Below are 225,922 nucleotides of genomic sequence, written 5' to 3' on the forward strand. Positions count from 1 at the left end.
CGTCGACAGGATGTTCTGTTTCTTGTTGATCTGTTCCTGCGTGCTCTGCAGTTGCAGCAGGTTCGTCCGCATCGAGGACGAGAGGGTAACATTGCCAGCCATGGCGGCCACTCCTTTGGAGGATCGATGTCCGGCGGCCCATCTCTTTGGAGGTGCCGATTACCGGAAGGGGACTAATTCCCCCGCCAAAGGGGTAGGCAAGAAGCGGGCCAGTTCAAATTTGCCGGGTTTCCTTGGTAATCCGTGCCGGTGGGCAGAATAGCACCCGGCAAAATTTGCCGATCTCCCGGCAGAATCTGCCGGTCAGACGGCAGGGCTTGCCGGGGCGGCAGAATCTGCCGGGTATTTCCTGCCGGCAAGGACAACCGTTTCGCACATCGCGAGCGGCCCGACGGCAAGTGCGGCACTGCCCCAGGACCATCCGACGCCGAAGCCCGACAACAGCAGACGGCGCGTTCCGGCCGAAAGCGGCGCCGCAAGCGCACCGGCGATCGCCAGCGGGATGGAGGCGGAACTGGTGTTGCCGACATCCCGCAACGCCAGCACCGTGCGGTCGGCCGACACGCCCAGCTTCTGGCCGAGATGGCGGATCATCTGGGCATTGGCCTGATGCAGGACGAGATGGTCGACCGTCTCCATCGTCCAGCCGGCGGCGTCGAGCGCAGCCCGCAAACTGCCGGGCACCTCGCGCAGGGTGAAGGCGAAGACCTGGGTTCCATCCATGAACAAGCGCGCCGCCCGGTCGGGATGGCGCATCGCCCCGCCCTCCGCTGTCAGGTACGGGGCGCCGGCACCGTCGCTGCCGAGGTCGAACGCCATCGGCGCCGCGGTGCCGTCCAGTTCCAGAGCGGTCGCCGCGGCGGCGTCGCCGAACAGCGGCGCCACCGTCCGGTCATCCGGATCGACCAGACGCGACGTGGTATCGCCGACCAGCAGAAGCGCCCGCCGCCCGGCTGCCTTCAGCAGTCCCGCCGCGGTCCACAGGCCATAGACGAAGCCGGAGCAGCCATGGGTGAGATCCAGCACGGCGGCTCCCTTCCGCAGCCCCAGCCGCCGGTGCAGCAGCGAGGCCGTGCCCGGAAGCGTGTGGTCGTGGGTCTGGGTCACCAGGACCAGCAGGTCGATGCTGCCGGGCTCCCAGCCGAGCCCGTCGAGCAGACGGCGCGCCGCGGCTTCGGCCAGATCGCTGGTGCATTGGCCGGGGGCGGCGATCCGCCGCTCCTCGATGCCGGTGGCGGCGGCGATCCTGCGCGCCGCATCCTCGCCGAAGCGGCGGGCCAGATCCCCGGCCGTCTCGCGCCCTTCCGGCACGCAGCCGACGATGCCGCGCACGCAAACCCCGTCGATCCGGCTGGCGACCATTTCCGCCCCCCCTTTCACCCACAGCCATCACACGCGGCTGTCACACCCGGCCATCCCCCGCGGCCTGACCGGCACCGCCTCAGCAGGTGATGCCGCCATCCACCGTAAGGGTCTGCCCCGTGATGAATGCTCCACCGTCGCCCAGCAGGAACCGGACCGGCGGCACCACGTCCGCCGCGGTGCCGAGCCGGCCGAGCGGCGTGCGCCGCACGATCTGGTCGCGCTGCCCGTCTGACAGGGTGCCCGACATTTCGGTATCGAGATAGCCCGGCGCCACCGAATTGACGGTGATCGCCCGCCGCCCGACCTCGCGCGCCAGCGCCCGCGTCAGTCCGTCGAGCCCGGCCTTGGACGCCGAGTAAGCCGCCAGCCCGACATAGCCGCGCTGCCCGATGATGGAGGAGATGTTGACGATGCGCCCTCCCCTGGGACCGGTGCCCCGCTCGACCAGCTTGGCGCGCAGGAAAGCGCGGGCGGCCTGGAGCGCTCCGGTCAGGTTGGTCTGGATCACCGCCTCGGCATCCACCTCCGGGAAGGTCGCCAGCACGCCTTCGCGTGCGATCCCGGCATTGTTGACCAGCCCCCACAGCGGCGACGCGGCGCCCCAGGCCACGGCTGCGTCGAAGAAGGCGCGCACGTCGTCGCCGTCGCCGATGCGGCAGGACCGCCAGAACAGGTCGGGGCCGGCCAGCCGCTCCAGCGCTTCGGAGGACGAACGGCTGCAGGTGGACACCCGGTAGCCGTCGGCCAGCAGCGCCTCCACGAGCGCAAGGCCGAGACCTCGGCTTCCCCCGGTGACGATGACGTGACGCTTCGGTTCCTCGGCTGCGGATGCGGCTGCGGCTGCGGGCGCGGTCATGCGGCTCCCTTTCGGCTTTTCTTGCCCGCCGCACTCAGCGGGATATGGTCGGCGAAGGTCAGGGCGCGCGGTCGCGCGGCCGGAGGCAGGTCTGCGGTCGCGGCACGCAGGGCGACGCGCAGGACCTCCAAGTCGGAGCCCGCCGCCGGCACGATGGTGGCGGTCAGGAGGTGTCCGGTGATCGGGCTCGGCAACGCCGACACCGCGGCTTCGGCCACTCCGCCGACCGCCAGCAACAGGCGCTCCACCGCTTCCGGCGAGACCTTCACCCCGCCGACATTGACCAGCCCGTCCAGCCGGCCGGCGAACAGCAGCCGGTCGCCCTGCCGCTCCACCAGATCGCCGGTGGACAGCCAGCCGTCCGCATCGGCGATCCCCGGTGCCGCACGCGGACTGCGCACCTCGAGCACGCCGTCGACGATGCGCAGGGAAAGCCCGTCCGGCGCGTCGTCCAGCCAGGCCGCCGGGAAGCCGGCGCGGCCGTCGGCGACGGCGAACAGCGCCCCCGCCTCGGTCGAGGCGTAGATATGCCGCAGGCGGGCGCCGGGAAACCGTTCCGCCAGCCGGTCGAGCAGAGGCTGGTCCGCCGCCTCCCCGCCCAGCGTCACCGCACGGAGCGGCAACCCGGCGTCGCCCAGCGCCATCAGGAAGGCACGCCAGAAGCTCGGCGTACCGCTGACATGGGTCACGGCATGGCGACGCGCAGCCTCCGCCAGACCGGCGATGCCGCCACCACCGGAAGCGCCTCCAGGCACGGCGACCAGTTGCGCGCCCGCCGCCGCCGCGGTCAGCATCACCTGCAGGCCGGCGAAGGCCCCCGGATCGTAGGTCAGCAGCCAGCGCGCCCCCTCCTCCTCCACGCCGCGCAGCCGGCCGCGCAGCCGGTCGAACTCATGGCGCAGGCGTTTGGGCGTCCCGGTGGTCCCGGAGCTTTCCAGCGTGACGGAAAACCCCTGCCCCTGCCCCTGCCCTTGCCCCGGCTGCCATCCGCCGGGATCCGCCGCGCCGCGGGCCAGCAGCAGCCCCTGTCCCGCCGCCTCGGCGGCGGCCAGCGCCGCCAGCACGCGCGACGGCCGGTCGGCCAACACCACGCCGCCGGCCGGCACCGCCAGCCCGGCCAGCTCCGGCCAGCCGAAAAGGTCCTCCCCCTCGATCAGGCGGAAGGCGGGATGGATCCAGGCGGGGCGGCACCCGGTCATGCCGGGACGGTGTAGAGGGCGGCCAATTCTCCGACCGTGGTGAACTGGCGGAAACCGTCGCGGAAGGGATCCTGGCCGGTCCGCTGCTCCAGCACCACCAGCAGAGTCGCAAGATCGAGGGAGTCGATCGGCAGGCCGCCGTCAAGGAACCGGCTGTCGGCGGTCAGCGGCGGCAGCACCTCTCCCTTGTCGGCGGCGATGCGGCCGAGCTCCTCGGCAATGAGGGCGAAGATGGGGCTGGGGGCGGGATGGTGGCTCATGGGATGGTCAGCTCTGGCTATGGGCATCGTCGCAACCGTCCAGAAAGGCCCGGATGGCGGCAGTCACCGGACTGGCGGCCTCGATGTGCGGCAGATGTCCGGCGCCGTCGAAAATCCGGAACGGGGCACCCGGCGGCAGCCGGTCGGCGGGCGGCAGCGGGATGATCCGGTCGGCCCGCCCCCACAGGACCTGGATCGGCATCGGATAGGCGCTCCACTCCACCGGAGGGCCGCCGTCGGCATGGATCGCGAAGGAAACATCGATGATCCGCTCCAGCCCCGCCCGGCGAACCGGGTCGGCGCCCTGGGCGTGCAGCACCTCGCCGAAGCGCGGGATCAGCGGCGACGGACCGGCGAACAGACGGGCCGCACAGTCCCGTCCCTCTTCAACGCCGGCCGGCGCGATTGCCCGCCTGAGGAAGCCGAGGTCGAAGGGCGTTCCCAGGCCGGCGCTGGACAGAAGGGTCAGGCTCGCCACCCGCTCCGGCGCCAGCAGGGCAAGTTCGCGCCCGACGTAACCGCCCATCGAATGGCCGATCACATGCACCCGCGGCAGTTCCAGCGCATCGAGGAATTCGAGCAGCCAGGGGGCGAAGTCGGACACCCGGCCGCTGCCGACATCGGGGGTGGAGCCGCCATGGCCCGGCAGATCCACCGCGACCGCACGCCGCCGCAACGACAGGGCCGACAGGTTGAACTGCCAGGTCAGCCGATCGCCGGCGAAGCCGTGCAGAAGCAGGACGGGCACGCCGCCGCTGCCCACCGACAGGTAGGCCGCCGGACCGCCGGCGACGGTGGCGACACCGGCGCGCAGGCGGCTGCCTTCCGAAACAGGCTTGGAAACAGTCCTGGGCACCGGTCAGGCCGCGACCGGGGCACCCGCCAGGGCCAGCAGATCGGCGACGGTCTTGGCCTTGGCCAGCTTCTCGCCTTCCACCACCACGCCGGTCTTCTCGTCGACGAGCGCGATGAAGCTGATGACGGCCAGCGAATCCCAGGCGTCAAGCGATTCCAGAGCCTCGTCGCCGGTCAGCGTGCCGGGATCCAGTTCAAGCATCTCGTCAAGAGCGAGCAGGAAGTCTTTGCGATCCATAGGCTGATCTCCTTGATGGGCCTCGTGAAGCCGGACCGGTGGGGTCCGATCGACCGGCCCTCTTTATCCGGATGGGCCACCGGACGGGCGCGTCTCGTCAGTGCAGCGACTTTTGCCGGACCGAACGGTTGATGTCCATCCAATCGGGGTGGTCGCGAAGCAGTTTGCAACAATCCTGCCATCCGAAGGCGGGATTGAAGGGCAACAGAGCCTCGATCAGACGGCGCACCAGCTCGTAATCGGCAGGCTCGTCCACGCACCAGCGCTGATCGGGCGGCTCGACCGGTTCGAGCGGCGCAAGAGCGGTCCCCAGCCGGAAACGCTCCGGACGGCGGTAGATGTAGGGGGTGACATGCTCCCGCTCGGCCGGATCGGCGGCGCTCGCCGCAGCCTCGTCCAGAAGGCGGCGCGGGAAGATCTCCGCATCCAGGCCGCGCGGATACCGGGTGCTGTCGATCGACAGATAGTCCAGCGACGGATCGTCGCGGAAGGCGGCGATGAGGCGGCCGACCAGCACCGGATCGATCAGCGGACAGTCGGCGGTGACCCGAACCACCAGATCCGCCTGCGCCGCAGCCGCAGCACCGGCGAATCGGCCCAGCACATCCTGCTCGTCTCCGCGGAAAACGGGAATGCCGAGGCTTTCGGCGCACTCCACCACCGGGTCGTCGGTGACGTTCACCGTCGTCGCAAGCACCACCGCATCAAGGCCGGGCGTGCGGGACAGCCGCTCCAGATGAAGGGCCAGCAGCGGCCGCCCGGCGGCGGGCAGCAGCACCTTTCCCGGCAGCCGGGTGGAGGTCATGCGGGCCTGCGAGACGGCAACGATGCGCGGCTTATCCATGTGGGTCCTCCCCTCGCGGTGCCAGCATCTCCCAGCCCAGCGGCTCTCCCCGGCGCAAACGGCGGGCGGCGCGGCGGCCCAGCACGTCGGGCAGGTGCTTCGGAGCCATGCCGAAGCCGGGGCGGATGGAGCGGATATTGGCGGCGGTCAGCGGCTCCCCCGCCTCCACGTCGGCGACGACATAGAGCGAGCGGCGATAGTCACGCCCCCCGGCCTCGCTGGGCTTCACCGTGTAGTCGACGCGGCCCAAGGCGGCGGTCGCCGTGCGCACGGCCTCGGCCATCGCCTTGAATTCGGCCGGCTCCAGGGAAAAGGCGCTGTCGACGCCGCCGTCGGCGCGCGACAGGGTGAAGTGCTTTTCGATCACCGTCGCGCCCATCACGGCGGCGGCGACCGGCACGGCGATGCCCTGGCTGTGGTCGGACAGCCCGGCGGCGATGCCGGCGAAACTCTCCGCAAGATGCGGAATCGTCCGGAGATTGCAATCCTCCGGCGGAGTGGGATAGCCGCTGACGCAATGCAGCAGGGCCAGTGGCACGTCGCCGGCTGCGGCCACCGCCTCCTCGATCTCGCCCAGCGTCGCAAGGCCGGTGGACATGATCAGCGGTTTGCCCGACCGCGCGGCGCGGCGGATCAGGGCCAGGTCGATCAGCTCGAAGGACGCGATCTTGAAGGCCGGCGCCTCCAACTCCTCCAGCAGTTCGACGGCGGTCTCGTCGAAGGGGGAGCTGAAGATGGTCAGCCCCAGCGCCCGTGCCCGTTCGAACAGGGGCACATGCCAGTCCCACGGGGTGTGGGCCTCGCGGTAGAGGTCGTGCAGGGTGCGCCCGCTCCACAGCCCGCCCTCCAGCCGGAAGCCCGGACCGTCATGGGCGATGGTGATGGTGTCGGCGGTGTAGGTCTGCAGCTTGACCGCATCGGCCCCCGCCTCCTTCGCCGCCTCCACCAGCGCCAGGGCGCGGCCGAGGTCGCCGTTGTGGTTCCCCGACATCTCCGCGATCAGATAGGGCGGATGGCCCTGCCCGATCGGCCGGCCAGCGATGGACATGGAGGGACGGGCTGTCGAGGAACGGGCGGGATCGGCGTTCGGCAAGGGTCGGCTTTCCAACGGGAAACGGGACGGCTGGATCAGTCTTCCACGAAAACGTGAAGGAAGGTTAATTCGTGCCGGCGCGTTCGGCGCGCAACAGCGACCGCGCCTCCTCGCCATAGGCCAGCAGCCGTTCGACGCAGCGGCGCCGGTCGCCGACCATGGCGAAACGTTCCCTGGCCGCCGCGGCCGCCGCAGCATGGGCGTCGGCGTCCACGGCAAGCCTCACGGCACGGTCCAGATAGGCATCACGGTCCGCCACGCAGAATTCAGGGCCGGAGACGCTGGCACCGTCGCCCCAACCATAGGTGACCACGGGAACCCCCTCGGCCAGGGCGTAAGCCGTGCCACCCCCGCCGCCCTGCCGTGGCAGGTTGAGGAAGACCCGGCAGCTGCCATAGAGCGCGCGAATGTCGGCGACATGACCGAGGCAGCGCATGCGGTCCCGGTTGCGCAGCGGGCCGAGCCGGCCGGGCAGTTCGCGCACCTCGCCGGCGAAGACGAGTGCCGCGCCCGGACTGAGATCGAGAATGTCGTCGAACAGGTCCAGCATCTCGGCCTGCACCTCCTTGTCCAGACGGGTGCCGACCACCACGAACAGCGCGGTCCCGTCGGGAAAACCGGTCTCGACACGCATGCCGTTCGACGGCGGCGGCGTGAAGCCGAAGGTGAAGGGGCGGAAACGGCGGGCGAAGGGAGCCCGGTACAGAGCGGGGACCGAGCGGGTGTGGTCCTCCTCCTCATATCCCAGCACGATGGGCGCCAGCGACAGCGTGATGCCGGAACTGGTGGGAATCGACACCACCGGACGGGCGCCCGCATCGGCGAACAGATCCGCGACGATGTTCGATCCACCGAACGCGACGATCAGGTCGGGATCGTAGCCGTCGATGCTATCGACGATCACACTCAGCTTGCTTTGGCTGAAAGCCGGTTCGGTGAAGGACGCGACCTTGACCTGCCGGCCGAACATCTTCAAGGCGAAGACGCCTTCCAGGTCGGCTGCCACCTCCGCCACCATCGGCGGGATGAAGACGCTCTCCACCCGGTTCGGCAGACAATTGACGTTGATGATGGCCACGTCCAGCCCGAAATCATCCTGCAGACGCGCGGCGAAGTCGAAACAGTCGCGGGTCGGCTGATGGCCCTGGTTGGTGAACTGGTTGGTGACGAGCGCCACGCGGCGGATCGGTCCGTCGCGCAGAGGCGCAGGGGCCGGTGTCAGCCCCCAGCGCCGCGCCAGCTGCCTGACCAAGGCCGTGTAGTAGCGGAACAGATCGCAGGGCACGAAGCTCGCCTGCTTCTCTCCCTGGGCCACCCCCAGGAACAGCTGCCGCATCATGCACCAGTGGACGAAATGCAGCACCGCCGGATCGGCACTGTCGCCCCCCAGCAGCAGATAATGCAGGATCCGTTCGTAGTGGTAGAGGTCGCCGGTCAACAGGAACAGGACCGAGCGCAGACGGATCGTATCGTTCGGCGGTGCTTGGCGCTCGATCCGTTCCGCCAGCGCCAGCCGGCTGTCCAGGTCCAGATCGCGGCGCAGTTCCTCGCAAAGCGCGGAGAAGCTGTTGAGCTTCTCGGCGTTGACCTGCCGGTCGGCGAGAAAGACCAGCAGCGCATCGGCCGCCGCGGACAGGCGGTCGGACGGACCAGTTTCCGGCATCATATGGACCTTTTCACTGCGGGCGGCCTTCCCGTGTGTACCGCCGCCGCAACCGGCGGCGCAAGCGGGCTTTGCCGGTGGGGGGGAACGCCCATGCCGCGCTTGTGCGGTGCAGCAGAAGACGTTGCGCCGCAAGCAGGAATACGACACACTCGGGAAAGACCACATTTTTAAAATGGGTGTTCCCATGACTGGAGTCGACAGCGCCGCCGGACCGGCGGGCGTGGTGGCCGGACTGATCGAGAAGGCGGCGGCGGAACTGGACGCGATGTCCGATGCGGCGGGCGAGATCGCACCGGAGGTCGGCGACCTGACCGGCATCCTGGTGGAGGCGCAGCGCATCGCCGACCGCGCAGCACTGGAGCTGCGCCGGCTGGCCCGGAAGGTGCCGGGCGCCGCCTGACTACAGCTTCAGCCCCGCCACGCCGTCGAGGATCGCTCCCTCGGCCAGGGAACGGCGTTCCAGCTTGGCTCCGAACAGCTTGGCGCCTGTCAGGTCGGTCCGGGCGAGGTCGCAGCCGCGCAGGTTGGCGAAGGACAGATCGGCGTTGCCGAGATTGACCGACCGCAGGCAGGCGCCGCTGAGGTCGGCGTAGCGCAGCTTGGCGCCCGACAAATCGGCAGGGCGGGAACGCTGTTCGTCGAAGACCAGGGGCCGCAGGTTCACGTTGCGCAGGTTGGCGTTGTTCAGCTTCGCGTGCCGCAGGCTGACGCCGCGCAGGTCGCCGTCGGCAAGACTGGCACCGCGCAGGTCCGCCTTGTCCAGCACCGCCGCCTGCAATTGCACGCCCGACAGGTCGAGACCGTAGAGCGTCGCCCCCTGAGCCCGCAGCATGGTCAGGCACATGTGGGCAAGCGACGGGGCATGGCGCAGGTCGAAGCCCGACAGGTCGAGCATCGCGCCCTGCGCCCCGCTCGATCCCACCCAGGCCATGTGGTCGGCCAGCAGATCCTCCAGCGACCGCCCCAGTTCCGCCACCACCCGCCCGACCGGCTTGTCGGTCAGCGCCTCCTCCACGTCGGCGTCGGTCAGGTCGGTCATCACCATGGTGGCGCCGGTCAGCACCGCCCCGCGCAGGCAGGCACCGCGCAGATCGGCGCCGGACAGGTCGGCCCCCTCCATGTTGGAGCCGGTGAAGTTGGCGCCGCGCATGGTGGCCCGAACCAGCTTGCAGCCGCGCATCACCGCATCGGAAAAGTCGGTATGGATCGCCATGATGCCCGACATCCGGGCGTTGGTCAGGTTGGCGCCGGACAGATCGGCGCCATCCGCTTCCGCCGGGCTGGAGTCGATCTGCACCATGTGCAGATGGCCCGACCGGTCCTTTTCGGCCAGAGAGCCGTCACGGAGATCGGCCTCGAACAGGTTGGCGCCGACCAGGATGGCGCCGCGCAGGCAGGCGCCGCGCAGGTCGGCCTTGATCAGGCTGGCGCCGTCGAAATTCGCCTGCCGCAGATCGGCGACGAAGAAGGAGGCACAGTCCAGCCGCGCCCCAGACAGGTTGGCGCCGCGCAGGCCGGCCCCGACGAAATCGGCATGGGCGAGGTCGCGGCCCGACAGGTCGAGCCCGGACAGATCGCAGAAGGACAGGTTGGCGCGCGCGCCGCCCACCCGGGCATTGCGGAACATCTCGTGCCGCCGCACTGCCTGGTCGAGCTGCGCCTGTTCGAGACGCTTGAGCGTGCGATTCTGCACCATGACCCCATGAACTCCCTTTCCGTCAGCAGTTTGGCAGCAGCCGGCTTCAGAAAGGGTTAACTCAGGCCACCGACTGGTCTTCCAGGGATTGTTCGCCGCCCTCCGCCGACCTGCCGGCCGGCCGTTCCGACAGGATTGCGGCGATGGCGTCGCGCAGATCGTCCGGTGTCACCGGCTTGTGCAGCAACCGGCAACCGGTCGCCACCGCATCGCGGATGCGCTCCGGCGCGGTGTCTCCAGTCAGGATCAAGCCCGGTACGGCCCGGCCAAGCCGTTCGCCGACCTTGGTCACCGTCTGGACTCCGGTGAAGCGGCCGGGAAGGCGGAAGTCGCTGACGATCATGTCCGGATTCGGCGGATCGGTCAGCCCACCGGCGCTTCCGGCGAACAGAGCGAGCGCCGCCTCGCCGTCGACCGCCTCGATCACGCGGTGCCCCCAGCTTTCCAGCAGCAGGCGAACGGCGTCGCGTTGGACCGGGTCATCCTCCACCACCAGGATCAGGCGGTCGCCGGCTTCGGCCTGAGCGGTGTCCTGCATCGTCACCGCCGTCTGCAGCCGTTCGGTTCCCACCACCGGCACATTGACGGCAAAGACGGAACCGCGGCCGGGAAGCGACCGCACCTCCACCGCATGGCCCAGCAGCGCCGCCTTGCGCCGCACCTTGGCGAGGCCGAGGCCGAGCCCCTGCCGGCGGTCGCGTTCGGGATTGCCGAGCTGCACGAAGTCCTCGAAGATGTTCTCCAGCTGTTCGGCCGGGATGCCGGCGCCGGTGTCCCATACTTCGATGCGCAGCCATCGTCCCCGGTGCCGGCAACCGATGGTGACCCGCCCGGCGTCGGTGAAGCGGATGGCATTGCGCACCAGATCGCCAAGCATGCGGGTCAACAGCATCCGGTCGGTGCGGATCACCATGCGCGCCGGCATGGCACGCAGGACCAGCCCCTTGTCCGCCGCCATTCCGCGGAACTCGGCGACCAGATCATCGAGGACGGCGGAAACCGGCACGTCGGCCAGTTGCGGCCGCACCACGCCGGCATCAAGCGTCGCCACCTCGAGCAGGGCATGCAGGAGCTTTTCCCCGGCATCCAGCGCCTCACCCATCTTCTCGGCTATGCTGCGGTCGCGCGGGTCGCTCAGACGCTCCATCAATATGTGATGAAACAGCCGTAACGCCTGGAAAGGCTGGCGCAAATCATGGTTCGCGGCTGACAGGAAGCGTCCCTTGGCCTGATTGGCCCGCTCCTTCTCCTCCAGCGCCCGGCTCAGCTTCAGATTGGCGGAGCTGAGGGCGGCCGTGCGCTCCTCCACACGCTGTTCGAGTTGGGCGTTCGCCAGTTCCAGCTGGGCGTTCGCTTCGGTCAGCGCATGGCGGGCGGCGGTCTCGCGCCGCAGACTGGCCACGCCCAACAGGGACAATCCGGCAAGCGCCGCGACGCCGGCGACGATCACTGCCAGCCCGCGCTCCATCCGGGTATACCATGGGGCCAGAACGACCGCCCGCGGGATCGCCACCGCCGACAGGACCGGCAGGCGGGTCATCCGCTTCAGGCCAAGGACCGACCGCTCACCATCGAACGTCCACTCCGCCTCCACCCGTTCCGCACCCGGCCCCAGCCGCGGCAGGATGCCAAGCGACGCGGCGCCCTCGCCGGCCAGCCGCAAGCCGTCCGGGCGGTACAGCCCGGCCAGGCGTTGCGTATCGTCGGCGAAGGCGTTCAGCACCGGTGTCAATGCCGACAGCGGCACCGCGACCAGCAGCGCCCCGTCGAGAGCGCCCGTGACGCCGTGGATTCGGCGGGCAAGGAGAATGGATGGCTGACCGGCCATATGACCGGCCGCCGGCTGGATCGCATGCTCCTCCCCCGGCGGCAGAGGGCGGACCAGCAGGGACAGCCCGTCGGCGGTCTCCGGCTCGGCAAAGGCGACGGACGGTCCGAACTGCACCGATCCATCGGCACTCATCAGGGTCATGCGGCCGAATCGCTCCACCGCCATCGCTTCGGCAAGGCTGCGCTCGGCCCAACTCCCGATGCCGCGGCCATCCATGCGGCCGGCGATCCGCTCCAGCAGATTGACGCTCGAGTCCAGCACGCCACGCGCATGGCTGTCGAACAGGACCGCGGCCTGCCGCGCCTCCCGCTCTGAGCGTTCCAGCGTATCCCGGTAATCGAGCAGCGTGACGGCGCCCCAGGACGCTGTACCCAGCAGGGCCAGTGTCGTGCACAGGACGGTCAGCAGCGCACGGGGGGAAGCGGCGATCCGGCGTAGAAGCGTGGAAGAGCGCCAACGGCTGTCGGCGGCACCGTCGGAGGATGGCATGCGAAGGTCGGACATGCGATGCGACGACCCGATCCGGTCAGGCCGGCGCCGGCAGAACCGGCGGAGCCTGCCAGCGCCGCATCGGCAGCAACGGCTTCGGGTGCGTGAACGTCATCAGGGAGCGGTCCTCGGCAAAGATGTGGGCAGGCTGCGATCCAACTGGAATGGACAATCAAAGGTTCATTTGACAAAAACCGATCCCGACAAGGTGATCCTTCCGATCTCGCGAATGTTCGACCGGCAAAGCGGCGGAGCATCACCCAATGGGCGAATTCTATCGGAACAACAGCTTAGCTCCACCGCGTCCTGAGATAATATCACACGAAGAAATGCAGCGCGATGCACCTTGGCGACTATGACAATCATCATAATCAATACACCCATTGGGTGAATGCGCGGCCGATTCAGCCTTGTATTCAGGGAAGAGTCGAAGATTTCATGTGGACGGACACGAAAAAATAGCCGCACGCGCGGGGTGCGCGGCGGCTTACGACAGGGGAGGCCCATGTCCGGTAGGGAGCCCGGACGATCGGAACTCGATATGACGGCGGCTCAGGGTGGCGGGGCGTTCGTGGCGGTCTCACCACGCACGATCAGGATCAGTCCGTCTTCGGCCGTCTCAAGCTCCTTCCCGGCATCGCGGGGAATCGGAACCTTCTGGCGGCGGCAGAACAACAGTAGCAGCGCCAGCGTCTTGCTGGGCGTGAACACGACCTCCCGCGATTTGGAGGCGCCGCTCTGCTGGATTTGCACCGAAAGCCCACCATCGTAGGTGGGCATCACTGAAGTGACGACGCCCAGAGGCAGGTCCGTCTGGTTTGGAGCCTTCTGATACCAGGCTATGGCTTTCTTCAGGGCGGAATTTGTGAAGAACAGCTCACGGGTCTCGACGATCATTCCATCCCTGACCAAACACTCAGGCCCGGCCGCCCTCCAGTCCCGGATTCAGCCGGAACGTGATCGCGCGCCCCAGTTTGGATTCCCGCAGAAGAATCTGCTTGGTTTCCAGCAGCTTGATGGCCCGGTTCACATTGGGCCGCTGCATGCCCAGCGCATCAGCCAGTTCGGACTGGAGCACCGGAACGGAGCGATCGAAATGGAGCCTCCGGCTCAGATAAGTGAACACACGAAGCGCCTCCAGAGTGATCTCGCGGTCGGTCGACACAGCTCTGGAGATGACGTCATGATGATGCAGCATCGTGGCCTCGGTACGCAAGGTTGTCAGGTTGCTGGAGCGATAATCGGAAAGCGTGGGCGTTCCCTGCAGGCCCGCTGTGCGGCGCGAGGATATCTGCGTTCCGGCATCCGGTTCCGCCATCGTCCAATTCCTTCCGCAGGGGCCGGCCGGGCCGGCAATTTCAACAGCACCGACGCTACCGCACGTTTATTGTCCGAGTATGTCGCCACGATTTCGCCGCTGACATAATTGGTGTCTCCGGAAGCAATCATGAAATCGGGCTGAAACGGTTCCCGGTGCGGTTCTCCCGGCCGAACCGCTGCGGCGATCCGCCGCGGGAACCTGCAGGTTGCGGACCTGTTTCGAACCGGATGGGTCCGGCCGCACACGCCCCGACCAGGCCGGCCGAATCGTCTGCCGCAGCGAAGGAGACCCGCCATGCACCGATTGATCCTGTTGCGCCATGGCCAGAGCGTCTGGAATGCGGAGGACCGCTTCACCGGTTGGACCGACGTCGGACTGACCGACCGCGGCGTCGCCGAGACCCGTCAGGCGGCGGACCTGCTGAAGGCCGCCGGCATCGACGTCGATGTCGCCTTCACCTCGGTGCTGAGCCGCGCCATCGAGACGCTGCACCTCGTCCTCAGCGACATGGACCGGCTGTGGTTGCCGGTGCACAAGCATTGGCGCCTGAATGAGCGGCATTACGGCGCATTGCAGGGATTGAACAAGGCGGAGACCGCGGAACGCCATGGGGCGGCGCAGGTGTTCCAGTGGCGGCGCAGTTGGGATGTCCCGCCGCCGCCGATCGAGCCGGACGATCCCCGCTCCGCCGTGACCGACCGCCGCTATGCCGGACTGGCGCGGTCGAATCTGCCGCGCGGCGAAAGCCTGAAGGACACCACCGCCCGCGTTCTTCCCTTCTGGTCAGAGGCGATCGGCCCGGCGCTGCGGCTCGGCGCCAGAGTGTTGGTCTCGGCGCACGGCAATAGCCTTCGTGGGCTGGTCAAGCATCTGGACACTGTCGCCGACCAGGACATCCCGCTGTTCGAGATCCCCACCGGCCGCCCCCTGGTCTATGAACTGGGCGCCGATCTGACGCCGCTGCGCCGCTATTTCTTGGGCGACAACGGCACGGTGGAGGAGATCAGCTGGCCCAACCGGGACGGGGACGGGCGGAACAGCAGCGCGGCGGCGTGAGCCACCTTCTGCCGCTGCTGGAGAGGAAGCTCAAGGCGCCGCGTTGCGCCGCCTCGGTCCGCGGCCGGTCCGGGGGGCGCCGCGGCCGGCATCGCGTCCGCCATCCCGGCCACCCTCCTTCACCGGATGGTGAAAATGGTGCTGGTGCCCCGGAGCCTTCTCGCCGTTGGCGCGCGCCGGCCCGCCGCGATGGCCGCCGCGACGCTCCTCGACGCGGCTGCTGTAGCAATTGTCGCAGACACGGAAGCGGTGGTTGGCCTTCAGCCGCGTGCCGCAGACCGGACAGGCGCGGGCGAGCGAGCGCTCGGCAAGCGTCCGCTCGATGAAGGCGTTCAGGTGCGCCCGCCGCTCCTGGCACAGATCCATCTCGGGATAGGCATCGGGGAAGCGGTAGGCAAGCCACGCATAGGCGGTCAGTTCCTTCACCGCGCGCTCGGCCTTTTCAAGCTCCACGTCGGTGCCGACGCTGTGGCGGAAACGTTCGGCCGCGTCGGGGGCGGCATTGGGAATGCCCCTGCCCTGGTTGACCGCCCAGCCGCCCAGAAGGCGCAGGTTGTTCTGGTCGCGGGTGTCGATCGGGCAACGGGCCAGCATGTCGCGCTGCGCCAGCGGCAGCTTGGCCCGGTCCACCGCGGACGCCGCCTGGATGCGCTGCTCCAGGTCGGTCATGCGGAAGGTCTGGTTGGCGCGCAGCAGCTCCTGCCCGGCCGTACGCAGCACCTTGGCGAGGCTGTCGGTGTCCAGCTCCTGCGCGATGGCCTCGACATGGCTGAGGTTGGGGGAGATCCACGAGCGTGGGTCTTCCGGCGGCACCGGCGGCGAGGTCAGCGCCCGGCGCACCGGGTTGATGTTCTCGCCGTCCAGCACGGCGACGCGGCCTTCCTCATGCATGCCGAAGCGGCCGGCCCGGCCGCCGATCTGGCGGATCTCCGACGCGGTCAGCTCGCGCTCCTCCCGCCCGTCATATTTGCGGGTGGTGGACAGCACGACGCGGGCGACCGGGAGGTTCAGCCCCATACCGATGGCGTCGGTCGCCACCAGCACGTCGGCGGTGCCCTCGCGGAAGCGCCGGGCCTCGGCCCGTCGGACCTCCGGCGACAGGGCGCCGTAGATCACCGCGACATTGTGGTTGCGGCCCAGCAGGTCGTGCCGCAAGGCCATCACGTCCTTGCGCGAGAAGGCGATCAGGGCGTCTCCCGGCTTCACCTCGTCCAGCTTCACCCGCTCTTCCTGGACGCGCAGCGGCGACTTGCGGGTGAATTCGACGACCTCCAGCTCCTCGCCCATCGCGTCGGCCAGACGCTTGACATAGGGAATGGCGTCGGCGGAGCCGGTCATCAGGATCTCCGGAGCGGCAACGCCGGCCACCGCCTGGGTCCAGGCCCAGCCGCGGTCGGGATCGCCGATCATCTGGATCTCGTCGATGACGCAGGCGCCCCACACTTTGGACGTGTTCACCATCTCGATGGTGGAGGAGGTGAAGGCGGCACCCGGCCGCACGTCGCGCTCCTCGCCGGTGACAAGGCTGCAGGGCCGGCCGCGCGTCTCCAGCGCCTCCTGCCCTTCCAGCGCCAGCAAGCGCAGGGGCGCGAGATAGCAGCCGCTCTCCGCCTCGGCCAGCCGGTCCATCGCCGCGTGGGTCTTGCCCGAATTGGTCGGGCCGACATACAGCCGCAGCTTGCGGATCATCGCGCGGGCAGTGGTGAAGCTGTCGAGATAAACGCCCATGCCGGACGCATTCTCCAGCCGCTCCCGCCGCACCTTCAGGCCGGCGCGGGCCGCGGCGGTCGAGAACGCCTCCTCCATCGCATCCAGCAGGGTCTGCAGGCGCGGGATCCGGCCGCCGAAGCCGACGACGCGGCCCAGCTCGTCGGCGAAGCCCTTCGGCCGCCAGGACTCGCCGAAGCCCGACGCCCGCTGTCCCATCGACGCGAACCAGCCGTCGACGCGGTCCTTCGCCTTGGCGATGGCGGGAGAGGACAGGCAGGCGCCCTTCACCCGCTTGCCCAGCGCCTTGGCCTGCGGCCGACCGAAGCCCTCGTCGATGGTCAGCAGGCCCCACAGGTCGGCCTCGATGTCCGGCAGAGGCCCGAGCGCCACCTTGAAGCGCAGTTTCAGCTTCCGGTCGGTGCCGGGGATCTGGACGACGTGGTTGACCGCGACCGACCAGCGCGCCGGGGTGCTGTCGGCATCCACCTCGATCCCGTCGCCGCGCACCACGGCGGCCACCGCGCGCAGGGCATCGCGGCGGTCGAATTCATCGGCGGTGCCGGGAGTGCGGCCCGAGCGGGCGTTGTCGGAAGTGTCGTCGGTCATGATCGTCTTTTCTTGGAATTGCCCCGGTCATGCAAGCGCCTCGGCCGGCCACATCGGTCGGGTAGCCAGTCCGGCCGGGCCGATATGGCTCCGCCCTCGGACAACAGCCATAGAGCGCCAGGGTCTCTCTTTATGGCCAGGGCCTCACTTTATGGGTCTGATCGGCCGATTCGGCAAGCCGAATCCCCCGAAGGGAGCAAGGCCGGGCTAATTCGAATCCGTCGCCGCTTCGCCGATCTCGCCCGTGCGAAAAGGGGGGAGCACCGGCCACATAGAGCCACGCAGGTTTGGTGGCCCGACCCCAACGGGTTAGCCGCCGCCGGCCGCCGAACCGGCCGGACCGGACCGGCAACCGGGTCCGGCGCGAAACAAACAACTCTTCGCTCCGATTAATTTTTTGGGAGATGCGCATGCCGAATCCTCGTGAGGTCCTGGAACTGATCGAGCGCATGCGGTGCATTTCGAACGACGGCGAGCGCCGGGCCCTGGTCGACCGGCTGGGCACGGCGGACCGTCCGACGGTGCTGTCCTTCCTGAACGCGCACGGGCTGAACGTCTGCATGGCATCGGACGAGGCGCTGGCCGCCTTCGCCGCCTCGGACATCCTGCTGCGCGACGGGATCGGGCTGCAGGCGATCCTGCCGGTTCTGGGCATGCCGGCCGGCCTGAACATGAACGGCACCGACTTCATTCCGCTGCTGCTGACATCGCTGTTCCCCCGCAGCGTCGCCATCTACGGCACCGCCACCCCATGGCTGGACCGCGCCCGCGTCGTTCTGGAAGCGACGACGCCGCACCGCTACGCCGACCTGCAGCACGGCTTCCACCCGGTGGAGCATTACATCGCCCAGGCGCGGGCCACCCGTCCCGACGTGATCCTGCTCGCCATGGGCATGCCCAAGCAGGAACAGGTCGCGGCGGAGCTGAAGCGCGCGCTGGACCACCCGGTGCTGATCGTCAACGGGGGCGCCATCGTCGATTTCCTGGCCGGCCGCTTCAAGCGCGCTCCGGAAGCGGTCCAGCGCTCCGGCCTGGAATGGGCCTTCCGGCTGGCGCAGGAACCGCGCCGCCTGTTCCGCCGCTATTGCATCGGTGCCTTCGGCTTCGCCTGGAGCACCTATCGCCTTCGTCGTGCCTCCTCCCTCCGCACCCGCGAAACGGGCACCGCAGCGCCCGCTTCCACCCGGATCACCCCGTCAGCGATCCGGCGCTCGCCCATCCAGAAGGAGCTTTGAGACGTGGAAAACCTTCCCCAGATCAACCACGGAGGCCAGGGCCCTGGAAGCCACGGTGGGCCGCCGGCTCCGCCGCCAGCTCCGACGTGGCCAACCCAGGTCGGCCACCATGTGCCGCGCGAGTTCGACGGCCCCGCTCCGGCGATGGGTCCCGACTTCCGGTTCATCCTGCGGGTGCTGGCGGCGCACAAGACGCTGATCGTCGTCATCGTGCTGGCGCTGACGGCCCTGTCGGCCTTCGCCGTCTCGCTGATGAAGGACAAATACACCTCCGAAGCCCTTCTGCTGGTCGACAACCGTCAGGTCAGGGTCGTCCGGGCGGAAGACCAGGCGCTGAACTCGATCACGCCGGAAGATGGCGCGATCCTCAGCGAGATCGAAATCCTGAAATCCACCGCGGTTCTGAGCCAGGCCGTCGCCGACCTGAAGCTGGCGACGAACCAGGAGTTCAACCCGCCGGCCCAGGCCGATGAGACGAAGCCCTTCGTCGAACGCGCCACCGCCTGGACGCGCGAGCAGGCCCATGCCGTGTTCGGCCCCGAACTGCCGGGCGTCGTCCAGGCGGTGCTGGCTCACGGCGACGACATGACCAAGGACACCCAGCTGCGCGAGACGCGCGCCGCCGACAGCATCGACGGCGTCCTCGACCGCGTCCGCCGCAACCTTGAGGTCGGCATCGTCGGCCGGTCGCGCGTGATCCAGGTGCGCTACACCGCCCGCGAACCGGAAATCGCCCAGAAGGTGGTGGACACCGTCGTCCGCCGCTACATGGAAACCCGTCAGCAGATGGACCGCGACCTGTCCACCAGCGCCGTCGCCTGGCTGGAAGACCGCATCGCCACCCTGCGCCGGGAAGTGGCCGAGGCCGACACCAAGGTCGATGCCGTCCGCTTCAAGGCCGGTCTGGTCAAGAACGGCACCAACGGCCTGATGGCCACCACCGAGCTGGAACAGGCCCGCCTGCGCCTTGCCGAGGCCGCGGCTCTCCGCGCCCGCGCCGTCGCCCAGGCCCAGACGCTGGAGCGCAGCTCCGGCAACGGCGGCAGCCTCGCCTCGCCGGTCGTCGCCCAGCTGCGCGCCACCGTCGCCTCGATCTCGACCGAGTTGGCCCAGCTGTCGCGCCAGTACGGTCCGAAGCACCCGCGCATCCAGGAGCTGCAGGCCCGCCTGAACGAGGCCAATTCCTCTCTGCAGCAGGAGGTCCGCCACGAGATCGCCGGCGTCCGCGAGGCGGCCAACGTCGCCATCGAACAGGAAAACGCCCTGAAGGGCATGATCGCCAAGCTGGAATCCGGCTACCAGACCATGGCCGAGGAAGCCGTGCCGCTGCGCACGCTGGAGGCCGAGGCCCAGGCCAAGCGCCAGCTGCTGGACAGCCTGCTCGGCCGTCTGGAAGAGGTGCAGGCCCAGCAGGACAACCGAGCCTTCCCGACCGCCGTCAAGCTGGTGTCGGCGCCGCAGGTCCCGCATGAGCCGTCGGGTCCGTTCCGCTTGCTCCTGCTGCTGGCCGGCTTCGTCGCCTCGCTCGCCGTCGCCATCTTCATCGTCTTCGGCATCGAGCTGTTCCAGCGCCGCATCCGCACCCCGGACGCCGTCCGCCGCATCCTGGGCGTCGGCACCGTCCACATCGTCCCGCACCACTCCACCCGCGGCACCCGCGGCCGGCTGGACCAGATCTTCCAGAACCATCCCTTCTCGCTGTTCTCGGAATCGATGCGCGCCCTGTTCCGCAACCACCTGTCGGATCTGGGTCCGGTCGGCTCCATCGCCGTCACCTCGGCCCGCCCGCAGGACGGCAAGACCTCGATGAGCCTCGCCGTCGCCCAGGTCGCGGCCCAGGCCGGCCGCCGGGTGGTGGTGGTCGACACCGACTTCCGCCGCTCGCGCATCGACGGCCTGTTCAACCTGTCGGCCAAGAAGGGCCTGTCGGACTGGATCGCCGGCACCGCCACCCTCGACGAGATCGTGCACAGCAGCGACCAGGCGCCCTACGCCATGATCCCGGCCGGCCGCCTGATGCCGGAGACGCTGGACCGCTTCAACGTCGACGGCCTGATCCATCTGATGGCCGGCCTGTCGCCGCACTTCGATCTGGTGGTGTTCGACACCGCCCCGGCGCTGGCCGTGTCGGATGCCCGCATCGTCTGCGGCGCCGCCTCCAAGGTGCTGTTCGTCAGCCGCTGGGGCCACACCACGGCCAGCGACCTGCAGGCGGTCGCCGACCTGGGTCCGATCGACCACTCCAAGTTCGTCGCGGTCATGACCGACGTGAACCTGAAGAAGGCGGCGTCGCGCGGTTACCAGGGTCCCTACAACAGCTACATGGCGACCCGGAAATATTATGGCGACACCACCCTGCGGACCGCTCCGTAAGCGGCACGCCGGCCCGGTGATCCGAAAAAGATGACCTGACAAAGCTCCTTCTGCCCCGAGGCCCTTTCCCTCCGGACGCTGCGGCGCCCGGAAGGAGGGGCCTCTTCATGACCGGCTACCGCGACCAGAGGAGAAGCCCCTCCCCATGATCACGCTTCCGAAGCCCGGCCTTCCCAAATGGCGCCCCTCCCGGCGGGAACTGCTGTGGACCGCCGCCGCAGGCGCCGTGCTGGCCAGCTGCCGCGGCGCCTCCGGCCCGGCGCCGGCCGAAGCCGCCGCCTCCCATTCCGCCGCGGGTGCGGAGCCGGCGGTGACGCTGCGCGACGCCTGCCGGGCGCTGGGCATCCGCCATGGTGCGGCACGCGACCATTACATCGACCCGGAAGACCCGATGCTGGACCGGCTGATGGCGCGGGAATGCGACGTCGTCACCCCGGAAAACGGCGGCAAATGGGGTGTTTTCCAGCACACCGAGGGCAATTACGACTGGCGCCGCTTCGACGCGGCGGTGGAGCTGGCCCGCTCCATCGGCGCCACGCCGAACTGGCACACGATCATCTGGCAGCATATGGGCATGCCGCCCTACATGAAACTGCCGGCATCCCGGCAGGCGGAGCTGGGCATTTCGGAAAGCGCCTATTTCTCGCCCGAAGGCACGCTGAGCGAGGAGAATGTCTGGCCGCGCTTCACCGGCGTGGTGGAGGCGGTGCGCCAGCGCTACGGCGACATCTTCTACCGCATCGACGTCGCCAACGAGGTCTTCTTCTGGGAGACGGAGGAGAGCCACCCGCGCCAGCAGGACCGCTACGGCTTCCGCCGCGGCATGTGGTGGGTGGCGGCCGGCGGGGCGGAAAAGGGACCGGAATGGCTCGACCCCTTCTTCCACCATGTGCACAAGGCCTTCCCCAAGGCGAAGCTGGTGCTGAACGAGTTCGGCATCGAGATCGACGAGGGCTGGCAGCAGCGAAAGCGCGCCTATCTGCTGGACTGGCTGACCGGGGCGGTGAAGCGCGGCGTGCCGATCCACGGCCTCGGGCTGCAAAGCCACCTGATCGGCGGCAAGCCCTATGACAGCGCCGGCATGCGCAAGTTCCTGCGCGCGGTCGACAGGCTCGGCCTGTCCGTCCATCTGACGGAGATGGATGTCGACGAGACCCGCCTGCCCCGCTCCTGGTCGCGGGCGGAGAAGGACCGGGCGATGGCCCAGCTGGCCCGCACCTATCTGGCCGACGTTCTGGACACTGCCCGGCTGGAGGAGCTGTGCTGGTGGCACCTGCGCTCCGACCTGAATTTCATCGCCAGGGAGCATGTGGAGCTGAAGCCCCACCCCTCCCCCTACGATGCGAACTCCCGGCCGCTGCCGCTCTATGCGGCGGTGGTGACTACGTTGCAGGACAAGGCGCGGACCGGCAAGGCGCGGTCGGGCTGAGGTGTCCCGTCCTGACACAGTACGGCGCACGTCGGGGGTACGCCCTTCTCGGATCCCACCCCCTCCGATAGGCCCGCGCTCCCGCCCCTTCGCGTGCGGGCGTCCGCTCCTGCTCCCGTTTAGAGTCCCTCGAAGCGTCCGGCGCACCCTGAAGGAGAGGTCGATCGTGCAGAACACAGCCGACACATTGCCGATGGATCGCCTGCCCGCCGACCAAGCAGGCGGCGACGCCCTCGTCGAGCGCTACCGGCGGAAGTTCCACCTCTCGCCGACCTACCCGCTGACGGCGGAGATGGTTCACCGGCACTGGGACTTGGAACGGCGCCTTGCCCGCGAATTGCTGGCGACGAAGCCGGAAGAGCGCTGGGATGCCTTCGAGAATGCCTACACCACGCTCTACAGCAGTTGCCCCTGGCTGAACGAGGCGGAGGACGACGCCCACACCCGCAATGAAGAGTTGGATTTCCGCCACTTCCTGACCCTGCTGGGCGGGCCGCAGGATGTCTATGAGGTGGGCTCGGGCAAGGCGCGGCTGCTGCGCTATCTCGCCCGGCACGGCTACCGCTGCGTCGCGACCGAGGTGACGCGCGAACGCGGCGCCAGCTGGATCGAACAGGATTCCAACATCACCTGGAAGAACAGCGACGGCGTGCATCTGGCCCGCTTCGAGCCGGCCGACCGCTATGACAGCGTGATCTCCACCCATGTGGTGGAGCACATGCATCCCGACGACGTCGTCACCCACATGACGAATGTCCGGACGATCCTGAAACCGGGCGGGAAATATATCCTGAGCATGCCGCACAAATACGCCGGCCCCGCCGACCTGTCGGAGGTGTTCGGCCTGGACGAGCCTGTCTGCATGCATCTGCGTGAATACCGCTGGGGCGAGACGGCGACGATGCTGCGACAGGCCGGATTCGACCGCGTCGAGGCGGTCTATGTGGTTCCGATGGCGGTGCGCCGACGTTTGAACCTGCATTTCGCCAGCCGCGCCTATTTCGGCTACGTGCGCGTGGTTGAGGCATTTTTGGGACGGCTTCCATTAACCCTAAATCGCAAGCTCGGAAGGGTTGGTCAGCTCTTTATGTTCCGGCCAGAGGTGTTCGTGGTGGCTCACAAGCCCAAATGATCCCTTTCCGCGCGCTGATAAAGCACTGAAAAACATAGAATCTGGAACGAGATTTACCCCTTTGTTGCTGCAATGCATCGACAAAGGGGTTTTTCGTGTCCTTTTCTTTTCACAGGAGACAGTGGCATTAGAGCCGCATTTCCCTAAAATTTGAAATACCTCGTTAACCTTTTCCGGACAGTCTGGGCTCCAGCGAAAACACGGAAAAGAGGATACTTCCAATGGCAACGAGCCCCGTCGAAATGACCTTCGTCGTCAATGCCTCGGGTGTGGCTGCCGGAGGAGTCTGGCCGCACTTCAAGTTCCTCGTCGACGGCGTTTCCGTCGGCCAGGCGACGGTCAATTCCACCAGCGCAGGTCGGTACAGCTTCACCACCAAGCTGGCGCCCGATGTCGCGCACAAGGTTCAGGTCGTGTATGACAACGACTGGCTGTCGACCGACAAGACCGGCATGTACCGCGATCTGATCGTCAAGTCGATCGAGGTCAACGGCAAGACCATCTCTTCCACCAGCTCGGCGGTTTCCTACGCCGCTGAGGGTCAGGGCACCCTGTCCGGCCGCGAAATTCTGTCCTGGAGCGGCTCGCTCGACTTCAACATGTCCAAGGACGTGTTCGCCGGCGCCGCCGGGACCCCGACCACCCCCACCCCCCCGGCCACCGGCGGCACGCCGATCGTCGTGAACGCCTACGGCAATGCGGCCGGCGGCGTGAACGCCCACTTCAAGGTGCTGGTCGACGGCAAGGTGATCGGCGAAGCCACCGCCGGCACCGCGGCGAAGGACTTCACCTTCAACGCCAACGTCAGCGCCGACATGGCCCACAAGATCCAGATCCAGTACGACAACGACGGCGTGGTCAACGGCGCCGACCGCAACCTGTACGTCAACAAGATCACCATCGGCGGCCACGCCGTCGCCCCGACCGACAGCATCGTGTCGATCGACAAGGGGGCCCTGGACGGCAAGGACGTCATCGCCGGCCAGAAGGCGATGTGGTGGAACAGCACCATGGAGGTGAAGGCCGACAAGTCCTGGTTCGCCGGCGCCACCACGCCGTCCAACCCGCCGCAGCCGAGCCTGTCGGTCAACGACGTGTCGGTGGCCGAGCCGACCGGCAGCACCTCCTCCGGCGGAATCCAGGGCTTCCTGAGCACCAAGGGCAACCAGATCGTCGACGAGGCCGGCAACGCGGTTCGCCTCACCGGCATCAACTGGTTCGGCGGCGAGGGCTACAACTATGTGCCCGCCGGCCTGTGGGCCGACAGCTACCAGGGCCATCTGGAGAAGATGAAGTCGGTCGGCTTCAACACCATCCGCCTGACCATGTCGGACGAGATGTTCACCAGCACGGCGGTGACCAACGGCATCGACTATTCGAAGAACCCGGATCTGGTCGGCCTGACCCGTCTGCAGGTCTATGACAAGGTCATCGAGCATGCCGGCAAGCTCGGCATGAAGGTGATCCTCGACCACCACCGCAACGACGGCGGCGCCGGCACCAACGAACACGGACTGTGGTACAGCAACCGCTTCCCGGAATCGACGGTGATCGAGAACTGGAAGATGCTGGCCAAGCATTATGCCGGCAACGAGACCGTCATCGGCGCCGACCTGCACAACGAGCCGAGCGTCACGGCCACCTGGGGCGGCAGCGCCGCCACCGACTGGGCCTCGGCCGCCGAGCGCATCGGCAACGCCATCCAGTCCGTCAACAAGGATTGGCTGCTGTTCGTCGAAGGCACGGAGTGGAGCAGCACGCTGGCCGGTGCGCAGTCTCGCCCCATCGAGTTCGACGTGCCGAACAAGCTGGTCTATTCCCCGCATGCCTACGGCCACAGCGTCGGCAACTTCAGCTGGCTGAACGACCCGGCCTATCCGAACAATCTGCCGGCCCAGTACGACAAGATGTGGGGCTACCTGTACAAGAACGACACCGCGCCGATCCTGCTCGGCGAATGGGGTGGCCTGTTCAACAGCTCGGCGGAGCAGACCTGGGCCAAGACCATGGCCAAGTATCTGAACGGCGACTGGAACCTGGACGGCAAGAGCGACATCGCCGCCGGCGACAAGGGCATGAGCTGGACCTTCTGGGCCTGGACGCCGGAATCCGGTGACGTGGGCGGCATCCTGATGGACGACTACAAGACCATCAACCAGTCGAAGATCAACCTGATCAAGCCGGCCATGGAAGGCGCCATCTTCGACACCCCCGGCGGCTCCAGCACCCCGAACACCGCCAACGCCACCTTCACGGTGAAGCTGTCGGCGCCCTCCGGCACCCCGGTCACGGTGGACTATGCCACGGTCGACGGAACGGCCAAGGCCGGTTCGGACTACACCGCCACCAGCGGCAAGCTGACCTTCGCCGCCGGCGAGACCACCAAGACCGTCACGGTCAAGGTGCTGAGCGACAGCGTGACGGAGGGCAACGAGACCTTCGGTCTGAAGATCTCCAACGCGACCGCCGCGACCATCGCCGACGCCACCGGCACCGGCACGATCGTCGAGGCTGCCGCCAAGGCTGCCGCCGCCTCGCTGGGCTCGGCCGACCTGCTGGCCCATTCGCTGACCGCCGCCGCCGACCTGCCGACGGCACCGGTCGCCAGCTTCGACGGCTCGGCCGCCGACCTGTCGCACGCCGCCTACGACACCGGCTACAACGGCATGGAGTGGCACGACCCGCTGGCCCAGGCCGCCTGAGGGTTCGTCCATCCGATCCGGAACGTCACGGGAAGGGGCCGGCAGCCACGCTGCCGGCCCCTTCGCCGGTCCGTAATCTCAACCAGGAACCGGCGAGGCGGCTGCCGTCGCTGCCACAACCGACCGGGGGCCGACCGGCGCCGGATGCGGGATGTCGGGGATGGTGACCTCGGCCACCGCCTTGCCCGGATTGCCGGCGACGACGGTGCGCCGCGGCATCGGCTTGGTGACGACGGAGGAGGCGGCGACGATGCATTCGTCGCCGATGGGCACGCCGATCACCACCGCATGCGGCCCGACCCAGACGCCGTCGCCCAACGCCGGATAATGGGTCACCCGCCCGCCGGGGAGCAGATCGTCCTTCTGGCCAAGCGTGACGCCGTGGAACAGGGTGACATTGGAACCGATGCGGGCGTTGGCGTTCACCACCAGCCCCCAGCCGTGCAGGATGCGCAGGCCGGGCCCGACCTCGGTCTCCCACGGCAGGTCCATGGCGGCGGAATGCTGGGTCCAGCGGTGCAGCAGCCGGCAGGCGGCCAGCAGCGGCTTGCGCAGCGGCCCGGCCATCCGGTTCGCCGCCTGGCAGCTGCGCAGGGTGAAGGTCACCCGGAACATGCGGTTGCCGGCCAGCAGCTTCAGCACCGCCCCGAGGCCGGAGCCGCCGCCGTAGCGGACGGCATCCGCCACGACGGTCTGCCGATAGGTGTAGCGGGGAGCGTCCTGCATCGCGGTATCTTCCTCCCGGTGTTCAAGCATTGTCACGCCGTCTGCGGACGGCGAAGAAACCGGCCGGCCATGCGGAACAGCATCGCGCGGTCGGCCTTGCCGAAGCTCGGCCCGAACAGGGCGACGACGGCGAACAGCATGGTCAGTCCGACCTTGGCGGCGGTGTAGGTCGGATTCACCTCGAACCCGAACAGGGCCAGCCCGGACAGATAGGCGACGGCGCCGGGCGCCAGGATGCCCAGGACACGGACCAGGCTCAGCGGCGGCTCCTTCGGGGCAAGGCGGCGGCATAGTGCCTCGGTGGCGCCCAGCATCACCAGTTCGCGCCCCAGCACGCCGATGGCCCCGCCCATCAGGCCGAGCGGCCCCAGGGTGATCGCCATGATCAGCACGCCGACCGCCAGCCCGCCCAGCGAGATCGCCGGCAGCACGCCGACCTTCTTGGTCTTCACCAGCCCGACCTCGGCATGCATGCGCACGCCGTGCACCACATAGGCCAGCACCAGCAGCGGCATGCAGGGCAGCACCGTATCGTATTCGCTGGACGCGATCAGCCACAGCACCTCCGGCGCGGTCAGCGCCATGCCCAGCGCCGCCGCCGACAGGAGGACGACGAACAGGTGGAAGACGAATTCCGACTGTTCCCGGCCGGCGGTGTTCTCCTGCGCCTCGATCCGGCTGACCGACCAGATCTGCAGGAAGGAGGCGGTCAGGAACATGTAGAGCATGGTGGCGAGCCGCAGCCCGAAGGACAGCACGCCGACCGCCGCCACGCCCATCAGCAGGTTGACCAGATAGCGCATGGCGAACTGGTTGCCCATGTCCAGCATCGTCTGCGGCATGAAGGGCAGGCCCAGCACCGTCACCCGCTTCAGCAGCCCGAAGGAGAAGCCGAGGCCGTTCACCGCCAGGATCGCCACCGTCAACCCGACGCCCAGCCCGACGAAGGTGATGGCGTTGGCGAGGAAGATGCCGGTGACGCCCAGGTTCATCCAGAGCAGGAAGCTGAGGTTGAGGCCGATCAGACCGACCGCCTTGCCGACGGAGATCAGCAGGCAGGTGCCCGACCGCTTGTGGACCCGGTAATAGGCCAGAGCCAGTTCGAACACCGCGCTGAAGGCGATGCCGGCGAAGGCGAAGGCGATGATCGGACCCTGGTCCCGGCTGCCGAACAGCAGCTCGCTGGCGCCCCAGCCCGCCGGCAGCGCCACCGTCAGCAGCGCCAGCGAAGCGGCCCACAGCCCGATCATCGTCGTGCTGACCACGCGGGACCGGCCGCGCTCGTCCGGATGTTCGAAATAGACGACGGTGAAGGCGTTGATCATTCCGATCATCAGCATCACGGCGACGATGTCGCCCACGACGCCGATCAGGGCATAGACGCCGAACTCCGCCGGTGACAGGACCTTGGCATAGAGCGGCAGCAGAAGCAGTCCCGCGGCGCGGTTGACCACATTCGCCACCATGAACATCCAGCCATGCTTGATGATGGTGCCAGCTTCGAGAGCCATCCGGTTTCCTTCGCCCCCTGTTACCCACCGTCCCTTCCCGGCCACGCTTGCCCCGGTCCCGCTCGGGATGGGAGCACGGCGTCCGGTGCATCACGCTGGCGCACAACGGGACTGGAGCGCGGGAAAGGACCGCGCCAAATCTCGGCGGCGGTCCGGAAAGCGTCAATTCGGCCTTGAAGCGACGGCGGCACTCTTCGGTGCTAGTCACCACGGCTTCGGTCAGCGGACCCGCCGGAGGAAGCGGACCTTCAGATTAGGCTTTCCGGCAGAACGGAACGCTGCCTCCTACGCCACGCAACTGGCAAGGGTGCGTTCGCGACACGCCTCCGCTCGGAATTGCCGGCAACCCTCAATCGGGAAAGCCTTGCGGACAGCTCTCCCCGCAAGTTTGGCGATCCCCCCCTTCCGCGCCCCGCCGATCCGACCGGTCGAGGGAGGCCGCCGGCCACCCGTACCCATAATTCGCGGTGGAGTCCGGTGCCGGCAGAGGTGCGGCACCACCTTACCCTTACCCCGAAACGCTATCCCCGCCCGGCTAAGCATCCAAAAGTATCTCCAATAATATTCGGGTGTGCGCACCCTTTGAAACTCCGGTGGTATCGCGGACGCGAAATCAACGTCCGTATGCACTGTTGCTGCTTGCGCCTCCTCATCCTAATTCGTCCTCAACGAACCGCGGATCGGCTGACAAAAATCATGAAAGAGCGATCTTTACACAAATGCGCCACTGCGGAATTCGCGGCGCAGCAAAGTAAAGACGGGCCGTTTCCCAAGAGACGCTGATGACGAGCGACCACCCGCACGAATGGCCGTGCGGTGGCTGGCATTCCCTTCAACCACGGGACCTGCGATGAGCAAACTGGACCCAGAAGCGGTCATCGATCTGACCTCGGCAAAGAAGGCGGCGTTACCGACGATCGCCCCCGGGCTGTTGCTGGCACTCTCCGATGGCCTCGTTCTCGCCCTGGTGGGTTGGACGCTCAACCATTTCCTCGGCACCGATCCGCTGATCGACCCGGTGGAGGCCGCCGCCTGGCAGCGGTCGCTCGTCACCGGCCTGATGCTGGTGCCGCTGGTGAAGTCGGTGTTCGGCATCTACACCCTCGGACGCTTCGACTACATGGAACGGACGAGACGGACCTTCCAGGCGGCCTTCCTGTGCTGCGCCGTGCTCGCCGTTCCCTTCATCGTGATGGAGGGCTTCCGCTCCTTCTTCGTGGAGGCGCTGTCGATCGCCCTGCTCGGCTTCGCCGTCACCTATGTGGCGGACCTGCTGCTGATCCAGGGGCTGCTGTCCAGCGCGCTGGACTGGCGCACGCCGGTGATGATCGTCGGCGCCGGCCCGCAGGGTGCCGCCATCGCCGAGAAGCTGCAGCGCCTGCCCTGGCTCGGCATGCGTCCGGTCGGCTTCGTCGACGACGACGACAGCCTGTGGCAGACCCGCGTCGCCGGGCTGCCGGTGATGGGGCCGGTCGAACTGCTTGCCAAATCGCCCGCCGTCGCCGGACAGGCCAGCGCCGCCATCGTCGCCGACATGGGACGCCACGGCGGCGACCTGACCGGCCTGGTGCGCACCCTGCCCTTCCGTCAGGTCTATTGCGTGCTGGGCGAAGGCAATGTCAGCGCCGTCGATGCGACCTATCACAATCTGCACGGTTCGTTGGCCCTGCGCGTCAGCGTGCGCCCGCCGACCGGCTACCTGCGCATCCGCCGGGCCATGGACATCGTGCTGTCGGCGATCCTGCTGGTCCTGGTGGCGCCGCTGATGCTGGGCCTCGCCGTCGCCATCAAGCTGGACAGCCCCGGCCCGGTGATGTTCCGCCAGAAGCGCTGGGCCGGCGGCAAGCAGACCTTCGACCTGCTGAAGTTCCGCTCCATGCATGTCGATGCCGAGGAACAGCTGCAGCAGCTGCTGGAGAACGACCCGGTCGCCCGCGAAGAATACATGACCTACCACAAGCTGACGGTCGATCCGCGCATCACCCCGCTCGGCCGCTTCCTGCGCCGGACCTCGCTCGACGAGCTGCCGCAGCTGTGGAACATCCTGATGGGCGACATGAGCCTGATCGGTCCGCGCGCCTACATGCCGAAGGAGCTGCCGGAGGTGGGTGACTCCGCCGCGGTGATCGGCTCCGTCCGTCCGGGCCTGACCGGCTACTGGCAGGTGTCCGGCCGTCACCGCACCACCTTCCAGGAACGCGTGTCGATGGATGTCTTCTATGTCCGCAACTGCGGCCTGCTGTTCGACTTCTTCATCCTCTGCAAGACAGCGGTGATGGTGCTGAAGGGCGACGGTTCGTAACGCCGCCATCGTCCCGGACCGAATGCCAGCCGGACCCCCGCGCCGCCCGCGCGGGGGTCTTTTTTCCAAGCCTCCGCCGTTCCGGAAAATGCTTAGGCTCCATTCCCTTTTTCGGGCGGTAAAGGGAGCGGGAAACGCGAATCCGGCTACCCCCTTCGGGCGCGGCCTCCTTCGGTCTAATGCCACCGCCCGGCTACGAGATGGGGGATGGCAACCGCATCTTCAGTGCTGCAAAGCCGAACCCGGTACGGCAGCCCAAGGGAAAGCCGATGAAAATCTTCGATTTTCTGGAAAAGAGCATCGCCGTCATCGGCATCATGGCCTTCGGGGGCTCGGTGCTTCCGCTGATGCTGACCGGCGGCGATCCGCTGGCCGGCGACCTGGAATCGGCCGGCGTCACCGTCTTTTACGGCGGCATCTATGTCCTGCTGCTCGCCGCCATCGCGCTGAGGCCGGGCATCGCCTTCCAGATTCCCTTCGCCAGCCCGGCACTTACGGCAATGATCGCCTTCGCCTTCCTGACCGCCCTGTGGTCGCTGTTCCCGGACGTGACGCTGCGCCGGTCGATCGCCTTCCTGTTCACCACGGTGTTCGGCATCTGGCTCGGCCTGCGCTTCCGCTTTCCGGAGATCATGCGGCTGCTCGTGGTCGGGTTGTCTGCGCTGATGTTCGCCTCCTTCTTCATGATCTTCGCGATGCCGGAGATCGGGCTGGACAGCGCCCAGCATGTCGGCGCCTGGAAGGGCGTGTTCTTCCAGAAGAACGTGACCGGCCGCATGATGGTCTGGCTGATCCTGGCCCTGGTCTGGCTGGACTGGCAGAAGGAGCAGAGCCGCTGGGTCACCCGGCCGCTGATGATCCTCGCCATGCTGCTGATCGTCATGAGCCGGTCGGGCACCGGCCTGATCACCTCCATCCTGGTGTCGGTGGCGCTGCTGTCCACCACCATGCTGCGCGGCAGCATCCGCAACTTCGCCCCCACCATGGCGCTGCTGCTGGCCCTGCTGGTCATCATGGTCACGGCGGGCGCCACCTTCTGGTACGACGTGCTCTATGCGCTGGGCCGCGATCCCACCCTGACAGGACGCACCGTCCTGTGGGAGCACATCGTCCATTCGGTCGGCGAGCGTCCGCTGCAGGGCTACGGCTATGCCGCCTACTGGTTCGGCTTCAACGGCCCCGGTTCCAGCTTCACCCGCGACTGGGGCATCACGTCGGCCCACAGCGGCTGGCTTGAGTTGACGCTCGACCTCGGGCTGGTCGGCGTGGCGCTGGTGCTGGCGCTGCTGTGCCGCCTGCTGTTCCAGGGCTTCTTCGCCGCCCGCTACGGCAACAGCCGGCCCGAGGCAGCCTGGACCTTCGCCGTCGGCTGCGCCCTGCTGGCGGTGTCGGTGTCGGAGAGCGTGTTCGCCGAGCGCCACTCGATGAACTGGGTGATCGCCACCATCGCCGTGGTCCGTCTGGTTCAGCAGAGCCGTTGGCAGCGGCTGCTGAACGACCGCGCCGCGGAGCAGGCCCGTCTGCGCCGACACACCCCGGCCGGGATGAACCCCTCGGGCATGGGGCCTGCCTACGCCGGCCAGGGACGCGGGCTCTAGGCGCCGCATCCGGCCCACAGACATCCGGCCTGCACAGGACCCAAGTCACCAGCGACCTTCCCCATTTTGCTTCGACCGAAGGCAGACCCATGAGCCAGAAGAACGAGCCGGCAAGCATCAACCGTCCGGCGGCCGGCAAGCAGAAGGCCGGCGAGCAGGCAGCGCCCAACCAGCGGGTCACCGTCGTCATCCCGACGCGCAACCGCCCGGACATGGTGATGCGGGCGGTGCGCAGCGCGCTGGACCAGACCTACCGCGACCTCGACGTGATCGTGGTGATCGACGGGCCGGATCCCGCCACCGCCTCCCATCTGGCGACGCTGGCCGATCCGCGGCTGACGGTGATGGAGCTTGAGACGAACCATGGTGCCGCGGAGGCCCGCAACATCGGCGTGCGCGCCGCCCGTGGCGACTGGATCGCCTTCCTCGACGACGACGACCATTGGATGCCGGAAAAGGTGGAGCTGCAGATGGCGGCACGCCCTGCCGACATCCGCTTCCCCATCATCAGCTGCCGCTGCCAGGTGGTGACCGCCCGCGGCACCTTCGCCTGGCCGCGCCGGCTGTCCACGCCGGCCGATGCCATCGGCGACTACCTGTTCGTCCGCCGCGGCCTGTTCAAGGGCGAGACCTTCGCCCCCACCACGACCCTGTTGACGCCCAAGGCGCTGCTGCTGCGCAACCCCATTCCCAAATCGCGCTTCGACGATTGGGAATGGCTGATCACCTGCGGCCGGATCGACGGCGTGGCGCTGATCCACATCCCCGACGTGATGGCCGTCCATTACACCGAGGAGAACAACCGGGTCACGCTGTCGACCTGCCACAACATCAGCCACTCGCTGGAATGGGCGGAGGAGATGCGCAACCACCTCTCCCCGCGCGCCTATGCCAGCCTCCTCCTCCAGGCCACCGGCGGCGAGCAGGCGGCCCGCACCGCCGGCACCCGCTGGCGAATCCTCAATTCAGCCTTGCGCGACGGCCAGCCGACGCCGATGGCGCTCGCCACCTTCACCATGCACTCGCTGATGCCCGTCGGACTGCGCCGCCGGCTGCGCCAAGCCCTGTTCTCCGCGTCCGACGCCGCCTGAGCCGGAAAAAAGGACCCTGACGCCCATGGACAGCATCAACGACAGCCGTGGCCCCAGCCGCCAGCCGGAAACGGCAAAGCGCACCGTGGTCGTCTTCGCGACGCCGGGTGCGCTCGACGGCGGCGGCGGCATCGGCCGCATGACGGGCTATGTGGTCGACCAGTTCGACAGGACGGGGACGACCCGCTCGATCATCCTCGACACCCGCGGCACCGGGAGCGTTCTGCTGTCACCCTTCCACCTCGGCCTGACCCTGGCGCGGATGACCTGGATCCTGGTCCGCCGCCGGGCATCGGTCGTGCACATCAACGTGTCGGAGCGCGCCAGCTTCCTGCGCAAGGCGGCGGTACAGGCGGTGGCCGGGCTGCTGTCCTGCCCCACCGTCGTCCATCTGCATGGCGCATCCTTCGTCGAATATTTCGAAGGCGGCCCCTTCGCCCGCGCGATCAGCCGCTGGCTGTTCAACCGCTGCGGCCGGGTCGTCGTTCTGGGCGACAACTGGCGCGACTATCTGATCCAGTCGGTCCGCACCGACCCCCGCAAGATCAGGGTGCTCTACAACGCCGTTCCCGATGTCGGCGCCGATCTCAGCACCCGTCAGCCACCCGAACCGGGGGCCGTCCTCTCCCTGCTGGTGCTGGCCAACCTGTCGGAACGCAAGGGCATCGGCACCCTGCTGCGCGCCTGCGCCCTGCTGAAGGAGCGCGGCCAGCCCTTCCGGGTCACCATCGGCGGCGGCGGCGACGTGGACGGCTACCGCGCCATGGCCGCGGAGCTGGGGGTGGCGGAGGAGTGCAGCTTCCTCGGCTGGATCGGCCGGGAGGAGGCGCACGCCCATATCCGCACCCACGACATGCTGTTGCTGCCCTCGACCCATGAAGGCCTGCCGATGGTGATCCTGGAGGCGCTGTCGGCACGGCTGCCGGTGATCACCACCCCGGTCGGCTCGATCCCGGAGGTGCTGACCGACGGCAAGACCGCGCGGATCATCCCGGTCAACGACGCCGCCGCCCTCGCCGGCGCGATCGCGGAGGTCGGAAGCGACTCGGCGCTCTACAGCCGCCTGGCCGAGCAGGGACGCCGGCTGTTCCTGAAGCAGTTCGTGATCGACGCCTACGCCAAGTCGCTGCTGGCCATCTACCAGGAGCTCGACCGCAGCGGAACCGAGCTGTCGGGGGAACTGGGCAAGCTGGCCGGATCGGCCGCCGCGGCCTCCAAACGCAGGTGACGGTAACCCGGCGCCAGTTCGGTGATCGGGATAGGAAACAATCAGGAAGCGTATAACCGGAATGGAGATTGCACATGCACAGGTTGGGTAACCATACCGGCAGGCCAACCCGTTCGGTCGCTCCACAGCGTGCGGGTGCGGCATCGCGTAAACTTGCACCTGCACGTCGCCCGGCCACCGGCCGCGGACCGTTCCAACCGGCGGCAGCCGATCGGCCGCACCACAGCTTGCAGTCCCCCGGCGCCTGACCGACAGGCAAAAGGGATAGAGGCCGATAACAAAACAAGCCCGCCACAGCCGTCGAAGGACGGGCGTCACACGGCAGAAGGCCGGGACGCGACAGAGGAAAGGCGGGCCGGGAAAGGATCAGGAGTGGACATGATCTACATCGTCTCCCCCGGCGGCACCCAGGAGAAAGGCGGAATGGGCCGTGTGGTCGACAACTTCACGACCGATCTGCGGCAGAATTGCCCGGATGTGAGGTTCGAGGTGGTCGACAGCTATGGTCCGGGCAGATTCCACCTGATGCCCCTCTACTTCGCACGGGCGACCGCCCGCCTCGCCGGCTGCTTCGTCGCCGGAAAAGCCGACCTCGTCCACATCCATATGGCGGAATATGGCAGCGTCCTGCGCAAGGGCATCCTGATCGCCATGGCCCGCACCTTCGGCGTGCCGGTGGTCCTGCACCTGCATGGCGGGCGTTTCCCGAAGCACTTCAAGGATTCGAGCCCGGTCATGCGCTGGGCGATCCGCCGCATGATGGCGATGACCAGCGAGATCGTCGTGCTGGGCGAGTACTGGCGCGACTGGGTCGCCGAGGCCTTCGGGCCGGAAGCGCGCCAGCGCACCACCCTGCTGCACAACGCCGTGCCCGGCCCGGCGAAGCCCCCCGTCCGCGACGATGCGGAGGACGGGTTCGCCGGTCCGGTACGCCTGCTGTTCCTCGGCCGGCTGATCAAGCTGAAGGGCATCGACGTCCTGCTGAACGCGCTGGCCTCCCCCACCTGCCGCGACCGCAATTGGCAGGTCACGATCGCCGGCGACGGAGACCTTGAGACCTACCGCAGCCTCGCGACGGAGCTGGGCATCGCCGACCGCGTGACCTTCACCGGATGGCTGGATCAGACCGGCTGCCGGCGCGAGCTGGCCAGCGCCCATGTGCTGGTCCAGCCCTCGATGTTCGAAGGTCTGCCGATGTCGGTGCTGGAGGCGATGGCGGAAGGGCTGACCATCGTCGCCACCCCGGTCGGCAGCGTTCCCGACGCCATCGCCGACGGCGAGACCGGGCTGCTGGTGCCGCCGGGCGACGTCGCGGCGCTGGCCGGCACGCTGGCGCGGGTGATCGACGACCGCACCCTGCGCCGCAATCTCGGCGCCGGCGCCCGCGCCCGGTGGGAGCGCCAGTTCGACGTCGCGGTGTTCCGCGAGCGGCTGCTGGAGATCTACCGCCGCAACTCGCGCGGTGGCGTGAGCGCGGCGCCCGCCGTTCCGGCCGGGCCGGTGCCGGCCTCCGGGCCGACGAGCCATTCCAAGAGCACGACGGGTTGACGCCACGGAGCCGGACCTGCTTCTGGCCCGGCCGGGCCGGAAGCATCGACAAGAAGGAGGGGATGCACCATGAAAAGCGCCATCGCCAATCTGGTGCGCTGGTCGGGATTCGGTGCGATGCAGCGGTTCCTGAAGGCGCGCCACGGCGTCACCATCGTCGTCTACCACGACCCCACCCCGGAGGTGCTGCGCGAGCATCTGCGCTGGTATTCGAAGCATTACGGCTTCACCACGCTGGACGCGGTGGCGACCGCAAGGGAAACCGGCCGCTGGGACAAGCTGCCCGCCTATCCGCTGGTGATCACCTTCGACGACGGTCATCGGAACAACACCGAACTGGCGCCGCTATTCCGCGAGTTCGACCTGCGCCCGACGATCTATCTCTGCAGCCGGATCGTCGGCACCGCCCGCCCCTACTGGTGGAAGACCCCCGCCGCCGACGGCATCGGGGTGGAGCGGCTGAAGCGGGTTCCCGATCCCGAACGCCGCCGCCTGCTGGCGGAGGCCGGCAACGATCCCGACCGTGACGGCGCCGACCGCCAGGCGATGACCTGGGACGAGATCGCGCGGATGACCGACGTTGCCGATTACGGCGCCCATACCCGAACCCACCCCATCCTCCTGCAATGCGACGACGGCCGCTGTGCCGACGAGATCGCGCTGTGCCGCACCGAGCTGGAAGAGGCGCTGGGCCGGCCCTGCCGGCATTTCGCCTTCCCCAACGGCGATTTCAGCGACCGCGAGGTCGAGGAGATCCGCCGTGCCGGCTACCGCACCGCGCGCACCATCGATCCCGGCTGGAACGACGCCTCCACCGATCCCCTGCGGCTGAAGGCCTTCCCCGTCTCCGACGATGCGACGGTGGAATGGCTCAGCGTGCAACTGACCGGCATCCCGGCCTGGCTGCGCAAGCGCAAGGGCGGCAGCGGCGCCGCCGAGGCCGGAGAGGTCATGTCCGGATGGTCGGGTACGATGACGAAACCAAAGTCCGCAGGCATATGACCGCCAATTACTGTCTCATGCCAAAGGTCAGGGCACCGTCAACTGGCCCTATAACCGGACAACAGAGTGGCTAACCACAGACTTCAAGGCACTCCTATCCTTTGATCCCTCGCAAAGCAGCGCGATGATCACAATAAAATTGCATATCACGCCGATGCGAAATCGAAGGCCGGAACGTCGGACGGACAGCAGGCAAGGGGGTCAGCCGCAACCCGCCCCCGGACAGTCCCGACGACGCAGCAGCGCCCCGCTCCGACCGAACCCTCTATCGACAGCCCCTTTTGCGACGCAACCCAAGTCGACCGAACCCAGCAGGAGTTTTCAGAGACATGCGGACCGCCACCCTGACCGACACGACCCTGACCGCTCCCGCCCTGCCGGAAATCCGCGCGTTCATCGTGGAGAACTTCCTGCTTGGCAAGGACTCCGGCTTCGACAACAGCGAATCCCTGCTGGAGTCGGGGATCATCGACAGCACCGGAATCATGCACGTCGTCGCCTTCCTGGAGGAGCGCTTCGGCATCGCTGTCGATGACGACGACATGATCGCCGACAACCTGGAATCGGTGGACCGCATCGCCGCCTTCGTCGGCCGCAAGCAGGAACTCCGCAACGCCGCCTGACCCCGCGGAAGCTGCGGAGCCTGCGGCCAAAGCGGACTTGGTCAGGGCGGGCTCGGCCGACAAGACGGGCAAAGGCAAGAAGGACATCCTCCCATGGCCCATCTGGTTCAGCAGTTCCTCGCCGAAACGGCCCGGCGCGTTCCCGACCGCACCGCGCTGATCGCCGGGGATGCCCGCCGCAGCTTCGCCGAACTGGATCGTGAAAGCGACGCCGTCGCCTGCGCGCTCCAGTCGGCGGGGATCGGCCGCGGCGACCGCGTCGCGGTGATGCTGGAGAACTCCATCGAGTATGTCGCCGGCCTGTTCGCCACCCTCAAGGCCGGCGGCGTCTTCGTCCCCGTCAATCCGTCCATCAAGTCCGACAAACTGACCTACCTGCTGGCCGATGCCGGCGTCCGGGTCCTGATCGCCCCGGCGGCGCTGGCCCGGCAGGTCCTGCCGGCGCTGGAGGCGGTGGAAACCCCGCCCGCCGTCCTGTGGGTCGGCGCCGGTCTTCCGGCCGGCGCGGCGGGCCTTCTCTACGCCGATGCGGTGGCGGGCCAACGCCGCCAGCCGACCGATCCCGGACTGATCGACCAGGATCTGGCGGCGATCATGTACACCTCCGGCACCACCGGACGGCCGAAGGGCGTGATGCTGACCCACGCCAATTACGTCAACACCAGCTGGGCGATCTCCACCTATCTGGAGAACACGCCGGACGACGTGGTGATGTGCGTCCTGCCGCTGACCTTCGGCTATGGCCTGTCCCAGGTGATGACCGGCGCCCGTGTCGGCTTCACCGTGGTTCTGGAGCGGTCCTTCGCCTTCCCGATGGAAACGCTCAAGCGCATGGTCCAGCACCGCGTCACCGGCCTGCCCGGCGTGCCGACGGTCTTCTCCACCCTGCTGGGGCTTGACGCGGCGAAGACCGCCGATCTCGACAGCCTGCGCTATCTGACCAACGCCGCCGCCCCGCTGCCGGCCGCCCATCTCCGCCGGCTGCGCGAACGCTTTCCGCAAGCCCACTTCCATTCCATGTACGGCATGACCGAGTGCTGCACCCGCATCAGCACGCTCAGCCCCGCCGAACTGGACGCCAAGCCGGCCTCCGTCGGCCGCGCCATCCCCAACTGCGAAGCCTTCGTCGCCGACGAGGAGGGCAACCGTCTTCCTCCCGGCCAGGTGGGCGAGCTGGTGGTGCGCGGCGCCAACGTGATGCGCGGCTACTGGAACCGGCCGGAGGAGACCGCCCGTCGCCTGCGCCGGGGTCCGCAGGGCGAGACCCTGCTGTTCACCGGCGATCTCTTCACCCAGGACGCCGAGGGGCACCTCTACTTCGTCAGCCGCAAGGATGACGTCTTCAAGTGCCGCGGCGAGAAGGTCAGCCCCAAGGAGGTCGAAAACGCGCTGTACGAGCTGGACGGCGTTCTGGAGGCCTGCGTGATCGGCGTCCCCGACGAGGCGGACGGCTTGGCGGTCAAGGCCTTCCTCGTCCCGCGTGACGGTGCGGCCCTGTCGGAAGCAGCGATCCGCCAGCACTGCCGCGGCCGGCTGGAAAGCCACCTCGTGCCGAAATTCATCGAGTTCCGCGACAGCCTGCCCAAGACCGACTCCGGCAAGATCCGGCGGGCGGAACTGGTGGGGGAAATGCGAGCGTCCGACGGCAGCATCTGTCCCCTCTCCCGCGTAGCGGGGGAGGGTTAGGGAGGGGGCAAAACGCCTCCGATACAGAACACCACCACCAACACCCACCCCAGGACAGAGAGCACGCTCATGTGTGGTGTCGCCGGAGTTCTCGCAGGATTGCATGCCGAACCGCCCGGTCTGGACGAGCTGAAGCGCATGATCGCCATGCTGGGCCACCGCGGTCCGGACGGCTACGGCTTCTATCGTGACGGCCGGATCGGTCTTGCCCATGCGCGGCTCAGCATCGTCGGGTTGGCCGGCGGCTTCCAGCCGATCCGCAACGAGGACAGCACCCTCTGGATCAGCTTCAACGGCGAGATCTTCAACCATGTCGAGTTGCGGCGGGATCTGGAGGCGCGCGGCCACCGCTTCTACACCCGAACCGACACCGAGGTGATCGTCCACGCCTTCGAGGAATACGGCCCCGCCACCTGGGCCAAGCTGAACGGCCAGTTCGCGATCTGCCTGTGGGACACCGAGCGGCGCGAGCTGTGGCTGGTCCGCGACCGGCTCGGCATCCTGCCGCTGTTCTATGCGCGGCGCGGCGACCATCTGGTCTTCGCGTCGGAGGCCAAGGCCCTGTTCGGCGGCGGCCGGGTGACGCCCGCCTTCGAACCGGCCCGCCTCGCCCAGGTCTTCACCCACTGGAGCACCGCGCCGCACGGCAGCGTGTTCGCAGGCGTGGAAAGCGTGCCGGCGGCCACCGCCATCCGTGTCGACTCCACGCTGGCCCTGCATGTCGACCGCTACTGGCAGCCCGATTTCGCCACCGATCCCTCGCTCGCCCGCCTGTCGCTGGACGAGGCGGCCGACCGGCTGGAGGAGACGCTGCTCGACGCCATCCGCCTGCGGCTGCGCGCCGATGTACCGGTCGGCGTCTATATCAGCGGCGGGCTGGACAGCTCGGTGATCGCCGCGCTGGCCCGCAAGCTAGACACCACCCACATGCACAGCTTCGGCATCCGCTTCACCGACGCCGGTTTCGATGAGACGCCGCAGCAGCGGCTGGTTGCCGGCCATGTCGGGACCGAGCATCACGACATCCTCTGCAGCCCGCAGGATATCCAGGCGGCATTGCCCGACGTCATCCGCCATGGCGAGACGCCGCTGATCCGCACCGCACCCGCTCCACTGTTCCTGCTGTCGCGTCTGGTGCGCGAGAGCGGCATCCGTGTGGTGCTGTCGGGCGAGGGCGCCGACGAGTGGCTGGCCGGCTACGACATCTTCAAGGAGGACAAGGTCCGCCGCTTCTGGGCGCGCCAGCCCGACAGCAAGGCGCGGCCGAAGCTGCTCGGCCGCGTCCATCCCTTCGCCGCCGTCAACGGCCAGAAGGACAGCCCGCTTTGGCAGGCCTTCTTCAAGCGCGGGATGATGGATACGGAGGAGACCTTCTACGCCCACCGCACGCGCTGGCGGAACACCGCCTGGTCGCAGCGCCTGCTGTCCGCCGATGTCCAGGCCGCCGCCGACGATGCCGCCTTCGAGGCGCATGTGGCGGCCCATCTGCCGGACGGCTGGTCGCGCTGGTCGCCGCTCGCCCGCAGCCAGTGGGCGGAAATCGCCACCTTCATGAGCCCCTACCTGCTGTCGGCGCAGGGCGACCGCGTCGCCATGGCCAACAGCATCGAGGTCCGCTATCCCTTCCTCGACCCGGCGGTGGACGACCTCTGCGCAGCATTGCCGGACCGGGTGAAGATGCTGGGGCTGCGCGACAAGCTGGCCCTGCGCCGGCTGGCCGCCCGCCACCTGCCGGCCGAGATCTTCCAGCGGCCGAAGCGCCCCTACCGCGCGCCGATGACCACCGCCCTGTTCGGCGATGGCGCCCCGGACTATGTGCGCGACCTGCTGTCGCCGGAGGCGCTCGCCCGCTACGGCCTGACCGACGCCGACGCCGTCTCGGCCCTGGCCGACAAGGCCCACCGCCAGAACGGCCGCATGGCCGGCGAGCGGGAGGAGATGGCCCTCGTCGGCACGCTGACCCTGCAGCTGTTGGCTCATTACGTCCACGACGAGCTTCCCCAGCGCGTCCGCGAGCAGCGCGACGCCCTGGACCGTGCCGAAATCCATGTGCTGGAGGACCGGGCATTGAAAGATCGGGATGCCGACGCCCGGACCGCCACGCCGCAACCCACCGCGGCCTGACCGCCGCGACCTTTTGCGACCGACGATGCATCAACCCCCATCGGGAACCGTGACCATGCTGAACGCCCTGTCCTCGCCCCTCGCTCAGTTCGACTCCAAGGCCCTCGATCTGGATTGCGCGGCCGCGGCGCGCGAGATCGAAGACGCCATTCAACGCATCGTCGCCCATGATCTGCGCCGCCAAGGCATCGTGCTCGGCGTGTCCGGAGGAATCGACAGCTCGGTCTGCGCCACGCTGGCCGTCCGCGCCCTGGGGCCGGAGCGCGTGCTGTGCATCCTGATGCCGGAGAAGGAGAACTCGCCGAAGAGCACCCGCCTCGGCACCCTGCTCTGCGAGCATCTCGGCGTGACCCCGGTGATGGAGAACATCACCGGCGCGCTGGAGGCGTTGGGCTGCTACGAACGGCGCGACAACGCCATCCGTCGGCTGTTCCCGGAGTTCGGTCCAGGCTGGAAGCAGAAGATCGGGCTGGCCGGCAACCTGCTGGATGCCGACCGTGTCAACTACTTCACCCTGACCGTCGAATCGCCGGAGGGGGAGCGCCAGACCAGCCGCATGCCTGTGGACGTCTATCTCGACGTCGTCGCCGCCACCAATCTGAAGCAGCGCATCCGCAAGACGGTCGAATACACCCATGCCGACCGCCTGAACTACGCCGTGCTCGGCACGCCCAACCGGCTGGAGTATGAGCTGGGATTCTTCGTGCGCGGCGGCGACGGTCTGGCCGACCTGAAGCCGATCGCCCACCTCTACAAGTCGCAGGTCTACCAGATGGCGGCCTATCTCGGCCTGCCGGCGGAAATCCAGGCTCAGTCGCCCAGCACCGACACCTACACCCTGCCGCAATCGCAGGAGGAGTTCTACTACGCCCTGCCCTACGACACGCTGGATCTCGCGCTCTGCGCCTATGGCCGGGGGGTCGGCGAGGAGGAGGCCGCCGAGGCGCTGAACCTGAGCCTGCAGCAGGTCCACCGCGTCTACAAGGACATCACCGCCAAGCGACGCACCTCCGCCCGCATCCTGCGCGATGCCCATCTGGTGCAACCGGTGTCCGTCGGGGAAGAGGCATGAGCGTCATAGATTGGAAGCAACGTGGCGTCGCCCGGTATGAACCGGGTGATCGCGCCGCCCTGGAGGCATTCCAGCGCGCGTATTTCGGTGCCGAAGCGATCCAGCTGTGTCCCGACCATTTCCACTGGCTGTTCGAGGAACCGCCGGAACGGGAGCATGAGGGGCCGCAGCTCTGGCTGTGCAAGCGCAACGGTGCGGTGGTGGGCCAGCAGGGCGGCATTCCCTTCACGCTGAAGGTGGGTGAGCGCAACCGCCGGGCGTCCTGGGCAATCGACCTGATGGTCGCCCCGGAATGGCGCCTGAGGGGCGTCGGGCCGGCCCTGTCGGAAACCCATTCCGGTGCCGGCGATCTGTCCGTGTCGCTGTCGATGACGGAAGCCGCCTACAAGTCCTACAAGCGGGGCGGCTGGCTCGATCTCGGCAATGTGCCGACCTATCTGCGGGTGATCGATCCGCTGCGCTGCCTGCGCGTCAGCCCCTATGGCGGCGGATTGGCCAAGCTGGTCGCCCGGATCGGCAAGCCGGCGCTGGCCACTGCCTCGATGGGCTACGGGCTGTCTGCCAAGCTGCTCGGGGCAAGGCTGGTCGAGATCGACCGCTTCGACTACCGGGTCGACGATCTGTGGGAGGCCGCCTCGCCGCAGCATCCGGTGATCGCACGGCGCGACTGGGCCTTCCTGAATTGGCGTTTCGACAGCACGCCGCAGGCCGCCCGCTTCCGCCGCTTCTATGTCATGCGCGGCGAGACCGTGCTGGCCTATGTCGTGCTGCGGGTCGACCACTGGAAGGGCGAGCCGGTCGGGGTGATCTGCGACTATCTGGCCCGGCCGGGCTGGCTGGTGGCCGCCTTCTCGCTGATGACCGAGTTGGCGCGCCGGCAGGGGATGGTCGCGCTGATGTGCCGGACGTTGAACGCCCAGGCGGCGCGGCCGCTGTCGATGATGGGCTTCCTGTGCCTGAAGAACGGCCTGCGCACGCCGACCCGCATGATGGTGCGGCCGGCGCTCGACCAACCGGAGCTTGCCGGGCCGACGGGCGATCCCAAGAACTGGTTCGTCACCGTCGCCGACAGCGACATGGGCTTCAAAGGCTTGGGCGAGTAGAAGACGCCAAGCACAAAACGCGAAAAGGCCGCTTTCCCACAAGGGAGGCGGCCTTTTCGCTGATCGCGATAAAATCGAGTTTCAAGTGACGGGATGTATCTTCAGATTGTCCATGAAGCGGCTTACCGCTGTGCATGGCGCCCGGTGAGATCAAGCCGATCGAGCGATTAGCTGGCCGACAAGGCCCACCGCCAGAACGGCCGCATGGCCGGCGAGCGGGAGGAGATGGCCCTCGTCGGCACGCTGACCCTGCAGCTGTTGGCTCATTACGTCCACGACGAGCTTCCCCAGCGCGTCCGCGAGCAGCGCGACGCCCTGGACCGTGCCGAAATCCATGTGCTGGAGGACCGGGCATTGAAAGATCGGGATGCCGACGCCCGGACCGCCACGCCGCAACCCACCGCGGCCTGACCGCCGCGACCTTTTGCGACCGACGATGCATCAACCCCCATCGGGAACCGTGACCATGCTGAACGCCCTGTCCTCGCCCCTCGCTCAGTTCGACTCCAAGGCCCTCGATCTGGATTGCGCGGCCGCGGCGCGCGAGATCGAAGACGCCATTCAACGCATCGTCGCCCATGATCTGCGCCGCCAAGGCATCGTGCTCGGCGTGTCCGGAGGAATCGACAGCTCGGTCTGCGCCACGCTGGCCGTCCGCGCCCTGGGGCCGGAGCGCGTGCTGTGCATCCTGATGCCGGAGAAGGAGAACTCGCCGAAGAGCACCCGCCTCGGCACCCTGCTCTGCGAGCATCTCGGCGTGACCCCGGTGATGGAGAACATCACCGGCGCGCTGGAGGCGTTGGGCTGCTACGAACGGCGCGACAACGCCATCCGTCGGCTGTTCCCGGAGTTCGGTCCAGGCTGGAAGCAGAAGATCGGGCTGGCCGGCAACCTGCTGGATGCCGACCGTGTCAACTACTTCACCCTGACCGTCGAATCGCCGGAGGGGGAGCGCCAGACCAGCCGCATGCCTGTGGACGTCTATCTCGACGTCGTCGCCGCCACCAATCTGAAGCAGCGCATCCGCAAGACGGTCGAATACACCCATGCCGACCGCCTGAACTACGCCGTGCTCGGCACGCCCAACCGGCTGGAGTATGAGCTGGGATTCTTCGTGCGCGGCGGCGACGGTCTGGCCGACCTGAAGCCGATCGCCCACCTCTACAAGTCGCAGGTCTACCAGATGGCGGCCTATCTCGGCCTGCCGGCGGAAATCCAGGCTCAGTCGCCCAGCACCGACACCTACACCCTGCCGCAATCGCAGGAGGAGTTCTACTACGCCCTGCCCTACGACACGCTGGATCTCGCGCTCTGCGCCTATGGCCGGGGGGTCGGCGAGGAGGAGGCCGCCGAGGCGCTGAACCTGAGCCTGCAGCAGGTCCACCGCGTCTACAAGGACATCACCGCCAAGCGACGCACCTCCGCCCGCATCCTGCGCGATGCCCATCTGGTGCAACCGGTGTCCGTCGGGGAAGAGGCATGAGCGTCATAGATTGGAAGCAACGTGGCGTCGCCCGGTATGAACCGGGTGATCGCGCCGCCCTGGAGGCATTCCAGCGCGCGTATTTCGGTGCCGAAGCGATCCAGCTGTGTCCCGACCATTTCCACTGGCTGTTCGAGGAACCGCCGGAACGGGAGCATGAGGGGCCGCAGCTCTGGCTGTGCAAGCGCAACGGTGCGGTGGTGGGCCAGCAGGGCGGCATTCCCTTCACGCTGAAGGTGGGTGAGCGCAACCGCCGGGCGTCCTGGGCAATCGACCTGATGGTCGCCCCGGAATGGCGCCTGAGGGGCGTCGGGCCGGCCCTGTCGGAAACCCATTCCGGTGCCGGCGATCTGTCCGTGTCGCTGTCGATGACGGAAGCCGCCTACAAGTCCTACAAGCGGGGCGGCTGGCTCGATCTCGGCAATGTGCCGACCTATCTGCGGGTGATCGATCCGCTGCGCTGCCTGCGCGTCAGCCCCTATGGCGGCGGATTGGCCAAGCTGGTCGCCCGGATCGGCAAGCCGGCGCTGGCCACTGCCTCGATGGGCTACGGGCTGTCTGCCAAGCTGCTCGGGGCAAGGCTGGTCGAGATCGACCGCTTCGACTACCGGGTCGACGATCTGTGGGAGGCCGCCTCGCCGCAGCATCCGGTGATCGCACGGCGCGACTGGGCCTTCCTGAATTGGCGTTTCGACAGCACGCCGCAGGCCGCCCGCTTCCGCCGCTTCTATGTCATGCGCGGCGAGACCGTGCTGGCCTATGTCGTGCTGCGGGTCGACCACTGGAAGGGCGAGCCGGTCGGGGTGATCTGCGACTATCTGGCCCGGCCGGGCTGGCTGGTGGCCGCCTTCTCGCTGATGACCGAGTTGGCGCGCCGGCAGGGGATGGTCGCGCTGATGTGCCGGACGTTGAACGCCCAGGCGGCGCGGCCGCTGTCGATGATGGGCTTCCTGTGCCTGAAGAACGGCCTGCGCACGCCGACCCGCATGATGGTGCGGCCGGCGCTCGACCAACCGGAGCTTGCCGGGCCGACGGGCGATCCCAAGAACTGGTTCGTCACCGTCGCCGACAGCGACATGGGCTTCAAAGGCTTGGGCGAGTAGAAGACGCCAAGCACAAAACGCGAAAAGGCCGCTTTCCCACAAGGGAGGCGGCCTTTTCGCTGATCGCGATAAAATCGAGTTTCAAGTGACGGGATGTATCTTCAGATTGTCCATGAAGCGGCTTACCGCTGTGCATGGCGCCCGGTGAGATCAAGCCGATCGAGCGATTAGCTGGCCGACAAGGCCCACCGCCAGAACGGCCGCATGGCCGGCGAGCGGGAGGAGATGGCCCTCGTCGGCACGCTGACCCTGCAGCTGTTGGCTCATTACGTCCACGACGAGCTTCCCCAGCGCGTCCGCGAGCAGCGCGACGCCCTGGACCGTGCCGAAATCCATGTGCTGGAGGACCGGGCATTGAAAGATCGGGATGCCGACGCCCGGACCGCCACGCCGCAACCCACCGCGGCCTGACCGCCGCGACCTTTTGCGACCGACGATGCATCAACCCCCATCGGGAACCGTGACCATGCTGAACGCCCTGTCCTCGCCCCTCGCTCAGTTCGACTCCAAGGCCCTCGATCTGGATTGCGCGGCCGCGGCGCGCGAGATCGAAGACGCCATTCAACGCATCGTCGCCCATGATCTGCGCCGCCAAGGCATCGTGCTCGGCGTGTCCGGAGGAATCGACAGCTCGGTCTGCGCCACGCTGGCCGTCCGCGCCCTGGGGCCGGAGCGCGTGCTGTGCATCCTGATGCCGGAGAAGGAGAACTCGCCGAAGAGCACCCGCCTCGGCACCCTGCTCTGCGAGCATCTCGGCGTGACCCCGGTGATGGAGAACATCACCGGCGCGCTGGAGGCGTTGGGCTGCTACGAACGGCGCGACAACGCCATCCGTCGGCTGTTCCCGGAGTTCGGTCCAGGCTGGAAGCAGAAGATCGGGCTGGCCGGCAACCTGCTGGATGCCGACCGTGTCAACTACTTCACCCTGACCGTCGAATCGCCGGAGGGGGAGCGCCAGACCAGCCGCATGCCTGTGGACGTCTATCTCGACGTCGTCGCCGCCACCAATCTGAAGCAGCGCATCCGCAAGACGGTCGAATACACCCATGCCGACCGCCTGAACTACGCCGTGCTCGGCACGCCCAACCGGCTGGAGTATGAGCTGGGATTCTTCGTGCGCGGCGGCGACGGTCTGGCCGACCTGAAGCCGATCGCCCACCTCTACAAGTCGCAGGTCTACCAGATGGCGGCCTATCTCGGCCTGCNGATCAAGACGAAGCATCGTCCGGCAAACCGGATCGATGAGTCATCAATTTTAGATCGGAGAAGCGCAAACCGACCGGTTCGCGCTGGCAGGCAACTTTCTATCTCTCTTGGCCGATCAGGTCAAGCCCTTTTTCGGCCTCTCCACCGAAGCATCGGCGGAGCATTGAGCGGAAACGACCCTGCCCCAATCCATCGGGGCCTCGACCACCGCCACATCCATGTCCGGATGCCGCCATCGGTCGAGGAGCGGCTATATACTCAGGCCGATCCGGATCGTCCAGGACAAAATTCATCACGTCACGATTTTGCCCCATCCCGCCAGTCCAGCGTCGGCTTCCGAATGGGAATGGCGCGGAGCGGAACATCTTCGTCGGGTGACCTGCGGGATGCACTTGCGGGATAGGCCTCTGCAAGACCATACAGTTGCGCCCCTGCCCCATCGCGATCCGGCCATGCTCGACCTCACTCTTCTCCTGGACGTCCTGTTCCTGCTGCTGGCGGCGATTCTCGTGGTGCCGCTGTTCCAGGTTCTGCGCATCCCGGCGGTGCTGGGGTATCTCGTGGCCGGAGCCATGCTTGGCCCGCACACGCCGGGGCCGGTGGTCGATCTGGCTGTGCCGCAGGTGCTGTCGGAGTTCGGTGTCGTCTTCCTGCTGTTCGCAATCGGTCTTGAACTGCCGGTCTCCCGCCTTCGGGCGATGCGGCATTACATCTTCGGCCTGGGGCTGATGCAGGTCGGGCTGACCAGCGCCGCCATCGGCCTTGCCGCCTGGTGGCTCGGCCTGACCCCGGAAGCGGCGCTGATCGTCGGCGGCATGCTGGCCTTCTCCTCCACCGCCACGGTGCTGAAACTGCTGGTCGAGCGTGGGGAGACCGTCGCCCGTTTCGGCCGCATCTCGGTCGCCGTCCTGATCTTCCAGGATCTGGCGGTGGTGCCGCTGCTGACACTGCTGCCGCTGCTGGCGGACGCCAATGCCAGCATTCCGCTCGCCCTGGCGCTTGCAACGGCCAAGGCGGTGGCGGCCATCGGCGTGATCATGCTTCTCGGCCGCTTCGTCGTCCGTCCTGCCTATCGCTTCATCGCGTCGGCCGGCAACCCGGAGCTGTTCACCGCCACCAACCTGTTCGTGGTGCTGGCTGTCGGCTGGCTGACCGCGGAGGCCGGCATGTCGATGGCGCTGGGCGCGTTCCTGGCCGGCATGCTGCTGGCCGATACCGCCTACCGCCATCAGGTGGAAGCGGACATCGAGCCGTTCCGCGGCCTGTTGCTCGGCCTGTTCTTCATGACCGTGGGCATGTCGCTGGATCTGCCCGCGATGCTGACGGAGGCGGGGACCATCGCCGCGATCACCACCGCATTGCTGGTCGGCAAGAGCCTGCTGCTGTTCGTGCTTTGCCGGCTGTCCGGGTTGGGATTGGCAACGTCGCTGCGGATCGGGCTGCTGCTGTCGCAGGGCGGCGAGTTCGCCTTCGTGCTGGTCGGCAAGGCGGTCGGGCTGTCGGTCCTGGACGGGCACACCGGCCTGCTGCTCTCCTCTTCGGTCGCGCTGAGCATGGCGGTCACGCCGGCCATCGGCGCCCTGGCCCAGCGGCTTGCCCAGTTCATCGAAGCCCGGATGGGGGCAGAGGCCTTTGGCATCGAGACCAGCGACCTGAAAAGCCATGTGCTGATCTGCGGCTACGGCCGTGTCGGCAAGGCGGTCGCCAAGCTGCTGACCGAGCACAACATCGCCTATGTGGCACTGGACCTGGAGCCGCAGCGCATCGCCGCGGCGCGCCATGACGGGCTGCCGGTCTATTACGGCGACGCCAGCCAGGGCAGCGTCCTGCGCGCCGCCGGGATCGAGCGCGCCCGCGCCGCCGTCATCACGCTGAACCGGCCGGATGCCGCGCACCGCGCAGTGGAGGCGATCCACGCCACGGCCCCGTCGCTGCCGATCATCGCCCGCGCCCATGACCTGGGGCAGAGCGCCGCCCTGGCCGGCGCCGGCGCCACCGCCATCGTACCGGAAACCATGGAGGCCAGCCTGCAACTCGCCGGTCTCGTGCTGCGCAGCGCGGGGGTCGAGAGCGCCGCGGTCGACCACAGCCTGAAAGCCTACCGCGACGGCAATTACCGGGCGCTCGCCGACCAGAAAAACACCGACTGAGCCTTATCGGGCGAAGACGCGCGCCCGGTCGATGTGCACGGCGCAGCGGTCGCCGGCGACGATGCCGAGCGTGGCAAGCCGCTCGCGATCCATCTCGGCCTCCAGCGCCAAGCCGGCGAGGTCGATCTCGATCCGCGCGTCCGGCCCGACGACATGGATGCCGGAGATGCGCCCCGGACCGGTCGAGGCCGGGGTGACGCCGAGATCGTGCGGGCGGACATAGGCCACCGCCGGTCCCTGCACGCCGCCTTCGGTCGGGATCACCAGGGTGCCGTCGCCGACATGGGCGACGCCGCCCTCCACCGTGCAGTCGAAGCGGTTCACCTGACCGAGGAACTCATAGACGAAGGCCGAGGCAGGGTGGTCGTAGACTTCCGCCGGAGTGCCGATCTGCTCGATCCGGCCCTGGTTCATCACCACCACCCGGTCGGCCAGTTCCAGCGCCTCCTCCTGGTCATGGGTGACGAAGACCGAGGTGATGTGGATGTCGTCGTGCAGCTTGCGCAGCCAGCGCCGCAACTCCTTGCGGACCTTGGCGTCGAGCGCGCCGAAGGGCTCGTCCAGCAAAAGCACCTTCGGCTCGATGGCGAGCGCGCGGGCGAGCGCCACGCGCTGGCGCTGGCCGCCCGACAGCTGCGCCGGGTAGCGGCCGGCGAAGGGCGACAATTGCACCAGGTCCAGCAGCTCGCTCACGCGCTGGCGGATCTGGGCGCTGCCCAGGCGCTGGCCGCGCGGCCGCACCTTCAGGCCGAAAGCGACATTCTCGAACACGGTCATGTGCCGGAACAGGGCGTAATGCTGGAAGACGAAGCCGACCTGCCGGTCGCGCGGCTTCAGCCCCAACGCCTCCTCCCCATTCAGAAGAAGGCCGCCGGCGTCGGGACTTTCCAGCCCGGCCATGATGCGCAGAAGCGTGGTCTTGCCCGAGCCGGAGGGGCCGAGCAGAGCCAGAAGCTCACCCGACTGCACTTCCAGATCGACAGACTCGAGAGCGGTGAAATCGTTGAAGCGCTTGGTGATGCCTGAAACCTGGATCGCCATGGGTAGTCTATTCCTCTCCAGAATCCGGCGATCAGTGCCGGGCCGCCGCCAGCTCGTCCCCGAATCGCCACTCCAGCGCGGTCTTCACGACCAGCGTGACCAGGGCCAGCATGGCCAGGAGCGAGGCGACGGCGAAGGCGGCGACGAAATTGTATTCGTTGTAGAGAATCTCGACATGCAGCGGCATCGTGTTGGTCTCGCCCCGGATATGGCCGGAGACGACCGAAACGGCGCCGAACTCGCCCATCGCGCGGGCGTTGCACAACAGCACGCCATAGAGCAGGGCCCACTTGATGTTGGGCAACGTGACCCGCCAGAAGGTCTGCCAGCCGGAGGCCCCCAGCACCAGCGCCGCTTCCTCCTCGTCGGAGCCCTGTTCCTGCATCAGAGGGATCAGTTCGCGCGCCACGAAGGGGAAGGTGACGAAGATGGTGGCGAGCACCAGCCCCGGCACGGCGAAGATGATCTGGATGCCCATGTCGCGCAGATAGACGCCGAACAGGCCGTTCATGCCGAACAGCAGCACATAGATCAGACCCGAAATCACCGGCGACACCGAGAAGGGCAGATCGATCAGCGTGATCAGAAGGTTCTTGCCGCGGAAGTCGAATTTGGCGACGCACCAGGACGCAGCGACACCGAACAGCAGGTTGGCCGGCACCGAGATGGCGGCGACGATCAGCGTCAGCTTGATCGCGGCGACGGCGTCAGGTTCGATCAGCGCCGTCCAGTAGGCGTCGACACCGCGGCGCAGCGCCTCCACGAACACCGCCACCAGCGGCAGCAGCAGGAACAGCGCAAGGAACAGCAGGGCTCCGCCGATCAGGGCGGCACGGACCCAGGCGGGTTCCGTCAGGGCCGATTGCGCGGGCGGCACCGGGATGGAGGCCGGCGCGGAAATGCTGGTGTCAGCGGGCATGGCGCGACCTCATCCACTGCTGCAGAAGGTTGAGGATCAGGAGCATGAGGAAGGAGACGCCCAGCATCGCGGTGCCGACCGCGGCGGCGCCGGCATAGTCGTACTGCTCCAGCTTGATGACGATCAGCAATGGAACGATCTCGGTCAGGCCGGGCATGTTGCCGGCGATGAAGATGACCGACCCGTATTCACCGACGCCGCGGGCAAAGGACAGCGCGAAGCCGGTCACCAGCGCCGGCAGCACCGCCGGCAGGATCACGCTGCGGAAGGTCTGGAAGCGCGAGGCACCGAGGGAAGCCGCAGCCTCCTCTTCTTCCGCCGGAAGGTCCTGCAGGATCGGCTGGACGGTGCGGACGACGAAGGGAAGGCCGATGAAGGTCAAAGCGATGGCGATGCCCAGCGGCGTGAAGGCGACCTTCAGTCCGAAAAGCTCGTTCAGCGGCTTGCCCAGCCAGCCGTTCGGGGCATAGAGCGCGCTGAGCGCGATGCCGGCAACCGCGGTCGGCAGGGCGAAGGGCAGATCGACCAGCGCATCGACCAACCGCTTGCCGGGGAAGTCGTAGCGGACCAGCACCCAGGCCACCAGGAAACCGAACACCGCATTGGTCAGCGCCGCTGCGAAGGAGAGGCCGAAACTGACCTCGAACGCGGCGATCACCCGCGGCGTCGTCACCGCAGACCAGAATCCGCCCCAGCCGAGACTGCTGGAGCGCAGGATCAGCGCGGCCAGCGGGATCAGGACGATGAAGCTGAGATAGGTGAGCGTGAAGCCAAGAGTCAGCCCGAATCCCGGGATGACGCTGGGTTTCCGGAAGAGGGGAATGGGGGCGCGGACCGTCACCGCGCCCCCCTTTCCCGCCAGAGCGCCGTCGCTGTCGGCAGCAGCGACCATAGGTCAGCGCCCCTTCTGGAAGATCTGGTCGAAGACACCACCGTCGGAGAAATGCTTCTCTTGCGCGGCACGCCAGCCCCCGAATTGGTCGATCGTGACCAGCTTAACATCGGCAAAGCGTCCCGCATACTGGGTCGCCAACTCCGGAAGTCGCGGACGGTAGTAGTTCTTGGCCGCGATCTCCTGCCCTTCACGGGTGTAGAGGAATTGCAGGTAGGCCTCGGCCACCTTGCGGGTGCCCTTGCGGTCGACGACCTTGTCGACGACGGCCACCGGCGGTTCGGCCAGGATCGACAGGCTGGGCACCACGATCTCGAACTTGTCGGCGCCGAATTCCTGCAGCGACAGGTAGGCCTCGTTCTCCCAGGCGAGCAGGACGTCGCCGATCTCCCGCTGGGTGAAGGTCACGGTGGAGCCGCGGGCGCCGCTGTCCAGCACCGGAACGTTCTTCAGCAGCTGCGATACGAATTCCTTGGCCTTGGTCTCGTCGCCGCCATTGGCCTGCAGGGCATAGGCCCAGGCGGCCAGATAATTCCAACGTGCGCCGCCGGACGTCTTCGGATTCGGCGTGATGACCTGGACGCCCGGCTTCACCAGATCGTTCCAGTCCTTGATCCCCTTCGGATTCCCCTTCTTCACCAGGAACACGATGGTCGAGGTGTAGGGAGCGCTGTTGTTCGGCAGGCGGCTCTGCCAGTCCTTCGGCAGCAGGCCGGCATCGGCGATGGCGTCGATGTCATAGCCCAGCGCCAGGGTCACGATGTCGGCGTCCAGCCCGTCGATGACGGACCGCGCCTGCTTGCCGGAGCCGCCGTGCGACTGGCGCACGGTCAGAGCGCGGCCGGTTTCCGCCTCCCACTTCTTGGCAAACGCCTTGTTGAACTCGACATAGAATTCCCGCGTGGGATCGTAGGACACGTTCAGCAGTGCGTCCTTGGAATCTGCGGCGGCAACACCCAGCCAGGCCAGCGTCAGGCCGGCGGCGAGCAGGGTCAGGCGACGAAGCGACATGACGGGAGTCTCCTTGGGTGGCTCCTGAATTGCACGAACTTCTTTCGTGGTATCTGTGCCGTGTTTTCTATTTGTTGTGTAGAGTTTGCCGATTGGTGGTGCGCTTGGGAAGTGGTTTTTTCGCATCCCCCCGCGGGAAAAATGCAAATTCCAATCAACCCGTTGGCGTTAAAGCGGAAAATGCGTCCGTGACCCTCCTTCGGCGCATTCCAGGAGACCCTGCGTCGGATGGGGAACCACATCCGAAACCGGCAACTTTGTTGGCTTCACCCTGTTGATTGCCGACAGATCGACGACCTCAGGAGCGCACAAGATGGCCGGCCCTTTCCGGAAAGTGGGGAATGAACTCCCGAAGGCGGGCACATCGCGGGGCCTTGGCCGCCCCGCGATGTGGACAATTCTTGGCATCCTCGCGGTCATGGCCCTGCTGCTGCTGTTCTTCCCGACCTGGTGACGGCGGACGGCGGGGGGGGGGGAGCGATGCTGGTCTTATGGTGACCGGGACAACTGCGCGGATCCCCGCCGCCCCATCGCACGGCCGATACAGGGGTCGGCGCTACGAGGAGCAGTGGCGCCGACGGGTCCGGGGATAGTGCCGAAAAGGCGGCGTGCCCCAGGCACGCCAGCGAATGCGTACGATCGCATACCGATAGGATAACGAGGCGGTTATCCAGCCGCAGACCCCATTCGGGGTCGCGCCTGCGGCGAAGGGGCGAAACGCGACGAACCCGCTTTCCAAGGCTTGATCATACTAATATATTGCAGTCGATGCTGCAGCCTGCCTCATGTTTTGCCGGACGGCCGCTTCGCGTGGCGGTCCCATCGGGCGGCTTCCGGATGCTCCTCTCGGTCTTGAGGCCCGCCGTGCCAGTTTGGCCGGCGGCTTCCATGTCCGTCCTGGGGCGCACCTCTCTCATCAAGACCTGCAAAACGGGACCTGGACATGACCTTGCCCTGCCAAGCGGTCCTGTTCGATTTCGACGGAGTGATCGTCGACTCGAACGCGATCAAACTTGAAGCCTTTCTCAGCCTGTACCGCGGGCATGGCCCGGAGGTGGACCGGGCGATCGCCGATTTCTACCATCGCAACGGCGGGCTGCCGCGGGGGCAGATGCTCCACCACTTCGATCAGGTGCTGCTGGGCCTGCCACCGGACGGGGAGCGGATCCAGGAGATGGTCCGGCGCGTCGGCGGGATGGTGGAAGACGCCGTCACCGCCTGCGAGGAGATCCCCGGCGCGCTCGGATTCATCCGCCGCCATGGCGGCCGGCACCCGCTGTTCATCGCGTCGGGCACGCCGGAGACGGAGTTGCGGCGGATCGTGGAGCGCCGCGGCTGGACGCCGCTGTTCGCCGAGATCGCCGGCAGCCCCCGCCATAAGACCATCGTCGTCGCCGACCTGATCGCCCGCCACGCCATCGATACCAGCCGCAGCGTCTTCGTCGGCGACGCCCTGACCGACTTGGAGGCGGCGCAGACCAACGGCCTGCCCTTCATCGGCATCGTCCGCCCCGGTGCAGAGAATGTCTTTCCCGCCGGCACCCACATCGAACCCGACCTGAGCGGGCTGGAAAGCGCCATCGCGACGGTTCTTGGCCGGGCATAAACGTCCAAACCAGGCTCATGTCGCGCGGATCGCGCGATGCGGATCGGCTGGCCGTCGGCAAAGGCGCCGGCCGGCCCGATCATCCGCCCGACGCCCGGCACTATCGCAAAATCTCCCGGCCCCGCCGCCATCGCCTGCGGCAAACTGTCCGCTCCGCCGTGAGCACGCCGAAGCGGTTTGCCTTCCGCCCTGATATATTAGTATAATAATACTGCGATGCTTCCGGTGAGGCCCAAACCATGACCGCGGACCCATTGGAAACGGCACTGCTCCTGCGCGTCGTGATGATCCTGGGGCTGCTGCTTCTCGGTTTTCTTTAATCTCTTCCACGGGGATGCCTGGACCATGGCGACCTACACCGACTTAAAGCGCGACGATTACCGCGCCACCATCGACGGCAAGCCGGTGGACCTGTTCACCCTGCGCAACAGCCGGGGCATGGTGGTGCGGATTACCAATTACGGTGCCAAGATCGAACAGATCCTGGTTGCCGACCGCGACGGCACCCTGGGCGACGTCGTCCAGGGCTATGACAGCATCGATGGCGCGATGGGCGGCCAGCCCTCCATGGGATCCTTCATCGGGCGCTATTGCGGACGCATCGACGGGGGCCGCTTCACGCTGGACGGGGTGGATCACCAGACCTCGGTCAACAGCCCGCCCAACACCGTGCATGGCGGCGAGCGCGGTTCGCGCTTCCGCGTCTTCGACGCCCGCCAATTGGACGAGGCAAACCTGGAGCTGACCTACGTCTTCCAGGACGGCGAGGAGGGCTTCCCCGGCACCCTGCCGGTGCGGCTGGCCTATTCGCTCGGCGACGACAACGCCCTGACCATCGCCTGGACCGCGGTGGCGGCCGACAAGACCACCATCGCCAACTTCACCGACCACACCTTCTTCAACCTGTCGGGCGATCTCGGATCCTCCATCCTCGACCATGTCGCCACCGTCCATGCCGGCCGCTATCTGGCGCTCAACGACACCGCTGTGCCGACCGGCGAGGTGGTGGACGTCACCGGTACCCCGCTCGACTTCCGCATCCCGGCCGCCTTCGGCGACCGCATCGCCGATGACCACCGCATGCTGGTGCTCGGCAAGGGCTATGATCTGCATTACGTGATCGACGAGCCGGCATCCGGCCCGGCCCCGGCGCTGCAGGCCCGCATCCACCACCCTGGCAGCGGCCGGACTCTGGAGGTGCTGTCGACCGAACCCGGCCTTCAGCTCTACACCGGCAATTTCCTGGAGGGCAAAGCCCCCCGCGACCTCGGCAAGGGCGGCACGCTCTACACCAAACACAGCGCCTTCTGCGCCGAACCGTCGAAATTCCCCAACTCCATCAACATTCCCTCCTTCCCCTCGACCGTGCTGCGCCCCGGCCAATGGTATGCCGGGTCCATCGTCTACCGGTTCGGGGTGGCCTGAGGCGGTGACGCCGCCCGCACCCCTTCAGCCCCGCACGGCCACCATCTTCTCTTCGGAGCCTGTTACCCCATGAGCACTGCCAAGCCGATCCGCCGCTACCGGCAGACGAAAATCGTCGCCACGCTGGGTCCGTCCTCCTCCTCGCCCGCGATGATCCGCCGCCTGTTCGAAACCGGCGTCGACGTCTTCCGCCTGAACTTCAGCCACGGCAGCCACGAGGACCATGGCGAGCGCGTCCGCGCCATCCGCGCGCTGGAGGAGGAGACCGGCCGCCCCATCGCCATCATGGCCGACCTGCAGGGTCCGAAGCTGCGGCTGGGCCGCTTCGCCGACGGTCCGGTGACGCTCACCCCCGGCCAGTCTTTCTGTCTCGACCTGCTGGCGGAACCGGGCGACGCCCGCCGGGTCGGCATGCCGCATCCGGAGATCTTCGCCGCCCTGGTGCCCGATGCCGAACTGCTGCTGGACGACGGCAAGGTGCGGCTGCGGGTGACCGCCTGCGGCGCCGATTTCGCCGAGACGGTGGTGGTGTCCGGCACCAAGCTGTCGGACCGCAAGGGCGTCAATGTCCCCGGTGTGGTGCTGCCGCTGTCGCCGCTGACTGCCAAGGACCGCGCCGACCTCGACTTCGCCCTGGGCCAGGGCGTCGACTGGGTGGCGCTCAGCTTCGTCCAGCGGCCGGAGGATGTGGCCGAAGCCCGCAAGCTGATCGGCGGCCGTGCCGCCCTGCTGTCCAAGCTGGAGAAGCCGCAGGCGATTCAGCACCTCGACCGCATCGTCGAGATGTCGGACGGCGTCATGGTGGCCCGCGGCGACCTGGGCGTGGAGATGCCGCCGGAGGATGTGCCCTCGATCCAGAAGCGCATCGTCCATGCCGCCCGTCTGGCCGGCAAGCCGGTGATCGTCGCCACCCAGATGCTGGAATCGATGATCTCCGCCCCGGCACCGACCCGTGCCGAGGCCTCCGACGTCGCCACTGCGGTGTTCGATGGCGCCGATGCCGTCATGCTGTCGGCAGAAACCGCCTCCGGCGAATATCCGATCGAAGCGGTGGCAATCATGGACCGCATCGCCCGGCGGGTGGAGGGCGACACGCTCTACCGCACCATGATGGACGCGCAGCACGCCGATCCGGAGCAGACCGCGTCCGACGCCATCACCGCCGCGGCCCGTCAGGTCGCCCACACCATCAAGGCGGCGGCCATCGCCACCTACACCAGCAGCGGCTCCACCACGCTCAGGGCCGCCCGCGAACGGCCGGAGGTGCCGATCCTCTGCATGACCGAAAAGGCCGCCATCGCCCGCCGCCTCGTGCTGGCCTATGGCGTCCATGCCGTGCTGACCGAGGACGTGCAGAACTTCTCCGACATGGTGCACAAGGCCGCCCGGCTGGCCTTCGTCCATGGGCTGGCCGAGGAAGGGCAGCGGCTGGTGATCACCGCCGGCGTTCCCTTCGGCATGCCGGGATCGACCAACATCCTGCGCATCGCCTGGGTCGAGGCGCCCAGCCGCCAGGACCGCGAGCGCGATGGCCACGCCCGCCAGACGATGGAGCTTACCGAAGCCTGATCGGCAACCCGGCATAACCGCCGCTTCCGACAACAGCCAGGCTTCCATTTCGGATAAACGGAAGCCTGGCATAACATGAAGATCGGCCTTGCGCAGGTCCGCCTCCTCCGGAGAAGGCGCGCCCCCCGCAGACCGCCGCCGTCAGTCCAAATCCAGCAGAGGGCCGAAGGCCTCCTCCAGGCTGGTGCGGTGGAGGCCGAGCTTCGCCGGGTTTCCAGGGGTCAGGTTCACGGCGCGGATAAGCCGGCGCCGCACACGGCCCTCGGCCACATCGACGTCGACGATGTTGATGCAGCCGTAATCCTGTTCGAAGGCCGACAGGGCGGACAGACCGGCCCCACAGGCCCAGGACAGCAGCATGCGGTTCACGCCGTCATGGGCTGCCAGCGCCAGATGGGTCCAGCCGGGTTCCAGCACCAGCGCCTCGATGGCCTGCACCACCCGGTCGCGGACCGCGGCGAAGCCGTCGCCGCCAGCGAATCTGCCCTCTTCGGTCGCAGCATCGAAGCCGTAGACATAGGCGGCCTCGCGCTTCTCCTTCGGCACGCCGGCCAGCCGACCGGCGCGGATTTCCAGGAAGGCCCGGCGGTCCTCCACCGCCAGCCCATGCGGTTCGGCGATCAGCTCCGCCGTCTGCCGCGTCCGGACGAGGCCGGAACACAGCACGCGGTCGAGCGGCACGGCGGAGAGCAGCCGGCCAGCCGCCCTCGCCTCTTCCCGTCCACGCTCGGTCAGGGCGGCCAGCTTCGGATTCAACGGCTTGCCGTCGGCGTCGTAATAGGCGACATGGCCGTGACGGAGCAGATACAGCCGCCGCCGCGCGACGGTGCCGTCCAGCGGAACGAACAGGCTCATCGCCCCGAGCCCGACGCTTCGGAACCCGGCGCTTCGGGCGGGGAGGCTTCCGCCGCCAGCCGCTTCGGATTGCTCACCGCCAGCCTTGCCCGCGTGATGTCCTTCAGCACCGCCCGCAATGCCTGCTGCCGCTCGGGAGAGTCGAAGCGGCCGACGTCGATGTCCGTGCAGAGCCGGGGCAACAGTGCGCGCAGATCGCCCTTGGCATTGATGAGTTTTCCCACCGCGTCCGCAAGGGCCGCGTCGGCCTTGCCGCCGGCCGCCAGCTCCCGTTCGGCCATGCCGAGCGCGTTGGCGATCATCAGCGCGGTGAATCGCTGGTCGGCCGGAATCACCGGCAGGATCGCCTCGCGGAAGCTGCGCAGCGCGATGGAGACGAGGTCGCCGGCCTTGGGATCGTCGTTGATCATAGGAATCCTCCGCGCGCCGCGACGGCGTCCAGGTGCAGCAACAGGTCCATCTCGATCTCCGGCAGCATCCGCCCGGTCAGCGCCAGTTCCAGCGACGGTTCGGTGCCGGAGATGTGGCGGTTGGCCTGCTGGATCGCGATCACCGCCCAGCGCATGCAGGCGGCCGCTTCCCAATAGGCGACGGCATGGGGATCCACGCGGCGGCCGGCGGTCTCCTCATAACCGGCATAGAGGTCGTCCCGGTCGGCAATGCCGCCGGCCTCGCGGTCGTTGCGGCCGAAGCGCCAGCAGGCGGCGCAGAACCAGCCCAAATCCTCCATCGGGTCGGACCAGCCCGCGAACTCCCAATCGATGATGGCGGACAGCCGGCCATCCTCGACCATGTAGTTGCCGGTGCGGTAATCGCGGTGGCACAGCACGAGGTCGCTGGCGGGCAGCGCGTTCCGCTCCAGCCAGCGCAGGCCGTAGGTCAGCACCGGATCGGTCACGGCATAGCGCCCGGCCCAGCGACGGAAATCGTGGGCGGCCTGCAACGCAGCCGTCGGTTCGGGCAGGGCCAGGAACTCCAGGCCAGGCGTCCCAGGCCGCACGCGATGGATCAGGCCGAGCTGCCGTCCGAGCTCAAAGGCCAGATCGCGCTGCGGCGCCTCGCTCTTGACGATGCGGAAGCCGGCGGCGATGCCCGCCGCCCGCCGCATGATGTAGAAGGGCGCGCCCAGCATCGCCGGGTCCGATCCGACGAACAGCGGCTCCGGCACCGTGGCGCCGGCCGCGAAGACGGCGCCGAGAACCGCAGCCTCCTGCACCTTGCCGAGGCTGGCCGACACGCCGGAGGCGGAGCCGGTGCGCAGCACGCAGGCATGGCGGCCGGACAGCGGCCCGCCGTCGATCTCCAGCGTCACCGCCAGATTGAGCGAGATGGCGCCGCCGCTGAGCCTCCCCTCCTCCGTCACCGTCACGGCCCTGGCCCCGGCCTGCCCGGCCAGCCAGGCTTCCAGCGCGGCCTTGCGCTCCGCGGTCAGGCCGGTGTCGCCGCCGCTCATCGCCAACCCCAGAAATCGTCGCCCTCGGCGAGATAGCTGCGGCTCAGCACCATCTTGTGGACCTCCGACGCGCCATCGACCAGCTTGGCCTGCCGGGCGTAGCGGTAGATCCATTCCAGCACCGTGTCCTTGGAATAGCCGCGCGCGCCGCAGAGCTGGATCGCCGTGTCCGCCGCCTTGAACAGGGTGTCGGCGACCTGGACCTTGGCCATCGACACCTCCTTGCGGGCAAAGCTGCCGCTGTCCAGCGCGTGCGCCGCCTTCATGGTCAGCAGCCGGCCGATCTCGATCTGCATCGCCGTCTCGCCCAGCATCCACTGCACGCCTTCATGCCCGGCCAGCGGCATGCCGAAGCTCTCGCGCTCCTTCACGTAAGCCGCGGCGATCTCCAGGCAGCGCTTGGCAAGGCCGGTCCAGCGCATGCAGTGGGTCAGACGCGCCGGACCGAGGCGGATCTGCGTCGCCTTCAGCCCGTCGCCGACCGTCATCAGCACATTCTCGTCCGCGATCTCCAGTCCGTCGAAGATCAGCTCGCAATGCCCGCCATGCTCCTCCGGCCCCATGATCGGGATGCGGCGCTCGATGCGCCAGCCGGGCTGGTCCTTGTCGAACAGGAAAGCGGTCAGCCCCTTGCGCGGATCGTCGGACGTGCGCGCCATCAGGATGAAGTGCTGCGCCGCGTCGGCTCCGGTGATGAACCATTTGCGGCCCGTCACCACCCAGCGGTCGCCCTTGCGCTCCGCCCTCGTCTTCATCATCGACGGGTCGGAGCCGCCGCCGGGATGCGGTTCGGTCATGGCGAAGGCGCTGCGCACCCGGCCCTCGACGATGGGGGCGAGCCAGCGCTCCTTCTGGGCCGGGGTGCCGACCATGCTCAAGAGCCGCATGTTGCCGTCGTCGGGGGCGGCGGCGTTGAAGCAGACCGGCCCGAAGATCGAGCGGTTCATCTCCTCGTAGCAGGCGGCGACGCCGACCATCGGCAGCCCCTGCCCGCCGACATCCTTCGGCAGCTGAAGCGTCCACAGGCCGGCGGCCTTGGCCTTGGCGCGCAGGGTGGCCAAGGGGGCTTCGGCGATGTTCTCGTGCTCGTCCCAATTGGCGCGGTCGGCTTCGACCGGAAGGATCTCCTCCTCGACAAAGGCGCGCACGCGGCGGCGGATGTCGTCCAGCTCCTGGGGAAGGGTGAAGTCCATGGAACGGCTCCGTTCGCTAGAGGGAGGACACCAGATGGCCGCCGTCGACGGCGAGAACCGATCCGGTCATGTAGGCGCCGGCATCCGAAGCCAGCAGCAGCAGCGGCCCGTCCAGATCGGCCAACCGACCGAGCCGGCGCTGCGGGATGCGCTTGACCAGCGCCTTGCCGGCGTCGCAGGCGAAGAAGTCGGCGTTCAGTTCGGTCTCGACATAGCCAGGGCAGAGTGCGTTGACACGGATGCCGTGGCGGGCCAGCTCCAGCGCCATCGCCTTGGTCAGATGCACCAGACCGCCCTTGGCGGCGATGTAGGACGACACATGGCCGGCCACCCGCATGCCAAGGATGGAGGCGATGTTGACGATGGAACCGCCCTGCTCATCGTCGCGCATGCGCCGCGCCACCGCGCGGGCGACGCGGGCACAGCCGGTCAGGTTGGTTTCGATCACCCGGTCCCACTCCTCCTCGCTCATGTCGAGGAAGGGGCTGGTGGCAGTCACGCCGGCATTGTTGACCAGAATGTCGATGCGGCCGAGCCCGTCCCACGCCTGTGCCACCGCCGCGGAGACGGAGCCGGAATCGGTGACGTCCATCGCGACGACAAGGGCAGTACCGCCGCCCGCCTCGATCGCGGCCTTCGTTTCGGCAAGCGCGTCGGTGCGCCGGGCGGCCAGTGCCACGCGGGCGCCCGCCTTCGCCAGCACCCCGGCGAAATGGCGGCCCAGGCCGCTCGACGCGCCGGTGACCAGTGCCGTCCTGCCGGTGAGGTCGATGGTGAAGCTCATGCTTCCTCCCAGGTTGGGCCGTTGTTGGGATTTCGTCGCAGGCGCTCCGAACGGCGCTCTTGAAAAAACGAGCGAGCGCTCGCTTTATATCCTTGACGACCGTGTCGTGCAAGAACGATTGGCATGGCGAACGATAGGGCCCGACCGCATGAGCAGCTTTCAGGAGTTCCAGGCCCGGCACGATCTGTCGATGGAGGCGCTGTGCAGCCGCATCCTGGAACGCCATGCGGCGACCATCCGGGTGAAGAAACCGGCGGTCGCCATCGCCAATCTCGTGCGCATCGTGGAGACGACGCTGACGCTGGCGAACCGCAAGGGCTTCCACTCCATGAGCCTGCGTGACCTGACCGAGCAGTCGGGGCTGAGCATGGGCGCGCTCTACGCTTACTTCGACAGCAAGGACACGCTGCTGATGATGATCCTGGGCCAGGTCGTCGGCGTGGTGGAGGAGGTGCTGGGCCGTCCGCCGGAGGAACTTGCACAGAATCCCGCCGGCCGGCTGCGCTGGCTTTTGGAAACGCACCTGTATCTGACCGAGGCGATGCATCCCTGGTTCGTCTTCGCCTACATGGAGGCAAAGGCCTTCTCGAAGGAAGGGCGCGATCTCGCCGTCAGCAGCGAGATGATGACGGAATCGATGATCGCCGATGCGCTGGCCGACGGCATCGCCCGCGGGCTGTTTGCGATGCCGGATGTGACGATGGCTGCGGTCTTTATCAAGCCGATGCTGCAGGACTGGTACGTGAAGCGCGCCAAGCACCGCCGCCGCGGCGTCACCCCCGACCTTTATGCCGAGCAGTTGATCGCCTTCGTCGAGGCGGCGGTGGGGCTGAGGACGGTCCAGGCGGCGGGGCGCTGATCCGCTGACCTTGTGTCGGCCCGCGTCAGGCCGGCGGGCGCACCTCACCTGACGGTCCGCCCTTGCCCAGGCCGTTCATCAGCAGGTCGATGCATTGGGCGGCGATGTCTTGGGCGCTGAGGCCGCCGTTCGGGCTGTACCAGCGGGCGATCCAGCTCAGCGCCCCCGCCACGGTGAAGGCGGCGATCTTGGGATCGCACGGGGCGAGGCTGCCCTCCTTGATGCCGCGCTCGATCAGGCGGCGGAACTTGCGGTCGATGCCGCGCTTCAGCGACCGCAGCGTACGGCGGCTTTCCTCCGTCAACGGTTCCTCGCCGACGCGGATCACGCACATGCCGAAATCCATCGTGACGATCTCGGCATATTTGCGCATCACCACGATCAGCTCGTCATATGCGCTGCCGCCATGGCCGTTCACGTCGTTGGAGGCCTCGTCGAGCATCTCCAGCCCGATCCGCACGCACTCGAAGAGGATCTCCTCCTTGTTCCTGACATAGTAGTAAATGGTCGGCTTGGTGACGTTCAGACGCCGCGCGATGTCGTCCAGCGAGGTGTTGTGATAGCCCGTCTCATTGAAGGCCCGCGCCGCCGTCCGCAGCACGGCGACGCGCTTCGCCTCCCGCTCAGTCTGGCGGTCGGATGAGGCCTTCCAAGGCGATTCGCTGTCCCGACCGTCCTGCATCGCGTCGTCAGGGCTTGCCCGGCTGCGGCTTCGCCTGCGGTATCACCGTCGGGGGAGCGGAGCCCGCCTGGGATGCGGCGGAGGGAGCAGCCTCGGTTGCCGGCGGTGCCGCCGGCGGAGTGACGGGCGCGGCATCCGCAGGTGCCGGAGCCGGAGCCGGAGCCGTGCCGGCGCGATGCAGGACCTGGGCCAGATTGTCGCGCACCTTGTCGGCCAGCGCCATGTCAGGTTCGGCCGCCTCGTGGAAGATCACGGTGAACAGGCGGCGTTGCGACAGAAGGAAGTTCAGTGTGACGTGCAGCTTGCCCTGGGGCATGGCGCAATCGACGGAGCCGGTGCGCAGCCAGACCGAACCGGCCTGTTCGGACGGGTTCAGGCTGACGGTCGGGGTGCCTTCGCACCGCTGCTTCATGGCATCGGCGAAGCCGTCCGACAGCTCGTCGATCTTCGCCTCCTCACCCACCGCGCGCTCACGGATGCCGCCGACGATCGGGCCGAAGCGCCAGGCGACGTCCGCCGGGCGGCGTTCCTGCGGGATCTTGTCCATCGGCACCAGTTCGGCGTCATGCACGCCGGCCGCGGTCAGCAGGCTGCCCAGCCCTTCCGGCAGGCGGTTCTTCTTCTCCGCCGGGCGGCCGGCCGCGACCTTGATCGGCGGAACGTTGCCGCCCTTGTCGACGCAGGTCTTCAGATCCCCCAGCACCTTCTTGGTGCCGGCCAGCTTGAAGGCGATGCGGTCGGTGGCCGACGACACCACCAGTTCGCTCCCGCCCATCAGGGCGTTGACCAGTTCCTCGTCCTTGCCGTTGGAAACCACCAGCATGTCCGGCTGCGAAGCGATGGCGACCCGTTCGCGCTTCAGCTTCCTGTCCACCTCCATGGTGACCGGCCATTCGCCGCCCTTGGGCAGGTCGGCGCCGGGGATGCCGATCCCGATGTTCATCTCCCCCTTGGGGCTGCGGGCGAACATCAGCACATGGCCGGAGGTGAACTCCCCTTCCGCCACGCAATAGGCGAAGCTGCCGTCCTTCTTCTTGGCGGCACCGCCGTCCCAGCTTTCGATCAGTTCGCCCGGCCCCTCCGGCTTCGCCGGGGCCGCGGCGCCCTGCCTGTCGCCCTGCTTCTCGGCCGGCTTCTCAGTGGGGTTGGCATCCTGCGCCGGGGCGCCGGGCACGACGATCTCGGCCTCGGGCACCGGCATACCGTAATAGACGGCAGGCGGAATGCTCGGCTCGACCGGCACCAGCTCTGCCAGCGCCGGAGCCGACGCCACCCCCAGCAGGAGGAGCGCGGACAGCGAAGCGGCGGAACGGGCGGTCATGACGAGGTAATCCATGGATGGTTGCGGCGGCGAAGCTATCCGCGCCCGCCCCCATCCGCAAGCCCAACCGCCCGTTCTGTTGCAGGAGGCAGACACCTGTTGCACAGGACACGCAGGGAATTTGCGCTAAACCCCGAAGAACGCCCCGCGCAACACCTCGTCCGACAGCGACGCCACCGGCCCGTCGACCACCACGCGGCCCAGCCGCAGCAGGACGGCGCGCGGGGCGACCGTCAGGGCGCGCGCCGCACTCTGCTCCGCCAGCAGAACAGCGGTGCCGGCAGCGGCGATGCGGCCGACCGCGCCGAACACCTCGTCGGCCAGCTTGGGCGACAGGCCGAGCGACGGCTCGTCCAGCAGCAGCAGGCGCGGCCGCCCCATCAGCGCGCGCCCCAGGCTCAGCATCTGCTGCTGGCCGCCGGACAGGCGCCAGGCGCTGTCCCGGCTCTTGGCCGCCAGATCGGGAAACAGGGCGAAGACGCGCTCGACATCCTGCGCACGGTCGCGGGCGGCGGGCAGGCCGGCGACCTCCAGATTGTCGCGCACGCTCATGCCGGGAAAGACCCGCCGCCCCTCCGGCACATAGCCGATGCCGTGGCGGACCCGCGCCTCCGTCGCCAGCGGACCGAGATCGCCGCCGTCGAAGCGCAGATTGCCGCGGGCCGGCACGAGGCCGAGCAGGGCCTTCAACAGCGTCGACTTCCCCGCCCCGTTGGCGCCGAGCAGCGCGACCGTCTCTCCCGCCGCGACGCTCAGCGAGACACCGTCGAGCGCCGTCGCACCGGCATAACCGGCGGTCAGACCGCGAACGGACAGCAGCGGGCTTGAATGACGTTCGCTCATTGGAGGTCCCCCGCCCGACCCAGATAGGCCGCCGCCACCGTCGCATCCCGGCGCACCCCGTCGGCCGGACCGTCATAGATCACCCGCCCGCGGTCGAGGCACAGCACCCGCCCGGCCAGCGGCAGCAGGAAGCCCATGTCATGCTCCACCAGGAGGACCGCCATCCCCTCCCCCGCCAGTTCGCGCAGCAGGGCGGCCAACTCCGCCTTCTCGCCGTCGGTCAGCCCGGCCGCAGGCTCGTCCAGCAGCAGCACGGCGGGCCGACGGACAACGGCTCGCGCAAGTTCCACCCGGCGACGCAGCGCCGCCGGCAACCCGTCGCAGGACTGGCCGGCAAGGTCGCCCACCCCCAGCCGGTCGAGCGCCCAGCGGGCATGCGCCTCCGCCGTCGCCGCGTCGGGATCGACGGCGAGACGGGCGGCGGCCACCGCCTCCAGCACACCGGTTCCTTCCGGCAGGATCGCCGCCTGGAAGCTGCGGGCCAGCCCGGCATGGGCCAGACGGTCGGCGCGGGCGCCGGTGACGTCGCGCCCGCCCAGCCGCACCCGCCCGGCATCCGGCCGCTCCAGCCCAGACAGCAGGTTGATGACCGTCGTCTTGCCCGACCCGTTGGGGCCGATCAGCCCGGTGATGCTCCCCGGCCGCAACTCCAGCGATACGCCGTCCACCGCCTGCAAGCCGCCGAAGGACTTGGCCAGCCCCTCCACCGTCAGCCCATCCTCGGAAACGGACGGCGGCGGCTCGCGCGCTTCCGGCAGGGCACGGGCCGGACGGCCGAACAGGCGCCCGGCGGCGCGGCCGAGCAGGCCGGTCAGCCCGTCGGGCGCCAGCAGCACGGTCAGCAGCAACGCCGCGCCATAGACGACCAGATAGCCGCGCTCCAGGAAGCGGAACCATTCCGGCAGATGCAGCAGCAGCACGGCACCCAGCACCGCCCCGGCCATGCGCCCCCGCCCACCGACGATGGCGATGGTGAGGATGGAGACCATGACCGGGAACTCCAGCACCTCCGGCGAGACGACGCGTTGGGTGTGGACGGCCAGCGCCCCGGCCGCGCCGGCGAACAGGGCGCTGATGCCGAAGGCCGTCAGCCGCAGCCGGCCGACGTCGAGCCCCAGCGTGCCCGCTGCCAGCGGATCGTCGCGCAGCATCGTCAGCGAGCGCCCGAGCTTTCCATGCGTCAACCGCCATCCCACCAGCCCGCCGAGCGCCACCAGCCCCCAGACCAGCCCCGCCATCGGCAACCCGCGCGGCACCGCCCAGCCGAACAGCACCACCGCCGGCACCCCGGCCAATCCGTTGGAACCGCCGGTCAGCTCCGGCAAATTGACCGCAAGCAGATGAAGGACCTGCGCGATGCCCAGCGTCGCCAATGCAAAATAATGCGACTCCAGCCGCAGCACCGCCAGCCCGACCGGCAGCGCCAGCAGGAGCGGCACCAGCATCGACAGCGGAAAGGTCGCCTCAAAGCCCAACCCATGGCGGCTGCCGAGGATGCCCGTCACATAGGCGCCGACGCCGAAGAAGGCGCCCTGCGCCAGGGACAAGGCACCGCCGAGCCCGAAGACGATCTGGAACCCGAAGGCCGCCAGCGCATAGACACCGGCAACGGTCAGGACGCGCAGGCCGTAGGGAGAGGCGAAAGCCAACGCGTAGACCAGGAGGGCCAGGGCGCCGGCAAACAGCGCGACATTCTCCACCCCGACATAGCCCCCTCTCCCCCCCGGGGAGAGGGTTGGGGTGAGGGGGACGCACGGCGAGGACCGCTCAGCCACGGCGTCGCACCGCTTCGCCGAACAGCCCCTGCGGCCGCAGCACCAGGATCGCCAGCAGCGTCAGGTACAACGCCCCCAATGCCATGGGGTAGGACAGCACAGACGACACCCCCACCTCGAACAGCGCGATCAGCAGCGCCCCCACCACCGCCCCCGGCACCGACCCCCAGCCCCCGATGGTCACCGCGATGTAGGCCTTGAGGATCAGATCCCCGCCCGCGGTCGGCGTGACGAAATAGCGGTTGGCCAGCAGCAGCCCCGCTGCACCGGCGCAGGCGGCGCCGATGGCGAAGGTCACCAGGATCATCGCAGTGACCGGCACGCCGCAGGCCCGCGCCATCTCCGGGTCCTGCGCGGTGGCCCGCAGCCGTCGGCCAAGCTGGGTGCGGGCGAACACCCATTGCTGCAAGCCGATCAGCAGTGCCGCCACCCCGACGATGGCGAGCGACTGCTCCGGCACCGCCAGCCCGCCGATGTAGAGAGTGGCGTCGCCGAACAGCGGCGGTGCGGCACGCGGTTCCGGCCCGAACAGGATGGCCGCACCGTTCTGCAGGATGATGCCGATGGCGATTGTGCTGATGAAGACCGATACCGGAGGGCGGCGGCGCAAGGGCAGGTAGGCCGCCAGCGCCAGCAGCAGACCGAGCCCCGCCATCAGCGCCAGCACCACCGGCAGCAGGGCGATGCCCGGCAGCGGGATCAGCGGCGCCAGCGCCACCGCCAGCAGTCCGCCGGCCATGACCAGATCGCCCTGGGCGAAATTCACCGCCGAGGTGGCGTTCAGCACCAGCACGAAGCCCAGCGCAACCAGGGCATAGGCCGCCCCCAGCGCCACCCCGTTGACCAGCAGTTGAAGCGCCGCCATCCGCTCACTTCACCGCGAGCGTGGGGTCGTCATAGCGCTTGACCAGCGCCGGCACGCGGCTGGCCCCGTCATAGCAGACGATGACGGCGGAATGGGCCATGTTGCCCTTGCCGTCGGACTTGTAGGTCATGGCGAGGCCCTTGAAACTCTCCGCCGACAGCGCCTTGGCGATGGCATCGGGCGAACGGGCGCCGGCCTTGACCGCCTCCAGCACCATGGTCATGCCGTCATATTGGCCGAGCGCGAAGGCATCCGGCTCCTTGCCGAAGGCGGCGCGGTAGGCCTCGGTGAAGGCCTTCACCTCCGCCGTGTCGCCGGAGATGGGCGAGGCCGCGGTCTCGGCACAGACCCCCTTCAGTTCCGCCGGCTCCAGCAGGGCCGCCGTGCTCGGCTGATGCATGGCGGAGCCGGCGACGATGGGAACCGCCACCCCGCTGGAGGCCGCCTGCCGCAGCAGCAGCGCCGTCGGGCCGGAATGCAGGTGCAGCACCAGCACGTCGGGCTTGGCGGCGAGCGCCTTGGTCAGAACCGGCAGCAGATCCTTGGCGGCCGGGTCCACCCCCTCCTCGAACACCGGCGTGACGCCCAGAGCCTTGAAGGCGGCGTCGAGATGCGTCTTGCCGCTCTGCCCATAGGCGGTGGTCTGGTAGATGACTGCGGGCTGCCGCTTGCCCAGTTCCTCCACCACATAGCGGGCATGGGCGGCCTTGGTCACGGCGTCGCCGGGGAAGAAGCGGAAGACCCAGGGGTTGCCCTGCTCCGTGATCGACGCGGTGCCCGACACGGTGACCAGCGGCAGCTTCAACTCCTGCGCCAGCGGCAGCATCGCCAGCATCTGGGTGCCGAGCATGCTGGCGGCGACCGCTCCGACCGTGCCGCGGCCGGCCGCGCGCTCCAGGGCCGTCACCGCCGCCTCGGGCGAGGTGCCGGTATCGACGACCTCCGATGCGATGGCGACGCCGGCCGGGGTCTGCTTCAGCGCCAGGACCGCGCCGTTGCGCTGGCTGGTTCCCTCCAGCGACAGGAAGCCGGTCAGCGGCACCAGCACCGGAAAGGAGAGCGTGTCGTCGGCGCGGGCGCCGGACGACAGGCAGGAGGATGCGGCCAGCAGGCCGATCAGGAGGGGAAGCGCGCGCCGCATGACCGAAATCTCCTCAACACGCGCCGGCAAGCGGAGCGACGCGGAGGGGGACGGGGCGTTTTGCAGGCGATCCGTCGGGTTCCGGTCGGCTCCCTTCGCCGGCATGACCCGGATCAGGTTCGATGGGTGTTGTCTCAGCCCGCGCATCCGCCGATCCGGCATCCGCACGGGCACCCCAGCCGTGAACAGGCGGCGAGAGTGTCGCCGCCGGGCCTGTCCTGTCAAGAACCCAGCCGGCGGCGCGCCACCATGGTTTCACGATGCAGGATGTAGAGCCCGCTGCCGATGATGACCATGGCGCCAAGCAGAACCGGCGCCGTCGGCAGGTCGCCGAACACCACCCAGCCGAACAGGCTGGCCCAGACCATGCCGGTGTATTCGAATGGCGCCACCACCGCCGGCGGCGCGCGGCGGAAGGCCTGGGTCAGCAGCACCTGCGCCCCCGCACCCAGCACCCCGACCAGCGCCATGAGACCCAGCGCGTCGGCGGTCGGCGCCGTCCAGACGGGGACCGTCAGCACACCGCTGACCACCGTCGTCGTCAGCAGAAGATAAAGCACGATCGACGCGCTGGTCTCGGTCCGCGACAGGCCGCGCACGGCCAGCGCCGCCAGCGCATAGAACAAAGCGGCGCACAGCCCGACCAGCACCGGCACCAGCGGCGCCCCGGCCGACGGCTGCGCCATCACCACCACGCCGCCGAACCCGACCACCACCGCCGCCCAGCGCCGCCAGCCGACGGGTTCCCCCAACAGCGGGGCGGACAGGGCGGTGATGAACAGCGGCCCGGCGAAGCTCAGCACATAGACGTCGGCCAGCGGCAGTTCCCGGAATGCATAGAAGAAGCATCCCATCGAGATCAGCCCGGCGAAGGCCCGCCAGACATGCCCCCAGGGCCGCCGCGTCCGCATCGCCGCCAGTCCGCCGCCCCGCCACAGCGTGTAGCCGCCCACCAGAAGGAAGGCGACCAGCGAGCGCACGAACATCAGCTGCGGCACCGGGTAGCCGGCGGTCAGGAACTTGATCAGCGTGTCCATCGCCGCGAACAGCAGGATCGCGGCCAGGAAGCAGCCGACGGCATAGGGAACCGAATCGGCCTCGGCTGGCAGCAGGTCGGCGGTTTCGGCGTCGGTCATGGGATCGGTTCGGACAGGCAATGGCGGAGGCTGCCCACAATATGGGCAAATCCGCCCGCGTCCCAATGCCGCAACCGCAGGTCTGGTAGGCGTGGGGTTTTGTTAAGCGTCGGCTGACGGTGCCCCCACCCTAACCCTCCCCCGCCCAGCGGNCATCACCAGCCGCTCCACCGGCGCATCCTTCACCAGATGCGACTCGACGATCTCGTCGATATCCGCCGCCGTTTCCGGCCTGTACCAGATGCCTTCCGGATACACCACCATCAGCGGCCCGGCCGAGCAGAAGCCGAGGCAGCCCGTCATCGCCATGCCGACATCCGTCAGGCCCTTGCCCTGGATTTTCTGGTCCAGCCGCTGCCAAAGCGGATGCGCCCCCTTGGCGGCGCAGCTGTCGCGCGGATGGCTGGGCGGACGCTGCTGGGCGCAACAGAACACATGGTGGCGGAAGGTCTGCGGCAGGTCGAGCGGCATCGGGCTTGCTCCATAACCTTAATTTTTATATGGATAAGAAGCATGCCAGAATGCTGCGCTGCGGCAAGACTTTTGTGACGCTTCCAAGTCCTCGCACGTCTTGGCTTTTCCGCGTGACGAAATGCTTGGTCAGCGGCGGGGTTGCCGGTTAAGAATCCCCGGCAAGGGGCAATCCAGGAGACGCCGGTGCTGCTGAGCGGGTCGGGGAAGGGGCAGCCGGGCGCCGTGCCGGGCTGGGTCGGGTATGCGCTGCTGCCGGTTCTCAACCTCGTCGCGGCCTTCGTGCTGTCGGGGCTGGTGATCCTGGTGATCGGCGAGAACCCGGTGGACGTGCTGTCGCTGCTGGTGACGGAGGCTCTGGGATACCCGGAGGCCATCGGCTACACCCTCTATTACACCACCAGCTACATCTTCACCGGGCTGGCGGTGGCCATCGCCTTTCATTGCGGGCTGTTCAACATCGGCGGCGAGGGGCAGGCCTATCTGGGCGGGCTCGGCGCCGGGCTGGTGGCGCTGGCGCTGACCGGTTGGCCCTGGCCCGTGGTTGCTGTGCTGGCGATCCTGGCGTCGGCCCTGTTCGGCGCCGCCTGGGCCTTCATCCCGGCCTGGCTGCAGGCCAAGCGCGGCAGCCACATCGTCATCACGACGATCATGTTCAACTTCATCGCCGCGTCGATCATGACCTGGCTGCTGGTGGACGTGCTGATCCGCCCCGGCAGCCAGTCGCCGGAAACCCGCGAGTTCGACCCCGGCGTCTGGCTGCCGTCGATGGACCGGGCGCTGGGCTGGCTCGGCATCACCATCCCGGCCTCGCCGCTGAACCTGTCCTTCCTGTGGGCGCTGGCCTGCTGCGTCCTGTTCCACCTGTTCCTGCGCCGCACCCGCTGGGGCTACGAGCTGCGCACGGTGGGCCGGAACGAGCGGGCGGCGGTCTATGCCGGCATCTCCCCGGCACGGAACATCGTCATCGCCATGCTGATCTCCGGCGCCCTGGCCGGCTTCGTCGGCGTGAACGAGATCCTGGGCGTGCAGCACCGGGTGATCCTGAACTTCACCGGTGGCGTCGGCTTCGTCGGCATCGCCGTGGCGCTGATGGGGCGCAACCACCCGGTCGGGATCATTCTGGCGGCGCTGCTGTTCGGGGTTCTGGCGCAGGGCGGCGGCCAGCTGTCCTTCGAATACCCCGCGATCAACCGCGAGCTGGTGATGGTCATCCAGGGTCTGGTCATCCTGTTCGCCGGTGCGATGGAGAACCTGTTCAAGCCGCAGGTGGAGGCGCTGTTCCGCCGCCGCAGCGCCGCCATCACCGATACGGGAAGGGGCTGAGCGATGGAGGACGCGCTTCTTCTGGCGCTGCAGCTGCTGGGCGCCACCATCCGGGTGGCGACGCCGCTGGTGCTGGCAGCCTTCGCCGGCATGTATTGCGAGCGGGCCGGCGTGGTCGACATCGGGCTGGAAGGCAAGATGCTGGCGGGCGCCTTCTTCTCCGCCGCCGTCGCCTCGACCACGCTGAACCCCTGGCTCGGGTTGCTGGCCGGCATCGCCGCAGGTGTGACGCTGGCGATGGTCCACGGCTTCGCCTGCATCACCCACAACGGCAATCAGGTGGTGTCGGGCATGGCGATCAACATCCTGGTCGCCGGGCTGGCGCCGACGCTCGCCTATGCCTGGTTCCACCAGGGCGGGCAGACCCCGCTTCTGCCCAACCAGGCGCGCATCCCCGCGGTGGAGCTGCCTGGGGCCGACGCGCTGGCCGGCGTTCCGGTGCTGGGGCCGGTCTATCGCGAGCTGTTCAACGGCAACAACATCCTGATCTGGGTGACGCTGGTCCTGGTGATCGCCACCCATTGGGTGCTTTACCGCTCCCGCTTCGGGCTGCGCCTGCGGGCGGTCGGCGAGAATCCGGCGGCGGTCGACACCGCCGGCCTGTCGGTGGCGACGCTGCGCTATCAGGCGCTGATCGTCACCGGCGTGCTGACCGGGATGGCCGGAGCCTACCTGTCCACCGGCCATGGCGCCGGCTTCGTCCGCGACATGACCGCCGGCAAGGGCTATCTGGCGCTGGCGGCGCTGATCTTCGGCAAATGGCGGCCGGGTCCGACCCTGTTCGCCTGCCTGCTGTTCGCCTTCACCGACGCGGTGCAGGTGCGGCTGCAGGGCGTCGAGCTGCCGGTGATCGGCGTCATTCCGGTGCAGTTCATCCAGATGCTTCCCTATGTGCTGACCGTGCTGCTGCTGGCCGGCTTCGTCGGCAAGGCCATCGCCCCGAAGGCGAGCGGCATCCCCTATGTCAAGGAGCGCTGATGCCATGGCCGACACTGCCGAGCTTGACCGCCTGATCGAGGCGGCGCGCGCCGCCCGCGAGAACGCCCATGCCCCCTATTCCAAATTCAAGGTGGGTGCGGCGATCCTCGGCGACTCGGGCCGCATCTTCGCCGGCTGCAATGTGGAGAACGCAGCCTATCCGCAGGGCCAATGCGCGGAATCGAGCGCCATCGGCGCCATGGTGACCGCCGGCGACCGCCGCATCCGCGCCATCGCCGTGATGGGCGGCGAGGCGGGGGCGGAGGAAATCTGCACCCCTTGCGGCGGCTGCCGCCAGCGCATCCGCGAATTCGCCACACCGGAGACGCCGATCCACATCTGCGACCCGGCTGGGCTGCGGCGGACCTTTACGCTGGAGACCCTGTTGCCGGAATCCTTCGGCCCAACCAATTTAGCCTTCTGAGCGGAGAATCCCGACATGACCGCAGCCCGCGCCGCCGCGGACATCCTTCACCGTGCCTCCGGCCACCGGCCGCGGGTCGGCATCGTGCTGGGCTCCGGCCTGGGCGGTATCGCCGACCGCATCGCCGATGGCGTCGCCATCCCCTACACCGACATCGCCGGTTTCCCGATCCCCAGCGTCTCCGGCCATGCCGGGCGGCTGGTGGTGGGGCAGCTCGGCGGGGTCGAGGTCGCCTGCATGCAGGGCCGCGTCCATGCCTATGAGGGCAAGGGCTTCGACGCGCTGAAGACCGCGGTGCGGGCGCTGAAGCTGGCCGGCTGCGACACGCTGGTGCTGACCGCCGCCGTCGGCTCGCTGCGGCTGGAGGTCGGCCCCGGCCGGCTGATGGCGATCAGCGACCATCTGAACCTGCTGGGCGCCAACCCGCTGACCGGCCCGAACGACGAGGCCTTCGGCGAGCGCTTCCCCAGCATGACCGACGCCTGGGACCCGGAGCTGCGCGGCCTGTTGAAGGAGGTGGCGGCTGGTCTTTCCATCGATCTGGCGGAGGGCGTCTATGCCGCCTATCCCGGCCCGTCCTTCGAAACGCCGGCCGAGGTGCGGATGATGAAACTGCTGGGCGCCGACGCTGTCGGCATGTCCACGGTGCCTGAATGCATCGTCGCCCGCCATTGCGGCCTGCGGGTCGTCGGCTGCGCCGTCGTCACCAACCTGGGCGTCGGGCTCGGCGACGGGCCGGTCGATCACCACCAGACCCTGACCGCCGCATCGGCGGCCGCCGCCGACCTGGAGCGCCTGTTGGTCGGTTTCCTCGAACGCCTGTATGAAAAGGACGGGTCCCGGTCATGAAACTGTCTGCCGACCTGCAAAGCGCGCTCGACGCCAGCGCCAACGCCCCGTCCGACGCCGATCTGGCGCGCCGGGCCGTGGGCATGCTCGACCTCACCAGCCTGAACGGCGACGACAGCGACCGCGTGGTGGAGGCGCTCTGCGCCCGCGCGGTCACGCCCGTGGGGCCGGTGGCCGCTGTCTGCGTCTGGGCGCGCTTCGTGCCCACCGCCCGCAAGGCGCTGGACGGCACGCCGGTCAAGGTCGCCACCGTGGTGAATTTCCCCACCGGCGAGGCCGACGCCTCGGCCGTGGCGGCGGAGACCCGGCGCGCCATCGCCGACGGGGCGGACGAAATCGACGTGGTGCTGCCCTACAAGGCCTTCATCGACGGCGCCCGCACCCAGCCGATGAACGTCGTGAAGGCCTGCCGCGAGGCCTGCGCCGACAAGGCGCTGCTGAAGGTCATCCTGGAATCGGGCGCTTTCCCCGACGCCGACCTGCTGGCCTGGGCGGCGCGCGACGCCATCGCCGCCGGCGCCGACTTCCTGAAGACCTCCACCGGCAAGACCCAGCCGGCCGCGACCCTGCCGGCAGCGGCGGTGATGCTCGACAGCATCTATGAATCGGGAAAGACCGTCGGCTTCAAGGCGTCCGGCGGCATCCGCGACACGGCTGAAGCGGCGCGCTATCTGGCGCTGGCCGACCATATCCTGGGCGAGGGATGGGCGACGCCGCAGACATTCCGGTTCGGCGCCTCCAGCCTGCTCGACTCGCTGCTGGACGCCGCCGGGCACGGCGAACGGGAAGCGGCTCCGGCGGGAGGATACTGAGCGATGCTTCCACAGGAGATCGTTCGCACCAAACGCGACGGCCAACCTCTCGACGCCGCCACCATCCAGGATTTCGTCCGCGGCATCACCGACGGCCGCGTCTCGGAATCCCAGGCCGCGGCCTTCGCCATGGCTGTCTTCTTCCGCGGCATGAGCCTGGACGAGCGGGTGGCGCTGACCCGCGCCATGCGCGATTCGGGCACGGTGATGGAGTGGACGTCGCTGAACCTGCCCGGCCCGGTGATCGACAAGCATTCCACCGGAGGCGTCGGCGACAAGGTCAGCCTGATCCTGGCGCCGATGCTCGCCGCTTGCGGCGGTTTCGTACCGATGGTGTCGGGCCGCGGCCTCGGCCACACCGGCGGCACGCTCGACAAGTTCGAGAGCATCCCCGGCTATCGCGCCAAGCCCGACAACGAGCTGCTGCGCCGGGTGGTGAAGGAGGTCGGCTGTGCGGTGATCGGCGCCACCGACGACATCGCCCCGGCCGACAAGCGCCTTTACGCCATCCGCGACGTGACGGCGACGGTCGAATCGCTCGACCTCATCACCGCCTCGATCCTGTCGAAGAAGCTCGCCGCGGGGCTGGATGCGCTGGTGATGGACGTGAAATTCGGCACCGGCGCCTTCATGCAGCGGTTCGAGGATGCCGAAGCGCTGGCGGACAGCATCGTCACCGTGTCGAAGGGCGCCGGCCTGCCGGCGGTCGCCCTGCTGACCGACATGAACGAGGTGCTGGGCCGCAGCGCCGGCAACGCGCTGGAGATGCGCGAATGCCTCGCCATCCTGCGCGGCGAGCCGGCCGAGCCGCGGCTCTATGAAGTCACCGCAGCGCTGGCGGCGGAACTTCTGGCGCTTGCCGGGCTGGCGCCGGATGCCGCGGCGGGACGGGTCCTGGCCGACCGCTCCATCGCCAGCGGCGCGGCGGCGGAACGCTTCTCCCGCATGGTGACGGCGCTGGGCGGACCGGCCGACCTGCTGGAGCAACCGGACCGCCATCTGGAACGCGCCCCCATCGTCCGCCCGGTCTTCGCAGAGCGCAGCGGCTTCGCCGGCGCCATCGACACCCGCGGGGTCGGCATGGCGGTTGTGGCACTGGGCGGCGGCCGGACCAAGACCACCGACACCATCGACTTCGCCGTCGGCTTCGACGAGGTGGCCGGGCTGGGCGACGCGGTGGGGCCGGGAGAACGCCCGTTGGCGATCCTGCACGCCCGCACGGAGGCGCAGGCCGATGAGGCCGAACGCCGCCTGCGTGCGTCGGTCACGGTGACGGACACGGCGCCGGAAAGAGGGCCGTTGATTGCGAAGCGTCTGGGGTAAAAAGTAGTCCCAACCAACCCCTTCTCCCCCCTGCTCACGCGCAAACTTCGTTTGCCNCGCGACCTACCGCCGGAACAGGAACTCGCGGCCGACCTTCACGCGGCGTTCGCCGTCATACTCGATAATGTCAGCGGTTGCATAGGTCTCGGTCCAGCGTTCGGGCAGGTAGCTGCCGGTGCCGATCACGTCGACCGGCGCGTTGGCCTCCGCCATCAGGCGGCACTTGGCCGGGCCGAAGCCGCTGCTGGCGACGATCTTCACCGCCGGGAAGCCGGCCTCGTCCAGCCTTTCGCGCACATAATGGATCGCCGCCGCCGACACGCCGGTGCCGATCAGGTAGCGCAGCTGAGTCTCGTCGCGATAGCCGCGGATGGCATGCGGCGCATGGCGCTCCAGCACGGCATAGGAGCCGGGCGGATCCAGCCCCTCGACGAAACGCCCGCCGGAGGTGTCGAGCCGCAGCGCCAGCTTGCCCTGGGCGGCAAGCTGCGGGAAGCGGCGGCAAACCTCCAGCCCGTCGGTGATCTCACGGCCGAAATAATCGACCAGCACGGTCAGCGACAGATCGGGGAAGGTCTCGTGGAACATCTCCGCCGCGCGCACGGTCGATCCGGCATAGCCGATCAGGGCATGCGGCATGGTGCCCATGCCCCTCTCCTGCCCGAAATAGGGAGCCGTGGCGTCGGTGGCATTGCCGATGAAGCCCTTGGCTCCGACCTTGCGCTTGGCCCGGTCCGATCCGACGGAGGCGGCATAGGCCATCATCTCCGCCATTTCGGTCCCGGCGCAATGGCGGGCATCCATGGCGAGAAAGGCGACCTTCGGCAGGTCGGCGCACATGGTGAAGGCGTTGTAGGCCGCGACGCTGGCCGGACCCAGCTTCTGCAGGAGGATGGTCTCGCAATCGACCAGATGGTAGAAGGAGCCGGTGACATACATGATCGGCTCGCCGGCGCCGACCCATTTTCCTTCCGGATAGTTCAGGTCGATCTGGAAGCTGGTGTTGCGCTCGCGCGCCACTGCCTCCAGCCATTCCACCGCAAGACGCGGGGCGCAGACCACCGGGCGCCGCATGAATATGGCGTAGGTGACGGTCTTGTCGCCGAACTTGCCCACCGCTTCCTTGGTGCGGCGGAAGTAGGTGTCCGTCCAGTCGGGGACCTTGGCGGAGGTCGGGTTGAGGGCGGTCGGCCCTTTGCCGGCCGTCCCGCTTCCCGCTGCCCGGCTGCCAACTGATCGGTCGTCGGTGCTGCTCATACCGGTAACCCTCGCCTTTCGCCCCTGTCCGCGCCCCTGCCAACGCCGATTTCTGCGCATGGCTTTGCGATGCTACGTTCTGGATGACCCGGCCGCCGGACAGGGCAGCCGGCCGGTTGTGTTGGAATCCCAGCATTATACGCCCCGGGCGGGCGGGGGAAGAGGCTTCCCACCTTGCCAACCCGGAACGGATGGCTGCGTTGCATTTTCCGGCTGGATTTCAAGGATCGGCATATCCGACAAACAGATCGAATGCACATGAAATTGCGATGGTGCCCTCGCAGTCGTTTTCGTCCCTCACCTGCCTCATTCAGAGAAAAACCAGATCAAATACCATTATTTGACCTGCCACTTCCGCGCTTTTAAAGTCGCCGCACAGGCTTCGATCGCAACAGGGCGGCTGAACGGAATGGCGAACACGACCGCGACCGCCGAATCGGCTGCGCCCGCCCTGCCCTCCTTCGATGGGACGGGCAACCGGATCGTACTGGCGCTGATCGGATTGATGCTTGCCTTCGCAGGTGCCGGGATCGGCGGCGCACTGCTGTTGCGCCCGGTCCCCACCCAGGACACCTTCACCGCGCCCCGAACCGGCACCGCTCCGGCCCCAGCCGTCTATGCCGCTCTGCCCACCCTGGTTCTCACCCTGAACGATGGCCGCCGGCTGCAGGAATTGCGGCTGCGCGCGGTGCTGGAGTTCGACCCGGCGACACCGCTTGAGACGGTCAACCCGCACCTGCCGCGCATCGCCGATGCCATCAGCCGACGCCTGCTGGAGGTCGATCCGGCCGAACTGCGCGGCGCCGACGGGCCTGCCTATGTCAAGGACGCGTTGCGCCACGTCGCCAACAAGACCATGCGGCCGCTGAAACTTCGGCAAGTGCTGATCCAGGACATGCTGCTGCGCTGACGGCGCGCTTCCCAACGCCCCTCGCCTCCCCATATCCTGCCCGACCACATCCGGCAGGCCCGCGTCGCGGGACCCGTTACGTGGAACAAGGGTCAAGTTGCGGAAGGAGACGGCCGTGGCCGAGTTCGATTTCGACCTCTTCACCATCGGTGCGGGGTCCGGGGGCGTCGCCGCAAGCCGGCGCGCAGCGTCCTACGGTGCGAAGGTCGCGATCTGCGAAGGCAGCCGCGTCGGCGGCACCTGCGTGATCCGCGGCTGCGTGCCGAAAAAGCTGCTGGTCTACGCCGCCCAGTTCCGCGACGGCTTCGAGGATTCCTGCGGCTATGGCTGGAATTCCCACACGCCGGCCTTCGACTGGGAAACGCTGATCGCGAACAAGGACCGCGAGATCGACCGGTTGAACGGCATCTACATCACCATGCTGAAGAATTCCGGCGTGACCCTGTATGAGGGATTCGGCCGGATCGTCGATCCCCATACGGTGGAGGTCGACGGCAAGCGCTACACCGCCCGCAACATCCTGATCGCCACCGGCGGCTGGCCGTCGCTGCCGCCCATCGAGGGCATCGAGCATGCCGCGACCTCCAACGAGGCGCTTCACCTCGAAAAGCTCCCGCATTCCGTGCTGATCATCGGCGGCGGCTACATCGCCGTGGAATTCGCCAGCATCTTCCGCGGACTGGGCTCGGAAGTGACGCTGATGATCCGCGGCGATGACCTTCTGAACGGCTTCGACGACGACATCCGCGTCGCCCTTGCGCAGGAGATGCGCAAGCGCGGCATCACCATCGTTTCGCGCTGCAAGCCGGTGAAGCTGGAAAAGGGTGCGGGGGGCTATACCCTGACCGACCATATGGGCCGCGAGCATTCGGCGGGGCTGGTGATGGCCGCCACCGGCCGGCGCCCCAACACGAAGACTCTCGGCCTGGAAGAGGTCGGCATCACCCTGAACGAGGCCGGGGCGATCCCGGTCGACGGCTGGTCCCGCACAAGCGTGGACAGCATCTATGCCATCGGCGACGTCACCGACCGCATGGCGCTGACCCCCATCGCCATCGCCGAAGGGCGCGCCCTGGCCGAGACGCTGTTCAACGACAACCCCATGCAGATCGGCTACGACAATGTGCCGACCGCGGTGTTCTCGCTGCCGCCGCTCGGCACCGTCGGGCTGACCGAGATGCAGGCCCGCGCCAACTATGCGCAGGTCGATATCTACAAGGCCGGCTTCCGCCCGATGAAGCACACCCTGTCCGGCCGGGACGAACGGGTGCTGATGAAGCTGGTGGTCGATGGCGAGAGCCAGCGCGTGCTGGGTTGCCACATGATGGGCATGGACGCGCCGGAGATGATGCAGCCGCTGGCCATCGCGCTGAACTGCGGCGCCACCAAACGCGACTTCGACCGCACCATCGCGCTCCATCCCTCCACGTCGGAGGAGTTCGTGCTGATGCGCGAGAAGGCGGAGCCGGAAAAGAAGATCTGAACAGCCCGGCGCCCTGGCCCCTGCATCCGAAAGCAAGGCCGGGACGCTGCTTTTCCTTCCCCACCGGCAACCCGGCGAAGATGCTGGACTTCTCTCGAATGCAATAACTACAGTGCCCCGATAAGAACATTATCGGGAGTTTTTTGGCAAATGCGCGAATTTTTGGCGGCTTTCGCCGGCATGGCTGTCCTGGCGTCGGTCGCAACGGCCCAGGCCGACACGAAGATCGGCGTGTGGACCGTGCAGCTCGACAAGGACTGTGCGATCTCCCAGGAATGGAAGACGGACAGCAAGGACACTGCCGGCGTGGGTCTTGCCTACACCAACCAGGGACAGGCCATGGTGATGGTGTTCCGGGACACCGGTTGGAAACTGAAGGAGAAGGAAACCCTGTCCATCTCCCTGTCGGTCGACAAGTCATGGAGCGAGAAGGTCCAGGGCGTCGCCGTCGACAACACGATGGCCGCCGTCGGCCTGCCCGCCTCCGCCTCGGCGATCAACGCGCTGATGAACGGCAAGGAGCTGTACATGGAGATGGATGGGAAGAGCGACGATTACGCCTACACCTACTATCTCGACGACACCCGCAAGGCGATTTCGGCCCTCGACGCCTGCCGCGCGCAGGCCAAGTAAGGCTCGCCGCAGCGGTGACAGGGAGGCGGGGGCCGGCAGGATGCCGGCCTCCCATCCCGACACCACCAACTCCTGCCGACCGCGACCGCCTATCGGCCGATATAGTACGCCGCGGCAGCACGATTTGCTGGAACGCTTCCAAAGTCCTCCGGTTGAGGACGGGTGAGCGATCCGGAACGGCACGTCCTGCTGGTCTCCCCTGCATCCCCGGCGATCAGCCGGTCCGGATTTCTCCGATCCTCGGCCCCCTCCAGGCGGGCCATCAGACGCAGGAGGAATCCCTCGCATGTTCATGCACAACAAAAAGCTCATGTACACGGTACGCGTGTCGGAGCCCAACCCGGTGCTCGCCAGCCTGATGCTGGAGCAGTTCGGCGGCCCGCAGGGTGAACTCGCCGCGGCCATGCGCTACTTCACCCAGGGCCTCGCCGACGAGGATCCGGGCCGCAAGGACATGCTGATCGACATCGCGACCGAGGAGCTGAGCCACTTGGAGGTGATCGGCTCCATCGTCGCCATGCTGACCAAGGGTGCCAAGGGCAAGCTGGCCGAGGGGGCGGAGGAGACCACGGATCTTTACGCCAACATCACCCAGGGCAACGGCAGCCATACCCTGTCGCTTCTGTATGGCGGCGGCCCGGCGCTGGTGAACTCCGCCGGGCAGCTGTGGACCGGCGGCTACATCGACAGCATCGGCGAGCCGACGGCCGATTTGCGCTCCAACATCGCGGCGGAATCCCGCGCCAAGATCATCTACGAGCGCCTGATCAACGTCACCACCGATCCGGGCGTGAAGGATGCGCTGGGCTTCCTGATGACCCGCGAAATCGCCCACCAGAAGAGCTTCGAGAAGGCGCTGTACGCAATCGACAACAACTTCCCGCCGGGCAAGCTGCCGGGCAAGCACGAATACACCGACAAATACTACAACATGAGCCAGGGCGAGGGCGACATGCGCGGCCCCTGGAACCAGGGCGCCCAGTGGGAGTTCGTCGACGTCAAGATGGGCGACGGCCCGGTCAACGGCGGCGACGGCAACCCGACGGTCAAGCTGGCCGCGTCCGAGATGGCAGCGGTCAACGCCGTGGCCGCCCGCACCATGTCCAAACCCGACGCCGATCCGACCACCGGCGCCGACCTGGGTGCCGGGCCGGGCGCCGGCAAGACCAAGACGACCACCGGGGGCTGACACCACGCTCCTGCGGTGGAGCCGTCCCCGTCATTGCGCGGGGACGGCGCTCTCCTGGTCCCGGCGGTGAAGTCCCATCAGCCAGACCAGCAGGCAGAGCGCCGGAATGGCGCCGGCCATGGACAGCAGGAAGAAGCTGATCCAGTCCATCCGCTCCGCCAGCCAGCCCGACGAGGCGCCGAACAGGTCGCCGCCCAGCTTGTAGAAGCTCGACAGCAGCGCATATTGGGTCGCGGTGTAGGCGATGTTGCACAAGCCCGACAGATAGGCGACGAAGGCCGCCGTGGCGATGCCTCCGCAAACATTGTCGACAACCACCGTCACCGCCAGCACCGAGACGTCGTGGCCGGTCCAGGCCAGCAGGACGTAGCCCAGGTTCGACACCATCTGCAGGATGCCGCCGATCATCAGGCCGCGCAGCACCCCGACCTTGCCGACCAGAAGCCCGCCCAGCAGCCCGCCTGCGATGGTCGCCCACAGGCCGAACAGCTTGCTGACCGTGGCGATCTCCGACTTCGTGAAGCCGAGGCTGATATAGAAGGTCGACGACATCTGGCCGGCCAGCACCTCGCCCAGCTTGTAGCTGGCGATGAAGGCGAGGATCACCACCCAGGCGCGCCGCTCCATGAACTGCAGGAAGGGCGCCACCACCGCGCCATAGAGCCAGGCGAGCGCCACCGCGCTGCGGCCCGACAGGTGCGGCCGGCGCGCCAGCCACTCGGCGATCAGCGTCTCGCGGGCGTTGGGCGGCGGCTCCTTCGGTTCGCGGCAGAGCAGGATCGTCGCCATACCCACCAGCACCAGCCCCGCCATCGCCTCGTAGGCGGTGCGCCAGCCATAGGCCTCCGCGATGAAGAGGGCCCCCGCTCCCGCCGCCATCAGGCCGAAGCGGTATCCCAGCACCAGCACCGCGGCGCCCGCCGCCTGCTGGTGCTCCTCCAGCACCTCGACGCGGTAGGCATCGACGACGATGTCCTGGCTGGCCGAACAGAAGGCGACCAGCACCGCGCACAGCGCCGTCCACCACAGATCCTGTCCGGGATCGGTGGTGCCCAGCCCAAGCAAGGCCGCGATCAGCGCCGCCTGCGCCGTCAGCGCCCAGCCGCGCCGCCGCCCGAACAGCCGCGTCATCACCGGAAGCCTCATGCGGTCGATCAGCGGCGCCCACAGGAACTTCAGCGCGTAGGGCATGGTGACCAGCGCGAACAGGCCGATGTTGGTCCGGCTGACGCCTTCCTCGGTCAGCCAGACATTCAGCGTCGCTCCGGTCAGCGCCAGCGGCAGCCCTTCGGCAAAGCCAAGGAACAGGATCGCCAGCACGCGCGGGTCGCGGTAGACCGCCAGGGCCCGCCCCCAGGAGGACAGGCGATTTGCCCGCCAGGATGTCGCTTTCACCAAAAGGCTCCTCTCGGGCAATGATCGGGGGCAATGATCGGGGGGCGGTGACCGGTTGCCCCGATGTATAAAGGGCGCGAGGTCCCGCCGCCAGCGGCGCAGACGCGAGCTTCCTTTCATCTGAAATCACTCCCGGTGGCAGAGCAATGTTTGCTGCGGCACAGCATTGCCGACGGGCGGGCCGAAACTGTGGAAAAGTTGCCGCGAGTCGCGCTATAGAGTACGCCCCAACGGGATTCGCCGCCGGTCGTTCGCCGCCCGTCCGGCCCCCGTTCCGCAATCGTCAAGGAAGAGCAGGCGCGTCATGGTCGAGCGTTGGACACCCGCCAGTTGGAGGACGAAACCGGCGAAGCAGATGCCGACTTATCCCGACCAGTCCAAGGTCGAGGCGGTCGAGCAGCGTCTGTCCTCCTATCCGCCGCTTGTCTTCGCCGGTGAAGCCCGGCGGCTGAAGGCCAAGCTGGCCGAGGCCGCCGCCGGCCAGGCCTTCCTGCTGCAGGGCGGCGACTGCGCCGAGAGCTTCGCCGAGTTCCACCCCAACAACATCCGCGACACCTTCCGCGTCCTGCTGCAGATGGCCGTGGTGCTGACCTTCGGCGCCTCGATCCCGGTCATCAAGGTCGGCCGCATGGCCGGTCAGTTCGCCAAGCCGCGCTCGGCCGACATGGAAGACATCGGCGGGGTCGAGCTGCCGTCCTACCGCGGCGACATCATCAACGGCTTCGACTTCACCAGCGAGGCCCGCGTTCCCGATCCGGAGCGCATGATGCAGGCCTACACCCAGGCCGCCGCGACGCTGAACCTGCTGCGCGCCTTCGCCCAGGGCGGTTACGCCGACCTGCACAAGGTCCATCAGTGGACGCTGAGCTTCGTCGAGAAGTCGCCGGCCGGCGAGCACTTCCAGGAGCTGGCCACCCGCCTGGACGAGGCGCTGGCCTTCATGGCCGCCTGCGGCATCACCGCGGAGACGACGCCGCAGATCCGTGAAACCGACTTCTTCACCAGCCACGAGGCGCTGCTGCTGCCGTTCGAGCAGGCACTGACCCGCATCGACAGCACCACCGGCGACTGGTACGACGTGTCGGCCCACATGCTGTGGATCGGCGACCGCACCCGCCAGCCCGACGGCGCCCATGTCGAGTTCCTGCGCGGGGTGAAGAACCCGATCGGCCTGAAGTGCGGCCCGACCACCGACCCGGACGAGCTGATCCGCCTGATCGACATCCTGAACCCGACGAACGAGGCCGGGCGGCTGACGCTGATCGTGCGCATGGGCTCCGACAAGGTGGCGGAGAAGTTCCCGCCGCTGCTGCGCAAGGTCCAGCGCGAAGGCCGGACGGTGGTGTGGTCCTGCGACCCGATGCACGGCAACACGGTGAAGTCGACCACCGGCTACAAGACCCGTCCGGTCGAGCGCGTGCTGGCCGAAGCGCGCGGTTTCTTCGAGGTGCATCAGGCCGAAGGCACCCATGCCGGCGGCGTGCATTTCGAACTGACCGGTCAGGACGTGACGGAGTGCACCGGCGGCGCCCAGGCGATCACCGACCACAATCTGGCGCTCCGCTATCACACCGCCTGCGACCCGCGCCTCAACGCCAGCCAGTCGCTGGAACTGGCCTTCCTGCTGGCCGAAAAGCTGAAGGAAGGCCGGCAGTCGCGCGACGCCCAGCGCCGCGCCGCCGTCGCGGCCGAGTGACGGACGCTTCGTGATCGAAAGGGCGGGCGTCCTCGCGGCGCCTGCCCTCTCTTTGCTACCGCACCACCATGCGGTCCAGCAGGATTTCCTTGACCCGCACGCCGCGCAATTCGCGGTCGAGCACCCCAGCGATCGTGCTCTTCATCAGCATGGCCCCCTCGGCACCGGTCAGCTGTTGCGGGTCGATCTGGCGCATGCGGTCGGACAATTGATCCGAGATACGGGGCACGTAGGGTTCGGCGACCTTGCCATCCACCGCCCGGTCGATCTCAAGCAGAACCTTGACGTCGACCATCCGCGCACCGCCGCCGCCCAAACTGAAGGTCATCATCGGCAGGGCCGCGTATTTCTTGTCGCCCCCAGGCTGTGCCTGTGGCGCAGGCGCGCGGTTCTTGCTGGCCACCACGGCACCCGTGGTGCCGAGTGCTGCCAGCACCAGCAGCAGACCGGTCAGAACCAGCGGCATCAGGGACACCGTTTCCCCATGCCGGTTGCGACGGACGAGCCGCAAGATTGCCTTTCCGCCCCCGATCATGGAGGTCATACGTCCATTCGCACAGGAGTCTAAGCCCGCGGCAAGGGCCGGTCAAATGCCGATCGATCCGTGCAACAAACTATTCACCGGGTCAGGCCGCCGGCGCCACCGGCACATTGTCGATCAGCCTTGCCTTGCCCATCCAGGCGGCGGCAAGGAGACGGGCGGGACGGGCAACGGCCGTCACCGGCTCCAGCGATTCGGCATCGCGCAGTTCGACATAATCGATGGTGCCGAATCCTGCCTCGGCGATGCGGCCGCGGATGGCCGTCAGCGCCCCGTCGGCATCGGCCCCACGGGACAGCGCCTCGGCCGCCGCGGTCAGTGCCCGGTGCAATTCCGGAGCGCGGGCGCGCTCGTCGGCACCGAGATAAGCATTGCGGGAGGACATGGCGAGCCCGTCGGCCTCGCGCACCGTCGGCAGTCCTTCGACGCGGACGGGGATGTCGAGATCGCGGGTGAACCGGCGGATCACCATCAGCTGCTGATAGTCCTTCTCGCCGAACACCGCGACATCGGGAAGGGCTTGCAAAAACAGCTTGGTCACGACCAGGGCGACGCCGCCGAACATCTGCGGCCGGAAGGCACCGCACAGCCCCTCCGCCGGGCCGCCGACCGAGATGGCGGTGGCGAAGCCTTGCGGGTACATCGCGCGCACCGTCGGAGCGTAGAGCGCGTGGCAACCGGCCGACGCGAGCTTGGCGGCATCGCCGGCCTCGTCACGCGGATAGCGGTCGAAATCCTCGTGGGGAGCGAACTGGGTCGGGTTGACGAAGACGCTGGCGACCACCCGGTCGGCCAACTCGCGCCCCCGCCGCACGAGGCCCAGATGCCCGTCATGAAGCGCGCCCATCGTCGGCACCAGGGCGACGGTCAACCCTTCTGCGCGCCAGGCCGCGACCTGCGCCCGCAGCTCCTCCACAGCCCTCAGGATCGGCAGGTCGCTTGAGGTCGGGGCGGCGGTCAACGTCATGGCTGCGGTCCTTGCGCGTCGAAGTCGCGCGCTGGATAACGTGTCGGACCGTTCCTGTCCAGAAGAGCTTTCCGCAAGACAGACTGTTGCCGAAGCGGCAGCGAAGGCATCCCCTTCCCCGCCGCATCGACCCTTGGAAATCAGCGCTTGATGGTGATGCCGACCAGATAGGCCAGGTTCGCCCATGCCAGCAGCGTGGCGAGCAGAGCGGTGAAGGACGGGACGAAAACCACCGAACCGATGATGATGGCGAGGACCACGACGAGCAGGGCGACAGAGAGCAGAGCGATGCGGGTATCGTCCATGAGGTGAGGCTTTCCGAAACGGGTGACAGGGAATGACCCTATCTACCGTACTGCAACACAAACGGGGCTGATCTGCGTCAATCGACCGCGGATTCATGGATCGTATAAGAGTTTCCTAATTCTTGTTCTTCGTGCGGTTCCGCCACGCTTCACGGCTTGCCTCCCTGACAGGCGGACCGGGAAAGAAAAAAGGCTCCGGACTTTCGTCCGGAGCCTTTCTTGATGGTGGGCGCGACAGGGATTGAACCTGTGACCCTTCGCGTGTGAAGCGAATGCTCTCCCGCTGAGCTACGCGCCCGAACCCTGAAACTCTTTGCCCCGTTCCATCAAGCCGATCCGGCTTTTTGTCCCGGGAGCGTCGCGACCGTTTGTCGTCGGCCCCGCCGCTGCGGTGGGCGGGTTTCTACGGCCTTCCCTGCCGGGTGTCAAGCACCAGATTCATCACCATCTTAAAAAAGATTTCGCCGCCCGCAGGAGCTCCGGACCGTGCCCCATCCCAGCCCTCCCCGCCTCGCCAACCGTTTCGGAACGGCCCTGCTGGCCGCCGGCCTGTCGCTTCACCTGGTTCCGCTCGCGGCATCCACGGCCATGGCGGAGCCGCTGAAGGCGACCTACCGCGTGTTCGTTGGCGGCGTCACCGCGCTGGACGTGGATGCGACATTGGAGGTGACCGGCGACCGCTACCGGATCGCGGTATCGGCGGTGACCGGAGGCACCATCGGCCGCCTGTTCACCTGGAAAACGGACTCGCAGAGCGACGGGCGCCGCCAGGGCGAAGGCCTGAAGCCGGCCAGCCATCGGCAGTCCAGCCAATTCCGCGGGGAGCCGCGCACCGTCACCCTGACCTACGGGCCGCAGGGCGACGTCTCCGCCGCCGTCACGCCTCCACCGGAGACCGACGACCGTGAGCCGGTGCCGCCGGCGCTCCAGCGTGGCACGCTGGACCCGCTGTCCGCCGTACTCGACCTGCTGTTCGCGGTGGGAGCGAGCCAGCATTGCGACCGCTCGCTGCCTGTGTTCGACGGACGCCGCCGCTATGACATGGTGTTCACCGAGGTGGGGCGGCGCATCGTCGATCCGTCGCGCTACTCGGTCTTTTCCGGCGTCGCCCAGCAATGCAGGGTCACATACAAGCCGGTTGCGGGATATGGCAAGTCAGGCCCGACCGGCCGCTTCTGGCAACGGAGCGGCCCGGCTGACCGGCCGCCGGTGGATTTGTGGCTGGCTCCGGTCGCCGCCGGCTATCCGCCCCTGCCGGTGCGGCTGGAGACGGACAGCGATTTCGGCAGCGTGGTCGTCCACCTGGCCGGGGTCACGCCGCCAGCGGCAGACCGCCGGAGCGATGCCGCACAGCCGCCGCGCTGACGGCGGAGACGGGCATGCCTGCGACGGGCGAGCAGGTGTCGATGATCAGCTCCGACGGTTGGAGGCCGGCGCGGCGCATCGCCTCTTTCAGCGGTTCCTCCGCAGGCCACAGAAGCCGACCTTCCAGCTCCAGCATCGTGCCATTCAGAAGCGCCGAATAGCCGTCCAGTTTTCCCATATGGACGATCCGAGCCATGCGAGAAGCCATGCTGGATTTCCTTTCGGTTTGGTATGGCCGCAGGGTGGGAATGGTGGCGGCACGACGAGCCGCCGTCCGGTCCGCACCCGCCGGATTCTTGGGTGATTGTCCTGCCTGCCGGATGCGGCCGAAGTGCGCGGCAGGAGTATGGTGGCGACCGCCGAAGAACCGGCTGCCCTGTCATTCTCCTGTGGCATAGCGCTCCCTTCCACAACGACCACACTACCCTAGGGGCTTTTCCGTTCTGGCGGGTCGGGTCTGAGGGATACCGCCGCTGTTCAAAGGGATAGTATCGGCGTATGCATCGGTCCGTCCTCCCGGCAGTTGCCGCGGTCGCGGGACCGTCCGCAGCCTTCCGCGGGTCCGGCGGGTGGCGACTTGGTGGGGCATGGGCCGGCATCCCTCCATGCCATGGGCCGACCCCGAACGAAGCGGCTATCTCCGGTGTCCGGTGCAGGGCCGCGCCATGGCCGGCGGGGCTATGACAGGCTGAAACAATCTGCAGGAAACTAAATCTTTCAATGGGTTATCCAAGAAAATGCGCGCCATTTTCTTGGATGGGCGGTCGCACTGCAGCGGCCGCCCGTTTCGCATGTAGAGCCTCAGCCCCCCAGGAAGGGGGTTGCCGGCTAAGATATTGAAAATTCACGATCACACGGAAAGAGCACAGGTCGAAAAGGTACCGGATTCATCTCCGGTTTCCACACAGAGTTCCACACGCGCCAGCCTATCGGATGAGTGATCTCAACGGCCGCCCGCGCGCACAGGAACGCGTAGCCGCGCGACCATAGCGGCCATATTTCTGGAGGCTCCTAATTCAGGGCAAAAGTGTTCACGTGTGAACACTTTTGCCATCCGCTTCAGCGCGTTTGCACCCACCCGCACAACTGAGCACCAGTCAGATTGTGCGCCAGCACCTGCTCGGCCGTGCCGTCGGTGAGCGCATCTGCCCGGCTGGTGTAGATCGGGCGGAAGGCGGCACAGCCCCCGTCAGTCCCGGCTCCATTGGTCGCGCAGCCGCTCAGCAGCGCCAGCAGGATGCCGGCGCAGATCATTCTCAATCCCATGGCGCACCTCTGCGTTCCGGAGTGTCTGTGTGGTCGATTCGAGCACGGCGTCCTGCCGCCCGGCTTGGCGCTGAAGCGCGCCGAAGGCGGCGATCCCCGCCAGCACCAGGCTGGCGAGGATCAGGCCGGCAGCCGCCCGGCCCCAGCCCGTGGCGAGGAAGGCCAGCATCAGGCCGCCTTGCGCTGGTCATCCCAGCGCCGATAGAGCATCACCGCCACCGCCAGCCCCAGCAGGGCGGCCACCGCCCAGCCCATCGCGCCCGACGGCAGCGCCTGCAGCAGCTCCTTGATGGCGGTCGAGACGTCGCGCGCCTGATCCAGCAGGACGGCAACGCCGGCGAGGCCGAGCGCACCGCCGCCGCTGACAGCGCTGACCGACTTGGCCATCGGCTTCATCGCCGGCGCCAGCTCGGCAACCCGGCTGACCGGGTGGACCTCGTCCGACAGGAACAGGGCAGCTTCGGCCGCCCGGCGCTTGACCAGGCCGGGCATCACCTTGCCGGCGCCGCGCGTCCATTTGGCGAACTCGGCCGCGGCGCCGGCGGCGTCACCAAGGTTCAGCTTGCGCAGCAGGGTGGAGGGCTGGCCGCTCTTCAGGGTAACGAAGCCGTCCTTGCCAGCGTCCTTGCCCTTGGCCTTCCGGCCGGCGCCGACATTGAAGACGAAGGACACCAGCGCCCCGCGCTGGCTGTCGGTCAGCTCGACGGTGACGACGCGGTCGACCACCGCCGCGGCGGTATCCAGGTCGGCCTGCAGCAGCTGCTCGGCCTGGGCCTCGGTGATGCGCAGTCCCGGCCGGACGTCCGGACCGGTGTGGCCGTAGCCGATCGTCCATGGAGCGCCGCCGGTGGCGGGATCCGGGTAGGCGGTGAGGCGCAGGCCTTCGGCCTCCTTCACCAGGTCGACGGCGGCTTGCGGGATGGCTCGCATGGCGGAAACTCCTTCGCGCATGAAAAAGGCCGCCGGGCGCATGCCGGGCGGCTTGGTGGAGGTCAGCAGCGGGTGGCGTGTTAAGTTTCGGCGCCTCACATGAGGGCGAGAAAATCGACGTGTCCGGCCACCAGCACCGCGCTGATCGCGGCGCCGGCGCCGGCGCCGGTCAGGAACTCGCCCCACTCGGTCGGCCTGGTGAGGCGCCAGGGCAGCGCCGGCAGCTGGGGGCCGGCGAGATAGGCCAGCACCATGGACAGGCCGCACAGCGGCAGCCACATGGCCGCCGGGTGATCGTGGGCCAGCGGCAGGGCAATCAGGTACAGCCGGGCGATGCCAACGGCTGCCAAGGGCAGCGCCCAGAAGAGCGCCCGCCCCCCGGTGGTACCCAGCGAGTCATGGTCCTGCCCGCGCTCCCGGAAGGCACAGGCGAGGAAAAGGGCCGACAGTGCCAGCTCGCGCCAATGCACCGCCAGCCAGCCAGCCGGTAAGCACCGGCCAGAGGGTGGAGACCATCGAGTCCTCCGGACATGAAAAAGGCGCCTCACGGGCGCCGGGTCGACCAGGCTTGGAGTGTTGTCGCGGCCGATCAGGCCGGCGGCCAAGCGACCGGGAAGACGCCGGCGACGCCGACCGCATCGCCGGCTGCGGCGGCCCGCTCCACCGCCACCAGCGCACCACGCCGAGCCCCCTCGATAGCCGCGTTCAGCGCTGTCCACCCCTCGGCCGTCGCGCGGACCAGCTCGGCCATCTCGGCGCGGGTCGATCCGACCGCCGCGGCCTCGGCGTCGAGATAGGGGTATGAGCCGGGGTCGCCGGCGAAGTAACGGTCGGCCTCGGCCTGTTTGGCGATGTAGGTCCCCTCCTGCCCGACGGTGACGGTGATACGGCGCGCGCGCAGCTCGCCGGCCTCCATGTTGATCCGCGCCACCGCCGACGCGACCAGCTCGTCGAGCGGGATAGGCTCCACATCCCAGGTCCGCACCACGCCGCCGGTGTCTGGGTCGTGACTGTCGGTGGACGTCGAGGCCCTCCGATGCGTTGCCGCGTCGAATGGCGGAACAATGTTCACAATCTCCATGACTGCCACCTCAAGTGAACGCAAGGAAACCGGACGGCGGGGAAGCCGCTTGCTGCCCCGATCCGAACGCGAAGAAGAATGAGCTTCCGGCGCCGACGACGCTGTAGCAGGGGAAAACCGGGGTGTCGGGCGGAATGGTATAGGCCGGGTTTGCCCCTGTAACCGGGTTGCCCCCGCCCCCCCATACCGCCACGTTGTTCACCACCTTGCCCATCCAGAACCCGCGGCTGTTCGGATGGTAGGCGAAACACAAGCGTTCGCCCGCCCCCCAAGCCTCCCCGAACGCCTGCCCCTGACCGCTGTTGCCCTTATAGCCGTTCCACAGATACCCCCACCCAAGCGCGCTGTTGGTCAGGTAATCGGAGACGGGCGCCGCAGCCGCGGCGATACCGGGGATTGACGGGTTCGTCATGGCCGGAACGACCACCTCCCAATAGGTCGGCGTCGTGATAGCGGCGACGGCCCGGCCGGACCCGACCCCACCGCCCACATTGTTGGCAGTCCTGTTGCCGTCGGCGAGCGCGACATTGGCCGACTTGTCGGACGGATTGAGCGACTGAGACACCACGGACCCGACCGGCATACCGTTGGCGCGCTGATAGGACAGCATGCGCCAGTTGCCACCGCCCAGGCTTTCAAACCGGCAGGTATCGCCGATCATCGTCGTGATGCCACCGCCGCCGACCAGAATGGCACTGGTCGCGTTGTAGGTCAGGACGACCGCGACCGCGAATGTGACGTCGCGATGCACGCCGGCCGGCGCATTCCCCCATGCGTTGATCGGACCCGCCCCCGCGGTAATGGAAATCGCCTTCGCCGTGGTGCCGGCGAGATTGACGGTGGAGGCCGCGGCCAGCGACGCCGCCGTATCCTCGCCACCGCCGATAGCATTACCGGCGACGGTGGGCGGGGAAGCGAAGTTGATGACACCATTCGACACAGTTACCGGCAGATTGCCGGCGTGGAATATCTCATAAGCACTCTGCCCGAGGGACCACCCGCCATATTTCAGCTTGTTATCGGTGTCGAGCCCCAGGTGCGCGGCGAAGTTGCCCGGCCGGTGGAACGAGATGAAGGCAGCCCCCGCGGTCGCCGCATTGCCCCCTGTCATCTGCGACTGAACCTCAAGGGCGCCGGCATTGTTCTGCCCGGCGATCCCGGTCGACGCGGGCAGAATGGCACCACTGGCGACAATGGTTTGCTTGCCCGTAAAGGCATTGGAGGCCAGCTTGGCGAAAGTCGCGGGGTCGAAGGTCGCCACGCGGTCCGCCGCCGCCGCCGCCTCGCTGGCTTTGGTCGCGGCGATCCCCGCTTGCTGCGTCGCCGTGGTGGCCGATCCAGCAGCCTCGCCGGCCTTGGTCGTGGCGATCCCGGCCTGCTGTGTCGCCGTGGTGGCGGAACCGGCAGCCTCGCCGGCCTTGGTCGCGGCGATCCCGGCCTGTTGCGTCGCCGTCGTCGCAGAGCCCGCGGCGTTGCCCTCGCTGGTGGCTGCCGCCAGCTTGGAGGCGTTGGCTGCCGTCGCACTGCCGGCGGCGGCCAACGCACTGTTGGCCGCCGCGGTGGCCGAACCCGCCGCGTTACCTTCGCTGGTGGCCGCCGCCAGCTTGGAGGCGTTGGCCGCAGTGGCGCTACCAGCTGCCGCTGTTGCCGACGCGGCGGCGTTCCCCTCGCTGGTGGAGGCCGCCGTCATAGCTGTGCCCACCCCGTTGGCCACCGTGCCGATGTCCTGGATGCAGGGATCCCAGTTGTCGGCCATGCCCCCCACACCGGTGAGGCCGCCTGGGTTCTGCGCCGTCTTTTCGTCGCCGTTGTAGTAGGTCAGCAGCCGCTGGGCAGCCGCCAGCATGTTGGCCAGCGTCGTCATGTCGTCACCTCACCAAGGGAAATCGTGGCGGCGCTGTGCAGGTCGTTCAGGTACTTCTGGCTGAAGTCCTCGATGACCTGGAAAAGCCCGCCGTAGCGGTAGCAGTCGAAGGCGCTGTCGGTGTCCGGCAGCCACACCGCCGGCCGGTCGGCGTCGAGAAAGTTGACCAGGTCGAACAGGCGGTCGCGGTCGCCGGCCTCGTTGACGGTGCGGTCCAGCGTGGCGGTGCGCCGGCCGCGCCCGGGCTCCACCGCCACCCCGCCGCCGGCCAGCTCCGTCACCTTACCGCCGCGGCGGTAGCCTTCCGCCGACGCGCCGACATGGCGGTCGATTGCCATGCTGTCGCCGGCCCAGCCGAACCCGATCCAATAAGCCTGTTCGGTTGTGCTGTAGCGGCTGCCGGTCACCCGGTAAGCCGGGCCGTAGATCGTCCAGCGCAGCACCTGCGCGCTGCACAGCGGCATCGTCACATGGATGTTCGTCGGGTAGCGCAGGAACTCCCGGGCGCCCAGCTGGCCCAGCACGGTGTTCTCACCGCCGAAGCGCAGGGTCTTGGGATCGTAGAGCCCGGGAAGCACCAGGCGGTCGATGCCGCTGGCATGCTGGGTGGTGAATGCCAGCGATTTCCGCGCGCTGGTTTTGAAGGCCTCCAGCCGGATGCGGCCGGTCTTCCACAGGTTGGTGCGGTAGAGCCCGGCATAGGTCAGGTCAATCGGCCGATCCCACTCCCATTCCAGCACCACCGGCTGGTCCCGGCTGCCGATCCTGGTCGAGACCGCGGCGTCCACCAGCGGCAGCGTCTTCAGCGCGTCGAGCGGCGCCGTTGCCGCCCAATCGGCAGCAAGTCCGGTGATGGCGCAGTCCTGTTCCGACAGTTCGTTGATGTGGGCCAGCAGTCCGGTCGCCATGGTTCACCGCGCCACGTAGAGGGTGGCGCCGCCGCTGCGGTCGGCGATGGTCCGGCCGTAGACCACCACCGGCGCCCCCTCGGCAAAACCGGCAATGTCGTCCTCTACCGCCACGGTGTCTCCAATCCAGATGCCGGGCGCCCCGTCCAGCGCCGGCAGCTCGTAGAGGGTGGGCGGCGCCGACAACTCCGCCACCCAGGCCGGAAGCTCGGCCGCCGCGTCGGCGCTGAAGGTCAGGGCGGTCTCGACGGTGGCCACCTTGGCCGAGCTGCCCCAGGCGGTGGCTATGGCCGCGTCGACTGCGGACGGCACCTCGACCCATTCCTGCGTCCAGCGGGTGGCGTCGGCCGCGGAGGCGTCGCTGGCGGCGCTGCTGGACGGGCTGGGGTTGTGGGCGCAGCGCAGCACCACCTGCTTGGCCGGCGGGTTGTGCTGGCCCTCGACATATTGCAGGCCCGTGGTGGTGCCGGCGGCGCTGCTGTAGGCACGCACCGCCGCCGCGGCGGTGGGACGGGGAACCCGCGTCACCACCAGCTGGCCGGCAGTGCCGACATACCAGCCGCCGCGCGGAACGCTGCCGACGAATTTGGCATAGGCGGCGGCGTGGGTGGTGCCGTCGCCGGCGGCAAGGAACAGCCCCACGGTGCGCGGCACCGCGTCCATGCCGGCGCTGTCCACCGTGCTTGCCAACCCGGCGCCGCTGGCAAGGGCGGCGATCAGCTCGCCGATGTACCGGCGGTAAGTGCCGGCGAACTTGCGCCCCAACACCTCGACGCGGAAGTCCGCATACTTCACCGTGGTGGTGATGATCCCGCTGGCGAGGTCGACCGTGAAGTGCGCGGTGTCCGTCGGGGCGGCGCCACTCTGCTTGACCACCGCGACGCCGGAAGACCAGCCCCGCGGCACGTCCTGCACCGGCTTGCCGCCGCCGACGGACCAGCGGTGGAAGCCGTCGATGATGCCGAGATAGGTCGGCCGCGCCATTGGGCAGTGCCCGAGCGGCAGCTCCTTCAGCGTGTCCTTCAGCTCGGCCGGCCCCTCATAGCCGCCGGTGCCCTTGTAGCGCTCGGTCTGGATCGGCGTGTCGTAGTCGAGGCGGGAGTCGTAGATCGGCAGGGCGATCTCGGTGCGCTTGGGCTTGGGCTGGCCCACCCGGGCGGTCCAGATGGTCACCGCCTCGGCCAGCGGCGCCCCGTCCTCGATCTCGCGCTCGGTCACCGACTGGATGACATAGTCGCCGGTCAGCAGCAGGTTGAGCGGCCGGTCATCAAGGGCGACGCGCAGCCAGGCGCCGGTATCGAGGTCCTGCAGGGTGGCGAAGCGCTGTCCCGGATTGCGCGAGGTCTCGTTGCGCAGCACCAGGTCGCCGATCCGCAACTCGGCCTGCCCGTCGGCGGCACCCAGGCTGCCGATCGACACCGACGCGTCGGCGCCGGCGGTCACCAGCGGCAGCCAGGTGACGTTGGGCGGATCGTCAGCCGAGCCGGACTGGTAGCCGGGAAAGGTGGCCAGCGGCAGCCGGTGGCGGTGGCCGCTGGGGCGGTGGAACAGGGTGAGGTCGATCAGACGCACCTTCATCAGGCGGCCCTCCGGGTGTTGGCGAGTTTTCTGGGCAGGTCGCTGGTGGCGGCCTCGACGCGGGCCAGCAGGGCGGCGGCATCGGCGCCGATGCGGGCGCGCTGGGTGCGGGCGTCGCGGCCGACGGCGCGGACCTCATCGCGCAGGCTCTCCACCGCCTCCAGCAGTTCGGCCACGCCGGCGCCGCCGGCATCGAGGTCGGGACGGCGGAAGGAGACCGTCGGTGCCGGCGGCTCCAGGTCGCTGCCGGGCAGCCGAAGGTCGAGCGCCACCGGGATGCGTCGGCCGTCCGGCAGCGGCACATGGGCCTCGGCGGTGTGGGCGCCTTCGGATACCCACGCCAGCTGCGGCCCGTAGGAAATGCCGCCGGTGGCAAAGCCGGGGATACCGGCGGCATGCGCCCGCGCCCGGACAGCCGACTCGAAGTCCGCCTGGTGGCCGAGCTTCACCCAGGCGTTCAGGCCGCCGTCCAATCCGCCGATGTAACCGGCCATCTGCGCAGCCAGGGCCCGCTGGTCGGCCGACAACGCCTCCCACGCGCGCATGATGTCAGCGGATGCCTGATAGGTGGCCCCGCCGGCGATGACCCGGACGTAGTCCTCGAAGGTTGAGGCCCGCCCCTTGTCGGTCGCCAGCCATGCGTTGAACGCGCCGTCGATGTTGCCGGTCCAGCCCATCGCGCGGGTGATGCCGAACTGCTCTCCGGCGGACAGTCCCTCCCACCCTGCGTACACGTCGGCCGGTGCTCTGTATGGCTGGACGGATGACTCACCCCCGGCCGCCAGGACGCGCGCCTCGAAATCCGCCCGGCGAGACGCCGACGAACCGAGCCAGAGGTTGAAGGCTTCATCCATCTGCCCACCCCACCCCATCTGTTGGGCGATGCCACCCTGCTGGGTCGCGGACAGGCTGTTCCACGCCGTCTGGACCGCTGCCGGAGCGCTGTATCGCGGCGTGGTGGAGATGATGCCGGTAAGTTGCTGGAGCGGCGTCAGCGCCGCCTGCCAGACGGCATAGCTCTGGTCCATGACATCGCGCAGGCCGGACAGGCTGGCCAGCTGACGCTGCCCCATCGATGCGGCATCGGCCCGGGCGCGTTGCAGCTCCTTCAGGCTGTCCTGCGCCACCTGCAGATCCCGGGTGGCGGTGTCGAGGCTCAGCCCGCCGGTCTCGCCCAGCTCGGCGAAGACCCTGTCCACCTTGTCGAACAGCGCCGATGCGGTGCCGCCGCTGGCCGCCTTCTCCAGCGCCACCAGGGTGGGGCCGACCTGCAGCAGGGTCTGCCGGGCGGTATCCTTGTCGGCATCGGTCGAGCTGCCGTTCTTCAGCACCGCATAGGCGGCGTCGAAGCGGTCGGTTGCCTCCTGGATCTTCTCGCGCGGCGCCAAGGGCGAGTCGTCACCCTCGCGCAGGGCAGCGCGGGCGTCCTTGAACTGCCGGGCGGCCTGCAGCAGGGCGATGGCGCCGGACTGGATGGAATCGACCACCTGCTGCTTGGCGGCGATCTCCCGGTCGTAGGCGTCCAGCAGGTCCTGCTGGGCAAGTTGAAAGGCTTGACTCGCCCGCTCGGCCGCCTGCACCAGGCGCAGCTGGGTGGTGTCGTAGCCGGCCGCGGTGGCGTCTGCCAGAGCTGCCGCCTGCTGGGCGTCCAGCGCGATCAGCCCGGCGCCGCGGCTGTTGCCGACCGCCGCATGCATCCGGCTGACGATATCCGCCTGGTAGGAGGCAAGCGCCTTGGCCTTTTCCGCCGCCGTCTGCGCGGCGTCGGCGCTGTCCTGCCACGCCTGGGTGAGATAGCCCACCATGCTGGTGTACTGGTCACCGCTGATGGTGCCGTCGTAAAGCGCAGCATTCAGCCGGCCCAGCGCAGCCCGCTCGGCCTCGATGGACAACGTGCCGCCGGATGCCGCCGTCTCCACCCCCTCGATGACACCGGCCAGTCCCTTGATGGCGGAGTCGGTGCGGTCGAGCCCCAGCCCCTGCAGCCGGTCCAGCGCGCTGGACTTGGCCTTGGGGTCGATCAGCGCCTCGATGGCGACGGCGCCCTGCCGCTGCACATAGGCCACCGCATCGGCGTAGCTATCCTGCAGCTTCTTCGTATAGCGCGCCGCCAGCTCGGCCACCTCGCCGGTGGTGTAGCCGAGCGACAGCAGGGCCGGCCGGAACTGTTCGAACTCGATCTCGGCTTGTTTCGTCGCCGCGGCCATGCCCACCAGCGGCTTGGTCGCCGGGCCGAGACCCATCATCGCCTCGATGCCCTTGCGGGCGGCGGCGGTCAGCTCGGTCTCGGTCGCCAGCCCCAGCGCGCTGGCCTTGCTGCGCCAATCGGTGATGTTGGTCTTCACCGCCTCGCCGATGGACTTGGCGTTCTCGGTGAAGGTCTTCAGCAGGTTGGCCGTCGGGTCGAGCGCCGCGTTCATGGCGTCGAACTGCACGCGGAAGCTCTGCGCGAAGTTGACGTCGGCCATGAACTCGTTGATGTCGTCGGTGGTGCTGTTGGCGACCGCCTTGGCGACGTCGGCCGACACGCTGATGAGGCCCGCCTTGATGTTGTAGCGCAGCCCGGCGATTACCGCCTCGTCCAGCGTGGCGAAGGACTCTCCCAACTCGCCTGACGCGCCGCCGTTCCGGACGCGATATCTGCCCTCCTTTGCCTCAACCCCGATCCCAAACGCCCCGTTGGTCTTTCCGCCAGTCAGCGTGATGAACTGCTTGGTGGCGGCGTCGATGCTCTGGAGCAGTTGCTGGGCCTGTTGAGGATCGCCCTCATTGTCCGTTGCTGCCCCCGCGCCGGTTTGACGGGTGTCCGTGTATTCGACCGCGGCACCAGCCGCCGGCGCGCCGCGGTTCTTGCCGAAGAATCCCTGCAAAATCTGACCTGCAATCGCCGCGACGGGCGCGAAGGGTTGCAGGCCGGGGATGAACGACATGACAGCCGCAGCCGTGTTGCCGATGCCGCTGACCACTTGGCCGTTGGCGAAATTCATGATTGCGCCGACGCCGTACAGGCCGCCGCCCAACATATCGCCGTATGTGACGCCACCGGCGCCGGGCGACCCGGACAACGGCATGGCATTGCTCGACAGCTCGCGGGCGCCGGTGCCGATCCCGGCAGCCTGCTGTGCCACCTGCCCGGTGTTGAGCACCGCGCCGCCATAGGCCGGGGTGTTGAGCCAGCTGGCCGCGTCGCTGATCGACCCGCCGAGCTGGCGGTCGAGCCAGCCGCCCGACGCCTTCGAGACCAGGGTGCCGAGACTGAGGGAGCCCGACCCGTTGGAACCGCCGGTCAGGCTGAAGCCGCCGCCGGATTGTCCCTGCTGCTGCTGCGAGCCGCCGCCCAGGTCGAACAGGGTGGGCAGGTTGGTGCCCAACACTGCATTCTTGACCGGGTTGATGATGGCCATCTTCAGCGCGAGCTGCTGCAGCTCCACGCTGACGGTGGCGATGGCATCGGCCCACGACATGGTCGACTTGCCGGCGGCGGACAACTTCTGCAGGATGGCGTCGAAGCTGCGATCGCCGAACTGCTCCAGCTCCTGATAGGCGGCGTTGGTCCGCTCCAGCGCCAGATTCTGCCGGGCGAGCGCTTCGGCATTGGCCAGATAGGCCTGCCCCTCCCGGCTGGCGGCGTCGATGTTGCGCTCGCGCAGGTCGATCAGGGCCTGGGTGCGCGCCAGCTCCACCGCCCGCTGTTCAGCCGACGCGCCGATCAGCTGCAGCTGCTTCTGTCCCAGTTCCAGCTGGTCGCGCTGCTGCTCAAGCATCGGCCCGGCTGCCACCCCCGCCTCCAGCTGCTGCGCCTGGGTCAGCAGCTCGATGTAGTGGGCCTTGGCCTCATTGTAGAGCTGGGTTCCCTGCTCGCCTTCCTTCAGCGCCAGCGTGTGCGCTTGCTCGGCCAGCTCCGCCGCCTTGACCGCCTGCGGCCCCTGCCCATACGCGGCCACCAGAGCTTTCTGGGCCTCGATCCGGGCCAGGATCGGCTGGGTGGATTCGGTGCGGAGCTGCTGCTGGGTGGAGCGCTCCTGTGCCTCCAGGTTGGTCCGGGTTGCCGCCGACAGCCCGCGCACCGCCGCCGCCGCGACCTGGTTCTCGATCGTGGCCCGCCGGGTCGCGGCCTCCCCTTTGCCGGCGGCAGCGGCCAGCCGCGCCTGCGCATCGGTCTGCAGCTTCAGCTGCAGCGTGCCCTGCGCCGCCGCCCCGGCCAACTGCGCCTGCGACGACGATTGCAGCACGGCCCAACGCTGCTGCAGGTCGAGCGGCAGCGTCTTCAGAACCGCCCCGAAATCCTTGGTCGTCAGCAGAGTCTTCGCCGTCTCCGCCCCAAGGCCGGGGTATTCCAGGGCGACCTTGGCCAGCTCGATACGGTTCTGGGCCTGCGCCTTGGCCGCGTCGGTGACCGCACCGGCCAGCAGGCGCTGCCCGTTGGCCTGCCGCTCCAGCTCGGCGGTCTGGTCCCTGGTCTCCAGGCCGACGATCGGGCGCAGCGCCGCATCGGCGGCGTCGCGCTTGCGCCGCCACAGGTCGAGATCCTTGGCGTCGCCATTCGCCGGCTCCGGCCCGACCAGCTCGGCCAGCCGCCGCTGGTAGCCGGCCGGCACCTCCAACTGCTTGGACTTCGCCACCAGATCGGCGAGCTTCGCCGTCAGTCCGGCGACCTCACCGCCCATGCTCTGGAAGCCGGATGCCGCCGTGGCCGCGTTGGTGCCGACACCGAGCACGGCCTTGGCCGCGTCATCGGCGGTGCCGTCCAGCAGCGCCAGCCCGGCCTCGGTCTCCTTGACCTCCTGCTTTGCCTTGGCCAGCGGGGCGGCCCACTCCGCGAAGGCCTTGACCAGCGGCTTCAGCCGGGCGTCCTGGCTGGCCAGCTTGTCGATGGCGGCGAACAGCGCCTCGGCGTCGATAGCGCCGGCGAGGAATTGCTGCTGAAGCTCGCGCGCCGGGCCGAAGACCTTGGCGGCATCCTCCTTCGACAGGCCGGACTCGTAGGCGGCACGGTCGATCTTGAAGGAACCGGCACGCGCATAGGTCTCTTCCTGCTTCACCGCAGCCAGGGCGGCGTCGCGGGCAGCCTCCAGGGTCTGACGACGCAGGGCGGCGACCGCCTCCGTCATCGTCTTCACCTTGCCGGTGCTGCGGTCGAAGGCGGAGTCGAAGTCCCGCATCGCGTCGCTGTGCAGACGCGTCGCCTTTTCCGACGCGGTCATCCCGCTGGAAAAGACCGCGACCGCCGCGGCGCCCGCCAGCAGGGCGGCACCCACCGGGCCACCCACCAGGGCCATGGCTCCCGACAGCAGGGCCATGCCGCGCGAGGCGACCGTGGCCGCCACACCGGTGCCGGCGATGGCAGAGGCCTGGGCGCTCTGCGCCATGGTCAGCGCAACCGTGGTCTCCGCCACCCGGGCATCGGCCGCCGCCCGCGCGGTGCGGGCGGCGATCAGCGCCTCTTCGGCCTGCACCAGGCGCGCGGTCTTGCCGATGGCGGCGTCGAGCGCCGCCGCCGCCTCGTACTGCGTCGCGCGGGCAGCCAGGTCGGAGCGGGCCTTGGCCTGGGCAGCCTGGGCGGCGGCGACGTCGGCCGCCGCCGCCTCGGCCGTCGCGGCGGCGCCGGCGCGCAGCGCGGCCTCCTTCTGCAGCAGGTGGCCGGTGTTGGTCAGCAGCTCCTTGCGCAGCGCCACCTGGGACGCGGCGAACTGCCCGGCAGCCTGGATCGCCGGCCCGATGCCGCGGGCGACGAAGGCCGCACCCAACGCCAGAGCGGTGGTTTCCGCCGCCACCGTCAGCCGGTCGAAGTTGTCGGCCAGCCCGGCCATGGCCGGCTGCACCGCGGACAGCAACCGGTCGCCCAGCTCGACGCGGTAGACTTCGGCCGCCGCACGCAGGCGGCTGGCCACCTGCTCCCCGGTCTCAGCCAGGCGGCTGTAGGCGGCCTCGGTGGCGCCCGCCTTGTTCTGCAACTCCTGCTGCGCGTCGGCGAAGGCGGTGCTTTCCCGGCTGGCCAGAGCCATCACCGGCAGCAGCGCCTCGACACCGCCGAACAGCAGGGCCATCGACTCGGAGCTGCCGCCGGTCTTGTCGGCCACCTCCTGGAGGAAGCCGGCAAAGCCCTTCGCCTTCAGGGCGCCGGCGTTGAACTCCAGGCCCAGCGCGCGGGCGGTCGCGGTGGCTTCCTGCGACGGCTTCAGCACGGCGGCGATCACCGACCGCATGCCGTCCATGGCGGTTGAGGTCTTGATGCCGTTGGCGGTCAGCGCTGCGGCCGCGGCCATCAGCTCGTCCAGCGACACCCCGGTCTGCGCCGCGATCGGGGCGACCTGCCCGATATAGGAGGCCAGCTCCTTGATGTTGGTCTTGCCGGCAGCGGCGGACGCGAAGAAGGCGTCGGCCACATTGGCCGCGCCGCCGGCCGCTGCACCGTAGGAGTTGAGAACGGAGGTCAGGCCATCGGCGGCGGTCTGCACGTCGGTGACGCCACCGATCGCCAGCCGGTTGGCCTCGGTCAGCACGGAGATGGCATTGGCCGCACTGTACGCGCCGGCGGAAATGACCTCGTACAGAGCCTTGGCCTGGTCGGTCGGCAGCCCGCCGAACTGCCGCGCCAGATCCTTGACCTGGGCGGCGTAGCGGCCCGTATCGGCCCCCTTCAGCAGAGTGCCGACCTGGGCGATGGCGGTCTGGAACGCCATTGCGGCCTTGGTGGCCTCCACCAGGGAATCGGCCGCTCCGGCGCCGAGCTGCACGCCGGCCAGAGCCACCACGGCGGTGGCGACGCCGGACGCGGACCGGCCCAGCGCGTCGAAGCTGGACGACGCGCGGCGCACGGAACCGTCGACGCGGCCGGCGAACTGGTCGACGCGGGCTTCCGCCTGCGACAGCACCCGCCGCAGGCCGCTATCGTCCGCGCCAACCGGCACCATCATGCCGGGGAAATCAGCCATGCCGGTCTCCGAAAACAGAAAGGGCGCCGGTCACCCGGCGCCCCTGCCCTTGCCCATACCCATGTCCGGGGCCGGGCGCTTGAGGCCGAACACGGCCCGCGCACGCTCCTTCAGCTCCGCCGTGTCCTTGGGCTTGCGCTTCTGGCGCTTGGCCCCGGGCGTGGTGGCGGCGAGGAAATCGACCTTCCCGTCCAGGGCCAGCTGGATGTCGGGGAACGGGGCGTCCAGCGCCTCGCTGCGCGACCATCCCAGCCAACCCGTGGCGTACTGGAACATCTGCTCCACGTACTCCGCGAAGGTCAGCCGGCTTCCCCCGATGCGGCGGCCTCGATGCCGGCTTCAGCCGTCCCAGCCTTGGCGGTTTCCGTCTTGGGCGCCTTGCCGCCGCCGGCAAGGAAATTCAGGAACAGCAGCACCTGCGGCGCGACGACGATGACGCCTTCGTTGAAGATCGCCTCGGCGGTGGCCTCGGCCTGTTTGCCGACGCGGCCGGCGGCGGCGTTGACGACGTTCACCAGCGTGTCGAAGTCGAAGGCGTTGGTGTTGGTGAAGGCCTGGTTCAGCCCGCCATACAGGCGGCAGATGGTGCGCGAAGCGCGGACGTTGGCGAACAGCTCGACGTCTTCACCGTCGAGGGTGATGGTCATCACGCCGTGCGCGAAGCGCGGCGCCGTGCTGGGGACGGTCATGGCAGGATCTCGCTTTGGACGGGGAGAAGAGCCGGCAGCCAGGGCGGGCTGCCGGCGCCAGGGGTGGAGGTTGGCGCCGGCGCTTACGGCGCGTCGGCCGCCACCTCGATCGGCTCGGCGTCGATTTCGAGGCCGACGCTGGCCTCGATCACCTTGTCGTTGCCGCCGATTTCGGTGGTGTAGGACATGACGTAGGCGCGCAGGTAGATCGTAGTCGGCGTGCCGCCGTCCGGGGCGTCGTCGAACTCGATCTTGATGTTGTAGGCCGCCTTGCGGTTCTTCGCCGCGGCGCGGATCGCGATCTGGCCGGCGCCGGTCGGAACGCGGGCGAGCTTCAGCGTACCCGAGCCATAGTCGACGGTGCCCTTCTTCTTGTGGACCGCGCCATCGCCCAGCGTCTTGTAGGTGACCTTCTCGAAGGTCTCACCGAAGGCGCCGATGTCCTCGATCTCTTCGACCTCGGTCCAGGCGAGCGCCTTGTACTGCGCTTCGGTGGTGCACAGGGCGGTGGTGGAAATGAACAGGCGCGTGCCGGCGCTCTGAACAGCGTTGCCGCTCATGGGAATGCCCCTCCTTCGGGCAAAGAAAAGCCGCCCGGAATCCCGGGCGGCGGGGAAGCTCCGGAGGCTCCGGAAGGCTCAGGCGTCGGGCTGGCCGAACTTGGTCTGGTAGGTCACGACGAACTGCAGGCGGGTCACCCCGGCCTTCAGCTCGCCGCTGGTCAGGCGGTCGGTGACGGTGCGCACCAGCTCGATGCGATCCAGCGTTCCGCCGAACTTGCCGCCGACGGCGATGGCCCGCTCGATGCGCAGCGCCATGGTGTCGAGTTGGTCGTCCAGGTCGGCGCCGGCGCGGACGTAGCCGTCGATATAGAGGTCCATGCGCCGCATCTGGCGCCGGCTGCCCATGGTGAGTTCCTGTGTCGCCTCGTCGGGCGTGAACAGGCCGATGCAGGGCAGCGCGTCGGCCTGGAGCGGATCGTCCCGGTTGGCGGTGACGGGAGCGATGGAGGCAAGCGCCGCGGCGATGGCGCTGCGGATGCGGGTGCGGGCGTGCATCAGCGCGACTCCCGCAGCAGCAGGACGGTCATGCCCTGCCCGTCCGGCCGCGGCTCCGACACCGTGAAGGACAGGCCGCGCAGCTCGACGGCGGCGCCGGCGGGCACCGGCCCGCCGATGTCGGCGTCGACCACCGCCAGCGAGGTCATCAGGGTGGAGACCGGCCCGTCGTCGGTGTCAACCTGATAGTGCCGGCGGTCGAAGATGCCGGTGACGGTGACATCGGAGCGACCGGCCCGGCGGATCACCGCCGGCTCACCGAAGGCGCCGATGCAGGCGCTGTTGAGGTCATCGAAGACCATAGGCCAAGTCCCCAAACGCGACGGGCGGCCCGAAGGCCGCCCGTGTCGCGTCGCTGCTGTGGTGCCGGTCAGCCCTGCAGGGCGGCCCACGCCTTGTCACGCCGGTCAGCGGTGACCTCCACCCCCAGCACGTCGCCCAGCGCCTTCAGCTCCGGCTTGCCGGCCTTGAAGTGCTTGGCATTCGCCGGGTCGAGCTGGCCGATCGCCGCGATGATGCGGTCGAGCGGCAGCCCGTCCTCTTCGATTTCTTCGCCGGCCTTCACCCAGCGGGCGAAGCCGCGGGCCACCAGCGAGGCGGCCTGTTCGTCTTCCGGATCCTTGACCTCGATGACGGCCCCCGGCCGCAGCGTGGTCTCCTTGGCCACCTTCACGGTGACCAGCAGGCGCAGCTTGGCCATGGATCACCTCACCGTCGCGGCCATGCAGGCGTTGGGACGCCGCGGGTAGACCAGCGGCGCCGACTGGCTCAGCAGCAGGCGCCGGCCCGGGTTCTCTTCGATCCAGCTCTTGGGGAAGATCTCCAGGGCCTGATAGCCGGCGCGCGGGTCGAGGATGGCACCGTGGGCCTGGGTGCCCTCCATGGCGCCGGTGGCGCCCAGCAGCACCGTGTGATCCGGCAGCAGCGGCTTGGTGACGCCGCCCTCGGTGTAGGTGTCGTTGTAGGTATACAGCTCGACCATGCCGATCCGGCCCTTGTAGACCGGGGTACCGGGCACGCCGGGCTGGAAGCCCATCTGGACGATGGCCGCCTGTCCCAGGTTGCGGTCGAGCACCTTCTCCAGCTTCGGGTCGGCCTCGAACAGCGCCCAGGCCTTGGCGTCCATCACCACGACATTCACCGCGGCGCCGGACTTCTGCCCCACCAGGTCGATCCATTCCGACAGGTCGGCATAGGGCGACACGCCGGCCTCGCCCCAGCGGGCGCCGGCGGACAGCACCAGCGACAGGTCGCCGGCGCGTTGGAAGTCCACCAGCACCTCCGGGTATTTCTCGCCCTTCACCACGCATTTGCCGGTGCGCAGGACCTCGGCCGCCATCACCTCCTTGCGGCGCAGGATCTGGGTCAGCTGGCGCTGCAGCTTGGCGCCCAGGATCGCCTGTTCACGCGCCGCGGCCGACAGGGCACCGCCCAGCGGTTCGCCGGCCAGCCGGCGCAGCGGCTCGTCCGGCTTGATGTCGTGCAGCGGCTTCACATAGGCCGGGGCGAACATCTTGGTTTCATAGCCGGTATCGGTGCCGACGCGGCCGGCGGCCAGCGGCGAGACGAAAGGCGCGACCTCGATGTCGTCGACCTCGACGTCGAAGATGATCTTCTCGGTATCGCTGAAGCTGGCCAGCGGGAAGAACATGTCCAGCAGGAAGCGGGGAGCCTTGGCGCGCAGCGACCGCAGCACCCCCAGCATGGCGAGGGTGGAGTAGATGTCCATGGGTGGGTGTCCTCAGAGGAAGATCGACAGGTCGCGCAGCGCGTCGGCCGCCGACGCGGCGGAATGGCCGGCGCCGAAGGTCAGCTGGTCCGGGTTGAACTCGCCGGCGACGTAGACAATGGCCTCGACGTCGGCCGCGGTGGCATCGACCGGTTCGGCCAGGATGGCGCGCGGCGCTTCCGAGCCATCGCTGGCCATGGCCACCGACAGGGCATAGCGCTTGCTGGCGGCGATGCGGCCGAGCACGGCACCGGCGGCGAGCACACCGGAACCGCCGGCGATGGTCACCAGCCGGGTGACGCGCGGGAAGTCGCCGCCGATCAGCGACGGCAGCGGTTGACTGGTCTGGGAGGAAAAGCTGGCGGGGGTCATCGGGTGCCGTCCTTCTTCGCAATGAGCCCGACGGCGGCCATGCTCGACAGCACCGCGGCGGCGGCCTTTTCGTCGTCGCTCAGGCTGCCGGTGTCGGTGGAGGCGCCGACGGTCGGGTTGGGGTGGGCGTCCATGGCGGCGAGCGCCAGCGGGTTGCCGGTGGGGGTGGAGGCACCGGGCGCGGTGGCGCCGATGGGGGCGGCCTCCAGCGCGGCGCAGGCGGCCTCGACGGTCAGGTCGGTGTTGAAGGCCAGATGGGCGGCGAGCTGGACGCGGCCGGCAGCGGCCGGCGCGGCGAAGATGGCGGCGCAGCGCTCGCGCTCGCCGGGCGCGGCGGCCTGCTGGCTGCCGGCATTCTTGTCGCCACCGTCGCCGTTGCCGGGCGTCTGGTCCTCTTCGCCGTCCTTCGGCGTGGTCTCATCCTGCTGGTCGGCATCGTCGCCGGTGCCGGCCTTGGTTGTGTCGGTGCCCGCCTGGGTCTCCCCGTCCGCCGCCTTGGAGCGGCCGAAGGGGTTCAGGTGAGCGAAGCTGAACGTTTTCACTGGGTGTCCCTCACATGATCCACCAGAGCCGCAAAGGCCTGGTCGGGTGGCAGGACCGCATCGGCCAGCCCAAGGCGCACGGCCTCGGCGGTGCCGACCGGCCCCTCGAAACAGCGGGCCTCGGTGGCGAGAACCGCCGCCACGTCCAGCCCGCGGGCGCGGGCGACGGTCTCGGCGAAGAGCTGGCGCAGCGCGTCGACCTGCCCCTGCCAGTCGGCGCGCACCGCCTCGGGCAGCGCGGCATAGGGGTGGCCATCGGTCTTGTGGGCGCCGGACTGGATGAGGGTCGGTTTCAGCCCGGCCTCCTCCAGCATCCGGGAATAGTCCCAGTGCATCAGCCAGACGCCGATCGATCCCACCCCGCCGGTGCGCGGCACCGCGATGCTGTCGGCCGCGCAGGCGATGGCGTAGGCGGCGGAATAAGCCTCTTCGCTGCAGATGGCCGCCACCGGCTTGGCCGCGGCTTTCTTGGTGGCGACGATCCAGTCCACCAGGTCGAAACAGCCCTGGGCGATGCCGCCGCCGCTGTCGATGTCCAGGCAGACGGCGCGCACGTCCGGATCGGCGAAGGCGTGCGCCAGCTGAAAGCGCAGCCCGTCGTAACCGGTGGCCCAGCTGGCCCCGATGGTGCCCAGCTTGGGCACCAGCAGGCCGGCGACCGACACCACCGCCACGCCCCGGTCCACCTCGTAGGGCCGGCGCGTGCCGTTGACCTCGCCCAGCCGGGTGCAGCCGGCCGGCAGCTCCCCGCCGGCGCGGTTCGCCCGGGTCAGCTGCACCATGCGCGCAGCCGCCGTCTCGGCCCAGGCTGGGGCCACCAGCACGGGCTGCATCGTCTTCAGCATGTCGAAAGGCTCCGTTACGCGCCGGCGGCGGCCGGCTCGGGCTGGTCGGGGGTCGGCATGAAGTTGACCTCGGGCAGGGTCAGCCCGCGCGCCTTCAGCGCTTCCTGTTCAAGCGCAATCTGGTCCAGCAGGTCGTCGAGGTCGCGGCCCTGGTCCAGCGCCTCGTCGCGCAGGGTGGAGATGCCGAGCCGCACCCGCATCGCCGCGGCGGTGATTTCCTTCACCGGGTCCACCCAGCCGCGCGCCGGACCGCGCCACACCCCGCGCAGCCACGCCTGCCGCCGCGCCCGGCTTTCCGAGAAGCCCGGCAGGTCGAGGTAGCCCCGCCACACCGCCTCCTCCAGCACCAGGTCGAGCGTCGGCCGGCACCAGGTCAGCGTCTTGTGCATGCGCAGGAACAGCACGAAGCGCCAGCCCTCCAGCAGCGACGCGCGGGCCGAGCTGTAATTCGTCTTGCTGAAGTCGCGCATGAAGGTCTCGTAGGTCATGCCGATGCCGGTGGCGATCAGCCGGCTGACCGTGGTGACGAACCCGTCCATCCCGGCGCTGGGGCGGTTGGACGAGTAGCCCTTCAGCGACTCGCCCGGCAGCAGCCGCGGGATGGCGCCGCCCGGGCCGATTCCGAGCTGCACCGACGGCTGGGTGTTGCGCATGTCCATGTAGCTGTTGGCGTCGCCGAACAGGTCGAGCAGCGTCTGGCCGTCGGCCGGGGTTTCCAGCACCGCGGCGATCACCGCATTGACCACCGCCGCCTGCAGCTCGGCCCGCTGGAACCGGGCGCGTTGCTTCAGCTCGGTCATCACCGGCGCGAACACCGACACGCCGCGGTGCTGGCCCGGCCGCTTCTGGTCGAAGGAGTGGATCACCACCCGCCGGCCGCCCGGCCCGCGCAGCGGCACCCGCTGCCACTCCGCCGCCGCCATCGCCCACGGCATGAACAGGTCGCCCGGATGGCTGCTGCGGATATGGTAGGCGACAGGCGCGCCATACCCGTCGATCTCGACACCGTCGCGCAGGCGGGGATCGCCGATGCGGTCCTGCGGGTTGGACAGCCGGTCGGCCTCCACCGTCTGCATGACGGTGGCGAAGCGGCTGCCCAGCCGGCGCTGCCGTTCGGGCAGCCACAGCGCCAGCTGCAGGCTTTCGCCGGCGACGAGGTCGGACTGCACCGACTGGCGCAGCATCGCGCCGAAGGGCAGCTGGCCGGTGACGTCGCAGGCGTCGCGGTCCTCGCTCCACTCGTGCCAGATGGATTCGATCCGGCGGGCGGCGTCCTGTGCCTGGTCGCGGCCGATGCCCAGCGCCCGGTAGTCCGGCATCGACTGGAAATCCAGGCCGAAGCCGATGGCGCTGTCCTTCAGCGACTGGACGGCACCGGAGACCAGGGCGTCGTTGCGCTCCAGGTCGCGGGCGCGGGCGACGATGGTCTGGCGGTCGCCGTCGAGGTCGGCATCGGGGGAGCCCGCCGCCGGCGTCCAGTCGCGCAGCTCGGGCGCGTTGCCCGATCCGGCGAGAAAGGCGCCCATCGCTGCCTGCGCCCGGGCGCGGCGGAACCCGGCTTGCCGGATCTGGGCCTGGGCGATCGGCCGCCCGTGTTGGTCGAGGATGACGGGAGCGGTGGCCATCAGCCGATCATCCGGACATAGGGCGACACCGCCGGACCGCGCCGGCCCTTGGCCGCGGCGATCTGGCGTTCCAGCGAGGCGATGTAGCTGGCGAGCTGGGCGGCGTTGGCCGGGGCGTAGTCGACCACGCGGTCGCCGAAGCGCACGCTGACCTTCTGCTGGCCGATCCGCAGGGCATGGTGCGCGGCCCGCGCGTCGGCGAACCACGCCTCCAGGGTGGTGACGTCGGTCATAGGTAGAGCTCCCCTTTGTCGGTCGAGGCCGGCGGCGTCGGTGCCACCGGTTGGACGGCTGCGGCCGGCCGGCTCAGCCGGCGCGCCCGCTCCACCGCCGCGGCGATGGCGTCGGCCGGAGTCGATTCCGTCACGGTTTCTCCAGCTTCAGCCGGTGCCGCCTTGATGTCGGCCTCGCCCAGCTTGACGTATTTGCCGGACAGGGCCTGCAGGCCGCACACCGCAGCATAGGCGTAGACGAAGCACACCCCGGCCTCATGGGCCTCGGCCGGCTTCTGCCACACCGTGTATTGCTGGCCGCGCGGAACGATCAGCCGCTCGCGGGTCAGCTGGGCGAAGAACTCGTCGTCCAGCTCGCGGGCGCCGTCGATGGCGGCTTGCGGGAAATGCACATGGCGCGGCCCGGGCTTGTCCACCGCCAGGCTGCCATAGGCCCAGTCCCGCGCGGCGTTGCCGCCGATCATGTACCAGACATGGCCCAGCTTGCTGGACGGCTTGCGCGGCCACACCCTGCCCCGCTGGCCCCGGCTTTCCGACCGGCCCTTGATCGCCCACACCCGCCGGGACCGGCGCTTGTTGGCGAAGGCATAGACCTCTTGCGTGTGGTGGCCGCCGCTGTCGATGCAGCTGGCCCGCACGTCCAGCGTGGTGCCGTCCGGCTTGCGGTAGCGGCGCAGCAGCACGCCCTCGTCCAGCGCCGCCCACACCTCGCCCTTGGCCGGATCGCCGGCCAAGACGAAATGGCCGATCAGCCAGACCTCCAGCCCACGGCCCCAACCGTAGACGGAGGCCTCCAGGCGCGGGTTCACCGTGCCGGACTGGACGTCCACCCCGACGGTGATGAACTCGACACCCGCCGGCACCTCGGCCGGGTACGGCTCCATGCGGTCGATGAAGCTGCTGCTCTTGACCTCCTGCCCGTAGGTCGCCCGGTAGGGCCGGCCCAGCCGCAGGTTCATGAAGGGCTGCACCAGCGTCGCCGGATCGGCCTGCGCCTCCAGCCATTCCTGGACGATCACCGGCCAGGCGGCGTTGGGGTTCAGCGACATGCCGGTCCACAGATGCATGCCGACATGGCCGGGCACCTTCGCCTTGGCGGTCGGGCGCCATTCGCCGTTGGCGTCCATCCACGCCTTGTGCCGCTCTTCGATGATGCAGCCGCAGGTGCCGACGTACCACACCTTGTCCAGGCTGCCCTCGGCGTCCAGGCTCCATTTCAGCCCGTGCGGCACGTCCGGCCCGCCCCAGTCGAGATACTGCCAGCCATCGAGCTGACCGGCGGCGTCCGAGCATTGCGGGCACGGCACGAAGTAGCGGCGCTGGTCGGACGCCAGCCACAGCTTCCATACCCGGCTGGTCTCGTACAGCAGCGGCGTCGAACCGCGCACCATCGAGCGGTTCCAGAAGGTTTCGCCGCGCGTCCAGAACAGCTTCAGCTTGTCGCCCTGGGTCTTGGCCCCGGGCGTCCAGCCGTCGCCGTCGATTTCGTCGGCGAACAGGAAGCGGGCGGAGTAGCGGCGGAAGGCATCGTCCGACGCGGCGCCGACCACCCGCACGCTGGCGCCGTTGCTCAGCTGGTAGAAGGCGGCGTTGTCCTGTTTCTCCCCCTTCTTCACCGGCCGCATCAGCGGCTTCAGCACCGGCGTGTCGCGCAGCATCGGGGCGATTTCGCCACTTCCAAAATCGTCGGCGTCCGGCACGGTGGGCTGGGCGATGGCGCACAGCGTCGGGTCCTGGTGGAGGTGGTAGCCCACCGCCAGCGTGGCGCAGCGGGTGTAGCCGACGCGCGCCGCCTTCAGCACGGTCAGCAGCGGCACCGCCGGGTCGCACATGGCGTCCAGCAGCCCGCGCTGGTAGCCGTAGAGCGTCACCTTGCCATGCTCGGCCCCGGTGCCCTTCGGGATCCAGCCGTAGCGTTCGGCCCAGGCGGAGCCGCTCATGCGTTCCTGGAACTTCAGGCTGCCCTCGAACAGGGACAGCAGCGCCCGGCGCAGCTCGCCCCGTCCGGTGCGGTAATCGCCGTGCCGGTGGGCGCTGACCCGCGCCGCCGCCTCAAGCCCCCGGTTCATCGCCCACCGCAGCGCCCCAGCTCTTGACCAGCTCGTCCCGGGCGGCGTCGAAGGCTCGATTGATTTCCGTCTCGGCCATCGCCTGGATTTCCGGCGCCCCGGTCATCGCCGCGGCGCGGCCGGCGATCTTGGCCACCGCGTTCGACAGGCCGGTGCGCAGCCCAATGCAGAAGCCGGCGACGTCGGCCGCCGCCTCATGGCGGTTCACCACTTCGTTCAGCGCCTCGTCGGCCTTGATCTCCGCCACCACCGCATCGGCCACCGCCTTGCGGCGCTTGGCCTCGTCGGCGGTGATGACGCCGATCTCGCCCTCATAGCCGGCAGCGACGTCGGCCACGGCGCGGTCCACCAGCCAGCGGTGGACGTCGGCGGTCGCGAAGGCCCATTCCCGGCCCTTGGCCCCCTTCTCCGCGAAGGGGCAGCCGTCGCGCACCCAGGCGTCGACGGTGGGCAGGCTGACGCCGAACAGGTCGGCCAGCTCCGCCCGGTTCACCCGTTGGCCCGGTTTGGACATAAACAAAAACCTCGATTCAAAATTTTCTCAGAGGGTGGACCGGTGCGGCCCGAATTACCCTCGTGGGTAGTACCCCCCGGAAGGACCCGTCGCCGCCCCCGGCCCGTCAGCGCCGGGCGGCGAAGCGGGCGTTGACCGTCCGCACCGCCTCCTCCAGCCGCCGGCCGATGTTGGCCCGCACCGCCCGCTCGACGATGTCGTGGAAGCGGAAGCGCGGGCGGTAGCTGGGCGCCCGGACGAAGATCACCACCGGCCGGGCGTCGGCGCCGTCGCGCCGGTAGATGCCCGGCGGCAGCCCGCCGGCGTTGCCCGGCAATGCTGCGAAGTAGCCGTTGCGCCGCCGCTTCTTCCGGCTGCGGGCGCTGTCGCTCCGGTTGGCGCTGTAGCCCTGTTCCCCGAAGGCCCGTGTCTGCGACAGGATGCGCACCACCTCCGACCGCCGCATGTTGCCGTAGGCGTCGAGGCTGGCCTCTTCGCCCGGAACGGCGAACATGCCGGCCGGCAGCAGGCCGGCGCCCCGCAGCTGGCGCTCCATCCGCTTGTCCCGGCGCGGTCCGCCCTCGACGTTGGGCAGCAGGTAGCGCGCCGCCGGCGTGCCCTTGCCCCAATCGTCCTTGAAGCCCACCCAGGCCACCGGGTCCGCCTTGGTGGCGGGCCGGACGAAGGTGGCGTTGACCGTGTAGGGCGTCGGCCGGTCGAAGGTCTCCGGCAGCGCCCGCTGAACCGCCAGCTTGGCGTCCTGCGCCGTCCTGGTCAGCGCCATCGGCAGCGCGTAGCGGGTGAGCTGGTCGCCATACTGGCGGATGGCCGCCTTCACCTGCTGGGCAGAGGCCCGGATCCGTGCGTCGGCCATGGGCAGCAGACCTTAAGGCTTGCGGTTGGCGTCGCCGTCAAAGTGTTCACGCGTGAACACTTTGGACCGACCGCGGAAGCGGTCCCGGACGTCGAGCCCCAGCAGCACCAGGCGCCCGGCCACCAGCGCCACCGTGCCCCAGAAGGCCAGCTCCTGCGCCGGCCCATGCAGGGCATCGAGCCACCAGCCCATGGTGCCGCCGATCGTGACGATGACGCCGTCGGTGGCGGTTCGGGCAGTGAGGCCGTGCATCACGTCCTCCAGATGCATGGTCATGCCGCCAGCTCCTCGGTGAGGTTGACCAGCCGCTGCCAGCCGGCCTCGAAATAGCGCCGGTCGCGCTCGATGCCGATGAAGCGCCGGCCCGTGGTCAGGGCGGCATGGCCGGCCGACGCGCTGCCGAAGAACGGGTCGAGCACCGTTTCGCCCGGCGGGCAGACGGTGCCGATCAGCTCGGCCAGCAGCCCCACCGGCTTCTCCGTCGGGTGGGCCCCGAACCGCACCGGCGCATGGCGCAGCACATTGGCGACGTTCCGGCGCAGCGGCTCCGTACCCTTGCCCTTTGTGAAGTGGTGGATCAGCTCATGCTGGTGGCGGAAGTGCGTCCCCATGCCGAAATAGGTCTTGTCCCACACCAGCAGCCCCACCCGCTTCAGGTCGGCGCTTTCCATGGCGTCGGCCGCATGGCCGTTGAGGAACAGCGCGGCCTCGCCCCCGTCGATGGCATCGGCCAGATGATCGCCCATGCGCCAGTCGATGAAGGCCAGCACATGACCGCCCGGCTTGAGCACCCGCTGCCACTCCATGGCGCAGCTGCGCAGCAGGTGGAGGAAGCCGCGCGTGCTCAGGCTGTCGGAACCGAACCACCGGTCACCGCCGCCCTTGGTTGACCGCGTCATGGTCTTGCCGTAGGCGGTGCGGCCGGCCTCGCGGGTGGCGCCGCTGGAATAGGGAACGTCGGTCAGCACCAGGCTGACCGAGCTGTCGGGAAGCTCCCGCATCCGCTCGATGCAGTCGCCCAGCATCAGCGTCGCGGCGCCGATCGTCACGGAATGCATGGTCATCGTGAAACCCTTGGATTTCAGCCGTTTTTCAGGGGGTAGCTTGCGATAATGTCTGTTTTCGCAAGCTCAGGACTCAGGCCGCCGACACCGTCAGCGGCTTGACAAAGAAGGCATCGTCGCCCCCCTCGATGGAGACGCCGGGAATGGTCGCGGCCACCTTCGGCTCCGCCAGCAGCGCGGCCCGGTCGACCTCACTCTTGGTGCGGATGAAGCGCCGCAGCTTGCGATCTTCCTCCAGCAGCGTCAGCAGCGCATCGGCGTCCGCCACCACCAGCTTGGCCGTCGTCTTCTTCACGCCCATGGTGCCGGTGGGCAGCGCCACCGACTTCTTGGTCCCGGTCAGCAGGGTGGAGCGGTTGGCGTCGAAGTAGCCGCGCAGCAGTTCCGTGTCGGCCGCGATCGCCGTGCGCAGCGGCGCCGCCGCAGTCTCATAGGCGAGGTTCGCCTGTGCGACCGCGACGTCCAGCGCGGCCTTCAGCCGGGCCAGCTGCGCTTGCGCAGCGCCGATCCGGCCCACCACAGCCGCAGCCTGGTCCTGGGTGCGCACCCGGCGCACGGGAGCGGCGACAGTCTCGCCCATGTCAATCCTCCGCAATGAGCGCCGCCATCTGGCCAGCCAGGTCGGCGCGGTTGTCGTCATAGGTCTGCAGCACCCGGACGTCCCGGTGCCGCGAGAAGCGCTGCACCGCCCGGATGTTGCCGTTGCTGGCGTCCAGCGCCGCGGTGATGGCCGAGTGGCGCAGCCCGTGCGGCCGGGTGGCGATGCCCACCCCGGCGCCCAGTTCGCGAATGACCTGGTACACGGCGGCGCCGGTCAGGCGTCCCTCGCCTCGGCCGGCGGCATCGAGGCGATGGAACAGCGGCCCGGGGTCCTTCCCCCGTACCGCGATCCACGCCTCGAGCGCCGTCCTGGTGGCGGCCGGCAGGGTGACCCGCTCACGCTGGGTCCGCCCCTTGCCCAGCACCGCGACGGTGCCGCGCCGGCTCTCGTAATGCTCCAGGTCCAGCGACACCACCTCGCCGCGGCGCAGGGCCACGTCGTGCAGCAGCCGGACGATGGCGGTATCGCGCAGGCCCTTGGCGTCGGTGCGCTCCTTCGCCTGCGCCACCATGGCCCGCACGCCGTCCCGCCCCGGCCCGCGCGTGTCGCGGTAGGTGACGGAGTCGACGTTCTCGATGTCGAGCGCCCAGCTGACCAACCCCAGCGTGTTGCCCAACCTGACCACCGACCGCAGCGCCGCCAGCCGGCGGTTCACCGTCGCCGGCTGAAGCCCCCGCCGCACCATGTCGGTGCGATAGCCCAGCGCCAGAGCGTTGGCCTGCCCGTGTTCCACCGCCAGCAGCATCCGCACCGCCTGTTCGGCGGTGGCGGCGAAGGCGGCCAGCCCGTCCTGCCGGGCGACGAAGGTCCGGAAATCCTCATGATCGCGCCGATAGGCCCGCACCGTGTTGGCCGAGCGCCCGGCATAGAAGGCATCCAGCAGGTGCTCCTGGATGCGGTCCAGCCGCAGCGCCGGGGCGTGGCGGGCGTCGCTGACGTCCTGTCCGGCCGGATCGCCCGGAAGGACGGGAAGGCTCATCGGTCGATGGCGTCGCGCAGCTCGGCCACCGTCATGTCCTCCGGCAGCTCGCGCAGCATCGCCGCGACCTGCTGGCCGAAGAACTCGACCGCGCCGTCCGACGGGCACACCGCCACCGGGTCGCTGTCACGGGTGAGGCCGGCGCCGGCGGCGACCGCCTCGCGGATCAGCTCGTCCATCCTGCTATCCTGTCAGGAAAGCCGCGCGACCGCCCGCGCATCGGCCAGCCGGCCGGCGGCATGATCGCGCAGCATGTCGAAGAGAGGCACGCAATCCTCCACCAGCCCGATCAGCCAGGGCGCCCGGATCCAGCCCTGCGCGGTCTGGATCTCGATGGCCTCGATGTCGGCGCGGAAGGGTCCGCCCTGGTAGGTGATGCGCACGGCGAAGTGACGATCCACCGGGCCGAGCTGAAGGCACAGCACGCCGTCCCATTCGGTCCGCATGGCAAGCCCCCGGACAGCAGAAGGCCCGCCGCGGCAGCTGCCGGGCGGGCCTTCCTTCACACGCAATTCGTCCCGCTCACCCTGTCAAGGAATTGACCTTTTGTCAAGGACTATATTCCCATGGCGTTGCCGGCGCGGTGAAGCCGGTGAGCACATGATCGCGCAAACCCCAACCGCCGATCCGCTCCAGCAGCGCCGTCATGCCCGCGTGCCAGCCAGCATAGTCGGTGTTGGCCTCGACGATGTCGGCATCGCTGTGGGCCGGCTCCAGCGGGCACCATTTCACCTGCACCTGCCGGCGACCGTCGCCGAAGGTGCGGAAATGGAAGCCGCGCTCTTCCTCGACGATCCGGCGCTGCCCGCGGGCGTCGAAGAGCGACTGTCCGCGAAGCAGGTAGCGCTTGGCCAGTTCCGAGCGGGTCGGCACGAACTCCCACCGCTCGGCTGTGACATGCCGGTAGCGGCCGCGCGCCTCGCTCGGCCGCTTCACCGCCACCATCGGCGGCACCAGCGGCAGCCAGTCCGGCCGGGTGCCGGATCGCCCATGGAACCGGACGAGGCGCCGCTGCCACGGCTCCAGCCACCCCACGGCGTTGGCGACCGCCTCGGCATCGGGATGGACCGTCACGGCGATGCCGCGCACCGGCCCGCCACCGTCCACCCGGTCACCGGTTTCATGACGGCGCAGCAGCTCGGCCACGCCGTCGCCGCTCACCCCTTGCGGTTCCCATCCATGGTCATTCGCCGCGGCCTCGATGTCGAACAGGCCGGACTGGACGCGGTCGGCCTGCTGGTCGCGCAGCGCCCAGGTCACCAGGGTTTCGAGGTCGAGGCGCCGGCGGGTGTCGCAGCGGGCGAAGGCGATGGCCATGCTCCAGCCCTCACGCCGCCGCCTGGGACAGCCCCGGCCCCAGCAGCCGGGCCACCCCGGCCACCAGCGTGTCCAGGGCCTCCATCGGAATCAGGCCGGGGTCGATCCGCCCGCAATCCTGTAGATAACGCGCCTTGGCGAACAGATCGTTGGCGGACACCACCTCGCCGGCCGCCAGCAACTGTTCGAGGTTACCCCGCAGCCGGTCCGCCGCCTCGCACTCCGCGCAGCCGGCCAAGTGTTGGTAGGCGAGGAACACCGGCATCAGCGACACGGGCTTTGACATAGGCAACCTCCGGGCAAACCCCCGGCATGACGGCGTCGCACCGGGGAAATTAGGATTGTTTGCCCAAAAGGATTACCAATTCCTTGCTGATTGCTGTGGCGCTCGAATTTCGCCACGCAAACACAATATACCGTGTTTCTAGCGCAGAAATATAAGGGCCTAGCCGCGATAATCCCGTATAGCAGAACTATCGAGTTCAGTTGCTGGCACCAACTTATAGTGCCGCTCCTCAACCACTTTCACCTCATCGTCTTGAAGAGTTAGCTCGAACAAGGCAACGACGCCGCCTTCCATGAACTGTGCAGATATAGCCCGGCATCGCATTCCAGGAAATCTCTGCTCCACGAAACGAACATCCTGCGTTGTTTGCACAACGCCGATTTGATCGGTTCCGCCCTTCGCCTGGACCGGAATGATGTAGTGGCAGCCATGCTTATCGAGTCCGACATACAGTTCGTCGATCTCGATCTGCCCTATTCCTTTAACCGTTGTCCGCAGATGGTTCTGCAGACTGTATGTCGTGAGGCCCAGGAAGGTATCGATCAGCCGATTGTAGCGGACGATCGCAAGCAGGGCCTGTTCGTCGTCGAGCGCATAGGCCCGGATCAGTTCCGGCGTGGCATCGGGAATGGAAATCCGAGCCAGATCCTGACGCGGCAAGATGCGCGTCTTCTTCACCAGCTTGAAGCGATATCGCGCACGCCCGGCCCCCTCGATAATCCACTCCAGGCCTTCCGGCTGAGTGGCGAGGATACGATCTGGAAAACCGATCCTGTAGCGGAGCGCATAGGTAACATCGCCCTGATTTTTCGGCAGCTTTACACCAAGCTCTTGCGCAACTGTCTCGATTTCGGTCCGCTCGAACTCGAACTGCGCATCCCCCTCCTTCCAATGTTTGAAGAAAATCGACTCTATAATTAATTGATACGTATTCGGACGCTCAATTTTAGCCATTTACGATTTTCACCCTTTTATGTTCCGCTTCAATTTCTTCTTGCTTCCGCTTTTTGGCGCCGCTCTTCCGATCCCGTTTGCTGTTGGGTCGCGCAACGGAGAAATGTTCGGAAGCCTCCGACAGGTCCATATAGAGAAGACCGACATCGCCCAACCGGATCGTCTTCTCCGGCCGCACCGGCTCGATCCCCAAAGCCTCGATCGCGCATTCCCCGATCGCCCGCGCCAGCGGCGCCGGAACCGCATTTCCAACCTGTCGGGCGCCGTGCCATTTCGTGGCGTGAAGCCTGAACCAATCGGGGAAGCCGTGCAGACGCGCCATCTCGCGAACGGTGATGCAGCGATCCAGCTTGTAATGGATGGGTCGTGGACTGGTGAACGCCCCGCGCGCTCCGTCGGTGCCGGCGCGCAGGGTGTTGCAAAGCCCTTGCGGCGCCAGCTTGAAGAAGCGGCTGATCGGCTCGACGGAGCCGGGTTCGGTCGCTCCGAACCGGCGGCGCGAAATGGCCGTATGGTCGGTCCGGGCGCTCGACGTCAAAAGGCCCGGCTCCCACTCCCTGGTGTAACCGTAATGCCAGGCGCCGTTGCTCAGGCACCGCAGCTCGGAGGCATAGGCCGACGGCTTCCCGAAGCCGGTCGTGCGTACGCTGTCGCTATCGACCAAGCCGAAGAACCCGTCCGCATCGGGAAGATCGCCGATCGCGTCCGCGCAGGTCGGCCCCATCGGCAACCCCTTCACCGGCTTGCGCGCATCGGCGGCATTCACGCTCGGCGTTGGATAGTCCGGGAGCGCCAACCCCTTCTTCGCCCCCAGAAGAATCAGGCGCTGCCGATGCTGCGGCGTTCCGTAATCGGCCGCGTCGAGCACCTTCCACGGCAACCGAACCGCATAACCTGCGCGGTCGAACGCCTCCACCAGTTCCTGAAGAAAGGCCTTGTGCTTGCCGACGGTCAGACCCTTGACGTTCTCGAACACGAACGTCTTGGCGTCCAATTCGGCGACGATCCGCACGAACTCTAGCACCAAGCCGTTTCGCGGATCCTCCAACGCCCGTTGCCCGATCAGTGAAAATCCCTGGCAGGGCGGACCACCGAACACACAATCGACCGGCCGATTGCCGATGCCGGCGGCCACCCGAATTTCAGCAGCCGTCAGACCGACGACCGACCGCGGAATCACCGCAGTCTCGGGGAAATTGAACTTGTGGACGGCGCAGTGGATCGGATCGATCTCGACCGCCGCCACGACATCGAAACCTGCCTGCTCGAACCCGAGCGACAATCCGCCGGCCCCTGCGAACAAGTCGATAGCGATGGGTCTCACGCGTGAAGCTCTCTGAACCGGTTAATCGTCCAGCACGTTAGCCGGTTTCGGGAGCGCTGTCGATCGAGATTTTGCCACTCTCCAGAACGGGTAGCAGGACTGCCGAGAGGGTCGCCTCGTCCGCGATCTCGCACTGCCAGAGCGTCAGAACCCGCCAGCCCTGCGCCTCCAGCTCGGCCGCCTTCGAGGCGTCCCGCCGGCGATTGGCTTCGAGCTTCGGCCCCCAATACTCCAACCGAGACTTCGGCGCGCGGCCCTTCTCGCAACCGTGATTGTGCCAGAAACACCCGTGAACGAAGATGGCAAGGCGGCGCCCTGGAAGCACGATGTCCGGCCGCCCCGGCAAATCCTTGCGATGCAGGCGGTACCGGTATCCGCGCGCATGCAACCACCGCCGAACCGCCCATTCGGGTCCGGTGTCCTTGGTCTTCACCGCCTGCATGATGCGTCGGCGCTGTTCGGGCGTGCGGGTGTCCGTCATCCGCAACGATATAGGGCGATCGGATCGGCAATGCTTGGAGGCGACCGAATTTGCAGCTCCCACCCAATCCCGAACAGCAAGGCGCGGGGTTCTTCGTCGGCCCGAAGCCTATCCCGGCGGACTGGCGGACGGTCCTCCGGACCGCCGGCCACTCCCTTGGATCGCCACAGGATCGCTTTTGCCCGCCGCCCCTACCCCACCCGGCCCGTCTGGGCGGCGATTGTCTGGCGGATGAGGGTGGCCTCGCGTTCCAGAATTTCGGCGACGGTGTCGAGGGGGGAGTTGATCGCCTCGGTCGCGGCCTTCAGCGCCTTCAGGGCGTCGCTGTGGGCCTTGATGGCGTGCATCAGGCGGAATCCCTCCTGCCGCAGTTCGGGCGGCAGGGCGCGCAGATGGGCAAGCGCGAGGTCCATGCTCTCCTCGCGCGTCCGGGCGGGCGGCGGGGGCAGAGCGGCGGGCTGATCCGGCCGGGCGGCGGACAGCGAGGCGATGTCGATCCGCTCGCCCCGGCGCAGACGGTCGAGCGCCCGGTCGGTCAGGGCGGAGCGCGCCCGTTGCTCCTCCTCCTGCCCGATCCGGCGGGCGTGGCGGTCGATGGTGTCGAGGTCGGCGCGGGTGAGGGCCGGCGCCAGGGGGGGATGCGCGGCTCCGCCGGTCACGGCGTCGAACAGCTCGACCATCTGGATCGTCACCAGCGCGGCGCGCTCGGTGTCCGACTTCGCCGTGATGTAGAGCGCTTGCCGTTTGGTGAGATAGAAGCTCTTGGACGGACGACCCCGTCCGAATTTCCGATCAGCGTCGGAAATTACCTCTCCGAACCTACCGAGCGCGTCCATGTGCCGCTCGATCAGCCGGCGGATGGCGTGGCGGTCCGCCATGCCCAGAGCTTCGGCAAGCCGAAGGTCACGGATGCGGGGCTCGTGATTGATCGTGATGTCGATGTCGGTCGGTGATAACGCGGGCAAGGCTTGCCCGTTGTCGCTCATGGTTTCCATGGCGAATGCCCTCCTGTGCGGCGTGACCGACGGAGGACCGCTTATCAAGGCAGCCCTGGCGCCGGGGGCTGATAACCTGCACAGGTCAGGCCGGAATGTTCCCCTTTCGGGTGTTGTATTATCCGACCCCCGGCAAAGGGGCATGCTCCGGACAGAGTCCGGGCATGAAAATAGCCACATCGCGAAAAACGCGCGGGTGGCTTGCCGCCTGTGGGGAGTTATCAAGCTCCGGCCCGAAAGATCGCTCCGCCGGGGCGGAGCGTCAAGGGTGATGACACCGCAACTCTTAGCTGATGCTGACGCTGTTCCCGGACCCGGACACCTGGGCGACCTTGTTGTTGTCCCCGTTCACCGTCTGGATCAGCGAGTGCCCTTGCGGAGTCTCTTCCGTCAACAGCGCCCGCAACTCGTCCAGCAGAGCGGGGTTATCTTCAAGAACCTCCCTCAACTGGATCGTCAGCGCTTCCTTACGAGTTTCACGCTCCGGCTTTTCCTCAAGCGCCGTCAGCGCCTCCGCCCCCCGTCCGGTCAGCTTATCGCGCAACCACCCCAACAGCTTGAACCCCTGCCCCGCGACCTCTTTCCCCACAGATTTCGCCGCCTCCTTCCCCGCCTCGGACAGATAAGGCGACAGAACCGTAACAGTCGCAGCGGCGACCTCAGCGGCGGTGACAAGCGCGCTACTCATGCCTCTGGCTCCTCGGATTCGTTTTGAAGACGCTGGAAAACTTCCACAATCGGCATGAGCAGCCTTACATCAGGCTCCTGTTCCAGCCGCTCGCACCGTTCGATGTGCTGCTGGACGATTGCTCCCATCAAACCGGCAAAGGCTTGCGGAAGCTGAAGAAATAGAGATGAAAGCGCCGCAATCGCCTCCCGATCTGCCTCAAGCGCGCCGGCCCCATCCCCCAAGCCATCCCGACAATCCGCTAAGGTCCACAAGGAGCGGGCCAGATTGGGGGTGAAGGCGTCGGGACGCTGTTTGGCCAGCTGGCGGTATAGGTTGGCTGCCTCGGTCGCAGCGGCCAGCGCGTCCTCTCGACGGCCCAAAGCGCTCAGGAAGCTCGCCAGATTGTTCAGGTTGCCCGCGAGATCGGGGGTGAAGGCGTCGGGACGCTGTTTGGCCAGCTGGCGGCGCAAGGTGACGGCCTCGGTCGCAGCGGCCAGCGCGTCCTCTCGACGACCCAATTCGCTCAAGCGGCCCGCTAGAGTGTTCAGGCTGGCTGCCAGATTTGGGGTGAAGGCGTCGGGACGCTGTTTGGCCAGCTGGCGGTATAGGTCGGCTACCTCGGTCGCAGCGGCCAGCGCGTCCTCTCGACGGCCCAATTCGCTCAAGCTACCCGCCAGATTGTTCAGGCTCATGGCGAGATCGGGGGTGAAGGCGTCGGGACGCTGTTTGGCCAGCTGGCGGTATAGGTCGGCTGCCTCGGTCGCAGCGGCCAGCGCGTCCTCTCGACGGCCCAATTCGCTCAAGCTACCCGCCAGATTGTTCAGGCTCATGGCGAGATCGGGGGTGAAGGCGTCGGGACGCTGTTTGGCCAGCTGGCGGTATAGGTCGGCTGCCTCGGTCGCAGCGGCCAGCGCGTCCTCTCGACGGCCCAAAGCGCTCAAGCGGTTCGCCAGAGTGTTCAGGCTCATGGCGAGATCGGGGGTGAAGGCGTCGGGACGCTGTTTGGCCAGCTGGCGGCGCAAGGTGACAGCCTCGGTCGCAGCGGCCAGCGCGTCCTCTCGACGGCCCAATTCGCTCAAGCGGTTCGCCAGATTGTTCAGGCTCATGGCGAGATCGGGGGTGAAGGCGTCGGGACGCTGTTTGGCCAGCTGGCGGTATAGGTCGGCTGCCTCGGTCGCAGCGGCCAGCGCGTCCTCTCGACGGCCCAATTCGCTCAGGAAAGCCCCCAGATTGTTCAGGCTGGCTGCCAGATTTGGGGTGAAGGCGTCGGGACGCTGTTTGGCCAGCTGGCGGTATAGGTCGGCTGCCTCGGTCGCAGCGGCCAGCGCGTCCTCTCGACGGCCCAATTCGCTCAGGAAATTCGCCAGATTGTTCAGGCTCATGGCGAGATCGGGGGTAAAGGCGTCGGGACGCTGTTTGGCCAGCTGGCGGCGTAAGGTGACGGCCTCGGTCGCAGCGGCCAGCGCGTCCTCTCGACAGCCCAATTCGCTCAAGCGGCCCGCCAGATTGTTCAGGCTGGCTGCCAGATTTGGGGTGAAGGCGTCGGGACGCTGTTTGGCCAGCTGGCGGAATAGGTCGGCTGCCTCGGTCGCAGCGGCCAGCGCGTCCTCTCGACGGCCCAATTCGCTCAGGAATGCCGCCAGATTGTTCAGGCTCATGGCGAGATTGGGGGTGAAGGCGTCGGGACGCTGTTTGGCCAGCTGGCGGTATAGGTCGGCTGCCTCGGTCGCAGCGGCCAGCGCGTCCTCTCGACGGCCCAATTCGCCCAAGCGGTTCGCCAGATTGTTCAGGCCGGCAGCCAGAATTACGGCCTTATCAGGATTATCATTGATGTCCAATCGCCAAAGATCGACCAGCCGTTCGTTGGCAGCGCACGCACATTCCCGCAGCGCCACGGTTTGTTGCGGGATCGCGTCCGCTATGGCGGCAAGCACATCGTCCGACTCGGCCCGTTTGATGAGATGATCCAGCCATTGCAGGCTGTCATGTTTCGGATCATGACCGGCATGGTCCACGGCGGTGCGGATGATGGTCTGGGCGACTGCGACGCCGGCCCGTTCCCACGCCCGGTCAATGATCACAATCTGTTTGGGTAAAGACCGCCCTTTGCAGCGTAAGACCTGTAGAAGGAAAGCGCCTCCGATCAGATCGGGGCGGACCGCATCGACTCGCCAGTTAGGTCCAGGCAATCCGTCGGCCAGCCATTCGGCGATGCTCTCGGGGGAAACGTTGGTCCATGACGGGTTGGTGGTCCGCTCTTGATTGACCAGCTGCTCCGCTTCGTCCCGGTCGCATCCACCTTGAAGGGTGACGCAGGCCGCCAGATGGCTGAACAGCGACTCGGGGACACCATGCGCCTTCGCGATCCGCCCCAACCGCGCCTCCTCCTTCGCGGCGATGTTTCCGGCCAGTTCCGTCCGCGACCGGGACAGGGCGGCGCGCGCGCCCACATCCAACGCCACGATGGCCGCCATCATGAGATACAGCGGCTCATTGTCGAGGCTGTCCGCCGACAGCTCGCGGTCAAACACCGGGTCGGCCCCCGGCGCCGGCGGGCGTGGCGCCGGCGAAACCGACTCCAGGCGCGCCGCCTGCTCCATGATCTCGGCCATCAAGCTGCGGCGGTCTTCCACATTCGCCAAGGTCGGCAGGGCGAACGGTTCCACCCTTTCCAGGAAATAGTCGCCCCGGCGGCCGGACAGACTGCCTTGCCGCCCCAGATCGGCCCACCAACCGACCTCCCGGTCGGCATGACGTTCCAGCAGCAGGATGCGCAGCGGATGCTTCTTCGCGTCGGGGTCCGGGCGGAGGGCCAGCTCGTCCAACCATTCCCGCAGGATGGCCGTGTTTTCGGCGGCATAGTCGATGACCAGCAGGCTCGGCCCCTTCCACAGCCAGCCCGACAGGTTCTGTTCGCCATGAAAGCGGATCAGCTCACGGGAGGTGACGAAGCCAGCGGTCCAGCCAGCGGTTGCGGCCCGTTCGCACAGCTCGATGCCGAACCGCGTCTTGCCCGCTCCGCCCCGCCCGATCACGCAATCCACCGCGATCGGTGCGGGAGAGGTCAGCCACCGACCGAACCGTTCCAGGGCATCATCCCTCCCGACCAGCGTGGTGGTCCGGAAATCGGCAAACAGCAGTTCGCGGTTCGACCTGGGCACGGTCCCTTTCCGCTTGTGCGCTTGGTAAAGGGTAAGGGACGCGCGGCCCAGCGTGATCGTTACGGTGTTGTTGTTCCCATCCACGGAAACGAGAACGTTGTCATGACCGTTCGCTGTCTGCTCTGGCACGGGCGACCTCTCCGATTTTTCTCAATCTTATGGAGAGAACCGGAGATCGTCACGCACTGAACGAACGGAGTGCGGCGACAAAAACACGCGTGCGGACTTGCCTTGGTGGAAGGGTGGCCGCTACCCCCGCAGCCCCGCGTTATGCAGTTCCACCACATGCCGGACCACATCCGCCGCCGCCGGATCGGGCGCCACCATCACCAGCAGGTAGCGGCGCACGCCGTCCAGCTCGACGGTGATAGCGCCTGGATCGGCCGGGTCCATGCTCCACGGCAGCGACAGCGCCGCCGCGAAGCGTGACTCGCGCGGTGGCGCTGGGGGCGGAGCGGCCCCCTTCCCCACCGGCCGGGCCGGCGCCGGCGTTACCGCCGGCACCTTCAGCGCCTCCACCTCCCCTCTCGTCACCGTCGGGTGGATCGTGCCGGCGTCCAGGGCCTGCTGGCGGGTGTCGTCCGGCAGGGTGGCGATGGCGTAGAGGGTGCTCATCGCTTCCGGCAGACGGTCCAGCGGCACCTGCCCCTCGTCGACGAAGGCGGCGATCTCGCGCAGCTTGCGGGCGGTGGAGGTGCTGAACGGAAGGTCGGTCGCCACCATCGCCTCGTACTCGCCATGGGGCAGAGCCGCCTTGGCCTCGTTCAGGCGGCGGCCGACGGCGATGGTCGCCTCCAGAGCGTTGGACCATTCGCGGCGGATGTCGGCGGCGAACTCGGCCCGCGTGGTCAGCGGGCGCGGGGTGGCCAGCATCGACAGGCGGGCGTCGCCCAGGCTGCGGCGGGCGGGCGGCCTGGGCCTGGGCTTGGGCCCGGAACCGGATCGGGACATAGGGTCAGCCCTCCATCGCGGCGGACAGGTGGAGCCAGAGGTCGCGGAACAGCGGGCCGGTGCGGGTGCCCGGGATCTCCGCGGTGCCCAGCCCGGCGATGAAGCTGCGCGGCACCTCCTGAAGCTGCGGGATCTCCACCGGCGCCACCGCCCCCATGGCGGAGACGATGGCGCGGGCGTCGGCGGTCTCGCGCAGGCGCGGGACGACCTGGCTCAGCAGCAGACGCATCGGCCGGCGCCGGGCGCGCAGGTAGGGCAGCATGGCCTGCATGCTGACCAGATCCTCCGGGCCGGGACGGACGGGCACCAGCACCAGATCGGCGCAGTCGAACAGCAGGGCGGTCGCCTGGGGGAAGTTCTCCACCGCGGTCGGGGTGTCGATCACCAGCAGGGTCTGGGCGACTGCGACGCCGGCCCGTTCCCACGCCCGGTCAATGATCACAATCTGTTTGGGTAAAGACCGCCCTTTGCAGCGTANGCCCTCCTGCCGCAGTTCGGGCGGCAGGGCGCGCAAATGGGCAAGGGCGAGGTCCATGCTCTCCTCGCGCGTCCGGGCGGGCGGCGGGGGCAGAGCGGCCGGCTCCTCCGGCCGGGCGGCGGACAGCGAGGCGATGTCGATCCGCTCGCCCCGGCGCAGACGGTCGAGCGCCCGGTCGGTCAGGGCGGAGCGCGCCCGTTGCTCCTCCTCCTGCCCGATCCGGCGGGCGCGGCGGTCGATGGCGTCGAGGTCGGCGCGGGTGAGGACCGGCGCCAGGGCGGGATGCGCGGCCCCGCCGGTCACGGCGTCGAACAACTCGACGATCTGGATGGTGACGGTGATGGCGCGTTCGGTCTCGGCCTTGGTGCAGAGATAGACGGCCTGCTTCTTCGTCAGCCAGAACTCGGTGGCAGGGCGCCCGCCCTTCCGGGAGGTTTGCGCCACGGTGGCGCAAACCTCTCCGAGCCGTTCCAGCACCTCGCGGTGGCGCTCGATCAGCTTGCGAATGTCGCGGACTTGGGAGAAGCCCAGAACCTCCGCAAGGCGGAGGTCGAGAACGCGCGGCTCGCCGTTTACGGTGGTGTCTATGTCAGCCAGTGATAACGCGGGCAAGGCTTGCCCGTTGTCGCCCATGGTATCCATGGCGAAGCCCTCCATTGCGGCATTGCCGGCAAGAGGGCCGCTTTCGACGACAGCCCTGGTGCCGGGGGCTCGAAACCTGCAATGGTCAGGCCGGACTATTCCCCTTGCGGGTGTTGTATTATCCGACCCCCGGCGAAGGGGCATGCTACGGACAGAGTCCGGGCATGAAAAGGGCCGCATCGCGAAAAACGCGCGGGCGGCCGGCCGCCATTGAGGAGGTTTCGAGGCTCCGAGGGGAAGGGTCGCTCCGTTTAGGGTGCGGCGTCAACACCTTACAAAAGGGATTTATCCTCCCGACAATACGCACTATGATAGTTACCTGCGGCTTATTGCATCAATTTATGGATACGCTGAAATCAGTTATTCTACGTTGACGCGGGGGAGAAGTTACATTGACCGTTGAAGAAGATAATAAGCCTAGTCGAGGTGATTACGAGGAAAAATGGGCTCATGTAAAGAGAAAGCATCTAATTATATCAACGAAAGATTATATTGTAGTTATCGATGAGGATGAGAATATAGACTGGGAAACAAGCCCAGAGTACGACGAAATTTTCCCATCTGACAAAGAAATTCAAGCAAAAATACTGAACGACGCTGCACTTCTAGAAACATTTCCATGTACTGGCATCGATAATAAAAAAATATTGCATTACAAAAGGTTAATAGGAGAGGGCATCGCGCGAAGCCTTGGCGGTCAATATGATGGCGCAAGAGCAATGTTAGAAGCGGCAGACAAATACATAAAGTTAAGAAGCGAAGAAATATCGCGCCTTTGGTATTTATCATACTGCCTTAAATACGTTTTTATTATTGATATTTTTGCGGTCATGATTTGGCTAATTCGCGACTTTATCAATGATACATTTGGAAATGGATTTGCGCTTCTATTCGTCGCGTGCGCCTTTGGTGCGACTGGCGCACTGCTTTCTGTTATTGGTAGAAGTGGAAATCTCCACTTTGATTGTGCTGCTGGGGAGAAACTTCATGAGCTAGAGGCGTTCTCAAGGATTTTGGCCGGCCTTATCTCAGGCTGTATAGTATCTCTTGCCGTAAAATCTGAGATGATTTTTGCTCCTTTTGCGAAACACGAGTCATTTAACTTAATTATACTAATTGCTGCTTTTGCGGGAGGTACTGGAGAGCGTTTAGTCGGGTCGATTATATCCAAGTTCGAGGAACCTGCACAAAAAACAACCCAAGTCAAAACCCATCCAAACAAGGCCGAGGAAATAACATGAAAAGATCAGCTTTGATTATCGGCGCTCCCTGCGAAAAAGGCGCCAAAGGATATCTGCCCGGCGTTGAAGCAGATATCGCTAACTACAAAGAATATCTTACCTCACCTCTTGGTGGATTTTGGCGTAAAGACGAAATAATAACCCTGAGGAATCCGTCCGGCAATCAAGTTAGGTCTTCATTGGACACATTAAAATCTTCAGACTACTCGATGACAGTGTTCTGCGGACATGGCTATCACTCTTCAGAAGATGATTCGACTTTTATTCAGATTAATAGCAATGATGAGATGGATGGAAAGGAACTTAGAACCGGCGCAAAAAGAAGAGTGATAATATATGATTGTTGCCGAGAGTTAACGTATAGGACAGTGGTGGAGGCTTATGAGAGAGCATTGAAATCCGAGCCTCCGCATCTTAATGCTGAAGAATGCCGATATTGGTATGATCAGCAGATAGAAAAATGCCCTTCAGCACAGTTTATTCTTAATGCCTGCGCGATTGATGAGCTTTCAAGCGAAAAATCGGATAGAGGCGGAAACTATTCGAGCGCCCTTCTTGATTCTGCCGATAAATGGTGGAGAGCATCTACAAAAGATACCAGAACAAAATATAAAATTTTTACTGTCTCCGAAGCGCATCGCATAGCAAGCGGAATAGTATCTTCTGAGAGTGATTATTTGCAAAACCCACAAATTGAGATGCCAAGAACAGAAGTCAATTTTCCTTTTGCAGTGATAGCATAGAAAGTACATTTTCTGCTTGATGGTATATTGTCGAGCGGATCAGGGGAACCGCTGGTTGAGCCGCTTCACTCCGTATCGCATTGAGGCGGCTCCCGGCGCAGGCCTGGCAGCATGATCGTCACGTCCGCCCCAGCAGCCAGCGGGCGGCGCAGCGCTCACGCTCTCACCCGAAGCCGCCCAACATGGCGGCGCCGCGCGGGGCTGGGCGGATCGCCCAGAGCCAGGCGAAACTGCCGGTCCGACCGGCGGCGTGACAGGGTGCCGGGCCACGGGCATGGCTCAGGCCCTCGCTGCGATGACGGCAGTAAGATGGGCGCAGACGGTGACGATGGCCGGGACTCGCACGCAGTGCTGTTGGGCGGATTGCCCCAGAAGCTGGTCCAGCCCGGCTGGCCACGTATTTGAGGCAGCGTGTCGATGACCCAGCAACATGAACTTTTACGCTTAGCGTCACTCCTAGATTTTACTTCAATGTGGCAGCTTCACCTTCGTCATGGTTGCCAAAAATAGATGTAGGGATGCCATATATCGAAGCGATACACTCCTTACTCAGCCTTATGTTATTCAGGATATCCTCTGCAGACATAGCCCCAGAAGAAGTAACAAGCTCAACAGCCTTCTTAAGCAGGGTAGGATTTTCCAATTGCATCAAATCATCAAGAGGCTCTTTTTTGAGCCATCTATTCTTACTGATTGACTTTCTTAGGTTCAATACTTGATCATCTGTGAAAATTGACAAATCATGACACCTATATATCTGCGCCTGCACTGAAACCTTCCAGCGCCTTTTAAGTTCTACAAACCCCTCCAGGCGTGTTGTAAACACTTCATGAGGGTATGTCTCTTCAGGCAACAAAAATGCACCTGCAAATCTATTAGCCTCCGCTTCAATACGCTTAAGAGTGCGGGCGTCCTCTAGCTCATCCGTAGACACACCCCTATGAAGAACCAAGTGACCAAGTTCATGTGCAGCATCAAATCTCTGGCGCGCACACGATCCACTTTCGGCACTGAGAAATACGAAAGGCCTCGCGCCATTCCAATACGAAAATGCATTTACATCTTCGGCACCAAAATGAGATCGGGCAAAAATAATTCCTTTACTTTCCATGAGAGCGACAACATTAGCAATTGGGCCATCGCCCAGCCCCCATGCTCGCCGGCATTCTCTTGCTGCTGCTTCAATTTCCTCGGAGCGATAAGCCCCATTGCCGGAAGATGGCCCCCAATCCAGAACAATTGGATCTGGAAGCTTTACAGCATTGCAAAGAAATGCCGTAGCCTGAACCAACCATTCTTTCCAAGAATCACATTGCTCATTTCTCTTTTTTGTTTTAGCGCCAAACGCGCGGTAGAAGGCTACGCTACTTCCTCCAAAGACCGTCGGGCGATCAGTAGTGAAATATGACACTGGCTGCTTGAGTATGTTGGCGATCTGGAACAGATTTGCTCCATCAGGGCTTTTTGCACCCTGCTCCCACTGCGAAACGCTCTGTGGCGTCACGCCAAGAATATCAGCAAACTCTCTCTGATTAATCCCAACAGCCCTCCGAGCCTCTCTGATGCGCTCCGGAATAACCTTCCGAAACTTTCCGTCTCCTCCTACCCTGGACCAAAGGTCAACGACGTTATTGCTTGCCATTGTCATGCCACCACTTTTTTAGCTCTTCGAGAAGCTCAACAACCGCTTCTGCATCTTGTCCCTCAACAGGCGGAAGGTCGCTTTCCACAACCCTCACCTTCTTCATCAAGTTTGGCGTCTGGTAAATGTAACCTTTCGCATTTGCCCCTATTGGATAAGGGAGTCCGACATGAACAAAATGAGGCCCTTGGTAGCCATGAGACATTAAAAAATGCGGAAGACCGCGTATCTCTTGTTCTTCCTTGAATCCATCTAGATCAAGAAAAGGCATATTATTGAGTATATTGTTTGTACGAAATAATGCTCTGCGAGGTATCTGACGTTTGTTTTGCACCTGACTAACGCTCATTGTAGAGGCTTCGAGCTTAATACGCAGCCACTTACCAGTTGGGCGCCCATATTCGGCCCAGTCGCAATCAAACGGCCACTTTCCGCTTTTCACTAATCTCTCAACAGCTAGGTCAACTGCCCAAGCCCTCACGTGACCTCTATTTATGCGGGCACTTTCAACCTTCAGGATCGCCTCATCCTTAGCCAAGGCCTCTACCGCGGCGTAGGCATTCTCAACTGCTTGCGGCAGCATTGATCGATACTTTTCCGGTAACTGGTTTTCTAAAAAGGCTTTCGCTTTAGCGATACGCATGCCGATCCCCTACGGTGTGCTACACGACGTAGGCAACCAATAGCGAAAATCGCCCTGTTTTGTCAACCGCCGCCCCCATTCTTGATGTCCCAGCTGCTCCTCCACAGCCTTACGCGCGATCTCGGCCAAACGCTCCAGAAGCGTGCTCAAAGCCCGGTGTTTCTATCTGTCCCACAGCATTCGGATCAACGACCAATGGCGCATCGTCTTCGTCTGGCGCGATGGCGGCGCGCACGAGGTCGAAATCGTCGATTACCACTGACCGGCCGACGCCAAGGAGGGCGCCATGCGGATCAAGACCCACCCCGGCGAGGTTCTACGCGAAGAGTTCCTCGTCCCGCTCGATCTCTCGGCCCATGCTCTGGCCCTGGCTCTGCGCGTGCCGGCGACCCGCATCGGGGAAATCGTCAACGAACGGCGTGGCATCACCGCCGACACCGCCTTGCGGCTGGCGCGCTATTTCGGCACCACGCCGGAATTCTGGCTGAACCTTCAGATGGCGCATGACCTGTCCGTCACCGCCGCCGACCATGGCGAGGAAATCCAGCGCAGCATCGCCCCCCGCGCCGCCCGACCGGGCCGGCGGCGTCATTCCGCATCGGATCGCGGCCGCTCCCGGCGCAGGCCCGGCAGCAGGATCGTCACGTCCGCCCGCCGCCCCAGCAGCCAGCGGGCAGCGCAGCGCCCCAGCTCCCACCCGAAGCCGCCCAGCATGGCGGCGCCGAGCAAGGCGAGGACCAGCCCCAGCGCGCCCATCACCGCTCCCCCTCGGGCTGTCGGCAACGCGGATCGGCGTGGCGCAGCCGGATCAGGTCCGCCGTGGTCAACAGGCGCTCGTCCACCCGGTGCAGCGCGCCGCAGCGATAGACCCGATGGCCGGCGGCGCGCAGGGCCTGGACGGCGCGATAGAGGGCGTCGGCCTCGCGCTGGGGCTGCACCGGCCGGTGGCGCGCGGTGCGGGGCGGATCGCCCAGATCCAGGCGGAACTGCCGGTCGGGCCGGCGGCGTGACAGGGTGCCGGGCTGGACGGGCATGGCTCAGGCCCTCCCCTCGATCAGCGGGAAGGCCGAATCGGCGGCGACTGGCGGAACGGCGACAGTGATGTCCACCGCCTCGACATGGAACAGCCGCAGCAGCTCCAGTTCGTAAGCCGCCCGAATCCGGTCGGCGACGCAGCGATTCGGCGCGGTGACGGTCAGCCTGCGGTCCCCGGATAGCCCAAGCCTGCATCCCCGGAACCACGTCGCATGCTGGACGGCGCCGATCCGGCGGGCGATTCGGGCGTGGCCATCGCGCTCGATGGCGGCGGCTGATGGCGGCGGGCTGGTGCCGGCGCTCGCGTGTGGGCTCGCGCGCGGGGGTTCACGGGTTTTATCACAGGGTTTGGCCGACACCGGTGTCGGGCGATGAAGGCCGGTTCCGGCGGGCGATCCGGGGGCGGTTGGCGGGCGTTGGGCGCTTTGGCCGACTCCCGTGTCGGCGACACCGCTGTCGGGCGATGGATCGTCGGACGGATCGGGGGCGTCGCCGGCCGTGCCATCCTCGCGCTCCAGCCAGTCCAGGCACAGGCGCATGCGGGTGGGCTGGCCCCGGCCGCCGGCGCGGTCGCGGACGATGACGCCGGCGGCCAGCAGCGCGCTGCGCGCCCGCTCCACATCGCGGGTGGACAGGGCGCAGAGCCGCGCCACCGCCTCCACCCCGGTCCAGGTCAGCAGCAGGCCCAGCGCCTCGAACATCTGGCGGTTGACGCGCTCCAGCATCACCAGGGCGACCAGCTTGTCGCGCGGCTTCAGCGCCGGGCAGGCCAGGACGGCGCAGCGGAAGCGGCCGACGGTCTCGCGGAAGGCGGCTTGCGGCTTGGCGGCGGGGGTTGCGGGGGTGGTCGAGGCGGATGGCGAGGACATGGGGGCACCTCCCCGGCGGCGCGGTGGCCGGCCGGCGGCAATGCGGTTCCCTGTGGGCGCACGAGTCCGTGGCTGCAAGGAACAGCGGATTTTAATCCTGATTTCTGTTAGCCTCTGGACGCAGATCGCCGCGTTCCCGCCGTGGGCACGGCAGGGGCATCGGGCATGGGCGATGATTGCGGTCCTAGCGGGGCGGCCTCGGCGGGGCCGTCCCGTCTCAGGGCGGGGCGCGCGGATACAAGGCAAGGCTCCGGCGTTCACCGCCGCGCGGGCGCGCAACGGTGGGGACAGGACGGGTGCGGCGCGGCCACCGGCAAGGGCGGACGCTGGGCACCGGATGACGGGGGCTTACGGGGAGAAGCCGGCGCCGGTCAGGGTGGCGCGCGTGGCGATGCCATCGGGCAAAGCTCCAGGGTTCACCGGCGCGGGGGCGCGCGGCGTCGGGGGGTGAAGACGCGCATCGCTTCCGGCCGTCTGGCGGCCGAAAGCGGCGCGGTCTTCAAAGTCGATGGGGGCGGCTGACTGGCGACCGTCGAGCGGGCGCACGGCGGGCCGCGCGCCATGGCGCAACCGGCGCGATGGCGGGTCAATGGGCGGGCCTCAGGGTGGAAGCCGTTGGTTTTCTGGATAGATCTGGGATCCGAAGATGAGCTGGCTTTCGGGCAACGCCCGATCATGCGGATCCCCGATGCGGGGATGCCGGCCGCAAGGCATGCAGGCGGTCGGTGGCGCGCTGCGCGTCGGTGCGGGCCAGATCAGCGGGGGCCATGGCAGACCCCAGGCAGGGAAAGCGGCCGGAGTCGGCTGGCGACTCCGGCCACAGCCGTTCCGCCGGTACGGACAAGGAACCGGGCGGATCGGTGGCTGTGGCGACGGGCGCCGCGGTGGACCGGACTCGGGACGCTCCCGATTGACCGGGCCGGGCGGCCGGCGCCTGATTCGGCGATGGGACAGTGTCGCGGCCAAGCCGGAGCTTCGGGGTTGCGCAGTCGCTCAGTGCGAGCGATGCTTCCCGCCGAAACAACCGAGAGTGTGGCGCCTTGCCGAGTCTCCCTGTTCATTTCCGCCTCTTCCTGCGCGGCTTTCCCAGGATGGGCGCGCAGAGGTCGCTGGCGGCCAGTGCGATGGGATCGGTCATGAAGTCGGGGGGAATCACCGCCTCCATGGCCCGCAGGGTCGTGGCGGTGGGGTTGCCTTCCTGGCGAAGCACGTCACGCGCGGTGCTGGGCGGCACGGCGGCGGCTCGGCCGAATGACTGCGCGGTCCACCCCTGATGTCGGGCGAAGGCGCATATCCGATGAATCGAGGCATCGATGTGCATGACGTGCTTCATGCCCGTCAGAATTCAACGCTATACCGTGAATGTCAAGGGGGTGCGTCGGTGTTGCACGAGATAGAGTCATCGGTACGGCGTTCTCGCGCTTTTGCACGAGGTCCGCATAATGCCGACATGGAAACTGCGCCTAAGACCGACATCGCCGCAGCACTCAATCGTGTTCTGCTGACGCATAAAGAGCGTTTGCGGTCCAAGAACCATTGGGCTGGATTATCGAAGCTGCCAGCCACAACGGTTCTGGACGCATTCAATGGCGCGAACAGCACCATCGACACCTTGACCAAGCTTGCGGACGGCGCCGGCATGTCGCTGGCCGAGCTGCTGGCCTACGGCGACCCCGATTGGGAAATGCAGGTGAAGACTCGCCGGACCTTCCGCTCATGGTCTACCGAGGATTTCGATGCCCTGATCCGGGTTCTTGAGCGGCGCACCTAGCCGCTCGGCTCCGGCGCATTCTCATCCAGCGGTCGATCAAGGGCAGGATCTTGTCCGCGCCTTCGCGGCGACACAGCTGCGTCACCAACTCGACCGCGCGGTCCTCGCGCGCCTTGCGATGCAATACGTCTTCGGTCGTTTCGTTCTTCGGTGTGTTCGGCACCGCCAACCCCCATAAATCAACACTCTACCGGGGCCGGCCCCGGCAGGCGGACAGGTGTGCGGCTGGGCACGGGTGTGCGCCCTGGCTCAGCACGGCTCATCGATGCGGTTGGCAGCCGCGTGGGTGGGGAGATGGCGTCTCCCTGCCTCCGCCTACCTGGATGGGAAGGCGCGAGGCGCCGGCATCCTATGGCACCGCCCAGGCCAAGCAAAAGAAAAAGGCACATCCTTTCTCGAACCATTTCCGAAGGTTGCGCGATTGCGGCCGGCGGCGAATGCGAACCCCACCGAGCGGCACACAGGCGAGGCTCCAGAATGATCGCTTTACCGTGATTTTTGCCATTGACGAAATCACGGTATACCGCCCATCCTAATACAGGGTATGGCGTGAACGCCAGCACCCTTGGATGCAGGTGTTGTGGAGAGCGACCGATGAAGGGAGCGATCAAAGCCCCGCTGCAACGCAGGGACGGGCCGCAGAACGTGCCGATGGATCGAAGCTTCGGCGATCTGTCCGAAAAGATGGAGCGGACGCTGCGCCACATGGCGCCGGCACTGCCCAAGGACGGCGCGACGCCGCTGGTCACCTACAACGTGGTGATCGCCAACCGCCGGACCTCGCACCGGACGTCCATGCGGCTGGACGTGACGTCCTGGCTGTTGCTCGATCACATTGCCGAGTTGGAGGGCTACGCGAACCGCGACGTTCTGATCAGCGCGGTGCATGAGCGGTTCCACTCCGCCGATCTGCCGCTTACGGCGATGGTGCGGCTGTTCCTGCAAACCTACACGGCGCCGGCGGCGGTGCTGGAGTTCCTGGGCGAGGCGCGACGGCCATACGGGCGCGGCTTCGTGGTCAGCCCGCTGCAGAACTGAAATGACCTGCGCAGGGCAACAGACCGCCGCCGTGGCCGGCCTCGTCCAGTGGCATCTGGAAGAAGCCGGCCGGGCCGAGCGGGAGGCGGGGAACACCAGCCTTCCCTTCCGTCGTCAGCGTCTGCTGTCCGCCGCGCGCTACCACCGCGACTGCGCCGAACTGGCGCGGGAGGAACTGCCATGAACATGACTCTGTCGGATTTCCTCGCGGGACCGGGCGGCGATCTGGTCCGCCGCCTCGGACTGCCGGCAGACCTCATTGCCGGCTGCTCGTGCTGGGCGATGCTCACCGCGGCGGCGATCGCCCACAACAGTCGGACCGACGGCGGTGTGTGGCGGGGGGCAGAGCAGCTGTTCGGCGTCCTGTCCTCCGGCGAGCGGGCGGTCCTGCTGGCACTGCTGGGGGCACTCGATTTCAGCAGCCTCGCGGACCAGCTCGCCAGCAGGTCCGGAACCTGGGCCCTGATGGACGTCACCCATGGCAGGCACCGCGACGCGGTCGCGGCCTGCATCCTTCGTCGCGATTCCTGACATGCCCTTTCAACGGACTGGCCGCAGGGAGCGGCAAAAGCGGGAGGCGGACCGGTGAACGCCCAGGAACGCGAACTGGCCTTTCTCCGCCGCCGGGTGGCCGATCTGGAACAGGCGATCCGCACCCTGAGAGAGACATTCGACCGGGTATACACTCCCCGCGGTCGGCGTTTCGCCGATCCCGATCAGGCATTCGAAAGGGCAAGTCATGCCGCGCGAGAAAATCGTAAGGCGGCGCCTGGCAAGCGGTGAAGTGAGAGAATACCGCTATCCAGAGCGCCGTTACGAACCAAGAACCGTGGGCGCCATCGTCGAGGAATACCGGCGGTCGCCCGAATACACCAAGCTCGCTCCTTCGACGAAGAAGGACTATCTGGGCGTCCTCGGCAAGTTCGAGGAGGTGCTGCATGTGCCGATCAGCGATGTCCGGCGGCGGCACATCCTCGGCATGCGTGACAGCTACGCGGACCGGCCGGGGCTGGCGAACAGCATCATCAGCATGTGGTCGATCCTGCTGAAGTTCGCTGTCGACCGGGAGTATGTGCTGGCGAACCCGGCCGCCGGCGTCGAGCGGCTGCAGCTCGGCGAATGGGAGCGGTGGCCGGACCGGGCGGTCGATTTCGCCCTCACCCACTTCAAGGAGCCTATGCGCCGCGCCGTGGTGCTGGCGCTCTACACCGGCCAGAGATCATCCGACCTCATCAAGATGCGGTGGGATGACTATGACGGCTCCGCGATCCAGGTTACCCAGAAAAAGACCGGTACCCGGCTGTGGGTACCGTGCCACGCGGACCTAAAGGTTGAGTTGACGGAGTGGAAGAGAAACGCTACCTCCGTGACAATACTGGTTAACCCCGCTTCCGAACAGCCCTGGAACAGAATAGGATTTTCCAATGCCGTACGTCTGGCAATCAAAGCTCATCCGGAGCTGAAGGGTTACGTGTTCCATGGACTGCGGAAAGCCTCTGCCTCGCTGCTGGCGGAGGCCGGCTGTTCGGCTCTGGAGATCGCGGCCATAACCGGGCATATGTCGCTGAAAAACCTCGAAATTTACACACGTCAGGCGGACCAGCGACAAAGGGCGAACGCCGCCATCGCGAAGCTGGAAAATTACCGACGGAAAACGTAGGAAAATTGGGCAGGTAACCCGTTGGAAACATTCGTTTATTGCAGATTGAAACAAAAGTTGACTTGGGCTTCCTTTGCGTGCTGTGGCACACCACTCTCGGAATTGCCGATGGTGCCGTGCGCACTCCGGAAGAAGCGTCGCCCACAGGATCAGTGATGTCTTAACCTTTCCCCGCTCAAGTACGGCGCTTTCGGCATTCGGGTTTCACTCAACCCCTTCCCGTCCACACCAAGGTCCGACCAGGAACATCACCATGGCCCATCGTCCGCTCGCCTGCGTGATCCTCGCCGCCGGCAAGGGCACGCGCATGAAATCCGATCTGCCCAAGGTTCTGCACCGGGTGGCCGGCCGGCCGATGGTCGGGCATGTGCTGGCCGCAGTGAAGACACTCGACCCCGATCATGTCGTGGTGGTGGTCGGCCCCGGCATGGACAGCGTCGCCGCCGCCGTCGCCCCCTACCCCACCGCGGTCCAGCATGAGCAGCGCGGCACCGCCGACGCCGTGCGCGCCGCCTTCGGCCTGCTGGAGGGCTTCACCGGCGACGTCATCGTGCTGTACGGCGACACGCCGCTGGTCACGCCCGACACGCTGCGCGCCCTGGTGCAGGCGCGCCGGCAGGCGGCCGACCCGGCGGTGGTGGTGCTGGGCATGCGGCCCGACGATCCCGGCGCCTATGGCCGCCTGATCCTGAACGCCCGCGGCGGGCTGGAGAAGATCGTCGAGTATCTCGACGCCAGCGAACAGGAGCGCGCGGTCGGCCTGTGCAACGCCGGCCTGATGGCGTTCGACGGGGCCCGCATGGTCGACCTGATCGGCAGCGTCGGCAACGACAACGCCAAGTCCGAATATTACCTGACCGACGTCGTCCAGATCGCGCGCCGCGCCGGCATGGCCTGCGCCGTGGTGGAGGCCGCCCCGGCCGAGGTGGTCGGCGTCAACTCCCGCGCCGAGCTGGCGGAGGTGGAAAAGCTGCTGCAGCGCCGCCTGCGCAAGGCGGCGATGGACAATGGCGCCACCCTGATCGACCCCGACAGCACCTTCCTCAGCGTCGATACCAGGCTCGGCCGCGACGTTGTCGTCGGCCCAGGCTGCTTCTTCGGTGCCGGGGTGACGGTCGGCGACCGGGTGGAGATCAAGCCCTACTGCCATCTCGAAGGCGTGCGCATCGACAGCGGCGCCGTCATCGGCCCCTTCGCCCGGCTGCGTCCAGGGGCGGAGATCGGCCCGGATGCCCATATCGGCAACTTCGTCGAGGTGAAGAACGCGGTGATCGAGGCCGGCGCCAAGGCCAACCATCTGACCTACATCGGCGACGCCCGCGTCGGCGCCAAGGCCAACATCGGCGCCGGAACCATCACCTGCAATTACGACGGCTTCGGAAAGTTCCGCACGGAGATCGGCGCCGGGGCCTTCATCGGCTCGAACAGCGCGCTGGTCGCCCCGGTGGTCATCGGCGACGGCGCCATCGTCGGTGCCGGCAGCGTTGTGACGATGGCTGTGGAGGCCGACGCCCTGGTGGTTGCCCGCGGCAGCCAGAAGGCGTACGCAGGCTGGGCGCAGCGTTTCCGCGAACGGAAGCAAAACGAGAAAGCGAAAAAGGCGTAAGGTCGGTTCGGGTCTTCTCTCCGGTCGGTATCTTTTCAGGAGCATCAGGTCCATGTGCGGCATCATCGGCATCAACGGCATCCACGACGCGTCCCCCCGGCTGGTGGAAGGCCTGCGCCGGCTCGAATACCGCGGCTATGACAGCGCGGGTGTCGCCACCCTGGTGAACGGCCATATCGAGCGCCGCCGCGCCGAGGGCAAGCTGCTCAACCTGGACATGAAGCTGCGCGACCAGCCGCTGTCCGGCACCGTCGGCATCGGCCACACCCGCTGGGCCACCCATGGCGGCCCGACCGAGAACAACGCCCACCCGCACGCGACCAAGCGCGTCGCCGTCGTCCACAACGGCATCATCGAGAATTACCAGGAGCTGAAGGACGAGCTGACCGGCCACGGCTATGTCTTCGAAAGCGCCACCGACACCGAGGTGATCGTCCACCTCGTCACCTATTACCTGGACCAGCAGGGCATGACGCCGGTCCAGGCGTCGGCCGCCGCCTTCAAGCGCTTCACCGGCGCCTTCGCCCTGGTGCTGATCTTCGCCGGCGAGCATGAGCTGATGATCGGCGCCCGCCACGGCACGCCGCTGGCCGTCGGCTATGGCGATGGCGAGATGTATCTGGCCTCCGACGCCTTCGCGCTGGCGCCGCTGACCAACCGCATCTGTTATCTGGAGGACGGCGACTGGGTCGAGGTCAGCCGCACCGCCGCCATCGTCCATGACGCCAGCGATGCGGTGGTGGAGCGTCCGGTGAAGACCACGGCGGTGTCCGGCGCCCTGATCGGCAAGGACGGCTACCGCCATTACATGCTCAAGGAAATCTACGAGCAGCCCCAGGTCATCGGCGACACGCTGAACGCCTACATCAACCCGGAAACCGGCAGTTTTACCCTGCCGGACTTCCCCTTCGATCTGGCTGGCGCCAGCAAGCTGACCATCGTCGCCTGCGGCACCGCCTATTACGCCGGCTTCGTCGCCAAATACTGGTTCGAGACGCTGGCCCGCATCCCTGTCGAGGTCGACATCGCCTCGGAGTTCCGGTATCGCGAGGCCCCGCTGCCGCCGGGCGGCATCGCGCTGTTCATCTCGCAGTCGGGCGAGACGCTGGATACGCTGGAGGCACTGCGCTACTGCAAGCGCCAGGGCCAGAAGATCCTGTCGATCGTCAACGCGCCGGAAAGCACCATTGCGCGGGAATCCGACGCGGTGCTCTACACCATGGCGGGTCCGGAGATCGGCGTCGCCTCGACCAAGGCCTTCACCACCCAGCTGACCACGCTGGCCTGCCTTGCCGTCACCGTCGGCCGCGCCCGCGGCGCCATCGACCAGGAGCGGATGCAGCAGATCGCCCACGCGCTGCGCGAGGTGCCGGCCCGCGCCGCCGACGTTCTGGCCCATGACGAGCGGCTGAAGGAGCTGGCGCAGGAGGTTTCGGAGGCCCGCGACGTGCTGTATCTCGGCCGCGGCGCCATGTATCCGCTGGCGCTGGAAGGGGCGTTGAAGCTGAAGGAGATCAGCTACATCCACGCGGAAGGTTACGCCGCCGGCGAACTGAAGCACGGCCCCATCGCCCTGATCGACGACAATGTCCCGGTGATCGTCCTGGTGCCGTCCGATGCCCTGTTCGAGAAGGTGGTGTCGAACGTGCAGGAGGTCTGCGCCCGCTCCGGCAAGGTGCTGCTGCTGGCCGACAGGAAGGGCATCGACAAGTTGAAGGACAAGGTCCGCTGGTCGGTGGAGCTCCCGGCCTGCGACCCGCTCGTCGCACCGCTGCTGTACGCCATTCCGGTGCAGCTTCTTGCCTATCACACGGCAGTGCTGAAGGGGACGGACGTCGATCAGCCGCGGAACTTGGCAAAGTCAGTGACTGTCGAGTGAAATAAAAATCACTGAATATCGTATTGCTTGCGAATAATAGAGTCTCATACTGAAGAACAAACCATCACACTTGAGAACAAAGTGTCATCCTGAATGACCTTGCACCGTCTGGGGATCGGCGCGCCATCGAAAGAGGCAGCCGTACCCCGGAGGTGCCATGGCTCGCCGCCATTACGCGTTCGACGAGGACAGGATCGCCCTCTTCCACAAGGAAGGGCGCGGCACGGGGCGAGACGACAATTACAAGCATTGGCTGACCGTGCAGGTTGTGCCGTCATCCCAACCACTTCGTCCGCTGGGCGGCCAAGGGCGTGTGGGAGGGCCTCCTCGATGCGTTGCAGCGGCGGGTGGACCGCGCCGGCCCAGGTGATGATCGACTCCACGGCGGTCCGCGCCCAGAGTTCGGCAAGCGGCGGCAAAGGGAGGACATTGAGGATGATCTGGATGAACATCCTCAGGGCATCTCCCCTTGATACATGTCGTTGCGAATAATTCGCAATCTAACTACAGTTACGCCGTCATGCACCGGTCATGGCGCGGCCACGCCGCACTGCTTGTGGAGGATTGGGGCTAGGCCATGCCCGAACAGCATCGCATGAATGCACCGCTTGCCTGTGCGGTGGCGCATGGTTGACACCGCCAAGCCGACCCTGGATGCCGTTTTCATGGGGCACCGGGGAGCGCTCGTGCGCCTGCTGGTCCGCATGGTCGGCAGCGCGGCCACTGCGGAGGATCTGGCGCATGAGGCCTATCTCAAGGTTAGGGCGGCGGAACGCGAGCGGCCGGTCGAGCATCCCATTCCCTTCCTGTTCCAGACCGCGCGCAACTTGGCCTTCGACCATCTGCGGCGGGAGCGCCGGCACGCAGCGGTGGTGGTGCAGGACGTCACCGACGAGGGAATGGCGGAGGTCGCCGCTCCCTCGCCCTCTCCGGAAATCGAGGCCGGCGACCGCCAGCGCCTGGCCCGCATGGAAACCGCACTGGCGGCCTTGAGCGAGCGGCAGCGCAGCATCCTGCTGCTGAACCGGATGGAGGGGCTGTCCCATGCGGAGATCGCCGAACGGCTCGACGTATCGGTCAGCACGGTGCAGAAGGATCTGAAGACCGCCCTGCTGGCCTGCCTGGAGATGTTCGCCCGGCTCGACCGCGAAGGATTACGGATTTCTCCTCGCCCGAACGTCTTATTAGGTGAAAGACCGTGACGGCACCACACGCGGGTTCCATGCCTGACGACACAGATTCCTCCCTGCCGCTGGAGCAGGCGCTCGACTGGTTCATCCGCCTGCAGGCAGATGACGCGGACGAAGTGTGTCGCCAAGCCTGCTCCGACTGGTGCGCCGCCGATCCCCGCAATGCCCGTGCCTGGGATCTGACGCAGGGCATGTGGGCCTCTCCCCTCCTCACCGAGGCGCTGGCGTCGATCGCACCGCCGGATGTCATGCCCAGTGCCGGCCCGGCTTCCGGACCGCCGGCCGACGCGGCCATGCCCGCCCCGGTGCCGCAGCCCCGGCGGTCCCGATCGGGCAATCGATCGTGGTCCCGCCAGCCGGCGCGGCGCCGGACGATGGGCCGACTGGCGAAACGGGCGGCGGCGTGGGGGGCGGTCGCGCTGTTTGCGGTCGTGCTGGGATGGGCCGCCGACCTACCCTTGCGCCTGCAAGCCGACCACCGCACCGCCACCGGCATGCAGGAGCGCGTGGTGCTGGCCGATGGCTCGCGGGTGCTGATGGACACCGGCACGGCGCTCGCCGCTGATGTCGATGAGACCGAGCGGTCCACCCGGTTGCTGCGTGGCGCCGCATTCTTCGAGGTGACGCCCGATCCCACCCGCCCCTTCCGGATCACGGCCGGCCCCGCCGTCGTCACCGTGGTCGGCACCGCCTTCGCAGTCCGCTATCTGGATGACCGGGTGACGGTGACGGTGCGCCACGGCACGGTCGATGTCGCACGGCCCGGCAGCCCCGCCGTACGCCTGCGCGCCGGAGAGGAGGTGGCGGTCACCGCGACGGCCATCGGCGCCGGGCACCCCGCCGATCTGGCCGCCGCACTCGGCTGGGTCGATGGTCGGCTGGTCTTCGAGGACCGCCCGCTGGGCGAGGTGCTGGGCGAACTGGACCGCTACCATCCGGGCCTGATCGTTGTTCCGGACAGCCTGGCAAGCCGGCGGATCACCGGCAATTACCGGCTCGACGATCCGGTGAGGACCGCGGCATCCCTGGCCGAACTGGTGCGGGCCGAGATGCTGCGTGTGTCCGACGCCCTTCTGATCCTGCGCCCGCGCTCCTGACCGGGCGGCCTTTCCACGGCCACTGCCCCCTGCCGCCCTCTGCCGCCGCAATCCATGTGCATGCGGCGATTCCAAGAACCCGCCAAAAATATTTTTCCGCTTTTCCCAGCTCGCGAACGTCAGGTCGGCATAGCATTCGGAATGCGTCGCAGTCGCAACTTGCGGCGCCTCTCCGGCCGTTCGAGACGACGCGATCATGAGGAAAAGCCAGGATGGGTTGGGGGAGCATGGAAACGAGTGAACGGGGGCGCCGGGGGGCGGCCCTGCTGCGGGCGGCGCTGCTGTGTTCGGCGACGATTGTCGTGGGAACTGCTGCGGGGGGCGGTGCCCTGGCGGCGTCGGCGAAGTCCGGCGGGCAGGTCGCCCAGGCCGATGGACAAGCCTCGGGCGCGCAAATGGCGGGGCAGCGGTTCGACATCGCCCCTCAAGGGTTGGTGACCGCACTCAACGCCTTCAGCGCGGCCAGCGGCTGGGAGGTCGGCTTCCCGGCCGAAGTGGCGCGCGGAGTGACCTCGCCCGGCGTGTCGGGCACCATGAGCGCCGCCGACGCGCTGCGCCGGCTGCTGTCGGGCACAGGCGTCTCCTTCCAGATGACCGGTCCGGGCCGCGCCATGCTGTCGCGGCCGCAGACCGGCGGCGTGGTGCTCGATCCGGTGACGGTGCAGGGCACGCGCGAGCGGGCGACCGGCCCGGTGGTGGGCTATGTCGCCCGCCAGAGCGCCACCGCGACCAAGACCGACACGCCAATCCTGGAAACGCCGCAGTCGGTTGCCGTCGTCACCCGCGACCAGATGGATGCCCAGGCGGCGCAGAATCTTGCCGACGCCCTGAACTACACGTCGGGCGTCACCACGGGGCGCAACGGCGAATCCTCCTCCTTCGGCGGTGACGGCATCTCGGTGCGCGGCTTCGGCGGCGACGGCACCACTGGCGTGTCCTTCAACGAGTATCTCGACGGGCTGCGGCTGAAGGGCAGCGGCTATCTGACCTCCGGCATCGATCCCTACCTGTTCGAACGGGTCGAGGTGCTGAAGGGGCCGGCCTCCGTTCTGTTCGGACAGGCCAGCCCCGGCGGTCTGGTCAACATGGTGACCAAGCAGCCCTCCCCCGACGCCAAGCACGAAATCCTGCTGCAGACCGGCAGCAACGGCCGCAAGCAGGCGGCACTGGATGTCGGCGGCGACGTCACCGGCGACGGCCGGCTGTCCTACCGCTTCGCAGGCGTCGGGCTGGACACCGAGACGCAAACCGACTTCACCGAGCGCCGCCGGCTGGCCGCCGCCCCGTCGGTGACCTGGAAGCCGACCGACGACACCAGCCTGACGCTCATCGGCCTCTACCAGCGCGACAATTTCGACGGCTCGCCGCTGAACTTCCTGCCGGCCCAGGGCACCCTGCTTTACAACCCCAACGGCAAGCTGCCGACCAGCTTCTTCATGGGCGATCCCAATTTCAACGAATGGGACCGCAAGACCATGAGCATCGGCTACCGGTTCGAACACCGGTTCGACGAGCATTGGACGGTGCGGCAGAATGCGCGCTACCTGCACAACGACCTCAGCTACAAGGGTCTCTATGCCGCCGGCCTCCAGGCCGACCTGCGCACCATGCGGCGCAGCGCCTTCTCGCTCACCGAGCGCGCCGACGACCTGACCATCGACAACCAGATCCAGGCGACCTTCGACACCGGACCGCTGCGCCACACCGTGCTGGCCGGCGTCGACCACCAGCGTCTGAAGAGCGATACGGTGCGCGGGCTAGCCACGGCACCGACCCTCGACATCTTCAACCCCGTCTATGGCCTGTCGATCGCCGATCCGCCGATCTACCAGAGCATCGCCACCCGCATCACCCAGACCGGTGTCTACGCCCAGGACCAGATCAAATGGGGCGGGCTGGTTCTGCTGATGGGCGGGCGGCAGGATTGGGCCGAGACCCGGCAGCGCAACCGGCTGAACCAGGGCACCTCGGCCCAGCAGTCCGATGCCTTCACAGGCCGGGTCGGCGCGCTCTACCTGTTCGACAACGGTCTCGCCCCCTATGCCAGCTACTCGGAGTCCTTCGAGCCGACCGCCGGCAGCGATTTCTTCGGCAGGCCCTTCGAACCGACCACCGGCCAGCAGTATGAGGCCGGGGTGAAGTACCAGCCTCCCGGCTCGAACAGCCTGCTCACCGTATCGGCCTTCCACATCACCCAGCAGAACGTCACCACCGCCGATCCCCAGCACACCAACTTCAACGTCCAGACCGGCGAGATCCGGTCGCGCGGCATCGAGGCGGAGGCGCGCATCAGCCTGGCCGAGGGGCTGAACGCGGTCGCCAGCTACACCTGGCTCGACGCCGAGGTGACCAAGAGCAACGACGTCAACCGCGGCAAGCGGCCGGTCGCCGTGCCAACCCATTCGGCATCGGCCTGGGGTGACTACACGGTGCAGGACGGCCCGCTGGCCGGCCTGGGCGGCGGCATCGGCGTTCGCTATGTCGGCTTCACCTACGGCGATCCGGCCAACAGCTTCAAGGTGCCGTCCCACACGCTGGTGGACGCCGCCCTGCGCTACGACCTGTCCCATCTGCATCCGCACCTGCAGGGCGTGCAGGCGGCGGTCAACGCCAGCAACCTGTTCGACAAGGAGTTCGTCTCGGCCTGCTCGCGGGCGACCAACTGCTATTACGGCCTGCGCCGCACCGTCATCGGCTCGCTGAAGTATTCCTGGTGAAACGGAAGGCCGAGATCGCGCTGCGGACCGTGACCGCCGTCGTCGGCGGGTACGCCCTCGCGGCGGGGACGGCGGCGGCGCTGGCCCTGGCGCTGCCGGCCGTGCAGGACCGGTCGGAGGCGGTGCTCACCGCCACCATGGCAGGGTTGCTGCCCTGCGTCCTGACCGTGGTGATGGTGTTCGCCGCCGCCAGCGCCCTGCGCGCCCTGGCCTGGACCGCCGGCCTGACGGCCGCGGCCTGGGCGGCGGTCTCACTGTTGACAAGCATGACGGGGATCGGGTCGTGAACGGCAGCTTCCGCCTGTCGATGACATGGCTGCACAATTGGGGCGGGCTGGTGGTCGGCTGGCTGCTGTTCTGTGTCTTCCTGACCGGAACCACCGCCTATGCCCGCCACGAGATCACCCGCTGGATGCAGCCCGAACGGGTCGAGGCCACGGACAGCCCCAATGCTGCAACCACCGCCATCGCCACCCTGTCGCGCGAAGCGCCGCAGGCGCGCCGCTGGCTGATCATGCTGCCCGACCAGCGGGAGACCGCGACCCAGGTCTATGTCTACAACCGGCCGGGGGTGCAGCCCGGCTTCCGACGGCTGGCGCTGGAGCCGGCGGACGGACGGCCGGTGCAGGCGCGGGCGACCTTCGGCGGCGATTTCCTCTACTACTTCCACTTCGACCTGCGGATTCCCGGCCCGGCGGGGCGCTATCTGGTCGGCATCGCCGGGGTGGCGCTGCTGGTGGCGCTGATCACCGGCTTCGTCATCCACCGCCGGGTCTTCTGGGATTTCTTCACCTTCCGCCCCGGCCGGTCGCGCACGCGGCTGTGGATGGACGTCCACAACGCGCTCGGCATCCTGGTTCTGCCCTATCACGCACTGATCACGGTGACTGGGCTGGTGCCGCTGATGCTGCTCTACCTGCCCTGGGGATTGCAGGCTGCGTTCGGCGACCGGCCGGCCGACTTCAACACCGCGGTCTATGCCGAACCGGTGCCGCCGCCCGCCTCAAACCGGGAGGCGCCCCTCACCGACATCGAGCCGCTGCTGGCGGAGGCGATCCGGCGCTGGGACGGCGGACGGCCGGGACGGGTGGTCGTCGACAACCCCGGCGATGCCGCCGCCACCATCCTCATCAAGCGCACCGATTCCGACCGGGTGGTGATCACCCCGGAAGCCATCCTGTTCAACGGCACGACCGGCGCTGTGCTGAAGGTATGGAATGGAACGGGCGGTGCCGCGGCGACGCGGGCCGGCGCCTACGGCCTGCACATGATGCGCTTCGCCGACACGCCGCTGCGGCTGGCGATGATCCTGTGCGGGCTGGCGGGGACCGCGATGATCGGCACCGGACAGGTCTATTGGATCATCAAGCGGCGCAAGCGCGAGGGAGCGGCGTCCTTCGGCCTGCGTCTGGCTGATGGCGCCAATCTCGCGGTCATGGTCGGACTGCCCATCGCGATAGCTGTCTATTTCTGGGCCAACCGCCTGCTGCCCGCCGGGCTGGCCGGCCGTGAGACGCTGGAGGTTCTCGCCTTCTTCGCCGCTTGGTTGTTGGCGGCTCTGCACCCGGCGCTGCACGGCGTCAACCGAGCCTGGGGTGAGCAACTGGCCGTGGCGGCGCTGCTGTGGACTGCTCTTCCGCTATTGAACGCCCTTACCAGTCAAGCCCATCTCGGTGTGACACTGGCCCACGGGCTGTGGGGGGTGGCGGGTATCGACCTGACCGCTCTAGCGACGGGAGGCCTCTTTGCGTTGCTGACCTGGCGCCGTTTCGGTGGCGCGCAGTATCGGAACATCGGCAAACCGCGAGGGGCTCCGGCGCGGCACGGATGAACAACGCCCTCACCGGGTCGATCGCCAGGGCGCGGTAAGTCGTCGGCACTGCCGACTTGTCCGGAATTTCCGCCCTCGCCCCCCTGCCTCGGCTTCGTGTGGCAATAACCGATGGATGGAATACCATCCCACACGAGTCTGTTGCGCCCGAGTCGGCTGGGATTGGACAATTCGTGGCGCATCGCCGATTGCCACATCACGTCGGCCAGCAAATCGTGGAGCGCGAGTTGACGACCGGACAATGTCCGCTACCGTCCACCGGCAGAAGCGAAAAAATGCGAGAAAACCAAGTGGGGGGAGATACGCGCTAGAGCGGATTCAACTTTGAAATCAACGCTCTAGCGCAAATCATGGCGGACCCGACGAGATTCGAACTCATGACCTCTGCCTTCGGAGGGCAGCGCTCTATCCAGCTGAGCTACGGGTCCATCGCTGGTGGAGGTGGAACATAGTCGAAGCTCTGCGGTGACGCAAACACTAAATTCAGACTTTTTCGACAACACCGCAACGCCCCAACTCCGGCCCATGGAAACGTTTCCATTCTTCATGAAACCGTTTTCCTGACGTCACGCGATTGCAACACGCCGCCGTCACTCTGCCCCGCACCGGATCGGCCGGTGATGGAAGGACGGGTATTCGATGGTGCGGGACGGGATGCGGTTCACGGATGGACAGACGCCGCGGGGAACAGCCCGCGGGGTGGAGCGCGTGGCGACGATCCGCGATGTGGCGGCACGCGCCGGGGTGTCCATCGCCACCGTGTCGCGCGTCCTCAACGGCAGCGGCAATGCCACGCCGGAGACCATGGAAAAGGTCCGGGTCGCCGCCTCCGACCTGTCCTTCCGCCCCAGCACCATAGGGCGCAGCCTGAAGGCGGCGCGCACCCGCACCGTTGGGGTTCTGGTGCCGTCGCTGACCAACCCCGTCTTCGCCGAAAGCGTCGCCGGCATCCAGGAGGCCGCGGCGGAGGCAGGCTACAGCGTCCTGATCGCCTCCACCGATTACGATCCGGGCAAGGAATCCCGCGCCATCGAAGGGCTGCTGTCCAACCGGGTGGAAGGGCTGGTCCTGACCGTCGCCGACGCCGACCGCAGCGGCTCGCTCGACACGCTGGACGAGGTGCGGCTGCCCTACGTCCTGGCCTACAACCAGCCTGAACGCCCATCCCGCGCCCATGTGTCGGTCGACAATGTCGCAGCCTCCCGCGCGGTGGTGGAGCGGATGGCGGTGCTGGGCCACCGGCGCATCGGCATGATCGCCGGGCGCTTCCGCCAGTCCGACCGCTCGCGTCGGCGCCACGCAGGCTGGCAGGCGGCGCTGGCCGATGCCGGCCTGCCACCCGGCCCGGTGGTTGAGGTCGATTTCAACGATTTGCGGCTGGCCCACCGGCTGGCCCCCCATCTGGAAGGGCCGGAGCGGCCGACCGCCCTGTTCGCCTCCAACGACATGCTGGCCCTCGCCACCATCCGGGCATTGCGTGACCTCGGCCTGCGGGTGCCGGACGACGTGTCGGTCTGCGGCTTCGACGGGATCGAGGTCGGCCGGCTGATGTCGCCCAGCCTCGCCACCCTGGTCCAACCGGCCCGCGCCATGGGCGCAACCGCCTTCGAATGCCTGCGCACCGGCTTTTCCGGCGACCTGCAGGGCCGCGCCGTGATGCTGCCCTTTACCCTGCGTCCGGGCGAATCGCTCGGCCCGGCGCCTTCCGAACCGATCCAAACGCTTCCCGAACGGAGATAGCCCCGATCATGATGAAGCAATTCCTGCCCGGTCCGTTCCTACTGGCCGCCGCCCTTGGCGCTGTCTCGCTGGTTGCCGCCCTCTCCGCCACGGTCGCTCCCGCCACCGCGGCCGAACCGACCGCCATCTGCTACAACTGCCCGCCGGAATGGGCCGATTGGGCATCGCAGCTGAAGGCGATCAAGGCCGATCTCGGCATCACCGTGCCGTTCGACAACAAGAACTCCGGCCAGTCGCTCGCCGCCATGCTGGCGGAAAAGGACAAGCCGGTGGCCGACGTCGTCTATCTCGGCGGGCCGGTCGGCATCCAGGCCAAGGCGGCGGGCGTCGTCGCCCCCTACAAGCCGGCGGGCTGGGCCGGGATCCCCGACGGGATGAAGGACGCGGACGGCAACTGGTTCGCCATCCACAGCGGCACGCTGGGATTCTTCGTCAACACCGAGGCGCTGGGCGGCAAGCCGGTGCCGCAGAGCTGGGCCGACCTGCTGAAGCCCGACTATTCCGGCATGGTCGGCTATCTCGACCCGACCAGCGCCGCCGTCGGCTATGTCGGCGCGGTGGCGGTCAATCTGGCGCTGGGCGGCGATTACGGCAGCTTCGACAAGGCGGTCGGCTGGTTCAAGGAGTTGCAGAAGAACCAGCCCATCGTGCCGAAGCAGACCTCCTACGCCCGCGTGCTTTCAGGCGAGATTCCGATCCTGATCGACTATGACTTCAACGCCTACCGCGCCAAATACACCGACAAGGCCCCGGTCGCCTTCGTCATCCCGAAGGAAGGCACCGTGTCGGTCCCCTATGTGATGGCGCTGGTCAAGAACGGCCCGAACCCGGAGAACGGCAAGAAGGTTCTGGACTATGTCCTGTCGGACAAGGGCCAGACCCTGTGGGCCAATGCCTTCATGCGCCCGGTCCGGGCCGAGGCGATGTCGCCGGAAACCGCGGCCAAGTTCCTGCCGGCCGCCGACTACGCCCGCGCCAAGCCGGTGGACATGGTGCGCATGGCCGAAGCGCAGAAGGGCTTCATGGACCGCTATCAGGCGGAGGTGAAGTGAGCGCCTGCGTGCAGGACGCTCCCCTCCCCCACCGGCCGGCGACAGGTTCGCCGGCCGGTGGGCGGTGGACGGGCGAACCGCTGCGGCTGGCGGCCCTGCTGGCGCCGGCGGCGGCGGTGTTCGCGGCCTTCTTCCTGCTGCCGCTGGTTCGCCTGATCCTGATCGGCGCCGGCGGGGCGGAGGGATGGTCGGCCTATGTGACCACGCTGGTCGATCCCGGCCATCTCGACAGCCTGCTGTCCACGCTGGCGCTGTCGGCCGGGGTGACGCTGGTGACGCTGGCGGTGTCGACCGTCGCCGGACTGTTCCTGGTGCGCCATCACTTCCCCGGCCACGCCCTGCTGGTGGCGCTGCTGACCTTTCCGCTGGCCTTTCCCGGCGTGGTGATCGGCTTCATGGTCATCATGCTGGCCGGACGGCAGGGGCTGATCGGCACGATCACCCAGGCGCTGACCGGCGGCAAGCTGGTCTTCGCCTATTCCATGGCCGGGCTGTTCCTGGGCTACGTCTATTTCTCGATTCCGCGGGTCATCCTGACGGTGATGGCGGCGGCGGAGAAGCTGGACCCGCGGCTGGAGGAGGCGGCGCGGTCGCTGGGGGCATCCCCCTGGCGCGTGGTGGCCGACGTCATCCTGCCGGCGCTGAAGCCGGCGCTGATCTCCGCCGGTGCCCTGTGCTTCGCGACCTCGATGGGCGCGTTCGGCACCGCCTTCACGCTCGCCACCCGGATCAACGTGCTGCCGATGACGATCTATACTGAATTCACGCTCCAGGCGAACATCGCGGCAGCGGCGGCGCTCAGCGTCCTGCTCGGCCTCATCACCTGGGCGGCACTCGCGGTGGCGCGCAGCGTCGCCGGCACGTCGGTCGCGGCGGCGGGGTGACGGCAATGCATAGTCTCTCGAATCGCCGGGGCTTGGGGTTCTGGCTGCAACTGGGCTTCACCCTGCTGGTCTGCGCCCTGCTGACCGTGCCGATGGTGATGTCGATGCTGGCCGGGCTGACCGCCAACTATTTCGTGGGCTTGAAGAGCGGCCTGACCCTGCGCTGGGTCCAGGAAGTGTTGCAGGTCTATTCCGGCACCATCCTGCTGTCCTTGCAGATCGCCTTCGCCTGCCTCGCCTGCACGCTGGTGCTGGGGGTGCCGGCGGCCTATGTGCTGGCGCGCCGCCCCGGCCGGGTCGCCCGGCTGGTGGAGGAACTGCTGATGATGCCGGTGGCCATCCCCGGCCTCGCCACCGCGCTGGCGCTGATCGTCACCTATGGCGGCGTGGGCGATTTGCGCAGCAGCTGGCTGTTCATCCTGATCGGCCATGTGCTGTTCACCCTGCCCTTCATGGTCCGCGCCGTGCTGGCGGTGATGGGCTCCATCGACCTGACGACGCTGGAGGAGGGAGCGGCCAGCCTGGGCGCCGGCTTCCTGCGCCGCTTCGCCACGGTGGTGCTGCCCAACTGCCGCTCCGGCATCCTGGCCGGGTCGCTGATGGTGCTGACCCTGTCGGTGGGCGAATTCAACCTGACCTGGCTGCTGCACACGCCGCTGACCAAGACGCTGCCGGTCGGGCTGGCCGACAGCTATGCCTCGCTGCGGATCGAGATCGGCAGCGCCTACACCCTCGTCTTCTTCCTGATGATCGTGCCGAGCCTGATCCTGCTGCAGGGTCTGTCCAAGCGCGGCCGTCCGTCCGTTTGAGGCCACTTCCAGATGCCTGATAGCCTGATGTCCGACAGCTTCCATCTCGACGCCGTGCCGATCCGCCTGGAGCGCTGCGGCAAGACCTTCGCCGGCAGCGCCCGCGCGCTGGAGCCGCTGGACCTCACCATCCGCGGCGGCGAGACCATCGTCTTCCTGGGCCCCTCCGGCTGCGGCAAGACCACGACGCTGCGCATCATCGCCGGGCTGGAAAGCCCCGATCCCGGCGGTCGCGTGCTGTTCGGCGAGGAGGACGTCACCGCGCTTCCCATCGAGCGGCGCAATGTCGGCATGGTGTTCCAGAGCTACGCCCTGTTCCCCAACATGACGGTGGCGGAGAACGTCGCCTATGGCCTGAAGGTGCGCAAGCTGCCCCGGCCCGAGCGCGCCCGCCGGGTGGAGGAGATGCTCGACCTGATGCATCTCGGCGAGTTCGCCGGGCGGCGGATCGACCAGCTGTCCGGCGGACAGCGGCAGCGGGTGGCGCTGGCCCGCGCCCTGGTGGTGCGGCCGCGCGTGCTGCTGCTGGACGAACCGCTGACGGCGCTGGATGCCAAGCTGCGCGACAGCCTGCGGCTGGAGATCGACCGGCTGCTGCGCGGGCTCGGCATCACCGCCGTCTACGTCACCCACGACCAGGGCGAGGCGATGGCGCTGGGCGACCGCATCGTGGTGATGGCCAAGGGCCGCGTGGCGCAGATCGGCACCCCGCGCGAGATCTATTACCAGCCGGCCGACGGCTTCGTCGCCGACTTCATCGGCACGATGAACCGGCTGGGCGGCACGGTGCAGGGCGGGATGCTGTCGATTGGAGCGGCGTCGCTGCCTTGGTCGGGGCCGGACGGTGCGGTGGAGTTGCTGGTGCGGCCGGAGGATCTGGCGCTCGCATCGGAGGCCGACGGGCATCTGGGCGGGAGCGTCGCCGCCGCGGTGTTCCTGGGCGATCGCACCCGTCTGGTGGTGGAGCCCACGGACGGGCCGGCGCTGACGGTGGACACCCTCGGACGGAGCGAGCTGGGTCGCGGCGACCGGGTTTGGCTGCGCGTCGATCCGGCGAGGGTGCTGGCGGTTCCGTGAGTTCGGTCGTTGCAGCGCATGCCCCCAAATCAACCATTTAAGCCCCCAAAGGCCCACCCATGATCATCGTCCAGATCACCGACACCCACATCAAGCCCGAGGGCCGGCTCGCCTACCGGCGCGTGGACACCGCCCCTTTCCTGGAGCGCGCCGTCGCCGCAATCCTGGCACTCACCCCGCGCCCCGACGTGATCCTCGCCACCGGCGACCTCGTCGATGCCGGCCATGCGGAGGAGTATGAGCGGCTGCTCGGCCTGCTGCGCCCGCTCGACATCCCGCTCTTCGCCGTGCCGGGCAACCATGACGAACGCGCCGGCCTTGCCCGCGCCTTTCCCGATCTGGCGGCGCGCGTCGGCGACAGCCCCTTCTTCCACTACACGGTGGAGGACTGGCCGGTCCGCCTGATCGCCATGGACACCGTTCTGCCCGGCTCCGGCGCGGGAGAGGTCTGTGCGGAGCGCCTGTCCTGGCTGGATGCCCGCCTGTCCGAGCAACCCGACCGGCCGACCATCGTCTTCCAGCACCATCCGCCCTTCGACACCGGCATCGGCCATATGGACCGGCTCGGCCTGAGCGGCGCCGACGCCATGGCCGCGGTGGTACGCCGTCACCCCCAAGTGGAACGGGTGCTGTGCGGCCATCTGCACCGGCCGATCCAGGTGCGCTGGGCCGGCACCATCGCCTCGACCGCGCCCTCCACCGCGCATCAGGTCGCGCTCGATCTGCGCGACGATGCGCCGTCCGCCTTCGTGATGGAGCCGCCGGGCTACCAGATCCACATGTGGCGCGCCGACACCGGCGTGGTCAGCCACACCGCCGTGATCGGCGAGTATGACGGCCCCTATCCCTTCTTCAAGGACGGAAAGCTGATCGACTAGCTCGGCCATTCGAGCGGCCGTCACATGCCTGTCACGGGCTTCGCGTAAGACAGGGCTCCTCACCGCCGATCCCACGGAGACGACAGAGATGAAGGCGCTTCTCGCCACCCTCGCCACGGTCCTGACGCTTGCCCTCGGCCACACCGCGCAGGCGGACGGCGCCACCGGGAAGCTGGTGCTCTACACCTCGCAGCTGGAGCCGGACGCCCGCCAGACGGTGGAGGCCTTCAAGGCGAAGAACCCCGGCGTCGAGGTGGAGTGGGTCCGCAACGGCACCACCGAGCTGATGAACAAGCTGCGCGCCGAATTCGCCGCCGGTGCGCCGCAGCCCGACCTGCTGCTGATCGCCGACGCGGTGACGATGGAATCGCTGAAGGCGGACAAGCGGCTGCAGCCCTATACGGGCGCCCCCGTTTCCGGCTACCGCCCCGGCACGCACGATGCGCAGGGCTACTGGTTCGGCACCAAGCTGATCACCACCGGCATCGTCTACAACACCGCCGCCCCGATGAAGCCGACCTCCTGGCAGGACCTGCTGAAGCCGGAGGCCAAAGGCAGCACGGTGATGCCGAGCCCGCTCTATTCCGGCGCCGCCGCCATCCACATGGCGTCGATCAAGGCGCAGCCGTCGCTGGGCATGGCCTATTACGAGGCGCTGCAGCGCAACGCCGTCACCGCGGCCAAGGGCAACGGCGGCATCCTGAAGGACGTGGCCGGCGGGGCGAAGCTCTATGGCATGGTCGTCGACTACCTGCCGATCCGCGAACAGCTGAAGGGCGCGCCCGTCGCCTTCGTCTTCCCCAAGGAAGGCGTCAGCGCGGTCAGCGAGCCGGTGGCGATCCTCAGCACCGCGAAGAACCCGACGGCGGCCAAGGCCTTCATCGACTTCCTGCTGAGCCGCGACGGCCAGGATCTCGCCTCCCGCCAGGGCTTCCTGCCGGCGCTGCCGGGCGTGAACCCGCCGCCGGGCTTCCCCGATCCGGCGACCATCACCCTGCTGCCCTACGATCCGGCCAAGGCCCTGGCCGAGGACGAGGCGAACAAGCGCGCCTTCGCCGACCTGTTCGGCGGGTGAGCGGGTTGACGCAGAATATCCCTCTCCCGCCCCGGGAGAGGGAAGGGGNGCTACCTGTTCGCCGGCGACGTCAAGCAGGACGGGTAAGGGAAGTAAGCGACGCCATGCAGAAACCTCCCTCTCCCGGGGCGGGAGAGGGCATCCTGCGCGCCGGCCCCTCCCTCCCCGGCTGGCCACTGCTGGTCGGGCTCCTCGTGCTGCTGCCGGTTCTGCGCCTGCTGTGGGAGGCCGGCGATCCGGCGGTGCTCGCGCGCGTGCTCGACTCCCCGGCCACTTGGCGCGCCACCGGCAACAGCATCGCCATCGCCGCGGGAGCCACTCTGGCGGCGGCGTTGATCGGCGGCCCCTTCGCCCTGCTGATCGGGCTGACCGACCTGCGCGCCCGCACGGCGATGACCTTCGCCCTGATCCTGCCGCTGATGATCCCGCCGCAGATCGTGGCGATGGCCTGGACCCATCTCGCCGGCTCCGGCAGCCCGCTGCTGAAACCGCTGGGCCTCGCCCCGCCGGTCGGCACGCCGAACCCGGTGCAGTCGGCGATGGGCATGGTGCTGGTGATGGGAATCGAACATGCCCCGCTGGTCTTCCTCGCCCTGCGCGCGGCGCTCCGTGCCATCCCCGGCGACGTGCTGGAGGCGGCGCGGGCCTCCGGCGCCGGTCCCTGGCGCGCGGTGCGCAGCGTGGTGCTGCCGCTCTGCCTGCCGGGGCTGATCGCCGGGCTCGCCATGGCCTTCGTCGCGGCGCTGGGGAATTTCGGGGTTCCGGCGTTGCTGGGCGTGCCGGCCGGCATCCCGATGCTGCCGACCCTGATCTACCGGCGGCTCGCCGGCTTCGGTCCTTCAGCCCTGCCCGAGGTGGCGGTGCTGGCCGCGCTGATCGGCCTCATCGCCTGCCTTGGCATCGCCGCCCAGACCATCCTGCAATCGCGCATCGCCACCCGCCTGCCCGGCGGCGCCCGTCCGCTGGCGCCGCTGCCGCTCGGTGCAGCCCGCGCACCGGTCGAGACGATGGCCTGGAGCGTTCTTCTGCTGCTGGTCGCGGCGCCGCTGGCGGCGTTGCTGGCGACCAGCCTCGTCCGGGTCTATGGCCTGCCCATCGGTTTCGACACGCTGACGCTGGCCCATTACCGCGAGGTGCTGGCGCTCGATCAGGTCGGGCGCGCCTTCGCCAATTCGGTGCTGCTGTCGGGATCGGCCGCCCTGCTGCTCGCCCTGATGGCGATTCCGCTGGCCCACACCATGGCACGGAGCGGCGGTGCCGGGCGGATTGCCCGCGCGGTCGGGGTGCTGGTGGAACTGCCGCATGCCGTGCCGGGGGTGGTGCTGGGCATCGGCTGCATCCTGCTGTTCCTGAAGCCGTTGCCGGGGCTGGGCTTCAGCCTGTACGGCACGCTGTGGATCATCCTGGCGGCCTATCTGGTCCGCTTCCTGCCGCTGGCCCTGCGTCCGGTCCAGGCCGCCTGCGCCGCGCTCGACCCGACGGTGGAGGAGGCCGCCCGCGCGCTCGGGGCCGGGCCGCTGCGCCGCCTGCTGACGGTGGTGGCGCCGCTGGTCGCGCCGGCGGCAGCGGCCGGCGGGCTGCTGGTCTTCCTGACCGCCTTCAACGAGCTGACCGTTTCCATTCTGCTGTGGTCGCAGGGGCGGGAAACGCTGGGCGTCGTCGTCTATGCGCTGGAGGAAGGCGGTAGCCCGACCTTGGGCGCCGCCCTGGGCGTCATCGCCATTCTGGTGGTGCTGGCGGCCATGCTCGCCGCCGGGGCGCTGGGCCGCCGCCTGCCGCCCGGCGTGGTGCCCTGGCGGGAATAAACGTCTCAGTCCGGCAGCCCCGCGGCCTTGCGCACCGCCTCCAGAACCGTCAGCACATCGCGCGCCTGCCCCGCCGTCACCGGCGGCGGCGCGCCGTCGAGGATCGCCGCCGCCACGCCGCGGTAGAAGGCGGGATAGTCGCCGCGCAGGGTCTCCACCCGGCGCTCCAAACCGTCGGCCTGGACCAGCAGGGCGTGATTCTCCGGATCGTCCAGGCCCCAGTCCGCCTCGGTCGGCATGCCGCCGGCACGCAGCGCCGCCTCCTGCCCGTCCATGCCATGCTTCAGGAAACTGCCGCGGTCGCCATGCAGCTGGAAGCGCGGACCCGGCCGGCAGACCACCGTCCCGCAATGGAGGATCGCCCGCATCGGGCCATAGCCCAGCACGATGTGGAACCAGTCGTCGACCTGTGCGTCGGGCCGCTGGGTTCCGACATCGGCGAGGATGCGGTCGGGCATGCCGAACAGGGTCAGCGCCTGATCGATCAGATGCGCGCCCAGATCGAACAGCACGCCCGATCCGGCCAGCGTCTGCTCCCGCCAGCCCTGCTTGATCTGCGGCCGGAAGCGGTCGAAGTGCGCCTCATAGTGATAGGGACGGCCGACCTCGCCCTTCTCCAGGCAGGCGCGCAGCGTCAGGAAGTCGTTGTCCCAGCGGCGGTTCTGGAAGACGGTCAGCAGCCGCCCCTGCCGCTCGGCCAGCGCGATCAGTTCGTCGGCCTCCGCCGCGGTGGTCGCCATCGGCTTGTCGATCACCACATGCTTGCCGGCCAGCAGCGCCTCGCGCGCCAGGGGGGCGTGGCTGGTGTTGGGGGTGGCGATCACCACGAGGTCGATGCCGGGGTCGGCGATCACCGCCTCGACCGTCGTCGCCTCCGCCCCCGGTGCGCTGCGGCGGATGTCGTCGGTGCGCGAACTGGCGACCGCCTTCAATTGCAGGCGCGGCTCGCTCAGGATCAGCGGCGCGTGGAACACCGACCCGGCAAGGCCGAATCCCAGCAGGCCGACCGACAGGCTCCTCATCGTCTCTTCCCTTCCTCGAGGCTGGCAACCGACACAGCAGATGGGCGTCCGGCGGGGAGCGGCCAAGGGGCTATCGGCCAGGGCCGGGCGACGGCGCCCGGCCCCCTGCCGTCCCGGCCTACGGCGTGATCGCCACCTTCAGCACGCCGTCGCGCTGGTGGCCGAACAGATCGTATGCCTCCTCGATCCGGTCCAGCGTGAAGCGGTGGGTGACCAGCGGCTTCAGGTCCACCCGGCGGGAGGCGACGACCGCCATCAGCCGGCGCATCCGCTCCTTGCCGCCGGGGCAGAGCGAGGTGACGATGGTGTGGTCGCCCAGCCCCGCCGCGAAGGGTCCCAGCGGAATGCGCAGGTCGCCCGAATAGACGCCGAGGCTGGACAGCGTGCCGCCCGGCCGCAGGACACGCAGCGCCGCCTCGAAGGTCGCCTGGGTTCCCAGCGCCTCGATGGCGACATCGACGCCGCGGCCGTCGGTCAGCCGCATGATCTCCTCCACCGGATCGACGCTGCGGAAATCGACCACATGATCGGCGCCCATGCGCCGCGCCATCTCCATCCGCGCCGGCACGGCGTCGACGCCGATGATGGTGGTGGCGCCCTTCAGCTTGGCCCCGGCGGTGGCGCACAGCCCGATGGGCCCTTGGGCGAACACCGCCACCGTGTCGCCGATGCGGATGTTGCCTCGCTCCGCTCCGGCGAAACCGGTGGACATGATGTCGGGGCACATCAGCACCTCCTCGTCCGTCAGATCGTCGGGGACGGGAGCGAGGTTGACCATCGCGTCGGGCACCAGGAGATATTCGGCCTGGGAGCCATCGATGCTGTTGCCGAAGCGCCAGCCGCCCAGTGGCTTCCAGCCATGCCTGGTGCCGGCGCCGTCCTGGGAATGGCAGCCGCACAGGCAGGCGTTGCCGTGGCCGCTGGGGGTGATGGCACCGGCGATGACCCGCTGGCCCTCTCGATAGCCGCTGACGGCCGAGCCCAGCTTCTCGATGATGCCGACCGGTTCATGCCCGATGGTCAGGCCGCGTGCGACCGGGTATTCGCCCTTGAGGATGTGGATGTCGGTTCCGCAGATCGTCGTCGTGGTGATGCGGATCAGCGCGTCGAGCGGTCCAACGTCGGGGACCGGCTTGTCGTCCAGCACGATGCGGCCCGGTTCGACGAACACCGCCGCTTTCATCATGACCATGGCGTCCTCCCTTTCTGGTGGCCGCCGGTTCCGGAGCTGTTTGGCGTGACCTTCGCAAACGGCCCGCGGCCGGCGCTGTGCTTCACGCCCGCCAGTGTAGCGCAGCCGGGAGGAGGACGCTTTGATGCAGATTAAACATGGAGCGGAAGAGTGGGTTTCGATGCGCCGCCGTCCATCTTGACGCCCGCTGAAGCTCGATTAGATTTTGCCCGCGACGGGGTGCCTCACGCTATGGGACCCCGGTGTATTCGAAGACCGTGTCCTGCATGTTGCTCTGCGGAGGATGTGTGCGATGCCAGCGACCAGACCCTTGCATTCCCCAATCGGCCGGACCGGAGAGTGCGAGCGCCCGAGATAACGGCTGAACTCCGGCGCGCCAGACAACAACAAATCCCAAGAACATATCTTTTCCTGTGTCTGCGACAGCGGCCACGGGCACTATCCGCTGCCCATTTTCCTATATAAGTTCGATTTTTATTCTTCAAAAATCTTCTTGACTGCAAGACAGCCCTGAGTAAATTCCCGAACCGAAAGCACGGCCCATTCGGGCGCGCTTGAGAAAGACCGACATTCGCTTAAGATAAAGGAGTGTCACACCATGAAGTTCAAACCGCTTCACGACCGCGTTCTGGTCCGCCGCGTCGAATCCGACACCAAGACGAAGGGCGGCATCATCATCCCCGACACCGCCAAGGAAAAGCCGCAGGAGGGCGAGGTGATCGCCATCGGTCCGGGCGCGCGGGACGAGGCCGGCAAGCTGATCGCCCTCGACGTGAAGCCTGGCGACCGCGTGCTGTTCGGCAAATGGTCCGGCACCGAAGTGAAGATCGACGGCGAGGATCTCCTGATCATGAAGGAGAGCGACATCCTCGGCGTGATCGAGGCTGCCGCCGAACCCGCCAAGAAGGCTGCTTGATAGGGGAGGAACAGGACCATGGCTGCGAAGGACGTGAAGTTCGGCTCCACCGCCCGCGACAAGATGCTGCGCGGCGTGGACATCCTGGCCGACGCCGTGAAGGTCACGCAGCACGATGTGGAACCAGTCGTCGACCTGTGCGTCGGGCCGCTGGGTTCCGACATCGGCGAGGATGCGGTCGGGCATGCCGAACAGGGTCAGCGCCTGATCGATCAGATGCGCGCCCAGATCGAACAGCACGCCCGATCCGGCCAGCGTCTGCTCCCGCCAGCCCTGCTTGATCTGCGGCCGGAAGCGGTCGAAGTGCGCCTCATAGTGATAGGGACGGCCGACCTCGCCCTTCTCCAGGCAGGCGCGCAGCGTCAGGAAGTCGTTGTCCCAGCGGCGGTTCTGGAAGACGGTCAGCAGCCGCCCCTGCCGCTCGGCCAGCGCGATCAGTTCGTCGGCCTCCGCCGCGGTGGTCGCCATCGGCTTGNAGGAGCGCAAGGACCGCGTCGACGATGCCATGCACGCCACCCGCGCGGCGGTGGAGGAAGGCATCCTGCCCGGCGGCGGCGTGGCGCTGGCCCGTGCGGTCGCGGTGCTGGAGAACGTCAAGCCGGCCAATGACGACCAGCGCGTCGGCGTGGAGATCGTGCGCCGGGCGCTGACCGCCCCGGTCCGCCAGATCGCCGCGAATGCCGGCGTCGACGGCTCGATCATCGTCGGCAAGCTGAACGACAGCAAGGACTACAGCGTCGGCTACGACGCGGCCAAGGGCGAATGGTGCGATCTGGTCAAGGCCGGCATCATCGACCCGGCCAAGGTGGTGCGCACGGCCTTGCAGGACGCGGCCTCCGTCGCAGGCCTGCTGATCACCACCGAGGCGATGGTCGCCCAACTGCCGGAGAAGAAGCCCGCTGTGCCGGCCCCCGGCGCCGACATGGACTTCTGATCCGGGCTTTGCCCAGGCCTCCCAGCCGAACGGCTTCGGACTGGATATTCCCTGGACGGGGTCGCGCCACAGCGGCGCGGCCCCATTTTTTCAGCGACCGGCCGGCGTCCCTGGTTCCGGCAGAGGTCTAGCGCGGCGGGCTGGACGAGATATCGGGCGCAGGAAGTTCTCCGGACCGCGCATTCGAGTCACAACGACAACCTCCATCAACAGGATGGAACCCATAAGCAGAAGGTCGGTGTCCGCAGACGCGAGGGCACGAAAGACTGGTGACATTGTTTGGGCGCGATCAGCGGAGCATGGCTGGGATTCTTTTGGCGAACCAACCTTGGCCGTTGCACCCCCATCCCCATCTGGAAGGTCACACCGCTCACCGGAGGATCGTGATGCGCAGCACCCTGACCCTGTCGGCCACCCTTCTCGGCGCCCTGGCCGCTCCCGTTGCGGCCTCCCCGGCGCTGGCCCAATCGGGCACCGGGCCGGTGGTCAAGACCGTCCAGACCAGCGCCGGCCCGGTGGCGGTCAGCCGGTTCGCCGACGGGCTGGAACGGCCCTGGGGCATCGACTTCCTGCCGGACGGCCGGGCACTGGTGACGGAAAAGCCTGGGCGGCTGCGCATCGTGGCACGCGACGGCTCCCTCTCCGCCCCGCTCGACGGCACGCCGAAGGTGCGGGTCCAGGGTCAGGGCGGGATGATGGACGTGGCGGTCGATCCGCAATTCGCGCAGAACCGGACGATCTATCTCGCCTATGCCGAGGCCGGCGACGACGGCCTGTCCGGGACGGCGCTGGGGCGCGGCACCCTGACCGACCGCGGCATCGAGAATTTCCAGGTGATCTTCCGCCAGTCGCCCAAGGTGGATGGCGGCCACCATTACGGCACCCGCATCGTCTTCTCGGGCGACGGCCACATCTTCCTGACGCTGGGCGAACGTAACAAAATGAGTCCGGCGCAGGACCGCAACGCCACGCTGGGCAAGGTGGTGCGGCTGAACCGCGACGGCTCGCCGCCCAGGGACAACCCCTTCGCCGGGGAAGGCAAGGTGGCGGCCGCGGTCTGGTCCTACGGCCACCGCAACATCGCAGCGGCGGCCATCGACCCGCGCACAGGCTCGCTGTGGATCGCGGAAATGGGACCGGCGGGCGGCGACGAGCTGAACCGGCCGGAGGCCGGCAAGAACTATGGCTGGCCGCTGGTCAGCTGGGGCAATCATTACGACGGCCGCGACATCCCCGACCCGCCGACCCGCAAGGAGTTCACCGATGCGGTGATGCACTGGACGCCGGTGATCTCGCCGTCCGGGATGGCCTTCTACCAGGGCGGCCTGTTCCCGAACTGGCAGGGCAGCGCCCTGATCGGCGGACTCAGCGCCAGGGCGCTGGTCCGGGTCGCCATCGACGGCGCCAGCGCGAAGGAGGCGGAGCGCATTCCGCTCGACGCGCGCATCCGCGATGTGGCACAGGGGCCGGACGGCGCCCTCTATGTGATCACCGACGCTTCGGACGGTGCGGTCCTGCGGCTGGCGCCAGCGAAATAGCCCTCCGACCGGGGCGCAAAGGACAGGAGCCGATGAGGATCCGCGATTACCGACCATCAGACGCCCCGGCGCTGGCACAGATCTACGCCCGTTCCGTCCGCGGCATCGGTCCGCGCTTCTACACGCCTGAACAGGTTGAGGCCTGGGCGGCACGGGCGCCGACGGTGGAGCGGGTGCGGGAGGCCTATGGCGACGGGCGCGTCGCCCTGGTCGCGGTGGACGAGGACGACCGGCCGGTCGCCTTCAGCGACGTGGAGCCGGACGGCCACATCAACTTCCTCTACTGCGCGCCGGAGGCGGCCGGCCGCGGCACCATGTCGGCGCTGGTCGACCTGCTGGAGGAACGCGCCGCGGCACTGGGCTATCGCCGCCTGCATGTGGAAGCGAGCGAGGCGGCCCGCCCCTTCCTGCTGCGCCGCGGCTTCACCCTGCTGGCGCGGCGCGATCTCCGGATCGACGGCGTGCCGATCCACAACTACGCGATGGAGAAGCGGCTGGGGAAGGGCTGGAGCTAGGCGGCTCTTGCTCTCTCCCTGCCCCTCCTCCCGATAATCGCCCCTATTTTACCGTTCGATTTCCTTGTTCCAGCGCTGGTTCCAGTCCGGGCGCTTCTCGTTGATGACGTCCCAGTCCACCGTCACGGCGGTCTTCATGTAGCCCTGGAACTTGGCCATCTCGTCGGCGACGTCGGCCGGTGCCTTGACCGTGGTGTTGGACGGGATCTGCGCGCCGTACTGCAGGGCGGCAAGCTGCGCCTCCGGGCTCAGCAGATAGGCGGCGAGCTTCTGGGCGGCCTCGTTGTCCGGGTTCTTGGCGACGACGCATTCGCCGACCATCAGGATGACCGAGCCTTCCTTGGGCTGGACATACTCCACCGGAATGCCCTTGGCCTTCAGCGTGCCGACGCCGGTCGGGGTCAGCGGGAAGATGGCCGCCTCGCCGGTCTGCACCATCTCCGCGATCTTGGCGGAGCTGGGGATGTATTCCAGCACGTTCGGGCCGATGGTCTTGCGCCAGGTGGTGAAGCCCGGATCGACGTTGGTCTCGCTGCCGCCCTTGATGCGGTTGTACATCAGGAAGGCATGCAGGCCGAAGGAGCTGCTGGCGGCCGACTGGACGACGATCTTGCCCTTGTACTTGGCGTCGGCCAGATCCATCCAGCTGGTCGGCGGCGCCCAGCCCTTCTCCTCGAACATCGCCTTGTTATAGGCGAGGCCAGTCATGCCCATGTTGACGCCGACCGCCATGTCGCCCTTCATGCGCGAGGACGGATAGACCTGATCCAGCGCCGGCGACGGTTCCATCTTCTGGCACAGGCCCATGCCGATGGCGCGGTACATCAGCCCGTCGTCGAGGAAGACGACGTGCATCTGCGGATTGTCCTTCTGCGCCTGCAGCTTGGCCAGGATGTCCGACGAGGTGCCGGGGACGACCACCACCTTGATGCCGGTCGCCTTCTCGAAGGCGGGGAAGACATGCTCGGTGTAGGTCTTCTCCATCGTGCCGCCGTTCATGCCGATATAGACCGTCTTGGTCTGGGCGGCGGCGGGGGTGGAGAGGGCTGCGGCCGCCGTGATGGCAACCGTGGCGAGACCGGTGAGCGACAGGGTACGCAAGCTGGGCATGCACGTCCTCCAATGGGCCAAGGGGTGAGGTCTTAGGCGGTCGGTTGAAAGCGGTCGATGCGGAAGGGCTCCAGCGGCATGGCCGTTTCGCCGGTGGCGACCAGCTCGGCCAGCGTCTGGCCGACGCCGGGGCCGATCTGGAACCCGGCGCCGGAAAAGCCGAAGGCGTGGAACAGTCCGGGTGTGGTGCGGCTGGGACCGACGATCGGGTTGCGGTCGGGCGTGTAACCCTCCACCCCGGTCCAGCAGCGGATGACATGGGCGTGGCGCAGCTGCGGGAACAGCTCCGCCGCGTCGCGCATCAGGGTCAGCACGGCGTCGCGCTGCGGCCGGGCGCGGTCTGCGTCCAGGGCGAAGCCGCGCCCGCCGCCGACCACCATGTTGCCGCGCGGCACCTGCCGGCCATAGACGCCGCCGCCCTCGACACCGATGTTGACGTCGAGGAAGCGGGGCAGTGGCTCGGTCACCGCCATGTTGGGATGGAGCGACTCAAGCGGCACCGGCTCGCCGAAGGCTTCCGCCACCCGCCAGGACCAGGCGCCGGCGGTGTTCAGCAGGAAGCGGGCGCGGACTTCGAGATCGTCGCCGCTCAGCAGGACGAAGCGGTCGCCCTCCTTCTCCACCCGGTCGACCGGAGTCTGTTCGCGCACCACCGCACCCAGCCCGGCCGCTGCGCGGGCGAAGGCGGGGGAGACGAGGCGCGGGTTGGCATGGCCGTCCTCCGGGCAGAGCGAGCCGCCGATGGCCCGGTCGCCCAGCGCCGGCCAGCGCCGGCGGAACTCCTCGCCGGTGACGATCTCCAGCCCGAGGCCGAAGCCCTGGCTGCGCTCGCGGTAATCGATCAGGGAGGCGAGGTCGGGCTCGCTGCGCGCCAACTTGAGATGGCCGGAGCGGATGTATTCGGCATCGGTGCCCAGCAGCTCCGGCAGGCGGCCCCAGATGGCATGGGCGCGTTGGGACAGCGGCAGCTGCTCCAGCGGGCGGCCCTGCCGGCGCACGCCGCCGAAATTGACTCCACTCGCCTTGGCGCCGCACCAGTCGCGTTCCAGCAGCGTCACCGACAGGCCGGCCTGCCGCAGGAACAGCGCCGCCGACCCGCCGACGATCCCGCCGCCGACGATGGCGACGTCGCACTCGATCCGTTCCCGCATCACGCCACCTCCCGCCCGTCGTCAGTGCCCTCTCCCCCCTGGGGAGAGGGAATAATCGTCGCGATAGGGAGAGGCTTGATCGGCGGCTGCGCGCGCAGGCGCCCTACCCCGTCGGGGCCGGTGCCGAGCGTGCGGGACAGCAGTTCCGCCGTGGTGGCGCTGCACATGCGCCCCTGGCAGCGGCCCATGCCGGCGCGGGTCAGCGCCTTGGCGCGGTTCATCTCACGGGCCTGTCCGCTGCGGGCGACCTCGCGCAGGGCACCGGCCGTCACGCCCTCGCAGCGGCAGATCATCGTGTCGTCGGCAAGGGAATCAGCCCAATCCTCCGGGAACGGGAAAGCGGCGTTCAGAACCCGCCGGAAGGCGGCGATGCGGGTGAGACGGCCGTCCAGCTCCCGTACGCGCGCGCCGTCCACCAGCAGCCTGCGATCCTCCAGCAGGGCCAGCGCCGCGCGCTCCCCAGCCAGTTCCGCCGCATCGGCTCCGGCGATGCCGCTGCCGTCGCCGGCCAGATAGACGCCGGGAACCGAGCTGCGCCCGGCCCCGTCCCGCTCAGGCAGCCATGCCCGGTCGGCCTCGTCGAAGCGGAAACGGCAGCCGGCGAGATCGGCCAGCTGCGTCTCGGACCGCAGGCCGAGACCGAAGGCAACGGCGTCGCAGGGCGTCCGCCGCTCGCGCCCGCGGGCATCGCGCAAGACCAGCGCATCGACCCGTTCCGCGCCCTCGGCACGCACCGGTCGGACGCCGTTGTGGATCGGCACGCCATGGGTGCGCAGCCAGCCGACGAACAGCAGCCCCTTCGCCAGCGTCACCGGGTCGCGCAGCATGCCGGGGGTGGCGCGCGCCTGCGCAGCGAAGGAGGTGGTGTCGAACACCCCCGCCACCTCGACCCCAGCCTTCAGATACTGGTAGGCGACCAGATAGAGCAGCGGTCCGGTGCCGAGGAAGGCCACCCGCCGGCCGACGGCACAGCCCTGGAACTTCAGCGCCACCTGCGACCCGCCCAGCGTGAAGACGCCGGGCAGCGTCCAGCCAGGGAAGGGCAGCACGCGGTCGGTGGCGCCGGTCGCCAGGATCAGATGGCTGAAGGGCAGAGTCTCGCTGCCGCCGTCGCACAGCAGGTCGAGCGCGCCGGCCTCGCAGTTCCACACCAGCGTGCGCGGGCGGTAGTCCACGCGGTCGCGGATCGCCGCCATGGCGCGGTGGACCGCATCGGCCTTGCCCGCCTCGAACCCGTACAGCGCCGTCTTCGGCCGGGTGAAGCCTCCTTCCGGCGGCTGGCGGTAGATCTGGCCGCCCCAGCGCGCGGCTTCGTCCACCACCACCGGGCGCAGCCCGGCGGCGACCAGCCGCTCCGCCGCGCGGATGCCGGCCGGACCGGCGCCGACGATGACAGGAGGGAGAACCCCGCTCACGACGTCCACTCCCCATTGCTGAGCAGCCGCATGCCGTCGGCGATGAAGGTGCCGCAGGCGCGCAGCCGCTCGCCCTCTTCCGTCCGCACCCAGCAATCCTGGCAGGCGCCCATCATGCAGAAGCCGGCGCGCGGGCTGTCGGCGAACTCCGTGCGGCGCAGCCGCTCCCCGTTGGTGAGCATGGCGGTCATGACGGTGTCGCCCTCCAGCGCCTCCACCGGGCGCCCGTCGAGGGTGAAGCGGACCACGCGCCGGCCCTGTTCGGCCACACGCTGCAGCAAAGCCATGATGAACGGTCTCCGAAGAGAGGGGACGGCCGGAGCGGATGCTCAGTGCTGGCCGACCAGGATGCGGTCCAACCCATAGACACGGTCGAGCAGAAGCACGGCGACCGCGGTGATGCCGATGATCAGAGCCGACACCGCCGCCATCATCGGGTCGATGGATTCGGTGGCGTACATGTACATCCGCACCGGCAGCGTCACGGTGGACGGTGAGGTGATGAAGATGGACATGGTCAGCTCGTCGAAGCTGTTGATGAAGGCGATCAGCCAGCCGCCGGTCACGCCGGGCAGGATCATCGGCAGGGTGACGCGGCGGAACACCGTCGCCTCGCTGGCGCCCAGCGAGAAGGCCGCCTGCTCCACGCTGCGGTCGAAGCCGGAGATGGCGGCGATCAGCAGGCGCATCACATAGGGCGTGACGATCACGATGTGGGCGGCCACCAGCCAGCCGAAGCTGCCCGTCGCGCCGATGACGGCGAACAGCCGCAGCATGGCGACGCCCAGCACCAGATGCGGGATGATCAGCGGCGACAGGAACAGCGCGTTGAGGAAGCCGCGGCCGGGAAACTCCCAGCGCGTGATGGCGAGAGAGGCCGGAACCGCCAGCGCCACCGCCAGTGTCGCCGCCAGGAAGGCCAGCCACAGGCTGTTCCAGAAGGACTGGACGAAGTCGGGGTGATGGAACACCGCCTCGAACCAGCGCAGCGAAAAGCCCTTGGTCGGCAGAGACAGCGTGTTCTCCGGCGTGAAGGCGACGAGGCAGACGATCGCCAGCGGCGCCAGCATGAAGATGACGACCAGCGCATGGAAAAAGAGGGCGACGGGTCCGTTGCGGGTCATGGCATTTCACCCCAGCCGGCGGCGGTAATGGCCTTCCACCACGCGGTGGTAGGTCAGCATGATGATCAGGTTGGCGGCCAGCAGGATCACGGCGACCGCCGCCCCCATCGGCCAGTTCAGGTCGCTCAGATACTGGTCGTAGACCACGGTCGCGACCATCTTCAGCCGCCGCCCGCCCAGCAGGCCGGGAATGGCGAAGGCGCTGGCGCTGAGGCCGAAGACGATCAGGCTTCCCGACAGGATGCCGGGCAGGATCTGCGGCGCAACCACCCGGACGATGGCCGTCCCGCGCGAGGCGCCGAAGGACAGCGCCGCCTGCTCCACCGCCGGGTCCAGCTTCTGCAGCGAGGTCCAGACCGGAATGACCATGAAGGGCAGCATGACGTGGACCAGCGCCACGATCACCGTGCCCTCGGTGTAGAGCAGCTTCATCCTGCCGATGCCGAGCGCGATCAGCGCCCCGTTCACCGGCCCTTCCGGCCCGAGCAGCATGCTCCAGCCGAAGGCGCGGACGACGACGGAAACCAGCAGCGGCGCCAGGATCACCAGCAGGAAGATCGAGCGCCATGGGTTGGTCATCCGGCTGAGGATGTAGGCCTCCGGCACGCCGATCACCACGCAGATGGCGGTCGCCAGCGCAGAGATCCGGAAGGTGCGGAAGAAGATCTCCAGATAATACTCGTCGGTCAGGACCGACAGGTAATGCTCGACCGTGAAGCCGCCGGTGCGGCCCGTCGCATAGTCGAACTGGTTGAAGGACAGCAGCGCCGTCAGGAACAGCGGCGTCAGCACCAGCGCCACGAACAGCAGCGCCGCCGGCGCCGACAGGAACAGCGGGGCGGAGCGCACGCGGCGTTCCGGCGTCTCATCGCCCGGCGATGCCGGTGCGGCGTCGGGAAGGGCGGCGCTCATCAGGTCACCTCGAGCGCGACGTCGGGCGCCTCCGCCATGGCGCCGCGATGGACGCGCACCACGGACGGAGTCCACTCAAGGCCCACCGGCGCACCCTGGTCGGCGGGAGCAGAGCCGTCGTTCGGCGTCACCACCATCACCGTGCCGAGCGGCCCGTCGATGTGATAGAGCCACTGGCTGCCCAGGAAGAAGCGGTCGGCGACCCGCCCGGTCAGCAGCCCGTTGGACGGCGCGGTCAGATGCATCTTTTCCGGACGGATGCACAGCGTCACCGTCTCGCCCACCGACAGGCCCGGCATTTCCACCGGCACGGCGATGCCGGCCAGCGACACCGTGGCGCCGGCGCCGGTCGCCGTCGCGACCTTGCCCGGCAACAGGTTGGTCTTGCCGACGAAGCGGGAGATGAACTCCGTCTCCGGATGCTCGTAGATGCGATAGGGCTGGTCGATCTGGGTGATGCGCCCGGCCTCCATCACCACGACGCGGTCGCTGATCGAGAAGGCCTCCGCCTGGTCGTGGGTGACCATGACGGTGGTGGTGCCGACCTTGCGCTGGATCTCGCGCAGTTCGTATTGCATCGCCTCGCGCAGCTTGGCGTCCAGGTTCGACAGCGGCTCGTCCAGCAGCAGCACCGGCGGGCGGATCACCAGGGCGCGCGCCAGCGCCACGCGCTGCCGCTGTCCACCGGAAAGCTCGCGCGGGTAGCGCTTAGCATAGGGGGAGAGATGGACGAGGGACAAGGCCTCCTCCACCCGCGGCTTGCGCTCGCCCTTTGGCACGCGCTGCATCTCCAGACCGAAGCTGACATTGTCGAACACGGTCATGTGCGGGAACAGCGCGTAGCTCTGGAACACGATGCCCAGCCCGCGGCTGTTCGCCTTGGCCCGCGTGATGTCGCGCCCGTCCAGCCGGATGGTTCCGGCCGACGGTTCGACGAAACCGGCGATCATCTGCAGGGTCGTGGTCTTGCCGCAGCCCGACGGGCCGAGCAGAGAGACGAACTCCCCCTTTTCCACCGACAGCGACACGTCGCCGACCGCGGTCAGCGGACCGTAACGCTTGGTGATGTTTTTCAATTCGAGGAACGACACTGGGGGAATTCTCCCTCTTGCGACAAATGGCCTCGGTCTCCGGGCCCCACCTGTTGCTCCGATGGTTCCGTCTACCGACCATTCGCGTCAATCCGCTTTTTCCGTAGAAAGAAAAGATTTTGCAAAAGCTTCCGATATACGGAATAGATGGGGCAACCAACATCACCAATTTTCAGAACGGAGCCCAACATGACCGCCGACCTCCGCCGCAGGGCAAAAGGGAGCGCGGGTGTCGAGAGTGCCGGCCCCGAAAACGCTGGCACCGACGAGGCGGGCAGCAAGTCCAGCCTGCAGCGCGGGCTGGCGATCCTGCGCCTGCTGGCCTCCTCCAACGAGGCGGGGGCGCGGCTGACCGACATCTCCCGCGCGCTCGATCTCACCCCGCCGACTGTCCACCGCCTGCTGAAAATCCTGGTGGAAGAGGGGATGGCGGAGGCGGACAAGGCGACCAAGCGCTACCGGCTGGGCATCGACCTGTTCGGGCTGGCGGCGCAGGCCGGCAATCCGAACAACCTGCGCGACATCTGCCGGCCGATCCTGCTGCGCCTGTCGGCGACGCTGCGCGACACCATCTTCCTGCTGGTGCGCAGCGGCTTCGACGCGGTGTGCCTGGACCGCAGCGAGGGGCCCTTCCCCATCCGCTCCTTCACCGGCGACATCGGCGGCCGGGTGACGCTGGGCGTCGGCCAGGGCAGCCTCGCCATCATGGCCTTCCTGCATGCCGAGGAGCGGGAGGAGGTCATCCGCTTCAACCTGCCGCGCATGCAGGGCGTCGGCATCATCGACGAGGTCTATCTGCGCACGGAAATCGCGCGGGTGCGCGATCTCGGCTATGCTAGCCGGTCCACCGGCCTGCTGCCCGGCATGTCGGGTGTGGCGGTTCCGGTGCTGGACCGCGACGGCTATGCCGTGGCGGCGCTCAGCGTCGGCACGATCAGCGAGCGGCTGAACGAGGAACGGCTGCCGGTGGTGGTCGACATCCTGAAACGCGAATCCGCCGCGATCAGCCGCCAGTTGAACCCCTTCGACCCCGTCCTGCGCCGTCCCGCCGCGATTCTGGGCGGCGGCCCGGCATGAAGGGCGTGAAGAAGGCCGACCTGCCGGCCAAGACCTGCCCGGTCTGCAACCGTCCTTTCACCTGGCGGAAAAAATGGGAGCGGGTGTGGGACGAGGTGAAATACTGCTCCGACCGCTGCCGCGGCGACGCCCACAAGCGCGAGGGCGCACGGCAGGACGACCCGCCGCGATCCTGACCGGATCGTCAGGAAGATTTGCCCTTTATTCAATCACATGCCAGCATTCTGACCAGCCGGAGGCATCTGCCCGCGAGATGGGCGGCGCTCCCGGCCGATGGCATTTCCGTTGCATTCGAAATTGCGGCCGCACGGGTCAATGGATTTACGGACACATTCCCGAGTATTCATGAGCTTGGCGGCTCGGCCATACTGCCGCCGGTGACGGCGGCCAACGATACGCGACCAACGATACTCAGCGACGAAGGGGACTCATGATGTCGGTTCGGGGGATGGGGGATCGGGCGATGAACGTCTTTGGCAAGGCGGCCGGGGGTATGACGCGCCGTGCAGTGCTGTGCGGCGTCGCCGCGGTCGCTTTCGCGGCTGCGGCCGGCGGCTCCCTGCCGGCATTCGCGGACGGCAAGGTGAAGGTCGCCGGCATCTACACCGTTCCGATCGAGCAGCAGTGGGTCAGCCGCATCCATGTCGCGCTGAAGGCCGCCGCCGACCGTGGCGACATCGAGTATGTCTGGGCCGAGTCGGTCGCCAACACCGATTATGAGCGCGTGATGCGCCAGTATGCCGAGGCCGGCCAGCAGCTGGTCTTCGGCGAGGTGTTCGGGGTGGAGCGCGCCGCCCGCGCCGTCGCCAAGGACTATCCGAAGACCGCCTTCGTCATGGGCTCCAGCTTCAAGCCGCAGGAGCCGAACTTCTCGGTCTTCGACAACTACATCCAGGAGCCGGCCTATTTGTCCGGCATGGTCGCCGGCGGCATGACCAAGTCGAACGTCATCGGCATGGTCGGCGGCTATCCGATCCCCGAGGTGAACCGCCTGATGAACGCCTTCATGGAAGGCGCCAAGGAGGTCAACCCGCAGGTCAAGTTCTCGGTCAGCTTCATCGGCTCCTGGTTCGATCCGCCGAAGGCCAAGGAAGCCGCCTTCGCCATGATCGACCGCGGCGCCGACGTGATGTATGCCGAGCGCTTCGGCGTGTCGGATGCCGCCAAGGAGCGCAAGGTTCTGGCCATCGGCAACGTCATCGACACCCAGCCGCAATATCCCGACACCGTCGTCGCCAGCGCCCTCTGGCACATGGAGCCGTCGGTGGAGCGCGCCATCGCCGCGGTGAAGGCCGGCAGCTACAAGGCCGAGGATTACGGCCCCTACAGCATGATGGCGCACAAGGGCTCCAGCCTCGCCCCGCTCGGCACTTTCGAGTCGAAGGTCCCCGATGCGATCAAGGCGAAGGTGAAGGAGCGCGAGCAGCAGATCCGCGACGGCAAGTTCACCGTGAAGGTCAACGACGCCGAGCCGAAGTCGACGATGTGACGCCCGGCTTATCCGCAATGTCATCACCCGTGAAAGGCGCGCCGGAGGTCGTCCTCCGGCTCGCCGGCATTTCGAAACGCTTCGGTCCGCTGCTCGCCAACAACGGCATCTCGCTGACGCTCCGCGCCGGCGAGGTGCTGGCCCTGCTCGGCGAGAACGGGGCCGGCAAGACAACCTTGATGAACATCCTCTTCGGCCATTACGTCGCCGACGAGGGGACCATCGAGGCGTTCGGCCGTCCCCTGCCGCCGGGGTCTCCCCGCGCGGCGCTGGAGGCCGGCATCGGCATGGTCCACCAGCATTTCACCCTGGCGGACAATCTGTCGGTGCTGGACAACATCGCGGTGGGGACCGAATCGCTGTGGCGCTGGCGCTCGGACCGGGGGGCGGCCCGCCGCCGCCTGCTCGATCTGTCGCAGCGCTTCGGGCTGGAGGTGCGGCCGGACGCGCTGGTCGGCGAGCTGTCGGTCGGCGAGCGCCAGCGGGCGGAGATCCTGAAGGCGCTCTACCGCGACGCCCGCATCCTGATCCTGGACGAGCCGACCGCGGTGTTGACGCCGCAGGAATCGGCCGGGCTGTTCGAGACGCTGCGCAAGCTGACCGCCGACGGGCTGGCCGTCGTCTTCATCAGCCACAAGATGAACGAGGTGTTCGCCGCCAGCGACACCGTCGCCGTGCTGCGCGCCGGCAAGCTGGTCGCCACCCACGCCACCGCCTCCACCGACCGCGCCAAGCTGGCCGAGCTGATGGTCGGCCGCAGCGTCAAGCCGCCGGCTCCCGCCCCGCTCTCCCCCGGCGAGCCGGTGCTGGAGCTGGCGGGCGTCACGGTGGCTTCCGGCCATGGCCGTCCGCTGCTGGACCGGGTCGACCTGACGGTGCGCCGCCATCAGGTGGTCGGCATCGCCGGCGTGTCCGGCAACGGTCAGACGGCGCTGGCCGAACTGGTCAGCGGCCTGATCCGCCCCGACTCCGGCCGGCTGTCCTTGAAGGGCAGCGTGGTGGAGCATGGCGACCCGGCCGACATGGTCCGGCGCGGCGTCGCCCGCATCCCGGAGGACCGGCACAGCGCCGGTCTGGTCGGCGCCATGGCGGTCTGGGAGAACCTGATCGCCGAGCGCTACCACGACTCATCCTTCTCGCGCTTCGGCGTGCTGCGGCGCGGGGCGGCGCGGGCCTATGCCCGCGAGGTGATCGAGGAGTTCGACGTGCGCTGCCCCGGTCCCGACGCCCGAACGCAGCTGCTGTCGGGCGGCAACATGCAGAAGCTGATCCTGGGCCGCACGCTGGCCCATGGGCCGGACCTGATCCTGGCGAGCCAGCCGACGCGCGGGCTCGACATCGGTGCGGTGTCCTATGTCCACAGCCGGCTGCTCGATGCCCGCGCCGCCGGGGCCGGCGTCCTGCTGATCTCCGAGGATCTGGACGAGATCCTGGCGCTGGCCGACTGTGTCACCGTCGCCTATCACGGGCGCCTCACCCCGCTGCTGCCGCATGACCGGGTGTCGGTCAGCCAGCTCGGCCTGCTGATGGCCGGGCATTGGGACGTTTTGCGCGACATCCTGCCGGAGACCGTTCATGCGGCTTGAACCGCGCACCGATACCCCGCTCGCCGTGCGGCTCTTGGCGCCGGTGGGCGCCGTGGTCGCGGCGCTGGCGCTCTGCGCCCTGCTGGTCGCCTGGACCGGCGCCCCGGTGCTGCGCGCCTACGGCCTGCTGTTCGAGGGCGCCGTCGGCTCCCGCTTCGCCCTGACAGAGACGCTGACCCGCGCCACCCCGCTGATCCTGACCGGATTGGCCGCCGCCGTCGCCTTCCGCGCCAAGCTGTGGAACATCGGGGCGGAGGGGCAGCTCTATATGGGCGCGCTGGCCGCCGTGGTGGTGGGCGGCGGCATGCTCGACCTGCCGGCCTGGGCGCTGATCCCGGTTGTGATGATCGCCGGCATGGCGGCGGGCGGCGTCACCCTGCTCGGCCCCGCCGTGCTGAAGGTCCGCTTCGGCGTCGACGAGGTGGTGACCACCCTGCTGCTGAACTTCGTCGTCCTGCTGCTGGTGTCGCTGCTGCTGGAAGGGGCCTTGAAGGACCCGATGGGCATGGGCTGGCCGCAGTCGGCCCCCGTGGTCGAGGCGGCGGAGCTGCCCAAGCTGGTGGAGCGAACCCGCCTGCATGCCGGGCTCGCCATCGCGCTCGGCCTGTCGGTGCTGCTGTGGCTGATCGACACCCGCACCATCTGGGGCTACGAGAACCGGGCGGTCGGCGCCAACCCGCGCGCCGCCGCCTTCGCCGGCATGCCGGTGACGCGGGTCATGCTGCGCACCGCCCTGCTGTCGGGCGGTCTTGCCGGGCTGGCCGGGGCGGCGGAGGTGTGCGGGCTGAAAGGCTACCTGACGCTCGACCTGTCGCCGGGCTTCGGCTACAGCGGCATCGTCGTCGCCATGCTGGCGCAGCTGCATCCCATCGGGGTGGTGGGGGCGGCGCTGTTCATCGCCGGCATCTTCGTCGGCGCCGACGCCATGAGCCGGGCCATGCCGGTTCCCAACTACATCGCCGACGTCCTGGTCGCCACCAGCCTGCTCTGCATGCTGGTCGCCGGGCTGCTGGCGCGCTACCGGCTGCGGCGGGGGTAAGGGGTTATGGATTTCCTGTCGACCATCCTCGACATCCTGCTGTCGGCCGCCTTCTGGACCGCGGTTCTGCGCATCGCCACCCCCTATGTGCTGGGCACGCTGGGCGAGCTGGTGTGCGAGCGGGCCGGCGTGCTGAATCTCGGCATCGAAGGCATCATGACGCTGGGCGCCATGGCCGGCTGGATGGCGGTCTATCAGGGCGCCGATCTGTGGACCGGCGTGATGGTCGCAGCATGCTGCGGTGCCCTGCTCGGCCTGCTGCATGCGGCGCTGACCGTGCCGCTCGGCCTGTCGCAGCATGTGACCGGCATCGGCGTCACCCTGCTGGGCACCAGCCTGTCCTATTTCGTCTACCGTCTCGTCCTGCCGCAGGCCAGCACCCCGCCGACCGTCGAGCCGTTCCAGCCGCTGGCCCTGCCCGGCGCGCTCGCCCAGACGCCGCTCACCTACCTCGCCTTCCTGCTGGTCGCGGTGGTCGCCTATGTGCTGTACCGCACGCCGGTCGGGCTGGCGGTGCGCATGGTCGGCGAGAATCCGGCCGCAGCCGAAGCGCAGGGGCTGAACGTCACCGCCATCCGCATCGGCGCCGTGGTGGCGGGCAGCGCGCTGATGGCGCTGGCCGGCGCCTTCCTGACCCTGTCGGCCTTCAACGCCTTCTTCTTCAACATGGTCAACGGGCGCGGCTGGATCTGCATCGCGCTGGTGGTCTTCTCCTCCTGGCGGCCGGGCAAGGCGCTGCTGGGCGCCCTGCTGTTCGCGGTGTTCGATGCGCTGCAACTGCGGTTGCAGCAGGCGAGCGGCGGCGTGTTGCCCTACCAGCTGTTCCTGATGATGCCCTATCTGCTGAGCATCCTGGCGCTGGTGCTGGTGGCCCGCCGGGCCTCCTACCCGCGCGCCCTGATGATCCCGTACCGCAAAGGAGAACGCTGATGTTCGACCTGATCCTGCGCCGCGCCACCCTGCCGGATGGCCGCACCGGTATCGACATCGGCATCCGGGGTGGCCGCATCGCCGCGGTCGAAGCCACTCTGGCCGGCGAGGCCGCCTCCGAAATCGACGCCACCGGCAGGCTGGTCAGCCCGCCCTTCGTCGATGCCCATTTCCACATGGACAGCACGCTCAGCTACGGCCTGCCGCGGGTGAACCAGAGCGGCACCCTGCTGGAGGGCATCGCGCTGTGGGGCGAGTTGAAGCCGCAGCTGACCCAGGACGCCATCGTCGAGCGGGCTCTCGCCTATTGCGACTGGGCGGTCGGGCGCGGGTTGCTGGCGATCCGCAGCCATGTCGACATCTGCGACCCTCGGCTGCTGGCGGTGGAAGCCCTGCTCGACGTCAAGAAGCGCGTCGCGCCCTATCTCGACCTTCAGCTGGTCGCCTTCCCGCAGGACGGTGTCCTCCGTGCGCCGGGTGCCAAGGAGCTGCTGGTCCGGGCGCTGGACATGGGCGTCGATGTGGTTGGCGGCATCCCGCATTTCGAGCGGACCATGGCCGACGGCACGGCTTCCGTCCGCCTGCTCTGCGAGATCGCGGCGGAGCGCGGGCTGCTGGTCGACATGCATTGCGACGAGAGCGACGACCCGCTGTCCCGCCATGTCGAGACGCTGGCCTACGAGACGCAGCGGCTGGGGATGCAGGGCCGGGTGACGGGGTCGCACCTGACCTCGATGCACTCGATGGACAATTACTATGTCTCCAAGCTGATCCCGCTGATGGCGGAGGCGAGGCTGGGGGTGATCGCCAACCCGCTGATCAACATCGTCCTCCAGGGCCGCCACGACAGCTACCCCAAGCGCCGCGGCATGACCCGCGTGCCGGAGCTGATGGCCGCCGGCCTGACGGTCGCCTTCGGTCATGACTGCGTGATGGACCCCTGGTATCCGCTGGGCTCCGGCGACATGCTGGAGGTGGCGCAGATGGGGCTGCATGTCGGCCAGATGACCGGACAGGATGGCATGAAGGCCGCCTTCGACGCGGTTACGGTCAACCCGGCCAGGCTGCTGCATCTGGACGGCTACGGGCTGGAGCCGGGCTGCAACGCCGATCTGGTGGTTCTCCAGGCCGGCAACCCGGTCGAGGCGATCCGCACCCGTGCCGCCCGCCTGTTCGTGCTGCGCCGAGGCCGGATCGTCAGCCGCTGCGAGCCGGTGCAGGCGAAGCTCGACCTGCCGGGCCGGCCGGAGACGGTCGATTTCCTGCTGAAGCGGGGGTGAGAGCGAGACGGCTCCAATGACGCTCAGCCTGACCGCTCATGCCCGCTTGACGATCCAGGAGCGAGGGTTGGCTCTGGAATGGGTCGAGCGCGCCATCGAATCCCCCGACCGGATCGAAGCCGATCCCAGCGGACCGGACGTATGGCGGTCGTTCAAGATCATCCCGGAAGCCGGCAACCGGATCATCCGGGTTGTTCATCGACGGGACGGTGCGGATATACTGGTCATCACGGCCTTTCTCGACCGGGGAGCCAAGCTATGAACTCGCGATACGATCCCGAAGCCGACGCGCTGTTCGTGCGCTTTTCGGAGGGCACCATCATCGATTCCCAGGAGGTTGCCCCAGGCATCATTCTGGATTTCGACGATCAGAACCGGATCGTCGCCCTCGAAGTGCTCAACGCCAAAGAGAAAATGGCGGCCGGCGCGATACCCATCGCCGCAGAGTGAGCGCCCAACAAAAAGCCCGCCGGAACGGCCGTTCCGGCGGGCTTTTCCCAGGCTGAAAGCCGTTACGCCTTCAAAAAGTCCCGCAGCCCGTCGGCCACCGCGTGCATCTCCTGCTCGGTGCCGATGGTGACGCGCAGGCAGCTCGGCAGGCCGTAGGACGGCATCTGGCGGACCAGGATGCCGCGGGCCTTCAGGAACTGGCGGGCGGCCTCGGCGTCGTCCTTGCCGGCGGGCTGGCCCTTGAAATCGACCAGCACGAAGTTGGTCACGCTCGGATGCACCGTCAGGCCAAGCTCCCGCACGGTGGCGGAGAACCACTCGCGCCACTGCTCGTTGTGGCGGCGGGAGCGGTCGAGGAACTCGGCATCCTCCACCGCGGCGATGCCGGCGACATGGGCGGCGTTCGACACGTTGAAGGGACCGCGCACCCGGTTCAGCACGTCGACGATCCCGGCCGGGCCATAGCACCAGCCGATGCGCAGCGAGCCCAGCGCGAAGATCTTCGAGAAGGTGCGGGTCATCACGACGTTGGCGTACTTATCCACCAGTTCCTCGCCGGCGGTGTAGTCGTCCTTGTTCATGTACTCGGCATAGGCCGCGTCGATGACCAGGATGACGTCCGGCGGCAGACCGGCATGCAGCCGCGCCACCTCCGACGCCGGCAGATAGGTGCCGGTCGGGTTGTTCGGATTGGCGAGGAAGACCAGACGGGTGCGCGGGGTGACGCGGGCCAGCAGATTGTCGACGCTGGCGGTCAGCCCATCCTCCGGCGCCGTCACCGGGGTGGCGCCGACCGACTTGGCGCCGATCGGGTACATCAGGAAGCCGTATTGCGAATAGAGAACCTCGTCGCCCGGCCCGGCATAGGAGCGGATCAGCAGGCTGATGATCTCGTCCGACCCGGCGCCGCAGACGATGCGGTCGGCATCCAGGTTGAAGCGCTTGGCAATCGCGCCGCGCAGCGCCGCCGAGGCGCCGTCCGGGTAGCGGTGCAGGGTCGAGGCGGCGGCGGAATAGGCCTCCACCGCCTTCGGGCTCGGCCCCAGCGCCCCTTCGTTGGAGGCGAGGCGGATATGACCCTGATGCTCGCCGCCGACATAGGCGGCGATGTCGAGAATCCCCGGACGCGGCTGCGGGCCGTTCGGCTGGGTCATGGTCTGCTTACCTTCCGACGATGGTGGATGGGCGGTTCATGGATGGGGTGGAACAGGATGGAACAGTGCCGACGGCACCGTTCCATTGTTTCACGAAGGGCCGGCAGGATAAGGCAGGAGCCGCCCCGGCGGCTCGCCTCATTCGCGCGCATCAGCCCAGATGCAGCGGCACGGCATAGCCGCCGACGACGTTGACCCGCACCGGGATGTCGCCCGACCGTTCCAGCAGCTTGGCGAGGCGGGGGTCGGCCTGCCCGACGAAGTCGGCGATCTCGACCAGATGGACGGACGGCCCGCCGGTGCTCATGCCGATGGCGTGGCCGGCCGGATGCCAGGTGCAGAAGCTGACCGGCGGCAGGCCGCAGGCCTCCAGCATGTCCTTCAGCCGGCCGCGGCTGAGGTCGCCGCCGATCTCGATGCTCAGCAGGCTGCGGTCGTCGCCGGTCGGCTCATGCGGGACGGCGGCGATGGCAAGCGCGTCGCGGTTCTCGCCGCGGGCATTGCCCCGCCCGCCGAAGGGCAGCCGCGCCACCACCTGCGGCCGGCCGGCATCGGCCGACACCAGGAAGCGCCACCAGGGATCCGAATCGTCGTCGGCGGGATAGGGCACCACGGCGACGGTGGCCGTCCCCTCCGACACCGCACGCAGGGCGGCAGCCGGGGTGTTGACGGCAGTCATCGGCACGAAGCCGCCGAAATGGTCGCGGGCGACGTCCCAGAAGCCGCGGCGGTCCTCCGGCGCATAGACGGCGACGGCGAAGGGCCCCTGCATGCGGGTGAAGGCGGTGATCATCTCCCGCCAGATGCGGACGACGACCTGGGCCGGGAAGGTGCCGGCATGGCGGGCCATCAGGCGCCGCAGGATCGTCGCCTCCCGCGCCGGGCGCAGATAGACGGGCGGTGCCCCGTTCTCTGCCGCGCCATTGCCTTTCGCCGCCCCGATCCGTTCGACCACGGCGGCGCGGCGCATCAACAGGTCATGGATCGCGTCGTCGATCTGGTCGATCTCGCGGCGCAAATCGTCGAGCGGGGTCCGGGCGGGGGCCATGGGTCACGAAACCATCGAATGCAAAGCCGGATAGTAGTAGTCCGCATGCACCGGGAAATCAAAGAAAACATTGACACTCTTGAGCCCGGCTTCGTAGCTATACCCTCCCGTTCCGCCACAGCTCGCTGACGGTTTCCGCCAAGGCGCCGCAAGGCATCCGAAGGCGGAAAGCCGCGAAAGCCAGAACCGCTCGTAAGGCACGAAACGACATGTCCGCGCCCCCCACCGCGCAGCAGCCCCCCCTGGTCACCCCCGCGGCCGCCGACGGCCCGGCCCCCAATGACCAAGCCATGCCGGGCAAGCGCGTGCGTCTGGCGGTGGACCGGCCGATGCGGCTGGACAGCGGGGTGGAGATCGGCGGCTTCCAGATCGCCTACCAGACCTACGGCACGCTGAACGCCGACAAGTCCAACGCGATCTTCATCTGCCACGCCCTGACCGGCGACCATTTCGTGGTGGAGAAGCATCCCGTCACCGGCAAGCCCGGCTGGTGGGAGATGCTGGTCGGCCCCGGCAAGCCGGTGGACACCGACCGCTATTTCGTCATCTGCTCCAACGTGCTGGGCGGCTGCCTGGGCAGCACCGGGCCGAAGGACATCGATCCGGCCACGGGCCAGCCCTATGGCCTGTCCTTCCCGGTCGTCACCATCGGCGACATGGTGCGGGCGCAGAAGCTGCTGGTCGAGCATCTCGGCATCGAGAAGCTGTTCTGCGTCATCGGCGGCTCCATGGGCGGCATGCAGGTGCTGCAATGGGCGGTCGCCTATCCGGAGTCGGTGTTCGCCGCGGTCCCCATCGCCACCGCCGCCCGCCATTCGGCGCAGAACATCGCCTTCCACGAGGTCGGGCGCCAGGCGATCATGGCCGATCCGAACTGGCGCGGCGGCAACTATCTGCTGGAGGGCACCAGGCCGGAGGCAGGATTGGCCGTCGCCCGCATGGCCGCCCACATCACCTACCTGTCGGAAGCGGCGCTGCACCGCAAGTTCGGTCGCAATCTGCAGGACCGCAAGGCGGTCACCTACGGCTTCGACGCCGATTTCCAGGTGGAAAGCTACCTGCGCTATCAGGGGGCGGCCTTCGTCGAGCGGTTCGACGCCAACTCCTATCTCTACATCACGCGGGCGATGGATTATTTCGACCTCGCCGCCGATGCCGGGGGCTCGCTGGCCAACGCCTTCCGGCCGGGGGGCAGCACGACGCCGGTGCGCTTCTGTCTTGCCAGCTTCTCCAGCGACTGGCTGTTCCCGACCGCGGAATCGCGGGCCATCGTGCATGCGCTGAACGCCGTCGCCGCCAATGTCAGCTTCGTGGAGATCGAGACCGACAAGGGCCATGACGCCTTCCTGCTGGACGAGCCGGAGTTCCATCAGGTCATCCACGGATTCCTGGAGGGCTGCGCCGAGCATCGCGGCCTGTCCGTCCGCCGCCGCGCGCGCTGATTGGGGCAGAACGACCGACCATGGTGGACATTCGCGACGACCTGAAACTGATCGCCGAGATGGTGGAGCCGAACAGCCGCGTGCTGGACGTCGGCTGCGGCGACGGCGCCCTGCTGGACTATCTGGCCCAAGCCAAGAACGTCGATGGGCGCGGCATCGAACTCAGCATGGACGGTGTGCGGCAGTGCGTGGCGCATGGCCTGTCGGTGATCCAGGGCGATGCCGAGACCGACCTTAAGGATTACCCCGCCGACGCCTTCGACTACGTCATCCTGGGCCAGACGCTGCAGGCGATGCGGCAGCCGCGCGACGTTTTGCAGATGCTGTGCCGCATCGGCCGCCGCGCCATCGTCTCGGTCCCCAATTTCGGCTATTGGCGGGTGCGGCTGCAGCTTCTGCTGACCGGCCGCATGCCGGTGACGGAAAAGCTGGGCTACCAATGGTGGGAAACGCCCAACATCCATTTCTGCACGCTGCGCGATTTCGTCGTGCTGACCGAGGAGATGGGCATCACCATCGAGCAGACCCGCATCCTCGACCATGCCGGCCGGGTCACCAGCCACGCCCATTCCGGTTTCGCCAACCTGTTGGGCGAGCAGGGCGTCTTCCTGCTGAAGCGCAACGGCGGCTGAGTTTCCGGCATGTGGGCGGGAACCTTCCGCCTGCAATTCTGTTCATGATACGTTCCTTTTTGAGGAGGTACGGATCATGACCGCCAAATATACCGCCGATCCCCGCGACCAAGCGCACGAGAACCCGAAAACCGGCGACGACACGTCCAACCGGGACAAGAACCCCGACGACTGGACAACCGGCGACGAGCCGATGACCGGCGCCCAGGCCTCCTATCTGAAGACGCTGAGCGAGGAAGCCGGCGAGTCCTTCGACGATGGACTGACCAAGGCGGAAGCGTCAAAGCGGATCGACGCGCTGCAGGACAAGACCGGGCGCGGGACGTGACGGTTCGGCGATAGCTCCCCCTCCCGCCCCGCGAGAGGGAGTTTAGAGCGATGTCCCCGGCACCCATGGGCATGTTGGGCTGTTAACCAGGGCGATACCGAATCCGAACGGAAGGGTCGCCCTCATGCTCCGCCCCCTGATGCTCTTGTCCGCCGCAGCGTTGCTGATGTCCGGCACCGCCATGGCCCAGACCGCGCCGGCTCCCGCCACCCCCGACACCATGGCGCAGGGCTCCGCCCCGCCGCTGATGACGGCGCCGCGGCCGGACGATCAGCCCACCACGGGGCCGGTCGCTTCCCCACCGGGAGTCAGCGGCGAGGCTCCCTCACAGGAAATGCTGAATCAGGCTCCGCCTGCCGGTTCTCCGCCGGTGGCGGCCCTGCCCTCCGCCGCCCTCAACCCCGATCAGGCCCGCTCGATGGTGGGAACCGAACTCCGCACGCGCGACGGCCAGCCGGGCGGCCGGCTTCTCGACTTCACCCTCAGCCAGCCCGGCGACCGGATCGACCGCATCGTCGTTGCGCCGAACGATGTGCTGGGGCTTGGCGAGACACTGGTCACAGTGCCGGCCGGCGCCCTGACCAACGGCCCGGACGGGCCGGTGCTGGACATGGAACAGGCCGACATCGGCAAGGCACCCACCTTTGCCTATGGCAGCGAGCCGACGGTGACCCGTCCAGACGGTCAGTGAATCACGGCGGCCAGTAGAGGCTCAGGCGGCAGCGCGGCGGCGGAAAAGGCCGGTGAAGCAAGCGATCACGCACAGCCCGGCGCCAAGCCACAGCACCGCGACGCTGCCGTCGGCCTTGCCCATCGCGCTGAACACCAGCCCGACCGTGGCGGCTCCCAGCGTCTGGCCCAACAGCCGGCCGGTCGCCTGGATGCCGCTGGCCCCGCCGCTGCGCTCCTTCGGCGCGCTGGTGACCAGCACCTTGTTGTTCGGCGTCTGGAACAGGCCGAAGCCGAAGCCGGCCAGCGCCATCCGCCACACCACGTCCAGCGTCGACGGATCGGGCGGCAGCAGCGCCATCAGCGCCAGACCGCTGGCGAACAGCGCCAGACCGGCCGCGGCCAGCCGCGTCGGCTCGTAGCGGTCGGCCAGCCGGCCGGAGATCGGGGCGACCAGCGCCACCATCAGCGGCCAGGGCGTCATCAGCAGTCCCGATTCGGCCAGCGACCGGTGCAGCACGTCTTCGAAGAAGAAGGGCATCGCCACGAAAACGATGTTCTGCGAGGCGAAAGAGCAGACCGACGTCACCACCGTCAGGGCGAAGACAGGCCGGCGCAGCAGATCCACCGGCAGCAGCGGCGCCGCCTGCGACAGCTCCCGCCGCACCAGTGTCACACCCAGGACCAGCGCGCCCGCCAGTTCCGCCACGACCAGCCAGCCGGGCTGGCTGCCGTCCATTCCCTTGAAACCGACGATCAGCAGGCCGAGCATGCCGGCATTCAGCAGGGCGCTCAGCCAGTCGAACCGGTGGCCGGCAGGCGTGGAGGCCGGCATCGCCCGCGCCGCCACCGCCAGCGCCGCCAGCCCCAGCGGCACATTGACGGCGAACAGCCAGGGCCAGGAGGCGACCGACAGGATCAGCGCCGCCAGACTCGGTCCCGCGGCGGAGGACACGGCGACGATCATCGCGTTGTAGCCGACCCCGCGCCCGAGATGGCTGGACGGGTAGATGTGGCGCACCAGCGCCAGATTGACGCTCATGATGCCGGCGCCGCCGATGCCCTGCAGAACGCGCGCGGCGGTCAGCAGCGGCAGGCTGGGCGACAGCGCACAAGCCAGAGACGCCACCGTGAAGACGGCCAGCCCGCACCAGTAGACCTTGCGGTAGCCGACGATGTCGCCCAGCGACGCCAGCGGGAACAGCGAGACGGTGACCGCCAGCTGATAGGCGTTGACCACCCAGATCGCGTCGGCGGCATCCACCCCGAACTCGCGCTGGATCGTCGGCAGGGCGATGTTGGCGACCACCCCGTCCAGCACCGCCATGATCAGCGCGACGGTCATCGCCGCCATCGCCCAATAGCGTTGCGGCACCGGCAATCCGTCGGCGACGGCCGGCGGCTTCGGGATTGCGGACGGAGTGGCGGAGACGGTTGGCATGGGGGGACTGGACATGCCGGTCAGCATAGAGGCCGACCGCCATTGTGCGGTCGCAGCAATTTCGCATGAAAGCATTGCGGAAGCCGAGCGCGCCGGTCGGTCTCTCACTCCGGCCCGGAACACCACCCGTCAGGGCTACCAGCAGGATCGGTGAGGCATGAGCAAGCACAGCGAGGCGACCGACCTCCACCACATGCATGACCCGAAGACCAAGCGGTAGGAGGTAAAGCTCTCTCTCCCCATGAGGATTCTCCCTCTCCCCAGGGGGGGAGGGGATAGTGGAGTCCTTCTCACGACGACAGGTCCTTCAGGATCGGGCATTCCGGCCGCTCGTCGCCGTGGCAGGCGTCGGCAAGCTCATGCAGCGTGTCGCGCATCGCCTGGAGTTCGGCGATCTTGGCCTCCAGCTCCTCGATGTGCTGGAGCGCGATGCGCTTGACCTCCGAACTGCAACGGGAGCGGTCCTGCCACAGCCCGACCAGCTTCTGGATGCGCTCGATCCCGAAGCCCAGCGTCCGCGCCCGCTTGACGAATCGCAGCACATTGACGTCCGTGCCGCTGTAGACGCGGTAGCCCGACGCCGTCCGCCCGGCCTCCGGGATCAGGCCGATGGATTCGTAATAGCGGATCAGCTTGGCATTGACGCCCGAGGCCTTGGCGGCATCGCCGATGGTCATGCCGTCCTTCATCGCACATCCTCCTGCCTGGGCGGTGCCCAGCCGCGCAGGGTCAGGGCGTTGACCACGACGCTGACCGAGCTGAGCGCCATCGCCGCCCCCGCCAGCACCGGGCTGAGGTTGCCCGACGCCGCCAGCGGAATGCCGATCACATTGTAGGCGAAGGCCCAGAACAGCCCCTGGCGGATCTTGGAGTAGGTCCGCCGCGACACGTCGATGGCCCCGGCCACCAGCCGCGGGTCGCCGCGCATCAGGGTGACGCCGGCGCTGTGCATCGCCACGTCGGTGCCGGTCGCCATGGCGATGCCGACATCGGCCGCGGCGAGCGCCGGGGCGTCGTTGATGCCGTCGCCGACCATGCCAACGATTTTGCCCTCCCCCTTCAACGCCGCGACCACGGCGGCCTTGTCACCCGGCAACACCTCGGCGAACACCCGCTCGATGCCAAGCGCCGCGGCGACGGAGCGGGCAGCGCCCCAGCCGTCGCCAGTCACCATCACCGGCTCCACCCCCTGCGCCTTCAGCGAGGCGATGGCGGTGACGGCGCTGTGCTTCACCGTGTCGCCGAAGGCGACGAGGCCGAGCAGGCGCGGTGTCTCCCCGACCTCGACCAGCCAGGACAGGGTGCAGCCGGATGCGGCCAACGCGTCGGCCGCTTCGGCAAGAGTGCCCGGCTGCAAGCCGGCCTCCGCCACCGCGCGGGCGTTGCCGAGTTGCAGGCGCCGTCCCGCCACCGTGCCGGCGACGCCGCGCCCGGCCAGCGCGCGGAACTCGCCCGCCGATCCCGGCGCCATGCCGGCGGCGGCGGCACGGTCGCGCAGCGCCTGGGCGAGCGGATGCTCGCTGCCGGCCTGGAGGGCGGCGGCGAGGCGCAGCAGGGTCTCGCCATCGGTGCCCTCGGCGGGGATCAGGTCGGTGACGCGCGGCTTGCCCTCGGTCAGCGTGCCGGTCTTGTCGAAGGCGACGGCGGTCAGGGCGTGGGCACGCTCCAGCGCCTCGGCATCCTTGATGAGAATGCCGTGGCGGGCGGCGACGCCGGTGCCGACCATGATCGCGGTCGGCGTCGCCAGACCCAGCGCGCAGGGGCAGGCGATGACCAGCACCGAGACGGCGGTGACGATGGCCGCCTCCAGGTCGCCGCCGACGATCCACCAGCCGGCCAGCGTCAGCGCCGCCACCGCCAGCACCGCCGGGACGAACACCGCGCTGACCCGGTCGACCAGCCGCTGGATCGGCGCCTTCGACGCCTGGGCACCCTCCACCATGCGGACGATCTGCGCCAGCATGGTCTCGGTGCCGACCGCCGTGGTTTCCACCACCAGCAGGCCGTCGCCGTTGATCGAACCGCCGGTGACGCGGGCACCCGGCTCCTTGTCCACCGGCAGGCTCTCGCCGGTCAGCATCGATTCGTCGACGCCGCCGGACCCCTCCAGCACCCGGCCGTCGACCGGTATCCGCTCGCCGGGTCGGACCACCACAGGGTCGCCGACCCGCACGCGCTCCACCGGCACCTCGGTCTCCACGCCGTCGCGGCGCAACCGGGCGGTGGCCGGGCGCAAATCCATCAGGGCGCGGATCGCCGCCGCGGTCTGGCCCTTGGCCCGCGCCTCCAGCCATTTGCCGAACAGCACGAAGGTGATCAGAACGGAGGAGGCCTCGAAATAGAGATGCGGCTCATGTCCGTCGTGAGCGGTCAGCATCAGGTAGAGGCTCAGTCCCCAGGCCGCCGAAGTGCCGAGCGCCACCAGCAGATCCATGTTGCCGGCCCCTGCCCTCACCGCGTTCCAGCCGGCGCGGTAGAAGCGCGCGCCCAGCCAGAACTGCACGATGCCGGCCAGACCCAGCTGCGCCCAGCCCGGCAGCATCCAGTCGGCCCCGAACGGGTCGCCGACCATGCCGGCCAGCAGCGGCAGCGACAGGGCGGCGGCGATCAGCACATGGCGCAGGTCGCGCCGGCCTCGGTCGGCCCGCGCCTCCTCCTCCGCACCGCCGCCGTCCTCGACGACCGGGGCGGCGCCGAAGCCCGCCTTCTCCACCGCGGCGACCAGAGCGGCAGCCTCCAGGCTGCCGGCGAAGGCGACGACATGGGCACGCTCGGTCGCCAGATTGACCGCGGCGGACTCGACGCCGGGCAGGCGGTTCAGCGCCTTCTCCACCCGGCCGGCGCAGGAGGCGCAGGTCATGCCGGTGACGGACAGGTCGAACTCCCGCCGCTCCGCCTGGAAGCCGGCGGCCTCGACCGCATCCGCCGCCGCCTTGGCGTCGGGCCGGCCGGCGAAGGTCAGCCGCGCCCGCTCCGTCGCCAGATTGACCGAAACGGCGGTGACGCCCGGCACCCGGCCCAGCGCCTTCTCCACCCGGCGGACGCAGGACGCGCAGGTCATCCCCGACACGCCGAGGTCGAGGTCGGTCGGGGATGCGGCGGCGGTCGCGCTGCTGCTGGTCTGGGTCGTGGTCATGCCGGTTCTCCTTCGATTCCTCTCGGCATGGAGCGATATGGGGCTTCCAACCATTGGAAGGTCAAGGGTCCGATCGACGCAGGGTCGCCGATTCATGAACAAAAGGCCGGACGGTGGCGTTCGTGTCCTGACAGCAAGCCAGAGGAAGGGTCCAGCCCCTTGACCCGCCTGACCATCGCCCCGCATTTCGAGCGCTGGGCCATCGGCGCCGGCCATGCCGGCTGGACCATCGGCTGGCGCGACGGCGTCGATCCGTGGAAACAGGATCTGCGGGTGGTGTAGACCTACTGCTATGCCATGATGCCCGCTGATTTCCTCGACGATCCGCTGACCCGGCTCTATTGGCGCACCGACCTGCTGCAGATGACCCGCGCCTTCATGCTGGATGCGGGGCGGATGGGCATCCGGCTGTCGGCGCCCGATACGGTGTAGCTCAGGTTTCGCTTGGCTCCGCGGGGGTGGACGTGCTCAATCGGTGGGCAATTCACCTCTCAGTCCGGGCCCCGTCATGCCACCGCTTCCCATTCCGATGCCGACCGACCTGTCCATCCTGCTGACGGTGATGGATTTCGTCGGCGTGTTCGTCTTCGGGCTCAGCGGCGGCACGTTGGCGGTGCGCAAGCGGCTGGACCTGTTCGGTGTGATGGTTCTGTCGCTGGCCGCGGCGCTCGCCGGCGGCGTGGTCCGCGATGTGCTGATCGGCGCGGTGCCGCCGGCCAGCCTGCAGGACGACCGCTATCTGCTGGTCGCGCTCGCAGCCGGGCTGACCGCCTTCCTGTTCCACAAACCGATCAACCGGCTCGGCAAGCCGGTGATGGTGCTGGACGCCGCCGGACTGGCGCTGTTCACCGTCGCCGGCTGCGGCAAGGCTCTGGCCTATGGACTGAGCCCCCTGCCTGCCGCGCTGCTGGGCGCGCTGACCGCCTGCGGCGGCGGCGCAGTGCGCGACCTGCTGGTGGCCGAGGTGCCGCGCGTCCTGCGCGAGGAAATCTACGCCATGGCGTCTCTGCTGGGCGCCACGGTGGTGATCGTCGGCCAGCAGTTGGACCTGCCGCCGATCCCCGTCGCGGTGGTCGGCGCGCTTGCCGTGTTCGTGCTGCGCATCGTCAGCGTCCTGCGCAATTGGAGTGCGCCACGGGCACCGGGGAGTTGACGGACGCCCTCTCCCGGCAATCGCCCTTTTCCCGACGGGGAGAGGGCGATTGCCGGGCGGTATCAGCTCACGCCCGCTTGGCCCAGCCCGGCATCGGGAAGACCGGGTCGGCTTCGGCCGAGCCCTTCGGCAGAACCACGGTCGGGCGCAGCTTGTGGTTCTGGACGCAGGCGGACACCAGGCTGGTGTTCTGGCCCTTGTCGTCGAAGGTGATCGCCGGGCCGACCATCAGCTTGTCCGACAGGTTGGTCTGGCGCAGCGCCGCCAGCAGGGCAGAAGACTCCGCGGTGCCGGCGCGCTTGAAGGCGTCGGCGGCGACCAGGATCGCCTCGAAGGTGAAGGCGATGTTGAAGGCGTAGCCCTCGAACCGGTCGTTGGGGAACTGCTTCCTGAAGGCCGTCTCGACCCGCTTGGTCATCGCCGCCTTGGGATCGTACCAGGGCAGGTTGGTGATGGCGAAGTCGGCATATTTGCCCAGCACCTTGTAGAACTGCTCGTCATACAGGCCGGGCGAGCCGGGGGAGACGATGCCCTTCGGCTCCCACCGCTGCTTCACCATCTCGCGCACCATCATGATGGCGTCGTTGGCGCGGGTGGTGACGATGGCCAGTTCGGCGCCGGTGGCCTTGGCCTTCGCCACCTCCACCGCCAGATCCTGCGCCTTGGGGTCGTAGGCGATGGACTCCAGGATCTGGAAGGGCATGTCGAGCTTGGGGAACAGCGCGTCGATGGCCGCCTTGTTCGCCATGCCGAAGGTGTCGTTGGCGTGCAGGAACACCGCGGTCTTCGGCGTGGTGCCGGTGGCGGCGAACAGGTCCTTCATCAGCGACATCCCGTTCGACACCAGCATGGTGGAGGTCGGGAAGTTGCGGAAGACGGTCTTGTAGCCCTGCTCCGTCAGCTTGTCGGCGGCGGCGATGTTCATCACCAGCGGCACGCCGCGCTGTTCGCACACCTGGGCGGCGGCAGCGGTCTGGCCGCTGTCGAAGGCGCCGACGATCACATGGGCGCCGTCATTGATCAGCTTTTCCGTGCGCGAGCGGGCGACGTCGGCGTTCGATTCGGTGTCGGCCGACAGCACCTCCACCTTGTAGCCGAGGTCGGACAGCACCGCCGGCGCGATGTCGGCGCCGCGCTGGCAGGCCTGTCCCGCCTGGGCCAGCAGGCCGGAGCGCGGCAGCAGGACACCGACCTTCAACGTGGTGTCCTGGGCGAAGACCGGGGCGCGGCCGAAGCCGGCCAGCACGCCGCCGGCGATGGCGGCCTGCCCGAGCGTGCGGCGGGAAAGGGCGAATCCTCCGGTGGAACGGTTCTTATGGTCGTTGGTCATGATGCGGCAGGGCCTTTTGGCTGGACGCGATGCGGCTTTGGTCGTCCGAAGAGTCCACCGCCACGCCCCTTCCTGTCAAAGTCGAATCGCCGAAGCCCTTCGATGCGCATTGGCATGGCCGGGACAGGGAGCAGGTGGCGTTTTGCGGTGCAACAGGATGATCCTTTTGAACAGGCACTTGAAGGAGCCGCAGCCCGTCCAAAGGTTACGGAAAGCGATCTGACGACTTCGAGAACGACCGAGTGTTGAAGCTGGCACGGAAGCTATGGGCGGAGACCATGTCGAGCGGCCCGTCGGCCGGTCCCTTCGGTGGCCGGGCGGGAACCGCGTCGGTGCCGCGCGGCATGCGCGTCTATGCGGTCGGCGACATCCATGGCCGGCTCGACCTGCTCGACCAGATGCTGGGGCAGATCGCCCGCGACGCCGATCAGGCGCCGAACCTTCTGAAGTATCTCGTCTTCCTTGGCGACTATGTCGACCGCGGGCCGGATTCGCGGCTGGTGATCGAACGGCTCGCCTGCGGCCTGCCGCCGGTCTTCGGCGCCGTGTTCCTGCGCGGCAACCATGAGGACACGATGCTCGGCTTCCTGACGGACCTGGGCGTCGCACCCGGCTGGCTGACCTATGGCGGCGATGCGACGCTGGAAAGCTACGGCATCCCCGCGCCCGATCCCGACGCTCCGCCGGAACATCTGCTGCAGGCGCAGGCGATGCTGAACAGCATGCTGCCGCCCCACCACCGCGCCTTCCTGACCGGGCTGCGCAACCACCTGACCATCGGCGACTATCATTTCGTCCATGCCGGCATCCGTCCCGGCATTCCACTCGACCGCCAGGACGACAAGGACCGCCTGTGGATCCGCGACGCTTTCCTGACCTCGCGCGCCGACCACGGCAAGATCGTCGTCCACGGCCACACCATCTCGGCCGAACCGGAACTGCTGCCCAACCGCATCGGCATCGACACCGGCGCCTATGCCACGAACCGGCTCACCGCCCTGGTTCTGGAGGGGACGGAACGGCGCTTCCTCTGCACGATCTGACCACCGCCCATTTCAACCGCTCCCGCCAACCACAAGGATAAGAAACAGTTAACCCTCCGGCTGGGTTGGACTGCAGATTGAAAGTACCACCCGCAAGATTCACCTTTCTGAGGTCCGTCCTCGACGCTCCGGGCGCGGAGGAAATCCGCTGAGGCCCCATGCAGCCGACGAGGTGCCGGTCCGAAGCAAATGGGTGCGGAACGGCATCTCTCGGCTCCAACCCCGGCCGGGCGGCCGTCAGCCGGGGAGGATCTTTCCATGCGGGTCGTCATTCTCGCCACCGCCACAGCCATCCTGGCCTCCGCAGCCTCCGCCGGAGCCGAAACGCTCACGATCCACAGCGTCGATGCCCCGCCGCTGACGATGGATCTGCCCGAGCAGTCGAACCAGCGCGGCTTCATCGCGGACATCACGCTGGAGGCACTGAGACGGGCCGGCTATCAGAGCCGGATGAGTTTCATGCCGTGGAAGCGCGGACAGCAGCAGGTCGCCGAAGGCGAGAACCTGCTGATCATCCCGCTCGCCCGGTCCCCGGCGCGGGAGGCGCGCTACACCTGGATCGCCAACATCTTCACGGTGGAGCGGAGCTTCGCAACGGTGGGCAAGTCCATCGACAGCTATGACCAGGCGAGGAGCGAACTGACGAGCATCATCGTCGGCCAAGGCACAGCCCAGGAAGAGCTGTTGAAAAGCAAGGGCTTTCCGCCAAGCCAGCTTCGCATCATCAAGGTCGGACAGAGGGAAACCGAGGTTCTCAGCGCCAATGGCGATGAGGCCTGGTTCAACGGGACACCGGAAACCCTGTGGAAATGGAAGAAGTCCGGCCGCCCGGAAAAGATCGTGATCGGCAAGGCCGTGGACCGGAACGACGTCTATCTTGCCTGCTCTCTCAAATGCTCGCCGCAGATCGTGGAAAAACTGAAGGCGGCGGTCGATGGCATGAAGGCGGACGGAACCGCGCAGCGCATCATCGACGCGTACCTGAACTAGCCGCTCCGAACTGGCCGCTCCGAACTGGCCGCGGCTGCGAAAAGCACAAGGGCTCCCGGATTTCTCCGGAAGCCCTTGTCCATTTGGTCGGAGAGAGAGGATTCGAACCTCCGGCCCCTGCCTCCCGAAAGCAGTGCTCTACCAGGCTGAGCTACTCTCCGGTCCTGTCACCGGCGGCCTGTCGCTTTGCAGCGTGCCGTCCGCCGGTGGAGCGGGTGTATAAACGGTTCCGCGCCGCCGTGCAATGCAAAGTCACAGGCTGGATGCTGCATCTTTGCCATTCCCGAAACACATGAAGTCAGTTGCCCTTTCGACCGGGATTCCTGAACACGAAACGGAAAAAGGGCTCCCGGATTTCTCCGGAAGCCCTTGTCCATTTGGTCGGAGAGAGAGGATTCGAACCTCCGGCCCCTGCCTCCCGAAAGCAGTGCTCTACCAGGCTGAGCTACTCTCCGGTCCTGTCACCGGCGAGCGGTGCCGCCCGCCGGTGGAGGGGGTGTATAAACGGTCCGCCCCCAGCGCGCAACGCAAAAAATGCGTCATCGCCAAAAAGATCCGGTCCGCCGACCCACCCCCCGAAGCCGGATCAGAAATCGCGCTCAATCACGAAATCAATGACTTCGAGCAGGGCCTGCTTGATCGGTCCCTCAGCGAACAGACCCAGGCTGTCGCGCGCGATGGAGCCGTAATGGCGGGCCCGCTCCACCGTGTCCTTCAACGCATTGTGGCGGGCCATCAGCGCCTGGGCATGTTCCAGATCGCCGTCCTTCTGGTCGAGCTCCTCCATCACCCGGCGCCAGAAGGCGCGTTCCTCGTCGTTGCCACGACGGAAGGCCAGCACGACCGGCAGAGTGATCTTGCCCTCGCGGAAATCGTCGCCGACCGTCTTGCCCAGCTTCGCCTGCAGGGCCGAATAATCCAGCACGTCGTCGACCAGCTGGAAGGCAATGCCCAAATTCATGCCGTAGTCGTAGAGCGCCACCTCCTCCGCCTGGGGGCGGTTGGCGACGACGGCGCCGACGCGGCAGGCGGCGGCGAACAGCTCGGCCGTCTTGCCCTTGATGACCTCAAGATAGGCCTGCTCGCTGGTCTCGGTGTCGTTGGTGGTGCGCAGCTGCAGCACCTCGCCCTCGGCGATGATGGCGGACGCGCCCGACAGGATGCGCAGCACGTCGAGCGACTGCACCTCCACCATCATCTCGAAGGCGCGGGAGAACAGGAAATCGCCGACCAGCACGCTGGCCTTGTTGCCGAACACCGCATTGGCCGAGGCCATGCCGCGGCGCAGGTCGCTTTCGTCGACCACGTCGTCGTGCAGCAGGGTGGCGCTGTGGATGAACTCCACCACGGCGGCCAGCAGACGGTGATGCTCCCCCTGATAGCCGCACATGTTGGCGGCGGCCAGCGTCAGCACCGGGCGCAGGCGCTTGCCGCCTGCCGCGATCAGATAGCCGGCCAGCTGGGGGATCATCTCCACCGATGACTGCATGCGGTCGAGGATGATCTGGTTGACGGCGCTGAGGTCCTCGGCCACCAAAGCGGTCAGGTCGTCGAGCGGGGTAGACTTGCGCCGTTTCGGCTCGAAGTTGGTAACGACCGCCAAGGTCGACTCCACGGGTGATTGACGCCAGAATTTGCGCTAGGGAGCATAACGGCCTAGCCTCTTCGGTCAAGTCCGCAGGGGACCGTTCTTTCGAGACGCCCATTCCTCCGAGACACGATGATCGAGCTGCTGCGCCTCACCGACCCCGTCCGCCTGTCCTGGCTGGTCGCCCTGCTGGCCGACGCCGGGATCGAGGCGATCGTGCTGGACACCCACACCAGCATCCTGGAGGGCTCCATCGGCGCCATCCCGCGCCGGCTGATGGTGGACGGCGACGACGCCGACCGGGCCGTCCGCATCCTGCGCGAGGCTGGCGAAGCGTGAGTGACGACCTCGTTTCGCAGCCGGAAGCATCCATGGAACCACATGCGGCAACACAGCCGGATTTCCTGCTGAACGGCCGGGTCCGGCTGTTGCAGCCAGACGGCGGCTATCGCGCCGCCATCGATCCGGTCTTCCTCGCCGCCATCACCGCCGCCACCGACGGCGAGCGGGTGCTCGACGTCGGCACCGGCACCGGGGCTGCGGCGCTCTGCCTCGCCGTCCGGGTGCCGGGCGTCGTCGTCGTCGGGCTGGAGCAGCGGGCCGACGCCTGCGCCTTCGCCCGCCGCAATGCTGATCTGAGCGGGGTGGCCGGGCGGGTGGAGGTGGTGCAGGGCGACCTGCTGGAACCGCCCGGCAGCTTGGCAGCCGGCGGATTCGACCGGGTGATGATGAATCCGCCCTACCTGAAGGCCGGCGCCGCCAGCCGTCCGCCCGACGATTGGAAGGCCGCGGCGAACATGGAAGGGGCGGCCCGGCTGCCCGACTGGATCCGTTTCGCCGATGCGATGCTGAAGCCACGCGGCACGCTGACGATGGTCCATCGCGCCGACCGCATCGACGACATCCTGCAGGCGCTGCGCGGCCGGTTCGGCAGCCTCGTCCTGGTGCCGCTGTGGCCCAAGCCGGGTGTAGAGGCCAAGCGGCTCCTGCTGGTCGCCCGCAAGGGCGGCAGGGCGCCGGCCCGGCTGACCGCCGGGCTTGCCGTCCACAAGGCCGAAGGCGGCTACAGCGCGGCGGCGGAGCGGGTGCTGCGCGACGCCGAGGCACTGGAATTCTAGCGATTTTGGCGGGGGCGGAGCCTTTCAAACGGGAGATTTCAATCCCATCTCTGCCGGCATGAGCCTGCAATCCCTTCTTGCCAAACTCCCCTTCGGCCCCTGGCGCAAGGCCGGGCCGCTGGTGTCCGTCATCCGCCTGTCCGGCGTCATCGGCCAGGGCGGTCCGCTGCAATCCGGCCTGACGCTGGCCGGGATAGCCCCGCTGCTGGAGCGCGCCTTCGCGCCCAAGGATCAGAAGGCGGTGGCGCTGATCGTCAACTCGCCGGGCGGGTCGCCGGTTCAATCGGCGCTGATCGCCAAGCGGATCCGCGATCTGGCGGAGGAAAAGAAGCTGCCGGTCTTCGCCTTCTGCGAGGATGCGGCGGCGTCGGGCGGCTATTGGCTGGCCTGCGCGGCCGACGAGATCTGGGCCGACGAAAGCTCCATCGTCGGCTCCATCGGCGTGGTGTCGTCGGGCTTCGGCCTGCATGGGCTGATCGAGCGCCACGGCATCGAGCGGCGCCTCTACACCGCCGGCGACAAGAAGGTGCTGCTGGACCCCTTCTCGCCGGAACGCGAGGACGGCGTCGCCCATCTGAAAGCGCTGCAGGCCGACATCCACGAGGCGTTCAAGGCGATGGTCCGCGCCCGGCGCGGTGCCCGCCTGACCGGTTCGGAGGAGGAGCTGTTTTCCGGCGCCTTCTGGGCGGGACGCAAGGCGCTGGCGCTGGGACTGATCGACGGGCTGGGCGACCTGCGGTCGGTCCTGCGCGGCCGTTTCGGCGAGAAGGTTCGGCTGCGTCTGGTGCAGCAGGAGCGCGGCATGCTGCGGCGGCTCGGACTGCGGGCGGGAGGAAGCGCGCCCATCCCGGACGCGGGAGCGCCGGAAGCCTTCGCCGAAGCCCTGGTTGCCGCTGTCCGCACCTCGCTGGACGACTGGGCGGCACGGGCCAGGTTGGGGCTTTAGGTTAAACTCACGCCGCTGAGTTCTGCGTCATCAGGGTGGTCAGCCAGCGGAAGTTGGAGCCGTCGCCGGCCTGGATGGCGCTTTCCACCACCTGCATCGCGGTGGCCGGGTCCTGGGGATCGGGCACCGCCGATGCGGCGTCCATACCGGACTCGGCCTGCCCCACATCCTGGGCGAACAGGGTGACCGCACCGACACCGAGCCGCACCGCGGGCTGGGCGTTCGGCACGACTCCCGTTTCGGCCGCACCGGAGGCGCCGCCCTCCCCCACGCCGTTCAGGGTCTCCAGCATCGCCGCGAACTGGCCGGCCAGCGCACCCGCCTGCCGGGGCGCGGACGTCCCTTTGCGCTCCAGGACGTCTTCCGCCCGGATGCGCATGGCTTGCGTGGCCTCGCTGTTGGCCATCATCGACATGGGACCATCCCCTGCGGTCAGTGGCGAACCGCAGGGGTACACGCAAAAATCACGCCATCAATGCAACTGCCGATTCGCAAGGCTCGGGGCCGCCCCTGCGACGATTTGACCGGCAAAAATTTCCCAGCCGACCGGCAGAAGTTACCCAGCGGCCGGCAAGGCTTGCCGACCGCCGGCAGCCGATCAATCGCGGCCAATCAATCGCGAAAGTTCTGGTACTGCAAGGGCTGCTCGATGCCCATCCGCTTGACCAGGGCGATGGCGTCCTGCAGGTCGTCGCGCTTCTTGCCCGTCACCCGCAGTTCGTCGCCCTGGATCGAGACCTGGACCTTCATCTTGCTGTCCTTGATCCCTTTGACGATGGTTTTCGCCAGATCCTGCGCGATTCCCTGCTTGATCGTCACGGTATGGCGCAGCGCGTCGCCCGCCGCCCGCTCCGGCTTGGCGGAAAAATCCAGCGCCGCGGCGTCGAGCTTGCGGCGGGTCACATAGACGCGCAGCAGCTCCTGCATCTGTTCCAACTTGGTGGCGTCATCGGCCAGCAGAACGATGTCGTTCTCGGTCCGCTCGACCGTGCATTTCGAGCCCTTGAAGTCGAACCGGGTCTCGATCTCGCGGCGGACGCCGGCGATGGCGTTGTCGACCTCGTGGACGTCCGTCTTGGACACGATGTCGAAGGACGGCATGGCGGTTCTCTCCTGGATAAGGACTTGTCACGAACGAATCGGCCGCACCGTAAAGAAGAGCGGCGCCACACTCAACAGCCGCCTGACGACCTTGGCCCCTCAGTGCGCGGACGGGCGGAACGGCAGGGCGATCTCCCGCAACTCCTTGCCCGGCAGCAGCAGGGTCGCCACCGCCCGCTCCGGCTCGAAGCGCCAGCTGCGCGCATCCAGCAGCTCGGGACCATCGCACTCCGCCGACAGGTCGGGCCCCAGCGCCGTCCGGCAGGCGGCGATGGCGGCCGTCGGCCAGGACGAATCGCCGAACATCTCCGCCGGCGTCGGCACGCGGCCCCGCCGGAGATCCACCGTCAGCCCCGCGGCATAGCGGAAGCCGTTGCCTTGCACCCCTTCGGCGAAGAACTGGACCGACAGCACACCGGGAGAAACGGCATAGACATCGGCCGTCAGGATCAGCTCGGCCTCCATCCCCTCGGGCAGATCGGTGGCCTCCTTCCGGAACGAGGCGAGTTCGCCCTCGACGAAGCGGCGGAGAGTCTCGTTGAAGAAGGCCGCGCCGGGAGTGGCGGGGTCGGCGATCTCCGGCCGCTCGGCACGGATGTAGAGGCGGGCTCCGGGCTTCCCTTCGGTCAGCGGAACCGTGCATAGCCGGGCGCCGAGCGCGGGGTCGGCCCGCAGGGCGGCAAGCTGCCTCGTTCGCCGTTCGGTATCTTCCGCACTGCGGGACCGGGCACAGTCGAAGCCCGCCGCCAGCGCCGGGCCGGCAACGGCAAGCAGAAGCGGCAGGAGGACAAGGACGGCGGAAATGCGGACCATGGCACAGGCTCCATCGGAAAGGAGACCGCAACAATGGACCATTGATAGCCCGGCCGCCGCAACAGCGGCCGGGGCATCGGCATGACGCCGTTCAGTTCATCTCTTCGGCGTAATGGCAGGCGACCAGCCGCTCGTCGACAGGACGCAGCGGCGGAACCTCCGCGGCGCAGCGGTCGGTGGCGAAGGGACAGCGCTTGTGGAAGGCGCAGCCCGGCGGCGGGTTCAGCGGCGATGGCAGCTCGCCCTTCGGCACCACCCGCTCGAGCCGCAGGTCCGGGTTCACCCGCGGAGTCGCCGCCAGCAGGATGCGGGTGTAGGGATGGCGCGGCCGGGTGAACACCACGTCCTTGGCGCCATGCTCCACCGGCTTGCCCAGATACATCACCATCAGCGAATCGGCGATGTGCCGAACGACGCTGAGATCGTGGGAAATGAACAGGTAGGCGAGGTTCAGCTCCTCCTGCAGATCCATCATCAGGTTCAGCACCTGCGCCTGGATCGACACGTCGAGCGCCGACACCGGCTCGTCCGCGACGACGACGCGCGGGTTCAGCATCAGCGCGCGGGCGATGGCGATGCGCTGGCNTCGGGACGCAGGCCGACCTTTCCCATCATCGCCACCGCGCGGTCGCGCCGCTCATGCTTGTCCATGGTGGTGTTGATCACCAGCGGCTCGGTCAGGATGGACCCCACCGTCTTGCGCGGGTTCAGCGAGCCGTAGGGGTTCTGGAAGACCATCTGCACCGTGCGGCGCAGTTCCTTCATCTCCGCCGCGCTGCGTCCGACGACCTCACGGCAGTCGTAGAGAAGCTCACCCGAGGTCGGCGGTTCGATCATCGTCACCGCCCGCGCCAGCGTCGACTTGCCGCACCCGGATTCGCCGACCACGGCCAGCGTCCTGCCGGCCTGAAGGCTGAAGGACACGCCGTCCAGCGCCTTCACCGTCGCCATCGGCTTGAAGGCGCCACGCTTGACGGCATAGTGCTTGCGCAGGTTGCGTGCCTCCAGCACGACCGAACGCCCGGCGGCAGCCTCGATGATGGGGAACTCGGATTCGGTGCTCATCACAGCGCCTCCCCGGCGGCGAGATGGCCGTCCGGCAGCGGGTAGAAACAGCGCGCACGCCCGTCGTCCACGTTGAACAGGGCCGGGCGTTCGGCATGGCAGCGGGCGTCGGCGAAACGGCAGCGCGGGCTGAACAGGCAGCCGGCCGGCCGGTCGGCGATGCCCGGCACCATGCCGGGAATGGTCGGCAGCCGGCGCTTGCCCAGCGCCCGTTCCGGCAGCGCATCGAGCAGGGCGCCGGTGTAGGGGTGGCGCGGCCGCTCGAACAGGGACTGGACCGGGCGCGTCTCCGCCACCTGCCCGGCATACATGACGACGACGCGCTGGGCCGTTTCCGCAACCACGCCCATGTCGTGGGTGATCAGGATCAGCGCCATGCCGCGCTCGCGCTGCAGCTGGACCAGCAAATCGAGGATCTGCTTCTGGATGGTGACGTCCAGCGCGGTCGTCGGCTCGTCCGCCACCAGCAGGCGCGGGTTGCAGGCGATGGCGATGGCGATCATCACGCGCTGGTTCATGCCGCCCGACAGCTGGTGCGGGAAGGCCGACAGGCGGGTTTCCGGCGCGGGGATGCCGACCTGTTCCAGCAGGGCGATGGCGCGGTTGCGCAGCGCCTTGCCGGACAGCCCTTCATGCACGCGCAGGGTTTCCATGATCTGGAAGCCGACGGTGAAGCAGGGGTTCAGGCTGGTCATCGGCTCCTGGAAGACCATGGCGACGTCCTTGCCGGTGATCTTCCGGCGCTGGGAGGCGGGCATGGTCAGCAGGTCCCTGCCGGCGAACATCATCCGGTCGGCGACGACGCGGCCGTTGGAGCCGAGAAGCCCCATCACGGCCAGCGAGGTCACCGACTTGCCGGAGCCGGATTCGCCGACGATGCCGACGACCTCGCCCTCGTCAACGGTCAGGTCGATTCCGTCCACCGCGCGGAAGGTGCCGGCGCGGGTGGTGAACTCGACCGACAGGTTCTTGATGTCGAGAAGAGGCATGAGGTCAACGCTTCAGCTTGGGGTCGAGCGCGTCGCGAAGACCGTCGCCCAACAGATTGAAGGCCAGCACGGTCACCAGGATGGCGATGCCGGGCCAGGTCACGACCCAGGGGGCGCGCTGGAGGAACTGCAGCGAGGAGGCCAGCATGGTGCCCCATTCCGGCGTCGGCGGCTGCGCGCCGAGGCCGAGGAAGCCCAGCGCCGCCGCGTCCAGGATGGCGGTGGAAAAGCCGAGAGTCGCCTGCACGATCAGCGGAGCGACGCAGTTGGGCAGCACCACGATCAGCATCAGGCGCAGCGGCCCGGCCCCGGCGACGCGCGAGGCGACGACATAATCCTTGTTCACCTCCGCCAGCACGGCGGCGCGGGTCAGCCGGGCATAGTGCGGGATCACCACCACCGACACCGCCAGCATGGCGTTCACCAGCCCCGGCCCGAGGATGGCGGCCACCACCACGGCCAGCAGCAGCGACGGCAGCGCCAGCAGGATGTCCATGGCGCGCATGATCAGCACGTCGGCCATCCCGCCGAAGAAGCCGGCGACCAGCCCCAGCCCCAGCCCGACGGCCAGGGACAGGGTGACGACGATCAGGCCGATCATCATCGACAGGCGCGCGCCGTACATCAGGCGGGACATCATGTCGCGGCCGATGTCGTCGGTGCCCAGGATGTAGGTCCAGCTTCCGCCCTCCTGCCAGACCGGCGGGGTCAGGATGGCGTCGCGGTACTGGATGTCGGGATGGTGCGGGGCGATCACGCCGGCGAAGACGGCGATCAGCGCGATCAGCACGATCACCACCAGGCCGCCCAGCGCCCCCTTGTTCTGCTTGAAATGATACCAGAACTCGGTCAGCGGGTGCGGCGGGCGCGACACTTTGGCTGCGGGTTCCGTGTTGGTCGAGAGTTCAGCGGACATGGATTGGCCTCACCGCGCGTGACGGATGCGGGGGTTGAGGACGCCGTAGAGCACGTCCACCAGCAGATTGACCAGGATCACCGAGGTGGCGATCAGCAGGACACCGCCCTGCAGGGCGGGATAGTCGCGGCGGTTGATCGATTCGATCAGCCATTTGCCGACGCCCGGCCAGGAGAAGATGGTTTCGGTCAGGATGGCGCCGCCCAGCAGCGTGCCGACCTGCAGTCCGATGACGGTCACCACCGGGATCAGCGCGTTGCGCAGCGCATGCATGCCAATGACGCGGCCATCGGCCAGTCCCTTGGCGCGGGCGGTGCGGATGTAATCCTCGCCCAGCACCTCCAGCATGGCCGAGCGCGTCATGCGCGCCACCACCGCCAGCGGCACGGTGCCCAGCACGATGGTCGGCAGCACCAGATGGCCCAGCGCGGAACGGAACGCCTCGTATTCTCCGGCCATCAGCGTGTCGATCAGCATGAAGCCGGTGACCGGCTCGACATAATGGATCAGGTCCAGCCGCCCCGACACCGGCGTCCAGCCCAGCCCGACCGAGAAGAACAGGATCAGCAGCAGACCCCACCAGAAGATCGGCATCGAATAGCCGGTCAGGCTGACGCCCATCACGCCATGGTCGAACAGCGACCCGCGCTTGACCGCCGCCAGGATGCCGGCGGGCAGCCCGATCAGCGTCGCGAACAGCATCGCGCACAGCGCCAGCTCCAGCGTCGCCGGAAACAGCGTCAGGAATTCGCTCAAGACCGAATTGTGGGTGACCAGCGACAGGCCGAAATCGCCGGACAGCACGTTGCCGACATAATCGAGGAACTGCTGCCAGAGCGGCCGGTCCAGACCCAGTTCATGGCGAAGGGCGGCCAGCCGTTCGGGCGCGATGCCCCGTTCGCCGACGCGCACCTCGATGGGGTCGCCGGGAACCAGCCGGATCAGGATGAAGGTCAGAAAGGTGATGCCGAGAAAGGTCGGAATCACCAAGCTCACCCGCGTCAGGATGAAGCGAAGCATCGACGGGTACTCATTTTTTAAAACTGTGGTGAAAACTGGAACGGAGCGCTGCCTCGACAACGCCCCGTTCCGTCAGGGGCACTTGCCCCACCCTGGCCCTTACCCCGTTTGGGCATTACCGGACGCACACACCTTCGGTCGCTCGCAAGTCACCGGATGTCATGGGCCTTGCGTCATCCCCGCGAAGGCGGGGATCCAAAANTGGTCCTCAGATGCTGCGTCCCATAGCGCTTTCGCAGGGAAATACACTGTCGCCCGATTCAAAGGGAGGCGGGTACATGACGAGCACGCTCCCGCCTCCGCAATCAAACCGCGCCCTTCCGGGAAAGGGCGCTACGCATCACTTCAGATCGACGCCCTCGAAACGATGGATGCCGAACGGATCCATCTTGTAGCCGACGACGTTCTTGGCGAGGCCCATGTAAACCACCGAATGGGCGATGGTGTACCACGGGGCCTCTTCCTTGAAGATGACCTGGGACTGTTCGTACAGCTTGGTGCGCGCGGCGATCTCGGTGGTGCGCTTGGCCTGGACGACGAGATCGTCGAACTCCTTGTTGCACCACTTCGACAGGTTGTTGCCGCCCGGACGCGCCGCCTCGCAACCCAGCAGGGTGTAGAGGAAGTTGTCGGGATCGCCGTTGTCGCCGGTCCAGCCGAGCATGCCCATCTGGTGCTCGCCCTGCTGCATGCGCTTGCGGTACTCACCCCATTCGTACTGCACGATCTTGGCCTTGATGCCGACCTTGGCGAGGTCGGCCTGCATCATCTCGGCAATGCGCTTGGCGTTGGGGTTGTAGGGGCGCTGCACCGGCATCGCCCACAGGTCGGTCTCGAAGCCGTTCGGGTAGCCGGCATCGGCCAGCAGCTTCTTGGCCCGCTCGACGTCGTAGGGATAATCCTCGATCGCGGTGTTGTACGACCACATGGTCGGCGGGATCGGGTTCTTGGCCGGGACGCCGGCAGCCTGATAGACGGCGGCGACCATCGCCTTCTTGTCCATCGCCATGCTGACGGCACGGCGGACGCGGACGTCGTCGAACGGCTTCTTCGTCACGTTGAAGGAGACGTAGCCGACGTTCAGGCCTTCCTGCTCCTGAACGACGATCGAACCGTCCTTCTTCATCGCCTCGATATCGGCCGGGTTCGGGTACGGCATCACCTGGCACTCGTTGGCCTTCAGCTTGGCCAGACGAACCGCCGCGTCGGGCGTGATCGCGAAGACGAGATTGTCGAGCGGCTGCCTGCCGCCCCAATATTGCTCGAACGCCTTGTAGCGGACGACGGCGTCCTTCTGGTAGGCGACGAACTGGAAGGGACCGGTGCCCACCGGAACCTGATCCAGCTTCTCCGGCGTGCCCTTCTTCTGCAGCATCGCGGCATATTCGGCCGACATGATCGGCGCGAACGGCATGGCGAGGTTCGCCAGGAACGGCGCCTCGACCGCGTTCAGCGTGAACTTGACCGTCAGGTCATCGACCTTCTCGATCGACTTCAACAGCTTGGGCATCGCCATGTCGTTGAAGTAGTCGTAGGCGCCGCCCGATACCTTATGGAAGGGATGATCCGTTTTCCACTGGCGCTCGAACGAAAAGATCACGTCGTCGGCGTTGGCGTCGCGGGTCGGCTTGAAATCGCCGACGCTGTGCCACTTGGCACCGGCGCGCAGCTTGAAGGTGTAGACCAGGCCATCGTCGGAGATGGTCCAGGACTCGGCCAGGCCGGGAACGACCTTGGTGCCGCCATATTCGAACTGGACCAGATTGTTGTAGACCGGGAGGGCCACATCGAAGCTGGTGCCGGTCGTATTCAACATGGGGTTGAAATTTTCGGGGCTACCCTCGGAGCAGTAAACAAGGGTCTTCGCCGCCTGGGCCGGCGCCGACAGCGCCAGCGCCGCAGCCATACCAAGCCCGGCACCCAGCAGGATGCGCTTCATTCGTCTTGCCTCCCGATTCCGGTTGGAGCGTACGGAAAATTTGCCAGAACGCCTTTGGAAATAGCGTCGCCATTTGGCGCGTGCCCACGGCACCTGTCAACGCCTACATGCATACGTGGCTATACCGTGGCGCAGAGCACAATTCGATGAGCCAATACGTCCGTATGGACACAATTTGGACAAGGAAAACGAAACAGTTGCAAAGCCAACCATCCGATTGACCGAATCGGTAGGCAGCTACCCCTTGCGACTCAGGGCGCCGTGATGGTCCATCGCGGCCATGACCACAGCCGAAGGGATCCGGACGGCTGCCATGCGCACCCGCCGTTGAGGCGGGTGCGGTCGCCCATGCTAGGCTGGGTTGCGCCGTCAATGAAACTCTTTATCGGATGCCGATCCCGCCGATGCCGCTTCCCAGCCTGCCGCCCTCCCTGCGTTCCGGCCCGCTGGCCGCCTATGGCCTCTACATCGTCGGATCGGCGCTCCTCGCGTCCAACCCGGTGGTCGGCCGCGCGGCCGCCCATGTGGTGCCGCCGATCGGACTGGCCTTCTGGCGCTGGCTGATCGCCTTCCTGATCGTTCTGCCCTTCGCCCTGCCCGGCCTGCTGGCCCACCGGCATCAACTGAAGGAGCAATGGCGCCGTTACCTGCTGTTGGGCGTTCTGGGCCAAGGGATTTCCGGCGCCATCGTCTATTACGGACTGGAACGGACCAGCGCCACCAACGCCAGCCTGATCTACGCCACCAGCCCGGCGATGATCCTGGGGCTGGCCGCCGTCTGGCTGGGGGACGCGATCCGGCCGCGGCAGATCCTGGGCATCCTGCTGGCGATGGCCGGGGTTCTGGCGATCCTGACCCGCGGCGACCTGGAGGCGCTGCGGCACCTGTCCTTCAATGTCGGCGATCTTCTGGTGCTGACGGGGGCGGTGTCCTGGTCGGTCTACACCATCCTGCTGCGGCAATCGGGCACACCCCTGCCGGTGGTCACCGCCTTCGCCGCCAACGCGCTGGCCGGCGTCCTGGTGCTGGCGCCCTTCTATGCGTGGGAAACGGTGGCGGTGCGGCCGGTTCCCTTCTCGGCCTCCACCATCCTGTCGATCGTGGCGGTGGCGCTGTTCGCCTCGGTCCTGGCACTGCTGGCCTATCAGAAGACCATCGCGATGATGGGGGCCGCCCGCGCCTCCACCGCGCTGTATGTCTCGCCGCTGTGGGCGGCGCTGGCGTCCTGGCTTCTGCTGGCGGAACCGCTGCAGGGTTTCCACCTGATCGGCGTGATGCTGGTCCTGCCGGGTGTGATGCTGGCCACCCTGCCCGCCCGCAAACCGCGTGCGCAGGCAGCATCCGAAGCCGCTTGATCGGCAAGTTGCTTGATCGGCATCGCCGGCCCGCCCATCCTGGCCGGACTTACCCGTACCCGAAGCCATCCGGACATGTCCCAGAAACCGCCGACCCCGCTCCTGCTCTGTGCCGACGATTACGGGCTGGCGCCGGGCGTGAACAGCGCCATCCGCGACCTGATCGCCCGCGGGCGGCTCACCGCCACGTCGGTCATGAGCCTCTGCCCCCATTGGCGGCCCGACGCCGCGGCCCTGCGCGCGTTGAAGGACAAAGCGGATGTCGGGCTGCATTTCACCCTGACCGATCAGCCGCCGCTGGGACCGATGCCGACGCTGGCGCCGGACGGACGGCTGCCGCCGCTGGGTAGGCTGATGGGGTGGGCCTATCGCGGGAGGCTGAACGCGCCGGCCGCGCGGGCCGAGATCCGTGACGAACTGTCGCGCCAGATCGCCGCCTTCACCGACGCCTGGGGCGCCGCCCCCGACTACATCGATGGCCACCAGCATGTCCACCAGCTGCCCGGCGTGCGCGACCTGGTGGTGGAGGCGCTGGCAGCATTGCCCGGCGCCTATGTCCGCCTCTGCGGGGAGCCGGTGGCGGCGGTCCTGCGTCGCCGTGTCGCGGTGCCGAAGACCCTGCTGATCGCCGGGCTCGGCGGCGGGCTGGCGCGCATGGTGCGGGCGCGCGGCATTCCCGCCAACGACCGATTCGCCGGTGTCTACGACTTCGCCGGCAAATGCCCCTTCACCGAGCTGATGCCGCGCTTCCTGGAGGGAATCGGTGGGGGAAGCGGGAGCCGGACCCTGGTGATGGTCCATCCAGGCCTGCCCGACGACGAACTGCGCCGCGTCGACAGCCTGGTCGAGCCGCGGCGCGCCGAATACGACTATCTGCGCGGACCGGAGTTCGCCGCCCTGCTGGACCGGTGCAACATCCGCCTGACCCGCTTCGCCGGCCTGTTAGCCGGATAGGCGCCGTTACTCGGCCTCGTCCGGCTGCCAGGCGCGGCGGCGCAGCTTGAAGCGCTGGACCTTGCCGGTCTCCGTCCGCGGCAGCGCGTCGAGAAACTCCACCGCGCGCGGGTATTTGTAGGGCGCGATGTGGTCCTTGACGAAGCTCTGCAATTCCTCGGCCAGACGCTCGTCGGGATACACGCCGTCGCGGAGCACGACGAAAGCCTTCGGGATGGTGCCGCGCACGGGATCCGGCGCCGCGATCACCGCGCATTCCTGCACCGCCTCGTGGCTCAGCAGGATGTTCTCGACCTCCAGGCCGGAGATCTTGTAGCCGGCCGAGACGATCAGGTCATCGGTGCGGGCGTGATACCAGAAGAAGCCGTCCTCATCGACGTGGAAGGCGTCGCCGGTCAGGTTCCAGCCCTGCTGGACATAGCTTTCCTGCCGGGCGTCGTCGAGATAGAGGCAGCCCGTCGCCCCGCGCACGGCCAGTCGCCCGACCTGCCCCGGCGGCAGCCGGCGGAACTGGTCGTCCACCACCATCGCCTCGTAGCCGGGCACCGGCTTGCCGGTGGAACCGGGCCGGACATCGCCGGGGACGGCGTGGAGCACCGCGTTCAGCAGCTCGGTGGTGCCCAGGCTGTCGAGGATCTCCAGACCCGTCGCATCGCGCCAGCCCTCGAAGGTCTGCTGGGGCAGCGGTTCCCCGGCGGAAACGCAGAGCCGCAGGGAGGACAACCGCCTGGCCAGCGCCGGATCGGCGGCCATCCGGCCGATCATGCCGCGGTAGACGGTCGGCACGGTGAACATCACCGTCGCCTTGTGGCGGATCGCCGCGTCCAGCAGCCGGTCGGCGGTCCCGCGCTCCAGCAGGACGACGGAGGCGCCGATGCGCAGCGGGAACAGCAGCAGCCCGCCCAGCCCATAGGCGAAGGCCAGCGTCGGCGAGCCGCAGAACACATCGTCCGGCCCGGTTCCCAGCACGGAGCGCGGAGACAGGTCGGTGATCGCCAGCAGATGACGGTGCAGGTGGGCCGCCGCCTTCGGCGTGCCGGTGGTGCCGGAGGTGAAGGCGATCAGCGCCACATCGTCCTGCGCCGTGTCGGCGGCCTGGAAACCGGTCGGCTTGGTGGCGATCCGATGCTCCAGTTCGCCATTGCGGAAGCCGACGATGCGCAGCGACGGCAGCGACGCCTCCTCCAGGTCGTCGAGGAAATGGGTGTCGCACAGCGCCATGTCGATGGCGGCGCGCTTCAGCACGTCGGCCAGTTCCGGCGCGCGCAGCAGCGGCATGGTCGGCACCAGCACGCCACCGGCCTTGATCACCGCCAGCCAGCAGGCGGCGAGCATCGGCGTGTTGGGACCGCGCAGCAGCACCCGGTTGCCGGTGACCAGCCCGTAATCCTCGGTCAGGACACGGGCGATGCGGTCGACGGTGTCGCGCATCCGGCCATAGCTCCAGACCTCGCCGTCGCCGCCGATCAGGCAGGGGCGGTCGTCCCAGCCGCGCTCGCGCCAGCCGTCGATCAGGACGGAGGCGGCGTTGAGGCGTTCGGGATACTGGAGTTCCGGACGTTCGAGAATCAGATCGGGACGCTGGGACGGAGCCGGCAGCCGGTCGCGGGTGAAGCTGTCGATATGTCCCGAGGGCGCCATGCGCTGGGATGCCTCCACCCGCTGGATGACGGGAGGAAGCGGGCCAACGTAATCGGTCGACGGGTTGACCCGCCACACGCACGGTTCAGACACGGCCATGCCGTCGGCCGGCGCAAAAGCGCATCCCTTCATGGGCAATGCTCCATCTCCCCCCGCAGAGGACGCATGAACACGCCTCCGTCTTATCTTTTATGATCCGACTATAGTGCCAGGGAGCGGATGTGAGCCATGCAACGAACGAATGGTGGATGCACCATCAATCGCCATTCATGCCGGGACAAGTGATCGAGAACGACGAATTTCAGTTGGCAAGACGCATGTTTCGTAACGAAAGTATAGGCCTGCCCAGAAAAACTCATCCGTTCTGCAGATAAAGATCGATTTCGCCCTGCTCCATGACATGAGCGGTGCCATGGATGATTCCGTTCGCCACCTGAATGATGCGGTGGATCATCGCGACCGAGGTCTGGCAATCCATCCGGAGCTTGTCGGGATCGCCGCTGTCGATGTCGGTTCCGATCCGCTCCAGTGTGTGGGCGATCACCTGATGAGCCTGGGCGATGGTGTCCTCGAAAGGACGGCGGAACTTGGACGGCACATGGCCGTAGGCCTCGATGGCCAGTTCCTTGTCGGAAAAGCCGCTGTCGCGGAAATGCTCGGCATAGCTCTTGGGTTGCCAGATCCGGCATTCCTCCAGCATGTCCGGCATATCCGGGATCATCTCGATGAGCATCACGATTTCGTTGAAGTGATTGAGATAATCGGTCGCGAGCAGGGTCTTTTCGGAGATGTTGGTCCCGCGCACGCGATCCCGCCACCGCCCGAAATCGGCCAGTTCATCCGGCGGAATGCCGTCCATCAGGGACAGATCCAACTCTTGGTCTTCCATGCACAAACCCGGACCCGATGCGGCAGCGATGCGGTGCTTTGGCGCGGTGTCTCGGCGCGATGCGTCGACCGGGGGACCGGCACGGATCGGCCGCTCTCCATACCGACGGCACACTTGAACGGTGAAGCGATGTCCTTAACGTTGGATTAAGCGCGTTGCAAGCATCGGGTTGCGAAAGCCCCTGATTGACGTGCGCAAACGGGGCACCAGCGGCCGAACAGAAGAACTCGCTGCCGGCGCCGGACCGCAGTCTGCGGCGTCGCGCCGGCAGCGGAAGGGCTGGCGGCTCAGGGAGGACTCACCCATTGCCGGTTCCACCACGGCCGCCACCGGTTGGTTCCCGCACCAGCCGGTTGGAATTTCGCCAGTGCGTCCGAAGCCAAGAAAAAAGCGCCGGCCTGGGGGATGGCCGGCGCTTTCGAGGATCGGGAACACTCGCCTCGCCCTCGAAACGCACATCGTCCGAGGGCAAAGTCAGAGTATCCCGATAAGTCTTTCAGAACGGTTAAGACTCCTATTCCGCCATCCCCTATGTGGAAGTGGTCATAGGCCGCCTTGCCAAGCCGTCGAACCATGTCCTGCCGGTTTTCATACTATGCATAGAGAGTAATCCTTTATCGGTATCTCGAATAAATCTTTCGGGCTCACTCCCGTTAGGCCGTGAACTGCGCCATATGAATTTGACCGTTGCAGGCCTGGATGCGTCAGTCTGTGCTTCGAAACGGCGTCACCGGCATCGGGGCCTTCAGCGGCACCGCCCGCCGCGATCGCCGCCGGACACGCAAACCGGGTAAGGAGCGGCCGCAGCCGGGGAACCGGGGCGGCACAACGGGCCGGACGCCAGGAACACGCGCCGCAGAAAGGCACGGGGAGAGAGATGGAGCAGTACACCGGTCACTTCATGCAGCATTTGCCCTACCTGCGCCGTTATGCCCGCGCGCTGACCGGGACGAACGGACGGGGGGACGCCTTGGTGACCCGCACCCTGGAATGGTACCTGGAGGCGGACGAGGATGAGACCGGCCGTGGCGAGGGTCTGTCGCGCGGCGCGCTCTACCGCCATCTGAACAAGCTTCAGGATCAGGAAGGCGCGCCGCCAGCGGTCGCCCCCTACCATCCGGTCGAATCCGCGCTGATGACGCTGGACGAGACCGACCGGCGGCTTTACCTGCTGGTCAATCTGGAGGATCTGCCGGTCGGCGATGCCGCCGCCGTCCTGGAACTCGCTCCCGAAGCCGCGCTGGAACGTCTGACCCACGCCCGCGAGCGCGTCCGCGCCCGCCTGACCGCCACCATCCTGATCGTGGAGGATGACGCCATCATCGCCTACGACCTGGCGGAGACGGTGCGCGGCATGGGCCATATCGTCTGCGGCAACGCGGCGACGATGGACGAGGCGCTGTCGCTGGCGGCGGAGCACCGGCCGACCCTGGCCCTGATGGACATCCGGCTGGCCGATGGCGACAACGGACTGGAGGTGGCCCGCGAACTGCGCGCCCGCCGCTTCCTGCCGGTGATCTTCGTCACCGCCTTCCCCGACGATCTGGCCAAGCACGGGCTGGAACATCTGGGCCCGGTGATTCCAAAGCCCTTCACCCGCGACCAGATCGAACAGGCCATCACCCGCGCGGTGTTCATGCCGCAGCCCGAGGATGCCCGCGAGACGGCGCAGCCCCATTGAGAGGGGCGGCGCCACCGCATGACGCGGGTGGTTTACAGCGCCGTGCGTTCACCATGAAACGCACGGCGCACCAGCTTTCGGTTTGACGACCGGATTCACGCTTCGAATCGATGCCGATTTCACGCGATCCGATCTAAGGCCTGATCAGCGGAAAACGACCGTCTTGTTGCCGTTGAGCAGCACACGATGCTCCACATGGTAGCGGACCGCGCGGGCCAGCACGATGTTCTCGATGTCACGCCCGATGGCCACCAGGTCGTCGGGAGTCATCGTATGGTCGACGCGCTCGGCCTCCTGCTCGATGATCGGGCCTTCATCGAGGTTCGAGGTGACGTAATGCGCGGTGGCGCCGATCAGCTTCACGCCTCTCGCATGCGCCTGATGGTAGGGCTTGGCGCCCTTGAAGCTGGGCAGGAAACTGTGGTGGATGTTGATCACCCGGCCGGACATCCGCTCGCACATCGCACCCGACAGCACCTGCATGTAGCGGGCGAGCACCACGAGATCGACCCTCTCCTCGTCCACGATTTCCAGCAGGCGGGCTTCCTGCTGCGCCTTGTTGTCGGGGCCGACCGGCAGATGGTGGAAGGGAATGTTGTGCCAAGCCGCCAACTGGTAGAAGTCCCGATGGTTGGAGACGATGGCCGGGATCTCGATCGGCAGGTAGCCGGTGCGGTAACGGTACAGCAGATCGTTGAGGCAATGGCCGAATTTCGACACCATGATCAGCACGCGCGGACGGCGCCGGGCATCGTGGATCTTCCAGGTCATGCCAAAACGGTCCGCGACATGGGCGGCGAATTCGGCCTCCAGCTGCTGCTTCGTCGGCCCGGCGTCGCTGCCATTGAAGCTGACGCGCATGAAGAACAGGCCGGAGATGCGGTCGCCGAACTGCGCGCTATCGATGATGTTGCAGCTCCGCTCCGCCAGGAAGCCGGACACCGCGAAGACGATGCCGACGGTGTCGGGGCAGGAAACGGTGAGGATATAGTCGGAGCCGGTCTCAGACATCGCGCGTCCACCATGACGTACAGCATGAAAAGGGGGAGGCTTCCCTAGCACGAACGCTGCGATGTTGCACCCGCTTCATGAGCGATCCCGCACATGGCTGCACCGTCAAGCGGGATTGTCCCCGAGTGCGGCCGGCCAACGCCGCTCTGGCGCCCGCCGCCCGGCGGTGCGACAATCGGCCCGGCGCGCAACGGTCGACAGCAACAGGGCGGAGTCACCCCATGGCATCGGGCGGCAAGATCATCGGCGAATACAGCAAGGGCAAGGTCGACAAGCTGCTGACGGCCGACGCCGCGGACAGCAGCCGGAGCCAGCGCATCCGCCGCTTCCTGGAAAACATGGATGCCGCCATCCTGGAGGCGAACTGCGAGGTCATCGGACGCGAGCTGCCGAACCTGAACCGCGAGTCCTTCCTGCGGATGGCGGTGCGGGTCGCGGAACTGCGCGCCGATTACATCCGCGCCGGCCTGCATATGTCGGAGGCCCGCCATCCGGACCCGTCGTCCGTCGCCGAACTCGCCCGCCTGCGTTCGGCGTACGAGGAAATGCTGGCGGTCTACGAGGCGGCCGAGCGGGTGATCGAGCGCGGCTACGCCAAGTTGGGGTGACGATCCCGAAAACAAAAACCCCTCCCCCGCGGTCCTGCGGAGAAGGGGAGCAGCCGATCGATTGCAAAACCGGCCAGGTCGAATTCAGTGGCGACCTCCTTGGAGGCCCCCGGTGCCGGTGGCCGGGATAACGGCCGGAAACCGGGGTCAGACGTCGTGGAAATGCTCCAACTCACGTCGCAGGCTGGTTGCCTCCTGCCGCAGGCCGACGATCCGGCGTGCATCAGGCCTCGGCTGCTGTTCCTCGCGTTCGAGCTCACCCTCGATTTCGCGCTGCTCTTGCCGGATGATGTTGAACAAGGCTTTCCTCAACATCGACACCTCCCGAGCTGATCGCTAAAATTTTAGCGCTTTTCCAGACTGCCATCAAGCAACCAATCACCTCTGTCGAATCCTCGCATCGTCAAGTCTGCCCGGATGACGGGACGCTCACAAATATTCAGGAATGGTAACCTGCCCGGCCTTGACAATACTTAATCGTGCCCGCATTGGTTAACGAATCGGGTTAGAGCAAAGGACAGGGTGATCGCAGGTCGCAGCCCTTCCTCCACTTGCAGCACGGTATTTCTCGCCATGGATCGTCGACAGCTGCTTGGGCTCGGGCTGAGCAAGCTATGGTTAACCGCAGTCGGCTCGGCAGGGCTCGCGCTGGCGCAGCCCCTTTCCTCCGGCTCCGCCCTCGCCGGCCAGCAGCGGCCGGAGCGCAAGCCGTCCGGCGGCACTTCGCCGCAGACCCCGGCGAGATCGCGGCTGGTGATGCTCGACCCCGGTCATGGCGGTGCCGATCCCGGCGCCATCGGCACCCGCGGCACCCATGAGAAGACGGTGACTCTCGACATCGCCCGCGAGGTCGCCCGTCTTCTGGCCGAGCGGCGCGGCATCACGGCGATGCTGACTCGGCGCGACGACCGCTTCCTGGCGCTGGACGAGCGGGTGGCTTTGACGCGCAAGGCGGGGGCCGACCTGTTCGTGTCGATCCACGCCGACAGCGCTCCCAACGCCGATGCCCGCGGCATGTCGGCCTATATCCTGTCCGAAAAGGCGTCCGACGCCTTCGCCTCCCGCCTTGCCCAGCAGGAGAACGAGGCGGACCGATTCGGCAAGCGGGGGACCGGCGGCGCCAACCGCGTCGTCAAGGACATCCTGCTGGACCTGACGGCGCGCCACACCCGCCACGCCTCGCTCGCCGCCCGCCAACTTCTGGTGGAGGGGGCGGGGAAGGAGCTTCGCCTGCTCGACAACCCGATGCGAGCGGCGAATTTCGCCGTGCTGAAGGCCCCCGATGTGCCGTCGGTGCTGGTGGAGACAGGCTTCCTGTCCAATCCGAAGGACGAGGAAATCCTGCGCGATCCCACGGCGCGCCGGGTGGTTTCCCGCGTCCTGGCGCGAGAGATCGCGGGCATTCTGTCCAGCCCAGCTTTCGCCTGATTTTGCCCTGAGACTGCCCGAAACGTTGCGGCGATCATCCCTTCGCAGCCGCAGCGACTGCAACATCCGTGCATCACCTGAGGACAAAGTGACGATGACTGGTGAAGGCTCTGAATTTCTCCATTGCAAACGCCGTTCCGCCGTGACTTTTTCCGGCCGCGCGCCGCATCCGCCCGGCGCTCGGCACGCTGGCGAAGGGAGGCACGCTGTGACGGGTTTGAGCCGCCTTGGCACATTGTTCGCGCTCGCCTGCACGGCCGGTTTCTCGCTGGCCGGTTGCGGGCCTCTGCTGCTCGGCACGGCCGGCAGTGCCGCTGTGGTGGCGTCGCAGGAGCGCGGTTTCAGCGGCTTCGTCAGCGACACCGAAATCCGCGCCCGCATCAATTCGCTGTGGCTGCAGCATTCGGTCGACATGACCAACCGGATCGGATTGACGGTCGACCAGGGCCGCGTGCTGCTGACCGGCCGTGCCGCCGACCCGCAGATGCGCCTCGACGCGGTGCGCCTGGTCTGGCAGGCGCAGGGCGTCAAGGAAGTCATCAACGAGATCCAGATCGACAACGGCTCCAGCATCGTCGACACCGCGCGCGACACCTGGATTTCAACACAGATTCGCAGCCGGATCACCTTCGATGCGGATATTCATAGCCAGAACTACAGCATCGATACCGTCGATGGCGTTGTCTATCTGATGGGCGTCGCCAGTTCACAGGAAGAGCTGGACCGCGCGATCCAGCACGCCCGTTCGGTCCCCAACGTCCAGCGCGTCGTCAGCTACGTCCGTCTGCTCTCAAACCTCCAGGGTTGAAACCCGACCGCCATGGCCTCCGCCCTTTCCCGCGTCCTCGCCACACTCCGCACCGCCACCGTCGCCGCCGCCCTGATCCTGCCGGCGGCGGTCGTGGCCGGTCCCGTTTCGGCGCAGGTCACGGGGGCGCAGGTTACGGGGGCGCAGGATAAGGCGGCGGCGGGTGCAGCGATGGCGGGCGCCGTGACGGAGGATGGCGGCGGGGCCGACAATCCGACCGCCGGCACGCCCGGCCCGGCCAACCGCCTGTTCGTCCAGGCGCTCCAGCTGATCCGGCAGGCCGACAACACCTTCGACGTCGCCGAGGAATCCCGCCTGCTGAAGGAGGCGGACAAGCTGTTCAACGAGATCGTGACGAAATTCCCCGACAGCCCGCTGGCGGTGCAGCTCGTCACCAACCAGTTCGTCGGCGACTTCGACTTCTACGAATTCCGCTCGCGCATCCGGGCTCTGGTCTGCAACGACGCGCTCAGCAGCCTGTGCTTCCTCCACCGCGTCGGCGAGATGCTGCCGCCGGTGGAGACGCCGATCAACGCCGCCCGCTGGGACTGGCTGTCACTGGCCGTCGCCTACCAGCAGTTGGGCGATTCCGGCCGCGCCAAGGAGATCATGGCGCCCTTCGTCAGCGCGGTGCGCCGTGGCGGCGCCGCCGACAGCTCAGGCCAGGATCTGTTCGTCGCCCGCGCGCTGTCGCTGATGGGTCAGACACCGCTGGCGCTCGACATCACCCGGCAGATCAACGACTGCTCGACCCGCATCTACAACCTCGCCGACATCGCCAAGGCGGCGTCCTGGCGCGGCGACGCCGCCCTGACCAACGCGCTGGCCGACGAGGCCAAGAGCTATGCCTCCAGCCACAATTGCGCCTGGGAGCTGGGGCTGGTCGCCCAGACGCTGCTGCGCGCCGGGAAGGAGGCACAGGCCCGCACCCTGTTCCTGAACACGGTCGAGACCCAGTTTTCCAAGTTCAAGGAGACGCTTGGCGACTGCTGCCCACCGGAACTGGCGGTGGCCGCCGCCGATATCGGCGAGCCGAAGCTGGCGCTGGGCCTGCTCAGCACCGTGCAGGACGAGAATCCCTGGACGATTCCGGCCGTGCTTGGGCGGCTGGCCAAGCGCGGCGAGACGGGCATGGCCGTCGCCTATGCCGAGCAGGTGGCGGACATCGACACCCGCGGCGAGGCCTTCGCCGAGCTGATCGAGGCGGCGATGAAGCGCGGTGAGCCGGCCGCGGCCAACGACCTGATGCACCGCCTGAACAAGCTGGTCGACGATGCCGCCGGCCGCCGGCCGGGGTTGCTGGCGCAGCGGGCCAAGGCGGAAAAGGCCTTCTACAACGACGACCGCTGGCGCCGCAGCTTCCAGCAGGCGATCAATGCAGCGGAGAAGGCCAGCAACTTCGTCCGCCGTGACATCGGCGCCCCGCTGCTGGCCGCGCTGGTCCGGATCGAGACCGGCCTGCCGATGCTGGATTGAACCGAAGAGAGCTTCCGCTCACCCGATCGCCAGCACCAGCTTGCCGACATGCTGGTTGCTCTCCATCAGCCGGTGGGCGTCGGCGGCGTTGGCAAGTGGGAAAACCTCGTGGACGACGGGCTTGACCTTGCCGGCGGCGATCAGTGGCCAGACGCGCGCCTTCAACTGCTCGGCGACCGCCTGCTTGTAGGCGACCGGACGCGCCCGCAGGGTGGAACCGGTCAGCACCAGCCGCTTGGTCATGACGGGAAAGAAATTCACGGTCGCCGTCGCCCCGCGGACGAAGCCGATGCAGACATAGCGGCCCTCGACCGCCAACGCGTCGATGCTGCGCGCGACGTAATCGCCGCCGACGATGTCGAGCACGACATTGACGCCGGCCCCGCCGGTCGCCTCCTTGACGACCGCGACGAAATCCTCGGTGCCGTAGTCGATGGCGCGCTCTGCCCCCAGCCGGACGCAGGCGCTGCATTTCTCGGCTCCGCGGGCGGTGGCGAAGACCCGTGCGCCGAAGGCCGCACCCAGCTGGATCGCCGTTGTGCCGATGCCCGACGTGCCGCCATGAACCAGCAGCGCCTCGCCGGGCTGAAGCGCACCGCGCTCGAACACGTTCGACCAGACGGTGAAGACGGTCTCGGGCAAGGCGGCCGCCTCGGCCATCGACAGGCCGGCGGGGATCGGCAGACATTGTGCGGCAGGCACGACGCAGAACTCGGCATAACCGCCACCGGCCAGCAGGGCACAGACCGGATCGCCGACGGACCAGCCCTCCACCCCCGCGCCCAGCGCGTCGACGGTGCCGGCGACCTCCAGGCCGGGGATGTCGCTGATCCCCGGCGGCGGATTGTATTTGCCCAGCCGCTGGAGCACGTCGGGCCGGTTGACGCCGGCCGCCTGGACGGCGATGCGGATCTCGCCGGGCGCCGGATCGGGCACCGGGCGGCGCGCCGGGATCAGCACCTCCGGTTTGCCGGGCTGGCTCACCTCGATTGCCGTCATGCTTCTGGTGTCTGTCATTCGGATCGCTCCCCTGCCCTGGTGTGTTGGGTCTGGGGGCACTGTGTCGCCGGGATGGACGGCAGGTCCACGCGGCGATGGATCCGATTTCGTCCTGCGGAAAAGTCAAAAAAATGGCCGTGCTGCACACAGCACGGCCAGTCTCCGAGAGAAGCGCGAACATGCAAAACAACACATCCGCCCGATGAGAAAGGAACGCCTTTCCCGAGACCGACAATCGCACCTCCTATCCTGTATTTCCCGAGAAATAGAAACCTTTTCCATTCCATGGAAACCGTTCCATTTCCAAGAAAGAAGGCCGCGCTCCGTCGGGAACGCGGCCTCTAGTGCGCCAGGGAGGATATGCCGACGCGCACCACCTGCCGTCGGCTCTTGGCGTTCTTGTCCGTGTGAGGGTCAGTTCGGAACCGGAACGCGACCGCCCAGTTCCTGCGTCACCGCGGCGGCGGCGCGCTTGACCATCTCGCCGAGCGCGCGCAGCCGCGCATCCTCGATGCGCCGGCTGGAACCGGACAGCGACAGGGCACCCATCACACGGGAATTCTCGTCGAAGATCGGGGCGGCGACGCAGCGCAGCCCGGACACCCGCTCCTCCTGGTCCAACGCATAGCCGCGGGTCCGCACCAGCGTCAGGTCGCGGTACAGCGCCGGCAGCGACGACAGGGTGCTGCGGGTGAACTGGCGCATGCCGCGCTGGGTGACGATGGTCTGCACCTTGGTTTCGGTCATGCCGGCCAGCAGCGCCTTGCCGACGGCGGAGCAGTGCAGCAGCGTGCGGTCGGTCTGCGGCACCGCGACCTGGGCGGCGCGGGGACCGCCGACGCGGGCCAGATAGATCGCCTCGCCATTCTCCTCGACCGCCAGATTGACGATTTCGCTGCTCTCCTCCATCAGGCGGCGCATGCGGGGACGGGCGACGTCGACCAGATTGCGGGTCTTCAGGAAATTGGCGCCGGTCATGTAGGCCTGGACGCCGACAACCCAGCCGCGCGCGCTCTGGTCGAAGCGGACGTAGCGCTCGTACTGCAGCGTCGTCAGCAGGCGGTGGGTGGTGGAGGGCGACAGGTTCGCGGCCTCCGACAGCTCGGTCAGGGTCATCGGACCGTCGTTGGAGCCGAGGATGGTCAGGATGTTCAGCGCGCGGCAGAGCGACTGCACCACCTGCCCGCGCTCGGCCTTGGCGTCGGCCTTGCCATTGTCGTTCTTCTCGCGCGGCGCCTCGATGATCGCCGTCTTGATGATCGCCGCGGCGCCCTCGCTGGGGTCGTCATGGATGATGCGGCGGGCCAGGATGCTGTTTTGGGCTTGCGCTTTCATGTCCCATCTCCCTCGGGGTCCGGCGCGTTGGTTGCGCCTGTCTGTTGCGGCTGATGGCGTGAGTGACAGAAGGCTTGGCTAAGGCCGCGGGACCGTCGCGGACGGCGGTCCCGCGGAGTACCGGTCAATTCTTGAAAATCGACTGCATGGTGGAGCCCAGGCTGGCGGGGCTGCTGCGCCTTGTTGTCGGGGCCGACCGGCAGATGGTGGAAGGGAATGTTGTGCCAAGCCGCCAACTGGTAGAAGTCCCGATGGTTGGAGACGATGGCCGGGATCTCGATCGGCAGGTAGCCGGTGCGGTAACGGTACAGCAGATCGTTGAGGCAATGGCCGAATTTCGACACCATGATCAGCACGCGCGGACGGCGCCGGGCATCGTGGATCTTCCAGGTCATGCCAAAACGGTCCGCGACATGGGCGGCGAATTCGGCCTCCAGCTGCTGCTTCGTCGGCCCGGCGTCGCTGCCATTGAAGCTGACGCGCATGAAGAACAGGCCGGAGATGCGGTCGCCGAACTGCGCGCTATCGATGATGTTGCAGCTCCGCTCCGCCAGGAAGCCGGACACCGCGAAGACGATGCCGACGGTGTCGGGGCAGGAAACGGTGAGGATATAGTCGGAGCCGGTCTCAGACATCGCGCGTCCACCATGACGTACAGCATGAAAAGGGGGAGGCTTCCCTAGCACGAACGCTGCGATGTTGCACCCGCTTCATGAGCGATCCCGCACATGGCTGCACCGTCAAGCGGGATTGTCCCCGAGTGCGGCCGGCCAACGCCGCTCTGGCGCCCGCCGCCCGGCGGTGCGACAATCGGCCCGGCGCGCAACGGTCGACAGCAACAGGGCGGAGTCACCCCATGGCATCGGGCGGCAAGATCATCGGCGAATACAGCAAGGGCAAGGTCGACAAGCTGCTGACGGCCGACGCCGCGGACAGCAGCCGGAGCCAGCGCATCCGCCGCTTCCTGGAAAACATGGATGCCGCCATCCTGGAGGCGAACTGCGAGGTCATCGGACGCGAGCTGCCGAACCTGAACCGCGAGTCCTTCCTGCGGATGGCGGTGCGGGTCGCGGAACTGCGCGCCGATTACATCCGCGCCGGCCTGCATATGTCGGAGGCCCGCCATCCGGACCCGTCGTCCGTCGCCGAACTCGCCCGCCTGCGTTCGGCGTACGAGGAAATGCTGGCGGTCTACGAGGCGGCCGAGCGGGTGATCGAGCGCGGCTACGCCAAGTTNTCTGGCCAGCCGGTCGTCCTGGAACCGGCCGGCGCCGCGGCCGCCGGCATGGATCTGCGACTTCACCACCCAGACCGGACCGCCGAGTTCGCGGGCGACCGATGCAGCCTCTTCCGGGGTGAAGGCCACGCCGCCGCGCGGAACGGCGACGCCGTACCCCCGCAGCAGATCCTTGGCCTGATATTCGTGAATGTTCATGGTTTTCGTCTCTGTCCCAGTCGGGAATTGTCTTTTGGAAGCCGCGGGGAGCCGGAAATTCTTCGGCTGACGGGCGGCGGATTTTTAAAAGTCCGGGCTTCGGCTCCCGCTTCGGCTCTTGAACGACCGGGAAGGGGACGGTCGGGAAGAGGGGAAGCGGGGTTTTAAAAATCGGCAGGCTTTTCAAATATCGGGTTCTGGCCCTTCCCGCCCTCTCCCGCTGAAGCGGGGAGGGTTGGGAAGGAGGCGGAGACTGTTACTCCGCCGCCAGCCGCTCGACGACGCCGATGGCGCCGCTGTCACGGATGTCGACGATCTCACGCTCGCTGAAACCGAGCACGTCGCGCAGGATTTCGTCGGTGTGCTCGCCCAGCAGCGGGGAGCGGGTGACCTCCGTCGGGCTGTCGGACAGCTTGATCGGGTTGCCGACCGTCAGGTAGCTGCCGCGGGTCGGATGCTCCACCTCGACCAGCGTGCCGGTCTCGTAGAGCGACTTGTCCTCGGCGATTTCCTTCATCGACAGGATCGGGCCGCAGGGAATGTCGTACTTGTTGAGGATGTCCATGACCTCGAACTTGGTCAGGGTCTTGGTCCACTCCTCCACCGTGGCGAAGATGCTCATCAGGCGCGGCAGGCGGGCCACCGGGGTGGCATAGTCGGGATCGGTGATCCACTCCTCCTTGCCGATGACCTTGCAGATCGACTTCCAGACCGGGGCCTGGGCGATGAAGTAGATGTAGGCGTTGGGATCGGGGCCGGTCCCGTTTCGGCGCAGGTCACGGGGGNGCACCAGGGCGCCGCTGGCCAGATGCTCCGCCACCTCCCACAGCGGCTTCATGGCGATGCCGCGCCCATCGAGCGCCTGACGCGGCACAGGTTCAGCACGGCGTCCTGCATGGCGGCCAGCACCTTCTGGCCCCGGCCGGTTTCCTTGCGCTGATAGAGTGCGGTAACGATGCCCAGCGCCAGATGCAGGCCGGTGCCGCTGTCGCCGATCTGGGCGCCGGTGACCATCGGCGGGCCGTCGTCGAAGCCGGTGGTCGAGGCGGCGCCGCCCGCACATTGGGCGACGTTCTCGTACACCTTGCAGTTTTCGAACGGCCCCGGCCCGAAGCCCTTGACCGACGCGACGATCATCGCGGGGTTCAGTTCCTGGATGCGTTCCCAGGTGAACCCCATGCGATCGAGCACGCCGGGGGCGAAGTTTTCGACCATCACGTCGCAGGTCCTGATCAGCGCCTCCAGCACCTCCTTGCCCTTGGGCGTCTTGGTGTCGAGGGTGATCGACCGCTTGTTGTGGTTCAGCATGGTGAAATACAGGCTGTCGGCGTCCGGCAGGTCGCGCAGCTGGCTGCGGGTGATGTCACCCTCGCCCGGCCGTTCGACCTTGATGACGTCGGCGCCGAACCAGGCGAGCAACTGGGTGCAGGTCGGTCCCGACTGAACATGTGTGAAGTCGAGAATCCGCACGCCCTGAAGTGCCTTGCCCATGTATTTTCCCCCTGCTTTTTAAGTCGTGTCGGTCGGCGTTTGTTTTAGGACGGCATCTTGCGGACCGAGCTGGTCGGATTGAGGCTGCCGATGTTGCCGCTTTCGGTGCCGGCGGCCGGGTCGATGACGGCGTTGATCAGGGTCGGACGGCCGCTGTCCATCGCCTCGCTGACCGCGCGGTACAGCTCGTCCGGGTTGGTGACGTGGACGCCGACGCCGCCGAAGGCTTCCATCATCTTGTCGTAGCGCGAGCCGGGGACGAAGACCATCGGCGACGGATCGTTTCCGCCGGTCGGGTTGACGTCGGTGCCGCGATAGATGCCGTTGTTGTTGAAGATGACGATGCAGACCGGCAGGTTGTAGCGGCAGATCGTCTCCACCTCCATGCCGGAGAAGCCGAAGGCGCTGTCGCCTTCCACCGCCAGAACCGGCTTGCCGCTCTCCACCGCCGCGGCGACGGCGTAGCCCATGCCGACGCCCATCACGCCCCAGGTGCCGACGTCCAGGCGCTTGCGCGGCTGGTACATGTCGATGATGCCGCGGGCCAGATCGAGGGTGTTGGCGCCCTCGTTGACCAGCAGGGCGTCCGGACGCTCCTTGATGACGCGGCGGAGCGCGCCCAGCGCACCGTGGAAGTTCATCGGCGAGGCGTTGCTCATCAGCTTCGGCGCCATCTTGGCGACGTTCTGTTCACGCTTGGCCGCGACGGTGGCCATCCAGTCGGTCGGCGGCGTCAGGCCGCCCTCAATGCCCTTCAGCATCACTTCCATGACGGACGCGATGTCGCCGACCAGCGGGGCATGGATTTCGACGTTGCTGTCCATCTCCCGCGGCTCGATGTCGACCTGGATGAACTTCTTGGAGCCGGGCTTGCCCCAGGTCTTGCCCTTGCCGTGCGACAGCAGCCAGTTCAGCCGCGCGCCGACCAGCATGACCACGTCGGCTTCCTGCAGCACCAGCGAGCGGGCCGCACCGGCCGACTGCGGATGGGTGTCGGGCAGCAGGCCCTTGGCCATGCTCATCTGTAGGAAGGGGATGCCGCTCTTCTCGACGAAGGAGCGGATCGTCTCGTCGGCCTGGGCGTAGGCCGCGCCCTTGCCGAAGATCACCAGCGGACGCTTGGCGCCCTTCAGCAGGTCGAGCGCGCGGTTGACCGCCTCGGCCGACGGATACTGCGCCGGGGTCGGATCGACCACCTTGACCAGCGACTTGGCGCCCTCGGCCGCGTCCATCACCTGCGAGAACAGCTTGGCCGGCAGGTCGAGGTAGACGCCGCCCGGACGGCCCGACACGGCGGCGCGGATGGCGCGCGCCACGCCGATGCCGATGTCCTGGGCGTGCAGGATGCGGAAGGCGGCCTTGCACAGCGGCTTGGCGATGGCGAGCTGGTCCATCTCCTCGTAATCGCCCTGCTGGAGATCGACGATCTCACGCTCCGACGAGCCGCTGATCAGGATCATCGGGAAGCAGTTGGTGGTGGCGTTCGCCAGCGCGGTCAGGCCGTTCAGGAAGCCCGGCGCCGACACCGTCATGCAGACGCCAGGCTTCTTGGTCATGAAACCGGCGATGGCGGCGGCGTTGCCGGCATTCTGTTCGTGGCGGAACGAGACGACCCGCATGCCCTCGGCCTGCGCCATGCGCAGCAGGTCGGAGATCGGAATACCGGGGACGACATACAGGTTGTTGATGTCGTTGAGCTTGAGCGCGTCGATGACGAGCTGGAAGCCGTCGGTCAGCGCCGGCGCGTCTTCGACAACAGATGCTTCCGTGGCCTGGTTCTTAGTGATCGTTGCAGCCGCAGTAGACATATGGGTGACTCCTCCCCGAGGCTCCGAAAAAGGTTCAAAGTTGGTTAGTCGAGGAAGGCGCAATGCCGTTCCACGTACTGTGCGAGACCGAGCGTGTGTTCCCGGACGCGGCGTTCCGCGAGATCGGCATCACGGGCGGCCAGCGCCTCGATGATGTCCCGATGCTCGTGGATGGACTGGTCGGCACGGTCGCCGAGGCCCATCGTCGCGCGGCGGATCGCACGCATATGGATGAAGAAGCGGTCGGTCAGGTCCGAGATCAGGGTGGACCCCGAAGCCTGGACGATGCTTTGATGGAAGACGATGTTGGCGTCGGAATACTCGGCGACGTGTTCCGCCAACTCGGCTTTCGTGTATTTGTCGAACGCGGCGTGCAGAAGTTCCAGCTTCTCCGTGGTGGCGTTCTCGACGAACAGGCGGGCCGCCATGCCTTCCAGGGCGGCACACACCGTGATCATCTCCACCAGTTCGGCCTTCGTCTTGCGCACCACGAAGATCCCGCGCCGCGGTTGGGAGCGGATGAACCCCTCCTGTTCCAGCAGCGCCATCGCCTCGCGCACCGGGGTGCGGCTGACACCCAACGCTTCGCACAGCCGGCGTTCGTCCAACCTGATCTCGCTGCTCTGGCCGTAGATGTTCATCTGCGTGATGGCCTGTCGCAGCGACTGGTAGGCCTTGGCCTTGAAACTCATCCCCTGTTCCAAGGGTTCGACACTGAATCTTTCGCGGTTCATCACGGTTCCGACCCTTTGCGCGCCGACGCCGGCGGCGCCGCTTGTTGTCGTGAGCGTTGCTCGTGCGAGCGTTCGGATGATCGCCCTCTGGTGCATCGTACAGAGTGGCGTGTCGTTTTGAATTATCGATACGGTATACCAGATGCCAGACACCCGCAAGACCAATTGCGGGCACATCGAACTATTTCTGCCGCCGACGGAGTTGGGGGCGATTTCGTTCGATTCTTCTGGTCAATGCGCGATAATCGCCCTATTTTGGCGCCTCAGACTCGCTCTTGGGGGGAAGGAACCCGCGCATGGCCGAACCGCAGCATCTGGCCGGGGCAGCAGGCAAAGCATCGCCGGGTGCCGGGGAGGAGGCGTCCGACCCGAATTTCATGACCTCTCTCGCCCGTGGTCTATCGGTGATTCGCGCCTTCACCGAACGCGAACCGAACCTGACCATCGCCGACATCGCCAAGATCACCGGCTTGCCGCGCGCGGCGGCACGGCGCTGTCTGCTGACGCTGATGCAGTTGGGCTATGCCGGGTCGGACGGCCGGACCTTCCATCTGAAGCCGAAGATCCTGGCGCTGGGCTATTCCTTCCTGTCCTCCGCCCCGCTGGCGACGATCCTGGATCCGCTGATCGAGCAGGTCAGCGGCGCCGTGCAGGAATCCTGTTCCGCCGCCGTTCTGGACGAGGACGACGTGGTCTATATCGCCCGCGCGGCGACCAAGCGGATCATGTCGGTCGGGTTGAACGTCGGCAGCCGTCTGCCGGCCTATTGCACCTCGATGGGGCGCGTCCTGCTGGCGGCCCTGCCGGAGTCGGAACTGGATGCCTATCTGTCGCGCGTTCCATTGAAGCCCTACACGGAACGCACCATCACCGCGGTGGATGCGCTGAAGCGCGAGTTGGAGCGGGTGCGCGACCGCGGCTTCTCGCTGGTCGACCAGGAACTGGAGCTTGGACTTCGATCCATCGCCGTGCCCATCCATACCGCAGCCGGCGGCGTGGTCGCCGCGATGAACATCAGCGCCCAGGCCGCCCGCGTCACCTGCCCGGAAATGGAAGTGCAGTTCCTTCCCCACCTGCACCGCGCGTCCGAAGAGGCGCGGGTGCTGCTGGTGCGGTCGCGGGGGGTCTAACGATCAACGGGCCCGGATCAGCATCTCTTCCAGATTGCGGTTGATCGCCTCGACGCCGCTCTGGGCCTGGCGCATGTTGGACACCACGCCGGAGGTCAGGCTCATCTGCTCTTCCGCGCCCGCGGTGACGCCATGGACCGTGGATTTCACGCTGTCGACCGATTTGGCGATTCCACCCAACGCCTCCACCACCTGCCGGACCACCTCCTGCATGGCGACGATCTCGACGCCGATACGTTCGGTCGCTCCGGACGTCTGTTCGGCCAGCGATTTCACCTCGGTCGCCACCACGGCGAAGCCANGGCGTCGATGAATTTGGCGACGCCGTCCATGGCCGCCGCCGCCTCGTTCAACCGGCCGGTGGCGGTGTCAGCCGTAGCGGTCCGTCGGTCGATTTCGTCCACCACCTCCCGCGATTTCAGGAT

210 protein-coding genes, 4 tRNA genes, 12 pseudogenes and 1 riboswitch (1 of these 227 cut by a window edge) are annotated in these 225,922 nt (G+C 67.7%); of the genes and pseudogenes, 100 read left to right on the forward strand and 126 right to left on the reverse strand.

Annotated features, from left to right (window positions below; translation table 11 throughout):
* Positions 1-303 precede the first annotated feature (303 nt).
* From A6A40_RS20370 to A6A40_RS20410, 9 genes are all read right to left on the reverse strand, one after another.
* Positions 304-1,362 (reverse strand): 3-oxoacyl-ACP synthase III family protein, encoded by a 1,059-nt coding sequence (locus A6A40_RS20370; protein WP_108547703.1) that lies wholly within the window; start codon positions 1,360-1,362, stop codon positions 304-306.
* Positions 1,363-1,441: 79 nt separating this feature from the next.
* Entirely contained in the window at positions 1,442-2,221 is a 780-nt protein-coding gene (locus A6A40_RS20375) for an SDR family NAD(P)-dependent oxidoreductase (RefSeq protein ID WP_108547704.1), read from the reverse strand.
* On the reverse strand, positions 2,218-3,420 hold the full coding sequence (locus A6A40_RS20380) for an AMP-binding protein (protein WP_108547705.1): 1,203 nt from the start codon (positions 3,418-3,420) through the stop codon (positions 2,218-2,220). Before A6A40_RS20380 ends, A6A40_RS20375 begins: the two co-directional genes overlap by 4 nt.
* A complete protein-coding gene (locus A6A40_RS20385; protein ID WP_108547706.1) occupies positions 3,417-3,680 on the reverse strand; it encodes an acyl carrier protein in 264 nt (87 codons plus the stop codon). Before A6A40_RS20385 ends, A6A40_RS20380 begins: the two co-directional genes overlap by 4 nt.
* 7 nt (positions 3,681-3,687) lie before the next feature.
* Positions 3,688-4,536, reverse strand: coding sequence for an alpha/beta fold hydrolase (locus tag A6A40_RS20390; protein ID WP_108547707.1), 849 nt, complete (start codon positions 4,534-4,536; stop codon positions 3,688-3,690).
* 3 nt (positions 4,537-4,539) lie between these two features.
* Positions 4,540-4,773, reverse strand: coding sequence for an acyl carrier protein (locus tag A6A40_RS20395; protein WP_108547708.1), 234 nt, complete (start codon positions 4,771-4,773; stop codon positions 4,540-4,542).
* A 97-nt stretch (positions 4,774-4,870) separates the two neighbouring features.
* Complete coding sequence (locus A6A40_RS20400) at positions 4,871-5,617, reverse strand: cytidylyltransferase domain-containing protein (protein WP_108547709.1); 747 nt, start codon at positions 5,615-5,617, stop codon at positions 4,871-4,873.
* Complete coding sequence (gene pseI, locus A6A40_RS20405) at positions 5,610-6,665, reverse strand: pseudaminic acid synthase (RefSeq protein WP_108547710.1); 1,056 nt, start codon at positions 6,663-6,665, stop codon at positions 5,610-5,612. Before pseI ends, A6A40_RS20400 begins: the two co-directional genes overlap by 8 nt.
* 109 nt (positions 6,666-6,774) lie before the next feature.
* Positions 6,775-8,376, reverse strand: coding sequence for a glycosyltransferase (locus A6A40_RS20410; RefSeq protein WP_108547711.1), 1,602 nt, complete (start codon positions 8,374-8,376; stop codon positions 6,775-6,777).
* A 184-nt stretch (positions 8,377-8,560) separates the two neighbouring features.
* Here A6A40_RS20410 and A6A40_RS20415 point away from each other — a divergent pair, with 184 nt between their 5' ends.
* Positions 8,561-8,776, forward strand: coding sequence for a hypothetical protein (locus A6A40_RS20415; protein WP_108547712.1), 216 nt, complete (start codon positions 8,561-8,563; stop codon positions 8,774-8,776).
* On the opposite strand, the gene A6A40_RS20420 is transcribed toward A6A40_RS20415, so the two are convergent.
* The 4 genes from A6A40_RS20420 to A6A40_RS20435 all read right to left on the reverse strand — a co-directional run bounded on the left by A6A40_RS20420 (position 8,777) and on the right by A6A40_RS20435 (position 13,710).
* A complete protein-coding gene (locus A6A40_RS20420) occupies positions 8,777-10,072 on the reverse strand; it encodes a pentapeptide repeat-containing protein (RefSeq protein WP_108547713.1) in 1,296 nt (431 codons plus the stop codon).
* A gap of 61 nt (positions 10,073-10,133) precedes the next feature.
* A complete protein-coding gene (locus tag A6A40_RS20425) occupies positions 10,134-12,407 on the reverse strand; it encodes a hybrid sensor histidine kinase/response regulator (RefSeq protein WP_108547714.1) in 2,274 nt (757 codons plus the stop codon).
* A gap of 537 nt (positions 12,408-12,944) precedes the next feature.
* Positions 12,945-13,289: a hypothetical protein gene (locus A6A40_RS20430; RefSeq protein WP_108547715.1), complete on the reverse strand. Its 345-nt coding sequence runs from the start codon at positions 13,287-13,289 to the stop codon at positions 12,945-12,947.
* A 19-nt stretch (positions 13,290-13,308) separates the two neighbouring features.
* On the reverse strand, positions 13,309-13,710 hold the full coding sequence (locus A6A40_RS20435; protein WP_108547716.1) for a cyclic nucleotide-binding domain-containing protein: 402 nt from the start codon (positions 13,708-13,710) through the stop codon (positions 13,309-13,311).
* Positions 13,711-14,007: 297 nt separating this feature from the next.
* Here A6A40_RS20435 and gpmA point away from each other — a divergent pair, with 297 nt between their 5' ends.
* Positions 14,008-14,769 (forward strand): 2,3-diphosphoglycerate-dependent phosphoglycerate mutase, encoded by a 762-nt coding sequence (gene gpmA / locus A6A40_RS20440; protein WP_108547717.1) that lies wholly within the window; start codon positions 14,008-14,010, stop codon positions 14,767-14,769.
* Positions 14,770-14,799: 30 nt separating this feature from the next.
* On the opposite strand, the gene A6A40_RS20445 is transcribed toward gpmA, so the two are convergent.
* Entirely contained in the window at positions 14,800-17,085 is a 2,286-nt protein-coding gene (locus A6A40_RS20445) for a helicase-related protein (RefSeq protein WP_108547718.1), read from the reverse strand.
* A gap of 410 nt (positions 17,086-17,495) precedes the next feature.
* Here A6A40_RS20445 and A6A40_RS20450 point away from each other — a divergent pair, with 410 nt between their 5' ends.
* The 5 genes from A6A40_RS20450 to A6A40_RS20470 all read left to right on the forward strand — a co-directional run bounded on the left by A6A40_RS20450 (position 17,496) and on the right by A6A40_RS20470 (position 25,956).
* On the forward strand, positions 17,496-18,320 hold the full coding sequence (locus A6A40_RS20450) for a WecB/TagA/CpsF family glycosyltransferase (protein ID WP_108548049.1): 825 nt from the start codon (positions 17,496-17,498) through the stop codon (positions 18,318-18,320).
* A 3-nt stretch (positions 18,321-18,323) separates the two neighbouring features.
* Positions 18,324-20,693, forward strand: a complete 2,370-nt coding sequence (locus A6A40_RS20455) for a GumC family protein (protein ID WP_167562502.1) — start codon at positions 18,324-18,326, stop codon at positions 20,691-20,693.
* A gap of 145 nt (positions 20,694-20,838) precedes the next feature.
* Positions 20,839-22,122: an endo-1,4-beta-xylanase gene (locus A6A40_RS20460; RefSeq protein WP_108547720.1), complete on the forward strand. Its 1,284-nt coding sequence runs from the start codon at positions 20,839-20,841 to the stop codon at positions 22,120-22,122.
* A 166-nt stretch (positions 22,123-22,288) separates the two neighbouring features.
* Positions 22,289-23,254 carry a class I SAM-dependent methyltransferase gene (locus tag A6A40_RS20465; RefSeq protein WP_108547721.1) on the forward strand — a complete coding sequence of 322 codons (966 nt, stop codon included), beginning with the start codon at positions 22,289-22,291 and terminating at the stop codon, positions 23,252-23,254.
* A gap of 221 nt (positions 23,255-23,475) precedes the next feature.
* The gene (locus A6A40_RS20470; protein WP_108547722.1) at positions 23,476-25,956 is read left to right on the forward strand and encodes a cellulase family glycosylhydrolase; all 2,481 of its coding nucleotides are present in this window, start codon (positions 23,476-23,478) and stop codon (positions 25,954-25,956) included.
* A gap of 78 nt (positions 25,957-26,034) precedes the next feature.
* On the opposite strand, the gene A6A40_RS20475 is transcribed toward A6A40_RS20470, so the two are convergent.
* Together A6A40_RS20475 and A6A40_RS20480 are read right to left on the reverse strand one after the other, a co-directional pair.
* Positions 26,035-26,682, reverse strand: a complete 648-nt coding sequence (locus A6A40_RS20475; RefSeq protein WP_108547723.1) for a serine acetyltransferase — start codon at positions 26,680-26,682, stop codon at positions 26,035-26,037.
* 32 nt (positions 26,683-26,714) lie between these two features.
* A complete protein-coding gene (locus A6A40_RS20480) occupies positions 26,715-28,193 on the reverse strand; it encodes a lipopolysaccharide biosynthesis protein (protein ID WP_108547724.1) in 1,479 nt (492 codons plus the stop codon).
* 850 nt (positions 28,194-29,043) lie between these two features.
* Between A6A40_RS20480 and A6A40_RS20485 the strand changes: the two genes are divergently transcribed.
* From A6A40_RS20485 to A6A40_RS20565, 18 genes and pseudogenes are all read left to right on the forward strand, one after another.
* Positions 29,044-30,495 carry an exopolysaccharide biosynthesis polyprenyl glycosylphosphotransferase gene (locus A6A40_RS20485; protein ID WP_108547725.1) on the forward strand — a complete coding sequence of 484 codons (1,452 nt, stop codon included), beginning with the start codon at positions 29,044-29,046 and terminating at the stop codon, positions 30,493-30,495.
* Between the two features lie 269 nt (positions 30,496-30,764).
* Positions 30,765-32,093: an O-antigen ligase family protein gene (locus A6A40_RS20490; protein ID WP_108547726.1), complete on the forward strand. Its 1,329-nt coding sequence runs from the start codon at positions 30,765-30,767 to the stop codon at positions 32,091-32,093.
* 89 nt (positions 32,094-32,182) lie between these two features.
* Positions 32,183-33,184 (forward strand): glycosyltransferase family 2 protein, encoded by a 1,002-nt coding sequence (locus A6A40_RS20495; RefSeq protein WP_108547727.1) that lies wholly within the window; start codon positions 32,183-32,185, stop codon positions 33,182-33,184.
* Positions 33,185-33,209: 25 nt separating this feature from the next.
* Positions 33,210-34,412 (forward strand): glycosyltransferase family 4 protein, encoded by a 1,203-nt coding sequence (locus A6A40_RS20500; protein ID WP_108547728.1) that lies wholly within the window; start codon positions 33,210-33,212, stop codon positions 34,410-34,412.
* A gap of 378 nt (positions 34,413-34,790) precedes the next feature.
* Positions 34,791-35,960 carry a glycosyltransferase family 4 protein gene (locus tag A6A40_RS20505; protein WP_199275904.1) on the forward strand — a complete coding sequence of 390 codons (1,170 nt, stop codon included), beginning with the start codon at positions 34,791-34,793 and terminating at the stop codon, positions 35,958-35,960.
* 69 nt (positions 35,961-36,029) lie between these two features.
* Positions 36,030-36,962: a polysaccharide deacetylase family protein gene (locus A6A40_RS20510; RefSeq protein WP_108547729.1), complete on the forward strand. Its 933-nt coding sequence runs from the start codon at positions 36,030-36,032 to the stop codon at positions 36,960-36,962.
* Positions 36,963-37,291: 329 nt separating this feature from the next.
* Complete coding sequence (locus tag A6A40_RS20515; protein ID WP_014188245.1) at positions 37,292-37,585, forward strand: acyl carrier protein; 294 nt, start codon at positions 37,292-37,294, stop codon at positions 37,583-37,585.
* Positions 37,586-37,678: 93 nt separating this feature from the next.
* A complete protein-coding gene (locus tag A6A40_RS20520; protein ID WP_108547730.1) occupies positions 37,679-39,271 on the forward strand; it encodes a class I adenylate-forming enzyme family protein in 1,593 nt (530 codons plus the stop codon).
* A 69-nt stretch (positions 39,272-39,340) separates the two neighbouring features.
* Positions 39,341-41,395: an asparagine synthase (glutamine-hydrolyzing) gene (gene asnB / locus A6A40_RS20525; RefSeq protein WP_108547731.1), complete on the forward strand. Its 2,055-nt coding sequence runs from the start codon at positions 39,341-39,343 to the stop codon at positions 41,393-41,395.
* Between the two features lie 55 nt (positions 41,396-41,450).
* Positions 41,451-42,467, forward strand: coding sequence for an NAD(+) synthase (gene nadE, locus A6A40_RS20530; RefSeq protein ID WP_108547732.1), 1,017 nt, complete (start codon positions 41,451-41,453; stop codon positions 42,465-42,467).
* Positions 42,464-43,570 carry a GNAT family N-acetyltransferase gene (locus tag A6A40_RS20535; RefSeq protein WP_108547733.1) on the forward strand — a complete coding sequence of 369 codons (1,107 nt, stop codon included), beginning with the start codon at positions 42,464-42,466 and terminating at the stop codon, positions 43,568-43,570. The genes nadE (A6A40_RS20530) and A6A40_RS20535 overlap by 4 nt, the downstream gene beginning before the upstream one ends.
* 204 nt (positions 43,571-43,774) lie before the next feature.
* Positions 43,775-43,981 carry a hypothetical protein gene (locus tag A6A40_RS20540; protein WP_236783918.1) on the forward strand — a complete coding sequence of 69 codons (207 nt, stop codon included), beginning with the start codon at positions 43,775-43,777 and terminating at the stop codon, positions 43,979-43,981.
* A gap of 55 nt (positions 43,982-44,036) precedes the next feature.
* Positions 44,037-45,053, forward strand: coding sequence for an NAD(+) synthase (gene nadE / locus A6A40_RS20545; protein ID WP_108547732.1), 1,017 nt, complete (start codon positions 44,037-44,039; stop codon positions 45,051-45,053).
* Positions 45,050-46,156 (forward strand): GNAT family N-acetyltransferase, encoded by a 1,107-nt coding sequence (locus A6A40_RS20550; RefSeq protein ID WP_108547733.1) that lies wholly within the window; start codon positions 45,050-45,052, stop codon positions 46,154-46,156. The genes nadE (A6A40_RS20545) and A6A40_RS20550 overlap by 4 nt, the downstream gene beginning before the upstream one ends.
* 204 nt (positions 46,157-46,360) lie before the next feature.
* Positions 46,361-46,567 (forward strand): hypothetical protein, encoded by a 207-nt coding sequence (locus tag A6A40_RS20555; protein ID WP_236783918.1) that lies wholly within the window; start codon positions 46,361-46,363, stop codon positions 46,565-46,567.
* 55 nt (positions 46,568-46,622) lie between these two features.
* Positions 46,623-47,361: NAD(+) synthase (gene nadE, locus A6A40_RS20560; protein WP_146191609.1), on the forward strand; the 739-nt coding region annotated here is incomplete at its 3' end.
* A 1-nt stretch (position 47,362) separates the two neighbouring features.
* A pseudogene (locus A6A40_RS32445) lies at positions 47,363-47,765 on the forward strand (hypothetical protein); the annotation flags it as partial.
* A gap of 49 nt (positions 47,766-47,814) precedes the next feature.
* Positions 47,815-49,512: a monovalent cation:proton antiporter-2 (CPA2) family protein gene (locus A6A40_RS20565; protein ID WP_108547734.1), complete on the forward strand. Its 1,698-nt coding sequence runs from the start codon at positions 47,815-47,817 to the stop codon at positions 49,510-49,512.
* A 3-nt stretch (positions 49,513-49,515) separates the two neighbouring features.
* Here A6A40_RS20565 and A6A40_RS20570 read toward each other — a convergent pair whose 3' ends face one another.
* From A6A40_RS20570 to A6A40_RS20585, 4 genes are read right to left on the reverse strand one after another with little or no spacing between them, the layout of a single operon-like run.
* Positions 49,516-50,553, reverse strand: a complete 1,038-nt coding sequence (locus A6A40_RS20570) for a sulfate/molybdate ABC transporter ATP-binding protein (protein WP_108547735.1) — start codon at positions 50,551-50,553, stop codon at positions 49,516-49,518.
* A 31-nt stretch (positions 50,554-50,584) separates the two neighbouring features.
* Positions 50,585-51,472 (reverse strand): sulfate ABC transporter permease subunit CysW, encoded by an 888-nt coding sequence (gene cysW, locus A6A40_RS20575; RefSeq protein ID WP_108547736.1) that lies wholly within the window; start codon positions 51,470-51,472, stop codon positions 50,585-50,587.
* Positions 51,462-52,364, reverse strand: a complete 903-nt coding sequence (cysT, locus tag A6A40_RS20580) for a sulfate ABC transporter permease subunit CysT (RefSeq protein ID WP_108547737.1) — start codon at positions 52,362-52,364, stop codon at positions 51,462-51,464. The genes cysW and cysT overlap by 11 nt, the downstream gene beginning before the upstream one ends.
* A gap of 3 nt (positions 52,365-52,367) precedes the next feature.
* Positions 52,368-53,375 carry a sulfate ABC transporter substrate-binding protein gene (locus A6A40_RS20585; RefSeq protein WP_108547738.1) on the reverse strand — a complete coding sequence of 336 codons (1,008 nt, stop codon included), beginning with the start codon at positions 53,373-53,375 and terminating at the stop codon, positions 52,368-52,370.
* Between the two features lie 313 nt (positions 53,376-53,688).
* Here A6A40_RS20585 and A6A40_RS30770 point away from each other — a divergent pair, with 313 nt between their 5' ends.
* From A6A40_RS30770 to pyk, 4 genes are all read left to right on the forward strand, one after another.
* Positions 53,689-53,829, forward strand: coding sequence for a hypothetical protein (locus A6A40_RS30770; RefSeq protein ID WP_158279326.1), 141 nt, complete (start codon positions 53,689-53,691; stop codon positions 53,827-53,829).
* Positions 53,830-54,318: 489 nt separating this feature from the next.
* The gene (locus A6A40_RS20590; RefSeq protein WP_108547739.1) at positions 54,319-54,981 is read left to right on the forward strand and encodes an HAD family hydrolase; all 663 of its coding nucleotides are present in this window, start codon (positions 54,319-54,321) and stop codon (positions 54,979-54,981) included.
* Between the two features lie 345 nt (positions 54,982-55,326).
* Positions 55,327-56,406, forward strand: coding sequence for an aldose epimerase family protein (locus A6A40_RS20595; protein ID WP_108547740.1), 1,080 nt, complete (start codon positions 55,327-55,329; stop codon positions 56,404-56,406).
* 69 nt (positions 56,407-56,475) lie between these two features.
* A complete protein-coding gene (gene pyk, locus A6A40_RS20600) occupies positions 56,476-57,975 on the forward strand; it encodes a pyruvate kinase (RefSeq protein ID WP_108547741.1) in 1,500 nt (499 codons plus the stop codon).
* Between the two features lie 141 nt (positions 57,976-58,116).
* Here pyk and A6A40_RS20605 read toward each other — a convergent pair whose 3' ends face one another.
* The 5 genes from A6A40_RS20605 to A6A40_RS20625 are packed head-to-tail and all read right to left on the reverse strand — an operon-like array spanning position 58,117 to position 62,260.
* Positions 58,117-58,830, reverse strand: a complete 714-nt coding sequence (locus A6A40_RS20605; RefSeq protein WP_108547742.1) for a histidine phosphatase family protein — start codon at positions 58,828-58,830, stop codon at positions 58,117-58,119.
* Entirely contained in the window at positions 58,827-59,240 is a 414-nt protein-coding gene (locus A6A40_RS20610) for a DUF6285 domain-containing protein (protein WP_108547743.1), read from the reverse strand. Before A6A40_RS20610 ends, A6A40_RS20605 begins: the two co-directional genes overlap by 4 nt.
* A complete protein-coding gene (locus A6A40_RS20615) occupies positions 59,237-60,283 on the reverse strand; it encodes a phosphotransferase family protein (RefSeq protein WP_108547744.1) in 1,047 nt (348 codons plus the stop codon). Before A6A40_RS20615 ends, A6A40_RS20610 begins: the two co-directional genes overlap by 4 nt.
* Positions 60,280-61,476, reverse strand: a complete 1,197-nt coding sequence (locus tag A6A40_RS20620; RefSeq protein WP_108547745.1) for an acyl-CoA dehydrogenase family protein — start codon at positions 61,474-61,476, stop codon at positions 60,280-60,282. Before A6A40_RS20620 ends, A6A40_RS20615 begins: the two co-directional genes overlap by 4 nt.
* 16 nt (positions 61,477-61,492) lie before the next feature.
* On the reverse strand, positions 61,493-62,260 hold the full coding sequence (locus A6A40_RS20625) for an SDR family NAD(P)-dependent oxidoreductase (RefSeq protein WP_108547746.1): 768 nt from the start codon (positions 62,258-62,260) through the stop codon (positions 61,493-61,495).
* A 148-nt stretch (positions 62,261-62,408) separates the two neighbouring features.
* Here A6A40_RS20625 and A6A40_RS20630 point away from each other — a divergent pair, with 148 nt between their 5' ends.
* The gene (locus A6A40_RS20630) at positions 62,409-63,119 is read left to right on the forward strand and encodes a TetR/AcrR family transcriptional regulator (protein ID WP_108547747.1); all 711 of its coding nucleotides are present in this window, start codon (positions 62,409-62,411) and stop codon (positions 63,117-63,119) included.
* 25 nt (positions 63,120-63,144) lie between these two features.
* On the opposite strand, the gene A6A40_RS20635 is transcribed toward A6A40_RS20630, so the two are convergent.
* The 8 genes and pseudogenes from A6A40_RS20635 to A6A40_RS31575 form a co-directional block, all read right to left on the reverse strand.
* Positions 63,145-63,801: a TetR/AcrR family transcriptional regulator gene (locus tag A6A40_RS20635; protein ID WP_108547748.1), complete on the reverse strand. Its 657-nt coding sequence runs from the start codon at positions 63,799-63,801 to the stop codon at positions 63,145-63,147.
* 7 nt (positions 63,802-63,808) lie between these two features.
* Positions 63,809-65,122 (reverse strand): hypothetical protein, encoded by a 1,314-nt coding sequence (locus A6A40_RS20640; RefSeq protein WP_108548051.1) that lies wholly within the window; start codon positions 65,120-65,122, stop codon positions 63,809-63,811.
* Between the two features lie 126 nt (positions 65,123-65,248).
* On the reverse strand, positions 65,249-65,965 hold the full coding sequence (locus A6A40_RS20645; RefSeq protein ID WP_174718538.1) for an ABC transporter ATP-binding protein: 717 nt from the start codon (positions 65,963-65,965) through the stop codon (positions 65,249-65,251).
* Complete coding sequence (locus A6A40_RS20650) at positions 65,962-67,665, reverse strand: branched-chain amino acid ABC transporter ATP-binding protein/permease (protein WP_108547749.1); 1,704 nt, start codon at positions 67,663-67,665, stop codon at positions 65,962-65,964. Before A6A40_RS20650 ends, A6A40_RS20645 begins: the two co-directional genes overlap by 4 nt.
* Before the next feature lie 67 nt (positions 67,666-67,732).
* Positions 67,733-68,605 (reverse strand): branched-chain amino acid ABC transporter permease, encoded by an 873-nt coding sequence (locus tag A6A40_RS20655; protein WP_108547750.1) that lies wholly within the window; start codon positions 68,603-68,605, stop codon positions 67,733-67,735.
* A 4-nt stretch (positions 68,606-68,609) separates the two neighbouring features.
* A complete protein-coding gene (locus tag A6A40_RS20660; protein ID WP_108547751.1) occupies positions 68,610-69,746 on the reverse strand; it encodes an ABC transporter substrate-binding protein in 1,137 nt (378 codons plus the stop codon).
* A 73-nt stretch (positions 69,747-69,819) separates the two neighbouring features.
* Positions 69,820-69,934: riboswitch (TPP riboswitch) on the reverse strand.
* 33 nt (positions 69,935-69,967) lie between these two features.
* A complete protein-coding gene (locus tag A6A40_RS20665; protein WP_108547752.1) occupies positions 69,968-70,882 on the reverse strand; it encodes a DMT family transporter in 915 nt (304 codons plus the stop codon).
* 153 nt (positions 70,883-71,035) lie between these two features.
* Positions 71,036-71,353, reverse strand: a pseudogene (locus tag A6A40_RS31575) ((2Fe-2S) ferredoxin domain-containing protein); the annotation flags it as partial.
* A 186-nt stretch (positions 71,354-71,539) separates the two neighbouring features.
* Here A6A40_RS31575 and A6A40_RS20675 point away from each other — a divergent pair.
* The 6 genes from A6A40_RS20675 to deoA all read left to right on the forward strand — a co-directional run bounded on the left by A6A40_RS20675 (position 71,540) and on the right by deoA (position 77,065).
* Entirely contained in the window at positions 71,540-72,679 is a 1,140-nt protein-coding gene (locus A6A40_RS20675; protein WP_108547754.1) for an ABC transporter permease, read from the forward strand.
* 3 nt (positions 72,680-72,682) lie between these two features.
* Entirely contained in the window at positions 72,683-73,657 is a 975-nt protein-coding gene (locus A6A40_RS20680) for an ABC transporter permease (protein ID WP_108547755.1), read from the forward strand.
* A gap of 4 nt (positions 73,658-73,661) precedes the next feature.
* Entirely contained in the window at positions 73,662-74,081 is a 420-nt protein-coding gene (gene cdd, locus A6A40_RS20685; protein ID WP_108547756.1) for a cytidine deaminase, read from the forward strand.
* 15 nt (positions 74,082-74,096) lie between these two features.
* Positions 74,097-74,930, forward strand: coding sequence for a purine-nucleoside phosphorylase (locus tag A6A40_RS20690; protein WP_108547757.1), 834 nt, complete (start codon positions 74,097-74,099; stop codon positions 74,928-74,930).
* Between the two features lie 83 nt (positions 74,931-75,013).
* A complete protein-coding gene (gene deoC / locus A6A40_RS20695; RefSeq protein ID WP_418208622.1) occupies positions 75,014-75,742 on the forward strand; it encodes a deoxyribose-phosphate aldolase in 729 nt (242 codons plus the stop codon).
* Positions 75,743-75,745: 3 nt separating this feature from the next.
* Positions 75,746-77,065: a thymidine phosphorylase gene (gene deoA, locus A6A40_RS20700; RefSeq protein WP_108547759.1), complete on the forward strand. Its 1,320-nt coding sequence runs from the start codon at positions 75,746-75,748 to the stop codon at positions 77,063-77,065.
* Between the two features lie 63 nt (positions 77,066-77,128).
* Here the strand turns inward: deoA and A6A40_RS20705 are convergent, their stop codons facing one another.
* Entirely contained in the window at positions 77,129-78,322 is a 1,194-nt protein-coding gene (locus A6A40_RS20705; protein WP_236783919.1) for a nicotinate phosphoribosyltransferase, read from the reverse strand.
* Between the two features lie 409 nt (positions 78,323-78,731).
* Here A6A40_RS20705 and A6A40_RS20710 point away from each other — a divergent pair, with 409 nt between their 5' ends.
* The 4 genes from A6A40_RS20710 to A6A40_RS20725 all read left to right on the forward strand — a co-directional run bounded on the left by A6A40_RS20710 (position 78,732) and on the right by A6A40_RS20725 (position 82,537).
* Positions 78,732-79,232 carry a flagellar basal body-associated FliL family protein gene (locus tag A6A40_RS20710; protein ID WP_108547761.1) on the forward strand — a complete coding sequence of 167 codons (501 nt, stop codon included), beginning with the start codon at positions 78,732-78,734 and terminating at the stop codon, positions 79,230-79,232.
* A 115-nt stretch (positions 79,233-79,347) separates the two neighbouring features.
* Positions 79,348-80,715, forward strand: a complete 1,368-nt coding sequence (gene gor / locus A6A40_RS20715) for a glutathione-disulfide reductase (RefSeq protein WP_108548053.1) — start codon at positions 79,348-79,350, stop codon at positions 80,713-80,715.
* A 150-nt stretch (positions 80,716-80,865) separates the two neighbouring features.
* Positions 80,866-81,348, forward strand: coding sequence for a hypothetical protein (locus A6A40_RS20720; RefSeq protein ID WP_108547762.1), 483 nt, complete (start codon positions 80,866-80,868; stop codon positions 81,346-81,348).
* Between the two features lie 286 nt (positions 81,349-81,634).
* Positions 81,635-82,537 (forward strand): manganese catalase family protein, encoded by a 903-nt coding sequence (locus A6A40_RS20725; RefSeq protein WP_108547763.1) that lies wholly within the window; start codon positions 81,635-81,637, stop codon positions 82,535-82,537.
* Between the two features lie 30 nt (positions 82,538-82,567).
* On the opposite strand, the gene A6A40_RS20730 is transcribed toward A6A40_RS20725, so the two are convergent.
* Entirely contained in the window at positions 82,568-83,932 is a 1,365-nt protein-coding gene (locus tag A6A40_RS20730) for an AmpG family muropeptide MFS transporter (RefSeq protein ID WP_236783920.1), read from the reverse strand.
* A gap of 304 nt (positions 83,933-84,236) precedes the next feature.
* Between A6A40_RS20730 and A6A40_RS20735 the strand changes: the two genes are divergently transcribed.
* Positions 84,237-85,628, forward strand: coding sequence for a class II 3-deoxy-7-phosphoheptulonate synthase (locus A6A40_RS20735; protein ID WP_108547765.1), 1,392 nt, complete (start codon positions 84,237-84,239; stop codon positions 85,626-85,628).
* A gap of 55 nt (positions 85,629-85,683) precedes the next feature.
* Here the strand turns inward: A6A40_RS20735 and A6A40_RS20740 are convergent, their stop codons facing one another.
* From A6A40_RS20740 to A6A40_RS20755, 4 genes are all read right to left on the reverse strand, one after another.
* Complete coding sequence (locus A6A40_RS20740; RefSeq protein WP_108547766.1) at positions 85,684-86,172, reverse strand: flagellar basal body-associated FliL family protein; 489 nt, start codon at positions 86,170-86,172, stop codon at positions 85,684-85,686.
* An 82-nt stretch (positions 86,173-86,254) separates the two neighbouring features.
* A complete protein-coding gene (gene panC / locus A6A40_RS20745; RefSeq protein WP_108547767.1) occupies positions 86,255-87,136 on the reverse strand; it encodes a pantoate--beta-alanine ligase in 882 nt (293 codons plus the stop codon).
* Between the two features lie 140 nt (positions 87,137-87,276).
* On the reverse strand, positions 87,277-87,441 hold the full coding sequence (locus A6A40_RS20750) for a hypothetical protein (protein WP_014188187.1): 165 nt from the start codon (positions 87,439-87,441) through the stop codon (positions 87,277-87,279).
* Between the two features lie 223 nt (positions 87,442-87,664).
* Positions 87,665-87,739 (reverse strand) — tRNA-Val (locus A6A40_RS20755).
* 188 nt (positions 87,740-87,927) lie between these two features.
* Here A6A40_RS20755 and A6A40_RS20760 point away from each other — a divergent pair.
* On the forward strand, positions 87,928-88,806 hold the full coding sequence (locus A6A40_RS20760) for a DUF3108 domain-containing protein (RefSeq protein WP_108547768.1): 879 nt from the start codon (positions 87,928-87,930) through the stop codon (positions 88,804-88,806).
* Here A6A40_RS20760 and A6A40_RS20765 read toward each other — a convergent pair.
* The 39 genes from A6A40_RS20765 to A6A40_RS20960 all read right to left on the reverse strand — a co-directional run bounded on the left by A6A40_RS20765 (position 88,754) and on the right by A6A40_RS20960 (position 126,680).
* Positions 88,754-89,014, reverse strand: coding sequence for a hypothetical protein (locus tag A6A40_RS20765; protein WP_108547769.1), 261 nt, complete (start codon positions 89,012-89,014; stop codon positions 88,754-88,756). The two genes, A6A40_RS20760 and A6A40_RS20765, sit on opposite strands and share 53 nt — an antisense overlap.
* Before the next feature lie 981 nt (positions 89,015-89,995).
* Positions 89,996-90,241 carry a hypothetical protein gene (locus A6A40_RS20775; RefSeq protein ID WP_108547771.1) on the reverse strand — a complete coding sequence of 82 codons (246 nt, stop codon included), beginning with the start codon at positions 90,239-90,241 and terminating at the stop codon, positions 89,996-89,998.
* The gene (locus A6A40_RS20780; protein WP_108548054.1) at positions 90,241-91,002 is read right to left on the reverse strand and encodes a lysozyme; all 762 of its coding nucleotides are present in this window, start codon (positions 91,000-91,002) and stop codon (positions 90,241-90,243) included. The genes A6A40_RS20775 and A6A40_RS20780 overlap by 1 nt, the downstream gene beginning before the upstream one ends.
* Positions 91,003-91,097: 95 nt before the next feature.
* Positions 91,098-91,352, reverse strand: coding sequence for a hypothetical protein (locus A6A40_RS20785; RefSeq protein WP_146191600.1), 255 nt, complete (start codon positions 91,350-91,352; stop codon positions 91,098-91,100).
* 239 nt (positions 91,353-91,591) lie between these two features.
* Positions 91,592-91,990 (reverse strand): hypothetical protein, encoded by a 399-nt coding sequence (locus A6A40_RS20790; RefSeq protein ID WP_158279327.1) that lies wholly within the window; start codon positions 91,988-91,990, stop codon positions 91,592-91,594.
* A 103-nt stretch (positions 91,991-92,093) separates the two neighbouring features.
* Entirely contained in the window at positions 92,094-93,947 is a 1,854-nt protein-coding gene (locus tag A6A40_RS20795; protein ID WP_108547774.1) for a hypothetical protein, read from the reverse strand.
* Positions 93,944-94,855, reverse strand: a complete 912-nt coding sequence (locus A6A40_RS20800) for a hypothetical protein (protein WP_108547775.1) — start codon at positions 94,853-94,855, stop codon at positions 93,944-93,946. The genes A6A40_RS20795 and A6A40_RS20800 overlap by 4 nt, the downstream gene beginning before the upstream one ends.
* A gap of 3 nt (positions 94,856-94,858) precedes the next feature.
* A complete protein-coding gene (locus A6A40_RS20805; RefSeq protein ID WP_108547776.1) occupies positions 94,859-96,433 on the reverse strand; it encodes a hypothetical protein in 1,575 nt (524 codons plus the stop codon).
* On the reverse strand, positions 96,433-103,368 hold the full coding sequence (locus A6A40_RS20810) for a phage tail tape measure protein (protein ID WP_236783921.1): 6,936 nt from the start codon (positions 103,366-103,368) through the stop codon (positions 96,433-96,435). Before A6A40_RS20810 ends, A6A40_RS20805 begins: the two co-directional genes overlap by 1 nt.
* Before the next feature lie 30 nt (positions 103,369-103,398).
* The gene (locus A6A40_RS20815) at positions 103,399-103,644 is read right to left on the reverse strand and encodes a hypothetical protein (RefSeq protein ID WP_108547777.1); all 246 of its coding nucleotides are present in this window, start codon (positions 103,642-103,644) and stop codon (positions 103,399-103,401) included.
* Between the two features lie 23 nt (positions 103,645-103,667).
* Positions 103,668-104,057: a hypothetical protein gene (locus tag A6A40_RS20820; protein ID WP_108547778.1), complete on the reverse strand. Its 390-nt coding sequence runs from the start codon at positions 104,055-104,057 to the stop codon at positions 103,668-103,670.
* Positions 104,058-104,140: 83 nt separating this feature from the next.
* Positions 104,141-104,617 (reverse strand): hypothetical protein, encoded by a 477-nt coding sequence (locus tag A6A40_RS20825; protein ID WP_014188174.1) that lies wholly within the window; start codon positions 104,615-104,617, stop codon positions 104,141-104,143.
* A 78-nt stretch (positions 104,618-104,695) separates the two neighbouring features.
* Positions 104,696-105,115: a hypothetical protein gene (locus A6A40_RS20830; protein ID WP_108547779.1), complete on the reverse strand. Its 420-nt coding sequence runs from the start codon at positions 105,113-105,115 to the stop codon at positions 104,696-104,698.
* On the reverse strand, positions 105,115-105,417 hold the full coding sequence (locus A6A40_RS20835; RefSeq protein WP_108547780.1) for a head-tail joining protein: 303 nt from the start codon (positions 105,415-105,417) through the stop codon (positions 105,115-105,117). Before A6A40_RS20835 ends, A6A40_RS20830 begins: the two co-directional genes overlap by 1 nt.
* Positions 105,418-105,485: 68 nt before the next feature.
* Entirely contained in the window at positions 105,486-105,815 is a 330-nt protein-coding gene (locus A6A40_RS20840) for a hypothetical protein (RefSeq protein WP_108547781.1), read from the reverse strand.
* Between the two features lie 3 nt (positions 105,816-105,818).
* The gene (locus tag A6A40_RS20845; RefSeq protein WP_108547782.1) at positions 105,819-106,844 is read right to left on the reverse strand and encodes a major capsid protein; all 1,026 of its coding nucleotides are present in this window, start codon (positions 106,842-106,844) and stop codon (positions 105,819-105,821) included.
* Between the two features lie 12 nt (positions 106,845-106,856).
* Entirely contained in the window at positions 106,857-107,216 is a 360-nt protein-coding gene (locus A6A40_RS20850; protein WP_108547783.1) for a head decoration protein, read from the reverse strand.
* Positions 107,213-107,758 carry a hypothetical protein gene (locus tag A6A40_RS20855; RefSeq protein ID WP_108547784.1) on the reverse strand — a complete coding sequence of 182 codons (546 nt, stop codon included), beginning with the start codon at positions 107,756-107,758 and terminating at the stop codon, positions 107,213-107,215. The genes A6A40_RS20850 and A6A40_RS20855 overlap by 4 nt, the downstream gene beginning before the upstream one ends.
* Complete coding sequence (locus tag A6A40_RS20860; protein ID WP_108547785.1) at positions 107,755-108,603, reverse strand: S49 family peptidase; 849 nt, start codon at positions 108,601-108,603, stop codon at positions 107,755-107,757. The genes A6A40_RS20855 and A6A40_RS20860 overlap by 4 nt, the downstream gene beginning before the upstream one ends.
* Positions 108,604-108,617: 14 nt before the next feature.
* A complete protein-coding gene (locus tag A6A40_RS20865; protein WP_236783922.1) occupies positions 108,618-110,228 on the reverse strand; it encodes a phage portal protein in 1,611 nt (536 codons plus the stop codon).
* The gene (locus A6A40_RS20870; protein WP_108547786.1) at positions 110,228-110,461 is read right to left on the reverse strand and encodes a phage head-tail joining protein; all 234 of its coding nucleotides are present in this window, start codon (positions 110,459-110,461) and stop codon (positions 110,228-110,230) included. The genes A6A40_RS20865 and A6A40_RS20870 overlap by 1 nt, the downstream gene beginning before the upstream one ends.
* Positions 110,458-112,530, reverse strand: a complete 2,073-nt coding sequence (locus tag A6A40_RS20875; protein WP_108547787.1) for a terminase gpA endonuclease subunit — start codon at positions 112,528-112,530, stop codon at positions 110,458-110,460. Before A6A40_RS20875 ends, A6A40_RS20870 begins: the two co-directional genes overlap by 4 nt.
* Positions 112,514-113,044, reverse strand: a complete 531-nt coding sequence (locus A6A40_RS20880) for a terminase small subunit (RefSeq protein ID WP_014188164.1) — start codon at positions 113,042-113,044, stop codon at positions 112,514-112,516. Before A6A40_RS20880 ends, A6A40_RS20875 begins: the two co-directional genes overlap by 17 nt.
* Positions 113,045-113,150: 106 nt before the next feature.
* Positions 113,151-113,897, reverse strand: coding sequence for a hypothetical protein (locus tag A6A40_RS20885; RefSeq protein ID WP_108547788.1), 747 nt, complete (start codon positions 113,895-113,897; stop codon positions 113,151-113,153).
* 12 nt (positions 113,898-113,909) lie between these two features.
* On the reverse strand, positions 113,910-114,173 hold the full coding sequence (locus tag A6A40_RS30775) for a hypothetical protein (protein ID WP_158279328.1): 264 nt from the start codon (positions 114,171-114,173) through the stop codon (positions 113,910-113,912).
* Positions 114,170-114,961, reverse strand: coding sequence for a DNA-methyltransferase (locus A6A40_RS20895; protein ID WP_108547789.1), 792 nt, complete (start codon positions 114,959-114,961; stop codon positions 114,170-114,172). Before A6A40_RS20895 ends, A6A40_RS30775 begins: the two co-directional genes overlap by 4 nt.
* Before the next feature lie 73 nt (positions 114,962-115,034).
* Entirely contained in the window at positions 115,035-115,541 is a 507-nt protein-coding gene (locus tag A6A40_RS20900) for a host-nuclease inhibitor Gam family protein (RefSeq protein ID WP_108547790.1), read from the reverse strand.
* 1 nt (position 115,542) lies between these two features.
* Positions 115,543-116,541 carry a tyrosine-type recombinase/integrase gene (locus tag A6A40_RS20905; RefSeq protein WP_108547791.1) on the reverse strand — a complete coding sequence of 333 codons (999 nt, stop codon included), beginning with the start codon at positions 116,539-116,541 and terminating at the stop codon, positions 115,543-115,545.
* Positions 116,538-116,720, reverse strand: a complete 183-nt coding sequence (locus A6A40_RS20910) for a hypothetical protein (RefSeq protein ID WP_108547792.1) — start codon at positions 116,718-116,720, stop codon at positions 116,538-116,540. The genes A6A40_RS20905 and A6A40_RS20910 overlap by 4 nt, the downstream gene beginning before the upstream one ends.
* A gap of 12 nt (positions 116,721-116,732) precedes the next feature.
* Positions 116,733-116,987, reverse strand: coding sequence for a hypothetical protein (locus tag A6A40_RS20915; RefSeq protein ID WP_108548056.1), 255 nt, complete (start codon positions 116,985-116,987; stop codon positions 116,733-116,735).
* Between the two features lie 103 nt (positions 116,988-117,090).
* Positions 117,091-117,858, reverse strand: coding sequence for a hypothetical protein (locus A6A40_RS20920; RefSeq protein ID WP_108547793.1), 768 nt, complete (start codon positions 117,856-117,858; stop codon positions 117,091-117,093).
* 10 nt (positions 117,859-117,868) lie between these two features.
* Complete coding sequence (locus A6A40_RS20925) at positions 117,869-118,144, reverse strand: hypothetical protein (protein WP_108547794.1); 276 nt, start codon at positions 118,142-118,144, stop codon at positions 117,869-117,871.
* A gap of 159 nt (positions 118,145-118,303) precedes the next feature.
* On the reverse strand, positions 118,304-119,098 hold the full coding sequence (locus A6A40_RS20930) for an endonuclease (protein ID WP_108547795.1): 795 nt from the start codon (positions 119,096-119,098) through the stop codon (positions 118,304-118,306).
* On the reverse strand, positions 119,091-120,422 hold the full coding sequence (locus A6A40_RS20935) for a DNA cytosine methyltransferase (protein ID WP_108547796.1): 1,332 nt from the start codon (positions 120,420-120,422) through the stop codon (positions 119,091-119,093). Before A6A40_RS20935 ends, A6A40_RS20930 begins: the two co-directional genes overlap by 8 nt.
* A 37-nt stretch (positions 120,423-120,459) precedes the next feature.
* Positions 120,460-120,903, reverse strand: coding sequence for a very short patch repair endonuclease (locus A6A40_RS20940; RefSeq protein ID WP_108547797.1), 444 nt, complete (start codon positions 120,901-120,903; stop codon positions 120,460-120,462).
* A gap of 191 nt (positions 120,904-121,094) precedes the next feature.
* A complete protein-coding gene (locus tag A6A40_RS20945; protein ID WP_108547798.1) occupies positions 121,095-121,898 on the reverse strand; it encodes a hypothetical protein in 804 nt (267 codons plus the stop codon).
* Positions 121,899-122,184: 286 nt separating this feature from the next.
* Positions 122,185-122,586 (reverse strand): hypothetical protein, encoded by a 402-nt coding sequence (locus A6A40_RS20950; RefSeq protein WP_108547799.1) that lies wholly within the window; start codon positions 122,584-122,586, stop codon positions 122,185-122,187.
* On the reverse strand, positions 122,583-125,858 hold the full coding sequence (locus A6A40_RS20955; protein WP_146191602.1) for a tetratricopeptide repeat-containing protein: 3,276 nt from the start codon (positions 125,856-125,858) through the stop codon (positions 122,583-122,585). Before A6A40_RS20955 ends, A6A40_RS20950 begins: the two co-directional genes overlap by 4 nt.
* A gap of 120 nt (positions 125,859-125,978) precedes the next feature.
* Positions 125,979-126,680, reverse strand: a complete 702-nt coding sequence (locus A6A40_RS20960) for a DUF3102 domain-containing protein (protein ID WP_108547801.1) — start codon at positions 126,678-126,680, stop codon at positions 125,979-125,981.
* A 1,512-nt stretch (positions 126,681-128,192) separates the two neighbouring features.
* Between A6A40_RS20960 and A6A40_RS30475 the strand changes: the two genes are divergently transcribed.
* Entirely contained in the window at positions 128,193-129,041 is an 849-nt protein-coding gene (locus tag A6A40_RS30475; RefSeq protein ID WP_146191603.1) for a hypothetical protein, read from the forward strand.
* Positions 129,038-129,784 (forward strand): caspase family protein, encoded by a 747-nt coding sequence (locus tag A6A40_RS20975; RefSeq protein WP_108547802.1) that lies wholly within the window; start codon positions 129,038-129,040, stop codon positions 129,782-129,784. The genes A6A40_RS30475 and A6A40_RS20975 overlap by 4 nt, the downstream gene beginning before the upstream one ends.
* Positions 129,785-130,247: 463 nt before the next feature.
* Here the strand turns inward: A6A40_RS20975 and A6A40_RS20980 are convergent, their stop codons facing one another.
* Positions 130,248-131,432, reverse strand: coding sequence for a helix-turn-helix domain-containing protein (locus A6A40_RS20980; protein WP_108547803.1), 1,185 nt, complete (start codon positions 131,430-131,432; stop codon positions 130,248-130,250).
* Positions 131,413-132,069 carry a hypothetical protein gene (locus tag A6A40_RS30480; protein WP_146191604.1) on the reverse strand — a complete coding sequence of 219 codons (657 nt, stop codon included), beginning with the start codon at positions 132,067-132,069 and terminating at the stop codon, positions 131,413-131,415. The genes A6A40_RS20980 and A6A40_RS30480 overlap by 20 nt, the downstream gene beginning before the upstream one ends.
* Positions 132,070-132,241: 172 nt before the next feature.
* Between A6A40_RS30480 and A6A40_RS31580 the strand changes: the two are divergent.
* A pseudogene (locus A6A40_RS31580) lies at positions 132,242-132,331 on the forward strand (type II toxin-antitoxin system RelE/ParE family toxin); the annotation flags it as partial.
* Between the two features lie 24 nt (positions 132,332-132,355).
* Positions 132,356-132,640, forward strand: a pseudogene (locus A6A40_RS20990) (HigA family addiction module antitoxin); the annotation flags it as partial.
* Positions 132,641-132,657: 17 nt separating this feature from the next.
* Here A6A40_RS20990 and A6A40_RS30780 read toward each other — a convergent pair.
* The 4 genes from A6A40_RS30780 to A6A40_RS21005 all read right to left on the reverse strand — a co-directional run bounded on the left by A6A40_RS30780 (position 132,658) and on the right by A6A40_RS21005 (position 135,306).
* Positions 132,658-132,825: a hypothetical protein gene (locus A6A40_RS30780; protein WP_158279330.1), complete on the reverse strand. Its 168-nt coding sequence runs from the start codon at positions 132,823-132,825 to the stop codon at positions 132,658-132,660.
* Positions 132,825-133,103 carry a hypothetical protein gene (locus A6A40_RS20995; RefSeq protein WP_108547805.1) on the reverse strand — a complete coding sequence of 93 codons (279 nt, stop codon included), beginning with the start codon at positions 133,101-133,103 and terminating at the stop codon, positions 132,825-132,827. The genes A6A40_RS30780 and A6A40_RS20995 overlap by 1 nt, the downstream gene beginning before the upstream one ends.
* A gap of 3 nt (positions 133,104-133,106) precedes the next feature.
* Positions 133,107-133,973, reverse strand: coding sequence for a hypothetical protein (locus A6A40_RS21000; protein WP_108547806.1), 867 nt, complete (start codon positions 133,971-133,973; stop codon positions 133,107-133,109).
* 1,057 nt (positions 133,974-135,030) lie between these two features.
* A complete protein-coding gene (locus tag A6A40_RS21005) occupies positions 135,031-135,306 on the reverse strand; it encodes a hypothetical protein (protein WP_236783923.1) in 276 nt (91 codons plus the stop codon).
* A 117-nt stretch (positions 135,307-135,423) separates the two neighbouring features.
* On the opposite strand from A6A40_RS21005, the gene A6A40_RS21010 reads away from it, so the two are divergent.
* The 13 genes and pseudogenes from A6A40_RS21010 to A6A40_RS21075 all read left to right on the forward strand — a co-directional run bounded on the left by A6A40_RS21010 (position 135,424) and on the right by A6A40_RS21075 (position 148,762).
* A complete protein-coding gene (locus tag A6A40_RS21010; protein ID WP_014188139.1) occupies positions 135,424-135,744 on the forward strand; it encodes a hypothetical protein in 321 nt (106 codons plus the stop codon).
* Between the two features lie 594 nt (positions 135,745-136,338).
* Complete coding sequence (locus tag A6A40_RS21015; RefSeq protein WP_108547807.1) at positions 136,339-136,782, forward strand: ribbon-helix-helix domain-containing protein; 444 nt, start codon at positions 136,339-136,341, stop codon at positions 136,780-136,782.
* A 1-nt stretch (position 136,783) separates the two neighbouring features.
* Positions 136,784-136,966: a hypothetical protein gene (locus A6A40_RS21020; protein ID WP_108547808.1), complete on the forward strand. Its 183-nt coding sequence runs from the start codon at positions 136,784-136,786 to the stop codon at positions 136,964-136,966.
* Positions 136,963-137,313, forward strand: coding sequence for a hypothetical protein (locus A6A40_RS21025; protein ID WP_108547809.1), 351 nt, complete (start codon positions 136,963-136,965; stop codon positions 137,311-137,313). Before A6A40_RS21020 ends, A6A40_RS21025 begins: the two co-directional genes overlap by 4 nt.
* A gap of 208 nt (positions 137,314-137,521) precedes the next feature.
* On the forward strand, positions 137,522-138,442 hold the full coding sequence (locus A6A40_RS21030; protein WP_236783924.1) for a tyrosine-type recombinase/integrase: 921 nt from the start codon (positions 137,522-137,524) through the stop codon (positions 138,440-138,442).
* 253 nt (positions 138,443-138,695) lie between these two features.
* Entirely contained in the window at positions 138,696-140,048 is a 1,353-nt protein-coding gene (gene glmU, locus A6A40_RS21035) for a bifunctional UDP-N-acetylglucosamine diphosphorylase/glucosamine-1-phosphate N-acetyltransferase GlmU (protein WP_108547811.1), read from the forward strand.
* Between the two features lie 52 nt (positions 140,049-140,100).
* Entirely contained in the window at positions 140,101-141,927 is a 1,827-nt protein-coding gene (gene glmS, locus A6A40_RS21040) for a glutamine--fructose-6-phosphate transaminase (isomerizing) (protein ID WP_108547812.1), read from the forward strand.
* 281 nt (positions 141,928-142,208) lie between these two features.
* Positions 142,209-142,350 (forward strand): annotated as a pseudogene (locus A6A40_RS21050) (IS5/IS1182 family transposase); the annotation flags it as partial.
* A 203-nt stretch (positions 142,351-142,553) separates the two neighbouring features.
* Positions 142,554-143,129, forward strand: a complete 576-nt coding sequence (locus A6A40_RS21055; RefSeq protein WP_014188133.1) for an RNA polymerase sigma factor — start codon at positions 142,554-142,556, stop codon at positions 143,127-143,129.
* Between the two features lie 20 nt (positions 143,130-143,149).
* Positions 143,150-144,214: a FecR family protein gene (locus A6A40_RS21060; protein ID WP_108547813.1), complete on the forward strand. Its 1,065-nt coding sequence runs from the start codon at positions 143,150-143,152 to the stop codon at positions 144,212-144,214.
* Between the two features lie 227 nt (positions 144,215-144,441).
* Entirely contained in the window at positions 144,442-146,931 is a 2,490-nt protein-coding gene (locus A6A40_RS21065; RefSeq protein ID WP_108547814.1) for a TonB-dependent siderophore receptor, read from the forward strand.
* A complete protein-coding gene (locus A6A40_RS21070; protein ID WP_014188130.1) occupies positions 146,928-147,218 on the forward strand; it encodes a hypothetical protein in 291 nt (96 codons plus the stop codon). Before A6A40_RS21065 ends, A6A40_RS21070 begins: the two co-directional genes overlap by 4 nt.
* Entirely contained in the window at positions 147,215-148,762 is a 1,548-nt protein-coding gene (locus A6A40_RS21075; protein ID WP_108547815.1) for a PepSY-associated TM helix domain-containing protein, read from the forward strand. The genes A6A40_RS21070 and A6A40_RS21075 overlap by 4 nt, the downstream gene beginning before the upstream one ends.
* A 351-nt stretch (positions 148,763-149,113) precedes the next feature.
* Here the strand turns inward: A6A40_RS21075 and A6A40_RS21080 are convergent.
* Positions 149,114-149,190, reverse strand: a tRNA-Arg gene (locus tag A6A40_RS21080).
* A gap of 280 nt (positions 149,191-149,470) precedes the next feature.
* On the opposite strand from A6A40_RS21080, the gene A6A40_RS21085 reads away from it, so the two are divergent.
* The 8 genes from A6A40_RS21085 to A6A40_RS21120 all read left to right on the forward strand — a co-directional run bounded on the left by A6A40_RS21085 (position 149,471) and on the right by A6A40_RS21120 (position 158,082).
* Positions 149,471-150,502, forward strand: a complete 1,032-nt coding sequence (locus tag A6A40_RS21085; RefSeq protein WP_236783925.1) for a LacI family DNA-binding transcriptional regulator — start codon at positions 149,471-149,473, stop codon at positions 150,500-150,502.
* Between the two features lie 8 nt (positions 150,503-150,510).
* Positions 150,511-151,554, forward strand: a complete 1,044-nt coding sequence (locus A6A40_RS21090) for an ABC transporter substrate-binding protein (RefSeq protein ID WP_108547817.1) — start codon at positions 150,511-150,513, stop codon at positions 151,552-151,554.
* Between the two features lie 8 nt (positions 151,555-151,562).
* Positions 151,563-152,438, forward strand: a complete 876-nt coding sequence (locus tag A6A40_RS21095; protein WP_014188126.1) for an ABC transporter permease — start codon at positions 151,563-151,565, stop codon at positions 152,436-152,438.
* A gap of 5 nt (positions 152,439-152,443) precedes the next feature.
* Complete coding sequence (locus A6A40_RS21100) at positions 152,444-153,247, forward strand: ABC transporter permease (RefSeq protein WP_108547818.1); 804 nt, start codon at positions 152,444-152,446, stop codon at positions 153,245-153,247.
* Between the two features lie 27 nt (positions 153,248-153,274).
* Positions 153,275-154,324, forward strand: a complete 1,050-nt coding sequence (locus A6A40_RS21105) for an ABC transporter ATP-binding protein (RefSeq protein ID WP_108547819.1) — start codon at positions 153,275-153,277, stop codon at positions 154,322-154,324.
* Positions 154,325-154,383: 59 nt separating this feature from the next.
* On the forward strand, positions 154,384-155,202 hold the full coding sequence (locus tag A6A40_RS21110) for a phosphodiesterase (protein ID WP_108547820.1): 819 nt from the start codon (positions 154,384-154,386) through the stop codon (positions 155,200-155,202).
* Positions 155,203-155,290: 88 nt separating this feature from the next.
* Positions 155,291-156,277, forward strand: a complete 987-nt coding sequence (locus A6A40_RS21115) for an ABC transporter substrate-binding protein (RefSeq protein ID WP_108547821.1) — start codon at positions 155,291-155,293, stop codon at positions 156,275-156,277.
* A 104-nt stretch (positions 156,278-156,381) separates the two neighbouring features.
* Complete coding sequence (locus A6A40_RS21120; RefSeq protein ID WP_236783926.1) at positions 156,382-158,082, forward strand: ABC transporter permease; 1,701 nt, start codon at positions 156,382-156,384, stop codon at positions 158,080-158,082.
* A gap of 5 nt (positions 158,083-158,087) precedes the next feature.
* Here the strand turns inward: A6A40_RS21120 and A6A40_RS21125 are convergent, their stop codons facing one another.
* Complete coding sequence (locus tag A6A40_RS21125) at positions 158,088-159,104, reverse strand: oxidoreductase (protein ID WP_108547822.1); 1,017 nt, start codon at positions 159,102-159,104, stop codon at positions 158,088-158,090.
* A gap of 118 nt (positions 159,105-159,222) precedes the next feature.
* Entirely contained in the window at positions 159,223-160,296 is a 1,074-nt protein-coding gene (locus A6A40_RS21130) for an NAD(P)-dependent alcohol dehydrogenase (protein WP_108547823.1), read from the reverse strand.
* A gap of 598 nt (positions 160,297-160,894) precedes the next feature.
* On the opposite strand from A6A40_RS21130, the gene groES reads away from it, so the two are divergent.
* Positions 160,895-161,212: a co-chaperone GroES gene (gene groES, locus A6A40_RS21135; RefSeq protein WP_108547824.1), complete on the forward strand. Its 318-nt coding sequence runs from the start codon at positions 160,895-160,897 to the stop codon at positions 161,210-161,212.
* 111 nt (positions 161,213-161,323) lie between these two features.
* Here the strand turns inward: groES and A6A40_RS21140 are convergent.
* Positions 161,324-161,680 (reverse strand): annotated as a pseudogene (locus A6A40_RS21140) (Gfo/Idh/MocA family protein); the annotation flags it as partial.
* An 8-nt stretch (positions 161,681-161,688) separates the two neighbouring features.
* Here A6A40_RS21140 and A6A40_RS21145 point away from each other — a divergent pair.
* The 3 genes and pseudogenes from A6A40_RS21145 to A6A40_RS21155 form a co-directional block, all read left to right on the forward strand.
* A pseudogene (locus A6A40_RS21145) lies at positions 161,689-162,146 on the forward strand (TCP-1/cpn60 chaperonin family protein); the annotation flags it as partial.
* A 386-nt stretch (positions 162,147-162,532) separates the two neighbouring features.
* A complete protein-coding gene (locus A6A40_RS21150) occupies positions 162,533-163,684 on the forward strand; it encodes a PQQ-dependent sugar dehydrogenase (RefSeq protein WP_108547825.1) in 1,152 nt (383 codons plus the stop codon).
* 32 nt (positions 163,685-163,716) lie between these two features.
* On the forward strand, positions 163,717-164,199 hold the full coding sequence (locus A6A40_RS21155; RefSeq protein ID WP_108547826.1) for a GNAT family N-acetyltransferase: 483 nt from the start codon (positions 163,717-163,719) through the stop codon (positions 164,197-164,199).
* A 48-nt stretch (positions 164,200-164,247) separates the two neighbouring features.
* Here A6A40_RS21155 and A6A40_RS21160 read toward each other — a convergent pair whose 3' ends face one another.
* From A6A40_RS21160 to A6A40_RS21190, 7 genes are read right to left on the reverse strand one after another with little or no spacing between them, the layout of a single operon-like run.
* A complete protein-coding gene (locus A6A40_RS21160; protein WP_108547827.1) occupies positions 164,248-165,309 on the reverse strand; it encodes an ABC transporter substrate-binding protein in 1,062 nt (353 codons plus the stop codon).
* Between the two features lie 32 nt (positions 165,310-165,341).
* Positions 165,342-166,460, reverse strand: coding sequence for an NAD(P)/FAD-dependent oxidoreductase (locus tag A6A40_RS21165; RefSeq protein WP_108547828.1), 1,119 nt, complete (start codon positions 166,458-166,460; stop codon positions 165,342-165,344).
* Complete coding sequence (locus A6A40_RS21170) at positions 166,460-167,875, reverse strand: FAD/NAD(P)-dependent oxidoreductase (protein ID WP_108548060.1); 1,416 nt, start codon at positions 167,873-167,875, stop codon at positions 166,460-166,462. The genes A6A40_RS21165 and A6A40_RS21170 overlap by 1 nt, the downstream gene beginning before the upstream one ends.
* Positions 167,872-168,162, reverse strand: a complete 291-nt coding sequence (locus tag A6A40_RS21175; RefSeq protein WP_108547829.1) for a (2Fe-2S)-binding protein — start codon at positions 168,160-168,162, stop codon at positions 167,872-167,874. Before A6A40_RS21175 ends, A6A40_RS21170 begins: the two co-directional genes overlap by 4 nt.
* 42 nt (positions 168,163-168,204) lie before the next feature.
* Positions 168,205-168,999, reverse strand: a complete 795-nt coding sequence (locus A6A40_RS21180) for an ABC transporter permease (RefSeq protein WP_108547830.1) — start codon at positions 168,997-168,999, stop codon at positions 168,205-168,207.
* Positions 169,000-169,005: 6 nt separating this feature from the next.
* Complete coding sequence (locus tag A6A40_RS21185; RefSeq protein WP_108547831.1) at positions 169,006-169,911, reverse strand: ABC transporter permease; 906 nt, start codon at positions 169,909-169,911, stop codon at positions 169,006-169,008.
* A complete protein-coding gene (locus tag A6A40_RS21190; RefSeq protein WP_108547832.1) occupies positions 169,911-171,002 on the reverse strand; it encodes an ABC transporter ATP-binding protein in 1,092 nt (363 codons plus the stop codon). The genes A6A40_RS21185 and A6A40_RS21190 overlap by 1 nt, the downstream gene beginning before the upstream one ends.
* Positions 171,003-171,191: 189 nt before the next feature.
* Between A6A40_RS21190 and A6A40_RS21195 the strand changes: the two genes are divergently transcribed.
* The 9 genes from A6A40_RS21195 (at position 171,192) to A6A40_RS21235 (ending at position 178,853) form a co-directional block, all read left to right on the forward strand.
* Entirely contained in the window at positions 171,192-172,079 is an 888-nt protein-coding gene (locus A6A40_RS21195; protein WP_236783927.1) for an IclR family transcriptional regulator, read from the forward strand.
* Positions 172,076-172,255 carry a DUF2256 domain-containing protein gene (locus A6A40_RS21200; RefSeq protein WP_108547833.1) on the forward strand — a complete coding sequence of 60 codons (180 nt, stop codon included), beginning with the start codon at positions 172,076-172,078 and terminating at the stop codon, positions 172,253-172,255. Before A6A40_RS21195 ends, A6A40_RS21200 begins: the two co-directional genes overlap by 4 nt.
* Before the next feature lie 317 nt (positions 172,256-172,572).
* Positions 172,573-173,568 carry a BMP family protein gene (locus A6A40_RS21205; RefSeq protein ID WP_108548062.1) on the forward strand — a complete coding sequence of 332 codons (996 nt, stop codon included), beginning with the start codon at positions 172,573-172,575 and terminating at the stop codon, positions 173,566-173,568.
* 17 nt (positions 173,569-173,585) lie between these two features.
* Entirely contained in the window at positions 173,586-175,154 is a 1,569-nt protein-coding gene (locus A6A40_RS21210; RefSeq protein WP_108547834.1) for an ABC transporter ATP-binding protein, read from the forward strand.
* Positions 175,144-176,193 carry an ABC transporter permease gene (locus A6A40_RS21215; RefSeq protein ID WP_108547835.1) on the forward strand — a complete coding sequence of 350 codons (1,050 nt, stop codon included), beginning with the start codon at positions 175,144-175,146 and terminating at the stop codon, positions 176,191-176,193. The genes A6A40_RS21210 and A6A40_RS21215 overlap by 11 nt, the downstream gene beginning before the upstream one ends.
* Positions 176,194-176,199: 6 nt before the next feature.
* Complete coding sequence (locus tag A6A40_RS21220; protein WP_108547836.1) at positions 176,200-177,123, forward strand: ABC transporter permease; 924 nt, start codon at positions 176,200-176,202, stop codon at positions 177,121-177,123.
* Positions 177,123-178,403 carry an amidohydrolase family protein gene (locus A6A40_RS21225; RefSeq protein ID WP_108547837.1) on the forward strand — a complete coding sequence of 427 codons (1,281 nt, stop codon included), beginning with the start codon at positions 177,123-177,125 and terminating at the stop codon, positions 178,401-178,403. The genes A6A40_RS21220 and A6A40_RS21225 overlap by 1 nt, the downstream gene beginning before the upstream one ends.
* 16 nt (positions 178,404-178,419) lie before the next feature.
* Positions 178,420-178,665: a DUF4258 domain-containing protein gene (locus A6A40_RS21230; protein ID WP_108547838.1), complete on the forward strand. Its 246-nt coding sequence runs from the start codon at positions 178,420-178,422 to the stop codon at positions 178,663-178,665.
* On the forward strand, positions 178,662-178,853 hold the full coding sequence (locus A6A40_RS21235) for a DUF2283 domain-containing protein (RefSeq protein WP_014188100.1): 192 nt from the start codon (positions 178,662-178,664) through the stop codon (positions 178,851-178,853). Before A6A40_RS21230 ends, A6A40_RS21235 begins: the two co-directional genes overlap by 4 nt.
* Positions 178,854-178,915: 62 nt before the next feature.
* On the opposite strand, the gene hisC is transcribed toward A6A40_RS21235, so the two are convergent.
* Together hisC and A6A40_RS21245 are read right to left on the reverse strand one after the other, a co-directional pair.
* On the reverse strand, positions 178,916-180,007 hold the full coding sequence (gene hisC / locus A6A40_RS21240; protein ID WP_108547839.1) for a histidinol-phosphate transaminase: 1,092 nt from the start codon (positions 180,005-180,007) through the stop codon (positions 178,916-178,918).
* A 151-nt stretch (positions 180,008-180,158) separates the two neighbouring features.
* Complete coding sequence (locus A6A40_RS21245; RefSeq protein ID WP_108547840.1) at positions 180,159-181,055, reverse strand: chorismate mutase; 897 nt, start codon at positions 181,053-181,055, stop codon at positions 180,159-180,161.
* A 209-nt stretch (positions 181,056-181,264) separates the two neighbouring features.
* Here A6A40_RS21245 and metX point away from each other — a divergent pair, with 209 nt between their 5' ends.
* The 4 genes from metX to A6A40_RS21265 all read left to right on the forward strand — a co-directional run bounded on the left by metX (position 181,265) and on the right by A6A40_RS21265 (position 184,148).
* Complete coding sequence (metX, locus tag A6A40_RS21250; RefSeq protein WP_108547841.1) at positions 181,265-182,497, forward strand: homoserine O-acetyltransferase MetX; 1,233 nt, start codon at positions 181,265-181,267, stop codon at positions 182,495-182,497.
* A 20-nt stretch (positions 182,498-182,517) separates the two neighbouring features.
* The gene (gene metW / locus A6A40_RS21255) at positions 182,518-183,129 is read left to right on the forward strand and encodes a methionine biosynthesis protein MetW (RefSeq protein ID WP_108547842.1); all 612 of its coding nucleotides are present in this window, start codon (positions 182,518-182,520) and stop codon (positions 183,127-183,129) included.
* Between the two features lie 76 nt (positions 183,130-183,205).
* A complete protein-coding gene (locus A6A40_RS21260; protein ID WP_108547843.1) occupies positions 183,206-183,457 on the forward strand; it encodes a DUF3072 domain-containing protein in 252 nt (83 codons plus the stop codon).
* Positions 183,458-183,581: 124 nt separating this feature from the next.
* On the forward strand, positions 183,582-184,148 hold the full coding sequence (locus A6A40_RS21265; protein ID WP_108547844.1) for a hypothetical protein: 567 nt from the start codon (positions 183,582-183,584) through the stop codon (positions 184,146-184,148).
* A gap of 21 nt (positions 184,149-184,169) precedes the next feature.
* On the opposite strand, the gene A6A40_RS21270 is transcribed toward A6A40_RS21265, so the two are convergent.
* The 3 genes from A6A40_RS21270 to A6A40_RS21280 all read right to left on the reverse strand — a co-directional run bounded on the left by A6A40_RS21270 (position 184,170) and on the right by A6A40_RS21280 (position 188,703).
* Positions 184,170-185,594, reverse strand: a complete 1,425-nt coding sequence (locus A6A40_RS21270; RefSeq protein WP_108547845.1) for an MFS transporter — start codon at positions 185,592-185,594, stop codon at positions 184,170-184,172.
* 263 nt (positions 185,595-185,857) lie between these two features.
* Positions 185,858-186,244 carry a Cu(I)-responsive transcriptional regulator gene (cueR, locus tag A6A40_RS21275; RefSeq protein ID WP_108548063.1) on the reverse strand — a complete coding sequence of 129 codons (387 nt, stop codon included), beginning with the start codon at positions 186,242-186,244 and terminating at the stop codon, positions 185,858-185,860.
* 8 nt (positions 186,245-186,252) lie between these two features.
* A complete protein-coding gene (locus tag A6A40_RS21280; RefSeq protein WP_108547846.1) occupies positions 186,253-188,703 on the reverse strand; it encodes a heavy metal translocating P-type ATPase in 2,451 nt (816 codons plus the stop codon).
* A gap of 159 nt (positions 188,704-188,862) precedes the next feature.
* On the opposite strand from A6A40_RS21280, the gene A6A40_RS32130 reads away from it, so the two are divergent.
* The 3 genes from A6A40_RS32130 to A6A40_RS21290 all read left to right on the forward strand — a co-directional run bounded on the left by A6A40_RS32130 (position 188,863) and on the right by A6A40_RS21290 (position 189,856).
* Positions 188,863-188,985: a hypothetical protein gene (locus A6A40_RS32130; protein ID WP_257792300.1), complete on the forward strand. Its 123-nt coding sequence runs from the start codon at positions 188,863-188,865 to the stop codon at positions 188,983-188,985.
* Between the two features lie 15 nt (positions 188,986-189,000).
* The gene (locus A6A40_RS32135; protein ID WP_257792301.1) at positions 189,001-189,135 is read left to right on the forward strand and encodes a hypothetical protein; all 135 of its coding nucleotides are present in this window, start codon (positions 189,001-189,003) and stop codon (positions 189,133-189,135) included.
* A gap of 76 nt (positions 189,136-189,211) precedes the next feature.
* Entirely contained in the window at positions 189,212-189,856 is a 645-nt protein-coding gene (locus A6A40_RS21290) for a trimeric intracellular cation channel family protein (protein ID WP_108547847.1), read from the forward strand.
* Between the two features lie 67 nt (positions 189,857-189,923).
* On the opposite strand, the gene A6A40_RS21295 is transcribed toward A6A40_RS21290, so the two are convergent.
* Positions 189,924-191,186: an ABC transporter substrate-binding protein gene (locus tag A6A40_RS21295; RefSeq protein WP_108547848.1), complete on the reverse strand. Its 1,263-nt coding sequence runs from the start codon at positions 191,184-191,186 to the stop codon at positions 189,924-189,926.
* Between the two features lie 242 nt (positions 191,187-191,428).
* Between A6A40_RS21295 and A6A40_RS21300 the strand changes: the two genes are divergently transcribed.
* Both A6A40_RS21300 and A6A40_RS21305 read left to right on the forward strand, forming a co-directional pair.
* On the forward strand, positions 191,429-192,229 hold the full coding sequence (locus A6A40_RS21300; RefSeq protein WP_108547849.1) for a metallophosphoesterase family protein: 801 nt from the start codon (positions 191,429-191,431) through the stop codon (positions 192,227-192,229).
* Positions 192,230-192,487: 258 nt separating this feature from the next.
* Positions 192,488-193,219: a substrate-binding periplasmic protein gene (locus A6A40_RS21305; RefSeq protein WP_108547850.1), complete on the forward strand. Its 732-nt coding sequence runs from the start codon at positions 192,488-192,490 to the stop codon at positions 193,217-193,219.
* An 84-nt stretch (positions 193,220-193,303) separates the two neighbouring features.
* Here A6A40_RS21305 and A6A40_RS21310 read toward each other — a convergent pair.
* From A6A40_RS21310 to A6A40_RS21320, 3 genes are all read right to left on the reverse strand, one after another.
* Positions 193,304-193,380 (reverse strand) — tRNA-Pro (locus A6A40_RS21310).
* Between the two features lie 217 nt (positions 193,381-193,597).
* A tRNA-Pro gene (locus A6A40_RS21315) sits at positions 193,598-193,674 on the reverse strand.
* A gap of 131 nt (positions 193,675-193,805) precedes the next feature.
* On the reverse strand, positions 193,806-194,822 hold the full coding sequence (locus A6A40_RS21320; protein ID WP_108548064.1) for a polyprenyl synthetase family protein: 1,017 nt from the start codon (positions 194,820-194,822) through the stop codon (positions 193,806-193,808).
* Between the two features lie 117 nt (positions 194,823-194,939).
* Between A6A40_RS21320 and A6A40_RS21325 the strand changes: the two genes are divergently transcribed.
* Genes A6A40_RS21325 through A6A40_RS21335 form a run of 3 tightly spaced genes read left to right on the forward strand, consistent with a single transcriptional unit; the run spans position 194,940 to position 196,871 of the window.
* Positions 194,940-195,146, forward strand: a complete 207-nt coding sequence (locus tag A6A40_RS21325) for a putative signal transducing protein (RefSeq protein ID WP_108547851.1) — start codon at positions 194,940-194,942, stop codon at positions 195,144-195,146.
* Positions 195,147-195,178: 32 nt separating this feature from the next.
* The gene (locus A6A40_RS21330; RefSeq protein ID WP_236783929.1) at positions 195,179-195,925 is read left to right on the forward strand and encodes a tRNA1(Val) (adenine(37)-N6)-methyltransferase; all 747 of its coding nucleotides are present in this window, start codon (positions 195,179-195,181) and stop codon (positions 195,923-195,925) included.
* Positions 195,926-195,983: 58 nt separating this feature from the next.
* Positions 195,984-196,871, forward strand: a complete 888-nt coding sequence (locus A6A40_RS21335; RefSeq protein WP_108547853.1) for a S49 family peptidase — start codon at positions 195,984-195,986, stop codon at positions 196,869-196,871.
* A 7-nt stretch (positions 196,872-196,878) separates the two neighbouring features.
* On the opposite strand, the gene A6A40_RS21340 is transcribed toward A6A40_RS21335, so the two are convergent.
* From A6A40_RS21340 to A6A40_RS21375, 9 genes and pseudogenes are all read right to left on the reverse strand, one after another.
* On the reverse strand, positions 196,879-197,286 hold the full coding sequence (locus tag A6A40_RS21340) for a hypothetical protein (RefSeq protein WP_108547854.1): 408 nt from the start codon (positions 197,284-197,286) through the stop codon (positions 196,879-196,881).
* Positions 197,287-197,483: 197 nt separating this feature from the next.
* Positions 197,484-197,972, reverse strand: coding sequence for a YajQ family cyclic di-GMP-binding protein (locus A6A40_RS21345; protein WP_108547855.1), 489 nt, complete (start codon positions 197,970-197,972; stop codon positions 197,484-197,486).
* A 99-nt stretch (positions 197,973-198,071) separates the two neighbouring features.
* On the reverse strand, positions 198,072-198,785 hold the full coding sequence (locus A6A40_RS21350; protein WP_108547856.1) for a hypothetical protein: 714 nt from the start codon (positions 198,783-198,785) through the stop codon (positions 198,072-198,074).
* Between the two features lie 91 nt (positions 198,786-198,876).
* Positions 198,877-199,370, reverse strand: a 494-nt coding sequence (locus A6A40_RS31585; RefSeq protein WP_335645196.1) for an oligopeptide/dipeptide ABC transporter ATP-binding protein, incomplete at its 5' end; no start/stop codon positions are given.
* A gap of 1 nt (position 199,371) precedes the next feature.
* A pseudogene (locus tag A6A40_RS31590) lies at positions 199,372-199,850 on the reverse strand (ATP-binding cassette domain-containing protein); the annotation flags it as partial.
* Positions 199,850-200,839, reverse strand: coding sequence for an ABC transporter ATP-binding protein (locus tag A6A40_RS21360; protein WP_108547857.1), 990 nt, complete (start codon positions 200,837-200,839; stop codon positions 199,850-199,852). The gene A6A40_RS21360 and the pseudogene A6A40_RS31590, both read right to left, overlap by 1 nt.
* Before the next feature lie 4 nt (positions 200,840-200,843).
* Entirely contained in the window at positions 200,844-201,755 is a 912-nt protein-coding gene (locus A6A40_RS21365) for an ABC transporter permease subunit (RefSeq protein ID WP_108547858.1), read from the reverse strand.
* A gap of 9 nt (positions 201,756-201,764) precedes the next feature.
* On the reverse strand, positions 201,765-202,775 hold the full coding sequence (locus A6A40_RS21370; RefSeq protein WP_108547859.1) for an ABC transporter permease subunit: 1,011 nt from the start codon (positions 202,773-202,775) through the stop codon (positions 201,765-201,767).
* A gap of 340 nt (positions 202,776-203,115) precedes the next feature.
* Positions 203,116-204,714, reverse strand: coding sequence for an ABC transporter substrate-binding protein (locus A6A40_RS21375; protein ID WP_108547860.1), 1,599 nt, complete (start codon positions 204,712-204,714; stop codon positions 203,116-203,118).
* A 404-nt stretch (positions 204,715-205,118) separates the two neighbouring features.
* Here A6A40_RS21375 and A6A40_RS21380 point away from each other — a divergent pair, with 404 nt between their 5' ends.
* Together A6A40_RS21380 and A6A40_RS21385 are read left to right on the forward strand one after the other, a co-directional pair.
* Entirely contained in the window at positions 205,119-206,069 is a 951-nt protein-coding gene (locus tag A6A40_RS21380; protein WP_236783930.1) for a DMT family transporter, read from the forward strand.
* A gap of 75 nt (positions 206,070-206,144) precedes the next feature.
* The gene (locus tag A6A40_RS21385) at positions 206,145-207,023 is read left to right on the forward strand and encodes a ChbG/HpnK family deacetylase (protein ID WP_236783931.1); all 879 of its coding nucleotides are present in this window, start codon (positions 206,145-206,147) and stop codon (positions 207,021-207,023) included.
* A gap of 6 nt (positions 207,024-207,029) precedes the next feature.
* On the opposite strand, the gene A6A40_RS21390 is transcribed toward A6A40_RS21385, so the two are convergent.
* Entirely contained in the window at positions 207,030-208,664 is a 1,635-nt protein-coding gene (locus A6A40_RS21390) for an AMP-binding protein (protein ID WP_108548065.1), read from the reverse strand.
* Positions 208,665-209,019: 355 nt separating this feature from the next.
* Positions 209,020-209,523 carry a hypothetical protein gene (locus tag A6A40_RS21395; RefSeq protein WP_108548066.1) on the reverse strand — a complete coding sequence of 168 codons (504 nt, stop codon included), beginning with the start codon at positions 209,521-209,523 and terminating at the stop codon, positions 209,020-209,022.
* 907 nt (positions 209,524-210,430) lie between these two features.
* On the opposite strand from A6A40_RS21395, the gene A6A40_RS21400 reads away from it, so the two are divergent.
* Complete coding sequence (locus tag A6A40_RS21400) at positions 210,431-211,234, forward strand: response regulator (RefSeq protein ID WP_108547863.1); 804 nt, start codon at positions 210,431-210,433, stop codon at positions 211,232-211,234.
* Positions 211,235-211,378: 144 nt separating this feature from the next.
* Here the strand turns inward: A6A40_RS21400 and purU are convergent, their stop codons facing one another.
* On the reverse strand, positions 211,379-212,245 hold the full coding sequence (gene purU, locus A6A40_RS21405) for a formyltetrahydrofolate deformylase (protein WP_108547864.1): 867 nt from the start codon (positions 212,243-212,245) through the stop codon (positions 211,379-211,381).
* 221 nt (positions 212,246-212,466) lie between these two features.
* Here purU and A6A40_RS21410 point away from each other — a divergent pair, with 221 nt between their 5' ends.
* Entirely contained in the window at positions 212,467-212,853 is a 387-nt protein-coding gene (locus tag A6A40_RS21410) for a hypothetical protein (protein WP_108547865.1), read from the forward strand.
* A 147-nt stretch (positions 212,854-213,000) separates the two neighbouring features.
* On the opposite strand, the gene A6A40_RS30925 is transcribed toward A6A40_RS21410, so the two are convergent.
* A complete protein-coding gene (locus tag A6A40_RS30925) occupies positions 213,001-213,168 on the reverse strand; it encodes a hypothetical protein (RefSeq protein WP_211112044.1) in 168 nt (55 codons plus the stop codon).
* Between the two features lie 258 nt (positions 213,169-213,426).
* Here A6A40_RS30925 and A6A40_RS21415 point away from each other — a divergent pair, with 258 nt between their 5' ends.
* The 3 genes from A6A40_RS21415 to A6A40_RS21425 all read left to right on the forward strand — a co-directional run bounded on the left by A6A40_RS21415 (position 213,427) and on the right by A6A40_RS21425 (position 216,565).
* The gene (locus tag A6A40_RS21415) at positions 213,427-214,281 is read left to right on the forward strand and encodes an N-acetylmuramoyl-L-alanine amidase family protein (RefSeq protein WP_108547866.1); all 855 of its coding nucleotides are present in this window, start codon (positions 213,427-213,429) and stop codon (positions 214,279-214,281) included.
* 94 nt (positions 214,282-214,375) lie between these two features.
* A complete protein-coding gene (locus tag A6A40_RS21420) occupies positions 214,376-215,089 on the forward strand; it encodes a BON domain-containing protein (protein ID WP_236783932.1) in 714 nt (237 codons plus the stop codon).
* A 12-nt stretch (positions 215,090-215,101) separates the two neighbouring features.
* On the forward strand, positions 215,102-216,565 hold the full coding sequence (locus A6A40_RS21425; protein ID WP_108547868.1) for a hypothetical protein: 1,464 nt from the start codon (positions 215,102-215,104) through the stop codon (positions 216,563-216,565).
* A gap of 18 nt (positions 216,566-216,583) precedes the next feature.
* Here A6A40_RS21425 and A6A40_RS21430 read toward each other — a convergent pair whose 3' ends face one another.
* The 8 genes and pseudogenes from A6A40_RS21430 to A6A40_RS21465 form a co-directional block, all read right to left on the reverse strand.
* Entirely contained in the window at positions 216,584-217,582 is a 999-nt protein-coding gene (locus A6A40_RS21430; RefSeq protein WP_108547869.1) for an NAD(P)H-quinone oxidoreductase, read from the reverse strand.
* Positions 217,583-217,978: 396 nt separating this feature from the next.
* A complete protein-coding gene (locus A6A40_RS21435; RefSeq protein WP_108547870.1) occupies positions 217,979-218,899 on the reverse strand; it encodes an IclR family transcriptional regulator in 921 nt (306 codons plus the stop codon).
* 170 nt (positions 218,900-219,069) lie between these two features.
* Positions 219,070-219,534: pseudogene (locus A6A40_RS21440) on the reverse strand (ACT domain-containing protein); the annotation flags it as partial.
* Between the two features lie 602 nt (positions 219,535-220,136).
* Positions 220,137-220,334, reverse strand: a pseudogene (locus tag A6A40_RS21450) (ATP-grasp domain-containing protein); the annotation flags it as partial.
* Between the two features lie 256 nt (positions 220,335-220,590).
* Positions 220,591-221,119: CoA transferase (locus A6A40_RS31595; protein WP_236783933.1), on the reverse strand; the 529-nt coding region annotated here is incomplete at its 5' end.
* A 1-nt stretch (position 221,120) separates the two neighbouring features.
* A pseudogene (locus A6A40_RS31600) lies at positions 221,121-221,825 on the reverse strand (CoA transferase); the annotation flags it as partial.
* Positions 221,826-221,869: 44 nt separating this feature from the next.
* Positions 221,870-223,633: an oxalyl-CoA decarboxylase gene (gene oxc, locus A6A40_RS21460; RefSeq protein WP_236783934.1), complete on the reverse strand. Its 1,764-nt coding sequence runs from the start codon at positions 223,631-223,633 to the stop codon at positions 221,870-221,872.
* Positions 223,634-223,677: 44 nt separating this feature from the next.
* Positions 223,678-224,325 (reverse strand): GntR family transcriptional regulator, encoded by a 648-nt coding sequence (locus tag A6A40_RS21465; RefSeq protein ID WP_211101124.1) that lies wholly within the window; start codon positions 224,323-224,325, stop codon positions 223,678-223,680.
* A 338-nt stretch (positions 224,326-224,663) separates the two neighbouring features.
* Here A6A40_RS21465 and A6A40_RS21470 point away from each other — a divergent pair, with 338 nt between their 5' ends.
* Positions 224,664-225,497 carry an IclR family transcriptional regulator gene (locus A6A40_RS21470; RefSeq protein WP_108547872.1) on the forward strand — a complete coding sequence of 278 codons (834 nt, stop codon included), beginning with the start codon at positions 224,664-224,666 and terminating at the stop codon, positions 225,495-225,497.
* Between the two features lie 302 nt (positions 225,498-225,799).
* Here A6A40_RS21470 and A6A40_RS21480 read toward each other — a convergent pair.
* Positions 225,800-225,922 (reverse strand): annotated as a pseudogene (locus A6A40_RS21480) (PAS domain-containing protein) (its annotated part continues 1,224 nt past the right edge of the window); the annotation flags it as partial.

The sequence above is a fragment of the Azospirillum humicireducens genome (genome assembly GCF_001639105.2).
Lineage (GTDB): Bacteria > Pseudomonadota > Alphaproteobacteria > Azospirillales > Azospirillaceae > Azospirillum > Azospirillum humicireducens.

Excerpts from the sequence above, each read along its gene's own strand:
- A6A40_RS20370 (WP_108547703.1), bottom strand. The coding sequence starts at position 1,362 with ATGGTCGCCAGCCGGATCGACGGGGTTTGCGTGCGCGGCATCGTCGGC.
- A6A40_RS20375 (WP_108547704.1), bottom strand. The coding sequence starts at position 2,221 with ATGACCGCGCCCGCAGCCGCAGCCGCATCCGCAGCCGAGGAACCGAAG.
- A6A40_RS20380 (WP_108547705.1), bottom strand. The coding sequence starts at position 3,420 with ATGACCGGGTGCCGCCCCGCCTGGATCCATCCCGCCTTCCGCCTGATC.
- A6A40_RS20385 (WP_108547706.1), bottom strand. The coding sequence starts at position 3,680 with ATGAGCCACCATCCCGCCCCCAGCCCCATCTTCGCCCTCATTGCCGAG.
- A6A40_RS20395 (WP_108547708.1), bottom strand. The coding sequence starts at position 4,773 with ATGGATCGCAAAGACTTCCTGCTCGCTCTTGACGAGATGCTTGAACTG.
- A6A40_RS20400 (WP_108547709.1), bottom strand. The coding sequence starts at position 5,617 with ATGGATAAGCCGCGCATCGTTGCCGTCTCGCAGGCCCGCATGACCTCC.
- pseI (WP_108547710.1), bottom strand. The coding sequence starts at position 6,665 with ATGTCCATCGCTGGCCGGCCGATCGGGCAGGGCCATCCGCCCTATCTG.
- A6A40_RS20410 (WP_108547711.1), bottom strand. The coding sequence starts at position 8,376 with ATGATGCCGGAAACTGGTCCGTCCGACCGCCTGTCCGCGGCGGCCGAT.
- A6A40_RS20415 (WP_108547712.1), top strand. The coding sequence starts at position 8,561 with ATGACTGGAGTCGACAGCGCCGCCGGACCGGCGGGCGTGGTGGCCGGA.
- A6A40_RS20420 (WP_108547713.1), bottom strand. The coding sequence starts at position 10,072 with ATGGTGCAGAATCGCACGCTCAAGCGTCTCGAACAGGCGCAGCTCGAC.
- A6A40_RS20425 (WP_108547714.1), bottom strand. The coding sequence starts at position 12,407 with ATGTCCGACCTTCGCATGCCATCCTCCGACGGTGCCGCCGACAGCCGT.
- A6A40_RS20430 (WP_108547715.1), bottom strand. The coding sequence starts at position 13,289 with ATGATCGTCGAGACCCGTGAGCTGTTCTTCACAAATTCCGCCCTGAAG.
- A6A40_RS20435 (WP_108547716.1), bottom strand. The coding sequence starts at position 13,710 with ATGGCGGAACCGGATGCCGGAACGCAGATATCCTCGCGCCGCACAGCG.
- gpmA (WP_108547717.1), top strand. The coding sequence starts at position 14,008 with ATGCACCGATTGATCCTGTTGCGCCATGGCCAGAGCGTCTGGAATGCG.
- A6A40_RS20445 (WP_108547718.1), bottom strand. The coding sequence starts at position 17,085 with ATGACCGACGACACTTCCGACAACGCCCGCTCGGGCCGCACTCCCGGC.
- A6A40_RS20450 (WP_108548049.1), top strand. The coding sequence starts at position 17,496 with ATGCCGAATCCTCGTGAGGTCCTGGAACTGATCGAGCGCATGCGGTGC.
- A6A40_RS20460 (WP_108547720.1), top strand. The coding sequence starts at position 20,839 with ATGATCACGCTTCCGAAGCCCGGCCTTCCCAAATGGCGCCCCTCCCGG.
- A6A40_RS20470 (WP_108547722.1), top strand. The coding sequence starts at position 23,476 with ATGGCAACGAGCCCCGTCGAAATGACCTTCGTCGTCAATGCCTCGGGT.
- A6A40_RS20475 (WP_108547723.1), bottom strand. The coding sequence starts at position 26,682 with ATGCAGGACGCTCCCCGCTACACCTATCGGCAGACCGTCGTGGCGGAT.
- A6A40_RS20480 (WP_108547724.1), bottom strand. The coding sequence starts at position 28,193 with ATGGCTCTCGAAGCTGGCACCATCATCAAGCATGGCTGGATGTTCATG.
- A6A40_RS20485 (WP_108547725.1), top strand. The coding sequence starts at position 29,044 with ATGAGCAAACTGGACCCAGAAGCGGTCATCGATCTGACCTCGGCAAAG.
- A6A40_RS20490 (WP_108547726.1), top strand. The coding sequence starts at position 30,765 with ATGAAAATCTTCGATTTTCTGGAAAAGAGCATCGCCGTCATCGGCATC.
- A6A40_RS20495 (WP_108547727.1), top strand. The coding sequence starts at position 32,183 with ATGAGCCAGAAGAACGAGCCGGCAAGCATCAACCGTCCGGCGGCCGGC.
- A6A40_RS20500 (WP_108547728.1), top strand. The coding sequence starts at position 33,210 with ATGGACAGCATCAACGACAGCCGTGGCCCCAGCCGCCAGCCGGAAACG.
- A6A40_RS20505 (WP_199275904.1), top strand. The coding sequence starts at position 34,791 with ATGATCTACATCGTCTCCCCCGGCGGCACCCAGGAGAAAGGCGGAATG.
- A6A40_RS20510 (WP_108547729.1), top strand. The coding sequence starts at position 36,030 with ATGAAAAGCGCCATCGCCAATCTGGTGCGCTGGTCGGGATTCGGTGCG.
- A6A40_RS20515 (WP_014188245.1), top strand. The coding sequence starts at position 37,292 with ATGCGGACCGCCACCCTGACCGACACGACCCTGACCGCTCCCGCCCTG.
- A6A40_RS20520 (WP_108547730.1), top strand. The coding sequence starts at position 37,679 with ATGGCCCATCTGGTTCAGCAGTTCCTCGCCGAAACGGCCCGGCGCGTT.
- asnB (WP_108547731.1), top strand. The coding sequence starts at position 39,341 with ATGTGTGGTGTCGCCGGAGTTCTCGCAGGATTGCATGCCGAACCGCCC.
- nadE (WP_108547732.1), top strand. The coding sequence starts at position 41,451 with ATGCTGAACGCCCTGTCCTCGCCCCTCGCTCAGTTCGACTCCAAGGCC.
- A6A40_RS20535 (WP_108547733.1), top strand. The coding sequence starts at position 42,464 with ATGAGCGTCATAGATTGGAAGCAACGTGGCGTCGCCCGGTATGAACCG.
- A6A40_RS20540 (WP_236783918.1), top strand. The coding sequence starts at position 43,775 with ATGGCCGGCGAGCGGGAGGAGATGGCCCTCGTCGGCACGCTGACCCTG.
- nadE (WP_108547732.1), top strand. The coding sequence starts at position 44,037 with ATGCTGAACGCCCTGTCCTCGCCCCTCGCTCAGTTCGACTCCAAGGCC.
- A6A40_RS20550 (WP_108547733.1), top strand. The coding sequence starts at position 45,050 with ATGAGCGTCATAGATTGGAAGCAACGTGGCGTCGCCCGGTATGAACCG.
- A6A40_RS20555 (WP_236783918.1), top strand. The coding sequence starts at position 46,361 with ATGGCCGGCGAGCGGGAGGAGATGGCCCTCGTCGGCACGCTGACCCTG.
- A6A40_RS20565 (WP_108547734.1), top strand. The coding sequence starts at position 47,815 with ATGCTCGACCTCACTCTTCTCCTGGACGTCCTGTTCCTGCTGCTGGCG.
- A6A40_RS20570 (WP_108547735.1), bottom strand. The coding sequence starts at position 50,553 with ATGGCGATCCAGGTTTCAGGCATCACCAAGCGCTTCAACGATTTCACC.
- cysW (WP_108547736.1), bottom strand. The coding sequence starts at position 51,472 with ATGCCCGCTGACACCAGCATTTCCGCGCCGGCCTCCATCCCGGTGCCG.
- cysT (WP_108547737.1), bottom strand. The coding sequence starts at position 52,364 with ATGGTCGCTGCTGCCGACAGCGACGGCGCTCTGGCGGGAAAGGGGGGC.
- A6A40_RS20585 (WP_108547738.1), bottom strand. The coding sequence starts at position 53,375 with ATGTCGCTTCGTCGCCTGACCCTGCTCGCCGCCGGCCTGACGCTGGCC.
- A6A40_RS30770 (WP_158279326.1), top strand. The coding sequence starts at position 53,689 with ATGGCCGGCCCTTTCCGGAAAGTGGGGAATGAACTCCCGAAGGCGGGC.
- A6A40_RS20590 (WP_108547739.1), top strand. The coding sequence starts at position 54,319 with ATGACCTTGCCCTGCCAAGCGGTCCTGTTCGATTTCGACGGAGTGATC.
- A6A40_RS20595 (WP_108547740.1), top strand. The coding sequence starts at position 55,327 with ATGGCGACCTACACCGACTTAAAGCGCGACGATTACCGCGCCACCATC.
- pyk (WP_108547741.1), top strand. The coding sequence starts at position 56,476 with ATGAGCACTGCCAAGCCGATCCGCCGCTACCGGCAGACGAAAATCGTC.
- A6A40_RS20605 (WP_108547742.1), bottom strand. The coding sequence starts at position 58,830 with ATGAGCCTGTTCGTTCCGCTGGACGGCACCGTCGCGCGGCGGCGGCTG.
- A6A40_RS20610 (WP_108547743.1), bottom strand. The coding sequence starts at position 59,240 with ATGATCAACGACGATCCCAAGGCCGGCGACCTCGTCTCCATCGCGCTG.
- A6A40_RS20615 (WP_108547744.1), bottom strand. The coding sequence starts at position 60,283 with ATGAGCGGCGGCGACACCGGCCTGACCGCGGAGCGCAAGGCCGCGCTG.
- A6A40_RS20620 (WP_108547745.1), bottom strand. The coding sequence starts at position 61,476 with ATGGACTTCACCCTTCCCCAGGAGCTGGACGACATCCGCCGCCGCGTG.
- A6A40_RS20625 (WP_108547746.1), bottom strand. The coding sequence starts at position 62,260 with ATGAGCTTCACCATCGACCTCACCGGCAGGACGGCACTGGTCACCGGC.
- A6A40_RS20630 (WP_108547747.1), top strand. The coding sequence starts at position 62,409 with ATGAGCAGCTTTCAGGAGTTCCAGGCCCGGCACGATCTGTCGATGGAG.
- A6A40_RS20635 (WP_108547748.1), bottom strand. The coding sequence starts at position 63,801 with ATGCAGGACGGTCGGGACAGCGAATCGCCTTGGAAGGCCTCATCCGAC.
- A6A40_RS20640 (WP_108548051.1), bottom strand. The coding sequence starts at position 65,122 with ATGACCGCCCGTTCCGCCGCTTCGCTGTCCGCGCTCCTCCTGCTGGGG.
- A6A40_RS20645 (WP_174718538.1), bottom strand. The coding sequence starts at position 65,965 with ATGAGCGAACGTCATTCAAGCCCGCTGCTGTCCGTTCGCGGTCTGACC.
- A6A40_RS20655 (WP_108547750.1), bottom strand. The coding sequence starts at position 68,605 with ATGGCGGCGCTTCAACTGCTGGTCAACGGGGTGGCGCTGGGGGCGGCC.
- A6A40_RS20660 (WP_108547751.1), bottom strand. The coding sequence starts at position 69,746 with ATGCGGCGCGCGCTTCCCCTCCTGATCGGCCTGCTGGCCGCATCCTCC.
- A6A40_RS20665 (WP_108547752.1), bottom strand. The coding sequence starts at position 70,882 with ATGACCGACGCCGAAACCGCCGACCTGCTGCCAGCCGAGGCCGATTCG.
- A6A40_RS20680 (WP_108547755.1), top strand. The coding sequence starts at position 72,683 with ATGGAGGACGCGCTTCTTCTGGCGCTGCAGCTGCTGGGCGCCACCATC.
- cdd (WP_108547756.1), top strand. The coding sequence starts at position 73,662 with ATGGCCGACACTGCCGAGCTTGACCGCCTGATCGAGGCGGCGCGCGCC.
- A6A40_RS20690 (WP_108547757.1), top strand. The coding sequence starts at position 74,097 with ATGACCGCAGCCCGCGCCGCCGCGGACATCCTTCACCGTGCCTCCGGC.
- deoC (WP_418208622.1), top strand. The coding sequence starts at position 75,014 with ATGCTCGACCTCACCAGCCTGAACGGCGACGACAGCGACCGCGTGGTG.
- deoA (WP_108547759.1), top strand. The coding sequence starts at position 75,746 with ATGCTTCCACAGGAGATCGTTCGCACCAAACGCGACGGCCAACCTCTC.
- A6A40_RS20705 (WP_236783919.1), bottom strand. The coding sequence starts at position 78,322 with ATGAGCAGCACCGACGACCGATCAGTTGGCAGCCGGGCAGCGGGAAGC.
- A6A40_RS20710 (WP_108547761.1), top strand. The coding sequence starts at position 78,732 with ATGGCGAACACGACCGCGACCGCCGAATCGGCTGCGCCCGCCCTGCCC.
- A6A40_RS20720 (WP_108547762.1), top strand. The coding sequence starts at position 80,866 with ATGCGCGAATTTTTGGCGGCTTTCGCCGGCATGGCTGTCCTGGCGTCG.
- A6A40_RS20725 (WP_108547763.1), top strand. The coding sequence starts at position 81,635 with ATGTTCATGCACAACAAAAAGCTCATGTACACGGTACGCGTGTCGGAG.
- A6A40_RS20735 (WP_108547765.1), top strand. The coding sequence starts at position 84,237 with ATGGTCGAGCGTTGGACACCCGCCAGTTGGAGGACGAAACCGGCGAAG.
- A6A40_RS20740 (WP_108547766.1), bottom strand. The coding sequence starts at position 86,172 with ATGACCTCCATGATCGGGGGCGGAAAGGCAATCTTGCGGCTCGTCCGT.
- panC (WP_108547767.1), bottom strand. The coding sequence starts at position 87,136 with ATGACGTTGACCGCCGCCCCGACCTCAAGCGACCTGCCGATCCTGAGG.
- A6A40_RS20750 (WP_014188187.1), bottom strand. The coding sequence starts at position 87,441 with ATGGACGATACCCGCATCGCTCTGCTCTCTGTCGCCCTGCTCGTCGTG.
- A6A40_RS20765 (WP_108547769.1), bottom strand. The coding sequence starts at position 89,014 with ATGGCTTCTCGCATGGCTCGGATCGTCCATATGGGAAAACTGGACGGC.
- A6A40_RS20775 (WP_108547771.1), bottom strand. The coding sequence starts at position 90,241 with ATGCTGGCCTTCCTCGCCACGGGCTGGGGCCGGGCGGCTGCCGGCCTG.
- A6A40_RS20780 (WP_108548054.1), bottom strand. The coding sequence starts at position 91,002 with ATGCGAGCCATCCCGCAAGCCGCCGTCGACCTGGTGAAGGAGGCCGAA.
- A6A40_RS20795 (WP_108547774.1), bottom strand. The coding sequence starts at position 93,947 with ATGACGACGCTGGCCAACATGCTGGCGGCTGCCCAGCGGCTGCTGACC.
- A6A40_RS20800 (WP_108547775.1), bottom strand. The coding sequence starts at position 94,855 with ATGGCGACCGGACTGCTGGCCCACATCAACGAACTGTCGGAACAGGAC.
- A6A40_RS20805 (WP_108547776.1), bottom strand. The coding sequence starts at position 96,433 with ATGAAGGTGCGTCTGATCGACCTCACCCTGTTCCACCGCCCCAGCGGC.
- A6A40_RS20810 (WP_236783921.1), bottom strand. The coding sequence starts at position 103,368 with ATGGCTGATTTCCCCGGCATGATGGTGCCGGTTGGCGCGGACGATAGC.
- A6A40_RS20815 (WP_108547777.1), bottom strand. The coding sequence starts at position 103,644 with ATGTTCCAGTACGCCACGGGTTGGCTGGGATGGTCGCGCAGCGAGGCG.
- A6A40_RS20820 (WP_108547778.1), bottom strand. The coding sequence starts at position 104,057 with ATGACCGTCCCCAGCACGGCGCCGCGCTTCGCGCACGGCGTGATGACC.
- A6A40_RS20825 (WP_014188174.1), bottom strand. The coding sequence starts at position 104,617 with ATGAGCGGCAACGCTGTTCAGAGCGCCGGCACGCGCCTGTTCATTTCC.
- A6A40_RS20830 (WP_108547779.1), bottom strand. The coding sequence starts at position 105,115 with ATGCACGCCCGCACCCGCATCCGCAGCGCCATCGCCGCGGCGCTTGCC.
- A6A40_RS20835 (WP_108547780.1), bottom strand. The coding sequence starts at position 105,417 with ATGGTCTTCGATGACCTCAACAGCGCCTGCATCGGCGCCTTCGGTGAG.
- A6A40_RS20840 (WP_108547781.1), bottom strand. The coding sequence starts at position 105,815 with ATGGCCAAGCTGCGCCTGCTGGTCACCGTGAAGGTGGCCAAGGAGACC.
- A6A40_RS20845 (WP_108547782.1), bottom strand. The coding sequence starts at position 106,844 with ATGGACATCTACTCCACCCTCGCCATGCTGGGGGTGCTGCGGTCGCTG.
- A6A40_RS20850 (WP_108547783.1), bottom strand. The coding sequence starts at position 107,216 with ATGACCCCCGCCAGCTTTTCCTCCCAGACCAGTCAACCGCTGCCGTCG.
- A6A40_RS20860 (WP_108547785.1), bottom strand. The coding sequence starts at position 108,603 with ATGCTGAAGACGATGCAGCCCGTGCTGGTGGCCCCAGCCTGGGCCGAG.
- A6A40_RS20865 (WP_236783922.1), bottom strand. The coding sequence starts at position 110,228 with ATGGCCACCGCTCCCGTCATCCTCGACCAACACGGGCGGCCGATCGCC.
- A6A40_RS20870 (WP_108547786.1), bottom strand. The coding sequence starts at position 110,461 with ATGACCGACGTCACCACCCTGGAGGCGTGGTTCGCCGACGCGCGGGCC.
- A6A40_RS20875 (WP_108547787.1), bottom strand. The coding sequence starts at position 112,530 with ATGAACCGGGGGCTTGAGGCGGCGGCGCGGGTCAGCGCCCACCGGCAC.
- A6A40_RS20880 (WP_014188164.1), bottom strand. The coding sequence starts at position 113,044 with ATGTCCAAACCGGGCCAACGGGTGAACCGGGCGGAGCTGGCCGACCTG.
- A6A40_RS20885 (WP_108547788.1), bottom strand. The coding sequence starts at position 113,897 with ATGGCCGACGCACGGATCCGGGCCTCTGCCCAGCAGGTGAAGGCGGCC.
- A6A40_RS30775 (WP_158279328.1), bottom strand. The coding sequence starts at position 114,173 with ATGACCATGCATCTGGAGGACGTGATGCACGGCCTCACTGCCCGAACC.
- A6A40_RS20895 (WP_108547789.1), bottom strand. The coding sequence starts at position 114,961 with ATGACCATGCATTCCGTGACGATCGGCGCCGCGACGCTGATGCTGGGC.
- A6A40_RS20900 (WP_108547790.1), bottom strand. The coding sequence starts at position 115,541 with ATGGGCGAGACTGTCGCCGCTCCCGTGCGCCGGGTGCGCACCCAGGAC.
- A6A40_RS20905 (WP_108547791.1), bottom strand. The coding sequence starts at position 116,541 with ATGAGCCTTCCCGTCCTTCCGGGCGATCCGGCCGGACAGGACGTCAGC.
- A6A40_RS20910 (WP_108547792.1), bottom strand. The coding sequence starts at position 116,720 with ATGGACGAGCTGATCCGCGAGGCGGTCGCCGCCGGCGCCGGCCTCACC.
- A6A40_RS20915 (WP_108548056.1), bottom strand. The coding sequence starts at position 116,987 with ATGCGGACCGAATGGGACGGCGTGCTGTGCCTTCAGCTCGGCCCGGTG.
- A6A40_RS20920 (WP_108547793.1), bottom strand. The coding sequence starts at position 117,858 with ATGGCCATCGCCTTCGCCCGCTGCGACACCCGCCGGCGCCTCGACCTC.
- A6A40_RS20925 (WP_108547794.1), bottom strand. The coding sequence starts at position 118,144 with ATGTCAAAGCCCGTGTCGCTGATGCCGGTGTTCCTCGCCTACCAACAC.
- A6A40_RS20930 (WP_108547795.1), bottom strand. The coding sequence starts at position 119,098 with ATGGCTAAAATTGAGCGTCCGAATACGTATCAATTAATTATAGAGTCG.
- A6A40_RS20940 (WP_108547797.1), bottom strand. The coding sequence starts at position 120,903 with ATGACGGACACCCGCACGCCCGAACAGCGCCGACGCATCATGCAGGCG.
- A6A40_RS20945 (WP_108547798.1), bottom strand. The coding sequence starts at position 121,898 with ATGGAAACCATGAGCGACAACGGGCAAGCCTTGCCCGCGTTATCACCG.
- A6A40_RS20950 (WP_108547799.1), bottom strand. The coding sequence starts at position 122,586 with ATGAGTAGCGCGCTTGTCACCGCCGCTGAGGTCGCCGCTGCGACTGTT.
- A6A40_RS20960 (WP_108547801.1), bottom strand. The coding sequence starts at position 126,680 with ATGTCCCGATCCGGTTCCGGGCCCAAGCCCAGGCCCAGGCCGCCCGCC.
- A6A40_RS20975 (WP_108547802.1), top strand. The coding sequence starts at position 129,038 with ATGAAAAGATCAGCTTTGATTATCGGCGCTCCCTGCGAAAAAGGCGCC.
- A6A40_RS20980 (WP_108547803.1), bottom strand. The coding sequence starts at position 131,432 with ATGACAATGGCAAGCAATAACGTCGTTGACCTTTGGTCCAGGGTAGGA.
- A6A40_RS30480 (WP_146191604.1), bottom strand. The coding sequence starts at position 132,069 with ATGCGTATCGCTAAAGCGAAAGCCTTTTTAGAAAACCAGTTACCGGAA.
- A6A40_RS30780 (WP_158279330.1), bottom strand. The coding sequence starts at position 132,825 with ATGGGCGCGCTGGGGCTGGTCCTCGCCTTGCTCGGCGCCGCCATGCTG.
- A6A40_RS20995 (WP_108547805.1), bottom strand. The coding sequence starts at position 133,103 with ATGCCCGTCCAGCCCGGCACCCTGTCACGCCGCCGGCCCGACCGGCAG.
- A6A40_RS21000 (WP_108547806.1), bottom strand. The coding sequence starts at position 133,973 with ATGTCCTCGCCATCCGCCTCGACCACCCCCGCAACCCCCGCCGCCAAG.
- A6A40_RS21005 (WP_236783923.1), bottom strand. The coding sequence starts at position 135,306 with ATGAAGCACGTCATGCACATCGATGCCTCGATTCATCGGATATGCGCC.
- A6A40_RS21010 (WP_014188139.1), top strand. The coding sequence starts at position 135,424 with ATGGAAACTGCGCCTAAGACCGACATCGCCGCAGCACTCAATCGTGTT.
- A6A40_RS21015 (WP_108547807.1), top strand. The coding sequence starts at position 136,339 with ATGAAGGGAGCGATCAAAGCCCCGCTGCAACGCAGGGACGGGCCGCAG.
- A6A40_RS21020 (WP_108547808.1), top strand. The coding sequence starts at position 136,784 with ATGACCTGCGCAGGGCAACAGACCGCCGCCGTGGCCGGCCTCGTCCAG.
- A6A40_RS21025 (WP_108547809.1), top strand. The coding sequence starts at position 136,963 with ATGAACATGACTCTGTCGGATTTCCTCGCGGGACCGGGCGGCGATCTG.
- A6A40_RS21030 (WP_236783924.1), top strand. The coding sequence starts at position 137,522 with ATGCCGCGCGAGAAAATCGTAAGGCGGCGCCTGGCAAGCGGTGAAGTG.
- glmU (WP_108547811.1), top strand. The coding sequence starts at position 138,696 with ATGGCCCATCGTCCGCTCGCCTGCGTGATCCTCGCCGCCGGCAAGGGC.
- glmS (WP_108547812.1), top strand. The coding sequence starts at position 140,101 with ATGTGCGGCATCATCGGCATCAACGGCATCCACGACGCGTCCCCCCGG.
- A6A40_RS21055 (WP_014188133.1), top strand. The coding sequence starts at position 142,554 with ATGGTTGACACCGCCAAGCCGACCCTGGATGCCGTTTTCATGGGGCAC.
- A6A40_RS21060 (WP_108547813.1), top strand. The coding sequence starts at position 143,150 with ATGCCTGACGACACAGATTCCTCCCTGCCGCTGGAGCAGGCGCTCGAC.
- A6A40_RS21065 (WP_108547814.1), top strand. The coding sequence starts at position 144,442 with ATGGAAACGAGTGAACGGGGGCGCCGGGGGGCGGCCCTGCTGCGGGCG.
- A6A40_RS21090 (WP_108547817.1), top strand. The coding sequence starts at position 150,511 with ATGATGAAGCAATTCCTGCCCGGTCCGTTCCTACTGGCCGCCGCCCTT.
- A6A40_RS21100 (WP_108547818.1), top strand. The coding sequence starts at position 152,444 with ATGCATAGTCTCTCGAATCGCCGGGGCTTGGGGTTCTGGCTGCAACTG.
- A6A40_RS21105 (WP_108547819.1), top strand. The coding sequence starts at position 153,275 with ATGTCCGACAGCTTCCATCTCGACGCCGTGCCGATCCGCCTGGAGCGC.
- A6A40_RS21110 (WP_108547820.1), top strand. The coding sequence starts at position 154,384 with ATGATCATCGTCCAGATCACCGACACCCACATCAAGCCCGAGGGCCGG.
- A6A40_RS21115 (WP_108547821.1), top strand. The coding sequence starts at position 155,291 with ATGAAGGCGCTTCTCGCCACCCTCGCCACGGTCCTGACGCTTGCCCTC.
- A6A40_RS21120 (WP_236783926.1), top strand. The coding sequence starts at position 156,382 with ATGCAGAAACCTCCCTCTCCCGGGGCGGGAGAGGGCATCCTGCGCGCC.
- A6A40_RS21125 (WP_108547822.1), bottom strand. The coding sequence starts at position 159,104 with ATGAGGAGCCTGTCGGTCGGCCTGCTGGGATTCGGCCTTGCCGGGTCG.
- A6A40_RS21130 (WP_108547823.1), bottom strand. The coding sequence starts at position 160,296 with ATGGTCATGATGAAAGCGGCGGTGTTCGTCGAACCGGGCCGCATCGTG.
- groES (WP_108547824.1), top strand. The coding sequence starts at position 160,895 with ATGAAGTTCAAACCGCTTCACGACCGCGTTCTGGTCCGCCGCGTCGAA.
- A6A40_RS21150 (WP_108547825.1), top strand. The coding sequence starts at position 162,533 with ATGCGCAGCACCCTGACCCTGTCGGCCACCCTTCTCGGCGCCCTGGCC.
- A6A40_RS21155 (WP_108547826.1), top strand. The coding sequence starts at position 163,717 with ATGAGGATCCGCGATTACCGACCATCAGACGCCCCGGCGCTGGCACAG.
- A6A40_RS21160 (WP_108547827.1), bottom strand. The coding sequence starts at position 165,309 with ATGCCCAGCTTGCGTACCCTGTCGCTCACCGGTCTCGCCACGGTTGCC.
- A6A40_RS21165 (WP_108547828.1), bottom strand. The coding sequence starts at position 166,460 with ATGCGGGAACGGATCGAGTGCGACGTCGCCATCGTCGGCGGCGGGATC.
- A6A40_RS21175 (WP_108547829.1), bottom strand. The coding sequence starts at position 168,162 with ATGGCTTTGCTGCAGCGTGTGGCCGAACAGGGCCGGCGCGTGGTCCGC.
- A6A40_RS21180 (WP_108547830.1), bottom strand. The coding sequence starts at position 168,999 with ATGACCCGCAACGGACCCGTCGCCCTCTTTTTCCATGCGCTGGTCGTC.
- A6A40_RS21185 (WP_108547831.1), bottom strand. The coding sequence starts at position 169,911 with ATGAGCGCCGCCCTTCCCGACGCCGCACCGGCATCGCCGGGCGATGAG.
- A6A40_RS21195 (WP_236783927.1), top strand. The coding sequence starts at position 171,192 with ATGACCGCCGACCTCCGCCGCAGGGCAAAAGGGAGCGCGGGTGTCGAG.
- A6A40_RS21200 (WP_108547833.1), top strand. The coding sequence starts at position 172,076 with ATGAAGGGCGTGAAGAAGGCCGACCTGCCGGCCAAGACCTGCCCGGTC.
- A6A40_RS21205 (WP_108548062.1), top strand. The coding sequence starts at position 172,573 with ATGACGCGCCGTGCAGTGCTGTGCGGCGTCGCCGCGGTCGCTTTCGCG.
- A6A40_RS21210 (WP_108547834.1), top strand. The coding sequence starts at position 173,586 with ATGTCATCACCCGTGAAAGGCGCGCCGGAGGTCGTCCTCCGGCTCGCC.
- A6A40_RS21215 (WP_108547835.1), top strand. The coding sequence starts at position 175,144 with ATGCGGCTTGAACCGCGCACCGATACCCCGCTCGCCGTGCGGCTCTTG.
- A6A40_RS21220 (WP_108547836.1), top strand. The coding sequence starts at position 176,200 with ATGGATTTCCTGTCGACCATCCTCGACATCCTGCTGTCGGCCGCCTTC.
- A6A40_RS21225 (WP_108547837.1), top strand. The coding sequence starts at position 177,123 with ATGTTCGACCTGATCCTGCGCCGCGCCACCCTGCCGGATGGCCGCACC.
- A6A40_RS21230 (WP_108547838.1), top strand. The coding sequence starts at position 178,420 with ATGACGCTCAGCCTGACCGCTCATGCCCGCTTGACGATCCAGGAGCGA.
- A6A40_RS21235 (WP_014188100.1), top strand. The coding sequence starts at position 178,662 with ATGAACTCGCGATACGATCCCGAAGCCGACGCGCTGTTCGTGCGCTTT.
- hisC (WP_108547839.1), bottom strand. The coding sequence starts at position 180,007 with ATGACCCAGCCGAACGGCCCGCAGCCGCGTCCGGGGATTCTCGACATC.
- A6A40_RS21245 (WP_108547840.1), bottom strand. The coding sequence starts at position 181,055 with ATGGCCCCCGCCCGGACCCCGCTCGACGATTTGCGCCGCGAGATCGAC.
- metX (WP_108547841.1), top strand. The coding sequence starts at position 181,265 with ATGTCCGCGCCCCCCACCGCGCAGCAGCCCCCCCTGGTCACCCCCGCG.
- metW (WP_108547842.1), top strand. The coding sequence starts at position 182,518 with ATGGTGGACATTCGCGACGACCTGAAACTGATCGCCGAGATGGTGGAG.
- A6A40_RS21260 (WP_108547843.1), top strand. The coding sequence starts at position 183,206 with ATGACCGCCAAATATACCGCCGATCCCCGCGACCAAGCGCACGAGAAC.
- A6A40_RS21265 (WP_108547844.1), top strand. The coding sequence starts at position 183,582 with ATGCTCCGCCCCCTGATGCTCTTGTCCGCCGCAGCGTTGCTGATGTCC.
- A6A40_RS21270 (WP_108547845.1), bottom strand. The coding sequence starts at position 185,594 with ATGCTGACCGGCATGTCCAGTCCCCCCATGCCAACCGTCTCCGCCACT.
- cueR (WP_108548063.1), bottom strand. The coding sequence starts at position 186,244 with ATGACCATCGGCGATGCCGCCAAGGCCTCGGGCGTCAATGCCAAGCTG.
- A6A40_RS21280 (WP_108547846.1), bottom strand. The coding sequence starts at position 188,703 with ATGACCACGACCCAGACCAGCAGCAGCGCGACCGCCGCCGCATCCCCG.
- A6A40_RS32135 (WP_257792301.1), top strand. The coding sequence starts at position 189,001 with ATGATGCCCGCTGATTTCCTCGACGATCCGCTGACCCGGCTCTATTGG.
- A6A40_RS21290 (WP_108547847.1), top strand. The coding sequence starts at position 189,212 with ATGCCACCGCTTCCCATTCCGATGCCGACCGACCTGTCCATCCTGCTG.
- A6A40_RS21295 (WP_108547848.1), bottom strand. The coding sequence starts at position 191,186 with ATGACCAACGACCATAAGAACCGTTCCACCGGAGGATTCGCCCTTTCC.
- A6A40_RS21305 (WP_108547850.1), top strand. The coding sequence starts at position 192,488 with ATGCGGGTCGTCATTCTCGCCACCGCCACAGCCATCCTGGCCTCCGCA.
- A6A40_RS21325 (WP_108547851.1), top strand. The coding sequence starts at position 194,940 with ATGATCGAGCTGCTGCGCCTCACCGACCCCGTCCGCCTGTCCTGGCTG.
- A6A40_RS21330 (WP_236783929.1), top strand. The coding sequence starts at position 195,179 with ATGGAACCACATGCGGCAACACAGCCGGATTTCCTGCTGAACGGCCGG.
- A6A40_RS21335 (WP_108547853.1), top strand. The coding sequence starts at position 195,984 with ATGAGCCTGCAATCCCTTCTTGCCAAACTCCCCTTCGGCCCCTGGCGC.
- A6A40_RS21340 (WP_108547854.1), bottom strand. The coding sequence starts at position 197,286 with ATGTCGATGATGGCCAACAGCGAGGCCACGCAAGCCATGCGCATCCGG.
- A6A40_RS21345 (WP_108547855.1), bottom strand. The coding sequence starts at position 197,972 with ATGCCGTCCTTCGACATCGTGTCCAAGACGGACGTCCACGAGGTCGAC.
- A6A40_RS21350 (WP_108547856.1), bottom strand. The coding sequence starts at position 198,785 with ATGGTCCGCATTTCCGCCGTCCTTGTCCTCCTGCCGCTTCTGCTTGCC.
- A6A40_RS21360 (WP_108547857.1), bottom strand. The coding sequence starts at position 200,839 with ATGCCTCTTCTCGACATCAAGAACCTGTCGGTCGAGTTCACCACCCGC.
- A6A40_RS21365 (WP_108547858.1), bottom strand. The coding sequence starts at position 201,755 with ATGTCCGCTGAACTCTCGACCAACACGGAACCCGCAGCCAAAGTGTCG.
- A6A40_RS21370 (WP_108547859.1), bottom strand. The coding sequence starts at position 202,775 with ATGCTTCGCTTCATCCTGACGCGGGTGAGCTTGGTGATTCCGACCTTT.
- A6A40_RS21375 (WP_108547860.1), bottom strand. The coding sequence starts at position 204,714 with ATGAAGCGCATCCTGCTGGGTGCCGGGCTTGGTATGGCTGCGGCGCTG.
- A6A40_RS21380 (WP_236783930.1), top strand. The coding sequence starts at position 205,119 with ATGCCGCTTCCCAGCCTGCCGCCCTCCCTGCGTTCCGGCCCGCTGGCC.
- A6A40_RS21385 (WP_236783931.1), top strand. The coding sequence starts at position 206,145 with ATGTCCCAGAAACCGCCGACCCCGCTCCTGCTCTGTGCCGACGATTAC.
- A6A40_RS21390 (WP_108548065.1), bottom strand. The coding sequence starts at position 208,664 with ATGGCGCCCTCGGGACATATCGACAGCTTCACCCGCGACCGGCTGCCG.
- A6A40_RS21395 (WP_108548066.1), bottom strand. The coding sequence starts at position 209,523 with ATGGACGGCATTCCGCCGGATGAACTGGCCGATTTCGGGCGGTGGCGG.
- A6A40_RS21400 (WP_108547863.1), top strand. The coding sequence starts at position 210,431 with ATGGAGCAGTACACCGGTCACTTCATGCAGCATTTGCCCTACCTGCGC.
- purU (WP_108547864.1), bottom strand. The coding sequence starts at position 212,245 with ATGTCTGAGACCGGCTCCGACTATATCCTCACCGTTTCCTGCCCCGAC.
- A6A40_RS21410 (WP_108547865.1), top strand. The coding sequence starts at position 212,467 with ATGGCATCGGGCGGCAAGATCATCGGCGAATACAGCAAGGGCAAGGTC.
- A6A40_RS30925 (WP_211112044.1), bottom strand. The coding sequence starts at position 213,168 with ATGTTGAGGAAAGCCTTGTTCAACATCATCCGGCAAGAGCAGCGCGAA.
- A6A40_RS21415 (WP_108547866.1), top strand. The coding sequence starts at position 213,427 with ATGGATCGTCGACAGCTGCTTGGGCTCGGGCTGAGCAAGCTATGGTTA.
- A6A40_RS21420 (WP_236783932.1), top strand. The coding sequence starts at position 214,376 with ATGACTGGTGAAGGCTCTGAATTTCTCCATTGCAAACGCCGTTCCGCC.
- A6A40_RS21425 (WP_108547868.1), top strand. The coding sequence starts at position 215,102 with ATGGCCTCCGCCCTTTCCCGCGTCCTCGCCACACTCCGCACCGCCACC.
- A6A40_RS21430 (WP_108547869.1), bottom strand. The coding sequence starts at position 217,582 with ATGACAGACACCAGAAGCATGACGGCAATCGAGGTGAGCCAGCCCGGC.
- A6A40_RS21435 (WP_108547870.1), bottom strand. The coding sequence starts at position 218,899 with ATGAAAGCGCAAGCCCAAAACAGCATCCTGGCCCGCCGCATCATCCAT.
- oxc (WP_236783934.1), bottom strand. The coding sequence starts at position 223,633 with ATGTCTACTGCGGCTGCAACGATCACTAAGAACCAGGCCACGGAAGCA.
- A6A40_RS21465 (WP_211101124.1), bottom strand. The coding sequence starts at position 224,325 with ATGAGTTTCAAGGCCAAGGCCTACCAGTCGCTGCGACAGGCCATCACG.
- A6A40_RS21470 (WP_108547872.1), top strand. The coding sequence starts at position 224,664 with ATGGCCGAACCGCAGCATCTGGCCGGGGCAGCAGGCAAAGCATCGCCG.